The organism is Pseudomonas fluorescens (assembly GCF_003732425.1).
GTDB lineage: Bacteria > Pseudomonadota > Gammaproteobacteria > Pseudomonadales > Pseudomonadaceae > Aquipseudomonas > Aquipseudomonas fluorescens_BE.
Genome location: NZ_MOBX01000015.1, coordinates 301326 through 528747, shown reverse-complemented (window position 1 = coordinate 528747; position 227422 = coordinate 301326). Strand labels below are relative to the sequence as shown.

Annotated in this window: 207 protein-coding genes, 5 tRNA genes, 6 pseudogenes and 1 riboswitch (2 of these 219 only partly in view); of the genes and pseudogenes, 124 read left to right on the top strand and 94 right to left on the bottom strand. The window is 59.0% G+C overall.

Annotation, left to right across the window (positions count from 1 at the left end):
• The 7 genes from tolB to nadA all read left to right on the top strand — a co-directional run.
• A protein-coding gene (tolB, locus tag BK670_RS24445; RefSeq protein ID WP_016983828.1) for a Tol-Pal system beta propeller repeat protein TolB crosses the window boundary here: on the top strand, nt 1–882 show its 3' portion. The gene continues 399 nt to the left of window position 1, outside the view; the window shows 882 of its 1281 coding nt (coding positions 400–1281); its start codon lies beyond the left edge, outside the window; its stop codon occupies nt 880–882.
• Nucleotides 883–934: 52 nt separating this feature from the next.
• Entirely contained in the window at nt 935–1432 is a 498-nt protein-coding gene (gene pal, locus BK670_RS24440; protein ID WP_003178634.1) for a peptidoglycan-associated lipoprotein Pal, read from the top strand.
• 6 nt (nt 1433–1438) lie between these two features.
• Nucleotides 1439–2272, top strand: a complete 834-nt coding sequence (ybgF, locus tag BK670_RS24435) for a tol-pal system protein YbgF (protein ID WP_123453607.1) — start codon at nt 1439–1441, stop codon at nt 2270–2272.
• A 166-nt stretch (nt 2273–2438) separates the two neighbouring features.
• The gene (gene queE, locus BK670_RS24430; protein WP_123453605.1) at nt 2439–3086 is read left to right on the top strand and encodes a 7-carboxy-7-deazaguanine synthase QueE; all 648 of its coding nucleotides are present in this window, start codon (nt 2439–2441) and stop codon (nt 3084–3086) included.
• Nucleotide 3087: 1 nt separating this feature from the next.
• Entirely contained in the window at nt 3088–3780 is a 693-nt protein-coding gene (gene queC / locus BK670_RS24425; protein ID WP_123453603.1) for a 7-cyano-7-deazaguanine synthase QueC, read from the top strand.
• Between the two features lie 62 nt (nt 3781–3842).
• Nucleotides 3843–3918, top strand: a tRNA-Lys gene (locus BK670_RS24420).
• Nucleotides 3919–4189: 271 nt separating this feature from the next.
• On the top strand, nt 4190–5248 hold the full coding sequence (gene nadA, locus BK670_RS24415; protein ID WP_003227499.1) for a quinolinate synthase NadA: 1059 nt from the start codon (nt 4190–4192) through the stop codon (nt 5246–5248).
• 133 nt (nt 5249–5381) lie between these two features.
• Here the strand turns inward: nadA and BK670_RS24410 are convergent, their stop codons facing one another.
• From BK670_RS24410 to arcD (BK670_RS24355), 12 genes are all read right to left on the bottom strand, one after another.
• Nucleotides 5382–5870: an RDD family protein gene (locus BK670_RS24410; RefSeq protein WP_123453956.1), complete on the bottom strand. Its 489-nt coding sequence runs from the start codon at nt 5868–5870 to the stop codon at nt 5382–5384.
• 96 nt (nt 5871–5966) lie between these two features.
• Nucleotides 5967–6179 carry a cold-shock protein gene (locus tag BK670_RS24405; protein WP_003227496.1) on the bottom strand — a complete coding sequence of 71 codons (213 nt, stop codon included), beginning with the start codon at nt 6177–6179 and terminating at the stop codon, nt 5967–5969.
• A gap of 404 nt (nt 6180–6583) precedes the next feature.
• Nucleotides 6584–7708 carry a glycine cleavage system aminomethyltransferase GcvT gene (gene gcvT / locus BK670_RS24400; protein ID WP_123453601.1) on the bottom strand — a complete coding sequence of 375 codons (1125 nt, stop codon included), beginning with the start codon at nt 7706–7708 and terminating at the stop codon, nt 6584–6586.
• A gap of 123 nt (nt 7709–7831) precedes the next feature.
• On the bottom strand, nt 7832–9208 hold the full coding sequence (locus tag BK670_RS24395) for an L-serine ammonia-lyase (RefSeq protein WP_123453599.1): 1377 nt from the start codon (nt 9206–9208) through the stop codon (nt 7832–7834).
• 205 nt (nt 9209–9413) lie between these two features.
• Nucleotides 9414–12266, bottom strand: a complete 2853-nt coding sequence (gene gcvP, locus BK670_RS24390; RefSeq protein ID WP_123453597.1) for an aminomethyl-transferring glycine dehydrogenase — start codon at nt 12264–12266, stop codon at nt 9414–9416.
• 11 nt (nt 12267–12277) lie between these two features.
• Nucleotides 12278–12661, bottom strand: a complete 384-nt coding sequence (gene gcvH / locus BK670_RS24385; protein ID WP_123453595.1) for a glycine cleavage system protein GcvH — start codon at nt 12659–12661, stop codon at nt 12278–12280.
• A 450-nt stretch (nt 12662–13111) separates the two neighbouring features.
• Complete coding sequence (locus BK670_RS24380; protein WP_123453593.1) at nt 13112–14620, bottom strand: sigma-54-dependent transcriptional regulator; 1509 nt, start codon at nt 14618–14620, stop codon at nt 13112–13114.
• A gap of 210 nt (nt 14621–14830) precedes the next feature.
• Complete coding sequence (locus tag BK670_RS24375) at nt 14831–15193, bottom strand: DUF5064 family protein (RefSeq protein WP_007908047.1); 363 nt, start codon at nt 15191–15193, stop codon at nt 14831–14833.
• A 62-nt stretch (nt 15194–15255) separates the two neighbouring features.
• Complete coding sequence (gene arcC, locus BK670_RS24370; RefSeq protein WP_123453591.1) at nt 15256–16185, bottom strand: carbamate kinase; 930 nt, start codon at nt 16183–16185, stop codon at nt 15256–15258.
• A 150-nt stretch (nt 16186–16335) separates the two neighbouring features.
• The gene (locus BK670_RS24365; RefSeq protein WP_064119121.1) at nt 16336–17346 is read right to left on the bottom strand and encodes an ornithine carbamoyltransferase; all 1011 of its coding nucleotides are present in this window, start codon (nt 17344–17346) and stop codon (nt 16336–16338) included.
• Between the two features lie 69 nt (nt 17347–17415).
• Nucleotides 17416–18672, bottom strand: coding sequence for an arginine deiminase (gene arcA, locus BK670_RS24360; RefSeq protein ID WP_123453589.1), 1257 nt, complete (start codon nt 18670–18672; stop codon nt 17416–17418).
• A gap of 33 nt (nt 18673–18705) precedes the next feature.
• Nucleotides 18706–20133 (bottom strand): arginine-ornithine antiporter, encoded by a 1428-nt coding sequence (gene arcD / locus BK670_RS24355; protein WP_123453587.1) that lies wholly within the window; start codon nt 20131–20133, stop codon nt 18706–18708.
• Between the two features lie 427 nt (nt 20134–20560).
• Here arcD (BK670_RS24355) and arcD (BK670_RS24350) point away from each other — a divergent pair, with 427 nt between their 5' ends.
• Nucleotides 20561–21988, top strand: a complete 1428-nt coding sequence (gene arcD / locus BK670_RS24350; RefSeq protein WP_123453585.1) for an arginine-ornithine antiporter — start codon at nt 20561–20563, stop codon at nt 21986–21988.
• 129 nt (nt 21989–22117) lie between these two features.
• Here the strand turns inward: arcD (BK670_RS24350) and BK670_RS24345 are convergent, their stop codons facing one another.
• The 9 genes and pseudogenes from BK670_RS24345 to gap form a co-directional block, all read right to left on the bottom strand.
• Nucleotides 22118–23467 (bottom strand): CoA transferase, encoded by a 1350-nt coding sequence (locus tag BK670_RS24345; RefSeq protein WP_123453583.1) that lies wholly within the window; start codon nt 23465–23467, stop codon nt 22118–22120.
• A gap of 192 nt (nt 23468–23659) precedes the next feature.
• A pseudogene (locus BK670_RS30360) lies at nt 23660–24187 on the bottom strand (methyl-accepting chemotaxis protein); the annotation flags it as partial.
• A 330-nt stretch (nt 24188–24517) separates the two neighbouring features.
• Nucleotides 24518–25525, bottom strand: a pseudogene (locus tag BK670_RS30355) (methyl-accepting chemotaxis protein); the annotation flags it as partial.
• 646 nt (nt 25526–26171) lie between these two features.
• Entirely contained in the window at nt 26172–26567 is a 396-nt protein-coding gene (locus BK670_RS24335) for a YbaN family protein (protein ID WP_123453578.1), read from the bottom strand.
• Nucleotides 26568–26720: 153 nt separating this feature from the next.
• Nucleotides 26721–27317 (bottom strand): biliverdin-producing heme oxygenase, encoded by a 597-nt coding sequence (locus BK670_RS24330; RefSeq protein ID WP_123453576.1) that lies wholly within the window; start codon nt 27315–27317, stop codon nt 26721–26723.
• 110 nt (nt 27318–27427) lie between these two features.
• Complete coding sequence (locus tag BK670_RS24325) at nt 27428–30013, bottom strand: TonB-dependent receptor (protein WP_123453574.1); 2586 nt, start codon at nt 30011–30013, stop codon at nt 27428–27430.
• Nucleotides 30014–30135: 122 nt separating this feature from the next.
• Nucleotides 30136–31101: a FecR family protein gene (locus BK670_RS24320; protein ID WP_123453572.1), complete on the bottom strand. Its 966-nt coding sequence runs from the start codon at nt 31099–31101 to the stop codon at nt 30136–30138.
• A gap of 109 nt (nt 31102–31210) precedes the next feature.
• Nucleotides 31211–31738, bottom strand: coding sequence for an RNA polymerase sigma factor (locus BK670_RS24315; RefSeq protein ID WP_123453570.1), 528 nt, complete (start codon nt 31736–31738; stop codon nt 31211–31213).
• 199 nt (nt 31739–31937) lie between these two features.
• Nucleotides 31938–32939 carry a type I glyceraldehyde-3-phosphate dehydrogenase gene (gene gap, locus BK670_RS24310; protein ID WP_034153396.1) on the bottom strand — a complete coding sequence of 334 codons (1002 nt, stop codon included), beginning with the start codon at nt 32937–32939 and terminating at the stop codon, nt 31938–31940.
• Nucleotides 32940–33159: 220 nt separating this feature from the next.
• Between gap and edd the strand changes: the two genes are divergently transcribed.
• The 11 genes from edd to BK670_RS24250 all read left to right on the top strand — a co-directional run bounded on the left by edd (nt 33160) and on the right by BK670_RS24250 (nt 46835).
• Entirely contained in the window at nt 33160–34986 is a 1827-nt protein-coding gene (gene edd, locus BK670_RS24305; protein WP_123453568.1) for a phosphogluconate dehydratase, read from the top strand.
• The gene (locus BK670_RS24300) at nt 34983–35948 is read left to right on the top strand and encodes a glucokinase (RefSeq protein ID WP_123453566.1); all 966 of its coding nucleotides are present in this window, start codon (nt 34983–34985) and stop codon (nt 35946–35948) included. The genes edd and BK670_RS24300 overlap by 4 nt, the downstream gene beginning before the upstream one ends.
• A 199-nt stretch (nt 35949–36147) precedes the next feature.
• Nucleotides 36148–36879, top strand: coding sequence for a response regulator (locus tag BK670_RS24295; protein ID WP_003227460.1), 732 nt, complete (start codon nt 36148–36150; stop codon nt 36877–36879).
• Nucleotides 36869–38338 carry an ATP-binding protein gene (locus tag BK670_RS24290; RefSeq protein ID WP_123453564.1) on the top strand — a complete coding sequence of 490 codons (1470 nt, stop codon included), beginning with the start codon at nt 36869–36871 and terminating at the stop codon, nt 38336–38338. Before BK670_RS24295 ends, BK670_RS24290 begins: the two co-directional genes overlap by 11 nt.
• A gap of 225 nt (nt 38339–38563) precedes the next feature.
• Nucleotides 38564–39823 (top strand): D-mannose isomerase, encoded by a 1260-nt coding sequence (locus tag BK670_RS24280; RefSeq protein WP_123453562.1) that lies wholly within the window; start codon nt 38564–38566, stop codon nt 39821–39823.
• Between the two features lie 119 nt (nt 39824–39942).
• Nucleotides 39943–41244, top strand: coding sequence for an ABC transporter substrate-binding protein (locus tag BK670_RS24275; RefSeq protein ID WP_016983700.1), 1302 nt, complete (start codon nt 39943–39945; stop codon nt 41242–41244).
• A gap of 141 nt (nt 41245–41385) precedes the next feature.
• Nucleotides 41386–42294, top strand: coding sequence for a carbohydrate ABC transporter permease (locus tag BK670_RS24270; protein ID WP_123453560.1), 909 nt, complete (start codon nt 41386–41388; stop codon nt 42292–42294).
• Nucleotides 42287–43132 carry a carbohydrate ABC transporter permease gene (locus BK670_RS24265; protein WP_123453558.1) on the top strand — a complete coding sequence of 282 codons (846 nt, stop codon included), beginning with the start codon at nt 42287–42289 and terminating at the stop codon, nt 43130–43132. The genes BK670_RS24270 and BK670_RS24265 overlap by 8 nt, the downstream gene beginning before the upstream one ends.
• A gap of 2 nt (nt 43133–43134) precedes the next feature.
• Nucleotides 43135–44295: an ABC transporter ATP-binding protein gene (locus BK670_RS24260; protein ID WP_123453556.1), complete on the top strand. Its 1161-nt coding sequence runs from the start codon at nt 43135–43137 to the stop codon at nt 44293–44295.
• A 222-nt stretch (nt 44296–44517) separates the two neighbouring features.
• Nucleotides 44518–45867 carry a carbohydrate porin gene (locus tag BK670_RS24255; RefSeq protein ID WP_123453554.1) on the top strand — a complete coding sequence of 450 codons (1350 nt, stop codon included), beginning with the start codon at nt 44518–44520 and terminating at the stop codon, nt 45865–45867.
• A 113-nt stretch (nt 45868–45980) separates the two neighbouring features.
• Nucleotides 45981–46835 (top strand): D-hexose-6-phosphate mutarotase, encoded by an 855-nt coding sequence (locus BK670_RS24250; protein ID WP_123453954.1) that lies wholly within the window; start codon nt 45981–45983, stop codon nt 46833–46835.
• Nucleotides 46836–47043: 208 nt separating this feature from the next.
• Here BK670_RS24250 and BK670_RS24245 read toward each other — a convergent pair whose 3' ends face one another.
• Nucleotides 47044–47904, bottom strand: coding sequence for a MurR/RpiR family transcriptional regulator (locus BK670_RS24245; RefSeq protein ID WP_169842436.1), 861 nt, complete (start codon nt 47902–47904; stop codon nt 47044–47046).
• 226 nt (nt 47905–48130) lie between these two features.
• Here BK670_RS24245 and zwf point away from each other — a divergent pair, with 226 nt between their 5' ends.
• The 4 genes from zwf (at nt 48131) to BK670_RS24225 (ending at nt 51839) form a co-directional block, all read left to right on the top strand.
• Nucleotides 48131–49597 carry a glucose-6-phosphate dehydrogenase gene (zwf, locus tag BK670_RS24240; protein ID WP_122844480.1) on the top strand — a complete coding sequence of 489 codons (1467 nt, stop codon included), beginning with the start codon at nt 48131–48133 and terminating at the stop codon, nt 49595–49597.
• Complete coding sequence (gene pgl / locus BK670_RS24235; protein ID WP_123453552.1) at nt 49584–50297, top strand: 6-phosphogluconolactonase; 714 nt, start codon at nt 49584–49586, stop codon at nt 50295–50297. Before zwf ends, pgl begins: the two co-directional genes overlap by 14 nt.
• Before the next feature lie 17 nt (nt 50298–50314).
• On the top strand, nt 50315–50980 hold the full coding sequence (locus BK670_RS24230; RefSeq protein WP_008082815.1) for a bifunctional 4-hydroxy-2-oxoglutarate aldolase/2-dehydro-3-deoxy-phosphogluconate aldolase: 666 nt from the start codon (nt 50315–50317) through the stop codon (nt 50978–50980).
• A gap of 280 nt (nt 50981–51260) precedes the next feature.
• Entirely contained in the window at nt 51261–51839 is a 579-nt protein-coding gene (locus tag BK670_RS24225; RefSeq protein WP_123453550.1) for a peptidase associated/transthyretin-like domain-containing protein, read from the top strand.
• On the opposite strand, the gene BK670_RS24220 is transcribed toward BK670_RS24225, so the two are convergent.
• The gene (locus BK670_RS24220) at nt 51836–53017 is read right to left on the bottom strand and encodes an aminotransferase class V-fold PLP-dependent enzyme (protein ID WP_123453548.1); all 1182 of its coding nucleotides are present in this window, start codon (nt 53015–53017) and stop codon (nt 51836–51838) included. The genes BK670_RS24225 and BK670_RS24220 overlap by 4 nt on opposite strands.
• Nucleotides 53018–53047: 30 nt before the next feature.
• Nucleotides 53048–53284: a DUF3820 family protein gene (locus BK670_RS24215; RefSeq protein ID WP_003227425.1), complete on the bottom strand. Its 237-nt coding sequence runs from the start codon at nt 53282–53284 to the stop codon at nt 53048–53050.
• A gap of 205 nt (nt 53285–53489) precedes the next feature.
• Between BK670_RS24215 and BK670_RS24210 the strand changes: the two genes are divergently transcribed.
• Complete coding sequence (locus BK670_RS24210) at nt 53490–53957, top strand: ferritin-like domain-containing protein (protein WP_016983691.1); 468 nt, start codon at nt 53490–53492, stop codon at nt 53955–53957.
• A 257-nt stretch (nt 53958–54214) separates the two neighbouring features.
• On the opposite strand, the gene BK670_RS24205 is transcribed toward BK670_RS24210, so the two are convergent.
• Nucleotides 54215–54685: a MaoC family dehydratase gene (locus tag BK670_RS24205; RefSeq protein ID WP_003227420.1), complete on the bottom strand. Its 471-nt coding sequence runs from the start codon at nt 54683–54685 to the stop codon at nt 54215–54217.
• Nucleotides 54686–54727: 42 nt separating this feature from the next.
• Nucleotides 54728–55672, bottom strand: a complete 945-nt coding sequence (locus BK670_RS24200) for an alpha/beta hydrolase (RefSeq protein ID WP_123453546.1) — start codon at nt 55670–55672, stop codon at nt 54728–54730.
• 200 nt (nt 55673–55872) lie between these two features.
• On the opposite strand from BK670_RS24200, the gene fadD2 reads away from it, so the two are divergent.
• Nucleotides 55873–57561, top strand: a complete 1689-nt coding sequence (gene fadD2, locus BK670_RS24195) for a long-chain-fatty-acid--CoA ligase FadD2 (protein ID WP_123453544.1) — start codon at nt 55873–55875, stop codon at nt 57559–57561.
• 347 nt (nt 57562–57908) lie between these two features.
• Nucleotides 57909–59606 carry a long-chain-fatty-acid--CoA ligase FadD1 gene (fadD1, locus tag BK670_RS24190; protein WP_123453542.1) on the top strand — a complete coding sequence of 566 codons (1698 nt, stop codon included), beginning with the start codon at nt 57909–57911 and terminating at the stop codon, nt 59604–59606.
• Nucleotides 59607–59779: 173 nt separating this feature from the next.
• Here the strand turns inward: fadD1 and BK670_RS24185 are convergent, their stop codons facing one another.
• Nucleotides 59780–60157, bottom strand: a complete 378-nt coding sequence (locus BK670_RS24185) for a hypothetical protein (protein WP_123453540.1) — start codon at nt 60155–60157, stop codon at nt 59780–59782.
• A 198-nt stretch (nt 60158–60355) separates the two neighbouring features.
• Here BK670_RS24185 and BK670_RS24180 point away from each other — a divergent pair, with 198 nt between their 5' ends.
• From BK670_RS24180 to def, 3 genes are all read left to right on the top strand, one after another.
• A complete protein-coding gene (locus BK670_RS24180; RefSeq protein ID WP_003227408.1) occupies nt 60356–60547 on the top strand; it encodes a CsbD family protein in 192 nt (63 codons plus the stop codon).
• Nucleotides 60548–60711: 164 nt separating this feature from the next.
• Complete coding sequence (locus BK670_RS24175; RefSeq protein ID WP_077574243.1) at nt 60712–61662, top strand: YihY/virulence factor BrkB family protein; 951 nt, start codon at nt 60712–60714, stop codon at nt 61660–61662.
• Nucleotides 61663–61664: 2 nt separating this feature from the next.
• The gene (gene def / locus BK670_RS24170; protein ID WP_123453538.1) at nt 61665–62204 is read left to right on the top strand and encodes a peptide deformylase; all 540 of its coding nucleotides are present in this window, start codon (nt 61665–61667) and stop codon (nt 62202–62204) included.
• Nucleotides 62205–62272: 68 nt separating this feature from the next.
• Here def and BK670_RS24165 read toward each other — a convergent pair whose 3' ends face one another.
• Complete coding sequence (locus BK670_RS24165; RefSeq protein WP_123453536.1) at nt 62273–62692, bottom strand: GNAT family N-acetyltransferase; 420 nt, start codon at nt 62690–62692, stop codon at nt 62273–62275.
• Between the two features lie 842 nt (nt 62693–63534).
• On the opposite strand from BK670_RS24165, the pseudogene BK670_RS30350 reads away from it, so the two are divergent.
• Together BK670_RS30350 and BK670_RS30345 are read left to right on the top strand one after the other, a co-directional pair.
• Nucleotides 63535–64311, top strand: a pseudogene (locus BK670_RS30350) (PAS domain-containing protein); the annotation flags it as partial.
• 3 nt (nt 64312–64314) lie between these two features.
• Entirely contained in the window at nt 64315–64854 is a 540-nt protein-coding gene (locus BK670_RS30345) for a methyl-accepting chemotaxis protein (RefSeq protein WP_259697593.1), read from the top strand.
• A gap of 57 nt (nt 64855–64911) precedes the next feature.
• Here the strand turns inward: BK670_RS30345 and BK670_RS24150 are convergent, their stop codons facing one another.
• The 5 genes from BK670_RS24150 to BK670_RS24130 all read right to left on the bottom strand — a co-directional run bounded on the left by BK670_RS24150 (nt 64912) and on the right by BK670_RS24130 (nt 68692).
• Nucleotides 64912–65337 (bottom strand): hypothetical protein, encoded by a 426-nt coding sequence (locus tag BK670_RS24150; RefSeq protein ID WP_148047038.1) that lies wholly within the window; start codon nt 65335–65337, stop codon nt 64912–64914.
• 81 nt (nt 65338–65418) lie between these two features.
• Complete coding sequence (locus BK670_RS24145; RefSeq protein WP_123453530.1) at nt 65419–65823, bottom strand: hypothetical protein; 405 nt, start codon at nt 65821–65823, stop codon at nt 65419–65421.
• Nucleotides 65824–65999: 176 nt separating this feature from the next.
• Nucleotides 66000–66545 carry a hypothetical protein gene (locus tag BK670_RS24140; protein WP_123453528.1) on the bottom strand — a complete coding sequence of 182 codons (546 nt, stop codon included), beginning with the start codon at nt 66543–66545 and terminating at the stop codon, nt 66000–66002.
• 156 nt (nt 66546–66701) lie between these two features.
• Nucleotides 66702–68126: an MFS transporter gene (locus BK670_RS24135; protein WP_123453526.1), complete on the bottom strand. Its 1425-nt coding sequence runs from the start codon at nt 68124–68126 to the stop codon at nt 66702–66704.
• Nucleotides 68127–68251: 125 nt separating this feature from the next.
• The gene (locus tag BK670_RS24130) at nt 68252–68692 is read right to left on the bottom strand and encodes a PACE efflux transporter (protein WP_123453524.1); all 441 of its coding nucleotides are present in this window, start codon (nt 68690–68692) and stop codon (nt 68252–68254) included.
• 121 nt (nt 68693–68813) lie between these two features.
• On the opposite strand from BK670_RS24130, the gene BK670_RS24125 reads away from it, so the two are divergent.
• Nucleotides 68814–69686: a LysR family transcriptional regulator gene (locus BK670_RS24125; protein ID WP_123453522.1), complete on the top strand. Its 873-nt coding sequence runs from the start codon at nt 68814–68816 to the stop codon at nt 69684–69686.
• A 165-nt stretch (nt 69687–69851) separates the two neighbouring features.
• Here BK670_RS24125 and gntR read toward each other — a convergent pair whose 3' ends face one another.
• On the bottom strand, nt 69852–70883 hold the full coding sequence (gntR, locus tag BK670_RS24120; RefSeq protein WP_123453952.1) for an HTH-type transcriptional regulator GntR: 1032 nt from the start codon (nt 70881–70883) through the stop codon (nt 69852–69854).
• Between the two features lie 215 nt (nt 70884–71098).
• Here gntR and BK670_RS24115 point away from each other — a divergent pair, with 215 nt between their 5' ends.
• Nucleotides 71099–71632 carry a gluconokinase gene (locus BK670_RS24115; protein WP_123453520.1) on the top strand — a complete coding sequence of 178 codons (534 nt, stop codon included), beginning with the start codon at nt 71099–71101 and terminating at the stop codon, nt 71630–71632.
• 82 nt (nt 71633–71714) lie between these two features.
• On the top strand, nt 71715–73070 hold the full coding sequence (locus BK670_RS24110) for a GntP family permease (RefSeq protein ID WP_099756982.1): 1356 nt from the start codon (nt 71715–71717) through the stop codon (nt 73068–73070).
• A 234-nt stretch (nt 73071–73304) separates the two neighbouring features.
• On the opposite strand, the gene alaC is transcribed toward BK670_RS24110, so the two are convergent.
• The gene (gene alaC, locus BK670_RS24105; protein WP_123453518.1) at nt 73305–74522 is read right to left on the bottom strand and encodes an alanine transaminase; all 1218 of its coding nucleotides are present in this window, start codon (nt 74520–74522) and stop codon (nt 73305–73307) included.
• Nucleotides 74523–74661: 139 nt separating this feature from the next.
• Here alaC and BK670_RS24100 point away from each other — a divergent pair, with 139 nt between their 5' ends.
• The 3 genes from BK670_RS24100 to BK670_RS24090 all read left to right on the top strand — a co-directional run bounded on the left by BK670_RS24100 (nt 74662) and on the right by BK670_RS24090 (nt 76687).
• Complete coding sequence (locus BK670_RS24100; protein WP_093430442.1) at nt 74662–75324, top strand: LysE family translocator; 663 nt, start codon at nt 74662–74664, stop codon at nt 75322–75324.
• Between the two features lie 68 nt (nt 75325–75392).
• Nucleotides 75393–75887 (top strand): GyrI-like domain-containing protein, encoded by a 495-nt coding sequence (locus tag BK670_RS24095; protein WP_123453516.1) that lies wholly within the window; start codon nt 75393–75395, stop codon nt 75885–75887.
• 311 nt (nt 75888–76198) lie between these two features.
• Nucleotides 76199–76687, top strand: coding sequence for a GNAT family N-acetyltransferase (locus tag BK670_RS24090; RefSeq protein WP_123453514.1), 489 nt, complete (start codon nt 76199–76201; stop codon nt 76685–76687).
• Between the two features lie 209 nt (nt 76688–76896).
• Here BK670_RS24090 and BK670_RS24085 read toward each other — a convergent pair whose 3' ends face one another.
• The 4 genes from BK670_RS24085 to BK670_RS24070 all read right to left on the bottom strand — a co-directional run bounded on the left by BK670_RS24085 (nt 76897) and on the right by BK670_RS24070 (nt 80336).
• Nucleotides 76897–77553 carry a dTMP kinase gene (locus BK670_RS24085; protein ID WP_259697592.1) on the bottom strand — a complete coding sequence of 219 codons (657 nt, stop codon included), beginning with the start codon at nt 77551–77553 and terminating at the stop codon, nt 76897–76899.
• A 339-nt stretch (nt 77554–77892) separates the two neighbouring features.
• Nucleotides 77893–78714 carry a hypothetical protein gene (locus BK670_RS24080; RefSeq protein ID WP_259697587.1) on the bottom strand — a complete coding sequence of 274 codons (822 nt, stop codon included), beginning with the start codon at nt 78712–78714 and terminating at the stop codon, nt 77893–77895.
• Between the two features lie 511 nt (nt 78715–79225).
• Entirely contained in the window at nt 79226–79831 is a 606-nt protein-coding gene (locus tag BK670_RS24075; protein ID WP_123453510.1) for a pyridoxamine 5'-phosphate oxidase family protein, read from the bottom strand.
• A 19-nt stretch (nt 79832–79850) separates the two neighbouring features.
• A complete protein-coding gene (locus BK670_RS24070; protein WP_123453508.1) occupies nt 79851–80336 on the bottom strand; it encodes a GNAT family N-acetyltransferase in 486 nt (161 codons plus the stop codon).
• A 141-nt stretch (nt 80337–80477) separates the two neighbouring features.
• Here BK670_RS24070 and BK670_RS24065 point away from each other — a divergent pair, with 141 nt between their 5' ends.
• From BK670_RS24065 to BK670_RS24055, 3 genes are read left to right on the top strand one after another with little or no spacing between them, the layout of a single operon-like run.
• Complete coding sequence (locus tag BK670_RS24065; protein ID WP_123453506.1) at nt 80478–80903, top strand: YybH family protein; 426 nt, start codon at nt 80478–80480, stop codon at nt 80901–80903.
• Nucleotides 80904–80943: 40 nt separating this feature from the next.
• Entirely contained in the window at nt 80944–81288 is a 345-nt protein-coding gene (locus BK670_RS24060) for a YciI family protein (RefSeq protein ID WP_095048159.1), read from the top strand.
• Nucleotides 81281–82549 (top strand): RNA polymerase sigma factor, encoded by a 1269-nt coding sequence (locus BK670_RS24055; protein ID WP_123453504.1) that lies wholly within the window; start codon nt 81281–81283, stop codon nt 82547–82549. The genes BK670_RS24060 and BK670_RS24055 overlap by 8 nt, the downstream gene beginning before the upstream one ends.
• 219 nt (nt 82550–82768) lie before the next feature.
• Here the strand turns inward: BK670_RS24055 and BK670_RS24050 are convergent, their stop codons facing one another.
• The gene (locus BK670_RS24050) at nt 82769–83623 is read right to left on the bottom strand and encodes a LysR family transcriptional regulator (protein WP_123453502.1); all 855 of its coding nucleotides are present in this window, start codon (nt 83621–83623) and stop codon (nt 82769–82771) included.
• 89 nt (nt 83624–83712) lie between these two features.
• Between BK670_RS24050 and BK670_RS24045 the strand changes: the two genes are divergently transcribed.
• Nucleotides 83713–84150, top strand: a complete 438-nt coding sequence (locus BK670_RS24045) for a multidrug/biocide efflux PACE transporter (RefSeq protein ID WP_123453500.1) — start codon at nt 83713–83715, stop codon at nt 84148–84150.
• A 178-nt stretch (nt 84151–84328) separates the two neighbouring features.
• Here the strand turns inward: BK670_RS24045 and BK670_RS24035 are convergent, their stop codons facing one another.
• Nucleotides 84329–85087 (bottom strand): SDR family NAD(P)-dependent oxidoreductase, encoded by a 759-nt coding sequence (locus tag BK670_RS24035; RefSeq protein ID WP_123453496.1) that lies wholly within the window; start codon nt 85085–85087, stop codon nt 84329–84331.
• A 120-nt stretch (nt 85088–85207) separates the two neighbouring features.
• Between BK670_RS24035 and BK670_RS24030 the strand changes: the two genes are divergently transcribed.
• Nucleotides 85208–86104 carry a LysR family transcriptional regulator gene (locus tag BK670_RS24030; RefSeq protein WP_123453494.1) on the top strand — a complete coding sequence of 299 codons (897 nt, stop codon included), beginning with the start codon at nt 85208–85210 and terminating at the stop codon, nt 86102–86104.
• 120 nt (nt 86105–86224) lie between these two features.
• Here BK670_RS24030 and BK670_RS24020 read toward each other — a convergent pair whose 3' ends face one another.
• Both BK670_RS24020 and BK670_RS24015 read right to left on the bottom strand, forming a co-directional pair.
• The gene (locus tag BK670_RS24020) at nt 86225–87838 is read right to left on the bottom strand and encodes an inorganic phosphate transporter (RefSeq protein WP_123453492.1); all 1614 of its coding nucleotides are present in this window, start codon (nt 87836–87838) and stop codon (nt 86225–86227) included.
• A gap of 249 nt (nt 87839–88087) precedes the next feature.
• On the bottom strand, nt 88088–89110 hold the full coding sequence (locus tag BK670_RS24015; RefSeq protein WP_123453490.1) for a transporter: 1023 nt from the start codon (nt 89108–89110) through the stop codon (nt 88088–88090).
• A gap of 277 nt (nt 89111–89387) precedes the next feature.
• On the opposite strand from BK670_RS24015, the pseudogene BK670_RS30340 reads away from it, so the two are divergent.
• The 3 genes and pseudogenes from BK670_RS30340 to BK670_RS24005 all read left to right on the top strand — a co-directional run.
• Nucleotides 89388–90077, top strand: a pseudogene (locus tag BK670_RS30340) (methyl-accepting chemotaxis protein); the annotation flags it as partial.
• Nucleotides 90078–90242: 165 nt separating this feature from the next.
• A complete protein-coding gene (locus BK670_RS30335; RefSeq protein WP_404942492.1) occupies nt 90243–91010 on the top strand; it encodes a methyl-accepting chemotaxis protein in 768 nt (255 codons plus the stop codon).
• Nucleotides 91011–91120: 110 nt separating this feature from the next.
• Nucleotides 91121–91567, top strand: a complete 447-nt coding sequence (locus tag BK670_RS24005; RefSeq protein WP_123453485.1) for a hypothetical protein — start codon at nt 91121–91123, stop codon at nt 91565–91567.
• Nucleotides 91568–91832: 265 nt separating this feature from the next.
• Here BK670_RS24005 and BK670_RS24000 read toward each other — a convergent pair whose 3' ends face one another.
• A complete protein-coding gene (locus BK670_RS24000; RefSeq protein ID WP_007917758.1) occupies nt 91833–92138 on the bottom strand; it encodes a PepSY domain-containing protein in 306 nt (101 codons plus the stop codon).
• A gap of 126 nt (nt 92139–92264) precedes the next feature.
• Complete coding sequence (locus BK670_RS23995) at nt 92265–93392, bottom strand: glycerophosphodiester phosphodiesterase (protein ID WP_123453483.1); 1128 nt, start codon at nt 93390–93392, stop codon at nt 92265–92267.
• A 223-nt stretch (nt 93393–93615) separates the two neighbouring features.
• Here BK670_RS23995 and BK670_RS23990 point away from each other — a divergent pair, with 223 nt between their 5' ends.
• Entirely contained in the window at nt 93616–93942 is a 327-nt protein-coding gene (locus tag BK670_RS23990) for a DUF2025 family protein (RefSeq protein WP_123453481.1), read from the top strand.
• A 126-nt stretch (nt 93943–94068) separates the two neighbouring features.
• On the opposite strand, the gene BK670_RS23985 is transcribed toward BK670_RS23990, so the two are convergent.
• Both BK670_RS23985 and BK670_RS23980 read right to left on the bottom strand, forming a co-directional pair.
• Nucleotides 94069–94374: an antibiotic biosynthesis monooxygenase family protein gene (locus tag BK670_RS23985; protein WP_123453479.1), complete on the bottom strand. Its 306-nt coding sequence runs from the start codon at nt 94372–94374 to the stop codon at nt 94069–94071.
• Nucleotides 94371–95072: a CTP synthase C-terminal region-related (seleno)protein gene (locus BK670_RS23980; protein WP_123453477.1), complete on the bottom strand. Its 702-nt coding sequence runs from the start codon at nt 95070–95072 to the stop codon at nt 94371–94373. The genes BK670_RS23985 and BK670_RS23980 overlap by 4 nt, the downstream gene beginning before the upstream one ends.
• A gap of 150 nt (nt 95073–95222) precedes the next feature.
• Here BK670_RS23980 and BK670_RS23975 point away from each other — a divergent pair, with 150 nt between their 5' ends.
• Nucleotides 95223–96164, top strand: a complete 942-nt coding sequence (locus BK670_RS23975; RefSeq protein WP_123453475.1) for a LysR family transcriptional regulator — start codon at nt 95223–95225, stop codon at nt 96162–96164.
• Here BK670_RS23975 and BK670_RS23970 read toward each other — a convergent pair whose 3' ends face one another.
• The 5 genes and pseudogenes from BK670_RS23970 to BK670_RS23955 form a co-directional block, all read right to left on the bottom strand.
• Nucleotides 96165–96698: a DUF1003 domain-containing protein gene (locus BK670_RS23970; protein ID WP_123453473.1), complete on the bottom strand. Its 534-nt coding sequence runs from the start codon at nt 96696–96698 to the stop codon at nt 96165–96167. It abuts the gene before it with no gap.
• A 159-nt stretch (nt 96699–96857) separates the two neighbouring features.
• A pseudogene (locus BK670_RS30330) lies at nt 96858–97295 on the bottom strand (methyl-accepting chemotaxis protein); the annotation flags it as partial.
• A 108-nt stretch (nt 97296–97403) separates the two neighbouring features.
• Nucleotides 97404–98087 (bottom strand): annotated as a pseudogene (locus BK670_RS30325) (PAS domain-containing protein); the annotation flags it as partial.
• 279 nt (nt 98088–98366) lie between these two features.
• Complete coding sequence (locus tag BK670_RS30095) at nt 98367–98528, bottom strand: diguanylate cyclase domain-containing protein (RefSeq protein ID WP_311197062.1); 162 nt, start codon at nt 98526–98528, stop codon at nt 98367–98369.
• Between the two features lie 130 nt (nt 98529–98658).
• Nucleotides 98659–99267, bottom strand: a complete 609-nt coding sequence (locus BK670_RS23955) for a TetR/AcrR family transcriptional regulator (protein WP_123453469.1) — start codon at nt 99265–99267, stop codon at nt 98659–98661.
• Nucleotides 99268–99482: 215 nt separating this feature from the next.
• Between BK670_RS23955 and BK670_RS23950 the strand changes: the two genes are divergently transcribed.
• Nucleotides 99483–100538 carry an MBL fold metallo-hydrolase gene (locus BK670_RS23950; protein ID WP_123453467.1) on the top strand — a complete coding sequence of 352 codons (1056 nt, stop codon included), beginning with the start codon at nt 99483–99485 and terminating at the stop codon, nt 100536–100538.
• An 11-nt stretch (nt 100539–100549) separates the two neighbouring features.
• Here the strand turns inward: BK670_RS23950 and BK670_RS23945 are convergent, their stop codons facing one another.
• The 4 genes from BK670_RS23945 to BK670_RS23930 form a co-directional block, all read right to left on the bottom strand.
• Nucleotides 100550–100870, bottom strand: a complete 321-nt coding sequence (locus tag BK670_RS23945; protein ID WP_095048140.1) for a helix-turn-helix domain-containing protein — start codon at nt 100868–100870, stop codon at nt 100550–100552.
• Nucleotides 100857–101225 (bottom strand): type II toxin-antitoxin system RelE/ParE family toxin, encoded by a 369-nt coding sequence (locus tag BK670_RS23940; RefSeq protein ID WP_123453465.1) that lies wholly within the window; start codon nt 101223–101225, stop codon nt 100857–100859. The genes BK670_RS23945 and BK670_RS23940 overlap by 14 nt, the downstream gene beginning before the upstream one ends.
• Before the next feature lie 42 nt (nt 101226–101267).
• Complete coding sequence (locus BK670_RS23935) at nt 101268–101585, bottom strand: helix-turn-helix domain-containing protein (RefSeq protein ID WP_123453463.1); 318 nt, start codon at nt 101583–101585, stop codon at nt 101268–101270.
• A gap of 93 nt (nt 101586–101678) precedes the next feature.
• Complete coding sequence (locus BK670_RS23930; RefSeq protein WP_123453461.1) at nt 101679–102446, bottom strand: AraC family transcriptional regulator; 768 nt, start codon at nt 102444–102446, stop codon at nt 101679–101681.
• 111 nt (nt 102447–102557) lie between these two features.
• On the opposite strand from BK670_RS23930, the gene BK670_RS23925 reads away from it, so the two are divergent.
• From BK670_RS23925 to BK670_RS23915, 3 genes are all read left to right on the top strand, one after another.
• The gene (locus tag BK670_RS23925; RefSeq protein WP_123453459.1) at nt 102558–103373 is read left to right on the top strand and encodes a sulfite exporter TauE/SafE family protein; all 816 of its coding nucleotides are present in this window, start codon (nt 102558–102560) and stop codon (nt 103371–103373) included.
• 77 nt (nt 103374–103450) lie between these two features.
• Nucleotides 103451–104170 carry a DUF6933 domain-containing protein gene (locus BK670_RS23920; protein ID WP_123453457.1) on the top strand — a complete coding sequence of 240 codons (720 nt, stop codon included), beginning with the start codon at nt 103451–103453 and terminating at the stop codon, nt 104168–104170.
• 86 nt (nt 104171–104256) lie between these two features.
• Complete coding sequence (locus BK670_RS23915; RefSeq protein ID WP_123453455.1) at nt 104257–105447, top strand: hypothetical protein; 1191 nt, start codon at nt 104257–104259, stop codon at nt 105445–105447.
• 3 nt (nt 105448–105450) lie between these two features.
• Here the strand turns inward: BK670_RS23915 and BK670_RS23910 are convergent, their stop codons facing one another.
• Together BK670_RS23910 and BK670_RS23905 are read right to left on the bottom strand one after the other, a co-directional pair.
• Nucleotides 105451–106440, bottom strand: a complete 990-nt coding sequence (locus tag BK670_RS23910) for a hypothetical protein (protein WP_123453453.1) — start codon at nt 106438–106440, stop codon at nt 105451–105453.
• Between the two features lie 289 nt (nt 106441–106729).
• Nucleotides 106730–107437 (bottom strand): HNH endonuclease, encoded by a 708-nt coding sequence (locus BK670_RS23905; RefSeq protein ID WP_311197059.1) that lies wholly within the window; start codon nt 107435–107437, stop codon nt 106730–106732.
• A gap of 556 nt (nt 107438–107993) precedes the next feature.
• On the opposite strand from BK670_RS23905, the gene BK670_RS23900 reads away from it, so the two are divergent.
• The 8 genes from BK670_RS23900 (at nt 107994) to BK670_RS23870 (ending at nt 116478) form a co-directional block, all read left to right on the top strand.
• Nucleotides 107994–108740, top strand: coding sequence for a methyltransferase domain-containing protein (locus BK670_RS23900; protein ID WP_256587276.1), 747 nt, complete (start codon nt 107994–107996; stop codon nt 108738–108740).
• Nucleotides 108715–109671, top strand: coding sequence for a class I SAM-dependent methyltransferase (locus tag BK670_RS23895; RefSeq protein WP_259697586.1), 957 nt, complete (start codon nt 108715–108717; stop codon nt 109669–109671). The genes BK670_RS23900 and BK670_RS23895 overlap by 26 nt, the downstream gene beginning before the upstream one ends.
• Nucleotides 109668–110813, top strand: a complete 1146-nt coding sequence (locus BK670_RS23890; protein ID WP_185036822.1) for a M50 family metallopeptidase — start codon at nt 109668–109670, stop codon at nt 110811–110813. The genes BK670_RS23895 and BK670_RS23890 overlap by 4 nt, the downstream gene beginning before the upstream one ends.
• 10 nt (nt 110814–110823) lie before the next feature.
• Nucleotides 110824–110979: a 3-thiaglutamate biosynthesis pearlin carrier peptide TglA gene (gene tglA, locus BK670_RS29700; protein WP_156685508.1), complete on the top strand. Its 156-nt coding sequence runs from the start codon at nt 110824–110826 to the stop codon at nt 110977–110979.
• A gap of 66 nt (nt 110980–111045) precedes the next feature.
• A complete protein-coding gene (locus BK670_RS23885) occupies nt 111046–111960 on the top strand; it encodes an MbnB/TglH/ChrH family RiPP precursor modification enzyme (protein WP_123453449.1) in 915 nt (304 codons plus the stop codon).
• Complete coding sequence (locus tag BK670_RS23880; RefSeq protein ID WP_123453447.1) at nt 111950–112756, top strand: hypothetical protein; 807 nt, start codon at nt 111950–111952, stop codon at nt 112754–112756. Before BK670_RS23885 ends, BK670_RS23880 begins: the two co-directional genes overlap by 11 nt.
• 3 nt (nt 112757–112759) lie before the next feature.
• Entirely contained in the window at nt 112760–115201 is a 2442-nt protein-coding gene (locus BK670_RS23875) for a lantibiotic dehydratase (RefSeq protein ID WP_123453445.1), read from the top strand.
• Entirely contained in the window at nt 115198–116478 is a 1281-nt protein-coding gene (locus BK670_RS23870) for an MFS transporter (protein ID WP_123453443.1), read from the top strand. The genes BK670_RS23875 and BK670_RS23870 overlap by 4 nt, the downstream gene beginning before the upstream one ends.
• An 85-nt stretch (nt 116479–116563) precedes the next feature.
• On the opposite strand, the gene BK670_RS23865 is transcribed toward BK670_RS23870, so the two are convergent.
• Both BK670_RS23865 and BK670_RS23860 read right to left on the bottom strand, forming a co-directional pair.
• Nucleotides 116564–117814: a ribonucleotide-diphosphate reductase subunit beta gene (locus BK670_RS23865; protein WP_095191667.1), complete on the bottom strand. Its 1251-nt coding sequence runs from the start codon at nt 117812–117814 to the stop codon at nt 116564–116566.
• A gap of 541 nt (nt 117815–118355) precedes the next feature.
• A complete protein-coding gene (locus BK670_RS23860) occupies nt 118356–118616 on the bottom strand; it encodes a DUF2790 domain-containing protein (RefSeq protein ID WP_123453441.1) in 261 nt (86 codons plus the stop codon).
• 506 nt (nt 118617–119122) lie between these two features.
• On the opposite strand from BK670_RS23860, the gene acs reads away from it, so the two are divergent.
• The 7 genes from acs to argR all read left to right on the top strand — a co-directional run bounded on the left by acs (nt 119123) and on the right by argR (nt 127194).
• Nucleotides 119123–121078, top strand: coding sequence for an acetate--CoA ligase (gene acs / locus BK670_RS23850; protein ID WP_123453439.1), 1956 nt, complete (start codon nt 119123–119125; stop codon nt 121076–121078).
• Nucleotides 121079–121799: 721 nt separating this feature from the next.
• Nucleotides 121800–122573, top strand: a complete 774-nt coding sequence (locus tag BK670_RS23845; RefSeq protein ID WP_123453437.1) for an ABC transporter substrate-binding protein — start codon at nt 121800–121802, stop codon at nt 122571–122573.
• 91 nt (nt 122574–122664) lie between these two features.
• Nucleotides 122665–123354, top strand: a complete 690-nt coding sequence (locus BK670_RS23840) for an ABC transporter permease (RefSeq protein WP_007912702.1) — start codon at nt 122665–122667, stop codon at nt 123352–123354.
• On the top strand, nt 123351–124049 hold the full coding sequence (locus tag BK670_RS23835) for an ABC transporter permease (RefSeq protein ID WP_123453435.1): 699 nt from the start codon (nt 123351–123353) through the stop codon (nt 124047–124049). Before BK670_RS23840 ends, BK670_RS23835 begins: the two co-directional genes overlap by 4 nt.
• Before the next feature lies 1 nt (nt 124050).
• Complete coding sequence (locus tag BK670_RS23830; RefSeq protein WP_123453433.1) at nt 124051–125163, top strand: M14 family metallopeptidase; 1113 nt, start codon at nt 124051–124053, stop codon at nt 125161–125163.
• A 27-nt stretch (nt 125164–125190) separates the two neighbouring features.
• Nucleotides 125191–125955, top strand: a complete 765-nt coding sequence (locus BK670_RS23825) for an ABC transporter ATP-binding protein (RefSeq protein WP_003227281.1) — start codon at nt 125191–125193, stop codon at nt 125953–125955.
• 246 nt (nt 125956–126201) lie between these two features.
• Entirely contained in the window at nt 126202–127194 is a 993-nt protein-coding gene (argR, locus tag BK670_RS23820) for a transcriptional regulator ArgR (RefSeq protein WP_185036821.1), read from the top strand.
• A 3-nt stretch (nt 127195–127197) separates the two neighbouring features.
• Here the strand turns inward: argR and BK670_RS23815 are convergent, their stop codons facing one another.
• A complete protein-coding gene (locus BK670_RS23815) occupies nt 127198–135057 on the bottom strand; it encodes a dermonecrotic toxin domain-containing protein (protein ID WP_123453429.1) in 7860 nt (2619 codons plus the stop codon).
• A gap of 305 nt (nt 135058–135362) precedes the next feature.
• Between BK670_RS23815 and BK670_RS23810 the strand changes: the two genes are divergently transcribed.
• The 7 genes from BK670_RS23810 (at nt 135363) to astE (ending at nt 143241) form a co-directional block, all read left to right on the top strand.
• Nucleotides 135363–136583 carry an aspartate aminotransferase family protein gene (locus tag BK670_RS23810; RefSeq protein ID WP_123453427.1) on the top strand — a complete coding sequence of 407 codons (1221 nt, stop codon included), beginning with the start codon at nt 135363–135365 and terminating at the stop codon, nt 136581–136583.
• A 213-nt stretch (nt 136584–136796) separates the two neighbouring features.
• Nucleotides 136797–137816, top strand: a complete 1020-nt coding sequence (aruF, locus tag BK670_RS23805; RefSeq protein ID WP_007951057.1) for an arginine/ornithine succinyltransferase subunit alpha — start codon at nt 136797–136799, stop codon at nt 137814–137816.
• A 51-nt stretch (nt 137817–137867) separates the two neighbouring features.
• The gene (gene astA, locus BK670_RS23800) at nt 137868–138893 is read left to right on the top strand and encodes an arginine N-succinyltransferase (RefSeq protein ID WP_123453425.1); all 1026 of its coding nucleotides are present in this window, start codon (nt 137868–137870) and stop codon (nt 138891–138893) included.
• On the top strand, nt 138890–140359 hold the full coding sequence (astD, locus tag BK670_RS23795; protein WP_185036829.1) for a succinylglutamate-semialdehyde dehydrogenase: 1470 nt from the start codon (nt 138890–138892) through the stop codon (nt 140357–140359). The genes astA and astD overlap by 4 nt, the downstream gene beginning before the upstream one ends.
• A gap of 163 nt (nt 140360–140522) precedes the next feature.
• Nucleotides 140523–141869 carry an N-succinylarginine dihydrolase gene (gene astB / locus BK670_RS23790; RefSeq protein ID WP_123453421.1) on the top strand — a complete coding sequence of 449 codons (1347 nt, stop codon included), beginning with the start codon at nt 140523–140525 and terminating at the stop codon, nt 141867–141869.
• Between the two features lie 58 nt (nt 141870–141927).
• The gene (locus BK670_RS23785) at nt 141928–142218 is read left to right on the top strand and encodes a hypothetical protein (RefSeq protein ID WP_027612641.1); all 291 of its coding nucleotides are present in this window, start codon (nt 141928–141930) and stop codon (nt 142216–142218) included.
• A 12-nt stretch (nt 142219–142230) separates the two neighbouring features.
• Nucleotides 142231–143241 carry a succinylglutamate desuccinylase gene (astE, locus tag BK670_RS23780; RefSeq protein ID WP_123453419.1) on the top strand — a complete coding sequence of 337 codons (1011 nt, stop codon included), beginning with the start codon at nt 142231–142233 and terminating at the stop codon, nt 143239–143241.
• 152 nt (nt 143242–143393) lie between these two features.
• Here astE and BK670_RS23775 read toward each other — a convergent pair whose 3' ends face one another.
• Nucleotides 143394–143903: a 6,7-dimethyl-8-ribityllumazine synthase gene (locus BK670_RS23775; RefSeq protein WP_093430389.1), complete on the bottom strand. Its 510-nt coding sequence runs from the start codon at nt 143901–143903 to the stop codon at nt 143394–143396.
• 103 nt (nt 143904–144006) lie between these two features.
• A riboswitch (FMN riboswitch) is annotated at nt 144007–144178 on the bottom strand.
• Nucleotides 144179–144376: 198 nt separating this feature from the next.
• Between BK670_RS23775 and ltaE the strand changes: the two genes are divergently transcribed.
• The 7 genes from ltaE to BK670_RS23740 all read left to right on the top strand — a co-directional run bounded on the left by ltaE (nt 144377) and on the right by BK670_RS23740 (nt 150339).
• Nucleotides 144377–145381, top strand: coding sequence for a low-specificity L-threonine aldolase (gene ltaE, locus BK670_RS23770; RefSeq protein ID WP_123453417.1), 1005 nt, complete (start codon nt 144377–144379; stop codon nt 145379–145381).
• 146 nt (nt 145382–145527) lie between these two features.
• On the top strand, nt 145528–148146 hold the full coding sequence (gene alaS / locus BK670_RS23765) for an alanine--tRNA ligase (protein ID WP_123453415.1): 2619 nt from the start codon (nt 145528–145530) through the stop codon (nt 148144–148146).
• 90 nt (nt 148147–148236) lie between these two features.
• Nucleotides 148237–149478 carry an aspartate kinase gene (locus BK670_RS23760; RefSeq protein ID WP_007919332.1) on the top strand — a complete coding sequence of 414 codons (1242 nt, stop codon included), beginning with the start codon at nt 148237–148239 and terminating at the stop codon, nt 149476–149478.
• Nucleotides 149479–149665: 187 nt separating this feature from the next.
• Complete coding sequence (csrA, locus tag BK670_RS23755) at nt 149666–149854, top strand: carbon storage regulator CsrA (RefSeq protein WP_002554426.1); 189 nt, start codon at nt 149666–149668, stop codon at nt 149852–149854.
• A 62-nt stretch (nt 149855–149916) separates the two neighbouring features.
• Nucleotides 149917–150007 (top strand) — tRNA-Ser (locus tag BK670_RS23750).
• 107 nt (nt 150008–150114) lie between these two features.
• A tRNA-Arg gene (locus BK670_RS23745) sits at nt 150115–150191 on the top strand.
• Nucleotides 150192–150262: 71 nt separating this feature from the next.
• Nucleotides 150263–150339: transfer RNA gene (locus BK670_RS23740), tRNA-Arg, on the top strand.
• A 19-nt stretch (nt 150340–150358) separates the two neighbouring features.
• On the opposite strand, the gene BK670_RS23735 is transcribed toward BK670_RS23740, so the two are convergent.
• Complete coding sequence (locus tag BK670_RS23735) at nt 150359–150877, bottom strand: cell envelope protein SmpA (RefSeq protein ID WP_123453413.1); 519 nt, start codon at nt 150875–150877, stop codon at nt 150359–150361.
• 321 nt (nt 150878–151198) lie between these two features.
• Between BK670_RS23735 and mgtE the strand changes: the two genes are divergently transcribed.
• A complete protein-coding gene (mgtE, locus tag BK670_RS23730; RefSeq protein WP_016983964.1) occupies nt 151199–152641 on the top strand; it encodes a magnesium transporter in 1443 nt (480 codons plus the stop codon).
• Between the two features lie 128 nt (nt 152642–152769).
• Here mgtE and BK670_RS23725 read toward each other — a convergent pair whose 3' ends face one another.
• Nucleotides 152770–153096, bottom strand: a complete 327-nt coding sequence (locus BK670_RS23725) for an Arc family DNA-binding protein (protein WP_003178899.1) — start codon at nt 153094–153096, stop codon at nt 152770–152772.
• A 112-nt stretch (nt 153097–153208) separates the two neighbouring features.
• Here BK670_RS23725 and BK670_RS29695 point away from each other — a divergent pair, with 112 nt between their 5' ends.
• Together BK670_RS29695 and phnN are read left to right on the top strand one after the other, a co-directional pair.
• Nucleotides 153209–153364 carry a hypothetical protein gene (locus BK670_RS29695; RefSeq protein WP_185036820.1) on the top strand — a complete coding sequence of 52 codons (156 nt, stop codon included), beginning with the start codon at nt 153209–153211 and terminating at the stop codon, nt 153362–153364.
• A gap of 120 nt (nt 153365–153484) precedes the next feature.
• Nucleotides 153485–154054: a phosphonate metabolism protein/1,5-bisphosphokinase (PRPP-forming) PhnN gene (phnN, locus tag BK670_RS23720; RefSeq protein WP_123453412.1), complete on the top strand. Its 570-nt coding sequence runs from the start codon at nt 153485–153487 to the stop codon at nt 154052–154054.
• On the opposite strand, the gene BK670_RS23715 is transcribed toward phnN, so the two are convergent.
• On the bottom strand, nt 154029–154208 hold the full coding sequence (locus BK670_RS23715; RefSeq protein WP_016983966.1) for a PA3371 family protein: 180 nt from the start codon (nt 154206–154208) through the stop codon (nt 154029–154031). The two genes, phnN and BK670_RS23715, sit on opposite strands and share 26 nt — an antisense overlap.
• A 20-nt stretch (nt 154209–154228) precedes the next feature.
• On the bottom strand, nt 154229–154462 hold the full coding sequence (locus BK670_RS23710) for a hypothetical protein (RefSeq protein WP_123453410.1): 234 nt from the start codon (nt 154460–154462) through the stop codon (nt 154229–154231).
• Nucleotides 154463–154758: 296 nt separating this feature from the next.
• On the opposite strand from BK670_RS23710, the gene BK670_RS23705 reads away from it, so the two are divergent.
• Nucleotides 154759–154835 (top strand) — tRNA-Arg (locus BK670_RS23705).
• An 84-nt stretch (nt 154836–154919) separates the two neighbouring features.
• Here BK670_RS23705 and BK670_RS23700 read toward each other — a convergent pair.
• Nucleotides 154920–156236: a lysozyme inhibitor LprI family protein gene (locus tag BK670_RS23700; protein ID WP_259697591.1), complete on the bottom strand. Its 1317-nt coding sequence runs from the start codon at nt 156234–156236 to the stop codon at nt 154920–154922.
• A gap of 278 nt (nt 156237–156514) precedes the next feature.
• Between BK670_RS23700 and BK670_RS23695 the strand changes: the two genes are divergently transcribed.
• The 4 genes from BK670_RS23695 to BK670_RS23680 all read left to right on the top strand — a co-directional run bounded on the left by BK670_RS23695 (nt 156515) and on the right by BK670_RS23680 (nt 161699).
• Complete coding sequence (locus tag BK670_RS23695) at nt 156515–158119, top strand: tetratricopeptide repeat-containing response regulator (protein ID WP_123453406.1); 1605 nt, start codon at nt 156515–156517, stop codon at nt 158117–158119.
• Entirely contained in the window at nt 158116–158808 is a 693-nt protein-coding gene (locus tag BK670_RS23690; RefSeq protein WP_123453404.1) for a sensor histidine kinase, read from the top strand. Before BK670_RS23695 ends, BK670_RS23690 begins: the two co-directional genes overlap by 4 nt.
• A 200-nt stretch (nt 158809–159008) precedes the next feature.
• Complete coding sequence (locus BK670_RS23685) at nt 159009–160250, top strand: glutamine synthetase family protein (RefSeq protein WP_185036828.1); 1242 nt, start codon at nt 159009–159011, stop codon at nt 160248–160250.
• Nucleotides 160251–160319: 69 nt separating this feature from the next.
• The gene (locus tag BK670_RS23680; protein ID WP_123453400.1) at nt 160320–161699 is read left to right on the top strand and encodes an MFS transporter; all 1380 of its coding nucleotides are present in this window, start codon (nt 160320–160322) and stop codon (nt 161697–161699) included.
• A 73-nt stretch (nt 161700–161772) separates the two neighbouring features.
• Here the strand turns inward: BK670_RS23680 and BK670_RS23675 are convergent, their stop codons facing one another.
• The 4 genes from BK670_RS23675 to flgA form a co-directional block, all read right to left on the bottom strand.
• Nucleotides 161773–162519 (bottom strand): flagellar brake protein, encoded by a 747-nt coding sequence (locus BK670_RS23675; RefSeq protein WP_123453398.1) that lies wholly within the window; start codon nt 162517–162519, stop codon nt 161773–161775.
• An 88-nt stretch (nt 162520–162607) separates the two neighbouring features.
• Nucleotides 162608–163075 (bottom strand): flagella synthesis protein FlgN, encoded by a 468-nt coding sequence (locus BK670_RS23670; protein ID WP_123453396.1) that lies wholly within the window; start codon nt 163073–163075, stop codon nt 162608–162610.
• 48 nt (nt 163076–163123) lie between these two features.
• A complete protein-coding gene (gene flgM, locus BK670_RS23665; RefSeq protein ID WP_123453394.1) occupies nt 163124–163450 on the bottom strand; it encodes a flagellar biosynthesis anti-sigma factor FlgM in 327 nt (108 codons plus the stop codon).
• Nucleotides 163451–163598: 148 nt separating this feature from the next.
• Nucleotides 163599–164360: a flagellar basal body P-ring formation chaperone FlgA gene (gene flgA / locus BK670_RS23660; RefSeq protein ID WP_123453391.1), complete on the bottom strand. Its 762-nt coding sequence runs from the start codon at nt 164358–164360 to the stop codon at nt 163599–163601.
• An 83-nt stretch (nt 164361–164443) separates the two neighbouring features.
• Between flgA and BK670_RS23655 the strand changes: the two genes are divergently transcribed.
• The 6 genes from BK670_RS23655 to flgE all read left to right on the top strand — a co-directional run bounded on the left by BK670_RS23655 (nt 164444) and on the right by flgE (nt 169537).
• Entirely contained in the window at nt 164444–165376 is a 933-nt protein-coding gene (locus tag BK670_RS23655) for a chemotaxis protein CheV (protein WP_008083695.1), read from the top strand.
• 46 nt (nt 165377–165422) lie between these two features.
• Nucleotides 165423–166250 carry a protein-glutamate O-methyltransferase CheR gene (gene cheR, locus BK670_RS23650; protein ID WP_123453389.1) on the top strand — a complete coding sequence of 276 codons (828 nt, stop codon included), beginning with the start codon at nt 165423–165425 and terminating at the stop codon, nt 166248–166250.
• A 326-nt stretch (nt 166251–166576) separates the two neighbouring features.
• On the top strand, nt 166577–166984 hold the full coding sequence (gene flgB, locus BK670_RS23645) for a flagellar basal body rod protein FlgB (protein ID WP_007917581.1): 408 nt from the start codon (nt 166577–166579) through the stop codon (nt 166982–166984).
• Nucleotides 166985–166987: 3 nt separating this feature from the next.
• Nucleotides 166988–167431, top strand: a complete 444-nt coding sequence (gene flgC / locus BK670_RS23640) for a flagellar basal body rod protein FlgC (RefSeq protein WP_003227217.1) — start codon at nt 166988–166990, stop codon at nt 167429–167431.
• A gap of 15 nt (nt 167432–167446) precedes the next feature.
• Nucleotides 167447–168172, top strand: coding sequence for a flagellar hook assembly protein FlgD (gene flgD / locus BK670_RS23635; protein WP_123453387.1), 726 nt, complete (start codon nt 167447–167449; stop codon nt 168170–168172).
• A 30-nt stretch (nt 168173–168202) separates the two neighbouring features.
• Complete coding sequence (gene flgE / locus BK670_RS23630) at nt 168203–169537, top strand: flagellar hook protein FlgE (protein ID WP_123453385.1); 1335 nt, start codon at nt 168203–168205, stop codon at nt 169535–169537.
• A gap of 364 nt (nt 169538–169901) precedes the next feature.
• Here flgE and BK670_RS23625 read toward each other — a convergent pair whose 3' ends face one another.
• Nucleotides 169902–172796, bottom strand: coding sequence for a ribonucleoside-diphosphate reductase subunit alpha (locus BK670_RS23625; protein WP_123453382.1), 2895 nt, complete (start codon nt 172794–172796; stop codon nt 169902–169904).
• 877 nt (nt 172797–173673) lie between these two features.
• Between BK670_RS23625 and BK670_RS23620 the strand changes: the two genes are divergently transcribed.
• Together BK670_RS23620 and BK670_RS23615 are read left to right on the top strand one after the other, a co-directional pair.
• Nucleotides 173674–174396, top strand: coding sequence for a response regulator (locus BK670_RS23620; RefSeq protein WP_123453380.1), 723 nt, complete (start codon nt 173674–173676; stop codon nt 174394–174396).
• On the top strand, nt 174393–176003 hold the full coding sequence (locus BK670_RS23615) for an ATP-binding protein (RefSeq protein ID WP_123453378.1): 1611 nt from the start codon (nt 174393–174395) through the stop codon (nt 176001–176003). The genes BK670_RS23620 and BK670_RS23615 overlap by 4 nt, the downstream gene beginning before the upstream one ends.
• A 117-nt stretch (nt 176004–176120) precedes the next feature.
• On the opposite strand, the gene BK670_RS23610 is transcribed toward BK670_RS23615, so the two are convergent.
• Together BK670_RS23610 and BK670_RS23605 are read right to left on the bottom strand one after the other, a co-directional pair.
• Nucleotides 176121–176846 carry a 4'-phosphopantetheinyl transferase family protein gene (locus BK670_RS23610; RefSeq protein WP_123453376.1) on the bottom strand — a complete coding sequence of 242 codons (726 nt, stop codon included), beginning with the start codon at nt 176844–176846 and terminating at the stop codon, nt 176121–176123.
• 150 nt (nt 176847–176996) lie between these two features.
• A complete protein-coding gene (locus BK670_RS23605) occupies nt 176997–177788 on the bottom strand; it encodes a dienelactone hydrolase family protein (RefSeq protein ID WP_123453374.1) in 792 nt (263 codons plus the stop codon).
• A gap of 144 nt (nt 177789–177932) precedes the next feature.
• Here BK670_RS23605 and BK670_RS23600 point away from each other — a divergent pair, with 144 nt between their 5' ends.
• The 3 genes from BK670_RS23600 to BK670_RS23590 all read left to right on the top strand — a co-directional run bounded on the left by BK670_RS23600 (nt 177933) and on the right by BK670_RS23590 (nt 180709).
• A complete protein-coding gene (locus BK670_RS23600) occupies nt 177933–178538 on the top strand; it encodes a hypothetical protein (protein WP_123453372.1) in 606 nt (201 codons plus the stop codon).
• A gap of 150 nt (nt 178539–178688) precedes the next feature.
• Nucleotides 178689–179366 carry a response regulator transcription factor gene (locus tag BK670_RS23595; RefSeq protein WP_123453370.1) on the top strand — a complete coding sequence of 226 codons (678 nt, stop codon included), beginning with the start codon at nt 178689–178691 and terminating at the stop codon, nt 179364–179366.
• A complete protein-coding gene (locus BK670_RS23590; protein WP_123453368.1) occupies nt 179363–180709 on the top strand; it encodes an ATP-binding protein in 1347 nt (448 codons plus the stop codon). Before BK670_RS23595 ends, BK670_RS23590 begins: the two co-directional genes overlap by 4 nt.
• Nucleotides 180710–180829: 120 nt before the next feature.
• On the opposite strand, the gene BK670_RS23585 is transcribed toward BK670_RS23590, so the two are convergent.
• Nucleotides 180830–181828, bottom strand: coding sequence for an AraC family transcriptional regulator (locus BK670_RS23585; RefSeq protein ID WP_123453366.1), 999 nt, complete (start codon nt 181826–181828; stop codon nt 180830–180832).
• A gap of 352 nt (nt 181829–182180) precedes the next feature.
• On the opposite strand from BK670_RS23585, the gene BK670_RS23580 reads away from it, so the two are divergent.
• Both BK670_RS23580 and BK670_RS23575 read left to right on the top strand, forming a co-directional pair.
• Nucleotides 182181–183515: a dicarboxylate/amino acid:cation symporter gene (locus BK670_RS23580; RefSeq protein ID WP_123453364.1), complete on the top strand. Its 1335-nt coding sequence runs from the start codon at nt 182181–182183 to the stop codon at nt 183513–183515.
• Between the two features lie 250 nt (nt 183516–183765).
• Nucleotides 183766–184947 (top strand): CaiB/BaiF CoA transferase family protein, encoded by a 1182-nt coding sequence (locus tag BK670_RS23575; protein WP_123453362.1) that lies wholly within the window; start codon nt 183766–183768, stop codon nt 184945–184947.
• A gap of 110 nt (nt 184948–185057) precedes the next feature.
• Here the strand turns inward: BK670_RS23575 and BK670_RS23570 are convergent, their stop codons facing one another.
• A complete protein-coding gene (locus tag BK670_RS23570; RefSeq protein WP_007917517.1) occupies nt 185058–185552 on the bottom strand; it encodes a SprT family zinc-dependent metalloprotease in 495 nt (164 codons plus the stop codon).
• 140 nt (nt 185553–185692) lie between these two features.
• Nucleotides 185693–186295: a Yip1 family protein gene (locus BK670_RS23565; protein ID WP_007917515.1), complete on the bottom strand. Its 603-nt coding sequence runs from the start codon at nt 186293–186295 to the stop codon at nt 185693–185695.
• A 481-nt stretch (nt 186296–186776) separates the two neighbouring features.
• On the opposite strand from BK670_RS23565, the gene ttcA reads away from it, so the two are divergent.
• Together ttcA and BK670_RS23555 are read left to right on the top strand one after the other, a co-directional pair.
• Entirely contained in the window at nt 186777–187601 is an 825-nt protein-coding gene (ttcA, locus tag BK670_RS23560) for a tRNA 2-thiocytidine(32) synthetase TtcA (RefSeq protein WP_123453360.1), read from the top strand.
• Between the two features lie 187 nt (nt 187602–187788).
• Nucleotides 187789–188463 carry a DNA-3-methyladenine glycosylase I gene (locus BK670_RS23555; protein WP_123453358.1) on the top strand — a complete coding sequence of 225 codons (675 nt, stop codon included), beginning with the start codon at nt 187789–187791 and terminating at the stop codon, nt 188461–188463.
• A 99-nt stretch (nt 188464–188562) separates the two neighbouring features.
• Here BK670_RS23555 and BK670_RS23550 read toward each other — a convergent pair whose 3' ends face one another.
• The 3 genes from BK670_RS23550 to arsC are packed head-to-tail and all read right to left on the bottom strand — an operon-like array spanning nt 188563 to nt 189936.
• Nucleotides 188563–188988 carry a DUF2069 domain-containing protein gene (locus BK670_RS23550; protein WP_123453356.1) on the bottom strand — a complete coding sequence of 142 codons (426 nt, stop codon included), beginning with the start codon at nt 188986–188988 and terminating at the stop codon, nt 188563–188565.
• Between the two features lies 1 nt (nt 188989).
• On the bottom strand, nt 188990–189586 hold the full coding sequence (gene wrbA / locus BK670_RS23545) for an NAD(P)H:quinone oxidoreductase (RefSeq protein ID WP_123453354.1): 597 nt from the start codon (nt 189584–189586) through the stop codon (nt 188990–188992).
• Nucleotides 189583–189936, bottom strand: coding sequence for an arsenate reductase (glutaredoxin) (gene arsC / locus BK670_RS23540; protein WP_007968707.1), 354 nt, complete (start codon nt 189934–189936; stop codon nt 189583–189585). The genes wrbA and arsC overlap by 4 nt, the downstream gene beginning before the upstream one ends.
• Before the next feature lie 113 nt (nt 189937–190049).
• Between arsC and BK670_RS23535 the strand changes: the two genes are divergently transcribed.
• Nucleotides 190050–190517 (top strand): TlpA disulfide reductase family protein, encoded by a 468-nt coding sequence (locus tag BK670_RS23535; RefSeq protein WP_123453351.1) that lies wholly within the window; start codon nt 190050–190052, stop codon nt 190515–190517.
• Nucleotides 190518–190690: 173 nt separating this feature from the next.
• Here BK670_RS23535 and BK670_RS23530 read toward each other — a convergent pair whose 3' ends face one another.
• Together BK670_RS23530 and BK670_RS23525 are read right to left on the bottom strand one after the other, a co-directional pair.
• On the bottom strand, nt 190691–191095 hold the full coding sequence (locus BK670_RS23530; protein WP_123453349.1) for an META domain-containing protein: 405 nt from the start codon (nt 191093–191095) through the stop codon (nt 190691–190693).
• Nucleotides 191095–191529: a hypothetical protein gene (locus BK670_RS23525; RefSeq protein ID WP_093442198.1), complete on the bottom strand. Its 435-nt coding sequence runs from the start codon at nt 191527–191529 to the stop codon at nt 191095–191097. Before BK670_RS23525 ends, BK670_RS23530 begins: the two co-directional genes overlap by 1 nt.
• Nucleotides 191530–191662: 133 nt before the next feature.
• Between BK670_RS23525 and BK670_RS23520 the strand changes: the two genes are divergently transcribed.
• Nucleotides 191663–192121 carry a hypothetical protein gene (locus BK670_RS23520; protein ID WP_123453347.1) on the top strand — a complete coding sequence of 153 codons (459 nt, stop codon included), beginning with the start codon at nt 191663–191665 and terminating at the stop codon, nt 192119–192121.
• Nucleotides 192122–192133: 12 nt separating this feature from the next.
• Here BK670_RS23520 and BK670_RS23515 read toward each other — a convergent pair whose 3' ends face one another.
• Entirely contained in the window at nt 192134–193123 is a 990-nt protein-coding gene (locus BK670_RS23515) for a 2-hydroxyacid dehydrogenase (protein ID WP_123453344.1), read from the bottom strand.
• An 80-nt stretch (nt 193124–193203) separates the two neighbouring features.
• A complete protein-coding gene (locus BK670_RS23510) occupies nt 193204–195957 on the bottom strand; it encodes a response regulator (RefSeq protein ID WP_123453946.1) in 2754 nt (917 codons plus the stop codon).
• 218 nt (nt 195958–196175) lie between these two features.
• Between BK670_RS23510 and BK670_RS23505 the strand changes: the two genes are divergently transcribed.
• From BK670_RS23505 to BK670_RS23470, 8 genes are all read left to right on the top strand, one after another.
• Entirely contained in the window at nt 196176–196898 is a 723-nt protein-coding gene (locus tag BK670_RS23505) for a response regulator transcription factor (protein ID WP_123453342.1), read from the top strand.
• Complete coding sequence (locus BK670_RS23500) at nt 196885–198309, top strand: sensor histidine kinase (RefSeq protein WP_123453340.1); 1425 nt, start codon at nt 196885–196887, stop codon at nt 198307–198309. Before BK670_RS23505 ends, BK670_RS23500 begins: the two co-directional genes overlap by 14 nt.
• 183 nt (nt 198310–198492) lie before the next feature.
• A complete protein-coding gene (locus tag BK670_RS23495; RefSeq protein WP_123453944.1) occupies nt 198493–199518 on the top strand; it encodes a PDDEXK nuclease domain-containing protein in 1026 nt (341 codons plus the stop codon).
• 107 nt (nt 199519–199625) lie between these two features.
• Nucleotides 199626–200528: a cysteine synthase CysM gene (gene cysM, locus BK670_RS23490; protein ID WP_166675007.1), complete on the top strand. Its 903-nt coding sequence runs from the start codon at nt 199626–199628 to the stop codon at nt 200526–200528.
• Nucleotides 200528–201904 carry a 23S rRNA (uracil(1939)-C(5))-methyltransferase RlmD gene (gene rlmD / locus BK670_RS23485; RefSeq protein WP_123453335.1) on the top strand — a complete coding sequence of 459 codons (1377 nt, stop codon included), beginning with the start codon at nt 200528–200530 and terminating at the stop codon, nt 201902–201904. Before cysM ends, rlmD begins: the two co-directional genes overlap by 1 nt.
• 101 nt (nt 201905–202005) lie before the next feature.
• Entirely contained in the window at nt 202006–204249 is a 2244-nt protein-coding gene (gene relA / locus BK670_RS23480; protein ID WP_123453333.1) for a GTP diphosphokinase, read from the top strand.
• Between the two features lie 115 nt (nt 204250–204364).
• On the top strand, nt 204365–205198 hold the full coding sequence (gene mazG, locus BK670_RS23475) for a nucleoside triphosphate pyrophosphohydrolase (RefSeq protein ID WP_123453331.1): 834 nt from the start codon (nt 204365–204367) through the stop codon (nt 205196–205198).
• A 25-nt stretch (nt 205199–205223) separates the two neighbouring features.
• Entirely contained in the window at nt 205224–205766 is a 543-nt protein-coding gene (locus BK670_RS23470; RefSeq protein ID WP_038367495.1) for a DUF2058 domain-containing protein, read from the top strand.
• Nucleotides 205767–205836: 70 nt separating this feature from the next.
• On the opposite strand, the gene BK670_RS23465 is transcribed toward BK670_RS23470, so the two are convergent.
• The 6 genes from BK670_RS23465 to BK670_RS23440 all read right to left on the bottom strand — a co-directional run bounded on the left by BK670_RS23465 (nt 205837) and on the right by BK670_RS23440 (nt 213369).
• Nucleotides 205837–206025: a hypothetical protein gene (locus BK670_RS23465; protein ID WP_007917473.1), complete on the bottom strand. Its 189-nt coding sequence runs from the start codon at nt 206023–206025 to the stop codon at nt 205837–205839.
• A 390-nt stretch (nt 206026–206415) separates the two neighbouring features.
• The gene (gene fabB / locus BK670_RS23460; protein ID WP_003227152.1) at nt 206416–207636 is read right to left on the bottom strand and encodes a beta-ketoacyl-ACP synthase I; all 1221 of its coding nucleotides are present in this window, start codon (nt 207634–207636) and stop codon (nt 206416–206418) included.
• Nucleotides 207637–207647: 11 nt separating this feature from the next.
• Nucleotides 207648–208163, bottom strand: a complete 516-nt coding sequence (fabA, locus tag BK670_RS23455) for a 3-hydroxyacyl-[acyl-carrier-protein] dehydratase FabA (RefSeq protein WP_003227150.1) — start codon at nt 208161–208163, stop codon at nt 207648–207650.
• 247 nt (nt 208164–208410) lie between these two features.
• Nucleotides 208411–210315: an ATP-binding protein gene (locus BK670_RS23450; RefSeq protein ID WP_123453329.1), complete on the bottom strand. Its 1905-nt coding sequence runs from the start codon at nt 210313–210315 to the stop codon at nt 208411–208413.
• Nucleotides 210312–211244: an ABC transporter substrate-binding protein gene (locus tag BK670_RS23445; RefSeq protein WP_123453327.1), complete on the bottom strand. Its 933-nt coding sequence runs from the start codon at nt 211242–211244 to the stop codon at nt 210312–210314. The genes BK670_RS23450 and BK670_RS23445 overlap by 4 nt, the downstream gene beginning before the upstream one ends.
• 1 nt (nt 211245) lies before the next feature.
• Entirely contained in the window at nt 211246–213369 is a 2124-nt protein-coding gene (locus BK670_RS23440) for a TonB-dependent receptor plug domain-containing protein (RefSeq protein ID WP_123453325.1), read from the bottom strand.
• Between the two features lie 196 nt (nt 213370–213565).
• Between BK670_RS23440 and BK670_RS23435 the strand changes: the two genes are divergently transcribed.
• The 9 genes from BK670_RS23435 (at nt 213566) to BK670_RS23395 (ending at nt 221527) form a co-directional block, all read left to right on the top strand.
• Nucleotides 213566–214591 carry an NAD(P)H-dependent glycerol-3-phosphate dehydrogenase gene (locus BK670_RS23435; RefSeq protein WP_123453323.1) on the top strand — a complete coding sequence of 342 codons (1026 nt, stop codon included), beginning with the start codon at nt 213566–213568 and terminating at the stop codon, nt 214589–214591.
• A gap of 19 nt (nt 214592–214610) precedes the next feature.
• Nucleotides 214611–214958 carry a DUF4389 domain-containing protein gene (locus tag BK670_RS23430; RefSeq protein ID WP_123453321.1) on the top strand — a complete coding sequence of 116 codons (348 nt, stop codon included), beginning with the start codon at nt 214611–214613 and terminating at the stop codon, nt 214956–214958.
• On the top strand, nt 214955–215407 hold the full coding sequence (gene sixA / locus BK670_RS23425; protein ID WP_123453319.1) for a phosphohistidine phosphatase SixA: 453 nt from the start codon (nt 214955–214957) through the stop codon (nt 215405–215407). The genes BK670_RS23430 and sixA overlap by 4 nt, the downstream gene beginning before the upstream one ends.
• Nucleotides 215408–215574: 167 nt before the next feature.
• Entirely contained in the window at nt 215575–217230 is a 1656-nt protein-coding gene (locus BK670_RS23420; RefSeq protein WP_123453317.1) for an AMP-binding protein, read from the top strand.
• Nucleotides 217231–217261: 31 nt separating this feature from the next.
• On the top strand, nt 217262–217705 hold the full coding sequence (locus tag BK670_RS23415; RefSeq protein WP_008087813.1) for a hotdog fold thioesterase: 444 nt from the start codon (nt 217262–217264) through the stop codon (nt 217703–217705).
• Nucleotides 217706–217825: 120 nt separating this feature from the next.
• The gene (locus tag BK670_RS23410) at nt 217826–218632 is read left to right on the top strand and encodes an alpha/beta fold hydrolase (protein WP_123453315.1); all 807 of its coding nucleotides are present in this window, start codon (nt 217826–217828) and stop codon (nt 218630–218632) included.
• Nucleotides 218629–219483 carry an alpha/beta hydrolase gene (locus BK670_RS23405; RefSeq protein WP_034155823.1) on the top strand — a complete coding sequence of 285 codons (855 nt, stop codon included), beginning with the start codon at nt 218629–218631 and terminating at the stop codon, nt 219481–219483. Before BK670_RS23410 ends, BK670_RS23405 begins: the two co-directional genes overlap by 4 nt.
• 115 nt (nt 219484–219598) lie before the next feature.
• A complete protein-coding gene (locus BK670_RS23400) occupies nt 219599–220405 on the top strand; it encodes a DUF4892 domain-containing protein (RefSeq protein ID WP_123453312.1) in 807 nt (268 codons plus the stop codon).
• Between the two features lie 69 nt (nt 220406–220474).
• Nucleotides 220475–221527 carry an AI-2E family transporter gene (locus tag BK670_RS23395; RefSeq protein WP_123453310.1) on the top strand — a complete coding sequence of 351 codons (1053 nt, stop codon included), beginning with the start codon at nt 220475–220477 and terminating at the stop codon, nt 221525–221527.
• A 571-nt stretch (nt 221528–222098) separates the two neighbouring features.
• On the opposite strand, the gene xopAW is transcribed toward BK670_RS23395, so the two are convergent.
• The 3 genes from xopAW to BK670_RS23380 all read right to left on the bottom strand — a co-directional run bounded on the left by xopAW (nt 222099) and on the right by BK670_RS23380 (nt 224985).
• Nucleotides 222099–222953: a XopAW family type III secretion system calcium-binding effector gene (gene xopAW / locus BK670_RS23390; protein WP_123453308.1), complete on the bottom strand. Its 855-nt coding sequence runs from the start codon at nt 222951–222953 to the stop codon at nt 222099–222101.
• Between the two features lie 233 nt (nt 222954–223186).
• Nucleotides 223187–224236: a sensor histidine kinase gene (locus BK670_RS23385; protein ID WP_123453306.1), complete on the bottom strand. Its 1050-nt coding sequence runs from the start codon at nt 224234–224236 to the stop codon at nt 223187–223189.
• Nucleotides 224236–224985 (bottom strand): response regulator, encoded by a 750-nt coding sequence (locus BK670_RS23380; protein WP_016983639.1) that lies wholly within the window; start codon nt 224983–224985, stop codon nt 224236–224238. The genes BK670_RS23385 and BK670_RS23380 overlap by 1 nt, the downstream gene beginning before the upstream one ends.
• A 296-nt stretch (nt 224986–225281) precedes the next feature.
• Between BK670_RS23380 and pyrF the strand changes: the two genes are divergently transcribed.
• Nucleotides 225282–225980: an orotidine-5'-phosphate decarboxylase gene (pyrF, locus tag BK670_RS23375; RefSeq protein WP_185036818.1), complete on the top strand. Its 699-nt coding sequence runs from the start codon at nt 225282–225284 to the stop codon at nt 225978–225980.
• Nucleotides 225981–226064: 84 nt separating this feature from the next.
• Here pyrF and BK670_RS23370 read toward each other — a convergent pair whose 3' ends face one another.
• Nucleotides 226065–227069 (bottom strand): NADP-dependent oxidoreductase, encoded by a 1005-nt coding sequence (locus BK670_RS23370; RefSeq protein ID WP_123453304.1) that lies wholly within the window; start codon nt 227067–227069, stop codon nt 226065–226067.
• A gap of 229 nt (nt 227070–227298) precedes the next feature.
• On the opposite strand from BK670_RS23370, the gene BK670_RS23365 reads away from it, so the two are divergent.
• Nucleotides 227299–227422: the 5' portion of an SDR family oxidoreductase gene (locus BK670_RS23365; protein WP_016983635.1), read on the top strand. 638 nt of this gene lie beyond the right edge of the window; only the first 124 of its 762 coding nucleotides appear in the window; its start codon is at nt 227299–227301; the stop codon falls past the right edge of the window.

Genomic DNA, 227422 nt, shown 5'->3' with positions numbered 1-227422 from the left:
GACATGGCGCACTTCATCTCGGACCAGTCGTTCCAGAAACTGACCGGTATTGAAGGTGCATTCTCGACTCGTCTGCTGTATGTAACGGCCGAACGTTTTTCCGAGAAGAATACGCGCTACACCCTTCAACGCTCGGACTACGACGGTGCACGCGCCGTGACCCTGCTGCAATCGCGCGAGCCTATCCTGTCGCCGCGTTTTGCACCGGATGGCAAGCGCATCGCCTATGTGTCGTTCGAGCAGAAGCGTCCGCGTATCTTCATGCAGAACATCGACACCGGTCGTCGCGAGCAGATCACCAACTTCGAAGGTCTCAACGGCGCGCCGGCCTGGTCGCCTAATGGTGATCGCCTTGCGTTCGTGCTGTCGAAAGACGGTAACCCGGACATTTACGTAATGAACCTGGCTTCGCGTCAGATCACCCGCGTGACCGCAGGTCCTGGCATCAACACCGAACCGTACTGGGGCAAGGATGGTTCGACCATCTATTTCACCTCGGACCGTGGCGGCAAGCCTCAGATCTATAAAACCAGCGCCAGCGGCGGTGGTGCCGAGCGTGTAACGTTTGTGGGCAACTACAACGCCAACCCGAAACTTTCGGCTGATGAAAAGACTTTGGTGATGATCCATCGTCAGGATGGCTTCACCAATTTCAAGGTGGCAGCACAGGATCTGCAGCGAGGTAGTGTAAAGATCCTCACTGATAGCACTCTGGACGAGTCACCTACTGTTGCGCCCAACGGCACCATGGTAATCTACGCCACCCGCCAGCAGGGCCGGGGAGTCTTGATGCTCGTGTCCATTAACGGACGCGTTAGGCTCCCGCTTCCTACCGCTCAAGGCGAAGTCAGAGAACCGTCCTGGTCCCCTTACCTGAAGTGAGCGGGCGCTACACGTTTTACTTAACACACTGGGGTTCATTAGGAGTTTCACGATGGAAATGCTGAAGTTTGGTAAATTTGCTGCGCTGGCTCTGGCCATGGCTGTAGCTGTAGGTTGCTCGTCCAAAGGCGGCGACAACGCCGGTGAAGGCGCTGTTGATCCAAACGCTGGTTACGGCGCAAACACTGGTGCCGTTGACGGTTCCCTGAGCGAAGAAGCTGCTCTGCGCGCAATCACCACCTTCTACTTCGAATACGACAGCTCGGACCTGAAGCCAGAAGCCATGCGCGCTCTGGACGTTCACGCCAAAGACCTGAAAGCAAACGGCGCTCGCGTTGTTCTGGAAGGCAACACCGACGAACGTGGTACTCGTGAGTACAACATGGCACTGGGCGAGCGTCGTGCGAAAGCCGTTCAGCGCTACCTGGTACTGCAAGGTGTTTCCCCAGCTCAGCTGGAACTGGTTTCCTACGGCGAAGAGCGTCCAGTTGCTACCGGCAACGACGAGCAGTCCTGGGCTCAAAACCGTCGCGTCGAACTGCGTAAGTAATTCGATATGCGAACGTGCCGTCGTGCTGTAACTGTTCTGGCTCTCAGCCTCGCGCCGCTTGCGGCGTGGGCTGCGGTTCCTGTGGTCGATGACAACTCCGGTTATAACAATAGCGGGAGCAGTTATCCGCCTGCAGGTTACGGTACGAACGGCGCCTATGCCGGGGGAGCGGCTTCGGCCCCTGCCTCGGCACAAGGCATGCTGTTCAACCAATTGCAACAGATGCAGGATCAGATTTCTCGCCAGCAAGGCGTGATCGAAGAACTGCAGAATCAGGTTGCGCGCATGAAGCAGGAATCCCTGGAGCGATACCAGGATCTTGATCGGCGCATAGGATCCGGCGTTGCACCTGCCGCGACTCCTGAGAATTCTTCTGCCGGTGGCGATGCAAGTGCTGCTGCCGGTGCTGCCGTTGGCGCCGGGGCTGCTGCCCAGGCACCTGCTGCAAGCAGCGAACCGGGTGATCCGGCCAAGGAAAAGCTGTATTACGATGCCGCTTTCGACCTGATCAAAGCCAAGGATTTCGACAAGGCCAGCCAGGCTTTTGCCGCTTTCCTGCGCAAATACCCGAACAGCCAATACGCGGGCAACGCCCAGTACTGGTTGGGCGAAGTCAATCTGGCCAAAGGCGATCTGCAAGGCGCAGGTCAGGCTTTCGCCAAGGTTTCGCAGCTGTATCCCAAGCACGCCAAAGTGCCTGACTCGCTGTACAAGCTGGCTGATGTAGAGCGCCGCCTCGGTCATACCGACAAGGTCAAAGGCATTCTGCAGCAGGTGGTGGCCCAATATCCGGGTACCTCTGCCGCTCAGTTGGCCCAACGCGATCTGCAACGCATGTAAGCAAGCTTGACCCGTTTGGAAGAAACCCGCGCTTGTCGCGGGTTTTTTCGTTAGAATTCACGCCCTTTTTCTGAAACACGCTTCTTGTGGTCTACGCGTTGGCGGGATTGCCTGAAGTGCCTGACGGAGGCGGACAGCCTGTTTAGCTGTTACGCCCGTGGCGACTATGCAAGACACATTGAGAATCACCGAAGTTTTCTACTCGTTGCAGGGGGAAACGCGGACTGCCGGGCTGCCCACGGTTTTTGTGCGCCTGACCGGTTGCCCTTTGCGTTGCCAATACTGCGACAGTGCCTATGCGTTCAGTGGCGGTACCGTCCGCTCCCTCGACGACATCCTCGAGCAAGTGGCCGGATTCCGTCCACGCTACGTTTGTGTCACTGGCGGTGAGCCGCTGGCACAGCCGAACGCCATTCCTTTGCTCAAACAGTTGTGTGATGCCGGTTACGAGGTCTCGCTGGAAACCAGCGGCGCCCTCGACATTTCGGCTGTCGATCCGCGCGTCAGTCGTGTCGTAGACCTGAAAACGCCGGACTCGAAAGAAGCCCATCGCAACCGTTACGAGAACATCGAACTGCTGACTCCCAACGATCAGGTGAAGTTTGTCATCTGCTCGCGGCAAGACTATGACTGGGCAGTGTCCAAGCTGATCCAGTACGGTCTCGACCGGCGTGCCGGCGAAGTGCTGTTCTCCCCAAGTCACCATGACCTCAATGCTCGAGATCTGGCGGACTGGGTAGTAGCGGACAATCTGCCAGTGCGGTTGCAATTGCAGTTGCATAAATATCTGTGGAATGACGAGCCGGGGCGCTGATATGACAGAACAATCGAACACCACTGAAAAACGTGCCGTCATCCTGCTGTCCGGCGGCCTCGATTCGGCCACGGTCGTGGCCATGGCTCGCGCCGAAGGCTACAGCTGCTACACCATGAGTTTCGATTACGGTCAGCGCTCTCATGCTGAATTGCACGCCGCTGCCCGCGTTGCCCGCGACCTGGGTGTGGTCGAACACAAGGTTATTGGTCTGAACTTGAATGGCATGGGCGGCTCGGCCCTGACCGACAGCAGCATCGACATTCCGCAAGAGTTGGGCGAAGGCATTCCGGTGACGTACGTGCCGGCGCGCAACACGGTGTTCCTGTCGCTGGCGTTGGGCTGGGCGGAAGTGCTCGGTGCACGTGACATCTTTATTGGTGTCAACGCGGTGGACTATTCCGGTTACCCGGATTGCCGTCCTGAGTTCATCGAGTCGTTCGAGCGCATGGCCAATCTGGCGACCAAGGCTGGCGTTGAAGGCAATGGCTTCCGCATTCAGGCGCCACTACAGAACCTGAGCAAGGCGCAGATCGTTCAGGCGGGCGTGAAGCTCGGTGTAGATTATGGCCTCACCGTTTCTTGCTATCAGGCCGACGATGACGGCCGTGCGTGCGGCAAATGCGACAGCTGCCGCCTGCGCGCAGAAGGCTTTGCGGCAGCTGGTGTGGACGACCCAACAGCTTATTTTTGATTTTTTTCAAAAAGGTGTTGAATAGTCCTTAAAAATCAGTATTATACGCGCCACCACACAGCGGGTCGTTAGCTCAGTTGGTAGAGCAGTTGGCTTTTAACCAATTGGTCGTAGGTTCGAATCCCACACGACCCACCATATTTGGCGGTTTAGAAAATCCGGAAGGCCCACGAAAGTGAGGATTTCCGGGTTTTTTTTTGCCTGCAATTTCGCTATGCGTTGTTTCAATACCCGCAGCGCTGACGCAGGTCAGAATCATCTTTTGTATCAACGGGATATTCTGTAGCCTTGCGCAGCTTCAATGCTGTCCGTGCCTGATAATACTCACTCTCCCGGCGGTACCCTCAAGCGGTCCGGAGCCGGGTGTATACTCGACTTTCGCGCGAAAGCGCCTGCAGGTCTTGCGAACATGACGCAGATTTCCGAACGCCTTCTGGTTCAAGCCCACCTCGATGCCAAGCAGCCCAAACCGCTGACAGCTGAGGAAGAGGCTTATTACCGTTCCGCCATCGCCGCCGAGCTCAAGGCTCAGGACGCGGTGCTGGTGGCCCACTTTTATTGCGACCCGGTGATTCAGGCCCTGGCCGAAGAAACCGGCGGCTGTGTCTCCGATTCTCTGGAAATGGCCCGCTTCGGCAATGCTCACCCGGCCAAGACCGTGGTGGTCGCCGGCGTGAAGTTCATGGGCGAGACCGCGAAGATTCTCAACCCGGAAAAACGCGTGCTGATGCCAACCCTGGACGCGACCTGCTCTCTGGACCTCGGTTGTCCGGTCGACGAGTTCTCGGCGTTCTGCGATCAGCACCCGGAGCGTACGGTGGTGGTTTACGCCAACACCTCCGCAGCGGTCAAAGCGCGGGCTGACTGGGTGGTGACGTCGAGCTGCGCGCTGGAGATCGTCGAAAGCCTGATGGACAACGGCGAGACCATCATTTGGGGCCCGGACAAACACTTGGGCACCTACATCCAGCGCAAGACCGGCGCCGACATGCTGCTGTGGGACGGTGCCTGCATCGTTCACGAAGAGTTCAAGTCCAAGCAGCTCGAAGACATGAAGGCGTTGTATCCGGACGCTGCCATTCTGGTGCACCCGGAGTCGCCGACGTCGGTGATCGAGTTGGCGGACGCCGTCGGTTCCACCAGCCAGTTGATTGCGGCTGCGCAGTCTTTGCCGAACAAGACCCTGATCGTCGCGACCGACCGTGGCATCTTCTACAAGATGCAGCAGCTGTGTCCGGACAAGGTCTTCATCGAGGCGCCAACCGCCGGTAACGGCGCAGCGTGCCGCAGTTGCGCACATTGCCCGTGGATGGCCATGAACACCCTTGAGCGCACGCTCAAGAGCTTGAAGGAAGGGACGAACGAGATCTTTGTTGATCCGGCGTTGATTCCGCAGGCTATTCGACCGCTCAAGCGGATGCTGGATTTCACCCAGGCCGCACGGATGAAGCTGGCGGGTAACGCCTAAACTCTGAAAAGCGCCACAAAACCTGTGGGAGCGAGCCTGCTCGCGAAAGCGGTGTATCAGTCACCAATAGAATCGACTGATACGACGCCTTCGCGAGCAGGCTCGCTCCCACAGTAGTTTTTGGTGTCTGGAATTATTTGGTCTTTTTCGGGATCCGCACCACGCGGGTATCGGAATAGATGTCATGCCACGTGCGCTTCTGCTTGTCGTACAGCGACCAGAAGAATCCCAGCCCCACGCACAGCCACGACGCAATCGACACCATGAACCGCAACAGCGCCTGCCACAGGCTGATCGCCGTGCCATTGGCGTTCTGCACGCGAATGCCCCACACCTGCATGCCCAGCGTCTGCCCGCCATGGGTCCAGAACTTGGCAAAGAATCCGAACAGCACCAATACCAGCACCGTCGAGTAGAGCGGATCGCCGTCCAGTTGCCCGGCGTCGGTCATCACCCGCAGGCGCTCTTCGCCGATGATCGCTGCCTGGATCAACTTGTAGACGAAGCCGGTGACAATCAGCAGAGCGGTGCACAGCAGGAAGTCATAGAACATCGCAGCCAGACGCCGGCCGAGGCCAACGGGAGGAAAATCGCCCTGTGGGGTGAGCAGGTTGTTCGACATGGCAGCCTCGGACGCAAAATGAAGCGCCATTTTACGGATTTGCGCACACAAAAAAGCCCCTGATATCAATATCAGGGGCTTTTTCGTAACAGAGAATCAGGCTTCAGCTTGTACTTCGTCAGCCTGCATGCCTTTCTGGCCCTGCACAGCAACGAAGGTCACTTTCTGGCCTTCTTTCAGGCTCTTGAAGCCGTTGCCCTGAATAGCGCGGAAATGCACGAACAGATCCGGACCGCTTTCTGGAGTGATAAAACCAAAACCTTTCTCGTCGTTAAACCACTTGACGGTACCGCTCTGACGTGTGGACATTTCTTATTTCCTATGACGCAAAAATTAATGACAGTCTCTTCCTCATGAAAGAGTACTGGGGCTGGTTGCAGGAGAGTAAGAAGACGTCGAACGGGATGTAGCTAACTTGTAGGCTACTGCCCAGGTCACGATTCCAAGCTGACCCATGCAAACACAGTGGGGAAACTCTACGCCAACTACGGGAGAAAAAACAAGCCCCGTAAAGGCCCCGGTTTTGCTGCGCTTGCTGGCACTTAGTCAGTCCACTAGTGCGGGCTTAGACGAATAGCTTGTTCAATTGTTTTCGATCGTTATAAGCAAAGTTCATATTCGAATCAGATGTTAGAAAATGCACTTTTTTGTGGCGATTGCGTTACACATTAGTGCACGCATAACGCAATCGCGTTACTTATAGAAACAGTCAATCAACCGCGATAGTAGCGTTGTGGAACAAATGGCATTTTGCTTACAAGCATTTGCACCTTTTTCCCACGCACGATGGCCCAAACCGGTGTATCGAGTGCGACATATGCGCTGTCGAGGTAACCCATCGCCAATGGTCCGCCCAAGGTAGGACCGAAGCCGCCGCTGCACACACTGCCGATGATCTCGCCTGCATCGTTGACGATTTCTGCGCCTTCACGCACTGGCGTGCGCTCCTGCGGCAGCAGGCCGACGCGTTTGCGTGCGACACCGTTCTGCTGCTGGGCGAAAACAGTCTCCGCCCCCGGGAAACCGCCGGCCCGCGCGCCATCCGCGCGGCGCGGCTTGGAAATCGCCCACAACAGGCTGGCCTCGATCGGCGTGGTCTCGGTGTTCATGTCGTGGCCGTACAGGCACAGGCCGGCTTCCAGACGCAGCGAGTCGCGGGCGCCGAGGCCGATGGCCTGGACTTCCGGTTCGGCGAGCAGGGCGCGGGCGAGTTTTTCCGCGTCGGCGGCCGGCACCGAGATTTCGAAACCGTCTTCGCCGGTGTAGCCCGAACGGCTGACAAAGCAATCGACGCCCAGCAGTTGCACGCGGTTGAACTGCATAAAAGTCATCTTCGCCACTTCCGGCGCCAGGCGCGCCAGCACGGTAACGGCTGCCGGACCCTGCAATGCCAAGAGCGCGCGCTCTTCGAACAGCGCCGTAATGGTGCACTGATCGCCGATATGCTTTTGCAGGTGGGCGAGGTCCTGATCCTTGCACGCGGCGTTGACCACCAGGAACAGTTCGTCGTTACCGAGGTTAGCGACCATCAGGTCGTCGAGGATGCCGCCGTTGTCGTTGGTGAACATCGCGTAGCGCTGCATGCCCACCGGCAGATCGATGATGTCCACCGGCACCAGGGTTTCCAGGGCTTTGGCGGCATTGGCGCCGGTCAGGCGGATCTGGCCCATGTGCGAGACGTCGAACAGCCCGGCGTGTTCACGGGTGTGCTGGTGTTCTTTCATCACGCCGAGCGGGTATTGCACTGGCATGTCGTAGCCGGCGAACGGCACCATGCGGGCACCGAGTTCGAGATGCAGAGCATGCAGCGGGGTTTTCGACAGTTGTTCGGTGGACATGCGTGGCTCCTTGAAAGTGTGGTTCGGGATTTGGGGCAAGATCAAGCGCCCCTCACCCCAGCCCTCTCCCGGAGGGAGAGGGAGTTAATTACGTTTCTCTCCCGGTGGGAGAGGGGGGCTTGATCAGCATTCGATAATGTTGACCGCCAGACCGCCACGGGCGGTCTCTTTGTATTTGCTTTTCATGTCGGCGCCGGTCTGGCGCATGGTGCGGATGACTTTGTCGAGGGAGACGAAATGCTGACCGTCGCCACGCATGGCCATGCGCACCGCGTTGATCGCTTTCACCGAGCCCATTGCATTGCGCTCGATGCACGGCACCTGCACCAATCCGCCAATCGGGTCGCACGTCAGACCGAGGTTGTGTTCCATACCGATTTCTGCGGCGTTCTCGACTTGCTGAACGCTGCCGCCAAGTACCTCGCACAACGCCCCGGCCGCCATCGAGCAAGCCACGCCGACCTCGCCCTGACAGCCGACTTCGGCGCCAGAAATCGAGGCGTTTTCCTTGTAGAGAATGCCGATGGCCGCTGCGGTGAGCAGAAAGCGCACGACGCCGTCGTCATTCGCGCCGGGGATAAAACGCATGTAGTAATGCAGTACCGCCGGAATGATTCCCGCCGCGCCGTTGGTGGGGGCGGTGACCACGCGCCCGCCGTTGGCGTTTTCTTCGTTGACGGCGAGTGCGTAGAGATTGACCCAATCAAGCACCGACAACGGATCGCGCAAGGCCGATTCCGGGTTCTTGCACAGTTGCCGGTGCAGCGCCGCCGCGCGGCGTTTGACCTTCAAACCACCCGGCAGAATGCCTTCGTTACGGCAACCCGCGGCGACGCAGTCCTGCATCACTTGCCAGATTTTCAGCAGGCCGGCGCGGGTTTCCGCTTCCGGGCGCCAGGCGCTTTCGTTGGTCAGCATCACCTGACTGATCGACAGACCATAGGTGGCGCAATGACCGAGCAAGTCCTTGGCGCTTTTGAACGGGAAGGTCAGCGGCGTGGCGTCTTCGACGATGCGGTCGGCACCCGCGGCATCTTCATCAACAACAAAACCACCACCGACCGAGTAGTACTCGCGGCTGCGAATCTGAATCCCCGCCGAATCGAAGGCGCGAAAGATCATGCCGTTGGGGTGATAGGCCAGCGGCTTGCGGATCATCGCCAAGTGTTCTTTCTCGTTGAACACGATGCTGTGTTCACCGAGCAGGTTCAGTCGACCGTTGCCGCGAATTTCTTGCAGGCGGGCGGCGACGGTTTCGGTGTCGACGGTGTCGGGATGTTCGCCTTCGAGGCCTAGCAGCACGGCTTTGTCGCTGCCGTGACCCTTGCCGGTGGCGCCGAGGGAACCGTAGAGTTCAACGCGAACGCTGGCCGTTGCACCGAGCAGGTTTTCTCGCCGCAGGCCTTCAGCGAAGCGCGCAGCAGCGCGCATCGGGCCGACGGTGTGGGAGCTGGAGGGACCGATGCCAATCTTGAACAGGTCGAACACGCTTAACGACATGAGGGGTTCTCCGGTTTCTTGTTATAGGAATTGGCGAAAGTCCGAAATCGGTTGCAGATCCCTTGTGGGAGCGAGCCTGCTCGCGAAAGCGCAGTGTCAGCCAACCTTTCATTAACTGACACTACGCTTTCGCGAGCAGGCTCGCTCCCACAGGGGGATCTGTGGTTTTGCAGAAATCGGGGCGATTAAAACGCCCCTCATTCGTTTAAGCGTAGCTTTCGATCGACGGGCAGGCGCAGACCAGATTGCGATCGCCGAACACGTTGTCGACGCGACCGACCGGTGGCCAGTATTTGCCTTCGATCAACGACGCCACCGGATACACCGCTTGCTCGCGGCTGTACGGGTGGGTCCACTCGCCAACCAGTTCCGCTGCAGTGTGCGGAGCGTTTTTCAGCGGGTTGTCGTCCTTGTCCAGCGTGCCGTTTTCCACCGCGCGGATTTCTTCGCGGATGCGGATCATGGCGTCGCAGAAACGATCCAGTTCTTCCTTGGATTCACTTTCGGTCGGCTCGATCATCAGCGTGCCCGCCACCGGGAACGACATGGTCGGCGCGTGGAAGCCGAAGTCGATCAGGCGCTTGGCGACGTCATCAACGCTGATGCCGCTGCTGTCTTTCAATGGACGCAGATCCAGAATGCACTCGTGCGCCACCAGGCCGTTGCTGCCGGTGTACAGCACTGGATAGTGCTCTTCGAGACGCCGGGAAATGTAGTTGGCGTTGAGGATCGCCAGTTGCGAAGCGCGCTTCAGACCGGCGCCGCCCATCATGCGAATGTACATCCAGGTGATTGGCAGAATGCTCGCGCTGCCGAACGGTGCCGCGCAGACCGCGCCTTCTTTGCGTTCCATCTGGCCGTGGCCTGGCAGGAATGGGGTCAGGTGCGACTTGACGCCAATCGGACCGACGCCCGGGCCGCCACCGCCGTGCGGGATGCAGAAGGTTTTGTGCAGGTTCAGGTGCGAAACGTCGCCGCCGAACTTGCCCGGCGCGCAGAGGCCGACCATCGCGTTCATGTTGGCGCCGTCGATGTACACCTGGCCGCCGTTGTCATGAATGATCCCGCAGATTTCGCGGATGCCTTCTTCGAACACGCCGTGGGTCGACGGGTAGGTGATCATCAGCGCGGCGAGGTGTTCGCGGTGCTCGATGGCTTTGGCACGCAGGTCTTCGATATCGACGTTGCCGCGGGCATCGCAGGCAGTCACGACCACGCGCATGCCAGCCATGTTGGCAGTGGCCGGGTTGGTGCCGTGGGCGGACGACGGGATCAGGCAGATGTCGCGGCGCTCATCGCCACGGCTCTGGTGATAGGCGCGGATCGCCAGCAGGCCAGCGTATTCACCTTGCGAACCGGCGTTCGGTTGCAGCGAGATCGCGTCGTAACCGGTGGCGGCGCAGAGCATCGCTTCCAGTTCGTCGGTCAGCTGTTGGTAACCGGCGCTTTGCTCGGCTGGAGCGAACGGGTGCAGGGCGCCGAATTCGGCCCAGGTAACCGGGATCATTTCGCTGGCGGCGTTGAGTTTCATGGTGCACGAGCCCAGCGGGATCATGGTGCGATCCAGGGCCAGGTCCTTGTCCGCCAGTTTGCGCAGGTAGCGCATCAGCTCGGTTTCCGAGTGATAGCGGTTGAACACCGGGTGGCTGAGGACCGGCGACTGACGTACTAGCGCAGCCGGGATGGTGCTCTGTACCGAAGCGGCCAGTGCAGCGAAGTCCGGCAGGGTCTTGCCGTCGGCGAACAGGCCCCACAGGGTTTCGATATCCGCCTGGGTGGTGGTTTCGTCCACCGACAGGCCAAGACGCTGAGCATCGATCACGCGCAGGTTGATCTGTGCAGCGTTCGCCTTGTCGTGCAGCGCGGCGGTTTGCGCGCCGGTGGCTACGGTCAGGGTGTCGAAGAAGCTGGCTTGTTCGACTTCCGCGCCCAGAGCGGTCAGGCCCTTGGCCAGAATCGCGGTCAGGTGATGCACGCGGTTGGCGATCTGGGTCAGGCCTTTCGGGCCGTGGTAGACGGCGTACATGCTGGCGATGTTGGCTAGCAGCACTTGCGCGGTGCAGATGTTCGACGTGGCTTTCTCGCGGCGGATGTGTTGCTCGCGGGTTTGCATCGCCAGGCGCAGCGCCGGTTTGCCGAAACGGTCAACCGAGACACCGACCAGACGGCCGGGCATGTCGCGCTTGAACGCATCTTTGGTGGAGAAGTACGCAGCGTGCGGGCCACCGAAGCCCAGCGGCACGCCGAAGCGTTGTGCCGAACCGATAGCGACGTCCGCGCCGAACTCGCCCGGGGCGGTCAGCAGGGTCAGGGCCAGCAGGTCTGCGGCCACTGCAACCAACGCGTTGGCGGCGTGGAAGCGCTCGGTCAGTTCGCGGTAGTCGAACACGTCACCGTTGCTAGCCGGGTATTGCAGCAGCGCGCCGAAGAACGGCGTCACGTCAGTCAGTTCACGCTCGTCGCCGACCACAACTTCAATGCCCAACGGCTCGGCACGGGTGCGCAGCACGTCGAGGGTTTGCGGGTGGCTGTGGATCGAGGCGAAAAATTGGTGGCTGCCCTTGTTCTTGCTCAAGCGTTTGCAGAAGGTCATGGCTTCGGCAGCGGCGGTGGCTTCGTCGAGCAAGGATGCGTTGGCGATCGGCAGGCCGGTGAGGTCGCTGATCATCGTCTGGAAGTTCAGCAGCGCTTCGAGACGGCCCTGGGAAATTTCTGGCTGGTACGGGGTGTAAGCGGTGTACCAGGCCGGATTTTCCAGGAGGTTGCGCAGGATCGGCGACGGCGTGTGGCAGTTGTAGTAGCCCTGGCCGATGTAGGTCTTGAACAGCTGGTTTTTGCCGGCGATCGATTTGATCATCGCCAGTGCGTCGGCTTCGCTCAGACCGTCGTCCATGCCGAGCACGCTGGTGCCCTTGATGCTTTCCGGGATGACGCTGGCGCTCAGGGCTTCGAGCGAATCGAAGCCGAGGCTGTTGAGCATGGCTTGCTCGTCACCGGCGCGCGGGCCGATGTGACGGGCGATGAATTCGTTGGCGGTGCCGAGGTTTACTTGGGTCATGTCGCTACTCCTCAGGCTTCGGCTTGGGCTTTGATCAGACGGTCGTAGGCGTCTTGATCCAGCAGTTTGGCCACAGCCGATGCGTCGGTTGGCTGGAAGCGGAAGAACCAGCCTTGGCCCAGCGGATCTTCGTTGACCAGTTCCGGGGCGTCTTCCAGCGCCGGGTTGACTTCCAGTACGTCGCCGTCGAGGGGCATGTACACGCCGCTGGCGGCTTTCACCGATTCCACGGTGGCGGCTTCGGCGCCTTTTTCGTAAGCCTGCAGCTCAGGCAGTTGCACGAACACCACGTCGCCCAAGGCGTTCTGCGCGAAAGCGGTGATGCCGACAGTAACGCTGCCGTCAGCTTCGGTGCGCAGCCATTCGTGATCTTCAGTAAAACGCAACTCGCTCATGGAAACTCCTCAGGGGGCCAGACTCGTCTGGTGGACGCGGTGGAATGCTTGGGCGGGGAAGCCCTATTTATGAGGGGATGATTAGCAAGAACGCGGCCAATGTTTATTTGTTGTTATAAATCAATGGCTTATGTGTTTGCATGAAGTAGCGTGCATTGACGTATGTAGCGAAATCGCTACAGCGCGGGGCGAGGAAAAAAGCTGAACGGGATCAAAGCCTTGCACAGCGGTGATCAGAAGAGGGTGTAGCGATATCGTTCCGCTGTAGCGCTTTCAGTACAGCTGGAGGTCGTTTTTAACGCGACTTCGAATCCACCCTCTAACTCCTGTGGGAGCGAGCCTGCTCGCGAAGAGGGTGTGTCAGTCACCAATGATTCTGCTGATATACCGCTTTCGCGAGCAGGCTCGCTCCCACAGGGGGGTATTTCTCACAGCGGATTTGTAGTGTTTTCAGGGTTTGTTGGGAATGCCGTACTTGCGCAATCGATGGGCGATGGCCGTGTGTGAGGTTTGCAGGCGGCTGGCCAGTTGGCGAGTCGAGGGATAGCTGACGTAGAGTTTTTCCAGCAGCGTTTTTTCGAACGACTCGACCGCTTGTTCAAGGCTGTCGACGTCGCTGTCGGCCTGCCGTGCGACCGAAGTGCCAGCAATGTCGAGATCGCCGATATCCACAAGGCTGCTCTCGCAAATCGCCGCCGCGCGGAAGATCACGTTCTGCAATTGCCGCACGTTGCCCGGCCAGCGATTGCCGAGCAGCGCCGGGTAAGTCCCCGGGGCGAGGCGGCAGACCGGGCGCTGAATCTGCGCACAAGCCTGCTGCATGAAATACCGCGCCAGCAGCAGAATGTCCTGGCCGCGCTCGCGCAGCGGCGGGACTTCAACGTTGAGCACATTGAGGCGATAAAACAGGTCTTCGCGGAATAAGCCTTCGCTGACCATTTTTTCCAGATCGCGGTGGGTCGCGCTGAGGATGCGCACATTAACCTTCACTTCACGATCACCGCCGACGCGACGGAAGCTGCCGTCGTTCAAGAAACGCAGCAGCTTGGCCTGCAAGTACGGCGACATCTCGCCGATCTCATCGAGAAACACCGTGCCCTGGTTGGCCAGTTCCATCAGCCCCGGTTTACCGCCGCGTGCTGCTCCCGTGAAAGCGCCGGGGGCGTAGCCGAACAGTTCGCTTTCGGCGAGGTTTTCCGGCAGCGCCGCGCAGTTGAGGGCGAGAAACGGTGCACTGTGGCGAGTGCTGATGGCGTGGCAGGCGCGGGCCACCAGTTCTTTACCGGTGCCGGTTTCGCCTTGAATCAGCAGAGGGGCGTCGAGGGCGGCGACTCTTTGAGCGCGAGCCTTGAGGGTGCGGATCGCCGGGGATTCGCCGAGCAGCGCGTCGAAACCTTCGGCGTGGTCGTGGTGCAGGGCCGAGAGTTGTTCGCCGATGCGGTTCGGTTGATACAGCGTCAGCAGGGCGCCAGCGTCGGTGATCGGCGTGGCATCGAGCAGCAAGGTCTGGCCGTTGACGGTGATCTCGCGCAGCGGCAGACGGAAGCCATTTTCGAGCAAGGTGTCGAGCAGCGCGGGATCATTGAACAGTTCCGCGACACTCTCGCCGGCCGGTTCGCGACCGTACAACGCGATCAACGCCGGGTTAGCCAGCAGCACCTTGCCGGCACTGTCGAGTGCCAAAACGGGATCGGTCATCGCCGCCAGCAAGGCATCGAGCTGCAAGTGCCGACGCTGGCCGGGGAGGATGTCGACCACGGTCACAGCCTCCACGCCGAGCACGCGAAACAGGGCATCTTTCAGCTCTTCTAGCACTTGCGGGCTTAAGGTCGGCGCGTCGATGTAGACGTTGGGCGGGATCATCTCCACCGCATCCAGATTGAGATTGCGCCCGCCGAGGATAGCCAGGACTTCCTGGGTGATGCCGACGCGGTCGATGAAACTGACGTGGATACGCATGGGGCGGTTCAGTGTTCTGCAGTGCGGAGGGGGGCAAGTATGCCTTGGGGCGGGGCAATGGTGAAATGTACGGCGATTTTCAGAGCTACATAGTTCCCTTGTGGGAGCGAGCCTGCTCGCGAATGCGGTGTGTCAGAAATGAAGAAGTTGACTGACACATGGCTTTCGCGAGCAGGCTCGCTCCCACAGGGGAAATGTGCCGGGTTCGGGTTATTCGAAATGCTCAAGATTGACCGGGTCGCCAGATTTCATATCGAGTTGCTTGCGGATGTCTTCAAACATCATGTCGTAATGCTTGTGCACCGAACCGATCTGACTGTGAGTCTTGGGAATGCCGTACTTCTCGGCAATTTTCGTCACGTTGTTGGCAAAGTTGTAGGCCTCCTCCTTGGGCAGGAAGAACGTCTCTTTCATGTCTTTTCCCTGAAGGTTGCCATGCATCGTGAACTGGATGCCTTTGCCTTTTTGCGGATCGGTGAATACTTCATAGTCGAGGTGCACGTTGTAACTGACATCGTCCGGGGTCAACGCGTGCCGTTCGATGTGCAGATGACCGGGTTCAAACTGGGCCATGGGTTTCTCCTTTCAAGGCATGGGAGAAGGGCAGACCCTCGGTCTGCCCCCGGAGTTTCTGATTATCGATAGCTGATGCCGGGCTTGGCGGTGGTCACGCGAGTACCGGCAGTGCCCTGGACGATCGCTTCGATGTCCGCCAACGAACCGATCACCGCGACTTTGCCAGTATGGCGCGCAAATTCGCAGGCTGCCTGCACCTTCGGCCCCATCGAGCCGGCGGCGAAACCGAGTCGCTCCAGTTCATCCGGATGCGCTTCGGCAATGGCTTTCTGCGTCGGTTTGCCGTAATCGATGAACGCCGCGTTGACGTCCGTGGCGATCACCAGCAGGTCGGCTTCCAGTTGCTCGGCGAGCAGCGAGGAGCACAGGTCCTTGTCGATCACCGCCTCGATACCCTTGAGGTTACGGTTCTCGTCGTACATGGTCGGAATCCCGCCGCCACCGGCGCAAATGACGATGCTGCCCTTGTCCAGCAGCCACTTGATCGGGCGGATTTCGAAGATGCGTTTTGGTCGTGGACTGGCCACCACGCGGCGGAATTTGTCGCCATCCGGAGCGATGGCCCAGCCTTTTTCGGCGGCAAGTTTTTCCGCTTCGGCCTTGTCGTAAACCGGGCCGATCGGTTTGCTCGGGTTCTGGAAGGCCGGATCCTTGGCGTCGACTTCCACCTGGGTGAGCAGGGTGGCGAACGGCACTTCGAAGTCGAGCAGGTTGCCCAGCTCCTGTTCGATGATGTAGCCGATCATGCCTTCGGTTTCGGCACCGAGCACGTCCAGCGGGTAAGGGGTGACGGAGGTGTAGGCCGCCGCTTGCAGGGACAGCAGCCCGACTTGCGGGCCATTGCCGTGAGCGATGACCAGTTGGTTGCCGGGATGGATCTTGGCGATTTGCTCGGTGGCGATGCGGATGTTGGCGCGCTGATTGTCAGCGGTCATCGGTTCACCACGGCGGAGCAGGGCGTTACCGCCCAGAGCTACGACGATACGCATAATGCAATCCTTTCAGAATTCGATGACCCTGTAGGAGCTGCCGAAGGCTGCGATCTGTTGATCTTGATCTTGAACAAGCAAAGTCAAAAGATCGCAGCCTTCGGCAGCTCCTACAGGTTATTGGTTGATCAGGAGAGCCTGATCAGCCAGTTACAGATCAGCCAGGGTCGAGACCAGAATCGCCTTGATCGTGTGCATGCGGTTTTCCGCTTGCTCGAAGGCGATGCAGGCGGGCGACTCGAACACGTCGTCGGTCACTTCTATGCCGTTTTTCAGGTGCGGATACTGCTCGGCGATTTGCTTGCCGACTTTGGTATCGCTGTTGTGAAACGCCGGCAAGCAGTGCATGAACTTGGTGCGCGGGTTGCCGGTGGCTTTCATCAGCTCGGCGTTAACCTGGTACGGCAGCAGTTGCTGGATACGCTCGGCCCAGGCTTCCACCGGCTCGCCCATCGACACCCAGACGTCGGTGTGGATGAAGTCGACGCCTTTGACTGCCGCTTTCGGGTCTTCAGTCAGGGTGATGCGCGCGCCGCTTTCTTCCGCGTACTTGTTGCAGCGCTCGACCAGATCGTCATGGGGCCACAGGGCTTTCGGCGCGCAGATGCGCACGTCCATGCCGAGTTTGGCGCCGACCAGCAGCAGTGAGTTGCCCATGTTGTTGCGCGCGTCGCCCAAGTAGGCGTAGCTGATTTCATGAATCGGCTTGTCGGCGTGTTCACGCATGGTCAGCACGTCGGCGATCATCTGAGTCGGGTGATATTCGTCGGTCAGGCCGTTGAACACCGGCACCCCGGCGAACTTCGCCAGCTCTTCGACGATTTCCTGTTTGAAGCCACGGTACTCGATGGCGTCGTACATGCGACCCAGCACGCGGGCGGTGTCTTTCATGCTTTCTTTGTGGCCGATCTGCGACGAGTTCGGGTCGATGTAGGTGACGTTGGCGCCTTGGTCATACGCCGCCACTTCGAACGCGCAACGGGTGCGGGTCGAGGTTTTCTCGAAGATCAGGGCGATGTTGTTGCCCTTCAGGTGTTGCTGCTCGGTGCCGGTGTATTTCGCGCGTTTCAGATCGCGGGACAGGTCGAGCAGGTAGCGCAGCTCACGTGGGGTGTGGTGTTCCAGGCTGAGCAGGTTACGGTTGTGAATGTTGAACGCCATGATGATTCTCCTTGGATTCGGTAATCGGCCCGGCCGCTACGGGGTGGGTGCGGCCGGGGAGATGGTCGTTTAGTAATCGATCGGGTCGCGGATGATTGGGCAGGTCATGCAGTGGCCACCGCCACGGCCTCGGCCCAGCTCACCGGCGCTGATGGTGATGACTTCCACGCCGGCCTTGCGCAGCAGGGTGTTGGTGTAGGTGTTGCGGTCGTAACCGATGACCACGCCCGGCTCCACGGCCACTACGTTGTTGCCGTCGTCCCATTGCTCGCGTTCAGCGGCGAAGCTGTTGCCGCCGGTTTCCACCACACGCAGCTTCGGCAGGTTGAGGGCTTTGGCCACGGTGTCGAGGAAGGTGCCTTCCTCGCGACGGATGTCGATGCCGCCCTGTTTGCTTTCGTCAGGGCGCAGGGTGAAGGCGACGATCTGGTTGACCACTTCCGGGAAAATCGTCACCAGGTCGCGGTCGCAGAAGCTGAACACGGTGTCCAGGTGCATCGCCGCGCGGGATTTCGGCAGGCCGGCGACGATGACTTTTTCCACGGCTTTGTTCTTGAACAGGTTCAGCGCCAGTTGGCCGATGGCCTGACGCGATGAGCGCTCGCCCATGCCGATCAACACCACGCCGTTGCCGATCGGCATGACGTCGCCGCCCTCAAGGGTGGAGCTGCCGTGGTCCTTGTCCGGGTCGCCGTACCAGATCTCGAAATCGGCGTTGGTGAACTGCGGGTGGAATTTGTAGATGGCCGTGGTCAGCAGGGTTTCCTGACGGCGCGCTGGCCAGTACATCGGGTTCAGCGTCACGCCACCGTAAATCCAGCAGGTGGTGTCGCGGGTGAACTGGGTGTTCGGCAGTGGCGGCAGAATGAAGCTGGAGTGGCCGAGGAAGTCGCGGTACATCTGGATGATCTTGCCGCCGAAGCTGTCCGGCAGATCATCGGCCGATACGCCACCGATGAGGAATTCGGCGATGTGCCGGGGCTCAAGGCTTTTCAGCCAGGACTTCACTTCGCTGATCAGGCCCAGGCCCACCGAGTCGGCGGTGACCTTGCGTTCGAGAATCCAGTCCAGTGCTTCCGGGATGGCGACGATGTCGGTCAGCAGGTTGTGCATTTCCAGCACGTCGATGCCGCGCTCGCGCATTTTGGTGACGAAGTCGAAGTGGTCACGCTTGGCCTGGGCCACCCAGAGCACGTCATCGAACAGCAGTTCATCGCAGTTGTTCGGGGTCAGCCGCTGATGGGCCAGACCTGGGGAGCACACCATGACTTTGCGCAGTTTGCCGGCTTCGGAATGGACGCCGTACTTAACTTTTTCCGTGGTCATTTCAGATCCTCCAGATAACAAAACAATCAGGGGTTACAGAGTCAGGAAACCGTCGTAGAGGCCATAGGCAGCCACCAGGGCACCGACGACCACTGCGGCGAAAATCAGCTTCTCGACGTTAGTGAAAATCGCTTGTTTGAGTTCCAGCTTGGCCTTGGCGAACAGGATCGCGCCGGGTGCGTAGAGCAGGGCCGAGAGCAGCAGGTACTTGACCCCGCCGGCGTACAGCAACCACACCGCGTAGATCAGCGCGATGCCGCCGATGATCAGATCCTTGCGCCGTTCGGCTGCAAAGCCTTCGTAGCTTTCGCCGCGCACCGCCAGCAGCAGGGCGTAGGCCGCCGACCACAGGTAGGGCACCAGAATCATCGAAGTGGCGAGGTAGATCAGCGACAGGTAAGTGCTGGCCGAGAACAGCGTGATGATGAGGAAAATCTGCACCATCGCGTTGGTCAGCCACAGGGCGTTGACCGGTACGTGGTTGGCGTTTTCCTTGCGCAGAAACGCCGGCATGGTGTGGTCTTTGGCGGCGGCGAACATGATCTCCGCACACAGCAGCACCCACGACAGCAGCGCCCCCAGCAGGGAAATAATCAGGCCGACGCTGATCAGCACCGCGCCCCAGTGACCGACCACATGCTCAAGCACGGCGGCCATCGACGGGTTCTGCAGTTTTGCCAGTTCCGGTTGGGTCATGATGCCCAGCGACAGCACATTCACCAGCACCAGGAAAAGCAGCACGGTGATGAAACCGATCACGGTGGCCTTACCGACGTCCGAGCGTTTTTCGGCGCGGGCCGAGAAGATGCTCGCGCCCTCGATACCGATGAACACCCACACGGTGACCAGCATCATGTTGCGCACCTGGTTCATCACGCTGCCCAGGTCCGGGTTTTTCACGCCCCAGATGTCGGCGGTGAAGATGTCCAGTTTGAAAGCGAACACCGCGATCAACACGAACAGCAGCAGCGGTACGACTTTGGCAACCGTGGTCACGAGGTTGATGAACGCCGCTTCCTTGATCCCGCGCAGCACCAGAAAGTGCACCGCCCACAGCAGCACCGAAGCGCCGATGACGGCGGCAACCGTGTTGCCTTCGCCGAAAATTGGAAAGAAATAGCCGAGGGTGCTGAAGAGCAGGACGAAGTAACCGACGTTGCCCAGCCAGGCGCTGATCCAGTAACCCCAGGCGGACGAGAAACCCATGTAATCGCCGAATCCGGCCTTGGCGTAGGCGTAGACACCACCGTCCAGGTCAGGCTTGCGATTGGCGAGGGTTTGAAAGACAAAAGCGAGGGTGAGCATGCCGACAGCAGTGATGGCCCAACCGATAAGTACTGCGCCAACATCGGCGCTGGCGGCCATGTTTTGTGGCAAGGAGAATATCCCGCCACCGATCATCGAGCCGACTACCAATGCAACCAGTGCACCTAGTCGTAGTTTTCCGGGAGCTTCAGACATTGCATGACTCCATTGCAGGAGAGAAGAGATCACAGCGTAGTTCTGTTGTCTGTTCAAACAGCTGACTTAGATCAGTGCATGGTCACATTCCATTGTTAATGAATGACTTAGGCTTCGGCTGAAGGCATAAAGCTCCTGCCCGCAAGGCCCGTCCTAGAGGCGTTGTGGCTACATCTTTGGGAATGGCTATTATTACTTTCGAAGTATCACGCTAGTTCTTTTTCAGCGTTTGGCAAATTTTCAGCGTCTGTTTTCAGTACAGAATTGATTTATCAGGATCGGCGCACAAAACTGACTTAATGTGCTAGGCGTTAGCGTCATCCGCTATATATTTAGTGGCTTTATCTGATAGCTATCATCTTGTTCTATTCATTTAATCAATAGTTGTTACAAGCAACCGCTCATCACACATAAAAGGGAAATTGAAATGTCGCAACCGACGCAAAAGCTGCGATTAGGCGCGTTGATCGCTCTGGTGGTGGGTTCGATGATTGGCGGGGGGATTTTCTCGTTGCCGCAGAACATGGCGGCACGCGCCGACGCCGGGGCGATCCTGATCGGTTGGGGCATTACGGCCATCGGCATGCTGACCCTGGCCTTCGTGTTCCAGACCCTCGCCAATCGAAAACCTGAACTGGATTCCGGCGTGTACGCCTACGCCAAGGCCGGGTTTGGCGACTACATGGGTTTTTCATCCGCGTGGGGTTACTGGATCAGCGCGTGGCTCGGCAACGTCGGTTATTTCGTGCTGCTGTTCAGCACCCTCGGTTACTTTTTTCCGGTGTTCGGTCAGGGCAATACGCCGATCGCCATCGGCTGCGCCTCGGTGCTGCTATGGGCTGTGCACTTTCTGGTGATGCGCGGGATCAAGGAGGCGGCGTTCATCAATCAGGTGACCACAGTGGCCAAGATCGTGCCGCTGATCATGTTCATCGTCATCGCCGCCGTGGCGTTCAAGGCCGACATTTTTACCCGTGACATCTGGGGCAGCAGCAACCCGAGTTTCGGTGGAGTGATGGATCAGGTGCGCAACATGATGCTGGTCACCGTGTTCGTGTTCATCGGCATCGAAGGCGCCAGCGTCTACTCGGCGCGGGCGGAGAAACGCAGCGACGTCGGCCGCGCCACGGTGATCGGATTTATCGGCGTGCTGGCGCTGCTGGTACTGGTCAACGTGCTGTCGTTGGGGATCATGAGCCAGCCGGAACTGGCCAACCTGCAGAACCCCTCGCTGGCGGCGGTGCTGGAACACATCGTCGGGCCGTGGGGGGCCTTGCTGATCAGCATTGGTCTGGCGATTTCCTTGCTCGGCGCATTGCTGTCGTGGGCGTTGCTGTGTGCGGAAATTCTCTTTGCCACGGCGCGAGACAAGACCATGCCGGCGTTCCTCAGAAAGGAAAACGCCAACCATGTGCCGGTCAATGCGTTGTGGCTGACCAACGTGATGATCCAGATCTTCCTGTTGATCACGCTGTTTTCGGCCGGCACTTACACCAGCCTGATTTATCTGGCCTCGTCGATGATTCTGGTGCCGTATCTGTGGTCGGCGGCATACGCGGTGTTGCTCAGCGGGCGCGGCGAAACCTACGAACACGCTTCGGCCGAGCGCACCAAGGATTTGCTCATCGGCGGCATCGCCCTCGGCTATGCGGTGTGGTTGTTGTATGCCGGCGGGGTGAAGTATTTGCTGCTTTCGGCGCTCTTGTATGCGCCGGGAGTGATCCTGTTTGCCAAGGCCAAGCACGAGGCGGGCGAGCCGTTGTTCACCCATGTCGAGAAAGGCATTTTCACCTGCGTGATCATCGGCGCGGGGCTGGCGGCGTATGGGTTGTACAGCGGTGTGCTGTCGTTGTGAGGTTGTCGCTGGCGTATCGACTGCCGTCGATTATGGATGCCCAGCCAATCTTTCAAGTCGGTGAGTTTCTCGAATTTCCCCCAATCAGTCCCCTCTCCCTCTGGGAGAGGGTTAGGGTGAGGGGCTTTTTTAGAGCCACTGTGGGTTATGGGCGCCCAACTCGGTGGCCGGCAACACCCACTGAATTGGCGTGCCGCTGATCTTCACCGGCACCTGCAACCGGTGCGCCGGCCCCCACGGGGTTTGCTCGACCGACAAGCTCTGATCCTGTTCATCCTCGGCGCGTAGTGCTTCCATTGTCCCTGGTCCCTGTTCGATCAGCAGTTTGGCCGTACGTGCCAGCGACAATCGCGCCGAGCCACCGCGACCATTACGCAATCGCTGCGTCAGCAATCTGAGCGCACTCGCCGCCATCAAATACCCCGTCGCATGATCCAGCGCCTGCACCGGCAACGGCGTTGGTGTCTCGGTCTGCTTCCAGCGCTGTCCGGCCTCGGCAATGCCGCTGCTCATCTGCACCAGACTGTCGAAGCCTCGGCGGTTCTGCCACGGGCCGCTCCAGCCGAAAGCGTTGAGGCCGACATCGATCAGGCCCGGTGCCAGTTGGCGGCGGCGCTCAACGCCGAAACCGAGATTTTCCAGGGCGTCGGCGCGGTAACCGTGCAGCAGAATGTCGGCGTCTTTCAACAACCCCTCGAACACTGCGCGATCAACCGGGTCATGCAGATTCAGCCGCGCGCAGCGTTTGCCGAGGGTCATTTCCGGGACGACCCCGGGCTCATTCCAGGTCGGGGAATCGATGCGCAATACATCGGCGCCAAGGCCAGCGAGAAAACGGCTGGCGGTGGGGCCGGCGAGTACGCGAGTCAGGTCCAGCACTTTGATTCCGGCCAACGGTTGCGCCAGCGAGCCTTGCCACGCTTGGTGATGTTCATCCTGTGCAGCGAGGAAGTGCACCAGCGGCTCGGCATTCACCGCCAGCCCCTGCGGATGCGTCTGCCACTGCGCCCAACTGCGCATTTCGGCGGCGCAGCCCTTGGCCTCGACCACCGCTTGCTCCAGATCCGTGCTCGTCCATTGCGCAACTTTCGCCGCCATCGCCGCGCGGTCGGCGCAGGCCCCGAGCACGCGCTCAGCGGCGGCGCGGTGATGCGGGGCATTGGTGTGCAGGCGGATCCAGCCGTCGCGGGTCTGGTAATCGCCAGCGACCGGATCCCACAGCGGCGGGACTTGCCAGCCAATCGGGCGGATGGAGGTGGCGAACCAGAACGAGGCCAGTCGTCGGTCGACTTCGACGGCGGGCAAGTGCCCGGTTTGTTGCAGGAGCAGTTCGGCGACAGCCTGACCGGCAGCGGCGATGCTGGCGCGGGCAAGCTCAGTGACGGCGAACGCCGAGGGCAGGGCGCCGCTGTGGGTGAACGGAATCGGCGTGTGCGACAAGCCGAGTGCGGCTTGAATAGACGTGAGTAAATCAGTCATCGAAGGCCCTCCGAAGCGAGAGGGCGATGATAGTGCAAAACAATCCCGAGTTAGATGAAAACGCCAGCGGGTGAACACTTACCCCTGTGGGAGCGAGCTTGCTCGCGAAAGCGGTGGATCAGTCACATTAGTGTTGAATGTGCTGCCGTCTTCGCGAGCAGGCTCGCTCCCACAGGGATTTTTGCAGGTTTGCTAGACGCGGAACTGATCCATCAATTTCATCTGCTGACTGGCCAGGGCATTGAGCTGGCTGCTGATCGCCGCCGACTCAGTGGCTTGCCCGGTCAACGTCTCGGTGACCGTGCGAATGGCCGAGACATTGCGATTGACCTCTTCGGCCACCGCGCTCTGCTGTTCAGCGGCACTGGCAATCTGCAGGTTCATGTCGCTGATCACCGTCACCGCGTCACTGATTTTGCCCAACGCATCGACTGCCTGACGAATCTGCCCGGCGTTGTTGTGCGCCTGGGTCTGGCTCGAATGCATGGTCGCGACCACGCCACGGGTGCCCGTCTGAATACGCTCGATCACGATGCGAATTTCTTCTACCGAATCCTGAGTGCGCTTGGCGAGGTTGCGCACCTCGTCGGCAACCACTGCGAAACCACGCCCGCTCTCACCGGCGCGGGCCGCTTCGATCGCGGCGTTGAGGGCGAGCAGGTTGGTCTGTTCGGCGATGCTGCGGATCACTTCCAGCACCGAGCCGATCTGTTCGCTGTTGACCGCCAGTGCTTCTACTTCAGTCACGGCCTTGCTGACTTCATCGGCCAGTTGATTGATGTCGCGGGTGCTGCGCTCGATGATCGACATGCCGTCCTTGGCCGACTGATCGGCACCTTTGGCGGCGTTGGCTGCGTTGGAGGCGCTGTTGGCGACATCGTGGGCAGTGGCGCTCATTTCGTTGGACGCGGTGGCGACCTGGTCTATTTCGCGGAACTGCACCTGCATGCCTTCGCTGGTCTGGCGGGCGATTTCCGAGGACTGGTCGGCGGTGCCGCGTGCTTCGGTGATGCTCTGTTTGATCTGGGCGATGGTCGGTTGCAGCTTGTCGAGGAAGCGGTTGAACCAGTTCACCAGTTCGCCCAGTTCGTCTTTCTTGCTGTAGTTCAGGCGCTGGGTCAGATCGCCTTCGCCGCTGGCGATGTTCTTCAGCATGTCGGCAACGCTGTTGATCGGCCGGGTGACGCCGGACGCGGTCAGCCAGATCAGCAGCAGACCGACCAGACCGGCGACCACGGCGACTAGCAACGCGGTGATTACGCCGGTTTTCTGAGCATCATCGAGCACCGCTTGCAGCTTGACCGAGTCAGCCAGCAGCACTTGTTTCGGCAGGTCGATGATCACGCCCCAGGCGCGCGAGTTGCCGATCGGATCGACCGGGTACACGGCACGAATCAGGTCGCCCTGTTCGAGAATCTTCGGCGTGCCGCTGCTGACCAGTTGCAGCAGGTCCTTGCCATCGGCGCCGAGGGTGTCGCTGATTTTTTTGCCGACCTTGCTCGCGTCGGAACTGTTGGCCCCGAGCACGCCGCTGCCGGAGACGATCAGCATGTGCCCGGCGTTGTTGAACAGGTTGCGCTGGGAATCCACGGCGGCCGCTTGCAGCGCATCGAGGGCGATGTCGACACCGACCACGCCGATGGCTTTACCGTCGACGATCAACGGCACGGAAATGGTCGTCATGAGCATTTCCTTGCCACCGACGGTGTCGGCGTACGGGTCGAGCAGGCAGGTACGCTTGTTGTCGCGAGGGCAGGTGTACCAACTGTTGTACGGCGTGCCGCTGAGGCTGAGGGTGGTCTTGGTCATGTCTTCTTCGACCATGATCGTGTTCAGCGCCGAGCCGGCCGCGCGGCTCCAGTACGTGGCGAAACGCCCGGCTTCGTTGGACTGGCGCGCGGCGTCATTGACGAACTCGCTGTCCTTGCCGTCCAGACCATTGGGTTCGAAGGCGAGCCAGATGCCGAGCACTTTGTCGTTGCGTTCAAAAGCGGTTTTCAGGCTCAGGTTCAGCTCTTCGCGCAAGGCGCCGTCGTCCAGCGAACGCTTGGCGGCCATCACCCGCATGTCCTTGATTTGATCCGCTACGGCAGTGATCACCGTCAGGCTTTCGCCGAAGGTCTTTTGCACCCGCACTGCTTGTTCGGCGGCTTTGGCTTGCAGCAGATTTTGCACGCTGGCGGTGAGCAACTGGTTGCTCGAGTTGCTGACCAGTTCGTCGTTCCGGTTGGTCTGGTAGATGTTCATGCCGACGATCAGCGCGACCACACCGAGCAGGCACAGGCCGGAGAGCAGAACGATTTTCAGGCGAATGGACAGTGAGTCGAACATGGGGCGATCTCGCGAATGAATAAACGGGTGGCTGCGGGTACGAACGACCCGGTTCGCCAAATCCATTCAGCGCCATGCAATGCACATCGGCGCCAGGCGTGGGTGCATGAGGCCGTTGCCGACGAATGGTCAGCGCTAAACGTTTGCGCAGGAGATTGTGCTGAAAAGGGGATTAATTACAGGGAAGTTTCAGGCTGATGAACGGCAACGTATTTTGTGGTGATGAGGTTTTTGTGGCGAGGGCGCTTGCTCCCGCTCGGCGGCGCAGCCGTCGCAAAACCGGTACACGCGGTGAGTCAGAAAAAAAAACGGGGGAGCGCTTCGCACTCCAGCGGGAGCAAGCGCCCTCGCCACAAAAGCATCTTCTACTGGATCAGGCGGGTTTAGCGATGGACTCAGGGCGCGACCAGATCCACAGATTGCCCAGGCTCATCCCGGCAATCGCCAGATAAACCGGCCAGCCATGATCGAGCATCACCAGCATCAGGGTCGCGCAGAGCAACATGCTCAGCGTCGCGCTGACCTTGGCCTTGCGCGCGATGATCTTGCCGTTGCGCCAGTTACTCAGGATCGGCCCGAACAAACGATGGTTTTCCAGCCAGGCACTCAGGCGCGGCGAGCTGCGGGTCGCGGCCCAGGCGGCGAGGAGGATGAACTCGGTGGTCGGCAGGCCGGGCACGACAATGGCGATCAGGCCGATGCCGAGGCTGACGTAGGCCAACAGGCCGAACAGCAGACGGGCGAGTTTCGAGGAGGCGGGTTGCGGCATGGGCTCAGCGGTGGCTTCTGAAGCGGAACGGAGATCTTACAGGCTTACGCAGTTCCCCTGTAGGAGCTGCCGAAGGCTGCGATCTTTTGATGTTGTTTTCAAGATCAAAAGATCGCAGCCTTCGGCAGCTCCTACAGGGGGATGTGTGTTGTGTCAGGCGGGTTCGGCCTCTGTGGCGTAAGCCTGTTCCAGCAGCACGGTGAAGCGGTTGAACGCATCGAGCGCGCCTTGCTCCACTTCAGCCTCTTCTTCAGCGCTGAACTGCAACGAGTCGAGAGTACGCACAAAGCGCTTCCAGCCTTCAGCACGGCCACCTTCAGGCTCACCGAGGTGACGGGCGCCAAAGGTTTCGCTCAGCTCCAGCGCCACCGCGCGTTTGATCAGGAACGCTGCGCCGAGCTTCGAACCTTCGGAGACAAAGAGCCAGCCCAGCGCACGGGCCTTGCTCGGGTTGTTCACCGCGCCTGCCACCGGCGCCGGCACTTCGGTGTCGAGATCAACCAGGTCAGCCTTGGCCGCTTCTGCGCGGCAACGGGCCGGCAGATCGGGGACGATGGCGGTCAGTTCAGCGTCGTTGTAGAGGTCGACCAGTTCCGACTGGAACAGGTATTGCGCGACGACGAAACGGGCGAAGTTGGCGCGGGTCTCGAACGGCGCATGGGCTTTGACCAGGGCGTCGAGCTTGCTGTGCGGCTCGTGGGTAATCTGGTTCAGGCGTTGTGTACGCAGGGCTTTTTCCGAAGTGGTCATGACATGTCCTTGATAAAAGAGGCGCTTGATAACGAGACGAACAAGACACCGTGCAAGCGTAAAAAAACCTCACGGCGCGGTGCCTGAACACGCGCGGTGAGGTTCGCCGATCAGATGTCCCAGATCAGGTTGATCGCGAAGTTGCGGCCCGGTTGGGTCAGGCGATCGAGGTTGGCCGGTTGCGTCACCGACGCTTCGCCGACGCTGTCGTAACCGCGCACGTCATCCCACAGCCAGTACTTCTTGTCGGTCAGGTTGTAAATGCCGCCGCTGACGGTGACGTCATCCGTGACTTTGTAGTACCCGGCCAGATCAAGAATGCCGAAGCCCGGCGTTTTGAACTGACTGCTGACGCCATCCGGCGACTTGAAATTGCTATCGTCGACGCGATCCTTTTTCTTCACCACGGTCCAGCTCAGCAGGCCGCCGTAGTTGTCCTGGTCGTAACCCAGACCGAACACGCCGGTCAGCGGGTTGACGCTGTTGATCGGCTCGCCGTTGTCGTTGTTGCGACCGTAGGCGTAGGCAATCGAGCCTTGGGTATACAGACCTTGTGGCGCGCCGAACGCATCCAGATTCAAACGACCTTTGACTTCCGCACCTTTGATGGTGGCGTGCTTGATGTTGGCCGACTGGAAGGTCAGCTCGTTGCGGCCCGGGGTCACAGCGTCTTCGTTGATGAAATCGCGGTACTTGTTATAGAACACCGCCACGTCGAACGAGCCTTGCTCGAAGTGGCCGCGCAGACCGGTTTCGTAGCTTTTGCTTTTCTCCGGATCGAGGTCCGGGTTCGGCGCCACGCTATAACCGGTGGTGGTGTTTTCGAAACGGCCGTACAGGGCTTTCGCGGTCGGGGTGCGGAAGCCTTCGGCGTACTGACCGTACCAGGTGTAGTTATCGGTCAGGGCGTAGGTCAGGCCGAATTTTGGCGAGACTTTGTGCCAGGTCTTGTTCTCGTCGCTGACCGTGCCTTGGCCGTCAGCCGCCACGGTGTTGAGGAATTCCTGAGTGATGTGCGGCTTGAGCTGGGTGTAGTCGTAGCGCAGGCCGGGCAGGAATGTCCAGTTGTTCCAGCTGATCTGATCCTGGGCGAACACGCTGTAGGTGTTGATGGTCGGGTCCGGGAAGTCGGTGGCTTTGGCCAGCACGTCAGCGGTGCTGGTTGCACCAATGGCGGTGCAGCCACGACCGACAGCCAGGCAGGTGCCGTCGCCGCTGCGCGAGCCGGTGACTTTCTGTTGCTTGAGGGTGGTGCCGTAAGTCAGCACGTGATCGGTGTCGCCGATGGCGAAGGCCTTGTCCAGCTGCGCATCGAACACCCACTGCTTTTCTTCGTAAAGGGTGTCGCGAGTGCGCAGCACTTTACGGGTGATCGGGTAGTAGAACTCGGTGGTGCTCTGGTCGGTCTTGGCGATCTGGTGGTTGAGGCTCCACTTCACGTTGTCGACCAGCAGGCTGTCGAGGGCGAATGTGTGTTCGATGCCGAAACGCTCACGGGTGATGGTGTCGTTGCCGGTGCGCCACTGGTACATGCCGCCGGGCAGTACGCTGTCGGGAATGGTCGGGGCGCCGTTGAAGTACGGGCCGCCGTAAGCACTTTTCTGATCGGTGTCGCGATCATCCTTGTATTTTTCGTAGGTCAGGCCCAGACGCGAATCTTCGTTGTAGTTCCAGCCGATCTTGGCCAGCACGTTGTAGGCGTTGACGTCTTCCGGGTTGGCGGCGGTGCGCTCAAGGCCAGTGCCATTGTTGCTGCCGTAGGAATCGGTTTCGTGACCGTCGCGCTGGCTGTAGTGCAGCAAACCGTCGAACCGGTCGGCGCGGCCGGCAACGGTGGCGGATTTCAACCAGCTGTCATCGGCCGAGCTGTAACCGCTTTTCAGGCGAGCACCGACGTCTTTGCCTGGTTTGATGATGTCGTCGGCATCGAGGGTGTAGTAGCTGACGGCGCCGCCGATGGCGTTGCTGCCATACAGCACCGAGGCCGGGCCACGGAGGATTTCCACGCGTTTAACGATTTCCGGGTCGACGTAATTGCGCTGGGTCTTGGCGTACGGGCCGTTGAAGAAGCCGTCTGGCACTTCGACGCCGTCAACCTGAGTCAGGATGCGGTCGCCGTCGATCCCGCGAATGTTGTAGCCGCTGATGCCGCCACGCTGGCCGGCGCCGCCGACGGACACACCCGGCTCGTAGCGCACCAGATCCTTGATGGTGTTGACGTTGTTGCGGTCCAGATCCTGGCGGGTCTGCACGGTGACGGTAGCCGGCACGCTGTTAACCGACTGTTCCTGGCGGGTGGCGCTGATGGTCACCTGATCGAGATTGAGCGTGCCGCTGGCGTTGCGCTTTTCCAGCACGACGTTGTTGTTGCTGATTTTGCGGAAGCTCAGGTTGGTCCCCACCAACAGGCGCTCCAGGGCTTTTTCCGCTGGCAGCGAACCGCGCACGCCCGGCGACGACACGCCCTGACCCAACTCTGCCGGCAAGCCGACCTGCCAACCGGTCACGGCGGTGAAGGCATTGAGCGCCGACACCAGCGGCTGCTGGCCGATGGCGAATGCGTAATCGCCCATGTTCCGCGCGGGCTGCTCAGTGGCAGCCATCAGCGGTGCAGTGCCGGCCATCAGGATGGCAGCGGTCAGTAGCGACAGTACGCGGGAAGGGGAAGCAGTCTGGCGGGTAAGGCGAGAGGACATCGATAGCGCTCCGTGTCGCACGAATCTTTATAGGGGCTGATTGACTTCGCGTGTTGCGAATCAATTGCATTGGCTATAACGAGACGTACTGACGTCGGCTATCGAGTAAAAATAATTCTCATTTAGTTCAGGATGACCACGGCAGGGAATTCTTTCAGTTGCGCCGAGGTGATCTGCGCGAGGGAACGAACCACGTCGAGTGGCTGATCGAGACGGTAATTACCGGTCACGGCGACGTCGGCCAGTTGCTCGTTGTTGTTGATGATCCAGCCCGGATAGTAGCGGCGCAATTCGGCCAGCACCTGATTCAGCGGGCAGTTCTCGAACACCAGCCGGCCCTGGACCCAGGCCAGGTCAGTGTTGGGGTCGAGTTTGGCTGGACGGTCGAAACCGTTGGGGCCGATACGAATACTCTCACCCGCCGTCAGACGTACGCGAGCGTCGTTATGCGTCGCCTGCAGATCGACATCGCCACGCTGCACGTTGACCTGCGCCACGCCATCGAGATAACGCACGGCAAACGCGGTATCGCGCACGCTGGCGCGGACCGGGCCGGCATCGATTTCCAAGGGTTGACTGCGGCCGCTGGCGATCTCGAAAAACGCTTCGCCCTGAAACAACCGGGCAACGCGCTGCTGATCGTTGATGGTGCTGGAAAATGCCGAATTGGTATTGAGCAGGACTTTCGAGCCGTCCTCCAGTTGCAGGCGCTGACGCTCGCCGACCACCGTCAGATGATCGGCCTGAATGCGCATCGGCAGATTACTGAAACTGAACAGACCGAGGATCAGCACCGCGGCAGTGGCCAGCGGTTTCCAGTGCGGACGCAGACGCTTGAGGACAGTGACTTTCGCAGGTTTCGCCGCCAGGCTTTGCGCACACAGGGCGACTTGCGGGCCGTCCCAGATTGCCTGCGCCTTGGCAAACGCCTCGGCATTTAGCGGATCGGCCGACAGCCAGGCATGGAACTGCCGGGTCTGCTCCTCGTCCGGGCTGCCGAGCACGATGAGCCAGTCCAGCGCCTGGTCCATTGCGTTGGCAGCGTCCCGCGCCGAATCCGGCGAAGGCGAGCGGTGGGTGTCCGTCACGGTGTTTCCTCAGGGCTACTGGCGAAGCAGTTTCAAGCTTCAAGCTTCAAGCTTCAAGCTGCAAGCCAGATGCGTGTACTGCTTTTCGTTTTTACTTGGGGCTTGAAGCTTACAACTTGCCGCTGCTGTCGTGTCGTTCGGCGACGCCGATGCAAATGCTCATGATCAGCTTCAGTTCTTTTTGCACGGTGCTGAGGGAAACATTCAGCTCGTCGGCGATTTCCTGATAGCTGTGCCCATGCAAACGACTGAGGATGAAAATCTGCTGCTGGCGCGGGCTAAGTTGACTGAGACTCACGTTCAGGCGCTCCAGCATCTGTTCGGCGTGGGCGGCGTCTTCGGCGCTGCTGGCGGGTGCGGCGACGCTGTGCACGACATCCTGCGGCACGTCGTCGACCATGGTTCGCGAATGGATCTTGCGCGCACGCAAATGATCCAGCGCCAGATTGCGCGCTGTCTGGAAGACAAAAGGTTCGAGGTGATCGATGGCCCGCTCACTCAACGCCCGCGTCACGCGCAGGTAGGTCTCCTGCAACAGATCTTCGGCGGTGCTGTGATTGTTGACCATCCGCTCCAGCGTACGCAGCAAGGATGTGCGCTGAGTAAGGAAGACGTGGTTGAAGCGCGATTGACTCACGGGAGGACCTGATCGATTTCAAGCGAATGATAATGCTTATCATCTGCCTGTATGGTCAAGACCTGATTTTGAATAGAACGAAAAACCTTGTGGGAGCGAGCCTGCTCGCGAAAGCGGTGTATCAGCCAACATAAATGTTGAATGACACATCGTATTCGCGAGCAGGCTCGCTCCCACAGGGATAGGGGATTACTTGGGATTATTCGGCGTTACACAACGCCAGGCAGTTATCCAGCATACGGTTGGAGAAGCCCCACTCGTTGTCATACCAGGCCAGCACTTTCAGCAGTTTGCCGCTGGATTTGGTGTGGTTGGCGTCGAAGATCGACGACAGCGGGTTGTGGTTGAAGTCGCTGGACACCAGCGGCAGGGTGTTGAAGCCGAGAATCTTCGAATGTTGGCTGGCGGCTTTCATCAGCGCGTTGACTTCCTCGGCGCTGGCTTCCTTCTTCAGTTGCACGGTCAGGTCCACCAGCGACACATTGATCACCGGCACTCGCACGGCCATGCCGGTCAGTTTGCCCGCCAGTTCCGGCAGCACCAGGCCCACGGCTTCAGCAGCGCCGGTCTTGCTCGGGATCATGTTCTGCGTGGCCGAACGCGCGCGGTACGGGTCGGTGTGATAGACGTCGGTGAGGTTCTGATCGTTGGTGTAGGCATGAATGGTGGTCATCAGACCGCTTTCGATCCCCAGTTCGCGGTGCAGCACCTGCGCCACTGGCGCCAGGCAGTTGGTGGTGCACGAAGCGTTGGAGATGATCTGGTGCGACTGGCGCAGAATGTCGTGGTTCACACCATAGACAACCGTGGCGTCGGCGCCTTTGGCCGGAGCCGAGATGATCACTTTGCGTGCGCCGGCAGTAATATGCGCGGCCGCTTTGGCGCGATCGGTAAAGAGACCGGTGCATTCGAACACCACATCAATCTTTTCCGCCGCCCATGGCAGTTCGGCCGGGTTGCGAATGGCGCTGACCGCAATGCGGTCGCCGTTGACGGTCAGACTTTCATTGTCATGCTCGACCTGAGCGTCGAACGTGCCGTGAACGGTGTCGTATTTGAGCAGATGAGCATTGATCGAGCTGTCGCCCAGATCGTTGATGGCGACAATCTGCAAATCCTGTCGATAGCCTTGGGTATACAGTGCGCGCAGGACATTACGGCCGATGCGGCCAAAACCATTGATTGCGATTCGAAGAGTCATGGAACAGCGCCGCCGTCGTTTTGTTGTTGGAATTACAAGATTATTCGCATAAAAATAGAAAACAAGCCTTTTTAGTGGCAATATTTTGTTTTATCTACAACGAGTGACCTGAATCAACTGGTCCGAATGGTCAAAAAAGCCGTCTGTCATTCCAACAACAACGGCGTTTGATCAGCATAGACAATCAGGTCGCCACATCCGTTAGCCTGGAGTTCTACACATGCATCCCCGCGTCCTTGAGGTCACCGAACGGCTTATCGCCCGCAGCCGCGCCACGCGTCAGGCTTACCTTGCACTGATTCGCGGCGCCGCCACTGACGGGCCGATGCGCGGCAAGCTGCAATGCGCCAACTTCGCCCACGGCGTGGCCGGTTGCGGCAGCGAAGACAAGCACAGCCTGCGGATGATGAACTCGGCGAACATCGCCATTGTTTCTTCGTATAACGACATGCTCTCGGCGCACCAGCCGTACGAAGTATTCCCGCAACAGATCAAGAACGCCCTGCGCGAAATCGGTTCGGTCGGCCAGTTCGCGGGCGGTACGCCGGCGATGTGCGACGGCGTGACCCAGGGCGAGCCGGGCATGGAACTGAGCCTGCCGAGCCGCGAAGTGATCGCCATGTCGACCGCAGTGGCGCTGTCGCACAACATGTTCGATGGTGCGCTGATGCTCGGCATCTGCGACAAGATCGTCCCGGGCCTGATGATGGGGTCGCTGCGTTTCGGCCACCTGCCGACGATTTTCGTACCGGGCGGGCCGATGGTCTCGGGGATTTCCAACAAGGAAAAAGCCGACGTGCGGCAGAAGTACGCCGAAGGCAAAGCGACCCGCGAAGAGCTGCTGGAATCGGAGATGAAGTCCTACCACGGCCCGGGCACTTGCACCTTCTACGGCACCGCCAACACCAACCAGTTGCTGATGGAAGTGATGGGCCTGCACTTGCCGGGCGCCTCCTTCGTCAACCCGAACACGCCGCTGCGTGACGCGCTGACCCGCGAAGCTGCGCATCAAGTGACGCGTCTGACCAAACAGAACGGCAACTTCATGCCGATCGGCGAAATCGTCGACGAGAAATCGCTGGTCAACTCCATTGTTGCGCTGCACGCCACTGGCGGCTCGACCAACCACACCCTGCACATGCCGGCCATCGCCATGGCGGCGGGCATTCAACTGACCTGGCAGGACATGGCCGATCTCTCCGAAGTCGTGCCGACCCTCAGCCACGTCTACCCGAACGGCAAAGCCGACATCAACCACTTCCAGGCAGCGGGCGGCATGTCGTTCCTGATCCGCGAATTGCTTGGCGCCGGTCTGCTGCACGAAGACGTCAACACCGTGCTCGGCCACGGCCTGAGCAAATACACCAAGGAACCGTTCCTCGATAACGGCGAATTGGTATGGCGCGAAGGTCCGACCGACAGCCTCGACGAAAACATCCTGCGTCCGGTCGCCCGTGCATTCTCGGCAGAGGGTGGTTTGCGCGTTATGGAGGGCAACCTCGGTCGCGGTGTGATGAAGGTGTCTGCGGTGGCACTGGAAAACCAGGTCGTCGAAGCGCCAGCGATGGTGTTCCAGGATCAACAAGATCTGGCCGACGCGTTCAAGGCCGGTCTGCTGGAAAAAGATTTCGTCGCCGTGATGCGCTTCCAGGGCCCGCGCTCCAACGGCATGCCCGAACTGCACAAGATGACGCCATTCCTCGGCGTGCTGCAGGATCGCGGCTTCAAAGTCGCGTTGGTGACTGACGGGCGCATGTCCGGCGCCTCGGGGAAAATCCCCGCCGCAATTCACGTCAGCCCCGAAGCTTATGTCGGCGGCGCTTTGGCACGCGTGCAAGAGGGCGATATCATCCGCGTCGATGGCGTCAAAGGCACTTTGGAACTTAAAGTCGACGCCGCCGAATTTGCAGCGCGCGAACCCGCCAAAGGTCTGTTGGGCAACAACATCGGCAGCGGGCGCGAACTGTTTGGCTTTATGCGTTTGGCCTTCAGCTCGGCAGAGCAGGGCGCCAGCGCCTTCACTTCTGCCCTGGAGACGCTTAATTGAAACTGGCTTTGGTCGGTGACATCGGAGGCACCAACGCGCGGTTTGCGTTGTGGAAAAACCAGCAACTGCAATCGGTTCAGGTGCTGGCCACGGCCGACCACGCCAGCCCGGAAGAGGCGATCAGCCTGTACCTGAGCGGGCTCGGTCTGGCGCCGGGTTCGATCGGTTCGGTGTGCCTGTCGGTGGCGGGGCCGGTCAGTGGTGATGAGTTCAAGTTCACCAACAATCACTGGCGACTGAGTCGTACAGCGTTCTGCCAGACCTTACAGGTCGAGCAGTTGTTGCTGATCAACGACTTCTCGGCGATGGCGCTGGGCATGACCCGTTTGCAGCCGGGCGAATTCCGCGTGGTCTGCGAGGGCACGCCGGAGCCGTTGCGTCCGGCCGTGGTGATCGGCCCGGGCACTGGCCTTGGCGTCGGCACCTTGCTTGATCTTGGCGAAGGCCGTTTCGCGGCGTTGCCGGGCGAGGGCGGTCACGTCGATCTGCCGCTGAGCAGCCCGCGTGAAACCCAGCTGTGGCAGCACATCCACAACGAGATCGGCCATGTCAGTGCGGAAACCGCGTTGAGTGGTGGTGGATTGCCACGGGTTTACCGGGCGATCTGTGCGGTCGATGGCCATGAGCCGACACTCGATACGCCGGAAGCGATTACCGCTGCCGGGCTGGCGGGTGATCCGATTGCGCTGGAAGTGCTGGAGCAGTTCTGCTGCTGGCTCGGGCGCGTGGCGGGTAACAACGTGTTGACCACGGGTGCACGTGGCGGGGTGTATATCGTTGGCGGTGTGATTCCACGCTTTGCCGACTTCTTCCTTGAAAGCGGTTTTGCCCGTAGCTTCGCCGACAAAGGTTGCATGAGCGATTATTTCAAAGGCATTCCGGTGTGGCTGGTGACGGCGCCGTATTCCGGCCTTGTCGGTGCCGGTGTGGCACTGGAACAATCCACTCTTGTGGTGAAATAAGTAACCTGTGGCGAGGGAGCTTGCTCCCGCTGGGCTGCGCAGCAGTCGTAACTTCGGCAAACGCGATTGTCACTGACAACGCATTGGGGCTGCTTCGCAGCCCAGCGGGAGCAAGCTCCCTCGCCACAAAAGCTCGTACGCGATGTGTTTTTGCTCAGGCATAATCCGCCCCAATTCCAACAACAAGGATGCCTTCGAAGTGAGCTCAGTCAACAAGTCGATATTGTTGGTCGATGACGACCAGGAAATACGCGAGTTGCTGGAAACCTACCTGACCCGTGCCGGGTTTCAGGTACGGGCCACCGCCGACGGTGCCAGTTTCCGCCAGGCCCTCAACGAGGCGCCGAGCGATCTGGTGATCCTCGATGTCATGCTGCCCGACGAAGACGGCTTCAGCCTCTGCCGTTGGGTGCGTCAGCATCCGCGTCAGGCGCAGGTGCCGATCATCATGCTCACCGCCAGTTCCGACGAAGCCGACCGCGTGATCGGTCTGGAACTCGGCGCCGACGATTACCTCGGCAAACCCTTCAGCCCCCGCGAACTGCAAGCGCGCATCAAGGCGTTGCTGCGCCGTGCGCAATTTGGTCAGGAGCGCAGTGGCAGCGACGTGCTGGCCTTTGATGAGTGGCGCCTGGACATGGTCAGCCATCGCCTGTTTCACACCGACGGCGAAGAAGTGATTCTCTCCGGTGCCGACTTCGCCCTGCTGAAACTGTTCCTCGATCATCCGCAGGAAATCCTCGACCGCGACACCATTGGCAACGCCACCCGTGGCCGCGACCTGATGCCGCTTGATCGCATCGTCGACATGGCCGTCAGCCGTTTACGCCAGCGCCTGCGCGACACGGAAAAACCGCCACGACTGATCCGCACCGTGCGCGGCAGCGGCTACCAACTGGCAGCCAACGTGGTTGCCGGCAATGGTCACTGAGTCACTGCGCAGACTCGCCGCCAAAGTGCCGGTGCCGCGTTCGCTGCTCGGGCGCATGCTGCTTTTGACCTTGCTGGCGGTGCTGTTTGCGCAGACGTTATCGAGCGTGATCTGGGTCTCGCAACTGCGCGCCACGCAACTCGAAGGCCTGGTTACCAGCGCCCGCAGCCTCGCCCATTCGATGACTGCCAGCGTCAGTTATTTCCGTTCGTTGCCGGTGGCTTATCGACCGTTGGTGTTGGATCAATTGCGCAGCATGGGCGGCACCCGCTTCGTCGTGACCCTCAACGACAAACCGCTGGGCATGGACGTGCTACCGGTCACACCGCGTAAAGCGGCGGTGATGAAAGCGGTCGACGAAGTGCTGCGTCAGACCCTCGGTAATGACACGGATATTTCGGTGACCTTTGTCAGTCCCGAAGACCTGCGCATCTTCAACGCCGGGCTGAAACTCGATGAATTGCCACGCTCGTGGGCGCATTACGCGCTGACCCTGGAGCCGGTGAATCCGCCGGTGTTGGTCACGCAGATACAAATGGCCCCGGGGGAATGGCTGTACATCGCCTCACTGTTGCCCGAGCCGTACACCAGTCTTGAAGAGCAAGGTCTGCCGTCGCAACAGGTGTGGTTCATCGTCCTCACCAGCGGATTCCTGCTGCTGTTCATCGGTCTGCTGGTGCACTGGCAGAGCCGCCCGCTCAAGCGTCTGGCGCGCGCCGCGCGGGATCTGTCGTTGGGTGCTGACGTCGAGCCGGTGGCCGAGGGCGGCGGCAGCGAAGTGGTCGAAGTGGGCCGCGCCTTCAACACCATGCGCGAGCGCATCAGCCGCTACCTGACCGAGCGCAGCCAGTTGTTCAGCGCGATCTCCCATGACCTGCGCACGCCGATCACCCGTTTGCGTTTGCGCGTCGAATTGCTCGAAGACGAAGCGCTGCAAAGCAAGTTCGGTCGCGATCTGGATGAACTGGAGTTGCTGGTCAAAGGCGCGCTGCAATGCGTGAAGGACACCGACATCCACGAGAACATCGAACCGGTGGATCTCAACCATGTGCTCGACTGCCTGGTAGAGCCGTATCTGGCGCCGAACGGCAATGGCCGCGTGACTCAGCAAGGCAAGGCGCTGGCGGCTTATCCGGGCAAGCCGCTGGCGTTGAAACGCTGCATCGGTAACCTGATCGACAACGCGTTGAAGTACGGGCAGAACGCGCACTTGCACATCGACGATGATGAGCGCGCGTTTGTTCTGCACGTCGACGATGAAGGGCCAGGCGTCCCGGAGCAGCGGCTGGAGCAGGTGTTCGAGCCGCACTTTCGTCTGGCGGGACAGCAGCAGGGCTATGGTCTGGGTTTGGGCATCGCACGCAACATTGCCCACAGCCATGGCGGCGAGGTGACGTTGCAGAATTTGCGTGAGGGTGGCTTGCGAGTGACCCTGCAACTGCCGCGCAGTGCTGATTGACACCACCCCTGTGGCGAGGGAGCTTGCTCCCGCTGGACTGCGCAGCAGGCCTTCTTTTTTGCTGCCGCTTCGCGCCACAACGGGAGCAAGCTCCCTCGCCACAGGTTTCACTCCAGAGCTTTGTATGTCACGGCTTGGTGACAAAACCCGCCCCCTTCGTTACAAGACCATCCCGGCCTGTTGTTTAGACTGCCCGCAGTCATAACAACAAAAAAGGGCCACTCCATGGACACCTTTCACCCAGGCTTCAGCAGTTGGCTGAACGCCCCTGCCCATCAGCAATGGCTCGCCGCCGAAGGCCTGCGCCTGCTGGAATTCGCCAAGGCATCAAAACTGCCCGAAGGCTTCGGCAACCTCGACGAACGCGGCCGTCTGCCAGCGAACGCACAAGCCGAAACCATGAACACCGCACGCATGACCCACAGCTTCGCCATGGCCCACATTCAGGGCCTGCCGGGTTTTGCCGAGCTGGTCGATCACGGCATCGCCGCCCTGCGCGGGCCGTTGCGTGACGCCCTGCACGGCGGCTGGTTTGCGGTCGCCGAACACCGCGATGACAACACCGGCAAAAACGCCTATCTGCATGCTTTCGTTGCGCTTGCGGCCAGCTCTGCGGTGGTCGCACAACGTCCCGGCGCCCAAGCGCTGCTGGATGACGCCATCGACATCATCGACACGTATTTCTGGAGCGAAGAAGAGGGCGCCATGCGCGAATTCTTCAATCGCGACTGGAGCGAAGAGGAAGCCTATCGCGGCGCCAACAGCAACATGCACGCGACCGAAGCGTTTCTCGCGCTGGCCGATGTCACCGAAGATCCGCGCTGGCTGGTGCGCGCGCAACGCATCGTCGAGCGGGTGATCCACGGGCATGCGGCCGGCAACGGTTACATGGTCATCGAGCATTTCGACCGCGACTGGCAACCGCTGCGCGAATACAACCAGGACAATCCCGCCGATGGTTTCCGCCCTTACGGCACCACGCCGGGCCACGGTTTCGAGTGGGCGCGGCTGCTGCTGCACCTCGAAGCTGCGCGGGTGCAGGCTGGCATGCTCACACCCGGTTGGCTCGCCACTGATGCGGCAAAACTGTTCGAGAACAACTGCCGTCACGGCTGGGACGTCGATGGCGCGCCGGGCATCGTCTACACCCTCGACTGGAACAATAAATCCGTGGTCCGCCATCGTCTGCACTGGACGCACGCCGAGGCCAGCGCCGCCGCCAGTGCCTTGCTCAAACGCACCGGTGATGCGCAATACGAGACCTGGTACCGACTGTTCTGGGAATTCTGCGAAGTGAATTTCATCGATCGATGCGACGGCAGTTGGCACCACGAACTCAATCCGCAAAACGTTCCCAGCGCCGATATCTGGCCGGGCAAACCCGATCTGTATCACGCCTGGCAGGCGGTGCTGATCCCTCGTCTACCCTTGTCGCCGAGCATGGCGACTGCTTTGGCGCAGTTGTCCCAGAGCATTCCTGTGTAACCATGTGGTGACATTCGCGCGTCCCTTCGTTACCTGTGAGGGGAATCGTCCTGTTTAAACTCCTGTGCAGCGCAAGCACCAGACTTGCAATGCATAACAACAAGAAAGGTACATCTCAGATGAATGCGATTTCTCGCCTCGCTACTGTCATTTCTGTCGCCTCCCTGTTCCCGCTCGCAATTCTGCCTCTCAGTGTTTCCGCTGCCGAATCCAAAGGTTCGGTCGAAGTCGTGCACTGGTGGACATCCGGTGGCGAAAAAGCTGCTGTTGATGTGCTCAAGGCGCAAGTCGAAAAAGACGGTTTCACCTGGAAAGACGGCGCTGTCGCCGGTGGTGGCGGTGCGACTGCCATGACCGTGCTGAAAAGCCGCGCAGTCGCCGGCAACCCGCCTGGCGTAGCCCAGATCAAAGGCCCGGACATCCAGGAATGGGCGTCGACCGGCCTGCTCGACACCGACGTATTGAAAGACGTCGCCAAGTCGGAAAAGTGGGACAGCCTGCTCGACAAGAAAGTCTCCGATACCGTGAAGTACGACGGTGATTACGTGGCCGTGCCGGTGAACATTCACCGTGTGAACTGGCTGTGGATCAACCCGGAAGTGTTCAAGAAAGCCGGTATCACCAAGAACCCGACCACCCTCGAAGAATTCTATGCTGCGGGCGACAAGCTCAAGGCTGCGGGCTTCATTCCGCTGGCTCACGGCGGTCAGCCTTGGCAGGACAGCACCGTGTTCGAAGCCGTGGTGCTCTCGGTCATGGGTGTCGATGGTTACAAGAAAGCCCTGGTTGACCTGGACAATGCCGCGCTGACCGGCCCGGAAATGGTCAAGGCGCTGACCGAGCTGAAGAAAGTCGCGACCTACATGGACGCAGACGGCAAGGGCCAGGACTGGAACCTCGAAGCGGCCAAGGTCATCAACGGCAAGGCCGGCATGCAGATCATGGGTGACTGGGCCAAGTCCGAATGGACCGCCGCGAAGAAAGTCGCCGGCAAGGATTACGAGTGCGTAGCCTTCCCGGGCACCGACAAGGCGTTCACCTACAACATCGACTCGCTGGCCGTGTTCAAGCAGAAGGACGCAGGCACTGCGGCCGGTCAGCAGGACATCGCCAAAGTCGTGCTGGGTGAAAACTTCCAGAAAGTCTTCAGCATCAACAAAGGCTCGATCCCGGTTCGCAACGACATGTTGAACAACATGGACAAGCTCGGTTTCGACTCCTGCGCGCAGACCGCTGCCAAGGACTTCCTGGCGGACGCCAAGTCCGGCGGCCTGCAGCCAAGCATGGCGCACAACATGGCGACCACGCTGGCGGTGCAAGGCGCGTTCTTTGATGTCGTGACCAACTACATCAACGACCCGAAAGCCGACCCGGCCGACACCGCCAAGAAACTTGGCGCAGCGATCAAGTCGTCCAAGTAATCCTTGGACCCTGTAGGAGCGAGCCTGCTCGCGAAGGCGTTGTGTCAGTTGCTACATCCGTCGGCTGACACACCGCAATCGCCAGCAGGCTGGCTCCCACAGGGCCGTTTGCAACCCTAATTCCCTGTTCTGGATTTCCCCATGAGTTCTGTTGCTGTGTTCAGCAAGGCCTCGCCGTTCGATGCATTGCAACGCTGGCTGCCAAAACTGGTGCTGGCGCCGAGCATGTTCATCGTGCTGGTGGGCTTCTATGGCTACATCCTGTGGACGTTCATTCTGTCGTTCACCACCTCGACATTCCTGCCCAACTACAAGTGGGCCGGTCTGGCGCAATACGCGCGGTTGTTCGACAACGATCGCTGGTGGGTCGCGAGCAAAAATCTCGCGGTGTTCGGCTGTATGTTCATCGGTATCACCTTGGTGATCGGTGTGTTGCTGGCGGTGTTCCTCGACCAGCGTATTCGTCGCGAAGGCTTTATCCGCACCATTTACCTGTACCCGATGGCGCTCTCGATGATCGTCACCGGTACTGCGTGGAAATGGCTGCTCAACCCGGGCATGGGCCTGGACAAATTGTTGCGTGACTGGGGCTGGGAAGGCTTCCGTCTCGACTGGCTGATCGACCCGGATCGCGTGGTCTATTGCCTGGTGATCGCCGCAGTGTGGCAAGCCTCTGGCTTTATCATGGCGATGTTCCTCGCCGGCCTGCGTGGCGTCGATCAATCGATCATCCGTGCCGCGCAAATCGACGGCGCGAGCATGCCGACGATCTACTGGAAAGTGGTGCTGCCAAGCCTGCGCCCGGTGTTCTTCAGTGCGGTAATGATTCTGGCGCACATCGCGATCAAGAGCTTCGACCTCGTCGCGGCAATGACCGCCGGTGGCCCGGGTTATTCCTCCGACCTGCCAGCGATGTTCATGTATTCCTTCACCTTCAGTCGCGGCCAGATGGGCATGGGCTCGGCCAGTGCGATTCTGATGCTCGGTGCGATCCTCGCGATCATCGTGCCTTACCTGTACTCCGAGCTGAGGACCAAGCGTCATGACTAGTCTCGCTGCCAAACCTGCCATCAGCCTGAGTCGCATCGCGATCTACGCGGTGCTGATCCTCGCCGTACTGCTTTATCTGGTGCCGCTGGTGGTCATGTTGCTGACCAGCTTCAAGACCCCGGAAGACATCAGCACCGGCAACCTGTTGAGCTGGCCGACCGTGGTCAGCGGCATCGGCTGGGTCAAGGCCTGGGCCACGGTTGATGGGTACTTCTGGAACTCGATCAAAATCACTGTTCCGGCGGTGATCATCTCCACCGCGATTGGTGCATTGAACGGTTACGTGTTGTCGATGTGGCGCTTCCGCGGTTCGCAGCTGTTCTTCGGCCTGCTGTTGTTCGGTTGCTTCCTGCCGTTCCAGACCGTGCTGCTGCCGGCCTCGTTCACCCTCGGCAAGATGGGCCTGGCGAGCACCACTACTGGTCTGGTGTTTGTCCACGTGGTTTACGGTCTGGCGTTCACCACGCTGTTCTTCCGTAACTACTACGTGAGCATTCCGGATGCGCTGGTGAAAGCTGCACGCCTGGACGGCGCGGGTTTCTTCACGATTTTCCGCCGCATCATTCTGCCGATGTCGACGCCGATCATCATGGTTTGCCTGATCTGGCAGTTCACCCAGATCTGGAACGACTTCCTGTTCGGTGTGGTGTTCTCCAGCGGTGATTCGCAACCGATCACGGTGGCGCTGAACAACCTGGTCAACACCAGCACCGGCGCCAAGGAATACAACGTTGATATGGCAGCGGCGATGATCGCCGGCCTGCCGACCCTGCTGGTCTATGTGGTCGCAGGCAAGTATTTCGTGCGCGGGCTGACAGCCGGCGCAGTCAAGGGGTAATCATGGCAACGCTCGAACTTCGCAACGTCAACAAGACCTACGGTGCCGGCCTGCCGGACACCTTGAAGAACATCGAACTGTCGATCAAGGACGGTGAGTTCCTGATCCTGGTCGGCCCGTCGGGCTGCGGCAAGTCGACCCTGATGAACTGCATCGCCGGTCTGGAAACCATCACCGGCGGCGCGATCATGATCGGTGATCAGGACGTCAGCGGCATGAGCCCGAAGGATCGTGACATCGCCATGGTGTTCCAGTCCTACGCGCTGTACCCGACCATGAGCGTGCGCGAGAACATTGAATTCGGTCTGAAGATCCGCAAGATGCCGCAGTCGGCGATCGATGAAGAAGTCGCGCGTGTGGCCAAGCTGCTGCAGATCGAACACCTGCTGAACCGCAAGCCGGGTCAGCTCTCCGGTGGTCAGCAACAGCGTGTGGCAATGGGCCGTGCCCTGGCACGGCGGCCGAAGATTTATCTGTTCGACGAACCGCTGTCCAACCTCGACGCCAAGCTGCGCGTCGAGATGCGCACCGAAATGAAACTGATGCACCAGCGCCTGAAGACCACCACGGTCTACGTGACCCACGACCAGATCGAAGCGATGACCCTGGGCGACAAGGTTGCGGTGATGAAGGACGGCATCATCCAGCAGTTCGGCACGCCGAAAGAGATCTACAACGACCCGGCCAACCTGTTCGTGGCGAGCTTCATCGGTTCGCCGCCGATGAACTTCATCCCGCTGCGCCTGCAGCGCAAGGACGGCCGTCTGCTGGCGCTGCTCGACAGCGGCCAGGCTCGCTGCGAGTTGCCGATGAGCATGCAGGACGCCGGGCTTGAAGATCGCGAAGTGATCCTCGGCCTGCGCCCGGAACAGATCGTACTAGCCAACGGCGAGGGCAATGGCCTGCCAAGCATTCGCGCCGAAGTGCAAGTCACCGAGCCGACCGGTCCGGACACCCTGGTGTTCGTCAACCTCAATGAAACCAAAGTCTGCTGCCGCTTGGCGCCGGACGTGGCACCGCAGGTGGGCGAGAACCTGACGCTGCAATTCGATCCGTCGAAAGTGCTGTTGTTCGATGCCAACACGGGCGAGCGTCTGGGCGTTGCGGGCCAGGCGCAGACCGAAGCGCGGTCTGCGAACGTGGCGCAATTCAAAGGCCGGTAAACAGATCAATGCTGGAATGCGGTCATGTGGGAGCTGGCCTGCCAGCGATGCAGGCAACTCGGTTTGTCGTCGAACCGAGTCGATGCAATCGCCGGCAGGCCAGCTCCCACAGGGATCGGATTCTAAAAAGGAGCACGCGGTGGATGGCCTGTTATCCATCGCACTTTATGTAAACCGCGTTAGATAAAAACAGTTAATAACAATAAAGACGAGGATGTAGGGATGAAAAAGCAACACGTCAATGCTCGGTTGATCTGCCAAGTGTCGGCTGCGGCGGCCTTGGTGCTGGCCGGTAACGCCATGGCAGCGGATGCCTTCAGTTCCGATTCGAAATGGATGACCGGCGACTGGGGTGGCGAGCGTACCAAGCTGATCGAGCAGGGTATCGACATCAAGGCTGACTACGTTGGGGAAGTCGGTGGCAACCTGAACGGTGGCTACAACGACGACAAGACCGCGCGTTACGCAGACCAGTTCGGTCTGGGCGTGGCACTCGATCTGCAAAAGCTGTGGGGCTGGGATAACACCCAGGCGAAGATCCAGCTGACCAACCGTAACGGTTACAACATCTCCAACGACCGCGTTGGCGATCCACGTGCCGGCACTCTCAGTTCCTCGCAAGAAGTTTACGGCCGTGGCCACATGGTGCGTCTGACCCAGTTGTGGATTCAGCACCAGTTCTTCGACAACAAACTCGACGTCAAGGCCGGTTACTTCGGTGAAGGCGAAGACTTCAACACCTTCCCGTGCGACTTCCAGAACCTGGCGTTCTGCGGTTCGCAAGTGGGTAACTGGGCAACCAACATCTGGTACAACTGGCCGGTCAGCCAGGCCGCGATCCGCGTGAAGTACAACATCAACGACGAGCTCTACGCGCAAATCGGTGCGTACAACCAGAACCCGTCGCAGCTGGAACACGGCAACGGCTTCAAGCTCAGCGGCAGCGGCACCAAAGGTACCGTTCTTCCGGTCGAGCTGGTCTGGTCGCCGAAGGTCAACAGCCTGCCGGGCGAATACCGCGTCGGTTACTACAAGAGCACGGCGGATGCCGACGACGTTCGTGAAGACGTCAACGGTTTCGACGCTGCTACTACTGGCGACGCGTACAAAACCCACAGCAGCAAAAGCGGCTACTGGTTCGTGGCGCAACAGCAACTCACCAGCCACAACGGTGATGCTTCTCGCGGTCTGAATATCGCCGCCAACGCCACGTTCCACGACAAGGACACCAACTTCATCGACAACTACCAGTCGGTGATGTTTGTCTACAAAGGCCCGTTCGACGCGCGTCCGAAGGATGACGTCGGTATCGGTGCGGCGCGTATCCACGTTAACGATGACGTGAAGAAAAACGCCGAGCTGCTGAACGCTTCCAACGGGGTTTCGGATTACGACAACCCGGTGTTCTCGCCGATTCGTGAAACTGAATACAACTACGAGATCAACTACGGCTTCCACGTCACCAACTGGCTGACCGTACGTCCTAACCTGCAGTACATCACTCACCCGGGTGGTGTGGATGAAGTGGACAACGCATTGGTCGCGGGTCTGAAAATTCAGTCTACGTTCTGACGCGTCTGCGATAAGCTCCTCTCTATGTGCGCATATTTGCGGACAGCCAAGGCTGTCCGCTTTTTTTTGAGGGCTGGCGCAGCCCGTAACAGATGAATTCGGAACCGTGGCAAATGCATGAGCATCCGCTACAACGCTTCTTCAAGTCCCTGCGCGAGCAACCGGTGTTCGCCTGGGAGCGCTATCAGATGCGCGACGTGTTGGTGATCGATCATCCGCTGTGTCAGGCGGTGTTCAGTCGTCAGGGCGCGCAGTTGCTGCACTTTCAGCCGCGAGGGCAAAAACCGTGGTTGTGGTGTGCGGCGAAGTGGCCGCATGTTGGCGCCATCCGGGGTGGCGTGCCGGTGTGCTGGCCATGGTATGGCCGTCATCCAAGCGAAAACGCCTGGCCATCGCATGGGTGGGCGCGACTGCTCGACTGGAAGCTGCTCGACAGCAGCACCGCCGAAGATGGCGTGCGCCTGCACTGGCAATTGCAGCTATGCGACTGGCAGGTTGACCTGCATGCGCATCTGGGCGAACGCATGGAATTACGCCTGAGTACCGAGCATCAGGACGACATGCCGTGCCAGTTGAGCCAGGCTTTGCATGCTTACTGGCGTATTGGCGATGTCGGTGAGATAGCGCTGTCTGGGCTTGAAGGCGCGCAGGGTTATGACCAGTTGAACCGGCAGATTTGCCAGCAGGAAGGCGAGTTGCGGGTCGATGGCGGCTGTCAGCGGGTGTTCCAGCATGACGGCGAATTGCAGTTGAAAGATCACGCTTGGCAGCGCGAGTTGTGCATTGATACCGGTGACAGTGCCGACACGGTGGTGTGGCATCCCGGGGCGCGGCCGTTGTTGGGCGTGACGTGGGACGAGATTTCGGAGTTTGTCTGCGTGGAAGCGGCGGCGGGTGGCACCGACAGCCTGCACCTGGCGCCGGGGGAGAAGGCGCATCTGAGTTTGCAGGCGTGGGCGGCTGCTTGAGTGTGTCAGACATATCGTAGCCCCTCACCCTAGCCCGCTCCCGGGGGGAGAGGGGACCGAATGGGGGATGTTCGAGAGATTCACCGACCTGAACGAATGACGTTGAATCCATAATCGACTCGGTGTTTCAGGTCGATGTATAGCGTTATTCACCTCGGTCGGCTCCCTCTCCCTACGGGAGAGGGCTGGGGTGAGGGGCTTTTGATCTTTAGTTAAATTCATCCCCAACCGGATACCGGCTGGCATTCAAGCTCTCTTTGATCTTGCGCAGATGCGGCTGGAAATCCACGCCACGACGCAACGTCATCCCGGTCGCCAACACATCCAGCACCGTCAGCTGAATGATCCGCGAAGTCATCGGCATATAAATGTCGGTGTCTTCCGGCAACGGAATATTCAGGCTCAGCGTACTCGCCTTGGCCAGCGGTGAATTCTCCGCCGTCAAACCCAACACCGAAGCGCCGTTCTCGCGAGCAATGCGCGCCACCTCGACCAGCTCACGGGTGCGACCGGTGTAGGAAATGATCACGAACAACTCACCGGTGTGCGCCACCGACGCAATCATCCGCTGCATCAGCACATCGGCGTGCGCGGTGACGGCGAGGTTGAAGCGGAAGAACTTGTGCTGCGCATCCAAAGCCACCGGTGCCGAAGCGCCGAGACCGAAGAAGTGGATCTGCCGCGCCTGAATCAACAGGTCGACAGCGCGGCTGATCAGGTTCGGGTCCAGCGCCTGACACGCACTGTCCAGCGAAGCGATGGCGCTGCCGAAAATCTTCTGCGTGTACGCCTCGGGATTGTCGTCAGCCTCGACCGCGCGGCTGACATACGCCGCACCGCTGGCCAGGCTCTGGGCCAGTTGCAGCTTGAGTTCGGGATAGCCGCTGACACCGAACGAGCGGCAGAAACGGTTGACCGTCGGTTCGCTCACCGAAGCCGCCTGGGCGAGGGCGGCGATGCTGAAGCGGGTGGCCTGCTGCGGGTTGAGCAGGATCACCTCGGCGACCTTACGTTCGGCCTTGTTCAGCTCTTCAAGGCGACTCTGGATCTGTTCCAGTAAATTTCGCACGCGGTCCATATGGAATTCCTGATTCACCGACGCAAAGGTGCGCCGGGCTATGCAAATTGGGCCTTTGATATGGCCCGTAACGGTGGCCTATCCTACTGATGGCTCCGACCGACCACCACTCGGAATCTGTATTTTGCGAAAATGTTGTGGTTATTACTACATTTTCCCTTGAGTGATGCCTTGAAAAAAGGTATTTGTAGCTTAACTTGATAAAAGAACAAACATCATGCCTTCGATTACGGTTGAACCGTGCACCTTTGCCTTGTTCGGCGCGCTTGGCGATCTGGCCCTGCGCAAGCTGTTTCCTGCCCTTTATCACCTCGATGGCGCCGATCTGTTGCACGAGGACACGCGCATCATCGCGTTGGCCCGTGAAGCCGGCAGCGAGCAGCAACACCTGGCGTTTATCGCCGCCGAATTGCGCCGCTACGTCGGCAAAGAGCTGAACGAAGCCGTCGCCGAGCGTTTTCTCGCACGCCTGACCTACCTGCACGTCGACTTCCTCAAAGCTGAAGATTACGTGGCGCTGGCTGAACTGGCCGGCAGCACGCAACGCATGATTGCCTACTTCGCCACGCCGGCTGCGGTGTATGGCGCGATCTGCGAGAACCTGGCGAAAGTCGGTCTGGCCGAAAACACCCGCGTGGTCCTGGAAAAACCGATCGGCTCCGACCTCGAGTCCTCGCGCAAAGTAAACGACGCCGTAGCGCAGTTCTTCCCGGAGAACCGCACCTACCGCATCGACCATTACCTGGGCAAAGAAACCGTTCAGAACCTGATCGCCCTGCGTTTCGCCAACAGCCTGTTCGAAACCCAGTGGAACCAGAATTACATCTCCCACGTGGAAATCACCGTGGCCGAGAAGGTCGGCATCGAAGGTCGTTGGGGCTACTTCGACAAGGCTGGCCAACTGCGCGACATGATTCAGAATCACCTGTTGCAGCTGCTCTGCCTGATCGCCATGGACCCGCCGGCTGACCTGTCCGCCGACAGCATCCGTGACGAGAAAGTAAAAGTGCTCAAGGCCCTGGCGCCGATCAGCCCGGAAGGCCTGACCACTCAGGTCGTGCGCGGCCAGTACATCGCCGGCCACAGCGAAGGCAAGTCCGTACCGGGTTACCTCGAAGAACCGAATTCCAACACCCAGAGCGACACCGAAACCTTCGTCGCTCTGCGTGCCGATATCCGCAACTGGCGCTGGGCCGGCGTGCCGTTCTACCTGCGCACCGGCAAGCGTATGCCGCAGAAGCTGTCGCAGATCGTCATCCACTTCAAGGAACCGTCGCACTACATTTTCGCGCCGGAACAACGCTTGCAGATCAGCAACAAACTGATCATCCGCCTGCAGCCGGACGAAGGTATTTCCTTGCGCGTGATGACCAAAGAGCAGGGCCTGGACAAAGGCATGCAACTGCGCAGCGGCCCGCTGCAACTGAATTTCTCCGACACCTGGCGTAGCGCGCGGATCCCCGATGCCTACGAGCGGTTGTTGCTGGAAGTGATGAACGGCAATCAGAACCTGTTTGTCCGTAAAGATGAAATCGAAGCCGCGTGGAAGTGGTGTGACCAGCTGATCGCCGGGTGGAAAAAATCCGGTGACGCGCCCAAGCCTTATGCGGCCGGGTCGTGGGGGCCGATGAGCTCCATTGCATTGATCACGCGGGACGGGAGGTCGTGGTATGGCGATATCTGATGTGCAACTGCCTGCGGGCGTGAATGCCCACGAATTCAAGAGCCCGGTGCTCTTGGCTGAAGGTCTGGCGCTGAACGTCGCCAAACAATTGAGCGATGCCATTGCTGCACGCGGCAACGCGGTGCTGGTGGTGTCTGGTGGTCGCAGTCCGGTGGCGTTTTTCCAGCACCTGGCCAAGCAGGAACTGGACTGGTCGAAGGTCGTCGTGACCCTCGCCGACGAACGCTGGGTGCCGGTTGAGCACGCCGACAGCAATGCCGGTCTGCTCAAGCAATACCTGCTCAAAGGCCCGGCGGCCAAGGCACAGTTCCTCAGCCTTTATAGCGCGGCGGCCAACGTCGAGCAGGCTGCCGAGCAGGCCGATCGCTTGCTCGCCGAATTGCCGCCGATTGATGTGCTGGTGCTGGGCATGGGTGATGACGGCCACACCGCGTCGCTGTTCCCCGACAGCCCGAACCTCGCCGAAGCGTTGCAGGCCGATGGCACCCGCCGTTGCTGGCCGATGCTGGCGCCGAGCGTGCCGCGTCAGCGCCTGAGCATGAGCCGTGCGCTGCTGGCCTCGGCGAAACACAAGATTCTGTCGATTTCCGGTCAGTCGAAACTGACCACCCTGAATGCCGCACTGGCATCCGACGACGTCGCCGCCATGCCGGTGCGCGCGTTTCTGCAACCTACGTTAGAGATTTACTGGTGCCCATGAGCCAAGGAACAGCCGCTATGACAACCCCATCCCCGACCGTTTCCATGGCGGACAAAGTTGCCCTGATCGACAGCCTCTGCGCCAAGGCGCGGATCCTGCCGGTGATCACCATCGCTCGCGAACAGGACGTGCTGCCCCTGGCCGACGCTCTGGCTGCCGGTGGCCTGACCGCGCTGGAAGTGACTCTGCGTTCGCAGTTCGGTCTCAAGGCCATCCAGATCCTGCGCGACCAGCGCCCGGAACTGATGACCGGTGCCGGCACCGTGCTCGATCGCAACATGCTCGCGGCAGCCGAAGCCGCTGGCTCGCAGTTCATCGTCACGCCGGGCATCACCCGTGACCTGCTCGAAGCCAGTGTCGACAGCCCGATTCCGCTGTTGCCGGGCATCAGCAACGCCTCCGGCATCATGGAAGGCTACGGTCTGGGTTATCGCCGCTTCAAGCTGTTCCCGGCTGAAGTCAGCGGTGGCGTGGCGGCAATCAAAGCCCTCGGCGGTCCGTTCGGCGAAGTGAAATTCTGCCCGACTGGCGGCGTCGGCCCGGCCAATATCAAGAGCTACATGGCGCTGAAAAATGTCATGTGCGTGGGCGGTAGCTGGATGCTTGATCCGGAGTGGATCAAGAACGGCGACTGGGCCCGTATTCAGGAATGCACCGCTGAGGCACTGGCGCTGCTGGACTGATTGTTACCAGACACTTCGTTGTGTGTTCTACGGCTTTACGGTGCGCTTGGTCGGTGCACCGTTTTTTTTTGCCTGAAAATTGCTGTGTAGAAGCTATGTAGGAGCTGTCGAGTGAAACGAGGCTGCGATCTTTTGACCTGGCTCTTGAGCGCCAACATCAAAAGATCGCAGCCTTTGGCAGCTCCTACATCGACACCGTTACGACGCGATACATAGTTACCGCACAGCCGCGTTTGCGTGGCGCTAATCTGCGTTCATCTTACGGAAGAGAGAACGCCTCATGGATGACCATCAATCAGTAGCCTTGCCCCAGACACCGCTGCGGCAACGGAACACTCAAGTCCCGGCCAGCTTCGACTGGCGCAAAACCGAAGGCAAGGTGCGTAACATCAGTGGCGGCATTGAAGGCCTGCCACTGGTTTTGCGTCTGAGCCTGGTCGACGCCATGACCGGTGAACCGGTGGTTGGCGCCCGGGTCCGGATCGAACAGCACATTGGCGCCAATGCTCTGTGTGGAACCCAGTCGACCGACAGTCAAGGCATCGTACGGTTTACCAGTGTTTACCCGGATCGGCCCTCTGCCGGGGCTTCGTGTATCGCCATGGCCGTGTACATCGCCAGCGACGATCAACGTTCGCAAGCACATCATGAAGCCTGGAACGGACGGCTGCATCTACCCTGTGCCTGCCGCTGTGAGGCCGTCGGGAATGACGCCTCGCGGCTGGAGTTGCGACCGATTGCCGGGGCAGGTGTGGAGGATGGCTGCTTCGGTTCCCAGACGATCGGCGTCGACACCTTTGCGGTGTCGTCGCAGATCGGCCTTGCCGGCTACGAAAAGTCCACGGGCGCGGTGTTTTAGCGCAGCTCGTTCAGCGCGCGCACCAGTAACTGCATGTCGGCCGCCGTGGTGGTCAGCCCCGGTGTAATGCGGATGCTCGGCCCGCTGGCAGCGCCGTGGCGCACCACGGTGAACAGGTTGTAGTCGTTGAGCAAACGCTCGGCCATCGCCTGTTGATCGTCATGCCGGGTGAAGCGCATGGATGTGATGCCGCAATACAGCCGTGGGTCGTCTGGCGTCATCACCTCGATGCTCGGCAAGTGCCGCACCGCGCTGACCCACAGGTTGCGCAGATAATTGAGGCGAGCGCCTTTGGCCGGAGCGCCGCCGAGGGACCGGTGCTCCTCGAACACCAGCGGCAAGGTCATCAGCGCCGGAATGTTGGGCGTGCTGTACGACGTGCGCGCGCGGATGTCATTAGCCGGGTAATGCATCTCGCCCATGTCCGGATCAATGTCGGCCAGGCGTTGCGGCGCGATATAGAGGAAGCCGAGGGTGAGCGGTGCACCGATCCATTTGTGCAGGTTGTACCCGGCGAACGCGATGCCGAGGGCGTCAAGGTCGAACTCGATCTGACCGAGTGCATGGGCGCCGTCGAGGATGACATCGACGCCATGCTCTTTGGCGAGCGCGGCGATGGCTTGCACCGGCATGACCAGACCGGTGCGGTGAGTGACGTGAGTCAGGGCCATCAGCTTGATTTGCGGATGACCGACGAAGGCTTCGCGGTAAGTCTCGACCAAGCTGTCGTAGCTTGCCGGATGTGCGTGGGCAATCTCGATCACCTCGGCGCCGCGCTGCCTGGCCAGCCAGCGCATAGCGCCTTTGACCGTGTCGTATTCCAGATCACTGATCAGCACCTGATCGCCCGGCTGTAAGCGGTTGTAGTTGCGAATCAGCGATTGCAGGCCTTCGGTGGCATTGCGGGTGAAGGCCACGCTCTGCGCGCGCACGCCAATCAGCTCGGCCAGTTGTGCGCGGATATCGAGGTTGTCGTGCTGTTCGAAACGCTGGCGCACGTACACCGAGTTACTGTTGTTGATCAGCTCGATATTGCGCTGGTACTCCTCGATCACCGTGCGCGACATGCGCCCGAAGTAACCGTTCTCCAGGTTCACGGGGCCGGGTTGAGCGTCGTAACGATCGGCGAACGTTTGCCAGAAGGCTTCGTCACGGGCACGGCGGGTGTTATCGGGCATGGTCGACTGACTCTGAGAGAGGAGGGCGCTTCAGTGGCGCGGAGCAGGTTTGCCGTGTTTGGCGCGCAGCGGTTCGAGCAGGTCCGAGAGGCCGTTATGGTCGATCTCCTGCATCAGCGCGAGCAAGCCACCGAGCTCGCCGTGCGGGAAACCTTCGCGGGCAAACCAGTTCAGGTATGGCCCCGGCAGGTCGGCAATGATCCGGCCTTTGTATTTGCCGAAGGGCATTTCGCGGGTGATTAGCAGTTCGAGTTTTTCAGGGTTCATCGGTGAGATCGTCTGGCTTCAAAACAGCTTGGAAAATACAGGCATTCTGCATGCAGGCCAAATGACAGATCATGCAAATAACCGTGATACAGATAGTTCACTTATCTTTAAGTTATTGATTTAAAACGGTTTTTTAAAAATAAAAAAGCTGGCACGCACACTGCAATATCCCTTGCATCTTCAACCAATCGCAAGGAATTGAAAAATGACCGACATGAATAAAGAAGCCATCTCTGTACTCAATGACCTGATTGAAACCAGCAAGGACGGTCAGGAAGGGTTCAAGACTTGCGCTGAAGACATCAAGCATCCAGAACTGAAAACCCTGTTCGTGACTCGCTCCGCTGATTGCGCAACCGCTGCAGCAGAACTGCAAGCCGAAGTTCGCAAACTGGGCGGCGATCCGGAAACCTCCACCAGCGTCAGCGGTGACCTGCACCGTCGCTGGGTCGACGTCAAAGCCATGTTCACTGGCAAAGACGAAGAGGCTGTGCTGAACGAAGCCGAGCGTGGTGAAGACCACGCACTGAAGGCCTACAAAGAAGCCCTCGAGAAAATCAGCAAGCACAATCTGGTCGGTATTCGTGATCTGGTTGAACGCCAGTACCACGGCGTACAACGCAATCACGACCAGGTGAAAGCCCTGCGTAACCAGGCTCGCGCCCGTTCGTAAGCGTTTGTCGGGTAGAAAAAACGCCAGCTAGTCTGGCGTTTTTTGTGTCTGGAAAAAGCAGAAGCCCCTCACCCTAGCCCTCTCCCGGAGGGAGAGGGGACTGACCGAGGTGGCTGTTGGAGATACACCGACTTGAGCGATCTGAGGTGAACTCAGGTTTTGAAAAGCATCAAGATCGGCTCCCTTTCCCCCTCGCCCCCCTGGGGGAGAGGGCTGGGGTGAGGGGGAAAAGCTCTCACTGACACACCACAAATCAATCAGCCAATGCTGATCGCCGGCAAAGTCGGCAACGTCACCGTCTGCTGCTTGCGCGGCGCCAGAATCTCAGCCTCGCCATCCACCACCAACTCGTCACGCTGGTTGAATACGCGAGTGGCAATGCGCACCCGAAACTTCGGCAGCTTCTCGAGGATTTCCAGGCGTACGGTCAGCGTGTCACCGATCTTCACCGGCTTCTGAAAGCTCATCTGCTGGCCGATATAAATAGTGCCCGGCCCAGGCAGCTCGCAGGCAACGGCGGCACTGATCAGCGCGCCACTGAACATACCGTGAGCGATACGCTCCTTGAACATGCTCGCTGCGGCAAACTCGGCGTCCAGGTGCACCGGGTTGTGGTCGCCCGACATCGCGGCGAACAACTGGATGTCACGCTCTTCGACGGTCTTGCTGTAGCTGGCGGTCTGGCCGACTTCGAGGGCTTCGTAAGGGATGTTGGTAACCTGGGTCATCGGTCTCGATTCCTGTGACGGATTCAGTGAATCCACAAAAAATTATTCGCTGCGCTGAGGGCGTGGATGGCTCAGGGCCTGATCGATCCAGGCCAGCACATCCGCGATCACTTCGTCGCGGTTGGTTTCGTTGAACAATTCGTGCCGCGCCTGCGGGTAGATCTTCAGTTGCAGGTGCTGGCTGCCGGCCGTGCGCAAGGCAGTGGCCAGATCTGTCAGACGCTTGCCTTCACTCACCGGATCACATTCGCCGCCGATTACCAGCAGCGGCAGGCCCGGGTCGATCTGCGCGAGATTGGACGCTTTGCTGATCTGCTGCAAGCCGCCGAGCAGGTCGATCCACAGTTGATTGGTGCAACGAAAGCCGCACAGTGGATCGACAGCGTACTTGTCGACCTCGGCCGGATCGCGGCTCAGCCAGTCGAACGGCGTGCGCGCCGGTTTGAATTTTTTGTTGAACGAGCCGAACGACAGCCATTCGATCAACGCACTGCGACCCTTGCCGCCCTGACGCAGTTTTTCCAGGCGAGCGATCTGCCGCGCAGCTCGGTACAGCGCAACGGGCTGAAAGTTGGAACCACTGAGAATCGCCCCGTGCAGGCTGGCGCTGTGATGCAGCAGATAACCCTGGGCGATGTAGCTGCCCATGCTGTGCCCCAGCAGGATGATCGGCACGCCGGGGTGCTGCTGGCCGATGTGCTGATTGAGGCTGGCCAGATCACCGAGCACTTTGCACCAGCCGTCGTCATCGGCGAAGTGGCCGAGGGTACCGTGATTGGCGGTTTTGCCATGTCCACGCAAATCCGGCGCGTACACGCCATATCCTTTGTCGCAAAACGTGTCGGCCAACCGTGCGTAGCGGCCGCTGTGTTCCGCCATGCCATGGGCCAGCAGGATCACCGCTTTCAACGGCGTTGCCGGCAGCCATTGATTGACGAACAGGCGGCTGCGGTCACTCGCGTCCAGCCATAGGGTGTCGTGGATCATGGCGATTCCTTTGCTCAGAGTCGGATCATTGTATAGCGCGTCTGATCAGCCCACGCCACGGCAGGAAGATTCACACGGTCAATGACGGCTTTGTCCATATTTGCCTCAATGGCCATAGCTGCTAGTGTCCGTGAAGCTCCGCTTTTTCAGAAATGACAGAAAGCGGCCCCGGATCAGCTCAGGTAAAGAGGACAAGAACAATGCAACCTGATTTCTGGAACGACAAACGCCCGGCCGGCGTACCGCTGGACATCGACATGGGTGAGTTCAAGTCGGTGATCGAGGTGTTCGAGCGTTCCTGCAAGAAGTTCGCTGATCGCCCGGCGTTCAGCAACATGGGCATCACCCTGACCTACGCCGAGCTTGAGCGCCAGAGCGCCGCCTTTGCCGGTTACTTGCAGGCGCATACCGATCTGGTTCCGGGGGATCGCATCGCCGTGCAGATGCCCAACATCCTGCACTACCCGATTGCCGTGTTCGGTGCACTGCGTGCCGGGCTGATCGTGGTCAACACCAACCCGCTGTATACCGCGCGGGAGATGCGTCATCAGTTCAAGGATTCCGGCGCGCGGGCGCTGGTGTACCTGAACATGTTCGGCCAGAAAGTCCAGGAAGTGCTGGCCGACACCGACATTCAATACCTGATCGAAGCGAAGATGGGCGACCTGATGCCCACCGCCAAGGGCTGGCTGGTCAACACCGTGGTCAGCAAAGTGAAGAAAATGGTCCCGGCGTATTCGCTGCCACAGGCGATCTCCTTCAAGAGCGCGCTGCGCATGGGCCGCGGCCTGGGGATCAAGCCGCTGAAGGTCAGCCTCGACGACATCGCCGTGCTGCAATACACCGGTGGCACCACCGGGCTGGCGAAAGGCGCGATGCTGACCCACGGCAATCTGGTGGCGAACATGCAGCAAGTGCGCGCCTGCCTGGCGCAGCTCGGCCCGGACGGCCAGCCGCTGTTGCGCGAAGGTCAGGAAGTGATGATCGCGCCGCTGCCGCTTTATCACATCTATGCCTTCACCGCGAACTGCATGTGCATGATGGTTTCCGGCAACCACAACGTACTGATCACCAACCCGCGCGACATTGCCGGCTTCATCAAGGAGCTGAAGAACTGGCGCTTCTCGGCGCTGCTGGGCCTGAACACCTTGTTCGTGGCGCTGATGGATCACCCGGATTTCAAGACCCTCGATTTCTCCAGCCTGAAGCTCACCAACTCCGGCGGTACCGCGCTGGTCAAAGCCACCGCCGAGCGCTGGGAACAGATGACCGGTTGCCGCATCACCGAGGGCTACGGCCTCACCGAAACCTCACCGGTGGCCTGCACCAACCCTTACGGCGATCAATCGCGGCTGGGCACGGTTGGCTTGCCGGTGCCGGGCACGTTGCTCAAAGTCATCAACGATGACGGTGTCGAGCAGCCGATGGGTGAGCGCGGCGAGTTGTGCATCAAGGGCCCGCAGATCATGAAAGGTTATTGGCACCAGCCTGAAGCCACTGCCGAAGTGCTGGATGCCGAGGGCTGGTTCAAGTCCGGTGACATTGCGGTGATCGATCCGGACGGTTTTGTGCGCATCGTCGACCGCAAGAAGGACATGATCATCGTTTCCGGTTTCAACGTTTATCCGAATGAAATTGAAGACGTAGTGATGGCGCACCCGAAAGTGGCCAACTGCGCGGTGATCGGCGTGCCGGACGAGCGTTCCGGGGAGGCGGTGAAGCTGTTTGTGGTGGCGCGGGAAACCGGGGTCAGCCTGGAAGAACTCAAGGCCTACTGCAAAGAGAATTTCACTGCGTACAAAGTGCCGAAACACATTGTGTTGCGTGAGTCATTGCCGATGACGCCTGTCGGGAAAATTCTGCGGCGTGAGTTGCGCGATATCGCTTAAGGCTTGAAAACAAAAAGATCGCAGCCTTCGGCAGCTCCTACATTGGAATGCGTTTCCTGTAGGAGCTGCCGAAGGCTGCGATCTTTTGCTGTGAAGCCCCGGAAACCGGGGGTGTTAAGGTTCTTTAGGATTTTTGCTCTAAAATGACTGCTAGGTGGTCTTGAGTCATGATAATGACTGTAGGGGCCGCTTTTGGCTCTAGTCGACCCTTGGCAAAGCTGCTACTCTCGGCGCGCTTTGTGACTTCTCGGCCTATATAAAAGCCAGATTCACCAATACCAAACACACACCAATAATAATCGCATCAAATGCGGTGAAGAATTCGCGTTGCTGAGGAGTGGGCTTCCATGATCGAAGACTTTTGGAAGGATAAATACCCGGCTGGAATTGCTGCCGACATCAATCCGGACGAGTATCCGAACATTCAGGCAGTGTTGAAGCAATCCTGCCAACGCTTCGCCAACAAACCGGCTTTCAGCAACCTGGGCAAGACAATCACCTACGGTGAGCTGTATGAATTGTCCGGTGCGTTTGCCGCGTATCTGCAACAGCATACCGATTTGCAGCCCGGCGATCGAATCGCCGTGCAACTGCCCAACGTTCTGCAGTACCCGGTGGCCGTCTTCGGTGCGATTCGCGCCGGGCTGATCGTGGTCAACACCAACCCGCTGTACACCGCGCGGGAAATGGAACACCAATTCAACGACTCTGGCGCTAAAGCCCTTGTTTGCCTGGCGAACATGGCGCATCTGGCCGAAGCCGTGGTGCCGAAAACCGGCGTCAAACACGTGATCGTCACCGAAGTCGCCGACCTGCTGCCGCCGATCAAGCGCCTGCTGATCAACAGCGTCATCAAGTACGTGAAGAAGATGGTGCCGGCCTATCACCTGCCGAAAGCCGTCAAGTTCAACGACGTGCTGAGCAAGGGCCACGGCCAACCGGTGGCCGAAGCCAACCCGGACAGCGGCGACGTTGCGGTGCTGCAATACACCGGTGGCACCACCGGCGTGGCCAAGGGCGCGATGCTGACCCACCGCAATCTCGTCGCCAACATGCTGCAGTGCAAAGCGCTGATGGGTTCCAACCTCAATGAAGGTTGCGAGATCCTGATCACGCCGCTGCCGCTGTACCATATCTACGCGTTCACCTTTCATTGCATGGCGATGATGCTGATCGGCAACCACAACATCCTGATCAGCAATCCGCGCGACCTGCCGGCGATGGTCAAGGAACTGTCGAAGTGGAAGTTCAGCGGTTTCGTCGGCCTCAACACGTTGTTTGTGGCGCTGTGCAACAACGAAGGTTTCCGCAAACTGGACTTCTCGGCGCTGAAGGTCACCTTGTCCGGCGGCATGGCCCTGCAACTGGCCGCTGCCGAGCGCTGGAAAGCGGTCACCGGTTGCGCCATCTGCGAAGGTTACGGCATGACCGAAACCAGCCCGGTGGCCACGGTCAACCCGATCCAGAACATCCAGATCGGTACCATCGGTATTCCGGTGCCATCGACGCTGTGCAAAGTCATCGACGATGCCGGTGTCGAGCAGCCGCTGGGGGAAATCGGCGAACTGTGCGTCAAAGGCCCGCAAGTGATGAAGGGCTACTGGCAGCGTCAGGAAGCCACCGATGAAATGCTCGACAGCGAAGGCTGGCTGAAGACCGGTGACATCGCGCTGATCCAGCCAGACGGCTACATGCGCATCGTCGATCGCAAGAAAGACATGATTCTGGTCTCCGGTTTCAACGTGTACCCGAACGAACTGGAAGACGTACTGGCGACCTTGCCGGGTGTGTTGCAGTGCGCGGCCATCGGCGTTCCGGACGAGAAATCGGGCGAGGCGATCAAGATTTTCATCGTCGTTAAACCGGGCGTGAACCTGACCAAAGAGCAAGTGATGGAGCACATGCGCGCCAACGTCACCGGCTACAAGGTGCCGCGTTCTGTGGAATTCCGCGATACGCTGCCGACCACCAACGTCGGCAAGATCCTGCGCCGCGAGTTGCGTGATGAAGAACTGAAGAAGATCAAGGCCAAGTCCGCCGCCTAAAGCAAAAAGCCCCGCAGATGCGGGGCTTTTTTTGCGGCTGCAGGCTGTAGATTTGTAGTGGCTGTGAGGCCGCCTTCGCGAGCAGGCTCGCTCCCACACTCAACCGCGTTCCTCCAGTTGGAATACAGTCAAATGTGGGAGCGAGCCTGCTCGCGAAGCTTTGGCTCTTGCTGTTACTGACGGAACGGCGCGAAATTCACGTTAGTGCCCGCCGGACGCATGTCCTGCAGATACGAATCCTTGTCCGCACTCAATTCCAGGCTCAATGCCGCTTTACGCTTGCCCTCATTGCGAATCACCAGGCCCTCAAGCTTTTCACGCAGAAACACCGTCGGCACTTTCAGGTGCAGCAGTTCGTCGGTGGCCGGTGTGTGCATCAGCAAGTGAATCCACTCGTACTGACCAACGGCCAGACGCGACACCGGCAGGTCGAACCACCAGATGTTGCGGTTACGGTTCAATTCGGCGAAGTGGCAGTTGTTGGTGCCGAGCACGGCGCCGCCCAGTTCCTGGTTTCTACGGGCGATGGCGAGCTTTTTATCGAGTTTCATAACATTCCTGCGGGATCGGTTCATTGGCGCACAACGCCCATATGGTGCGCATTCTCGGGGCAACGCAAGCAAACATAAAGCCCAACCTGCATGCCGCGACGAAATGAGTCACTGAAAATAAATGAAACTTGGCGCAAACCCGGCCAGTCAATCATTACGTACTGACTTTTCCCCCTTATTGCACCAAGGAGAAACACCATGAGTAGCACAGGCGATAAAGTAAAAGGCATGGCCAACGAAGCGGTCGGCAACGTCAAGCAAGGCGTCGGTAAAGCCACCGATAACACCAAGCTGCAAGCCGAAGGCAAGGTTCAAGAGAAAAAAGGCGAGGCCCAGCAAGCGGTCGGTAAAGCCAAGGACGCCATCAAGAAAGGTGTCGACAAGGCGTAATTCAGCCTTGAACGAAATACATGAACGGCCATCCAAGGATGGCCGTTTTTGTGTCAAAAGCCTGCAGCAATCCGACGAGATTCGCCAAACAGGCTACCGTGATGTAAAAAACGGCCCCTGAGTCGCCACGACTTCAACCTGTATTGCGGCGAAAGGAGACGCGAATGATTTTTCCGGACATGAAAGGTCTGCCCCTGCACCGGGTGATGGTGCGCACGGTCACTGAATTCGTCGACGACGAGATGTCGACCTATGCCTCGGCACTGGCCTACCAGATGCTGTTCTCGCTGTTCCCGTTCATTCTGTTCCTGATCGCCCTGATCGGTTTCCTGCACCTGCCGGACTTCTTCTCCTGGCTGCGCCTGCAATCGGAACTGGTCCTGCCACCGCAGGCGCTGGAGCAGGTCAATCCGGTGATCGACCAGTTGCAGCAGTCCAAGGGTGGCCTGCTTTCCGTCGGTATCGTTATCGCCCTGTACACCGCCTCCGCAGGCGTGCGCTTGATGATGAGCGCAATGAACGCCGCGTACGACGTGGTCGAAGGCCGGCCGGTCTGGAAGCGTTTCCCGCTGTCGATTGTCTACACCGTCGGCATTGCCGGCATGCTGCTGGTGGCCGCCGCGCTGATGGTGCTCGGGCCGCAGGTGATGGGCTGGATCGCCGCACAGGTGGGCCTGGAAGACTTCATCGTCACGGTGTGGACCATCGCGCGCTGGCCAGTGATCGTGATTCTGATGATGGTCGCCGTGGCACTGATCTACTACGTCATGCCCGACGTTAAACAGGAATTCCGCTTCATCACCCCCGGTTCGGTGTTGGCCGTGGTGGTGTGGATCATTGCGTCGTTGGGATTCGCGTTCTACGTGAAAACCTTCGCCAACTACAACGCGATGTATGGCAGCATCGGGGCGATCATCGTGCTCTTGCTGTACTTCTACATTTCCGCTGCGGTGCTGTTGCTCGGCGCCGAGATGAATGCGGTGATCGAACACATGTCCAGCGAGGGCAAGGACGCGGGTGAGAAAGTCCCCGGCGAACTCGATGAACATCCCAAACAACACGTCTCGGGCCTGGGCCGCGATCATTCGCTCAAGCCGGACACTGACGAAGTCTGATCATGATCCGTGAAATTCTGAAAATGGGCGACGAGCGCCTGCTGCGCATCGCCCCGCCAGTGCCGGCCGAAATGTTCGACAGCCCTGAACTGTGGCAACTGATCGACGACATGTTCCAGACCATGGAAAGCGTCGGTGGCGTCGGCCTCGCAGCACCGCAGATCGGCGTCGATCTGCAACTGGTGATCTTTGGTTTCGAACACAGCGAACGTTACCCGGACGCGGAAGCGGTGCCGCAGACAATCCTGATCAATCCGCTGATCACGCCGCTGAGTCCGTTGATGGAGGAGGGCTTTGAAGGGTGTCTGTCGGTGCCCGGTTTACGCGGCGCCGTGGAGCGTTATCAGCAGATACGCTACGAAGGGTTTGATCCGAAGGGCGAGCCGATTGTGCGCACTGCTTCGGGCTTCCACGCCCGTGTTGTGCAGCACGAATGCGATCAGCTGATCGGCCGCTTGTACCCGTCGCGCATTACCGACTTCAGCAAGTTCGGTTTTACCGAAGTGATGTTCCCGGATCTCGATCCCACAGCAGACGACTGATCTAAGACCCGGCACATACCCCTGTGGGGGCCAGCAGGCTGGCTCCCACATTGGTTTTGCATTGCACATCAGGATTGTGAAGGGGCCAGTTCCATCGCAATCATCGGCTTGCTCCGCGCATACCGGCTCAAGCGCTCTGCCATTGCCTGCGGTAGGGCGGGGTCGAAAATGAACCCGCGCCGCTCATAAAAACCGCGCAAATCCGGATGGCAGAACAGCCACACCGGCTCGCTCACATCCTGCACCGCCGCCGCAATCAACTGCGCGGCAATCCCCTGTTCACGACACCCCGGATCCACAAACAGCCCGGTCAACCACTGTCCGCCGGACACTGGCCGCAGGCACAACGCACCAACAATCTCGCCCCGCCGCGCGACCCACAATTGCGCATCGCGAACCGCTTTCATCGAGGATTGGTGGCTACGGTAAAACTTGTTCATCAACGGCCATAATGACGCGTCGAGCAGGCTGTATTGGGTGTCGGGCATGGGATCGGACTGTCGGCGTGCAAAGCGGCGATTATAAAAGAACGCGCGTGGCGCGATAGGTGTATACCTGAGCCTACATCCCCTGTGAGTGGAGTACGCATCATGTCCAAAGGTATGGATTCAAAGAAAGCGGCGAAGAAGAAACCGGCCAAGACCGCGATTGAAAAACGCGCGGAGAAGAAAGCCAAGAAAGTCGACATCTTCGGTCACTGATCACGCCTTTCCGGAGCCCGGTTCTCGGGCTCCTGCCTGAATCCGAAAATAATCTGCAAGGTTGCACAAAAGGGCGAGAATCCCGTTCCGAGCAACGCTATGTCCCATTACTTTAGACGCCGCCCATCGCAGCAGATCGAAACCCCGCAGCGAGCTCGCTCGCGAAAGCGTCCGCCCCGGCAACATTTTTCCCCGCGCTGAACCGATTTTTGTGCAAAAAGTGCCAGATACTGGCCGACTAGTGGCCTTGCGCAAGGCTTCGCGCTGGCTATGCTTCTTCTAACTAACGATGTCGACCGTCATGTCAAAACCTGACTGATGCGCATCGTTGGTCCGTGAATTCATGCTGCCAGAGTGCGCAACCCAAGGCACCGACACTGAACCAACAAGGAGCGTCGCTTACATGGAAGTTCTTCTACGCGTTAGGGCTGGCCCGCGTGCGGGCTATCAAGAGAAGGATGTCTTGATTAGAGCGTTGCTGCATGGACGCTCCGATTGATCATCATTTATCACCTGACAACTTCCTCCCGTGGAGGAATGCGTGTGCCTGTTCTGTGGAACGTAGTGGTGGATCTTGAAAGAACTGAACTTTCATCAAATCAAAAGTCCGCGCGGAAGGTGATACAACCATGTTCAACCTACATCACAAGGCTGACCTGCAGCAGATCGAGCGATTCAGCTGCGCCTTGACTGAAGCCAATGCCAAGTTGGCCGCGATCAGCCGTTCGATGGCAATGATCGAGTTCACCCCTGACGGCATCGTGCTGGATGCCAATGAAAACTTCTGCAAGACCATGGGCTACAGCGCCGATGAAGTGCGCGGCAAACATCACCGGGTGTTTTGTGAAGAGGCTTTTTACCGCAGCGAAGAGTACGCCAGATTGTGGCGTGATCTGGCTCGCGGTGAGCCGATCAGCGGCACTTTCCTGCGCTTGAACAAGGCCGGCAGGGAAGTCTGGCTCGAAGCCAGCTACATGCCGGTGTATGGCCCGGATAAGCAAGTCCAAAGTGTGATCAAAGTGGCTGCCGACATTACCGCTCGGGTCAATAAAGAGCACGAAGAGGAAAGCATGCTGGCGGCGATCAGTCGCTCGATGGCGGTGATCGAGTTCACCCCGGAAGGCAATGTCATCGCGGCCAACGACAACTTCCTCAAGACCATGCAGTACTCGCTCAACGAAATCCTCGGCCATCACCACAGTCTGTTCTGTCATCGCGCTGAAGCCGAGTCTGCGCAGTACAAAGCATTCTGGGCTTCGCTCAATCGCGGCGAATATCACTCGCACCGTTTCGAGCGCAAGAACAAGTCGGGGCAGATGGTTTACCTCGAAGCGTCCTACAACCCATTGTTCGACGCCAAGGGCCGCTTGTACAAAGTGGTCAAGTTCGCCAGCGACATTACTCATCAGATGACCACGCTGCAGAACGCTGCCGAATCGGCCCACAGCACCTCGGTACAAAACGACGCCTGCGCACAAAAAGGCTCGCAGGTTGTGCAGCAAACCGTAAAGATCATTCAGGACATTTCCCGCGACCTCAACGAAGCCGCCACCAGCATCGATGCGGTGAGCAAACAGTCGGACATTATTGGCACCATCGTCCAGACCATTCGCGGCATTGCCGATCAGACCAACCTGCTGGCGCTCAATGCGGCCATTGAAGCGGCGCGGGCCGGTGAGCATGGGCGCGGATTTGCCGTGGTCGCCGATGAAGTCCGCAGCCTGGCGGCGCGAACCAGTCAGGCGACCCTGGAAATTGTCGAGGTGGTGCGCAAGAACCATGACCTGTCGCTGAGCGCGGTGTCGAGCATGCAGTCGAGCCTGAGCCGCACCGGGCTTGGTGTGGAACTGGCGAATGAGGCGGGGGAGGTGATTCTGGAAATTCAGCAGGGCTCGCGGCATGTGGTGGATGCGATCAGCCAGTTCAATGAGACCTTGCAACTGAATTGATGCTGTCAGGAGCAACTGCCTCTCCAGCTTTAGAGGCAGTTGTTATTTGAGAGGTACCTACTGTTGCAAATGGAAGTCTCCATGGATCTCTGCAAAATGCTCATGGTCCCGAGATCTGGCGGTGAACTTGAAACTGCCTTTCGCGGTTCTTTTAAGCAGGTCAATTTCTTCAACGGTGACCTCACCACTTTGACTGACTGAGGACCAGGAACTGCCCGAGAAGTTTTTCGGGTTGTAGCTGCCTACGGCAGACCCTGATTCAAATGGGTAAGTTGTGTGAGCCTCGATTTCTTTTAAAATGACGATTTCTACGCCCTGCGATGTTGGCGCGGCTCCGGCCCACCCGGCGATGTACAAAAGAGTGAGATCCGGATCCATCACAAAACGGCTGGTTGGCACCTGCTCTTCCCCTTCATTGTTCTCATTCACGTTCAAGCTGAGGTGCCCGATAGCCTTCAGTTTGCTTTTGCTGTTTTCGTTCATGGTCTTCATCCTTGGCATGTAGTCAGTCCTTTGCATGAAGGAACTGTTGATCAAACGACCAATGCAGGTGGTCGCTAAAACCTAGTTCCCTAGCGAGAAAGTCCCGCTGAGTTCTGCAGTATTTTCACGGTTTGTGCCGTCTCTTGCCGTGAAGGTGAAACTGCCTTTTACGAGCTCATTTTTAAAGTCGACCGTTTCCAGAGTGATTTCACCGGTCGTCGCGCTCCAGGTTGGTCCCTTGTTTTTCGGGTTGTAATAAGTGCCGCTGCCAGCCTTCACCTCGTATTTGCGCGGGCTGATGGTTTCGGCGATATGCAGCGCCGCCCCCCACGGTGGTGGTGCCGTGCTGCTATCGTGGCCACTCACATGCAGTGAATTGGCAGTGAGACTTAGTTGGAGTAAGTCAGTGGGAACCGTAATTTCTGCTCCGCCGTTTTCCTTCACTTTGAGGCTGAAGAGCCCGATAGGCGTTTTGGTTTCGCTCATGATGAGTTTCCCTTGCTTAACGTTGAGGGCATTACATCCCGTGGGATGGAGCCATCATTCGCGTGAAGGGACAGGGCGTCTACTGTCAGAAGTTACAGGTATGAGTCACTGTTCGACGAGCGGTCAGCAAGTCAAAAAAAGAGTCCCATCAGGGACTCTTTTTTTGCTCGTTTAAATCACAGCGCAGCGAGAAACTTGCCCGCCTGTTTGTCGCTGTCCTTCACATCGTTGTCTTTTTCCGCCTGCGCCAACTTCATCTTGTCCTGCAAACGCTCGGCGATCTCTTTGCCGATAGCCAGTTGTTTCTCCGGCGGCATGGTTTTGATGTCGTCTTCGGTCAGCCCCATGGACTGCAGGATGCTATCGCGCAGACGCTGTTCCGGCGTCTTGCTCATGTAATCCTTGAATTCGTCGGTGGCGGATTTCGCCGAGGCCGTGGTGGCGTCGGTCGATTGCAGGCTTACGCGGGTCTTGGCGAACGCTTCGTCGACGTTGTCGCTGATGCGTGTGGCTTCGCTGACTTGCTGGGTGGCGATCTGCGTGGCCGAGTCCTGCACTTTGGCAGTGGCTTCGGCGGTTTGCGCCTGGGTCTGGTTTTGCAGGGTTTGCAGCATGGCGCCGTGCAGGCCGCCTTGCAGCCCCGCGGCAGCCGTGGTGGTGGCATCGTCATTCAGCGCTTTGGGCAGGTGAATGATGGGCTGTTGTTTAGCACTGACCAACATGATGGATGGACCTGTGGGTAATGGCTGACTGGCGTATCGCAGCAATTACCGTGCCTTTTTATTAAATCCTTTAATTTCAAATAGTTGGATAATTTATCAAGCTCGGGCAGCGGTCATCCCTTGCCGATAAGCGGCAGAGGATGACCGTTGTCCCCATCAGCGATGGGCAATGTTCTCCAGCGCCAGATTGCGCGTGCGCGGGCCAAACCCGCCGATGGTCAACATCACGATGAGCATGCTGCTGACGATGAACGCCAATACCCCGGGTGTGCCGAAGTTATCGAGAAACAGACCGATCAGCAGGCTGCTGAACACCGTCGACAAGCGGCTGAACGAATAGCAGAAACCCACGGCGCGGGCGCGGATATTGGTCGGGAACAGTTCGCTCTGGTACGAGTGATAACTGAAGCTCAACCAGGCGTTGCAGAAGGTGATCATCACCCCGCAGAAGATCAGCCCGAATGCGCTGGTCTGCAGGGCGAACAAGGTGCCGAAGGTCATCGCGCCGAGGGCCGAGCCGACGATCTGCCATTTGTTCTCGAAACGGTTGGCGAACTTTACGAACAGCAGCGGCCCGAGCGGGTAGGCGAGGGTGATGATGAACGCGTACATCAAACTGTGAGTGACGCTGACGCCTTGGCCGGACAGCAGCGCCGGCAACCAGTTGCCGAAACCGAAGAAACCGATCGCCTGGAAAATGTGAAAGACGATCAGCATCAATGCGCGACGGCGATACGGTGGTTGCCAGATATCGGCGAAGCGGCCCTTGCCTTCGACGTCGACCGGCAAGGCTTCGGGGGCATCGAGTGGTTTGCCGTAATCCTTTTGGCAACGCGCTTCGATGTGGTCGAGAATCCGGTTGGCCTCATCAAAGCGACCCTGCTGCGCGAGCCAGCGCGGTGATTCTGGCAGACGCTTGCGCAGCCACCAGATAAACAGCGCAAACACCGCGCTGGCCAGCACTACCCAGCGCCAGCCGGAGACACCGAACGGTGCTTGCGGCACCAGCCACCACGACATCAACGCCACTGCCGGCACCGACAGGAACTGCACGAAAAACGCGAAGGCAAAGGCCGAGCTGCGCATGCGTTTCGGCACCAGTTCCGAGAGGTAGGCGTCGATGGTCACCAGCTCGATACCGAGGCCGATGCCCACCAGAAAGCGCATGCAGATGATGCCCAGCGCCGAACTCTGAATGCCCATCAACACCGTCGCCACCGTGTACCAGACCAGCGCGAAGGTGAAGATCGCGCGGCGGCCGAAGCGATCCGCCAGCGGGCTGAGCAGACTGGCGCCGAGGAACAGGCCGAGGAACGTCGCCGAGGCAAACGCCGCTTGATCGGAGAAACCGAACACACCCTGATTGCCGGCGGCAAAGATGCCGTCGCGAATCAGCCCGGGGCTGATGTAAGCGGTCTGGAACAGGTCGTAGAGTTCGAAAAATCCACCGATCGAGAGCAACGCCACCAGGCGCCAGATCGTTGCAACTGCCGGAAGGCGATCAATGCGGGCAGACACCTGAGCGGCGCGTATCGGGTCGATGCCGTCGCTGTGCGCGGCGGCGGGAGCATGAGCAGTCATGGGCGGATCCATTTTTTATTGATGGAAAAGCTTAGCCTGCTATCGGAGTTAACGGATTGTGAATATCGGCGGTTTGACCGGATAAACCGCTGATTTCTTGCAATATCTGTTTACCAATTAACGATTTATGCCGCAGCCGCTGAATCCGGTAGCGCCGAGGCCGGCAAGCCGAAGATCCGGTCGAACAGCCAGTTGAAGGCGAACGTGTAGCACGGAATGAATATGATCAACGCCAGATCCAGCAGGAAGGCCTGCACCAGACTGATGTTCATCCACCAGGCGATCAACGGAATCAGGAACACAATCAGCGTCAGTTGAAAGCCGACCGCATGGGCAATGCGGCGTTTCACCGTGCGCGTGCGCGACACCTGCTGACTTTCCCAATGTTCGAACAGCGAGGTGTAAATGAAATTCCAGGTCACGGCGATGGTGGTAATGATCACCGCCAAGGGGCCGGTGCTGCCCGGCGAAGTGCCGGATAACAGTGCCAGGCCGAGGGCGGAGAAGGTCATGCCGATCACTTCATACAACGACACATAGACCAGTTTGCGTTTGACGCCTTGCATGGGAGTTGCCTCTTTCTTGCCGTTTGATTGCCAGTGGGACTGGCGAAGGCGGCGAAAGATAGCTTCAATAGGGCTGACAGAAAAAGTCAGCTACTTTCAGTTCTATTGATAGGTGTTTGAGGTGAATTTCAACAGCGACAGCATCGAGCTGTTTCTAGCCGTGATTGAACGCGGCTCGTTTTCCGCTGCGGCGCGGGCCTTGGGACGGGTGCCTTCCGCTGTCAGCATGAGTATTGGCAACCTTGAGGCGGAACTCGGTTATCTGCTGTTCGACCGCAGCCATCGCGAACCACAACCCACGGCAATGGCGCTGTCGCTGGTGCCGCATGCGCGGCTGATTGCCGAGCAGCTCAAGCAACTGCAAGTGCATGCCGTTGAATTGTCGCTGGGGCTGGAGAGCAAGTTGTCGATTGGCGTGGTCGCGGACATCGATCGCCGCCGTTTGCTGGCCGCGATCAAAGTGATCGCCGAGCGCCATCCGCTGCTCGATATCGAAGTGCTGACCGCGCCGCAAGACGACGTGCTGGCGATGCTGCACAGCGGCCGCGTCAGCGTGTGCCTGGCGTTCGCCGGGCTGAGCATGAATGTGCTGGAGCGTTTTCAGTTTGTCGGCAGCGAACGGATGATCGCCACACTGGCGGCGGACAGTCCGCTGTTGCAGGGGCAGGATCTGTTTCTCGAGGATCTGGTGCATGTGCGGCAGATCATTGTCGCCAGTCGCGACTTGCCGATCAGTGAAACGCGGCCATTGGTGGCGGAGTCGTATTGGCGCACCGACAGCCTTGAAACGGCGATGGAAATGGTCGAGGCGGGGTTGGGTTGGGGTAATTTTCCGTTGTCGGTGGTGCAGTCGCGATTGGACGCCGGACGGCTGAAACGCCTGAATTTCCGCAATATCGAAAACGGTCTGGTGATGCCGGTGCATGCGGTGTGGCTCAAGAGCCAGCCCTTACAAAAGGGCGCACTGGCCCTCGTCGACCTGCTCAGCCACTAGCGTCTGTGAAGATCCAATGTGGGAGCGAGCCTGCTCGCGAAAGCGTCGTGTCACTCGGCACGTGCTTATCTGACACACCGCTTTCGCGAGCAGGCTCGCTCCCACAGGGATCGTGGTTGATCCCCGGATTTGTGAACTCCACAAAAACCTGTGGGAGCTCAGGGGTTATGTGCTTTCGCGGATCTTCAGTTCAAAGCCCATGTCTTCCACCGGGCGGGCGACGCTGTTACCGGCCATCAACGTCAGCATCTGCTCCGCCGCACGCCGGCCAATCGCTTCGCGCGGGGTGTTGATGCTGCTCAGACGCGGCACCATGTGCTCGGACATCGGCAAGTCGTTGAAGCCGAGAATCGCCACCTGCTCGGGGATCTTGATGCCGTTGCGCAACGCTTCCAGCAACGCACCCTGCGCGAGGTCGTCGTTGCCGAAGAAGATCGCATCGACATCCGGGTGCGCCGCCAGCAGTTGCAGGAACAACTCACCGCCTAACCCCACAGAGGAGGCACGCGGCGTCAGCACTTCCAGATCCGGGTCATAGCGGCCGGCCTTCTGCAACGCCTTGCGAAAACCTTCGCCGCGCAACAACGTGCGTTGATCCAGTTGCGCGCCAATGTACGCCAGGCGCTTGCGTCCACGGGAGAGCAAATGCTCGGCCGCGGTTTCACCAGCACTGAGTTGCGAGAATCCCACGCAATTCACCCCGGCGGCGCTGTCCAGTTCCATCATGTACACGCAGGGAATGTTGCTCGCCTCAATCATCCGTCGCGAACTTTCCGTGCGATCAAACCCGGTCAACAGCAACCCGCGTGGCTGATAGGCCATGTAATTGCGCAACAGGTTTTCTTCTTCATCGCGTGAATAGTGGAAGTTGCCGATCAGCACTTCGAAGCCTTTGGGCGTGAGCACCCGATGAATGGCTTCCAGCGTATCGATGAACAAAAGGTTGGACAGCGAAGGCACTAATACGACGACCGAATGGCTTTGCGCCGAGGCTAAAGCGCGGGCGGCAGGGTTGACCACGTAGTTGAGTTCGAGCGCAGCTTTCTGCACTTTTTCCACAAGGTCTGTGGCCACGGTGCTGACACCACGCAAGGCGCGGGAGGCGGTAATCGGGCTGACACCGGCCAGACGGGCAACTTCATTAAGGGTGGGACGGCCGGTGGTGCGCGTGTTTTTATCGTTTTTAGGGGAGGTCATCGACGGCTTGCCAAACAAAAATCAAGGCACTAAGGTAGCGCTGTCCTGATGCAGCTGTAAATGCGTAAGCGAGGTCCTGCCTGATCTTCGCTTTTTGGCGTTGGGAACAAACCTGCTGCAACCCAAAAAAACGACAAGAAGGCGTCGGCAACTTCTGCCTGTGCACTAGAGTCATAGCTAGCAAAGGTAGCGCTGTCTGCGCGCTGAGGTGTTATATGAGTCATCCCATCACCGCCCTGGTCATCATGGGCGTTGCCGGTTGCGGCAAGACGTGCGTCAGCGAGGCCCTGTGCCAATTGAGCGGCGCCACTGCCATTGAAGGCGATACTTTCCATCCGGCCGCGAACATCGAAAAGATGAGCGCGGGGATCCCCCTGAACGACGACGACCGTGCCGGCTGGCTCGACAGCCTGTGCGATGAACTGCGTCGCGTCGATGCACAAGGCCAACGCCCGGTGCTGACCTGCTCGGCCCTTAAACACAGTTATCGCGAAGTGTTGCGCAGCGCCTTGCCGGGCCTGGGCTTCGTGTTTCTTGAATTGACCCCTGAAGTCGCCGCTGAACGTGTGTCCCATCGTCCGGGCCACTTCATGCCGGCCACGTTGATCGAAAGCCAGTTCGCCACCCTCGAATCGCCGAAGGGCGAGCCGCTGACGTTGGCGTTGAATGCTTCGATCCACAGTGTTGAAGAACTGGCGTCCCAGGCTCACGTCTGGTGGCAGGCCCACGGTCTGAAGCAGGCGGTATGAGTGTGTTGAAAGAGATAGCGCTGTCCTCGCGACTTCTGTTTAACCCGTTTTAATAACAACAACAATCCAGGAGACACCCCCAATGTTTGGCATGTCCCACGACGCCTACCTGCTGCTCGATGCAGTGGTCACGGTAATCGGCCTGATTATCCTGATCACCAAATTCAAGATTCACCCATTCATCTCCCTGACCATCGCCGCCGCGTTCCTCGGCCTGACGTCGGGCATGCCGATCGGCACCATCATCAAGGCGTTCCAGGACGGCTTCGGTGGCGTGCTCGGTTTTGTCGGCATCATCCTCGCGCTGGGCACCATGCTCGGCAAAATGATGGCCGAATCCGGCGGCGCCGATCAGATCGCCCAGACCCTGATCCGTGCGTTCGGTAAAGACAAAGTCCAGTGGGCAATGATGTTCGCCGCGTTCCTGGTGGGCATTCCGCTGTTCTTCGAGATCGGCTTTGTCCTGCTGATTCCGTTGGTGTTCATCGTTGCGCGTCGCACCGGTGTATCGATCATCAAGATCGGTATCCCGCTGCTCGCCGGTCTGTCCGCTGTGCACGGCCTGGTGCCGCCGCATCCTGGCCCGCTGCTGGCCATCGGCGTGTTCGGTGCTGACATCGGCAAGACCATTCTTTACGGTCTGATCGTTGCGCTGCCGACCGCGATCATTGCCGGTCCGATCTTCGGTACGTTCATCGCCAAGCACATTCCGGGTCACCCGAATCAGGAACTGGTCGATCAACTGGCCCGCGAAAATGACGACTCGGCCAAGCTGCCGAGCTTCACCATCACCCTGATCACCGTGCTGTTGCCGGTGTTCCTGATGCTGCTGAAAACTTTCGCTGACGTCGCGCTGCCGGACGGTCACTTCTTCCGCACCTGGATGGACATGATCGGTCACCCGATCTCGGCACTGCTGCTGGCCTTGCTGCTGTCGCTGTACACCTTCGGGCACAAGCAGGGCATCGGTTCCCAGCAAATGCTCAAGTGGCTGGATGCGAGCCTGGCGCCAACCGCCGCGATCATTCTGATCATCGGTGCCGGCGGTGGCTTCAAGCAGATGCTGGTGACCAGCGGTGTGGGCGACGTGATCGGCCACATGGCGGTCAGCGCGCAGATCTCGCCGATCCTGCTGGCGTGGCTGGTGGCGGCGGTGATTCGGATTGCCACCGGTTCGGCGACTGTGGCGACCATCACCGGCGCGGGCATTGTGGTGCCGGTGGTGGGGATGATCCCGGGCGTTAACCGTGAGCTGTTGGTGTTGGCCACTGGTGCCGGTTCGTTGATTCTGTCCCACGTGAACGACGCCGGTTTCTGGCTGGTGAAGCAGTACTTCAACATGACCGTGGCCGAGACGTTCAAGACCTGGACGGCGATGGAAACCATCCTGTCCATCGTCGCGCTGGGCTTTATCCTGCTGTTGTCGCTGTTCGTTTAAGCGGCTTCTTGCAGACACAAAAAAACCGCAGCGATGCGGTTTTTTTGTGCCTGAAATATCTGTGGTAGCGCGGCTTTTTGTGGCGAGGGAGCTTGCTCCCGCTGGGCTGCGAAGCGGCCCCAAAATCATTCAACGCTGATCTTCAGTCAGACCGCATTAGCCGGATTTACGGCTGCTTCGCAGCCGAGCGGGAGCGAGCTCCCTCGCCACAGGTGTTGTCCTGCAGGTTTTGCATTAGCCGGTGGTTTTCGGGGCCAGCCCATCCGCCCGGAACATCCCGCGAATCCCGCGCACCGCCTGACGAATCCGGTCCTGGTTTTCGATCAGCGCAAAGCGCACATGATCATCACCATACTCACCAAAACCAACCCCCGGCGAGACGCACACCTTGGCTTCGGCCAGCAGTTTCTTGGCAAATTCCAGCGAACCCAGATGCGCGTACGCCTCGGGAATCTTCGCCCAGACATACATCGACGCCTTCGGATTCTCGACCATCCAGCCCAGTTCATGCAGGCCTTTGACCAGCACGTTGCGGCGCTGCCGGTACTGCTCGGCGATGTCGCGCACGCATTGCTGATCGCCTTCCAGCGCGGCAATTGCCGCCACCTGCAGCGGGGTGAAGGTGCCGTAGTCGTGGTAACTCTTGATCCGCGCCAGCGCGTTGACCAGTTCCGGGTTACCGACCATGAAACCGATGCGCCAGCCGGCCATGTTGTAGCTTTTGGACAGGGTGAAAAACTCCACCGCGATGTCCTTGGCCCCCGGCACCTGCATGATCGACGGGGCTTTCCAGCCGTCGTAGACAATGTCAGCGTACGCCAGGTCGTGAATCACCAATACGTCGTACTGCTTGGCGAGGGCAATCACCCGTTCGAAGAAATCCAGCTCCACGCACTGCGCGGTCGGGTTGGACGGAAAGCCGAGGATCATCATTTTCGGCTTCGGGATCGAGCCGCGAATGGCCCGTTCCAGTTCGTCGAAGAAGTCCACACCCGGCACCAGCGGCACCGAACGCACTTGGGCACCGGCAATCACCGCGCCGTAGATGTGAATCGGATAGCTTGGGTTCGGCACCAGCACGGTGTCGCCCTGATCCAGGGTTGCCAGCATCAAATGCGCCAGGCCTTCCTTGGAACCGATGGTGACAATGGCTTCGCTTTCCGGGTCGATATCGACCGCGTAGCGATCCTTGTACCAATTGGAAATCGCCCGGCGCAGGCGCGGAATGCCCTTGGACGTCGAGTAACCGTGGGTGTCTTCGCGTTGGGCAACTTGTACGAGTTTTTCGACAATGTGCGGCGGCGTGGCGCCGTCGGGATTGCCCATGCTCAAGTCGATGATGTCTTCACCACGACGCCTGGCGGCCATCTTCAGCTCGGCGGTGATGTTGAAAACGTAAGGGGGGAGTCGATCTATGCGCGCAAAGCGGCGCGGCGAACCTTGTTCGGCCATTGTTGCCTCGGATAACGTAAGCGCCCGGAACCGTCCGAGCGACGCTGGTCACTGCGGTGACCTGTGGCGGAAGATAAGGGCGCTGATGGCATACTGTCCAGCCCGTTTGTAAACATTTTTTTCCGAAGGAAAATGGTTAATGGAATTCACCAGCGGCTTCTTGCTGAGCCTTTCGCTGTGCCTGGATATCGGCGTGGCCAACATCGCCATGATCACCCTGGCGATGCAGCGCGGTTACTTTCAGGGTTTCGCTCTGGGCCTCGGCACCTGCGTCGGTGACCTGATTTACGCGGTGCTGGCGCTGGCCGGCATGACCGTTTTGCTGCAATACGAAACGGTACGCTGGGTGCTGTGGATCGGTGGTTCGGCGCTGCTGATCTACTTTGCGGCGAAGATGATCTATTCGGCGATTCACCACGAGGCGCAGTTGGCGGCGACGGCGGAGGTGGGGCAGAACTCCCATCGCAAGGAGTTTTTCCGGGGGATATTTCTCGCCATGTCGTCGCCGAGCGCGATTCTCTGGTTTGCGGCAGTGGGCGGCACGTTGATTGCGCGTTCCGGTGGCGGTGGCCCGCTCAGTTCGGCGCTGTTCCTCGGCGGCTTTCTCTGCGCCGGACTGCTGTGGTCGGCCGGTTTGTGCTTCGCCGCGAGCCATGGCGGCAAGCTGCTGGGCGACAAGCTATTACGCTATTCCTATCTGGCATCTGCAGCGATCTTCTGCTATTTCGCGGTGTACGTGATCGTATCTGGCTACAACGAATTTGTCGGTTCGGGCGCCGTCGAGCAGTTGCACGCGCTGTAACCGTGCGAATTGGATCGGGCTTTCTATACTCCCAGCCGAACCCCCTTTTTTGTTCCAGGAGTCGAGTCATGGATGAGCAAAAACGCGTCGAAGTGGCTGAACCTCGCTTCGAACATGGACATTTCCTGCTGATTGCAGGCTTTCGCGGTCGATTTACCCAAGACACAGCCAAAGACATCCCGGCGCTGTGGGAAAAGTTCTTGCCGCACTTGGGAAAGATCCCGGGGCAAAAGAACGAAGTGACTTACGGAGTCTGCAGCAATTTCGACGGCAAGGGCGGCTTCGATTACATCGCCGGGGTGGAAATCGACAAGCTCGATGACCTCGACCAGAAGGTCTACCAGTGGGTCGAAGTGCTGCCTCGGCAATACGCAGTGTTCGAGCACAAGGGACCGCTCGAACAACTGCCGCAAACCCTGCAATACATCTACAAGACCTGGCTGCCAACCTCGCACTACGTGGAACTCAACGCCCCGGAACTGGAGCGTTACAGCGCCGATTTCAATCCGAAGCTGCACACCGGCAAATTGGAAATCTGCGTGCCGGTCGATACCAAGGTTTGAGCCCAACACCATGAGGCGGATCACTGATCCGCCTCATGCTTTCAACGCTGTTTACGTCGCGCCCGCAACAGATCGATACCCAGAGTGATAAAGCCGAACGTACTGATGCCCAACACCATCAACAGGCCTATTTCAACGCTGCTCATAAGCGGTTTCCCCCAAGGGTGATCAGAGACACGCCTGAGAAATAGCCCGACAAACGCCCGAAGAAAAGCGCTTATACGCAGGCTTTACGCCGCCCCTGCACATCGATATGCAGACCTTATTCCTTTATGCTTTCGGCACTTTCTTCTGCTGATTTCCGAGCCGCCATGAACACCCTCATCCGCAACGTCACCGCCGCCGACCTGGACCGCTGCTACGCCATCGAAACCGTTGCCTACGAAGGCGACGAAGCGGCCACCCGCGAGAAGATCGCCACGCGTATTGCCACCTGGCCCGAGGGTTTTATCGTCGCTGAGGTGGATGGCGTGGTGGCAGGTTTCGTCAATTCTGGCGCGGCGTTTGATGTGCAGATGTCGGACGAGGCGTTCAAGGAACTGATCGGCCACGACCCGCAAGGACCGAACGTGGTGATCATGTCGGTGGTGGTGCACCCGGATTATCAGGGGCAGGGCCTGGCCAAGCGCTTGATGGGCGAGTTCATCGAGCGGATGCGCGGGATGGACAAAGCGACGATTCACCTGATGTGCAAAGAAAAACACATTGCGCTGTATGCCGGGTTTGGTTTTGCCTACATCAAACCGTCGGAGTCGGATCACGGCGGCATGGCGTGGCACGAAATGATCCTTACGCTCTGAGGCCAACCCGATCTCCACTGTAGGAGCTGCCGAAGGCTGCGATCTTTTGATCTTGATTTTTTAACAGCAAGGTCAAAAGATCGCAGCCTTCGGCAGCTCCTACAGGGGATTGTGTTCTGTCAGTAGAGGCTGTCGCTTACACATTTTGGCGCTTCTCGGTCGTAGTTGTCGGCGTCGATCAGCCCGTGGTTAGAAACGTTCGTTGGTTTCTACTCCCTACAAAGAATGCTCTGAACTGCAGTCACCGCCTTATCGAGAACGGCTTCCTCACTTAGGTCGGTTGTATCGATTCTTATCCAGTTCACCAGACCGCAGCGCTCATAACTGGATCTAACTCGATTCTGATAGTCAATGAAGCCCTTCTGGGGGTCTGCATTGGCGCCGTCATAGGCTCCACTCTCGCTAAGGCGAAATGATCCTTTTCTCTGTGCTGCCAGTGCCGGATCAACATCTAAGAAAATTACGAAGTCAGGTTTTCTAATTGTTGAGAACATTGTCAACGCATCCTCAGCCAAATCAGTGCTCTTGAGCAAAAAACGCGCCAGGTATTTATAATGCCAACCATCGGCGATGCAACTTTTGCCAGAATTGATTATAGGCGTTATAGCTGCATGATCTGTGGCCTGAAACCACGCAGTTATGAGGCTCATCCAGTGTTTGTCACCTAATTGTTCCAGGGGAGCGTTGTCCGGATAATCCCATAAGACTTCGCGTAGCCGAGACATATGAAACTCTGTATAGCCTGTAGGCACTGGAGGACGATTTTTGTCTATATAGTGCAATGCAGAATGGGACTCAAGAATTCTGTCATATGTCGCTCGCGCAACCGTTGATTTTCCTGCACCATCGGTACCTTCGAATGCAATAAATAGTCCCTTGTCAAAAGAGTAGCTTATGCAAAACCTCCTAAGTATGCTTCAGTGTCTAAAGAGTTTCGTCCACTTCCTTCTATTAGCGGTTTAAAGCCTTCTCTTTGATAAATTTCTGACATCTTTTTACCGAGTATATTCAGGAAGTCAACGGAAGGCCGTGCTTTTGTAGAGTAGTGTGAACCGGCGTCAGGGTGAGAGAGTCGACAATGTAATGGCCTATAAAGGAGAAGAAAATCAGTGACCCTATCATATCTCCCAATCTGGAAAGCATCAGCCGTACAGATAATTTAAGTACTTCCATAACATGGGTCGTTTGTGGCGTTGCGGGAGGAGTTAGTCCCATTCTTTAAGTAATGTCGTTAGCGGAGGAGTCTGGGAAGCAGCAAAGTATTTTTTCCTAAAGTAGTACTCGCACACAGATGTTTTATGTTTGGTTTGTTTTCGTTCATTGAATTCTTTGTCAAGTGCGGCAAGGGAGGTTTTTGTCGTTGGATAGATATCTATTGTTTTTAGAAGGCCTTCAATTGCCAGGAATACCAAGTCCATGTAGTCCAAAATCTCTTGGATGTAGGATCTGCATTCTGTTTCTGTAGTTGCTCCTTGCCTGGCCAAATCGAAAAACTTATTTTTGATGGCGTCGAATCCTTCAATTCGATACATATTTGAGTATACCCACTTGTAATGCTTGTTCGACGTGCCAGTGAGGTAGGTGAAACTCATGGATGTTTTTAGCATCATGTCCCTGGCTATTTCGCAGCCCATCCATAGATTTCCTGACTGCCAACAGCCTTGAATATCCTGAAATGCGTAAAAGACTGGAAGCCTTTCGCGATGTGCAATGTATATATGTTTTTTTAGAGGGATTTGTGATCTTATTGAATTAAATTTTTCTTCGTTGGTAATTGCATGTCCAATAATAGAGCGGTGAACGATGTTGTTCTCTGTATTTGTGAGTACAGGGTTATATAGAAAGCGCTGGTCAGAAATTACTTCGTCAAATGCTTTGTTGATTTTTTTATATATGTCTTCAATTTCTGAGAAAGTGATGTAGTCGGCATCGATGTGGATGCTCGTATCGCCGTAGAAGTCGGTCGTGTTGTGAACTTTTTCGCTTTTTTGTAATATGGCGATAATCTTCGTCTGTGACAAAAGCATGTTCGATGTCTTTAATGCTGCAAGCTTTGGGGCGTTCGTCGCAGAGTATAATGCAGTCGATGTCGGAGTGAATTGTTCCGATGCCCTCGATTAAAGAGCCGGAAACAATCAGGATGCTTGTCGGTTCTAAAGATGCTTTCTCTCGGAGATAGCTTTTCGGGATTGAGATTTTTCCATCCAGTATGATTATTTCATTGTGCGTGATTTTTGACTTTGAGGTCTTTATTAGAGTGTCTATCATATTGCTCTCTTCGTTAAAGTCGAGTGATGCAGAGCTTTAAGTATTCGTCTCTATGTCATAGCCTGATGTTCAAATATATATAAGCTGTTGAGTAATTAATAAAATTGCTCATGGCTAAACCTAGAGTGGTTGACAGTAAGTCGTCAATATCTAGGATGAAAATCAGAATTTACTTACAGGGTTTTATCAGTTTTAAATGATTTGGGATTTGCTCGTGGGATAACTCTTACAGGATGATTGCTTAGTCCTGTAAGAGAACATGAGATCTTTTCAGTAGAGGCTGTCGCTTACCCGCTTCGGCGCTTCCCGGTCGTAGGCCTCGGCGTCGAACTGACCGTCGTTCAAACGTTTGTGGAAGGCGCCGGCAGAGGGCAGGGCCGAGCGCGGCAGGTGGGTTTCGGGGTTCCAGGCGTCGGAGCGGACAAACGCTTTCGAGCAGTGAAAGAACGCCGCTTCCACCGTCACCAGCAACACCGTTTTCGCCGGTTTGCCATTCACCGCAAAACTCTCCAACAACTGCGGCTCAGCACTAATCACCGCCGTGCCATTGACCCGCAACGTCTCGCCAATCCCCGGAATGATGAACAGCAGCGACACCCGCGAATCCTGCAGCACATTGCGCAAGGTATCGATGCGGTTGTTGCCCGGGCGATCCGGCAGGGCCAGGGTGTTTTGATCAATGATCCGCACAAACCCCGGCGCATCACCGCGCGGCGAATTATCCAGGCCATCGGCGCCCACCGAGCTGACGATCACCAGCGGCGACAGGCGCACCATCGCCTGATAATCCTCGTTGAGAAAACCGATCTGCTTACGCATGGCCCGCTCGTGCGGCAGTCCGTAAATCGCTTCCAGCGCTTCGATTGAATCGATCATCGTTGCATCCCTCGATGACTTAGAAAAACAGGCCCATGCGCCGTTCGTAACCGATCCGGCCCTTGTACGCCTCACCGCTGTCGACGTAGCCGTGCTTGGCATACAGCGCAATCGCAGCGTCATTGTCGGCATCCACCGACAATTCCAGCCCCTTGATCTCAGGCCACGCCTGACGTGCAACTTCGGGGAGTGCTTGCAGACAAGCCTTGCCGTAACCCTTGCCCTGGGCGCGGCGATCGACCTGCAACGCATGCAGGGTGGCGCTGTGTTCATCGGCCCAGGCCGGCAACACCGGCGGGCGCTTGAGCAACAGAAACGCCACCGGTACTTGATCTGCCAGCAGCGCAAAACCTTTCACGCCGGGGCCGGGTTTCGACAGCAGCGTGTGCAACGCGCCATGGATATCGCCGGAGAACTTGATCTGCTCGGCATGGATTTCAATCGCCTCGACTTGCTGACGCTGCAAGGCGTTAAGGCTGTCGTACGGCACGAGTTGGGCTGACACGGGAATTTCCTTTTTCCTACAAAGATGAGCCTCGGATTCTAGCGATTTTGTCTTCTGCAGAAATTTTTTGTTTCGTCTGTCGATCCGCCTCTTCACCGAACGACTAAGGGTGTCTTCACAACAAAAAACACGGAGAACACCATGAGCGCACAAACCGAGATCCAGGCCCTGATCAACACTTACCGCGAAGCCGTCATGACCAAGAACGTCGAGAAAGTCATGGCCTTGTACGCCGACGACATCGTCTCTTTCGACGCGATCAAGGCCCTGCAATTCAAGGGCAAAGCCGCCTATCGCGCGCACTGGGTCGAGTGCATGGAAATGTGCCCCGGCCCGCACATTTTCGAATTCCACGAAATCGCCATCGAAAGTGCCGACAACATCGCCTTCGCCCATTGGGTGGCGAACTGCGGCGGCACCAACGACAAGGGCGAAACCCAGAGCTGCTGGATGCGCGTCACCGCCTGCTATCGGCAGATTGGCGGGGCCTGGAAAATCGCCCACGAACACTGGTCGGCGCCGTTCGATCCGATGAGCGGCGCGACCCTGTTCGATGTGACCCCCTGATCTTCAGCCATAGTTGATCCGTCCGCTTCAGGAGAACGCCATGAAGTATTTATGCCTGGTCTACAGCGATGAACGCCTGCTGCATTCATCACCCGACAGCCCGGAAGACGCCGAGTGCTGGGCCTACGCCGAGTCGATTCAGGGCAGCGGGCGGATGGTTGCCGCCGAGGCGCTGGAGTCGGTGCAGACCGCCACCACCGTGCGGATGCGCAACGGCAAGTTGTCGATCACCGACGGCCCGTTCGCCGAAACAAAAGAGCAATTGGCCGGTTTCTACCTGATCGACGCCAAGGATCTCAACGAAGCGATTCAGGTTGCTGGTGATATTCCGGCGGCGCGGGTCGGCAGCGTTGAAGTGCGCCCGGTGCGGCAGTTGAATGTCTGAGGTCAAGGCGCGGGTCGAGCAGGTCTATCGCGAAGACTCGCGGCGGATCCTCGCGACGCTGATTCGCTTGCTGGGTGATTTTGACCTCGCCGAAGAAGCCTTGCATGAGGCGTTCTTCGTCGCGGTCGAACGCTGGCAGCGCGACGGCGTGCCGGACAACCCGCGCACCTGGCTGGTGTCCACCGGGCGTTTCAAGGCCATCGATGTGTTGCGCAGGCGTGCGCGGTTCAAGGCCTCGCAGCCGTTGTTGCTGGCGCAACTGGAAGAACTGGAACAGGCCGACTGGAGTGGCGAAGAGGTGGAAGACGATCGCCTGCGCCTGATTTTCACCTGCTGCCACCCGGCGCTGGCGGCGGATGCGCAAGTACCGCTGACCTTGCGCGAAGTCTGCGACCTGACCACCGAGGAAATCGCCCGCGCTTTTCTCTCGGCGCCGGCGGCGATTGCCCAACGCATCGTGCGCGCCAAAGCCAAGATTCGTGACGCGAAAATCCCCTATCAAGTACCGAGCCTGAACGAATTGCCCGAGCGTCTCGACAGCGTGTTGCGGGTGATTTATCTGGTGTTCAACGAAGGGTATTCAGCATCGGTCGGGGCCGAGTTGACCCGAGAGGATCTGACACGTGAGGCGATCAGGCTGGGGCGGCTGTTAATGGAGTTGCTGCCGGAGCCTGAGGTCATGGGGTTGTTGGCGATGATGCTGTTGCACGAATCGCGACGCTCTGCGCGCACTTCGCCGAGTGGTGAACTGGTGCTGCTGGATGATCAGGATCGCTCGCGCTGGGATGCCTATCTGATCGCCGAAGGTTGTGCGCTGGTCGAGCGCGCGCTGACCACGCGGCGGTTTGGACCGTATTGTTTGCAGGCGGCGATTGCCGCGGTGCATGCCGAGGCGCCGTCAGCGGCAGACACCGATTGGGCGCAGATCGTTGGTTTGTATGACGTGCTGTTGCGCGCGGTGCCTTCGCCAGTGATCGAGTTGAACCGCGCGGTGGCGGTGGCCAAGCGCGACGGGGCGCTGAACGGATTGAATCTGATTGAGGGGATTTTGGGACGCGGCGAGTTGCAGGATTACCACTTGGCGCACTCGGCGCGGGCGGAGTTTTGTCGGCAGTTGGGCAGGGTGGAGGAGGCGCGAACGGCGTATTTGCGAGCCTTGGAGCTGACCCGGCAAGAACCTGAGCGGCGGTTTATTGAAGGGCGGCTCATGGCGCTGGAACGGCCCTCACCCTCGCCCTCTCCCAGAGTGAGAGGGGACTGATTGGGGAATATTGGAGAAATTCACCGACTTGAAAGCTCAGCTGTGAATCCATAATCGACCCAGTCTGGTCGAGGTTTAAGGCCGTAATGAATCCATAATCGACTCGATTTTTCAGGTCGATGTATGACGCAAGAGAACTCGGTCGGTCCCCTCTCCATCCGGGAGAGGGCTGGGGTGAGGGGCTTCTGGCTTCAGACCAGCCAGCGATTGGCAGCGCCGCTATTCCAGCATCTTGCTCAACAACCAACTCCCCGCCGGCCCCGGCGGATACAACCGCGACCACAAGGCGTCGACAAACACCGGTTTCGGCCAGCCGCGCACTTTCAATTCCACCAGCAAATCGTTACCAAAGCGCTGCGCCAGCCAACGCGGCAACGGCGCCCAGCCAAAGCCTTTTTCGGCCATTTCCAGCAGCATCAGATAACTCGGCGCCGACCATACCCGGCCTTTGCCACGACTGTCATAGGGATTGACGATGGTCGCCAGACGCAGCTCGCGATGCTGTTCCAGGATGTGCTGATCAACATGATCAAGCTTGGCCAACGCGTGGTCGCGATTGACGAACAAGGCGATTTCCGTGCGCTCGGCCACCGTTGACGTCACCAGATCCGGCGGGTAGTGCTCTTGCATCTCGGCGAAGGCCAAGTGCGCGCGACCGCGCTGCACCAGTTCGATCAGGTCATCGCATTCAGCGATCAAACATTCCAGCTCCAGATCCGGATAACGCTGCTCAAATCCGACCAGCGCTGCTTCAAAACGGTACGACTGATAAGTGTCGGAAATCGCCACGGTCAGCTTCGGCTCGACGCCTTGGGACAGCTGCCGCGCGGTCATTTCCAGGCGACTGCTGGCCGCCAGGATCGCCTCGGCGCGTTGCAGCATCACATGCCCGGCCGGGGTCAGGGTCGGTTTGCGGCTGCTGCGATCAAACAACAGCAGATCCAGATCGATCTCAAGGCTGGCCACCGCCGCGCTGATGGTCGACTGACTGCGCCCGAGTTTGCGCGCCGCTGCCGAAAACGAACCTTGGGTGGCGGCCTGGACAAACGCCAACAGCACTTCATGCGAGATCATCAACTATCGCCTTGATCGATGGTTATTGGTTATTAAGTATCGATGTGAGCATAGATCATGGCAATCATCTTCACTCAAGGAGTCAGGCCATGATTGCCGACAAATCCATCACTGAACGTATTTTCCAGGCCGTTGGTTTCGAACTGCTGGCCATCCTGATCTGCACCCCGTTGCTGGCGTGGATCATGCAAAAACCGATGCTTGAAATGGGCGCGGTAACCGTGTTGATCGCGTTGCTGGCGCTGGCCTGGAACGTAGTGTTCAACCGTTTCTTCGACCGTATGCTGGCGCGCATGAACGTTGCGCACAACGCCTGGGTGCGCGTGGTGCACGCGCTGCTGTTCGAAGGCGGCTTGATCGTGATGGGCGTGCCGCTGATTGCCTGGTGGCTGTCGGTCAGCCTGTGGCAGGCGTTTTTGCTCGACATCGGTGTGTTGCTGTTTTTCCTGCCGTACACCTATGTGTATCACTGGGGTTATGACGTGGTGCGTGAGCGCTTCATGACCCGCCGCGTCTGTGAGGGGTAACCCATTTGTGAGGCACAGAAAAACCTGTGGCGAGGGAGCTTGCTCCCGCTCGGCGGCGAAGCCGTCGCAAAACCTGAGAATGCGGTCCACCTGAAAAACAGCGTTCTCTGGTTTAGGGGGCGCTTCGCACCCAGCGGGAGCAAGCTCCCTCGCCACAGTGGATGGTTCAAATTCTTGATTAGAGGAACATCCCGCCCGACGCCTCAACCCGTTGGCCATTGATCCACTGACCCCCCTCCGACAGCAGCAGCGCCAACGCCCCGCCAATATCATCCGGCTGTCCGGCCCGGCCCAATGCGGTATTGCTGGCGACCATCGCATTCACCGCCGAATTGTCGCGCACCGCACCACCACCGAAGTCAGTCTCGATGGCGCCCGGGGCGAGAATGTTCACGCCGATCTGCCGTGCACCCAGCTCTTTGGCCTGATAACGGGTCAGCACTTCCATCGCGCCTTTCATTGCCGCATAGGCGCCGTAGCCCGGCAGACTGAAGCGGGTCAGGCCGCTGGAAATATTGATGATCCGCCCACCGTCGTTAATCAGTGGCAGCAACTGCTGGGTCAGGAAGAACGGCCCTTTCAACTGGATGTTCATCAGCAGATCGAACTGCTCCGGCGTGGTCTCGGCAAACAGCGCATGCACGCCAATCCCGGCATTGTTGATCAGGAAATCAAAGCGCTGACGGTCGAACGTCTGCTGCAATGCCTGCCCAACACGTGTACCAAAATCGGCAAAGCTTTCGCTGCGGCCGACGTCTAGTTGCAGCATCACGGCTTTCGCGCCGAGTGCTTGCAGTTCGGTCACCAACGCCTGGGCTTCATCGGCGCGGCTGTTGTAGGTACCGATGATGTCGATGCCCTGAGCGGCGAGGTGCAGGGCGGCGTTTTTACCGAGGCCACGACTGGCGCCGGTGATCAATGCGATTTTGCGGTTCATGGGACGTCCTCGATTGCAGTGAGTGGTGATGGGGCTCAGTTTATTTGTCCGCCCTGAGGTGATAAACAGAGTGAATCCGGAATCACTGATCGGCTCAGCCGAACAATCAACGAGTGGCCCATGAACAAACTGGAACTGCTGCGCACCTTCGTCAGGGTCAGCGAACTGTCGAGTTTTACCCTTGCTGGAGAGAGCCTTGGCTTGCCGCGCTCGACCGTGTCCGAACATGTGCAAGCACTGGAAGCCTTGCTCGGTACGCGCCTGTTGCAACGCACCACACGCAAGGTGCAGGCGACGCAGGACGGTCTGGTGTTGTACGAACGCAGCAAGGATCTGCTCTCGCACATGGACGAGATCGAAGGGTTGTTCCGTCAGGACGAGGCTTCGCTGACCGGGCGCATCCGGGTCGACATGCCGAACATTCTTGCGCGACGCCTGATCATGCCGAGCTTGCCGCAGTTCATGGAGCGTCACCCGAACCTGGAGGTGGAAATCAGCAGCACCGATCGCCGCGTCGACTTGCTCAGCGAAGGCTTCGATTGCGTGGTGCGCATCGGCGCGCAGCCGGATCAGTCGGTGGTCGCGCGGCACTTGGGCGACTTCCCGATGGTCAATTGCGCCAGCCCCGCCTACCTCGAGCGCTACGGCGTGCCGCAGACGCTGGAAGATCTCGCGCAGCATCGACTGGTGCATTACGTCGGCGTGCTCGGTTCGCGTTCGGAAGGGTTTGTGTACGAGGAGGGCGGTCAGGTTAAACGCCTGCCGATGGCCGGCAGTGTGACGGTCAACAGCACCGATGCTTACGAGTCGGCATGCCTGGGCGGTTTCGGTCTGACCCAGGTGCCGCGTACCGGTATGCAGCCGCATCTGGAAAACGGCGAACTGGTCACTGTGCTGCCGCAATTCACCGCGCCGGCGATGGGCATTTCATTGCTGTACGCGCGGCAACGACATTTGCCGCTGCGGGTCAGGGTGTTTATGGACTGGCTCGGCGATCTGATTCGCTCTGCGCTCTAACTGACACCACACATCCAAATGTAGGAGCTGCCGAAGGCTGCGATCTTTTGATTTGGCTTTTTAAAAACAAGATCAAAAGATCGCAGCCTTCGGCAGCTCCTACAGGGGATTTGTGGAGGGTCAGAAAATTTGGGTGAACAGCCAATAGAGGCTGCCGGACAACAGAATCGCCGCCGGCAGCGTCAGTACCCACGCCATCAACAGATTACGGATGGTCTTCATCTGCAATCCGCCACCGTTGGCGACCATGGTCCCGGCCACACCCGAGGACAACACATGGGTGGTCGACACCGGCAAGCCAAACATGTCCGCCGCGCCGATGGTCAGCATCGCCACGGTTTCCGCCGACGCGCCTTGTGCGTAGGTCAGGTGGGTCTTGCCGATCTTTTCGCCGACCGTCACCACAATGCGCTTCCAGCCGACCATGGTGCCCAGCCCGAGGGCGATGGCCACGGCGATCTTCACCCACAGCGGAATAAACCGTGTGGCGTTGTCGATCTGTTGCTTGAACAGTTGCAGCTTGCTGCTGGTGTCGGCGTCAAAATTGCCGACCTTGTTCTTGTCCATCAGGCGAATGCTTTCGCTGGCCAGGTACATGTCGTTACGCACGTTGCCCATGGCTTCGGCCGGGACTTTCGCCAGTGAACCGTAGCCTTTGACTTCTTCACCGATGTGCCCGGTGAGGGCGGCGAGGGCGGGAATCAGTTGCGGCGTGGCGTCCTTGCTACGCACGTAATCGGAGAGCACCGCACGCGGATCAGCCGGCGTCGGCAGCGGGGCGCTTTTCACCAGCGCTTGCTGGGTGACTTGCGCCACGGCGGCAAACTGCAGCGACTGTTCCTCCGGCATGGTGCGATTCAAGGCGTACGCCATCGGCAGCGTGCCGACCAGAATCAGCATGATCAGGCCCATGCCTTTTTGGCCGTCATTGGAGCCGTGGGCGAAGGACACGCCGGTGCAGGTCAGAATCAGCAAACCGCGAATCCACCATGGCGGCGGTGTGTTGCCTTTCGGGGCTTTGTACAGCGAACGATTCTTCACGAAGGCACGCAGCGCCAACAGCAACAGGGCCGCACAACCGAAGCCCACCAGCGGCGACAGCAGCAAGGCGTAACCGATCTTGGTCGCCTGCGCCCAATCGACACCGCTGGTGCCGTCACGGCCGTGCATCAGGGCATTGGCCACGCCGACGCCGATGATCGAACCGATCAAGGTGTGCGACGACGATGCCGGCAAACCGAGCCACCAAGTGCCGAGGTTCCACAGGATCGCCGCGATCAGCAGGGCGAAAATCATCGAGAAACCGGCAGACGAACCGACCTGCAGAATCAACTCCACCGGCAGCAAAGCGATGATGCCGAACGCCACCGCGCCACTCGAGAGCAGCACGCCGAGGAAGTTGAAGAACCCCGACCACACCACCGCCACATTCGGTGGCAGCGAGTGGGTGTAGATCACCGTCGCGACGGCGTTGGCGGTGTCGTGGAAACCGTTGACGAATTCAAAGCCCAGGGCAATCAGCAGCGCCACGCCGAGCAGCAGAAACGGCGTCCACGTCGTGACCACCGTGCCGAGTTCGTGCATGTCGTGCATCAGGCTGTAGGCGGTGAACAGCATCCCCATAGCCAACACGGCGAAAAAGATCACATAGGTAAACGGGCCGGTTTTCTTGTCGAGGGCCGGCCTGCCGCTGGCGGCGGACGCAGGGCTGGCGGTCAGGGAGGGAGTAGCCATGGCAGGACAATCCTGAGCGAGGGAAGGAATGTCGCCCATGATCGTTGCAGAATGTTACAGAGAGACTGCGCCATGTCAGTGTTTGCGGTTTTAGCCCCACCGCTGATCTGAAGGTTGAAGAAGATCCCTGTGGGAGCGAGCCTGCTCGCGAAGACGGAGTGTCAGTCACCATCATTGTTAAATGACAGATCGCTTTCGCGAGCAGGCTCGCTCCCACAGGGGATCTGTGCTGGACATCAGGTTCGGTGGTTAATAATCCCCGCGCTTGCGAAACGCCCAACGCCCGGCTATCACGGTAAACGTCGCCACCAACGCAACCAATATCCAGAACCCCTGCGGATCCTGCGACAACGGCACCCCGCCGACATTCATCCCGAAGAAACCGGCAATGATGTTGATCGGCAGCGCCAGCACCGTGACCACGGTCAGGGTGAACAGCGTGCGGTTGCTCTGCTCGTTGAGGTTGGCGGCGATCTCTTCCTGCAACAGCTTGATCCGCTCGCCGAGGGCGGTGAGGTCGTTGATGATCAGCGCAAACTCCTCGGTGGATTTGCGCAGCTCCTTGACGTCCTCCTTCTGCAACCAGGGCGGTGGCCGGTTGAGCAGACGCAGCAGTGAACCCGGCTCCAGCGCCAGCAGCCGTTGCAGGCGCACCAGCACCCGGCGATTGGCACCGAGTTCGGCACGGTTGGTCGACAGCCGCGAGGAGAGCAATTCATCCTCGACCTGATCGACGCTCATGCTGGTCTTGCGCACGATCTGCGTCAGCACTTCGCCCTGATCACGGAGCAGATGCACAAGCAGTTCCGAGGGCGAACGAAAGCGCTCGCCGGCCTTCACCGACGAGCGCAATTTGTCCACCGAGTGCAGCGGTTGCAGACGTGCGCTGACGATCAGTTTGCTGCGCACACAGACCCACAGCGTCGACACGTCCGAGGAGACCATGCTGCTGAGGTTGAACACCACATCGTTGACCACCGCCAGCAACGCCGAATCGACGTGCTCGATGCGCGTCGACCGCGAGCCTTCGTGCAGCGCCTCGAAAAACTCTTCGGGCAATTGCAGATGACTTTTCATCCAGCGCTCGCACGCCGCATGCGCCAGATTGAGGTGCAGCCAAAGGAATTCACCGCTGTCGCTGTCGTCCTGCAAACAGCGCAATGCCGTGGCGGAATCGACTTCGCGGCCACGTTCGCCGGGCAGGAAGCGATAGCCATAGAGCAGGCCAAACAGATCGGGATCGCGATGGCTGATATCGAGGCTGTGGTTCATGAAGGCTCGCTGCGAGGAGGGTGCGTCGGTCGCGCAAATGGCAGGTTCACTGAGCCGCATCATCGCAATGTCACATGACGTTTATGTGACAGCAAAGTGACGTCAAATCAGCGACTTACCGACGGTCGGATTTTCTTCAAGAAGCGCTCTGGCGCGCCGATCACAGGTGCGTTAGGTTGCGCGCCATTGGCCATGAGCCAAGGCTCGCCGACAGGGATGTCCGGCAAAATTTCACGCCTTATCGGGCGTGCCTCATCCTTGTCCTGAGTATCTTTCGATGGTGCAAAAATCCCTGAGAGCGCAAATTCTCGCCCTGCTGAGCGGTAGCCTGCTGGCAGTGCTGTTGATCGCGCTGGCCTGTTTTCATTTCCTCTCCAACGGCGTGCAAAGCTACAGCCAGTTGATCGCCGGTCCCTTGCACACTTCGCAATTGATCGATGAAGCCAACCTGCAATTCAAGGTGCAGGTGCAGGAATGGAAAAACGTTCTGCTGCGCGGCAAGCAACCGGCGGATCTGGCCAAGTACTGGGGGCAGTTCGAAGATCGCCAGCGCGATGTGCAAAACATTCTCGGAGAATTGGCCGGGAAGAAAGGCATTGAGCCGAGTCTGAAAACCCGCATCGAACGCCTGCGTGAAGAACATCGCTTGCTCGGTGTTGCCTACCAGAAGGGCCGCGATGCCTACGTAGCAGCCGGTGGCGATCCAACGGCAGGCGACAGCGCGGTCAAAGGTGTCGACCGTGCCGCCAGCGATCAGATGAGCGAATTGGTGGCCGAACTGCGCAAACAGGGCACTGAACAATCGGCGCTGATCAGTGCCGACGCCGATCGCACCGTGTGGCTGGGGCTGTTGGTGATGCTCGCATCGGGCCTGCTGATCGGCCTGCTGAGCCTGTGGCTGGTTAACCGCAACCTGGTCGAACCGATTCGCAAACTGATCGATTACGTGACCCAGTTGAGCCGCGGCAAACTCGCCGAGCGCGTGGTCAGCGACCGCCAGGATGAACTGGGCAACCTCGCCGCCGCCGCCAACACCTTGCGCGATTTCCTCGCCGAAACCTTCACCCGTTTGCAGCGCAGCGCCAGCGATCTGGACAGTGCCAGCGGTGAGTTGAACGCCATCGCCACGACCATGGCTGGCGGCACCAACGAGCAGTTCAACCGCACCGACCAAGTGGCCACGGCGATGAACGAAATGTCCGCCACCGCGCAGGAAGTGGCGCGTCACGCCGCCGACGCCGCACGGGCTGCCGACGATGCCGACCAGTCTGCCCAGCAGGGTGAGAAGGTCATGCAGAGCACCATTCACTCGATCACCCAGATGCGCGGCGAAATCGCCAACACCGCCACGGTGATCCGTCGTCTGGAAGCCGACAGCGGCCGCATTGGCAAAGTGCTGGAAGTGATTCGCGGCATCGCCGAACAGACCAACCTGCTGGCGCTCAACGCCGCGATCGAAGCGGCGCGTGCCGGTGAGGCCGGGCGTGGTTTTGCCGTGGTCGCCGATGAAGTGCGCAACCTCGCACAACGCACCGCCGAGTCGATCATCGAGATCAACCAGATCATTCAGAGCGTGCAGACCGGTGCGGTGGATGCGGCGCAAGCCATCGACAGCGGCCAGTCGCGCAGTGATGAAAGCGTTGAACGGGTGACCCAGGCCGGCGCGATGCTGGAGCGCATCACCCACGCGGTGGAAGCGATCCGCGACATGAACCGTCAGATCGCCACCGCTGCCGAAGAGCAGACCTCAGTGGCCGAGGACATCTCGCGCAACCTTACCGAGATCACCTCGATTGCCAGCACCAACCTCGACAATGTGCAGCGCACCGAAAGCGCCAGCCAGAACCTGCATGCTCTGTCGGGGCAACTGAACGAAGTCACCGCGCGCCTGAGCGCCTGACGGCATTGAGCGTGTACCGGTTCGGATACCGAGTCGGTACACAATCGATCTCAAATTGAGGCGGCCGTGGTCGATGACCGGTTATCTATAACCGGCATTGGAGTATTTCCATGGTCAGCATCACGTCTGTTTCGATCAATCAGACCGTCAGCACACCCACCAGCAAAACGTCGATCAGTGACGTTGGTGACGACACGTCTACCTCAGCAACCGCCAGCACGGGCGCGACGGCCGATACCGGTAAAGTCGCCGCCGGTGGTGGGGCCGCTCCGGCGGGTGACAGCAGCTCCAGCAGCAGTGAAGAATCGGATTCGGTGAAAGAACTGCGCAAGCAGATTGCCGAACTGCAGAAGCAATTGCAGGAGGAACAGCAGGCGTTGCAAGCGGCCCAGGCGAAGCGGGAAAGTTCGGATGCCAAGGCTGCCGAAGTAGCCGCCGCACAAGCGCAGATCTCCGCCACCTCGGCGTCCCTGTCAACCGCCACAGCCTCATTGTTGCAGGCGTTGCAGGATTCCGACTCAAGCACCTCGGGTTCTTTGGTCAGCACCTCGGCGTGATGCCTTTTCCCCTCACCCTAGCCCTCTCCAAGAGGGAGAGGGGACTGACTGCTGTGACTATTCGAGGTACGCCGACCTGAGATTTCAAGTTGTACTCAGGTCTTGAATAGCCCCCGATCGGCTCCCTTTCCCCCTCGCCCCTTGGGGGGAGAGGGCTGAGGTGAGGGGGAGAAAATCTCGCTGACAACACATCAATAAAGCCAAACACCAGACATGAAAAAGCCGCACGATCTTTCAATCGTGCGGCTCTTGGTGGTGCGTTCAATCAAGTGTCTTGCTTGTTGCTCAGCACCTTGCCGGTAGTTGCATCAAAGTCCACGTCGAACTCTTTGCCATCAGCCGTTTTCAGCTCAACTTCATACTCATAACCATTGAAGTGGTTATCCAGGTCGGTGTCAGTAATAGTCGCACCCGGATGCAGTTTCAGCGCTTCGGCGTTCATCGACTCCAGCGACTTGATCTTGCCCGACTTAACCAGTTCAGGAATCTGGTCAACGCGAACATCAGCCTGGGCCAGGCCAGCGGTGAGGGTCAGGGCAGCGGCGGTAAACAGGGCAGTCAAAGTTTTCATCGGTTCGTTCCTTGGGTGATTTGTTTAAGTGGCCTCAGGTTAACCAGGCCAACTTAACTCACCCTTAAAACTGCGCACCGCCAGCGGACTCGAGTCTGCTGGCGATGCAGTTACTTCGGTCGCCGATCAGAACCCGTTGTTCTTCAGCACCTGATCAACACTGCCAGCCGCCGGGCGTTTGTAGAACTTCAGCAGTTCGCTGGCGCGGTTGGTGAAGATGCCGTCGACACCGGCCGCCATGACTTTCTCGAAGTCCACCGGCTCATCAACGGTGTAGACGTGCACCAGCATGCCCTGATCGTGGGTGTATTGGTTCATCCACGGTTGCACCAGATCCGAATAGCTCTGATCACCGCCCTTGGTCAGTTTCGCCGACGGGCCGGTGCCGATGGCCCCTTGCGACTTGGCGTAATCCACCCATTGCTTGAACTCGGCTTCGGACTTCGGCTCTTGTTTGCCGTAGAAAACGTTTTTGTCTTTCTCGCCGGATTCGGCAAAAGTCACTTTGGATTTCGGCTCGATGCTGCCTTCGCCGACCCACAGCAGGAGGATCTTCGGCACTTGCGGCATTTCTTTTTCCAGCAGGGTCAGGCTGTTTTTCTCGAACGTCTGCAGGATCACCTTGCCTTTACCCTGACCAACACCCAGTGCACTTTTCGCCAGCTTCGAACCGGCCGGGCTCAGCCAGCCACGATCCTGGAGTTTTTCCTTGAGGTCTTTCTCGATCCCGGGAAACAGCTGCGGCTCTTTGGTCTCGATGTACAGGCCCGGCTTGTGTTGCGGATTGGCCTGGGCGATGTCGATGATTTCATCGAGGGTGAGAATTTTCAGCCCGGCGTAGGACGGGCGCGCACGATCCGGGTACTTGGCGTTAAACCAGCTGCCAGCGTCGAGGGTTTTCAGTTCGGCCATGGTGAACGCGGTGGCCGAGGCATCCTTGCGCTCCGGAAACTTGGTGGCGACGTCGGTGGTGCGTTGCAGGTTGTCGTCGTGCAGGGCGAACAGCACGCCGTCCTTGCTGCGCTGCAGGTCCATTTCCAGGTAATCGGCGCCCAGGTCGCGGGCCAGTTTGTACGACGCTGCGGTGGATTCCGGGGCATCGAAGGACGCGCCACGGTGAGCGATCACCGCCGGGTGCGGGATGCCATTGGCGGCAGCGATCGCCTTCGGATCGCTTTGACTGGCGGCGTGCGCCTGACCAAGACCGAGCAGCAGGCTCAGGAGCAGAGCGCTTTTGGTGAAAGTGGCGGGCATGTTCGAGTTCCTTTCGCAGGGGGCATTTTCAAAGACGTACCTTTTAACAACTGAAGCGATTGCGTGCTATCGCAAGACCGACATAAACGTATTAAAAGCGATTTTTCCTGCACTTTTGTGGCGCGGTTTGCAGTACGCTTGCCCTCGGCAGACGTCCCGGCAGAGGGCGCGCCGTTCCGTTGCCCTGCGTGTAAACCATCGATCATTTTTCGTGAGGTTTACCATGCGCATCACCTCCCAACTCATCTGCCAGGCTGCCGACGATCTCAAGGGTTTTGTCGGCCTCAACCGTAAAACCGGTCAATACATCGTGCGCTTCAGCGAAGATTCGTTCGGCATGGACGTGGCGGATGACGGCATTATTCCTATGAATGAATTCGTCTGGGCGCCGGCGACGGCGCAGACCATGACCCTTAAACGCGAGTTGATTCAGCTGTTGCTGGATCAGAACATTGATGAGCGGATCAACATCACCGAACCGTTGCGGGTGTATATGAGCAAAGTTGAGGTGCCGGAGATTGTCGCGGTGCGCAGTCTGGTGCGGGGCTGAAGTTTTTTAGTGACCTGATTGCCGCCATCGCCAGCAGGCTGGCTCCCACACGGGATCTGTGGCGTGCACAATTCCCCTGTGGGAGCCAGCCTGCTGGCGATGAGGTCAGTCAATCCAGCACCAGACTCACTGCCCGAACCGGTACTCACGCTCAACCCGACACACCCGCGTATGAAACGCCGAATACCACTGCAAGCGCCCACGCTGCTGAATCAACCGATGCTCAGGGTTCTGCCGCCACGCCAGAATCGCCGCTTCGCTCTGCCAATACGACACTGTAATCCCCACGCCATCTGCGCCACGAACCGACTCTACCCCGAGAAACCCGGGCTGTTCGCGCACCAACAAATCCATGCGTTCAGCCGCCTCGGCATAGCCGTTGTCACCCTCGGTTCGGGTCGAGGTAAAAATCACCGCAAAGCAGGCAGTCATCCACGTGCCTGCGCGCAAGCTTGGACAAACGCGCGCACCAGCGGCGGCATCTGCCCTTTGAGCGCCGCGCGTTCCGGTTGAAACAACGTCGCGACAAAAAAACGGTGATCCTTGAGTTCAAGCGCGCGCAAATCCCCTGACGAATCATGACCCACGGCTTGTAGCCGGGCGTTCAACAGCTCTCGTTCGAACTGCGGATTCACACCGTAGCGGCAGTGGTAGCCTTCACTAATCTGCGACGTTTCGTACGCCTTGGCGATCAACGAGCCGGGCAGCAGATGAATGCTGTCCACCGCTTCGACCAGCGAACAGGTCAACGGTGTGAGTACCGCGCGCTCAGAGTCGGGCGATGTTTCACCATGTTCCGCATCGACCCAGCCCAGCACGTTGCGGGAAAATTCCAGCACCGCATGTTGAAAACCGCCGCAGGTGCCGAGGAAAGGGCGCTGCTGTTCGCGGGCAAAACGGATTGCTCGCAGTGCGCCGTCTTCACTTTTGTAGGGGCTGGCGGGTACGCACCAGAAACCATCGAACCGTTCGAGGGATGTATCGGCGTGGATCTGCTCGGTGGCCAGCCATTCGAATTGCACGTTCCTGTTTAGATGCTCTGCGACCAGACCGAGGGCGACGGGAATGGCTTGGTGGGCGGTGACTTGCGGGTCGTAATCGCCGATCAGGGCGATGGAAATGGCGTCCATGGGATTTCCTTGTCTAAATCAGCTGAGCTGAAACTTGCCTGTGGCGAGGGAGCTTGCTCCCGCTCGACTGCGCAGCAGTCGTCGCTGTTCAGTTTGATAGGGGTGGGTTCTGCTCCGCAGCCTGGCGGGAGCAAGCTCCCTCGCCACAAGTTGTCGGTTACAGGCACTCACTATAGATTGGCGTTCACGCACTCAATATGGGCGTTTCCCCAAGTGATCAATGCAGCCACGCACTATCAGCTCGACTACCCCGACCTGGCCCTGATTCTTGCCTTGGTGCGTGGCGGCTCTCTGGCCCGGGCTTCACAGCTGTTGAAGGTCGATGTGTCGACGGTGTTTCGCGCCGTGCGCCGTCTCGAAGCTGCACTGGGCCAGCAACTGTTCGAAAAAAGCCGCGCCGGTTACCTGCCGACAACTCTCGCGCAGACGCTGGCCGAGCAAGCCGAACGCGCCGAACAGGCACTGGAAGCCGCGCGTATCGGCGTGGAGCAGGGCGGCGAAGTGGTCAGCGGCACGGTGCGCCTGACTTGCACCGATTCGGTATTGCAGAGCCTGCTGCTGCCGGCGCTGGCGCAGTTCATGCCCAATTACCCGGCGCTGACCCTTGAACTGAGCACTTCCAACGATTTCGCCAACCTCAGCCGTCGCGATGCCGACATCGCCCTGCGTCTGACGCGTACACCGCCGGAGCATCTGGTCGGACGGCAACTGGCGAAGATTTCCTACCGGGTCTGCGCCAGTGCGCGGTACCTGCAGAACGTCGATGCGGCGGATCTGGCGGCGCTGACCTGGATCGCCCCGGACGACTTTTTGCCCGATCACCCGACCGTCGCCTGGCGTCGCCAGCACTTGCCCGGCGTCACGCCGGGGTATCGCTGCAACAGCATGTTGTCGGTGACGGAGCTGGTTCGTGCGGGGCTCGGCGTGGCGGCATTACCGGACTTTCTCATCACCGACGGTATGCAGGCGTTGAGCGAGCCGCTGCACGGCTACGACACCGCGCTGTGGCTGCTGACGCGCCCGGATTGCCGAGCTTTGCGCTCGGTGGTGACGCTGTTCGATGAATTGGGGCGGGCGCTGCGTTTGCCGTGATCAGCGCTGCGTGTTCTGGCGCATGTGAGCGTGCAGCTCGCTGGTCAAGCTAGCGATGCGTTCGGTGAGGTTTTTGGTCATCTCGGTGAGGCGGGTGTTCTGCTCCAGCAGCTCAAGCAGTTGCGCGGTGTTCTTCGCCGCTTGGGCCTGACGCTCGGTATTGGCCTGTGCCAGCGCTTCACGGTGTTGCGCGTCGGCATCGGCCTGCGCCTTGTCGCGCGCGGCCTGGCGGGTTTGTGCGAGCAGAATCAGCGGCGCGGCGTAGGCGGCCTGGAGGCTGAACGCCAGGTTGAGCAGGATGAACGGGTAAACGTCGAATTGCGTCACGCCCGACACGTTGAGGCCGATCCACACCGCGACGATCACGGTCTGCGCTCCGAGAAACAGCGGCGTGCCGAAGAACCGCGCAAAGGCCTCGGCCCGCAGAGCAAACTTGTCGTTGCCGAAGGTGGTGTTGAGGTGGGCGTGGGGGCGGTGGAAGCGCAGGTGATCGACGGTAGCTGTGTCAGGCGTTGCGGGTTTTTCAGTGGTCATGATGCACTCGGCAGGACTTGAGACTGAAGCTCACTATAGCCCTGCATTGCAGCTTATGGCCCTTTCGCGAGCAGGCTCGCTCCCACATTGGAATGCATTTCCCTGTGGGGGCGAGCCTGCTCGCGAAAGCCGCGCCTCGGTCTACTGACCCTGCATCAATTACCCCGGCACCCGCTCATTGGCAAACATGCTCACGGCATCCACCGCCTCACTGGCACCATCACGAATCTGCAGAATCACCGTCCCGGCCTGATTCGCCAACTCGACCCCTTGCGCAGCGCGACCCCGGGTGCCTTCCATGCTCTTGATGGCCTGGCGGGTTTCGCTCTGGATCAGCCCGATCATGTTGGAAATCTCCGAGGTCGAGCCGCTGGTACGCCCCGCCAGCAATCGCACCTCGTCGGCGACCACGGCAAACCCGCGACCCTGTTCACCGGCGCGCGCCGCTTCAATCGCAGCGTTGAGCGCCAGCAGGTTAGTCTGGTCGGCAATCGCGCGGATCGTATTGACGATGGCGGTGATCTGCTCGGAGCGCTCACCCAGTTGTGCAATCAGCGTTGAAGACTCGGCAATGTCTTCAGCGATTTCACGCATTTCACTGGCGGCCTGCTGAATCACTTGCGTACCTTGCTCGGCGACTTTTCGCGTCGCCACGGAGATGTGATACGCCGCGCTGGCACTGCGCGCGTCCTGCTCGTGTTGCTCTACCCGGGCGGTGACGTCGGAGGCGAACTTCACCACTTTGCACAAGCGCCCGGCCGCGTCATAAACCGGGTTGTAATTGGCTTCGAGCCAGACGATTTGCCCGCGTTTATCCACGCGTTCGAACTGTCCCTGGAACAACTCGCCCTGATTCAAACGCCGCCAGAAATCCTCATAGGCGCTGCTGTTGACCAGTGCCGGCGTGCAGAACAAACGGTGATGTTTACCTTTCAGCTCGGCGAGGGTGTAACCCATGCGCGTCAGAAAATTCTGATTGGCCGTGAGAATACTGCCGTCGAGGTTGAATTCGATGACCGCCATTGCCCGATCAATCGCCTGCAACTTGGCGTTGGCTTCGCTTTCCTGCTGCACCTTGGCGGTCACGTCCATGGCGTACTTGACCACTTTCACCACCCGTCCCGACGCATCCTTGATCGGGTTGTAACTGGCTTCCAGCCAGATCGGCTGGCCCTTACCGTCGACCCGTTCAAATGTACCGGACTGAAACTGGCCGTTTTTCAGGCGAGACCACAAATCGGTGTATTGAGCACTGCGCCCGAACTCCGGTGTGCAAAAGCGTCGATGCGGTTGGCCGATCGCTTGTTCTGCGGTGTAACCCATGGTCTTGAGAAAGTTGTCATTGGCACGCAGCACCACGCCATCGAGGTCGAACTCGATGACCGCCATCGAGCGATTGATCGCATCGAGCAGGCCGGCTTGTTCGGTAAGGGTGCGCTGAAGATCGTCGACGACGGCTTTGTGGCGATTGAAGAACATGTTCGCAGTACTCTGGAAGTGGGGAGGATCGAGGATTCAGTCCCTATTTCCGCGCCGGCAGACCGAATGCGCGGACGGCATTCGGCAATGACTGCTCAATGCCAGTATTCCTTAGCTGGCAGATGGCTACTTATACAAAACTTCATAAACTTGTACAAGAAAGTAATTTTTGTAATTTTGTATAACTTTTTAGGCGCCGGCGTTGTCTGTCGCGGCGCGGCTCAAGGCCACATTGATGATGTTGCGGCCCCTGTGTTTTGCGGTGTAGAGCGCTTTGTCGGCATCGTTCAGCCAGTCCAGTGCATCCTTGTACAAGGATTGATAGCGCGCCAAACCGATACTCAGGCCCACTCGCAACTCTGGCACGTGCGGATGACAACCGGAATTCAATGCTTAACCCGTTGCTCCCTCAAGGCTCCAGGCCTCGTGAAGCGGCAGCCTTGTCAGGATCACGCAGAACGGGTGCCAGGAGGAGGGCGGATCAGAGTTGATAGCAGGCGAGAAACATTTCCAGCGCCGATTCGGCGACGGTGATCTGCATGTCGACATCGAGGGCAGCACGGCCCATCGACATTTGCGGCCAAAAGCCAAAGGTCTTTAGCAAGCCTTGCACCTGATGCGCGGCAAATTCCGGATCAACCGGTTTCAGTCGACCGTCAGCCTGCGCGGCGCGAATCCATACGGTCAGGCCTTCCTCGCGCTCGCCCATGCGCTCGACCATGTTTTGGGCGCGCTCCGGCGAGTGAATGGTGGCGGCAATTGCCACCCGTGCCAGGGTCAGGAAATTCTCGTCGGCCATCAACTGCACTTTGGCCTGGAGCATCTGCCGTAATTGCTCACGCAGCGGCTGATCGCGGTTATAGACGACGGATTGCTCGGCGCTGATTCGTGTCCACAACTGGTTGAGAATTTCGGCGAACAACTCCTCTTTGCTGGGGAAGTGGTTGTACACCGTACGCTTCGACACACCGGCGGTGGCGGCAATCTTGTCCATGCTGGTGATCTCGAAACCGTTGGCACGGAATTCAGCAATCGCCGCCTGGATAATGGCTTCGCGTTTACGGTCGGTGAGGCGCTGTGGAGCTGTCATAAGTACGCTTCGGCAGAGAAAAGATGAAAGTACACTTGGCAGTTTACTTGTCATCCGCTTTGATGCAACCTAGAAACTACACCGAGCAGTGTAATGTTGCGTTAATCCTCGCAACCTAAAAGACAGAAGTTCGGCCTATGCGTGCAGCTTTGGCCATTTATCGTCCCACCGTGGAAAAACCGTGAATTGCGCGGTTTTTCTGGAGTCATTCAGTCATGGCCAATCCAGTTGCTAACCCGGATAACACATCCACGCCTGAAGCCTCGCGGCAGCATCAGGGGCTGTTTCGCAATCACGCACCCGTGCAACGCGAAGGCGTACGCAAAATGCTGCGGATCATGTGGAACATGATTTTCCACAAACCGCGCAACACCCGGCCCGCCGCACCTATCCCGGTGCAGGCGTTGACCCGGGAAGAGCTGTTGGCGGCGCCGAACCACAGCGTCTATCGCCTCGGTCACTCGACCCTGTTGCTGAAACTGCGCGACAAATTCTTCATCACCGACCCGGTCTTCGCCGAGCGCGCGTCGCCGGTGCAGTGGGCCGGGCCGAAACGCTTTCACCAGCCGCCGATCAGCATCGACCAGTTGCCACCGATCGAAGCGGTGATCCTGTCGCACAACCATTACGACCACCTCGATTACCAGGCTGTGCTCAGGCTGGCCGCCAAAACCAACCTGTTCCTGACCCCGCTGGGCGTCGGCGACACCCTGATCAAATGGGGCATCGAGGCCAGCAAAGTCCGCCAGTACGATTGGTGGCAGGGCGCCGAGATTGCCGACATCCGTTTCGTCGCTACACCGTCGCAGCACTTTTCCGGCCGTGGCCTGTTCGATGGCAACAGCTCCCTGTGGGCGTCGTGGGTGATGATCGATGGCGACACGCGGATCTTCTTCAGCGGCGACAGCGGCTACTTCGACGGCTTCAAACGCATCGGTGAACAGTACGGCCCCTTCGACCTGACCCTGATGGAAACCGGCGCCTACAACGTCGAGTGGCCACACGTGCACATGCAGCCCGAAGAAACCTTGCAAGCGCACATCGACCTCAAAGGCCGCTGGCTCTTCCCGATCCACAACGGCACGTTCGATCTGGCGATGCACGCCTGGCACGAACCGTTTGACCGGATTCTGGCACTGGCGTGGGAACGCAGTATTTCCATTACCACGCCGCAAATGGGTGAGGTGTTTAACATCGCTCAACCGCAACGCGGGGAGGCGTGGTGGTTGGCGGTTGAAGGGGAGAGTGAGGGAGTTGTGCAGAGCGCTTAATGAGTTTCAGGTTAAGCAAACACCACTTCAATTCGGCCTTCTTTCCGTGATCGGGGGGCCGATTTCACTACGATCTGCACGTCTCGCCCGAGATGTGAAAGACATTCCATCATTTTGGCTTCACTGATCCCTCGAAATTTACCCCGCAGCATTTCGGAAAGTTTTGGCTGGGATAATCCAAGGATTTCAGACGCCTGAATCTGAGTGAGATGGCGAGCCTTGATGATCTCGCCGATCTTCGCCGCGAGCTGCGACTTAACCTGCATTTCACTGGCATTGGGCAGTTCAAGGTCTTGGTAGACGTTCCCGCTACCCTTTTCAATTTCTATCATTTTCTGATCCTTTCGCGTGATCCTGAGCGGCTCGAAGACGGTTTCGTATCAGATCAACGTCGGACTGAGCCGTTTTGATTCCGGTAGTCGACTTCTTTTGAAAGCAGTGCAATACATAAATGGCACTGCCGAAACGAACCGTATAGATGGCACGGTAGGTGTTGGTGTCGAAGTTTTCGATCAGCTCCAGTACACCTGTGCCTCCAAACCCTTTCAGGGGCTTTGCATCTGGATGCTTCAAACCACTCTGGGCCAAATCCAGTGCATAACCAAAAACATCCTGTACGTCTGTGGGCATCTGCTTGAGATCTTTCTTGCTACTGCAAACCCACAAGAGCGGCTTCCTTGCACTCATGCGAAAATATACCTATTTAGGAATAAAGATCAACCTGTCCTTTCAATCAGCCATCGCAAAATCCCCACGCCCCACCGATTCCAACGACGCACCCTGAACACTCGCACTACGCCCCGGCGCAAACCCGGGAAAGAACACCAACCCCTGCGCTTCGAACCGATACGCCAACGCCAGTCGCGCCGCATCCGCGACATCCTGCTGCGCTTCAAACCGATGAATGTCTTCAACCGAAACCTCAGCCTCCCGCGAGAGCTGTTCCGCGCTCCAGCCCAGCATCGCTCGGGCCTGGATGCAGTGCGTCGGGGTGAACTGGAAAAGGGCAATGCGTTCGAGGATGTGGTTCATCGCAAGAGAGGCCATGGTGTGCTCCGGGCTCAAGAGTGCTGATTGAAAATGTACTGTGTTTTTGTACAGTTGTTTTCGGCCGGGATCAAACGCATTTTTTGATTTGCGCTAGTTAACCGCCTCCAACCAGACGGACGGTGCCTGCCCGAGAATGCGCCGGAACATCGTAGAGAACGCCGCCGGGCTTTCATAACCAAAGTCCAGCGCGATGCGCGTTACTGCTTCACCCGAGGCCAGTCGCGCCAGCGCCAGAACCACGCAGGCCTGCTGCCGCCATTGCCTGAAGCTCAATCCGGTCTGTTGCCGAAACAGTCTGTTGAAGGTGCGCAAGCTTATGTGTAACTGCTCGGCCCACTGCTGTGGAGATTGATGGGCGTACGGCTGATGCAGAAAGGTCTGACACAGGGACAGGAGCTTTCCGTCAGTCGGCAGCGGAATGTGCAACGGCAGCGGTGCACTGCGCATCAGTTCATGCAGCAGCAGGTCGATCAACACGCCATCGCGTCCGCCCAAGTCATAGGTCAGCGGTAACTCCACGGCCTCCATCAGCAAATGCCGCATCAACGGCGACACACTGATTACCTGGCAGCGCTCGCCCAAATCGACTACGCCCGGCTCGATATACACACTGCGAGTGCTGACCCCGAGCATCAACACCTCATGCGCCACCCCAGGCGGAATCCACACCGCCCGCTGCGGCGGCACCACCCAATTGCCGTCATGGGTGCTGACCTGCATTACCCCGGTCGCGCCGTACAGCAATTGCGCCCGCCGATGCGTGTGAAAGGGCAGCCGGTGACCGTGGGAATAATCCGTACCGATCGCCACCACTGCGCGCGGCGTGTCATCCAGCAGATTGATCGAAACATTGCGCATCAGGCGTTTCCCGGTGATTGGCGTAAACGCAAACATTATTGGCTGAGTTGCTGAAGCAGGCCAATCGCTGCCGCTCTATCGTCGATCGCTCTACCTTCAGGGACGCTCGATATGTTCTATTTACTGCTGACCCTCTTCGGCTGCCTGACCGGCATCACCGCCGTCCTGTTCGGCTTCGGCGGCGGCTTCGTTGTCGTGCCGCTGCTGTATCGCATGCTCACCGCCAGCCACGGCGCCGACGACCCGATCGGCCAATCGGCGATGCACATCGCCGTCGCCACCTCGACCTGCGTGATGATCGTCAACGCCCTGATCGCCACCGACAAACACCGCCGCGCCGGCAATCTCATCCGTCATTACTTATGGCCGTTGGGTGGGTTTATCGGATTGGGTGCGGTTGTGGGCGCAATAGCCGCGGTTTGGGTTAGCGGCGAAGTGATTCGCTACGCGTTCATCGGCTACCTCGGCGTGACCATCGTCGATTGCCTGCTGCGACGCGGATTTCTCACGCAAAACACAGACGTCATCCCACGCCGACTTGGCGCTATGGAAACTTCCGCAGGTGGTGTAGGCATTGGCGTCATCGCGACGTTTCTCGGTGTAGGAGGCAGCGTCATGACCGTGCCGTTGTTGCGCCGTTGCGGACTGAGCATGTCGCAAGCGACGTCCATGGCCAATCCACTGAGCGTGCCGGTGGCAGTGGCGGGGACGCTGACGTACATGGCGTTGGCCGGGTTTAGTCAAGCAGAGCTGGGGGCGTGGTTTGTCGGGTATGTGGATCTGCTGGCGTTTGCGCTGCTGACGGTTGGCTCGCTCATCGGGATTCGCTTGGCCGCGCCATGGATTGGGCGGATCCCGGATCGGGTGCATGCCTGGGTCTATATTGGGTTGCTGATTATTGTGCTGTTGTGCATTTCGGTTAAATGAATCATTGCCAGGCTACAGCGGAAGAAACCAAAATCGATAACTGAGCGCCATACTCCAGCAACTGCCAGAGAACCCGGATGTTGATCTTCAATTGCACCGAAGCCGCCAGCAAATTCTTCAGCCGTGTTCACAAGGGCAAAAAGATCACGCCGGTGGATGCTAAACCGCCGTCCGCAATCATTGAAGATGATGAGCTGAGCGGCGCTGACGAGCAGTGGCTGGTGCACGCGATAACGGTACAACGCAAGCATGTGTTGCTGGTCATTCACGTTCAAACCCGCTATTGCCTGATTTTCGCTGATGCGAAAAAGGCTGACACAGAAGACTTTGTTGATCGATTTGTGGATCGTTGGGTCAAGGGGATAGTGATCAACGCCCATCATCATGACCTCGGGCAGTGGCTTAACCCGGAGTTGATGTTGGCGCGGCTGAAACAGACTTGTGAGCATCAACGGTTCTATCGACGTAGCCACCGCAGCGCTCAAAAACACATTGATGAGATTGCATGGATTTTCCAGGACAAGGTCGCCCATACGGGGTCTTTGCCACCGGATGAAATCACAGCGATGGTATTTGACGAGCAAATGAATGACACGCCGAGGAACAGCAAGGGCGCCAAGTCTTACTACTTTCCGGATGAGGAAATGGCGCTTCACTGGCTACGTCACTACTGCTTTCTCGATGACGTCCAGCTTCATACTGCCAAGGAACGTCGCCAACAAATGGCGCGGGAAATTGCGGCGCTGGAGCACGAAGCCTGGCTTAAAAAGTACGAGCAAGAAAACTCGAATAGTTAAGCGGCCCCCGCCATAATCCGCAGCGTATTTTTCAGCGTCGGTGCCTATACGCCGACGCGACCTCCGATTCCTTCAAGGATTGATTCATGCTCAAGGGACTGATGCGCCTGGCGCCATATGCCGCGGCGCTGTTCACACTGATTTCCACTGCCCATGCCGAAGATGGGCGGCGCGTATTCACCGGTACGCTGGGTAAGACTCCGATTGTCGTGGAGCTTAATACCACACAGCCGGATGAAGTGACTGGGCGGTATTTCTACGAGAAATATCATCGCGATTTGCCTCTCAGCGGCGCGTTGCAGGGCAGCACACTGACCTTGACCGAGGGCAACAATCGTTACGGCGACGACAAGCCGCTGCCAACGCTGAAACTGGAAGAGACCGGCGACGGCTGGCAGGGCGAGTGGCAAAGTCCGAAGGGCAAGAAACTGTCAGTGCAACTCACTGAGGCCAAAACTCCAACGCCAACCGCTAACACGCTGCCAATCATCGCCGCGCTGCCGAGCGGCGAGTTGTACGAATACTTGCGAGTGCAGGGGCTCAATCTCAAAGCCACGAAGAAAGAGACCTTCATGGGCTACACCCTGCAATGGTGGACGGAGCCCGACTCGAAAATTGCCTTGTTCAGTGTGGAATCCGGTTTGCCGAAAGATGATCTGCAGCGGGTTAATCAGCAATTGCTGGGACGGCTCTGGCTTGAAGTCATCCGTTATCACAGTTGCCAATTGAGTGGCGGAGAGAACGTCGATTTCATGCAACAGGCAGAACCGAAAATGATCTCGCCAGCCGTGGTCAGCCTGAATATCTCGACCAGCTATTACTGCGGCGGCGCGCATCCCGACTTCGGCGATTCACCCCTCAATATTGATGTAAAAACCGGCCACCCATTGTCACTCGAAGATGTCTTTTGGGTCGGTAAGGGCACGCCGATTTTGCATGCCGAGCGCGACAGCCTAGGCGACAAACCGCTGAGCAAGGACGAAAGTAACGCGCGCTATCAGTACGTGAGCAAAGAGTTGGTACCTTGGGTGATCAAGCAATTCACCGCCCTGTACCCCACAGAAATGAAGGCTCCGACGGGAGATGACGACTGCAACTTCCAGGATGAGAGCATCTGGGGCACTTCACCTTGGTACTTCACCGAGAAGGGCTTGTACCTCGGCGCTTACTTCGCTCGCGTACAACGCTCTTGCGATAGACCTGACTGGTCGATCCTGCCGTACTCCCTCGTCAAACAACACCCCGGCGCCGTCACACTGCAACTGCCCCAGGGCTAACCGTCACTCCAGCCCCGGTGCTTCACGAATAATGAAGTGATCCAGGTTCTCGATATTGGCATTGAAGACCTCGAAAGGCTTTTCGGGGTTCTTCTTGCCGGGCACTTGTTTCAACTCCGGCGTCACCCCATAGAAGAAACAGAACAACGCCTTGTCGCTATCCACGGCGTGCTTGATCTCTTCCAGAAACGCCTTGCGCTTGCGGTAGTTGTCGATCAGCTTCTTGTTCAGATAAACACTGACCGGATACGGCTTCTTCTTACTGTCCTCGGGCTTCTTGAACCAGACCTTGTCCTCGAAATCGATACGAAAACTGGCACCGCTGTGGAAGTCCTCGATCTTCTTGATCCGCCCCCAGTAAATCAGCCCCTTGTTGTCCGTCAGATACTCGATCTTCTTGAAGAACGAACTGTACGGCGCCGTGTGCTCGCCGACCTTCAACGGCATGCGCTTAAGCAACTCCTTGTCCGCGAAGTTGGAAACAAAACACTCCACCGGATGCGCAAACACACTGGTCTTGTCCGGCGCCGACTCACGATTCGCCGACTCTTTACCACTGTCCGCCGCCACCCGCACCGGATCATCTCGCAACACATCCGCCAACCCCGCTGGCGCGACAGGCTTGCGCACATACTCACGGCGGGTCAGTAACAACTCCGACGGGAAGTGTTCCTCCCGCCCGTCATCCAATTCACCATCCGCCGTCTCAACGCCAGACGCCGACGCCTTCAAACTCACATACGGACAACCCGCCACATGCTGCGTCGTGGGCAGATTCTTGAAGTGCGGCGTGCGCACGTAATTCACATTCTTGGCGTTGAACGTGCCCAACTCGTTGGACGCCTCGAACGCCGAACGGCAGGCATCGTTGGGGCAATGGAAGTGTTCCTTCGCAGAGTCAAACGCCACCGTCTCATCGAAATTGAGATCGCGAACATCATAGATCGACAACTTGTCGTCGAGGCTGAGGCAGTAGGCGAGATCGAATTTCATGGCGGGGCTCGGATCCTTGAGTGGGGAAGGGTATTAATAGCCGGAGGTAGCGCGGGTTACCAGTGATGGATCTCGCCACCGAGCATCAACAGAACAGCCATAAAACCGAGATTGCCAAACAGGAAGGGGTGGCTGCATGTAATGTTCGTCCATGTGCGTGTTCGAGAGTGCGCTCGGTCACGGTAAGCGTTGTTCAGCAGCACACAAAAACTGTGGCGAGGGAGCTTGCTCCCGCTGGGCTGCGAAGCTGCCCCAAACCAGCGAATGCGGTTAGCAAGGCAAGCGGCAATTATTCCTTTTCTAGTCTTCCAATGTTGTCATAAAGCCAAGCAGTGAAATCCTCTCGGTCATCCGAATGGTGGCAACGCTGGTGACAGTTGGGACATAACGCCACAACATTCGAAGGAAGGTCCGAACCCTCTTGCGACATATGTTTAACGTGATGGGCTTCCAGAAACGGTTTCCCATTCTTTTTAAATGGAGCTGGTTCGCCACAACCTTCGCACTTTCCGTTGGCCTGCTGACGAACCCAGCCCCTCAATTCAGGATCGCGAAAGTAAGTCTTTCTGGTGGTTTCGGTCCAAACAGGAGTTTTTATTCCTTTTGGGACGTATAGGAATGGCTGCCGCTCAAATTTGGCCGCTCGCTGTTCTAGCTTTGCTTCGTCCGCCGTGGGATCAGAGTCCTCAGGAGTAACAACGCTAGAAGCATCGAGCGCTGTGCGAATGCTACGCGCAACATTAGCGCCGACATTCTTGGCAGGTTTGTAACCCTTGATAGGTTCACGGCCCAACTCGACCATGACGGAAGAAATATTCTGCATCCGAAACTCGATAGAGCTCTTGGTTCGGTCGGCCAATACGCCCTCGCGAAGTACACGATTCTCGTGTGCCTTGTTGTATGTCAGTTCTTTCTGTTCACACGACCACATCCGGAGATAAGCATCGACCGCCGCCTGAATCTCTACGTCACTCCAGTCGCTGTTACTTTTATCCATAACCATACAATTGCCGAGGGCTGAAAACCCTCGGACGATACTGAGTGGCCATCACGGCTGTCTAGGAAATTTCCTACAGAAATGAGCGACAGGTCTTGCAAGTGATCCCGCAAGCAGCACCCAACCCATTGCGGTGATGGTGTTGAGTGCGCGCAGACTGACATCTCGATTGCAAATGTCGTCTTGACCCACAACGTCAATCGACGTGAGCGGCAATAGACCGCTAAATACCCGCTGCTGGTCGAAGTCTGACGTTCGAGAAGAACGGGCGTTTCTGACCTTCCTTAGAGGAAACCATAGGTTAAGAGCAGAAAAGTTCTGGTTTTCGACTGACTCAGCATTTTTTGAACAACAAGCAGAGATGCATCAAAAAGCGGGGTGCACTTCAAACATTCCTTGGTCGGTTTTCATGCACCTGTTTGGTGCGCATGAGAATAATTATTTTCCACAGAAAAATGATGACACATTAATTAAGACTGGATATTCTCTGGCCGAGCAGAAAGGAATCTCGTTGCACTAACGTGCTCCCATGTTATCGGACAAGGATGTGACATACATGTCTTCCCTAATGACTTCGCCTGCAACTCTCTACGAAACCGTCGGTGACGGCGTAGAGTCCAGCAATGCCTCATGGAGTTTCGGAGGCACGACCCCGCAACACTTTGACTCCCATGTATCGAAATCCGTACCTAAATATAAGGACGGGCACGATATCGTTCTGTCGCTCAGTGACTTTTTTGTAAAGAGCGACAGCACCTGTTACGAACTGGGTAGTTCTACCGGCACCCTTACCCGGCAACTCGCACAGCGGCACTGCGCCTCGGCAAAGTGGGTGGGCATTGATGTGGAAGACGCCATGACCCGCAAGGCGAATGAGCTTCTGAGCGCATCGCCGCAGCACAATGTCAGCTTCGTTACCGATGACATCCTGACCTTTCCTTATGAAAAAAGCGATCTGATAGTTGCGTATTACACTATTCAGTTCGTGCACCCGCGTATTCGCCAGGCCTTGTTCGATCGTATCTACGAATCGTTGAACTGGGGCGGTGCTTTTATCATGTTTGAAAAAGTACGCGGCCCGGATGCGCGCTTTCAAGACATCCTCAGTAGTCTGTATGTAGATTATAAGCGCGACCAGGGTTATAACGCCGATGAAATCCTGGCGAAGACAAGAAGTTTGAAAGGCGTACTTGAACCTTTTTCCACGGCCGGCAATATGGATATGTTATCTCGCGCCGGTTTCAAGGATATAACCAGTATATTCAAGTACATATGCTTTGAAGGTTTCTTCTGCATCAAGTGACCGGGATGTCATCGTGAGTACAACTATAGAGCAACAGTATTTGCAAGTTTTGCAAATGCCTGGAAAGTTTTGCGCGCAGAAAATGAACTGTGAGTTGTGCAGTTCCAAAGCACATTGGGTTTTACTGGAAAGTGTCCAGGGTCCTGGTGATCAGGCCGTGGCATTGCCTGTGCTCGGCTGCCAGGATTGCGGGCATATTTTCCAGCAGTACCGCTTCGATGAAGCCTTTTACAATGCTTACTACGACAAATTCTACCGCCTGACCCTGTTTGGCAATACGGAGCCGGAGCGCGCCTTCTTTCTGGACCAGGTCCGCCGTGGCGAACACCTGTGTCGGTACTTGCACGATGTGCTGCCTGCCAAAGGCAAACTGCTTGACGTCGGTTGTTCCGCCGGCGGCTTGATGATTCCCTTCGCTAAACGGGGATGGACTGTCAGAGGCAACGACCCCGACCGCGCCTATGTGGAATACGGCAAAAAAATCGGCCTGGATATCGATCTGGTGGGCGCCGAACATATGAGCCCTAGTGGTGATTACAACCTGATCATCATCAACGGTTCGCTGGAACATGTTCATGATGTCAACCAGGTCATGCAACTTTGCCGGAAGGCCAGTGCCGAGGACGGGTTGTTGTTGATTGAGGGGCGCGCGCTGGGTTATGGCATCGAGCAAGGGTTTCTGACGCATAACCATCGCCGTTACTTGAGTGCCAGCAGCATCGAGTACTTGATGTGCCTGCATGGTTGGGAACCGATCCGGACCACCCACGAGCCGGTGTGCGGGCCGACCAGGCCGGGAGCGGTGTTCGTGCTGGGCCGCGCCTGTGCCCAGCCTGCCACCGAACGCCTCGAAAGCATCAAGGCTCAGGGTCGCAAGGCACTTCAGGAGTCTTACATGCCCAGCCTGCACGCGTTGCGAGCCCGCGCATGAGTGCCTCGGCCTGCGTTCTCGAAAAGTCGAGCATCCAAGCCCATCCCTGCTTCAGGGATGACCTGGTCGTGACCTCGCCGCCTGCCGATTCGGTGACGGGGCGCTACAACCTCTACGACCCTCGTAATGATATTGGCTTTGAGCTGGGCAAGGCCGAGTACTCACTCGCGTTGCTCTTCGATGGCCAGCGAAGCCGGCAAGACATTGCCGACGCCGCCCTTGCGCAGCATCGAATAAAGGTCAGCCCTGAGAAGCTCGCGCAGTTCGAGCGCAAGCTACTCAATCTGAAGTTGCTGAGCAGCGAGCGAACCGCTCATAAAAAGGATCTGCGTGATCCCGCCACGGGTATCACCTACGGTCCGCTAAAAGAATATCTGCTGATTAATTTGGTGAAAACCGATCCGCAGCCTCTGCTCGATCATATTTACCGGTGGGCGCCCTGGTGCTGCCGCGCGGTATTCATTTTGCCGCTGCTGGCATTGGCCCTGGCGAGCTTCGTGTACCTGGGCATGCACTTCGGCACGTTCCTGGCCGATGTCGGCGAGACGTATATCCACAGTTACCACTGGTTGCTCTGGCACTTCCCGGTCATTTTGACGTCCATCGCCCTTCACGAACTGGGGCATGCGATGGCCTGTCGTCACTATGGGGTCAAGGTTAACGATTTCGGAATCGGCATCTACGTGTTGCTGGCCACCGGCTGGGTACGTCCGGTGCAAACGCAATGGTCGCAGCTGCCACTGAACCAGCGGGTGATCACCATTCTGGCAGGACCCTTGGTCAGCCTTCTGTATGCCGGCGTGGGTATAGCCCTGTGGGCAATGTTCCGTGATACCCAAGGCGTTTTACCGGCTCTTTTTGTCGTGATGATCGTGGCTTCGTTCATTTCCCTGATACCGACGCTGCTGCCCATCTTCAATGGCGACACGTACCTGGCCATTACCGAAGTGCTCGGGCAGCCACGCCTGCGCCAGCGTGCTTTCAACCATGTAAAGCGCCATTGGCGTACTGCGCCGCTGGAAACGGTTTCCCCTGCATTGCGCAGGCTCTACTGGGGGACATTTCTGTTGACCTGCCTGGGCTGGGTAATCGCCTGGTGCTTCACCGCAGCCACCTTGATTCGCCTTTTCAACCACCCATAAGGACAGTGACATGACTCAATCTACTGTGACCCCGGCTATCGCCAACGCGGATGAACTCACCACCGAATCCACCACCAACGTCGCACCGCAAGCCCTCAACGAAACGGCGTTCGAAGAGTTTGATCTCGACGATATCGAAATCATCGAAAGCAAAGTTTTCGCCTGATCGCTTCAAACGCTTCCTCGGCGTTACGTCGAGGGAGCCATCCCCTTCCTCTGACTGGGCAACCACATGGCTCACTTCGTTAAGCCCGAACCGATTGGTGTGGGTATCCAGTACAACCCCGAGATTCTCGACTGGTTTCCCTTTGAGGACATCGAAGTCGATGTGCTGGAAATCCTTCTCGACAACATCATGGCCCCCATGGACGGCCCGCAGATTATCAGGCCCGCAGCCAAGGACATGATCAATCGGCTGGCTGAGAAGTTCACCTTGCTGGCGCATTCCAATTACGGTTGCGATTTCGGTTTCAGCCCTCTCGAAGAAACCGCCGCTGTGCAACGCCATGTGCCCCTGGCCAAGATGCTGAACAGCCCATGGGTCGCCAACCATTGTTTCTATGGCGACAACTCCTGGCTGGACATCTGGAGCAGCCCGCTGCAGTTTTCCAATGCCGAGGTGCTCCGTTGCGCCGAACGCGCAAAGACGTTGCAGGCCCATTACGGGATGCCGCTGGCCCATGAAAACGCTGCCTATTACCTCCAATGCCCGGGCGCGGAAATGCGTGAAGCTGAGTTCCTGGCCCGGCTCGTGCAGCAGTCCGGCACCTTTTTGCACCTGGACTTGCACAACATCTACACCAATCACTTGAACCTGAAAAATTTCGACTTGCGCGACTACCTCGACACCTTGCCATTGGACAAGGTGATCTCGGTGCATCTGGCGGGTGGCAGCTGGCACGAAGGGCTTTACCACGACTGGCATGATTCGTGTGTGCCTGAACCTGTCTGGGATCTATACGAGGAGCTTATGTCTCGTACCCGGCCTTCGGCGATCATCCTGGAATACCAGGGGCAGGCCCACCATGCGCTGACACGAGTGATGGACGCCAGCGACGAACACATGATCGTCACCGATGTGCGCCGCGCACAGAAAATCTGGAATCACTACACCAAACCGGTTAAGGAGCTGATGCATGGATGCTGAGCAGGTCTGGAAGCTGTGGCGACGCCTGCTACGCGATGAAACACTGCAGCAGCAGTTGTACGAAGCCCAGGGTGCGACTCAATGGCTGGAGCATTATCCCGATGACGAGCGGGCGATTTTGCAGGTGTATGCCAGTCAGTTTGAGAGGGTGAAATGGTTCGTCGAGAACTATCAGTTCCGCTTGGTCAATTCGTTTATCAATGCGCTGGAAACCGGTGCCCCGTTGACGTTGCGCGCGTTGCTCAACATCGGGCTGGATCTGCCCGCACTGTCCAAGGCATTTCTGCGGCAACAAAACTGGCTCGATTATGGGCCAAGAGTTTATGGCTATTGCGATGCGGCGCTGGGGTTTCTGCTCGAGCGCCAGGAACTCGCTGATTACCCGCAGATCCGTGACCTGATGGGGCTTGAGCGCGAATGTGTGCGCCTCTACACCGGACTTGTGGACACCTGCGCCGTGGTGCCGGGCCATTATCAACGCACCGACGGTGCACGCATTTACCAGAGTAGCTATGCGCTGTCGCAGTGGTTGCGCGACAAAAGCCTGTTGGGGCGAAGCCGCCCGGAGGAAACCAGCCAACACATCCTGGTGTATTTACCTGAGCCTGAGGCCCGCCATAAATTCACGCTCATAAGCCCGCGCGCGGCGCACCTCTATAGATGCCTGGAGCAACCGCAGTCACTCGCCACTTTGATGCAGATACTGAGTTCCTCCGCCACCGCGCAACTCAGCAGTGAAGACCTGTCATTGCTCGGTAAACTGCAGCAACTCAACGCAATCAGGATGCCGGTCTAGAACATGGAAAGCTCACAATACTTCTGGCTGCGCTCGACCGGATTTCCCATTCATCACTTGACCGATCTGGGCCGGTTCGCCGACCTGCCATCGTGCCGCGTCTTTGAACAAGACTTTCGCTCACAGCAGGCGTTGAAGGCAACGTTGCTTGAGAAAGCCAACGCTCACTCGCCCCAGGCCTGCCGCAAACTCATCCGCAAACTCAACGAGCACCAGGTCCTGCAACTCTCTGACCTGCCGGAAGTACTGCGCGAACCACTGGCCGAGCCTTTGCAGCAATGGAACGGTTTATTGGAGCGGACTGCGGCACGTGAAGAGGCAGCCCAGGAATATGACGCCTATCTGGAAAGTGCCCGCCAAGGGTTGATCGACTTCCTGGATGACGACGCGGTCGCCGAGGCTTTATTCATATCCAACCCCTCGGCGATGACACGTATCCGTGAGCTGGTCCGGGATCGGCACGGCAGAAACGATACCCGCAAAAAGCAGAAGCTGCGTTTGGGCTGGAGTTACGCGCAACGTTTTTGCGCCAAGAACGATACCTCAAGTTTTTTCGGACCTTTGGCCTGGGGCCGATTCGATGCCAACCAGACTGACAATGTACGTCTGACCCAAGGTGACACGGCGTGGATCAAGGAGCGCCACACATTCTTCGAGAACTGGGTGGTGCAGCGGCTGGTCGAACAGATTAACCGGCAATGTCCAGACACCGACCGAATGCCGCTGCAGCTCAATACCGGTTGCTATCTGCAAGAACAGATCCTGTTCATGCCAATTGGCAAAAGCCAGCGCCTCACCCCGCAAACCGCTCGGGTATTGCATTACATCAGCGACCAACAGGGTCACGAGCCCACGCTTGCAGGTATGTTGAACGCCTGTCCGGAAGTCGCGCCCAGCACGCTGCGCGACCTGCTGGAGCACCTGGTGAGCAAACGGATCGTACGCCGAGGCTGGCAAGTATCGCCTCGCGAGCGCCACCCCATCGTGCGGCTGCAGCGCTGCCTGGTCGACGCGGAAGTGTCCGCTGATTTCGGTCTGGCCTGGCAATCGCGCCTTGAAGCGTTGGAAGGCTTGCGCCGGGATTATGCCGACGGCGACCTGATGCGCCGGACCGAATGCCTGGAGGGTTTGAACCAGCTGCTTGGCGAGGCAGGGGTCGACCTCAGCCGAGAAACCGGCGCCATGTATGTCGGGCGTTACCCGGTGTACGAGGATTGTTCGAGAAACATAGACATCAGCCTTGGCCAGGCCATGCTCAGCCAGGTCAACGAAGAACTGGCGCCGCTGATGCGCATCAATCAGTGGCTGATCAAGGCCATCGCGCATCAACTCAATGAGGCTTTCATTGAAGTCTGGGAACAGCGCCAGACTGCCAGCCCCGATCAGCCAGTTGATTTTCTCGACCTGCTCAACAGCCTCGCGCCTCTGTTACCTGCACTAGAAGCGCGCCTCATCCTCGACCTCGAGCAACGCCTGGAAACAGCCTGGACGCAAGTGCTGCAGGACTTCCCGAACCATCCCGAGGTACAACTTTGCGCGGCGGACATCGAGCGCCTGATCACCTTGCTGAACACCGATCTGAACGTCGCTGGCTTCGAGGTGTTCGGCAGCGACTATCATTCTCCGGATATCCTGCTCTCCAGCGTGTCGGTCGAGGCCTTCAATCGTGGCGACTACCAAATCATCGTGGGTGAAGTGCATCCGGCAGTCCATACTCTGAGCCAGCCCGTCGCCGCGCCGTTCGGACCGTTCAATACTCAGATAAACCAACAGGTAGAGGCGCTATTCCAACGCCCTCGTCTGGTACTGGCTGACTCGCCCGACAGCTATCAACGCTCCCACATCGACTGGCCATTGCAGCCCTCATATTTGCAACTGGTGCTGCCGTCTGGCGGCGGTTGTGTCGCGGCGCACCAACAGTTTGCCGCCGGCAGGGCAAAAGTGCTGCGGGTGAATGGTCGCCTGCAAGTGGTCGATGCCCTGGGTCAGTTCAGCGAAGACTTGCTGTGCGTGTATTCCACTCCCATGCATCGGCTGGGCTTCGCCCTGGCCGGCAGCGCCGTGGCCAAACACGAACACCGACGTATCTGGTTGGGCCGCACCCTCTACAAGCGCGCTTCCTGGCTATTTGCCAGCGATCTCCTGCCAGAGCCGAAGGGCTCGGTCGACGAGCTTGAGCACACCCTGCAATGGCGTGCCTGGGCCGCCGTCAACGGTTTGCCCCGTTATGCCTTCGTCAAGATCGATACCGAACCCAAACCGCTGTTCCTCGACTTCGATAACCCGTTGTCCTTCGACGGCATCACCAATGCGCTGAAGAATGCTGGGCACGTAAAGTTCTCTGAAATGCGACCGTGCCCCGATGAACTTTGGCTTGAAGAGATGCGGGGGCGTTTCTGCTGTGAAATACGCACAACCTTTTCCACATGCGAGGCTCCGACATGAGTAATGAGAATACAGGCTCGTGCGCCAAGGCCGACCAGGAAATCAAGCACACTTTTTTGTACCTGTTCCTGACCATATTCATCCCATTTGGCCTCGGCCATTTTGTGTCGTACCTGTTTCGCACGGTCAATGCCTTGATTTATGTGGACCTGGAACGGGAACTGAACCTGCCCCCCAGCAGCCTGGGCCTCCTGACCGGCGTGTATTTTCTTACCTTCGCCGCGGCGCAGATTCCGCTCGGTGTCATGCTCGACCGCTACGGTCCGCGCAGCGTGCAGGCACCTATGCTGCTGTTCGCCGTGTTGGGCTCTCTGATTTTCAGTTTCTCCCATACCGAAATGGGTCTGATCATTGGTCGCGGTCTGATCGGCCTGGGTGTCGCTGGTTCCCTGATGAGCGCAATCAAGGCGTGCGCCATCTGGTTGCCCGCCGAACGCCTGCCGTTGAGTACGGCATGCCTGTTATCGGTAGGCGGCTTAGGCGCCATGGCGTCCACCACGCCCTTGCATGAACTGCTCAAGTGGATCTCATGGCGTGAAGCATTCTTGATCCTGGCGCTACTGACTTTGTTCGTCTGCGTGGTCATTCATTTCAGCGTACCGCGTACTTACAAACCCAAACACACCACTCTCGCCGAAATGTCCAAGGCGGTGGGGACGCTGTATTCCTCGTGGGTATTCTGGCGACTGGCGTTGTACTCGGTATTTGCCCATGCGATCTATATGTCGGTGCTGTCGCTGTGGATGGGGCCGTGGCTACGCGATGTCGCCCAGTTGAGCGAATCCAGCATGGCCAATACCCTGCTCTGGGGCACCGTGGCGATGGTTGCAGGCTCGCTGGCCTTCGGCTCGATCACAGACTACCTGCGGCGATTTGGCGTTCAACCGATCATGGTATGCGGCGTCGGAGTTTCGATTTTCATCGTATTTCAATCGCTGATGATCAGCGGACTGCCTGTATCGCCGCTGCTGATTGCTATGGGTTTCAGCTTCTTCGGCACCTCCACGACCATGAACTACGCGATCGTAGCTCAGTCGGTATCGCCTGAGCTGGCCGGGCGGGTCAGTTCGTCGTTCAACCTGGTGGTGTTCGTGCTGGCGTTCGTCTTGCAATGGTTGATGGGGGAAATTTTGAACCTGTGGCCGGCAACTGGGCAAGGGCACCCGGTGGAGGCTTATCAGTGGTCGCTGGGAGTGATGATTGCGTTGCAGGTGCCGGGGGTGTTGCTGTGGCTGAGTTTTAAGCCGTGGGAACTGAAAGCAGCGGCGGCGCGCTAAAACCAGGGCTGTCAGGTCGTTTTCGTTCGGAAGTAGACTCGAAAAAAAACCCGCATGTGCGGGTTTTTTTGTGGTGCAGCTAGAATCAATCCCAGCTCAACGCCCCACCAGTCTGATACTCGATCACGCGAGTCTCAAAGAAATTCTTCTCTTTCTTCAAGTCCATAATCTCGCTCATCCAAGGGAACGGGTTAGTCGTCCCTGGGTACTCTTCTTTCAAACCGATCTGCGACAGACGACGGTTAGCGATGAACTTCAGGTAGTCCTCCATCATCGCCGCGTTCATGCCGAGTACGCCGCGAGGCATGGTGTCACGTGCGTATTCGATCTCCAGCTGCGTACCCTGCAGAATCATCTGGGTCGCTTCTTCCTTCATCTCGGCATCCCACAGGTGTGGGTTTTCGATTTTGATCTGGTTGATCACGTCGATGCCGAAGTTCAGGTGCATGGATTCGTCGCGCAGGATGTACTGGAACTGCTCGGCGACGCCGGTCATTTTGTTGCGGCGGCCCATGGAGAGGATCTGGGTGAAGCCGCAGTAGAAGAAGATGCCTTCCAGAACGCAGTAGTAGGCGATCAGGTTGCGCAGCAGCTCTTTGTCGGTTTCGACGGTGCCGGTTTCGAACTTCGGATCGGAGATCGAACGGGTGTATTTCAGGCCCCAGGTGGCTTTTTTCGCGACCGACGGGATCTCGTGGTACATGTTGAAGATCTCGCCTTCATCCATGGCCAGCGATTCGATGCAGTACTGGTAGGCGTGGGTGTGGATCGCCTCTTCGAAGGCCTGGCGCAGGATGTACTGGCGGCATTCCGGGTTGGTGATCAGGCGGTACACGGCCAGCACCAGGTTGTTGGCAACCAGCGAGTCGGCGGTGGAGAAGAAGCCGAGGTTGCGCATGACGATGCGGCGCTCGTCGTCGGTCAGGCCTTCCGGGTTTTTCCAGAGGGCGATGTCGGCGGTCATGTTGACTTCTTGCGGCATCCAGTGGTTTGCGCAACCGTCCAGATACTTCTGCCAGGCCCAGTCGTACTTGAATGGCACGAGTTGGTTGAGGTCGGCGCGGCAGTTGATCATGCGCTTTTCGTCAACGGCGACACGGGCGGAGGCGCCTTCGAGTTCGGCGAGGCCTTCGGCGACGTCGAGGGAGTTCAGTGCAGCCTTGGCGCGGGCCACGGCGGCCGAGTCGTCGGCGGTGACGGCGCGGGCTTCCAGCGCTGCGGCGCCGCCGGCGTTGTCGAGGCGGTCCATGTTGGCTTCAGTAGCGTGGCCGGCGTTGGCGCCTTTCACTGCTGCTACTTCACTGTCTTCTTTGTCGAATTCGTCCCAGCTCAGCATGACGTGTCGTCTCCTGCGTGAGGGCCTGTGCCCGTGTGAAACCTGATGGGTTGGTTTTTCACACGGTCGTACAGACCGCGTTGGATGTCGTTTTTTGCAGCGATGCACGCAGGCAAATAAACAGAAATTTTGACGGGTTCCGAGAGCCTCTGATGGGCGCAATCAGCGTTAAACGCTGCTGCGGGGCTTCAGAATGGCTTTTGCTCCCTGTAAGGGAATATTGCTGACCCGTATGGGGCGGCATTATAGGGAAAAAAACACGGCTGTGCTGAGGCGAATCCGCGCATGGAGCGGTCGAGGAGGGTGGTTTTTCGACGAGAGTGAGGGTTTACAGGGCTTTGCCGGGGAAAGATTTTTTTTCGTAAAAATCTCGCTAATGTGAATTTGCTCAAAAAACGAACAAAAAAACCGGTTTTTCACTACATCTAGTGTTTTGCAAGCATTTTTGCCGGCTTCAAACACAACTGAGCCCGACCGAAGTCGGGCTGGAATCGACCCTCAATGACGCGCTGAGAGGTCCAATTCGGTGCAGTCTCAATCATCAATTGGTGCAGCCGTTGCCCATGATGCTGTAACGCAGGATGTGCCGCTGACCTTTGGAGTCGTCGTATTCCATTTTGGCCGGAACCACTTCGCAGACATTCGGAACTTCGCTCATCGAAACAACTTTGGCGATGTCCAGGTGAGTCGAGTAAGTGTATTCCTCAATAACCGGTTGTTGCTGCGCGACATCAGTCGGAATCTCATCTGCCATGGCGGTTGCGCACAGACTGCTGAGGGCCAGAACCAATAAAGCTTTCATTTCAAATTTACCTTTTTGAGGTCGAGTGGGGTCACGCAACCTTTTTAGGGTTGCGTGTGGAACTTCATCGTTTGCAGTTATTACTTGAGAGCTGGATTAACGGCCTTCGTGGGGGCTGTAACGTTGTTAATCGCTTTTGCCTTGTCGGCGAGGTGAATTTTAGGGATGTGGGGCGGGGGTAAACAGAGCGGGTTTTGATAAACACCTTTGGCGGATTTGGTAACAATCCGCGAAATCCCCCTGTAGGAGCTGCCGAAGGCTGCGATCGTTTGATCTGGATGTTTAGAAGCAAGATCAAAAGATCGCAGCCTTCGGCAGCTCCTACAGGCTTGCGGGCAAGCTCCCACAGGGGATTGGGGATGTTTGGGGGCTAGGTGTAACGCCCGCGTTCCGGATAGGTGGAGGATTTGTAGGGGCTTGTTACTACCATCGTCGAATGGTTCTATGGGGCCGGCCCGGATACAACGGGGTCATACAAAAACAACTATTACACCGAGGTAGGAAAGATGAGTGCGGCTTCTCTGTATCCTGTTCGTCCCGAGGTTCTGGCTAACACGCTGACTGACGAGGCGACCTACAAAGCCATGTACCAGCAGTCGGTCGTCAATCCTGACGGCTTCTGGCGCGAGCAAGCCAAGCGTCTCGACTGGATCAAGCCTTTCACCACGGTGAAACAGACGTCCTTCGATGATCACCACGTCGACATCAAGTGGTTTGCCGATGGCACCCTGAACGTCTCCTACAACTGCCTCGACCGCCACCTGGCCGAGCGCGGCGATCAAGTCGCGATCATTTGGGAAGGCGACGATCCTTCCGAGAGCCGCAACATCACCTACCGCGAACTGCACGAGCAAGTGTGCAAGCTCGCCAACGCCCTGCGTGGTCAGGACGTGCACCGTGGCGACGTGGTGACCATTTATATGCCGATGATTCCCGAAGCCGTGGTCGCCATGCTGGCCTGCACCCGGATCGGCGCAATTCACTCGGTGGTGTTCGGCGGTTTCTCGCCGGAAGCCCTGGCCGGTCGCATCATCGACTGCAAATCGAAAGTGGTGATCACCGCTGACGAAGGCATCCGTGCCGGCAAGAAGATTCCGCTCAAGGCCAACGTCGACGACGCGCTGACCAACCCGGAAACCAGCAGCATCCAGAAAGTCATCGTGTGCAAGCGCACCGGTGGCGACATCAAGTGGAACCAGCATCGCGACATCTGGTACGAAGACCTGATGAAAGTGGCGGGCACCGTGTGCGCGCCGAAAGAGATGGGCGCTGAAGAAGCGCTGTTCATCCTTTATACCTCCGGCTCGACCGGCAAGCCGAAGGGCGTGCAACACACCACCGGCGGTTATCTGCTGTACGCGGCGATGACCCACGAGCGCGTGTTCGACTACCGCCCGGGCGAAGTCTACTGGTGCACCGCTGACGTCGGCTGGGTCACCGGTCACAGCTACATCGTCTACGGCCCGCTGGCCAATGGCGCGACCACGCTGCTGTTTGAAGGCGTGCCGAACTACCCGGACATCACCCGAGTGGCGAAGATCGTCGACAAGCACAAGGTCAACATCCTCTACACCGCACCGACCGCGATCCGCGCGATGATGGCGTCGGGCACCGCCGCTGTTGAAGGCGCCGATGGCAGCAGCCTGCGTCTGCTCGGTTCGGTCGGTGAGCCGATCAACCCGGAAGCCTGGGACTGGTACTACAAGAATGTCGGCAAGTCGCGTTGCCCGATCGTTGATACCTGGTGGCAGACCGAGACTGGCGGCAACATGATGAGCCCGCTGCCGGGTGCTCACGCGCTGAAGCCGGGTTCGGCGGCGCGTCCGTTCTTTGGTGTGGTGCCGGCGCTGGTCGACAACCTCGGTAACATCATCGAGGGCGAGGCCGAAGGCAATCTGGTGATTCTCGATTCGTGGCCAGGTCAGGCGCGTACGCTGTATGGCGATCACGATCGTTTCGTGGATACCTACTTCAAGACGTTCCGTGGCATGTACTTCACCGGTGACGGCGCGCGTCGTGACGCCGATGGTTACTACTGGATAACCGGGCGTGTCGATGACGTGCTCAACGTGTCCGGCCACCGCATGGGCACGGCCGAGATCGAGAGCGCGATGGTTGCTCACCCTAAAGTCGCTGAGGCGGCGGTGGTCGGTGTGCCCCATGACATCAAGGGGCAGGGCATCTATGTCTACGTCACGTTGAAGAATGGTGAAGAACCGACTGAGCAGTTGCGTCTGGAGCTGAAGAACTGGGTGCGCAAGGAGATCGGGCCGATCGCTTCGCCGGATGTGATTCAGTGGGCGCCGGGGCTGCCGAAGACGCGCTCGGGCAAGATCATGCGCCGGATTCTGCGCAAGATTGCTACGGCGGAATACGATGGGTTGGGCGATATCTCGACGCTGGCGGATCCGGGTGTGGTGCAGCATTTGATTGATACGCACAAGACCATGAATGTTGCTTAAACGTTAGAAGCATAGGAGCCCTGTCCGGTTTTGCCGGGCGGGGCTTTTTTGTGTCTGGTGGATTTGTGTCGATCGGGCCGGCCCCTTCGCGAGCAGGCTCGCTCCCACAGTTTGACCGAGTACCTTCAGACAAAATGCAGATCCCCGTGGGAGCGAGCCTGCTCGCGAAGGCAATTTGTCGGACGCCGAGGTAGTCCGCTGTCGGAACGAGGACTCACCCAACCAATAATTATCGATCTCCCCCGTAAGACATTTCCCGCTGTTACCCGCCGCCTTCCACGTAACCGAATGTGTAACCGACCGCCCCACGACGGGGCAAAGGGAAACGCATCGCCCCGTTTTAGAGCCTCAAAACCCCCGGTGAAAAATAAGACACAACGCTGCGCTTGCCGGATTAGAAGGGTTTGCGAATAATAGGCCCGCAATTTGCAACATAGATCGGTTCACAATCTTTCGCTCTTGCATGAATTTGCAGGGCTGTCAATGTGCTCAAGTCGGTTTCTCTGTGCATCTGTAATTAGTTGTCGCATTGAAGAAATATCGGCTTCGGGCCTGTCGTTAGAATGCCGATCACTCGCTCATCGTGGCTGACGTTGAAACCTCCTACGGTTTCAATGGGAAATTTCCCACCGATGCAGCAACCGATTTCCAGATTCACCCATTCGCATATTGGGCTGTCGCTCACTCTGCCGTTTTTGCCCTTTACCGATGGAGTCCCAAGATGAAGAAACTTGTGCTGCTTGGCGCCCTGGCACTGTCCGTGCTGTCGATGAACGCCTTCGCTGACGAAAAACCTCTGAAGATCGGTATCGAAGCGGCTTACCCTCCGTTCGCCTCGAAAGCGCCGGATGGCAGCATCGTCGGTTTCGACTACGACATCGGCAACGCTCTGTGCGAGCAGATGCAGGTCAAGTGTGTGTGGGTCGAGCAAGAGTTCGACGGTCTGATCCCGGCACTGAAAGTGCGCAAGATTGACGCGATCCTGTCGTCGATGTCGATCACTGAAGACCGCAAGAAGTCGGTCGACTTCACCAACAAGTACTACAACACCCCGGCACGTCTGGTCATGAAGGCCGGTACTCAGGTCAGCGAAAACCTGAGCGAGCTGAAGGGCAAGAACATCGGCGTACAGCGTGGTTCGATCCACGAGCGTTTCGCCCGCGAAGTTCTGGCGCCACTGGGTGCCGAGATCAAGCCGTACGGCTCGCAGAACGAAATCTACCTCGACGTGGCCGCCGGTCGCCTCGACGGTACCGTGGCTGACGCTACCCTGCTGCAAGATGGCTTCCTGAACACCGATTCCGGCAAAGGCTTCGCTTTCGTCGGTCCACAGTTCACCGACGTCAAATACTTCGGCGACGGCGTAGGCATCGCGGTACGCAAGGGCGACGCCCTGAAAGACAAGATCAACGCCGCCATCGCGGCCATCCGCGACAACGGCAAATACAAAGCAATCCAGGACAAGTACTTCGCCTTCGATATCTACGGCAAGTAACACGTCTCTGCGACAAGTCCGAAATGGCGCAAGCAACAGGATCTCTGCGGTTTGCGCCATTTTTTCATCCCAACTTTCGAGGACCTGAATCATGTTGAAAGGCTACGGGGCTGTCATCCTCGATGGCGCATGGCTGACGCTTCAGCTCGCCTTGTCGTCCATGGCTCTGGCCATCGTTCTCGGGCTGATCGGTGTCGCGTTGCGCCTGTCGCCGGTGCGCTGGCTGGCCTGGCTGGGCGACCTGTATTCCACGGTCATCCGCGGGATTCCCGATCTGGTGCTGATCCTGCTGATCTTTTACGGCGGTCAGGACTTGCTCAACCGCGTCGCACCGATGCTCGGCTATGACGACTATATCGATCTGAACCCGCTGGCCGCCGGTATCGGCACCCTCGGCTTCATCTTCGGTGCGTACCTGTCGGAAACCTTCCGTGGCGCGTTCATGGCGATCCCTAAAGGTCAGGCCGAAGCGGGCATGGCGTACGGCATGAGCAGTTTTCAGGTGTTCTTCCGAGTGATGGTGCCGCAGATGATTCGTCTGGCGATCCCGGGCTTCACCAACAACTGGCTGGTTCTGACCAAGGCGACCGCGCTGATTTCCGTGGTCGGTCTGCAAGATATGATGTTCAAGGCCAAGCAGGCGGCAGATGCCACTCGCGAGCCTTTTACCTTCTTCCTCGCAGTGGCGGCGATGTACCTGGTGATCACCAGTGTTTCGTTGCTGATCCTGCGTCAACTTGAGAAGCGCTACTCGGTAGGCGTAAGGGCGGCTGATCTATGATCTTCGACTACAACGTCATTTGGGAGGCCATGCCGCTGTACCTCGGCGGCCTGGTGACCACCCTCAAATTGCTCGCGCTGTCGCTGTTTTTCGGTCTGCTCGCGGCCCTGCCGCTGGGGCTGATGCGCGTTTCGAAGAACCCGGTCGTCAACGGCGCGGCGTGGCTTTACACCTACGTGATCCGTGGCACGCCGATGCTGGTGCAGCTGTTCCTGATCTACTACGGTCTGGCGCAGTTCGAAGCAGTACGCGAAAGCTTCCTATGGCCGTGGCTGTCCAGCGCAACGTTCTGCGCGTGCCTGGCCTTCGCCGTCAACACCAGCGCCTACACCGCTGAAATCATTGCCGGCAGCCTCAAGGCGACGCCGAACGGTGAGATCGAAGCGGCCAAGGCGATGGGCATGTCGCGCTTCAAACTGTACAAGCGCATCTTGCTGCCATCGGCCCTGCGCCGGGCACTGCCGCAGTACAGCAACGAAGTGATCATGATGCTGCAGACCACCAGTCTGGCCTCCATCGTGACGCTGATCGACATCACCGGCGCGGCGCGTACCGTCAACGCGCAGTTCTATCTGCCGTTCGAGGCGTACATCACCGCTGGTGTGTTCTACCTGTGCCTGACCTTCATTCTGGTCAAACTGTTCAAACTGGCCGAGCGTCGCTGGTTGAGCTACCTGGCCCCGCGGAAGCACTGATATGGAACGCATCGACCACGTATTGCCGTGGAGCCATCTGGGCAGCGAGCGCAAGATTTCGGTCTTTCGCTTTGGGCATGGCGAGCGCAAGGCGTACATTCAGGCCAGCCTGCACGCTGACGAATTGCCGGGCATGCGCACCGCCTGGGAGCTGAAAAAGTGCTTGGGCGAACTCGAAGCCAAAGGCTTGCTCAACGGTGTCATCGAGCTGGTGCCGGTCGCTAATCCGTTGGGGCTCGGACAATTGCTGCAAGGCAATCATCAGGGCCGTTTCGAGGCCGGTAGCGGCAAGAATTTCAACCGTGATTTCGTCGAGCTGAGCGCGCCGGTTGCGGCCGCATTGGCCGACAGCCTCGGTGATGATCCGCACGCCAATGTGCGCCTGATCCGTCAGGCCATGGCCGATCACCTGGCGGCATTGCCGGAGGCGAGCAGCCAGTTGCAAGGCATGCAGCGCGTGTTGCTCAGCCATGCCTGCACCGCCGATGTGGTGCTGGACTTGCACTGCGATGCCGAAGCCGCGCTGCACATGTATGCGTTGCCGCAGCATTGGCCGCAGTGGCGTTCGCTGGCCGCGCATCTGAATGTGCGTGTGGGCTTGCTCGCGGAAGATTCCGGCGGCAGCTCGTTCGATGAGGCGTGCTCGTTGCCTTGGCTGCGTCTGTCGCGGCAGTTCCCCGAGGCGCAGATTCCGCTGGCGTGTCTGGCGACCACGATTGAGCTGGGCGGTCAGGCCGATACCGGTCGCGCCGAAGCCTGCGCGTATGCTGAAGGCATTCTCGCCTTCCTCGCCGAGCAAGGTTTGATCACCGGTGAGTGGCCGAACCCGGCACACGAAGCGTGTGAAGGCATGCCGTTCGAAGGCACCGAGTTGCTGTTCGCGCCGCATCCGGGCGTCGTGAGTTTTCTGCGCAAGCCTGGCGAGTGGGTCGAGGCGGGCGACGAGATTTTTGAAGTGATTGATCCTCTGTCCGATCGGGTCAGCACGGTGTGTGCTGGTACCTCCGGGGTGCTGTTTGCCATTGAACGGCTGCGTTATGCCCAACCCGGTTTCTGGCTGGCCAAGGTGGCGGGGCGCGAAGCGCTGCGTCACGGGCGCTTGCTCAACGACTGACTGACTGTTTTTGTGAGAACCGACCGCATGTACAAACTTGAAGTCCAAGACCTGCATAAACGCTATGGCAGTCACGAAGTGCTCAAGGGCGTGTCCCTGAAAGCGGCAGCCGGCGATGTGATCAGCATCATCGGCTCCAGTGGCTCCGGCAAAAGTACTTTCCTGCGTTGCATCAACCTGCTCGAGCAGCCGCACGCGGGCAAGATCCTGCTCAACAACGAAGAGCTGAAGCTGGTGGCGAACAAGGACGGCGCGCTGAAAGCCGCTGATCCGAAACAGCTGCAGCGCATGCGTTCGCGCCTGTCGATGGTGTTCCAGCATTTCAACCTGTGGTCGCACATGACCGCGCTGGAAAACATCATGGAAGCGCCAGTGCATGTACTCGGCGTATCCAAGGCCGAAGCCCGCGAAAAAGCCGAGCACTACCTGAACAAGGTTGGCGTGGCCCATCGTAAGGATGCTTTCCCAGGACACATGTCCGGCGGCGAGCAGCAGCGTGTGGCGATTGCCCGTGCGCTGGCGATGGAGCCTGAGGTGATGCTGTTCGACGAGCCGACCTCGGCCCTCGACCCGGAGCTGGTGGGCGACGTGCTGAAAGTCATGCAAGCGCTGGCTCAGGAAGGCCGCACCATGGTCGTGGTGACACACGAAATGGGCTTTGCCCGTGAAGTGTCGAACCAGTTGGTGTTTCTGCACAAAGGTGTTGTTGAAGAGAGCGGCAACCCACGCGAAGTGCTGGTCAATCCGCAATCGGAACGTCTGCAGCAGTTCCTCTCGGGCAGCTTGAAATAATTCAGGGCTGCCGTTGCGCACCGAGATAGTGCATGCTCCGCAACCTGAAGGCTGGCTCCAGTTCTCTGTAGGAGCTGCCGAAGGCTGCGATCTTTTGGTCTTCAACAACAAGATCAAAAGATCGCAGCCTCGTTTCACTCGACAGCTCCTACAGGTGATCTGCGCCTGACTTATGATTTGTGTTCATTTACGGGCTAGCATTGGCCCATGCCTTCATCACTGTTCTTCGTTTCGGATCGCCCGCCCATGACTGCCCATCGAATTGGTTTCCTGATTTGGCCCAGCACTAAAGCGTTGACGCTGGCGCTGGCGGAGGAAGCCTTGCGTGTTGCTCAGCGTGTGCACCCGGAGGTGGTTTACGAACTGTCGTTCCTGCAGGCCGAAGCCGTGACAGCAGCGGCGGCCGATGGCGCCTGGCAATTGCCCGGTGAGGCGTGGACGGGCAAGCTCGAAAACTTCCAGAAGCTGTTTCTGCTCGCTGACGAGCCGCCGACCACGTTGGCGCCGGCACTCAGCAGTGCGCTCAAGCAACTGGTGCGTGCCGGTTGTGTCATCGGCGGTCTGTCCGCAGGTGTCTATCCGTTGGCGCAACTGGGTCTGCTCGATGGTTATCGCGCGGCCGTGCACTGGCGCTGGCAGGACGATTTCGCCGAGCGTTTCCCGAAAGTCATCGCCACCAGTCACCTGTTCGACTGGGATCGTGATCGCCTGACCGCGTGCGGCGGCATGTCCGTACTCGATCTCTTGCTGGCGGTGCTGGCTCGCGATCACGGTGCGGAACTGGCCGGTGCAGTGTCGGAAGAACTGGTCGTTGAGCGCATCCGCGAAGGTGGCGAGCGTCAGCGCATCCCGTTGCAAAACCGTCTCGGCTCCAGCCATCCGAAGCTCACCCAAGCAGTGCTGCTGATGGAAGCCAACATCGAAGAACCGCTGACCACCGACGAAATCGCCCAGCATGTGTGCGTGTCCCGTCGACAGCTTGAGCGGATCTTCAAGCAATACCTCAACCGTGTGCCGAGCCAGTACTACCTGGAACTGCGCCTGAACAAGGCCCGGCAGATGTTGATGCAGACCAGCAAGTCGATCATCCAGATCGGTTTGTCCTGTGGCTTCTCCTCGGGGCCGCATTTCTCCAGCGCCTATCGCAACTTCTTCGGTGCCACGCCGCGGGAAGATCGTAACCAGCGGCGCAGCAGCAGTCCTTTCGAGTTGTCGTCGGTTCCTCCCGAGCGCGGCTAGATCCTAGTCGACGACCATATCGGAATCATCCGAAGTAGGTAGGCTTGGCCTGGGTCCCGAACCACTGGAAAACGAGGAGTCTTCGAACGCGTCGATTTCGTGCCATGTCCGTCGCGTCTGCTCCAGTCTCGCCGTCCTTCTGCTGAGGTAAACATTGAGGGTATGCTGACTGGTCGAAGATAGCGGATTGCCGCTGAAGTCGAAGTCGATATTGTTGACGTCCATCAGCTCAAGGGGCAGTTCGACGATGGCGTTATTGTTCAGTCTGGCAATTATAAGATTGAAGTGATTGATCCATCCTGAAGGAACGTCGGTCAGCCCGGTGCCACTCAAGTCGAGGATGGACAATGCCGTCATCTGACTGAGATCGAGGGTGCGACCCAGCGGGTTGTTGCTCAGGCTCAGTCGCTGCAGATTGTTCATGGTCATCAACGCATTCGCAGTGTTCTCGCTGAGGGTGATATGACAATCGACCAGGCTGAGCTCCGTCAGACTTTGCATGCCCAGAACCGCACCAGGGATGTCGCCCAGGTGATAACTTTCCAGGGATAGTGCTTGCAGATTGCCAAAGCACTCGAGGAATCGACCGACCCGCGGGGACGCTGAGCGGCTACTCGCCAGGGTCAATTTGCGTACATGGCTGAAGTCAGCCGACAGTGTGGGCAGCTCGCCGATAAATGGCAGGCTCACGGAAAACTCGGACTCGTTCTGACCTTGCGCGACAATCCGGCGCCAGCAGTATTCCAGGCGCTCCCTGAATTGCTCCCTGCGTTCTCGCTCCTGACGCAAGGCTTCGGGGTTCAGTGGTGTGCCGCTGTCGGAATCGACGGGCGTCTGCCGGGTCCATGCCTCGAGGTCACTGATCAAGGTCGACATTTCGGTCTGTCGGCGCACCAGTTCAAGGTGCCCTTCGGCCAGTGTTCCCGGCAGGCTGTAGACCAGGTCGTCGAGGCGCGAATCGGTCAAGTGCGGATAGAGCTCGCGGGCCAGTCGGCTATCTTCTTCAGGTACGGAAATACCAAAATCAATGCCCAGTGTTTGCCGATGAGTTTTTACCCGCTCGCGCGTGGCCGGTAGCAGCGGATTCTTGTTCAGGTCAAAGCCATGGCTGGCGTCGGCGGGCAGTTGGAACAGCGCCTCTGGCAGCACGCTGATGCGGTTTTCATGGAGTACCGCTGTCTCCAGCGCCGGCAGTTCGAGCAGGCCGCGCGGGATCTGATCGATTCCGGTTTTGGAGAGGTCAATGAATGTCAGCGCTTGTAGCGCTGACACGTCAGGAGCGCTGCCTAGCGGATTGTTGTACATATCCAGCATGGTCAGTCGGGACAACGACGACAATGCGGCTTGCCCCGACTCATCCAGCGTAATGCCACAGTTGCTGAGCACCAGTGTTTTGAGTCGCGGCATGCGGGACAAGGATTGAGGGAATCCATCCAGGGCAAAGCGGCGCATTTCCAGTGCTTCAAGTCCGCTAAAGCAGTTCAGGAAACCCTCGGTGCCGGACAGCGCTTCGTTGCCCTGCAACGTCAATTGGGAGGCATGACTGAAATCGGCACTTAGCGTTGGCAGTTCACCGATCACCCTGAGATTGGCGTCGAACGCATTGAGCCTGAGCTCTGTTTTGCTGTTTTGTCGGCCACGCCAGAATTGTTCCAGTTGTCGACTGAACGCTCGTCGCTCAAACCGTTGTATCGCTCTGTCAGCAGCGCTCATGTTCAACCCTGTCCCACCTGTCGGGGCACGGTCGGACCACTCGGCGAGATCGCTGACCATTTGCGCGATTTCCATCTCCCAGCGCGCCAGTTGAGCGCTGCCGTCTGCCAGCGTTCCCGGCAATTCATAGATCACATGGGTGACATCTTCGATCTCCAGGCCAGGAAACAATTCCTGTGCTTTGGTGATGTCGGCAAGTTCGGGAAGTACGCCGAAGTCATAGCCAATGGCGGCGTAATGCGCCTTGATGCGATCACGACTGGCAACGGACAAAGGATTTTTTTCCAGATCAATGCCATCGGCCAGATCGATGTCCATCGCGAAAAACGATTCGGGCAGCTCCGTGATCGCGTTGTCGTTGAGGAGAGCATTTCGCAGGTTCGGGTGGGTGGTCAGCCCATTGGGCACGTTGGCCAGGCCGGTGTTGGTCAGACGAATATCGTTTAGCATCGGCAGCCCCGCCAGATCGGGAATCTGCACCAGCGTGTTATGGCTCAGGTCAAGCAGTTCAAGTTCACTCAACGATTGCAGCAACGTCTGCCCCTCAGGTGTGAGGGTGATACCGCAACTGGTCAGTGTCAGTTCCTTGAGTTCTGACAGGCGCGCAAGGTTGGCGGGGATCTGCCCCAGCGCGAAGTTGCGCATTTCCAGAGCGTGCAGGTTGGGGAACCGGTCAATGAAGGAGGCAATGTCACCAATGGCTGCCGTGCCCATCAGGTTCAGCGTTGACACGTGGCTGAAGTCCGCCGTCAGCCTTGGCATATTCCCGCTGAAGGCCAGATTGGCAAAGAAATGATCCTCGCGCATGCTGGTTGTAGTCGATCGGTTTTGCCAGAAACCCTGTAATCGTTGGGCGAATTCCGATCGTGCCGTGTAGTTGTTGTACAGCTCGATGGCATCGATGGCCGCACCGGTCACGGGATCATGTTGCGGTACTTGAAGGGTCCAGGCGCCGAGGTCGCGTTTGAGTGCTTCCAGCTCTGTTTTCCAGGTGTAAAGTTGAGCCCTGGCGTCTGCCAGGGTGCCTGGCAGGTCATAAATCACTTCACTGGCCTCGACAGTGTCGAGCGTCGGGAACAATTCGCGTGCCAGGGTGATGTCCGTGGCGGCCGCCAGTACGTCGAAATCCTGCCCGGTTCGACGATAGTAGGTTTTTATCCGCTCGCGGGTGGCGAGCGAGAGCTGGGGATTATCGGCCAGATCGATGCCGTCGCTGCGTTCAGCCGGGAGATCGAACAGGGCGTCGGGCAATTCGGTGAGGTTGTTCTCGCTCAACAGTGCTGTTGCCAGATTGGGATTGTCGGTGATGCCGGGGGGAAGCTCGCCGAGACCTGTGTCCGAGAGGTCGAGGTGCTTGAGGGCGGGCAGCAGGTTCAAATCGAAAAAGGAGCCGAGCGGGTTGCCGCGCAATTCGAGGGTCTGCAGCTGATTCATGGCGCAGAGTGCCGCCTGATTTTCCGGGCTGTTCACGACCCCGCAACTCTTGAGCTGCAGGATGACCAGTTGCTGCACATTGATGGATGACAGAGCGTTCGGCTCCAGGTCAAAAAAACTCAGCTCCAGCCGGGTCAGATTTTGAAAGCGTTGCAGGAACGGTACCAGGGCCGAAACGTTTCTGTTGCCTTCCAGCGTCAATTCACCAACGTGGCTGAAGTCTGCATCGATTGGTGGCATGTTGCCGATGAAGTCAACGCTCGCTTGCAGGTGGCTGTTACGCGGACTCGCAGACGAAGAGGCTCTTTCTCGCCAGAACTGTTCGAGTCTGATGCTGAATCCCTGCCGGGCGAGGCGCTGGTCGATTCGCTCTCTCATGGTGAGCGCCTGGCCGCTTTCCGGGTGATGTTCAGGCACGTCATTGGTCCATTGAGCAAGGTCGTTGTGCATTTTATGCACTTCGGTTTCCCATTCCGCGAGCTGAGCGCGACCGTCAATCAGCGTTCCCGGCAACTGATAGAGCAACGCGGCGGCCCGCTCGGTATCAAGGGCGGGAAACAGGTTCATGGCCCGATTCATGTCGGCTGTCTCAGGCAGGATGCCGAAGTATTTTCCGGTTTGCCGGTAGTAAGTTTTCACCTGCTCTCGACTGATTGGAGACAGTGGATTGTTGGCAAAACTGAAGCCATCGCTCAGCGCGGGATCCAGGTCAAAAAATACCTGGGGAATGTCAGTGATCCGGTTGCCGTCGAACCTGCCAGTGATGAGTCGAGGGTGATCCAGCACGCGGTCTGGCAGGTTGGTGATTCCCGTGTTGTCGAGATTGATGTATTGCAGCGAAGGCATGGTGTGTACATCGGGCGCGATACCTAGACGGTTGCCTCGCAAGTCCAGCAGCAGGAGTTCGGGCAGGCGGGAAAACAGCACTCGGCTGTCGGCAGGCAGGACAATGCCGCAGTCGCGCATGGTCAGATTTCGCAGCCTTGACATTGAGGTGATTGCGGGCGGCAGGTTTGGCAAACTCAGGTTTTGTATGTCCAGATAATGCAGTTGCGGGAATTGCTGCAGAAACCCATCGACGGCACCGGTTCGGGCACTGCCATTGATGCTCAGCGCCGTGACATGACTGAAGTCAGCGTTCAATGCAGGGAGGTCACCGATGATTGGCTCCCTGATCTGCAGCACGTAACCGCCGGAGTTGCGCAATTCCCTGCGCCAGCAGCGTTCCATATCCATCCTGAGGCGCGTTCGGCTTTGCGTCGCAGCCCTTCGTTCAATGGCCGTCAGGGGAAGACCGGTGGCAGGATCGGTTGCGGGGATCTGGTTTTCCCACAGCCGCAGGTCATCGCGCAGTTGGCCAAGTTCAGTCCTCAAGCGAGCCAGTTCGTTTCTGATGGCGACCGGGTCCTGATTGAATCGGTTCGCAAAGTTCTCGGCGTCCTGAGCGGTGTAGCCACGAAAGATCACTTGAACAGGTTCCAGCGGTGCGGGTTCTGCGAGGGCGCCGGGCGGCGCATAAGCGTCAGGCAGGCCAAATGTTGGCTGGCGGCCGCCGCGCCCCACCAGGCGCAACGTTTCCAGCTCGGGTTTCGGCGCGGGGGGCAGGGAAATCGCCACGCGCAAGTCATCCCGATCCAGTGGTCGGGCGCGGATCGCGTTTCGCAATTGTTCTGGCTGGCCAATCTGCATGTTCAGGGCCTGGCGTTCGGCATCCGGCAGCGCATACAGAATGCTGGAATAAATATCGCTGGGCGCATGCAGTTCCTGGCCGCGGTCGTCAAATGGCTGATAGCGGCCATCGCCTTGTCTGACCAGCACTTTTTGCGCCGGCGCATCCGCTCGCCCGGTACTGTCGAGCATCTTGCCTTCATAGGTTTCGTCGCGAATTTCCAGACGCACATCACCGCTCCAGCCGGGCACGCGCCGGAGGCTGTGCAGAACCAGCGCGTCGGTGTCCGGGTTGTTCACCGAATCCAGCTCCAGTCCTTCGAAAGCACGTGTGATGCGCACCTGTTCGCTGGCCATCTGCATGAGTTGCTGTTGTCGTTGCGGCAGTTGCCCTTCGCTGATTTGCACGAGTTCGTCACCGCTGGCGCTGTTGAGCAACTGCTGGCTGACGCGGGTGGGCAGTGCGGGCTCGTGCTGTGCGATTGTCCTGACCAGTGGGTCGTCAGGTTGCTCGCTTGTCTGATAGCGGGATTCGAACATCGCGCCGCGTTGCTGTCTGGCTCGTTGCAGCAACTGCTTGCGCAAATTGCCCGTGCGCACATCAAGCGAGAGCGTGGGGCCGCCGAACGTTTCGCCGAGCAGTGTTCTGGCAGCCTGCTCATTCAGGCCATTGAGCACGGTTTTGAGTATGTCTTGCTCGATCAGGTTGTCCTGACGAATGTCCATCACCGACAGGCTTTCATCGGTCGAGGATTGCCAGGCGACTTCGCCTTGCGCGTCCACCCAGCGCAGGCGGTTATCGGCAGGCCAGCGCCCCGCCCCTGCGAGCAATTCCAGCTGTGTGAGCGGGTCGGCATCTCGATAGAGCTCGGGCAACTCACTGCCCAGTTGCTCGATGAAGACGTGTAGATCCTGATCGATTTTGAAGCGCGTGATGCTGTCGGCCAGGAGCGGCGGCACCGACTCCTGCTCGACATGCATTGTGCGCAAACCCTCTTCGTCATAGCCGCTGACCTGCAGTATCCGTTCGCGGCGTGCGGGTGAAAACGACTCCATTGATTGGCCGATGCGCCGCAGCGCCGTGTCGCTGTCCCAGGCCAGCGGCTGCTCGAGTTCGGTGTGCCAGGCGCCGTCGCCATTGTGGCGCACGATGGGGCGGTAGGCGTCGGGGCGGGTTGGGTGCTCAATTCGGTATTGGCCCGGAATGGCGCTCTCGCTGACGGCGTAGTGGCCCTGTTCAAGGGGCAGCAACAGTTTTCCATCGTGTTCGTGCAGGCCCAGGCGGGAGGGTTTTGAGTGTGTTGCCGGCAGGGATTTCTGCTGATAGCGGGCCAGGTTCGGTTCCCAGTAGCGGGTTTTGCCGGTGGCCGTCTGCACGGGGTTGAAGCGATCAATGAAGGCGACAATCTCTCTGGGCAGCACGTTGCGGAACTCGCCCACGGCAATGGCCCCGCCGGCGGCAAAAGCGCCGAGCTGGATCAGCGATTCGATACAGCCGAACAGATGCCCCAGTGCTTCAGTGGTCTGGCCGTACGACCATTCGAGGACATCCTCAAACACTTCATCGAGCCACTGGTAAGCCATGTACGCCATCATGATCTCGCCCAGCATCGGCACGAACGGCGCAATGACAAGGGCGGCGGTCTGCACAATCGTCGAGGCAATGGCGACGATTGAATCCCACAGTGCCCAGCGTACTTTCGAATCGACCGTGGCGGTCGCGACGGCAGTCACTTGCGCATCATTGAGAATCTTGTTCAGTTTGCCTTGATAGAGGTGCTCCCATAACTCGTCGCTGATCGGTGTGGCCGCCAGTTGCAGATTGGGCCTGTCGAACGGTTCGTCGCGCCAGGACGGCAGCGAGCTGTCCGCCTGCGGCTTGTGCCATTTCAGCTGGCTCAGGCGAGCGTTCAGGCTGGAGAAGAAAAGGCCGCGTTGTTCATGGTTGACGAAGCGGCTGAAGAATTTCTGGTAGTCGCGCGAGCGCAACTGCCGGGTCAATTCAACTTCCAGCGCCGCCGATGAGGCGTACTCCTTGATCGGGTGCTCCGGGTCATCCGGCACCCACGCCACCAGCCGTGCGACGCTTCGCGCTTCATCGGCCTGCGGGGCGAACACCACGATGCCGGTCAATGGGGCATCCATCATCGACAGGCAGTTGCATCGCAGGGCATGCCCATTGATCCGCAGGTGCGGCTGACCGTCGACCAGTCCGGTGATGGTGCGAAAATAGGCCTCGCTGATATCGTTGTTCATGCGGGCAAACAGCAGGGCGGCCTTCAGTGCGGCTTGCTGGCTTTTGTCGACCTGGAGGCGCAATGCCGACGCTTTGGTTTCATCGCTAAAGCCCAAATGGTCCTCCAGCCAGGTTTTGTACTGCGCACCGATATCCAGCGTTCGGCAGAGGCTGGTAAATGCCGGGATGCTCATTCTTTCCTTGATCCAGGGCAGGGTGTCGAACGGGTCGGTCAGTGACGGTTGGGTACGGAGGGCAGATGCGGCGTCGTCCTGGCGAGTGTATCGGCCGCCTTTCGGGGTGAAGACGATGAAGCCTGACTCGGCCTCATAGGCATCGTCACGGGTTTCCTTCTCCTCGAAGTTATGCAATGCGGCGTCCAGCAGCGATACCGTCCAGGTGCGTGCGCCGGTCTTGATCGGCAGCCAGGTTGCGGTGACCGGAACGTAGAGGTGCAGGTACGTGGTTTTGACGTCCAGATCCAGGTCGAATCTTTCTTTCAATGCGGCTTTGAGCAACGGTTCGGCAAAGGTCCCGGCATCCCGGAAACTCTCCAGTTGCCGGTCGACATCGTTTTGGGCGTTCCAGTGTGCAGCATTGAGCGCCTTCAACGCCTGATGCTGGGTGGCCGGTAACGCCCGCAGCTTGAGGGGCAGAGCGGGTTGAGTGGTCTTGAGGGCGGTGCGCCGGGCAGCCGAAGCGTTACCCAGCCAGTCGGGCATGCTGGCCTTGAGGTGCAGGTAATGAGCGTCGGGCTGGTTTGAATCGACGTTGGCGCGGGTGTCGGTAGTCTGCTGGTCGGTCGGATGCATCGGGCCAATCCTTGGCGTTCGGAAAGTGCCAAGCAAACCAGAGCAATGCCGCGTCGGTGCGGTACATATTTATACCGGTAAGAACGGGTTGAGTTGATATTCTTGCCGGCCTGCCGCAAATCGGCAGCGGCGGTTTAAACTGCGCCTTTGCGACGCTATATGTCGCATTGCCGTAAACCCGGGAAAATCCGGGGTTTGCGCTATAAGAAGTTGTCGCTTGGCGGCAAGGCCGGGCTGAAAACTGTCCTTACAATCCCCCCATCGCTCGCCAGTTTCAGGCGGGTGGCCCTCATCAGGAGACTCCGATGTCCGTTGAGCACGCTGCGGTACAACGCGCCGATTTCGACCAGGTAATGGTTCCCAACTACGCGCCTGCCGCTTTCATTCCGGTGCGTGGCGCCGGTTCCCGCGTCTGGGATCAGGCCGGCCGCGAGCTGATCGACTTCGCCGGCGGCATCGCCGTCAACGTTTTGGGCCATGCGCATCCAGCGCTGGTCGGTGCCTTGACCGAGCAAGCGAACAAGCTGTGGCACGTATCGAACGTGTTCACCAACGAGCCGGCCCTGCGTCTGGCGCACAAGCTGATCGACGCAACCTTCGCCGAGCGCGTGTTCTTCTGCAACTCCGGCGCTGAAGCCAACGAGGCCGCCTTCAAGCTGGCCCGTCGCGTGGCGTTCGACCGTTTCGGCAGCGAGAAGTACGAAATCATCGCCGCGCTGAACAGCTTCCACGGCCGTACCCTGTTCACCGTCAACGTCGGTGGCCAGTCGAAGTACTCCGATGGTTTCGGCCCGAAAATCACCGGCATCACCCACGTGCCTTACAACGATCTGGCGGCACTGAAAGCTGCAGTTTCCGACAAGACCTGCGCGGTCGTGCTGGAACCGATCCAGGGCGAGGGCGGCGTACTGCCGGCCGAGCTGGCTTACCTGCAAGGAGCCCGTGAGCTGTGCGACGCGAACAACGCGTTGCTGGTGTTCGACGAAGTGCAGACCGGCATGGGCCGCAGCGGCAAGCTGTTCGCTTACCAGCATTACGGCGTGACCCCGGACATCCTGACCAGCGCCAAAAGCCTGGGCGGCGGTTTCCCGATCGCAGCCATGCTGACCACCGAAGCGCTGGCCAAACATCTGGTCGTCGGCACCCATGGCACCACCTACGGCGGCAACCCGCTGGCATGCGCGGTCGCTGAAGCGGTGATCGACGTGATCAACACGCCTGAAGTGCTGAACGGCGTGAACGCCAAGCACGACAAGTTCAAATCGCGTCTTGAGCAGATCGGCGAGAAGTACGGCCTGTTCACTCAGGTACGTGGCCTCGGTCTGCTGATCGGTTGTGTGCTGAGCGATGCCTGGAAAGGCAAGGCCAAAGACATCTTCAACGCCGCTGAGAAAGAAGGCCTGATGATTCTGCAGGCCGGCCCGGACGTGATCCGTTTCGCCCCGAGCCTGGTAGTGGAAGACGCTGATATCGATGCTGGTCTGGACCGCTTCGAACGTGCTGCAGCAAAACTGACACAAGCCTGATAGACCCTTCGACGCCTGGAACTTTTCAGGCGTCGATCAAAATTTTATGCCGGACCAGATCAACTGTAGGAGTGAGCCTGCTCGCGATTGCGGTGTGTCAGTCGACTCATTGGTTTCTGACAGACCGCAATCGCGAGCAGGCTCACTCCTACATTGATCTTCATGTAGGCCCGGTTATTTCTTCTGTAAGTTCTGAGATTAAGGAGTGACACCATGCTGGTGATGCGCCCCGCGCAAATGGCTGATCTGGGCGAGGTACAGCGTCTGGCTGCGGACAGCCCGATTGGTGTCACTTCCTTGCCGGATGACGTGGAACGTCTGAGCGACAAGATTGCGGCGAGCGAAGCCTCGTTTGCCGCCGAAGTGAGCTTCAATGGCGAGGAGAGTTACTTCTTCGTCCTCGAAGACACCGCCACCGGCAAGCTGGTCGGTTGCTCGGCGATTGTAGCTTCGGCCGGTTACTCGGAGCCGTTCTACAGCTTCCGCAACGAGACGTTCGTCCATGCCTCCCGCGAGCTGAAGATTCACAACAAGATCCACGTGCTCTCGCAGTGCCACGACCTGACCGGCAATAGCTTGCTGACCAGTTTCTATGTGCAGCGCGAGCTGGTCGGTTCGCCGTGGTCCGAACTCAACTCCCGTGGCCGTCTGCTGTTCGTCGCCAGTCACCCGGAGCGTTTCGCCGATTCGGTGGTGACCGAGATCGTCGGTTACAGCGATGAGAACGGCGACTCGCCATTCTGGGACGCCATCGGACGCAACTTCTTCGACCTCAATTACGCTGAAGCCGAACGCCTGTGCGGGCTGAAAAGCCGTACGTTCCTCGCCGAGCTGATGCCGCATTACCCGATCTACGTACCGCTGCTGCCGGATTCCGCCCAAGAGGCGATGGGCCAGGTGCACCCGCGTGCGCAGATCACCTTCGACATCCTGATGCGCGAAGGCTTCGAGACCGATCACTACATCGACATTTTCGACGGTGGCCCGACCCTGCATGCACGTGTGTCGGGGATCCGTTCGATCGCCCAGAGCCGTGTGGTGCCGGTGAAGATCGGCGAGCCGGTCAAAGGCGCCGGGCGTCAGTATCTGGTGGCCAACGCACAGTTGCAGGATTACCGCGCGGTGTTGCTGGAGCTGGATTACGCGCCGGGCAAACCGGTGACTCTGGATCTGGAAGCGGCCGAAGCCCTGGGCGTCGGTGAAGGTGCCAGCGTGCGCCTGGTGGCGGTTTAACGCCTTAGCGAGTTTCACGGGTGGCGAAGGCGGCCCGTTTGAGGAGATAGCATGATTGTTCGTCCCGTACGCAGCAGCGATTTACCCGCTCTGATCGATCTGGCCCGCAGCACCGGCACCGGCCTCACCACCTTGCCGGCCAACGAAGAACGTCTGGCCCACCGGGTCGGCTGGGCCGAGAAGACCTTTCGCGGCGAAGCCGGTCGTGGCGACGCGGACTACCTGTTCGTGCTCGAAGACGACGATGGTCGTGTGGTGGGGATTTCCGCCATTGCTGGCGCCGTCGGTCTGCGTGAGCCGTGGTACAACTTCCGTGTCGGCCTGACCGTCAGCGCTTCGCAAGAGCTGAACATCTATCGCGAGATTCCGACGCTGTTTCTGGCCAACGACCTGACCGGCAATTCCGAGCTGTGCTCGCTGTTCCTGCACGCCGATTATCGCAACGGTCTGAACGGTCGCATGCTGTCCAAGGCGCGGATGCTGTTCATCGCTGAGTTCCCGGAACTGTTTGGCAACAAGATCATTGCCGAGATGCGCGGGGTCTCTGATGACGCCGGTCGTTCGCCGTTCTGGGAAAGCCTCGGTCGTCACTTTTTCAAGATGGAATTCAGCCAGGCCGATTACCTGACCGGTGTCGGCAACAAGGCCTTTATCGCTGAACTGATGCCGAAATTTCCGCTGTACACCTGCTTCCTGTCCGAAGGCGCACGTAACGTCATCGGCCAGGTGCATCCGGACACCGAGCCAGCACTGGCGATGCTCAAGAGCGAAGGTTTCAGCTATCAGGGTTACGTCGATATCTTCGACGCCGGTCCGGCCATCGAATGCGAAACCGGCAAGATCCGCGCGGTACGTGACAGTGAAGCGCTGGTGCTCGCCGTTGGCACACCGGGCGACGACGCCACGCCGTTCATCATCCATAACCGCAAGCGCGAAGACTGCCGCATCACCGCTGCGCCGGCGCGTCTCGCTGCTGGCACGCTGGTGGTCGACCCGCAGACCGCCAAACGTCTTCAACTCAACGCAGGCGACCAAGTGCGCGCCGTGGCGTTGTCCGCTGCACGGGAGTCGAAATAATGAATTCGCTATACATCGCAGGTGAGTGGCTGGCCGGTCAGGGCGAAGCCTTTCAATCGCTGAACCCGGTGACCCAGCAAGTGCTGTGGGCGGGGGAGGGCGCTACCGCCGCTCAGGTCGAGTCGGCCGTGCAGGCTGCGCGTCAGGCGTTCCCGGGTTGGGCACGTCGCACGCTGGAAGAGCGCATCAGCGTCCTCGAAGCCTTTGCTGCCGCCCTGAAAAACCACAGTGACGAACTGGCCCGCACCATTGGTGAGGAAACCGGCAAGCCGCTGTGGGAAGCCGCGACCGAAGTCACCAGCATGGTCAACAAGATCGCGATCTCGGTGCAGAGCTACCGCGAACGTACCGGCGAGAAGAGCGGCCCGTTGGGCGACGCCACCGCCGTACTGCGCCACAAGCCGCACGGCGTGGTGGCGGTGTTTGGTCCTTACAATTTCCCTGGCCACTTGCCGAACGGTCACATTGTTCCGGCGCTGCTGGCCGGTAACAGCGTGCTGTTCAAGCCCAGCGAACTGACCCCGAAAGTCGCCGAGCTGACGGTCAAGTGCTGGATCGAAGCGGGTCTGCCGGCAGGTGTTTTGAACCTGCTGCAAGGTGCGCGCGAAACCGGCATCGCCCTGGCGGCGAACCCAGGCATCGACGGTCTGTTCTTCACCGGTTCGAGTCGCACCGGCAACCATCTGCACCAGCAGTTCGCCGGGCGTCCGGACAAGATCCTCGCGCTGGAAATGGGCGGCAACAACCCGCTAGTGGTCGATCAGGTCGCCGATCTCGACGCAGCCGTTTACACGATCATTCAGTCGGCGTTCATCTCTGCCGGTCAGCGTTGCACTTGTGCACGCCGTCTGCTGGTGCCGCAAGGCGCGTGGGGCGACAGCCTGCTCAAGCGTCTGGTGGACGTCAGTGCGAGCATTGAAGTCGGCGCGTTCGATCAGCAACCGGCGCCGTTCATGGGCTCGGTGATTTCCCTCGGCGCGGCGAAAGCGCTGATGGATGCTCAAGAACATCTGTTGGCCAACGGCGCTGTGTCGCTGCTGCCGATGACGCAGCCACAGGCGCAAGCCGCGTTGCTGACCCCGGGTATTCTCGATGTCACCGCGGTGGCTGAACGTCCGGACGAAGAACTGTTCGGGCCGTTGCTGCAAGTGATCCGTTATGTCGATTTCGAAGCGGCGATCGCTGAAGCCAATGACACCGCTTACGGCCTGGCCGCAGGTTTGTTGTCGGATTCCGAAGCGCGTTATCAGCAGTTCTGGCTGGAAAGCCGCGCCGGTATCGTCAACTGGAACAAACAGCTGACCGGTGCCGCGAGCAGCGCGCCGTTTGGTGGTGTCGGCGCTTCGGGCAACCACCGCGCCAGCGCCTATTACGCGGCGGATTACTGCGCGTACCCGGTGGCGTCGCTGGAAACCCCGAGCCTGGTGTTGCCTGCCGCCCTGACGCCTGGCGTGAAAATGGCGTGATGCCCATTCGCGAGCAGGCTCGCTCCCACAGGTTCAGTGGTGTTCACACATTTTGTGTCCAACCTAAATCCTGTGGGAGCGAGCCTGCTCGCGAAGGCCGCGCCTCGGTCGCAAAGAATAGTTACTGAAGCCTATAACAACAGATTCTCGTGGAGCCTCGCTGATGAAATCCTATGAAGTCAATTTTGACGGTCTAGTGGGGCCGACCCATAACTACGGTGGTCTGTCCTACGGCAACGTTGCCTCCCAGAGCAACAGCCAGCAGTCTTCGAACCCGAAGGAAGCGGCGCTGCAAGGTCTGGCGAAGATGAAAGCGCTGATGGAAATGGGCTTTCAGCAAGGCGTGCTCGCACCGCAGGAACGTCCGGACGTGGCCGCGCTGCGCCGTCTGGGTTTCAGCGGCACCGACGCGCAAGTGATCGAGCGCGCTGCCAAAGAGGCGATGCCGCTGCTGGTCGCCAGTTGCTCGGCGTCGAGCATGTGGGTAGCGAACGCCGCCACGGTCAGCCCGAGTGCCGACACCGCTGACGGTCGCGTGCATTTCACCGCCGCCAACCTCAACTGCAAATACCACCGCAGCATCGAGCACCCGACCACCAGTCGCGTGCTCGGCGCGATGTTCGCCAATCAGCAGCACTTCGCCCATCACGCCGCGCTGCCGGCAGTGGCGCAATTCGGCGACGAAGGTGCGGCCAACCACACGCGTTTTTGCCGGGAGTACGGCGAGGCGGGCGTCGAGTTCTTCGTGTTCGGTCGCAGTGCCTTCGACAATCGCTACCCGGCGCCGCAGAAATACCCGGCGCGCCAAACCCTCGAAGCGTCGCAAGCCGTTGCACGTCTGCACGGCCTGCGTGACGAAGGCGTGGTTTACGCCCAGCAGAACCCGAACGTGATCGATCAGGGCGTGTTCCACAACGACGTGATCGCCGTGGGTAACGGTGAAGTGCTGTTCTATCACGAGGACGCGTTCCTTGAGACCGATCAGATGCTGGCCGAGCTGCAGAGCAAACTCGGCAAAGTCGGCGGCAACTTCCAGTCCGTGTGTGTGCCGCGTTCGGCAGTCACCGTGGATGACGCCGTGCGCTCCTACCTATTCAACAGCCAATTGCTCTCGCGTCCTGACGGTTCGATGCTGCTGATCGTGCCGCAAGAGTGCCAGGCCAACGAGCGCGTGTGGGCCTACCTGCAAAGTCTGACCAGCTCCGGCGGTCTGATCCGTGAAGTGAAAGTCTTCGATCTCAAGCAAAGCATGCAGAACGGCGGTGGCCCGGCGTGCCTGCGTCTGCGCGTCGCGCTTAACGAAACCGAACTGGCGGCGGTCAACCCAGGGGTTATCATGACGCCACCGTTGTACGGTTCGTTGACCGCATGGGTTGAAAAGCACTACCGCGACCGCCTGAGCGAAACCGATCTGGCGGATCCGCAATTGCTGCTTGAATGCCGGACGGCACTGGATGAACTGACGCAAATCCTTAAACTGGGCGCGGTTTATCCATTCCAGATCAATTGATGGCCGGCGCGTCGCCTGAAAGTGGCGCGCGGCTCGTCTCCCCCAAGAGAGTAAAAACATGAGCGATTCCCTGCAGCTAATCCTTGAAGACACCGACGGCACGCAACTGCAAACCTCGTGCACCCGCGTCGCGGTCATGTGGCAAGGCAAAGAGCTGTGGATCCAGCAGGACGGCCGTGGCCAACTGCTGATCGGCGTGGACGTCGAGGAAGGTGACGAAGAGTACGCCAACCTGCTGTTGCGCCCATTGGCGACTAATCTGGTAAGTCTGCAACTGGAAATGGAACCGGCTGACGTCGGCGACGACGAAGACCACGTGCACGGCCCGGATTGCAACCACGACCACTAAGGAAACCGCTCTATGCTCGCCCTCGGCAAACTGCTTGAACTGACCCTCGCCGGCCGCGAACCGGCGGAGAAGACTCAACTGACTGTCGAAGGCGTGCGTATGCGCTGGTTGAGCGAAGGTGCGCTGGAAGTCCGGCCACCACAAGCGCGTGACAATGGCCTGGACCTGCTGCTGTCGGCAGGCATTCACGGCAACGAGACAGCGCCGATCGAGTTGCTTGATCGCTTGTTGCACGATATCGCTCGCGGTGATCTGAAGCCGCGCGCACGCATTCTTTTCCTGTTCGGCAACCCGGAAGCGATTCGCAAGGGCGAGCGTTTCGTCGAGCAGGACGTCAATCGGCTGTTCAACGGCCGTCATGAACAAAGCAGTGGCAGCGAAGCGCTGCGTGCCTGTGAGCTGGAACGTTTGGCGGCGAGTTTCTTCAGCCTGCCGGATCGCCAGCGTCTGCACTATGACCTGCACACGGCGATTCGCGGTTCGAAGATCGAGCAGTTCGCACTGTATCCGTGGAAGGAAGGTCGCCAGCATTCGCGTCTGGAACTGGCGCGTCTGCGCGCTGCCGGGATGGAAGCGGTGCTGTTGCAGAACAAACCGTCGATCGTGTTCAGCTCGTACACCTACGACAAGCTCGGTGCCGAGTCTTTCACGCTGGAACTGGGCAAGGCACGGCCGTTCGGGCAAAACGACGGGGTCAATGTGTCGCTGCTGGAAACCCGTCTGAAGCAGATCATTGAAGGCAGTGAGCCGGAAATGGCTGAACCGGAGCTGGATGGTTTGCAACTGTTCAGCGTCGCGCGGGAAATCATCAAGCACAGCGATGCGTTTCGCCTGAACCTGCCGCAGGACATCGAAAATTTTTCAGAGTTGGAGATGGGCTACGTATTGGCCGAAGACCTGGCCAATACCCGCTGGGTCATCGAGGAAGAGGGCGCGCGAATCATCTTCCCTAATCCGAAGGTCAAGAACGGCCTGCGCGCGGGCATTCTGATCGTCCCGGCCACTGACGAAAACCTCGTCTGATAGCGACATCTGAATCGGCACAAAACCAATGTGGGAGCGAGCCTGCTCGCGAAAGCGGTCTACCAGTCAACTTGTCGTCGGCTGGCAGTCCCTCTTCGCGAGCAGGCTCGCTCCCACATTTGATTTGAGTGAGGTCAAAAACTCACTCGACGTTACACGGCTACAGCATGTGGCTCGGTGCGGCGCAGTGCGCGAACCTTGCGCAGCGTATCCGCGCAAGTCCGTGCCGCTTCCTGGCCCTTGTGCACGAAATGCTCGAAGAAGAACTTCTGATGTTCGTCGCCAGCATGGAAGTGATGCGGGGTCAGGGACACCGAGAACACCGGTACTTCGGTTTCCAGCTGGACCTGCATCAGGCCGCTGACTACCGACTGCGCGACGAACTCGTGACGGTAGATGCCGCCGTCCACGACCAGGGCTGCGGCGACGATGCCGGCATAACGACCGGTCTTGGCCAGCAACTTGGCGTGCAGAGGCATTTCAAAGGCGCCGCCAACTTCGAAGATGTCGATGTCCGACTCCTGATAACCCAAGGCAAGCATTTCGGCGACGAAGCCTTTACGGCTCTGGTCGACGATTTCCTTGTGCCAGCAGGCCTGGATAAACGCTACGCGCTCGCCGTGGGGGTGTTTGCTTTTGCTGTCGATAGCGGTGGGTTGCATGTTCTGACTCCTGTTTGTGTGAAAAACAGGGCGTTATGAATCGAAAGGGATTCAAGGGTACGAGCGCACGCAAGAATGCACGCGGACGGCCCTTTGGCGTTAATCCCGTTCTCTCTTCATCCGGACTATGACCGTCGGCCCCGGAATCACACCGGGTCTGCTGACCTTGCCGCCGCGCACAACCCAAGCTGTGTTCGTCGCCAAGCGCTCGCGGGCTATGCGCATTGCGCGCAATTACCGCCGGTGGGGAATTGCACCCCGCCCTGAGAACGTTTTGGCCGCCCTTTCTCGGGCGGCGCAGCGTTTTTAACACAGATTGTGTGTCTGTGCATTGCGCCTTTCTGATGATTGCCATCGAATTTTCTGGCGGTTCGAAACGACTTTTCCTTGCGCAAGGGTTGATTAATCCGCGCGATGACCGCAGTAATTCCACTTCGTAAAGGGATTTCCCCTGCTGACTTGAGGCCAGGTTCATGAGCGTTATCGATCTTCGCAGCGACACCGTCACCCAACCGACTCCCGCCATGCTCGACGCGATGACTGCGGCGGATACCGGAGATGATGTGTACGGCGAAGATCCGACAGTCAATCGTCTGGAAGCCGAACTGGCCAAGCGCCTGGGTTTCGCTGCCGCTTTGTTCGTACCGACCGGCACCATGAGCAACCTGCTGGGGCTGATGGCGCATTGCGAGCGCGGCGACGAATACATCGTTGGCCAGCAGGCGCACACCTACAAATACGAGGGCGGTGGCGCGGCAGTGCTTGGCTCGATCCAGCCGCAGCCGCTGGAAGTGCAGGCGGACGGTTCGCTGGATCTGGATCAGGTCGCGGCAGCGATCAAACCTGACGACTTCCATTTCGCCCGGACTCGTTTGCTGGCGCTGGAAAACACCATGCAGGGCAAAGTGCTGCCGCTGGAATATCTGGCCCGTGCTCGCCGCTTCACTCAGGACAAAGGCCTGCAGTTGCACCTTGACGGCGCGCGCCTTTACAACGCCGCGGTCAAGCTGGGCGTGGATGCCCGGGAAATCACTCAGTACTTTGATTCGGTGTCGGTGTGCCTGTCCAAAGGTCTCGGCGCGCCGGTTGGCTCGGTGTTGTGCGGCTCTGAGCAGTTGATCGGCAAGGCTCGTCGCTTGCGCAAAATGGTCGGTGGCGGCATGCGTCAGGCCGGGCTGCTGGCAGCGGCGGGGCTGTATGCGCTGGACCATAATGTCGAACGTCTGGCGGACGACCATGCCAACGCACAGTTACTGGCCGAGGGCTTGCGTGAAGCCGGTTTCATCGTCGAGCAGGTGCAAACCAACATGGTTTATGTGCAAATGGCTGAAAAAGCTGAAGCGATCAAGGCCTTTGCGGCCGAACGCGGGATCAAGTTGAGCGCCGCCGCACGTCTGCGCATGGTCACGCACATGGACGTCAATCGCTCGCAAATCGAGCAAGTGATCGCGACATTCGTCGAGTTTTCGCGCAAGTGACAGCGTTAGCCGTCCAATTGACCGTTTCTATCGTATAAACACGCTGTACCCCGCGCGCAGGGCCGATATAATGCGGCCCTTTGCCGTCGCTTCGTCTGTTGACGTTTCGAACAGGCCTTTGGCCGCAGCCTCCGTGGAAGAACCTAATGAAAAGCGCAGAAATCCGTGAAGCCTTCCTTCGCTTCTTCGAAGAGCAAGGCCACACCCGTGTAGCCTCCAGCTCTTTGATTCCGGGCAACGACCCAACCCTGCTGTTCACTAACGCGGGGATGAACCAGTTCAAGGACTGCTTCCTGGGCCAGGAAAAACGTGCGTACACCCGTGCGACCAGCAGTCAGAAGTGCGTGCGTGCCGGTGGCAAGAACAGCGACCTGGAAAACGTCGGTTATACCGCTCGTCACCACACGTTCTTCGAAATGCTCGGTAACTTCAGCTTCGGTGACTATTTCAAGCACGACGCGATTACCTTCGCCTGGACCTTCCTGACCGGCGTTCTGAAACTGCCGAAGGAAAAGCTCTGGGTCACCGTCTACGCCTCCGATGACGAAGCGTATGACATCTGGACCAAGCAAATCGGTGTGCCGGTCGAGCGCATGATCCGCATTGGCGACAACAAAGGCGCACCGTACGCCTCCGACAACTTCTGGACCATGGGCGATACCGGCCCGTGCGGCCCATGCACCGAGATTTTCTACGATCACGGCGACCACATCTGGGGCGGCCCTCCAGGTTCGCCGGAAGAAGACGGTGACCGTTACATCGAAATCTGGAACAACGTGTTCATGCAGTTCAACCGCACCGCCGATGGCGTGTTGCATCCGTTGCCAGCGCCGTCGGTCGATACCGGCATGGGCCTGGAGCGGATCAGTGCGGTGATGCAGCACGTCAACTCCAACTACGACATCGACCTGTTCAAGAACCTGCTGAAAGCTTCGGCCGAAGCCATTGGCTGCGAAAACGGCGATCAGTCGTCGCTGAAAGTAGTTTCCGACCACATCCGTTCGTGCGGTTTCCTCATCGCTGACGGCGTATTGCCGTCCAACGAAGGCCGCGGTTATGTACTGCGCCGGATCATCCGTCGCGCCTGCCGTCACGGTAACAAGCTGGGCGCTACCGGCAGCTTCTTCTACAAGATCGTCGCGGCGCTGGTTGCCGAGATGGGCGAGGCGTTCCCGGAACTGAAAAAGCAGCAGAGTAATATCGAGCGCGTGCTCAAGGCTGAAGAAGAGCAGTTCTCCAAGACCCTGGAGCATGGCCTGAAGATTCTCGAGCAGGACCTGCTGGAACTCAAAGGCACCGTGGTGCCGGGCGACGTGGTGTTCAAACTCTACGACACCTACGGTTTCCCGATGGACCTGACCGCTGACATCGCTCGTGAGCGCGGCCTGACCGTCGATGAAGTCGGCTTCGAACGTGAAATGGAAGCCCAGCGTGTTCGTGCGCGCTCGGCCAGTTCGTTCGGTCTGGACTACAACACCTTGGTCAAGGTCGATGTGGCCACCGAGTTCACCGGCTACAAAGACACCAGCGGTTCGGCAAAAATTGTCGCTATCTATAAAGATGGCCAGTCGGTCGACGTCTTGAATGAAGGCGAAGAGGCGGTGATCGTGCTGAATCAGACACCCTTCTACGCTGAATCCGGCGGCCAGATCGGTGACTGCGGTTTCCTGCAGGCAGGTAATGCACGTTTCGACGTACGTGACACCACCAAGACCGGCGGCGCATTCCTGCACCACGGTGTGCTGGACTCGGGCAGCCTGACCATCGGCGCGCCAGTGGAAACCCACGTCGACGCCGAAGTGCGTCACGCGACTTCGCTGAATCACTCTGCTACTCACTTGCTGCACGCTGCATTGCGTCAGGTCTTGGGCGAGCACGTTCAGCAGAAAGGTTCGTTGGTGGATAGCCAGCGTCTGCGTTTCGACTTCAGTCACTTTGAAGCGATCAAGCCGGAACAGATCAAAGCGCTGGAAGACATCGTCAACGCCGAGATCCGCAAGAACTCCGCGGTTGAAACTGAAGAAACCGACATCGAAACCGCCAAGAACAAAGGCGCGATGGCGCTGTTCGGCGAGAAGTACGGCGACAGCGTACGCGTGCTGAGTATGGGCGGTGATTTCTCCGTCGAGCTGTGCGGCGGTATCCACGCCAACCGTACCGGCGACATCGGCCTGCTGAAAATCATCAGCGAAGGCGGTGTGGCATCGGGCGTACGTCGTATCGAGGCAGTCACCGGTGCTGCGGCACTGGCCTACTTGAACGCGGCAGAAGAACAACTCAAGGAAGCGGCCAGCCTGGTCAAGGGCAGCCGCGACAACCTGATCGACAAGCTGTCGGCTGTGCTGGAGCGCAACCGTCAACTGGAGAAGCAGCTGGAGCAGTTGCAAGCCAAGGCTGCTAGCGCCGCGGGCGACGATCTGTCGAACTCGGCAGTGGACGTCAAGGATGTGAAGGTTCTGGCCGCACGTCTGGATGGTCAGGACGGCAAGGCGCTGCTGGCGCTGGTCGATCAGCTGAAAAACAAACTCGGCCGCGCAGTGATCCTGCTCGGCAGTGTCCATGAGGAAAAGGTCGTACTGGTTGCCGGTGTAACCAAGGACCTGACTGGCCAACTCAAAGCCGGTGATTTGATGAAGCAGGCTGCTGCGGCAGTGGGCGGGAAGGGCGGTGGTCGTCCGGACATGGCGCAGGGCGGCGGTGTTGACGCCGGCGCACTGGATAGCGCACTGGCACTGACCGTTCCATTCGTCGAGCAGGGTTTATAAGGCAGTCCGTCCGGCCCGCAGTCTAGTGGCGGGCCCGGCGGCTGTTCGAGTGATTATTGGGCGCCCTTCATGGGCAGAGGCGGCTTTGAAATGGCTTTGATCGTACAGAAATTTGGAGGCACCTCGGTCGGTACTGTCGAGAGAATCGAGCAGGTCGCCGACAAGGTTAAGAAATTCCGCGATGCCGGCGATGACCTGGTGGTTGTGCTGTCTGCAATGAGCGGCGAAACCAACCGTCTGATCGATCTGGCCAAGCAAATCAGTGGCGACACGCAACCGGTTCCGCGTGAACTGGACGTGATTGTTTCCACCGGTGAGCAGGTGACGATTGCCCTGTTGGCCATGGCGCTGATCAAGCGCGGTGTGCCAGCGGTGTCGTACACCGGTAATCAGGTGCGGATCCTGACGGACAGTGCGCACAATAAAGCGCGTATCTTGCAGATTGATGACCAGAAGATTCGTGGTGATCTGAAGGCCGGTCGCGTTGTTGTTGTCGCCGGTTTCCAGGGCGTCGATGAGCACGGCAACATCACCACCCTCGGTCGCGGCGGTTCCGACACCACCGGCGTGGCACTGGCTGCCGCGTTGAAGGCTGACGAGTGCCAGATCTACACCGACGTTGATGGTGTCTACACCACCGACCCGCGCGTTGTCCCGGTCGCTCAGCGTCTGGACAAGATTACCTTTGAAGAGATGCTGGAAATGGCCAGCCTCGGTTCCAAGGTGCTGCAGATCCGTGCGGTGGAATTCGCCGGCAAGTACAACGTTCCGCTGCGCGTACTGCACAGCTTCAAGGAGGGTCCGGGCACCCTCATTACTATTGATGAAGAGGAAACCATGGAACAGCCGATCATTTCCGGCATCGCTTTCAACCGCGATGAAGCCAAGCTGACCATCCGTGGCGTGCCAGACACCCCGGGCGTGGCGTTCAAGATTCTCGGCCCGATCAGTGCCGCGAACATCGAAGTCGACATGATCGTGCAGAACGTTGCGCACGATAACACCACCGACTTCACCTTCACCGTGCACCGCAACGACTACCAGGCCGCACAGACCGTGCTGGAAAACACCGCTCGCGAGATCGGTGCCCGAGAAGTTGTAGGCGACACCAAGATTGCCAAGGTCTCGATCGTCGGCGTCGGCATGCGTTCCCACGCAGGGGTGGCTAGTCGCATGTTCGAATCCCTGGCCAAAGAAAGCATCAACATCCAGATGATCTCGACGTCGGAAATCAAGGTTTCCGTCGTCATCGAAGAGAAGTACCTGGAACTGGCCGTGCGCGCCCTGCACACGGCTTTCGAACTGGATGCTCCAGCCCGTCAGGGCGAGTAATTCCGTTTCTTGAAGGGCGCGGTCTGACCGCGCCCTTTATTTTTTGAATGGCGCGAGCCCTGAACTGTTCTTTTGCTCGCGCTGGTCAATACTCAGGCATGTAGGGCTACGATCGCTCCGGTTGTAGGTCGGGTGCCTTTTTTTTGCAGACTGTTGTCCCTGAACTGAATTGCGTGAGGAGAAAGGTATGCTGATTCTGACTCGTCGGTGCGCAGAAAGCCTGATTATCGGTGATGGCGAAATCACCGTGACCGTGCTCGGCGTTAAAGGAAACCAAGTGCGTATCGGCGTCAACGCCCCGAAAGAGGTTGCCGTGCACCGTGAGGAAATTTACCTGCGTATAAAGAAAGAGAAGGACGAAGAACCAAGCCATTAATTTTTATCGATTTTTATGTTTGCAAACGGGGAAAAGGTTGGTTAAGATACGCCCCGTGTTGCGGAGAGCTGGCCGAGTGGCCGAAGGCGCTCCCCTGCTAAGGGAGTACACCTCACAAGGGTGTCGGGGGTTCGAATCCCCCGTTCTCCGCCATTATTTGCTTAGTACGTTGTAATCTGGCTTTTTCTGTAAGTTGTTGAAATTAATAGAAAAAGTGGTTGGAATAGAGATTAGACGGGCTATAATGCGGCGCAACAAATGCACTCGTAGCTCAGCTGGATAGAGTACTCGGCTACGAACCGAGCGGTCACAGGTTCGAATCCTGTCGAGTGCACCATTTAAGAGTCAGTTACAGCAATGTAAATGACTTGGCTTCAACCAGTTGTGGTCTGGTCTAAAAACACAAATGCACTCGTAGCTCAGCTGGATAGAGTACTCGGCTACGAACCGAGCGGTCACAGGTTCGAATCCTGTCGAGTGCACCATATACCGAAAAGCCCGCGTTTAACGCGGGCTTTTTGCTGTCCGGGATTTGGCTTTTGCTTTCACGCATCCTCGCTCATCAAAATTAATCTGAGCCGAACGTCCTCGCTTGAGGTCGTATCGATAGCTCGTGGTTGATGTCCGAATATTTACCTTATCCGGTTTACCCAGCGCGCTTTCGACGTCCTGTTGACTCATGCCGGCAACCACACGTTGATTGATGATCGCTGCACGACGTTGTCTGGCATCGATCAGATTTCCACATTTGTCTTCAGTAACGCCGGCAATGCCGGGGTCGCGCCCGTTGGTTTTCATACCGGATATTTCTTCGTGGTTGTGTTCCGGCATTACCGCCACGACTGATCCGGGCGAGTAGGGGTGGACTTCCTGCACTGAGCGCTGTTCACCGCTCGCGCAGCTCATGCTGGTAAAGGTGATGCTGCCGTCGGCGGCTTCGCAGCGATGAAGGCTGGTGGCGGCCCCGGCAGGTGGGAGGCAAAACAGGCTGGTGAGTAAAAAGAATATCGGTTTGGCTGGCATTCGACGTCCTCCATGACGATCTAAGCTCAAGGGTAGCCGCTACATTTTTCATCGGTGGTGTGTTTTCTTTTCAGGATGAGTCGTCGCATTTGCACGGATCAGGACAGTGCTCAGGTTTGTTTCGCAAGCGCTTGTTTCGACCGTGATTTTTTAACGTTTAAAACCGTCAGGCGGTGTATCATTGCGCCCGTCAGCCCCGCCGGGGCTTATGGAAAACCTCCATGGACTTACCCAGTAGTTACTCAGTACCCCGTTTCACCAATCATGAATTGACTGATTGATCCTTCCGGCGTGCCCCGCTGCTGGGAGTGGAGTTCGCCTATGTCTGAAATCGAAGTAAAGAAAACACAGGAAAGCCTGCAGGATCGCCTGGCTCAAGTCGTCGAGCTGCTGCAGCGCCAACGGGTCGTCGAAGACCTGACTCATCGCCAGGAAGGCGCGCACCACGACCGGGTCGAAAACCTGGTTCACCGGCAAAATCTCGTCGAGTTGCAACGCAAGCTCGATGATCTGCACTCTGCCGACGTCGCCTACATTCTCGAAGCCTTGCCGCTGGACGATCGTCTGACGCTCTGGCAACTGGTCAAGGCCGATCGCGACGGCGACATTCTTCTCGAAGTATCCGATTCGGTTCGTGAAACGCTGATCGCCGACATGGACGATCACGAGCTCCTGGCTGCTGCCAAGGACATGGACGCCGACGAACTTGCTGACCTGGCCTCCGAGCTGCCGCGAGACGTCGTCCATGAGCTGATGGAGAGCCTCGATAACCAGCAGCGCGAGCGTGTCCGTTCGGCCTTGTCCTACGATGAGGAGCAGGTCGGTGCACTGATGGACTTCGAGATGGTGACCATCCGTGAGGATGTCAGCCTCGAAGTGGTGCTGCGCTATCTGCGTCGTCTCAAAGAACTTCCCGGCCATACCGACAAACTGTTCGTGGTTGATTACGACGGCGTGCTCAAAGGCGTGCTGCCGATCAAGCGTTTGCTGGTCAACGACCCGGAAAAGCAGGTAGCTGATGTCATGGCCAGCGATCCGGTGAGTTTCCACCCGGACGAAGACGCCTACGATGCCGCTCAGGCGTTCGAGCGTTACGACTTGATCTCGGCCCCGGTGGTCGACAAGAACGGCAAGCTGATCGGCCGTCTGACCATCGACGAAATGGTCGACCTGATCCGTGAGGAAAGCGAAAGCGAAGTCCTCAACATGGCGGGTCTGCGTGAAGAGGAAGACATCTTCGCTTCCGTGTGGAAGTCCCTGCGCAACCGTTGGGCGTGGCTGGCGATCAACCTGATCACCGCGTTCGTCGCATCGCGGGTGATTGGTCTGTTTGAAGGTTCGATCGAGAAGCTGGTAGCGCTCGCGGCGTTGATGCCGATCGTGGCGGGTATCGGCGGCAACTCCGGTAACCAGACGATCACCATGATCGTTCGCGCCATGGCACTCGACCAGGTCAGCACCGGCAATACCTCGCGTTTGATGCGCAAGGAGCTGGCGGTCGGTCTGATCAATGGTCTGGTCTGGGGTGGCGTGATCGGCGTGGTCGCTTATCTGCTTTACGGCAGTTGGTCGCTGGGTGTGGTGATGACAGCGGCGATGACCCTCAATCTGCTTCTCGCAGCTTTGATGGGGGTGTTGATCCCGATGACGCTGGCAAAGATGGGGCGTGACCCGGCAATGGGGGCCAGCGTGATGATTACCGCCATGACTGACAGTGGTGGTTTCTTCATCTTCCTGGGGTTGGCGACCATCTTCCTGCTCTGATTCGTTGCAATGAAAAAGCCCGCCAATTGGCGGGCTTTTTGTACCTGTGGCTTTACCAGTGGCGCCAGTCCCTGGATCGCAGGCAAAAAAAAGCCAGCAATCATGCTGGCTTGAGATGTTCGTAAGGCTCAGGACGCGTCTGCGGCCATTTCAGCGTCGTGGGCGATCAAGGACACCAACGCGTTCTGTTGACGGTGAGACAGCTGACGGAAGCGTTGCAGCAGCTCACGCTCGTGCAACGACAGCTCAGGGCTGTCCAGGCGCATGCTCAGTTCTTCGCCCAATGCACCTTCCTGAATAAGACTCTGCTCAAGGCGCGCAATGATCTCGGAGTTCATGCTGCGATGATGATTGCGAGCCACCTCGGCAATGCGTTCACGCATTCCGTCTGGCAGACGTACGACAAACTTGTCAGCCGTACGGCTGGAATAAATTGCCTGTTTCAATGGGCGCATATATTTAACCGGTTAGTTCAGGGGAGCGGTTCTCGGGATTGGCCGCAGGATGTGTGGTAGGACAAGCATCCGCGCCAAATGGTTCAACCTGAATTGCTAAGAGGCCGGCATCATGCCTCAAAATAGCCAGATCATTGGCGTCAATTCTGTGACAAATATTGAGCCGGGTAAAGGCGTAATGCCAGCACCAATTATCAGAAATGCGGACTGGTTGGAAAACTTTGCCATGGCCAACCTCTCTGACCGCTTCCTGATGCCTATGAATTGATGTCCGAAGACGTCAGAACGTGCATGCTATGCGGCTTTCAATCCTTGTTCCTTATCTGTACAGGATAGTGGCAATTTGCCGATTTACTAGTGGCAGTCGCTTGCCAGAGGGCTTTTCAGGATGGATGGCAGGCTTATTTATCTGATGGGACCGTCCGGTTCAGGCAAGGACAGCCTGATTGAGGCCGCACGTGAGCCACTGCGGGCGAGGAACTGCGAAATCATGCGCCGGGTGATTACCCGATCAGCGGAGTCAGTGGGTGAAGATGCCATCGGCGTGACGCCTGAAGAGTTCGAGCGACGTCAGCGCGCCGGCGAATTTTCCCTCTCATGGCACGCCAATGGCCTGGCCTACGGCATCCCCCGAGAAATGGACGAATGGTTGCGTGTCGGGCGCGATGTGCTAGTGAACGGCTCGCGCGCGAACCTGCGTCAGGCGATGGAACGCTATCCGACGTTGTTGCCGGTTCTGCTGACAGTCAAAGATGAGGTCTTGCGCGAACGCTTGCTGCGGCGCGGTCGAGAGACACTGGAACAGATCGACGTCAGACTTGCCCGTAACGCCCTGTTTAAGGACAGGCGATCAAGCGACGCGCCGGTGCACCTGATCGACAACTCCGGCGACCTGGCGGTCGCCGTCCATCAATTGCTCGAGCTGATCAAGCTCAACGCAACACCGGATCAAATTTGATCCGGCGCCCGGCAACCAGCGCCAATACGAATAGCACCGCAAACACGCCACAGCCAATCAACGGCAGGGTGATTTCGGTTTCCTCGAACAGCGCAAAATGCACAACGCCACTCAATAAGGCGAGGATCAGAAATCCTGCAGCTGACTTGGACATGCTGTACTCCTGAAGATATTTCAAAAAACCAGACGTTCGGTAGCGTGCGCAGAAGTTGCCTGCTCAGGCTCGCTAACCGCCTGTGGGGCGAAGTCCTGATCACTCAGCACTGCCAATTGCGGTGCTCTTTGCACCTGCAAATAATGCGGCATGCGCTGGGCTACCGACTCTGGTGCAGCACCCTCTGGGACAAAGTGAAAGCCGACGACAGCTGCCAGGGCGATTGCATTTGCAAGCAAGAGAGTGCTGTTCATGAGGCGGTGCTCCGATTGTTCTGCTCTGGAACAGACAAAGCACCCGCCGTGCCAACAGTCTAACTGCTGTTAAGTCCTTTAAAAACAAGCATTTGGAAGGTTTTTTCCAAGTCTTCGGGTTGCAATCTGCAAGGATGTCTTTTGAAGGGTAGTGCAAATTGCACGGTAAATTTTCCCGCAGCATTGCAGGGCGCCTGCCTACACTTAAAAAGCCCCACGGACGACATGACAAATCAGGGTTCGGCCGTTAACATGCACGCCGTCCGTCGCACCGCGTCTGGCCGTCACAACTCAGTGTCTCAGTAGCTCAATTGGATAGAGCATCCCCCTCCTAAGGGGAAGGTTGGCAGTTCGAACCTGCCCTGGGACACCACTCATTCAGGATGTCTCGAACATCCGCAAAAAAGCCCCGCGCAGTTTCAACTCCCGGGGCTTTTTCATGCGCGACCGTTGAGCACTATTGCGCCGCGCCACCCTCGGGTTTGCCGATAGACGTGCTGATTTCGGTAAGACGCCGACGGCCATTGACCTTGTATTCGCGCTCTTGCGCTTCCTCGCCGGGTTTACGCAAAGTCAGTTGCGCAAACAGCCCATCCTTTGCGCTGTAGGCGCCAAACCAGTCGTTCATTCTGGCAATAAAGCACTCGCTGCCGATGATTACCGGGAAGTCCGCGACCTGTTCGATGGCGTAATAGCCTGCGCCGTAGCCGTAATATTCCTCGCTGTCGGTGGCGGACGGGGGAATCGGGCACATAGGCTTTCGCTCTTGCCCGCTGTCGGACGAGTCATCCTCGATGGTGGCCAGGCCACGGGCAAGTGCGCGGTGCAGGTCCGGCTTCAGCTTATAAGTGGTTTTGTGCTCATCATCAGGCTGAGTGCGAGGGATGCTGAGTTGATAGCGATAACGAACCGTCAGCTTGGGCACCAACTGGTTCGCCTGCCACGGACTGAGCAGGTAGACATTATCGATGCCGTATCCACTGTCGCGATAGGCGGCGTAGACCTTGCCGTGAATGCTGATCCAGTTCACGGACTGGTTGGAGCCGCGCTCATTGATGGAGTAGAGGGAACCGCCGAGGGATTCGCCGTCGGACGCCTGGGTTCTGCGGGTGAACCGGTCACCATCGCGGTGAAAGATTTCCACGAACGTGTACAGGCCGGTGCCGCCGGTGTAGGTCTGAATGATCAGGTCACGTCGCCCGTCATTGTCCAGATCCAGCAATGTGAACGAGGTTGGGCCCTGCGCGGTGTCAGCCTCGAAGTCCGTGGCATTCAAAGCTGTCCACTCGCTGCGGGAAACGCCTTTGGGGAGGGTCTTCGGGAAGTGTGTTTTATTGGCGAATTGATCGGCGTCGGGCTCTGCTGAAAACGAAGTTTCGGCGCTGTTCAGTGTCAGTGAGGCGAGCGTCCGTTCCAGGGCAAACTCCGGATCATTCTGACTGGCTGTCTGAATACGTTTTTGCAGATCATCCAGCACCTCTTTATCGGCGCCGGTCGGCTGATGGGCGACAGCTTCTGCCCATTGCGCCTGCAAACTTTTCAGCTGTTCGCGATAACGCTGATCCAGACACGAAACATCCTCAGCGCACTCATTACGCGTTTTCAACCAAAGCCGTTGCGTGCCCTTCAGCTGCGGTCGAGTCTCGACGGAAGCCTTCATCAACTGTCGGTAAACCTCGCCCATCTGCGTATCCAGTTCATACAAACCGGTATTCGCACAGATAGTTTTTTCCACGGTTGTCACCGCTTTCGCACAATCCATTCCGGCCGCCATCGTCTGCTGGAAAAACAGCAGCGCACAGACGGACACGATGCAACGTCCTTTGATGTACACGAGATAAACCTTGTAGTGGAAAGCTAAGAAGCCGCGCAGAGTAATCGCAGAACGAGGAATCTTGAAGCGCCGGCTTCAGGGAACGTCACTTGTGGCCGATAACCCATTCGGTGACTTAAAAGTCGCGCGAAATCGCTTGATAGCATTTGGCCGCCAGCTATCATCTGCGCGCCTGAAATTGCCGCGATTCATCCTCTTCAATTGCCTGGAAATCCTCGATGCTGTCGTATCACCAAAAGAGTTTTCTGATCGTCGATGATTTCTCGGATTTCCGCAGTTCCGTGCGTTCGATGCTGCGTGAACTTGGAGTCAAGGACGTCGACACCGCGGATAGTGGTGAGCAGGCGCTGAAAATGTGCGCGCAGAAATCCTACGATTTCATCCTGCAGGATTTCCATCTCGGCGACGGCAAGAAGAACGGACAGCAGGTGCTTGAAGACTTGATGTCGGAAAAGCTCATCAGCCATGAAGCGGTGTTTGTCATGGTCACCGCCGAGACCAGTCAGGCGATGGTGCTCAGTGCCCTGGAGCATGAGCCGGATGCGTATCTGACCAAACCGTTCAACCGTTCCGGCCTGGCGCAGCGCCTGGAGCGTCTGGAGCAGCGCAAGACGTTGCTCAAACCGATTCTGCAAGCCCTTGATCGCGGTAAGCCGGTCGAGGTGCTCAATGCCTGTATTGCGCTGTGCAAGCAGGACATCCGTTATTCGCCGCTGTGCCTGCGTTATCGTGCCGATGCCCTGCGCGAGATGAATCAGAACGAAGCGCTTGAGCGGCTCTATGACAGCATCATTGCCGACCGGCCGTTGCCGTGGGCGTTTGCCGGGTTGGGCAAGTTGCTGTTCAAGCGCGGCCAGGTGGCGCAGGCCAAAGGCGTCTATGAGAAAGCGCTGAAGGTGTTTCCGATGATGCCGGCGCTGTACGACGGCATGGCCGATGTACTGGTCGCCGAAGGCGATAGCAAAGGTGCGCAGCGGGTGCTGGAGGAGGCGATTCGTTTGTCGCCGCTGGCGGTGCGCCGGCAAGCGTTGCTGGGCAAACTGGCGATGGCCAACGAAGACTTCGACACTGCCTCGCGCGCTTATCGGCAAGCGGTGGCGCAGGGCGCGCAGTCGCGGTTCAAGGATCCGGAAAGCAACCTCGGCCTGGCCCATGCGTTGATCAGCAAGGGCAGTGAACGTGGCCTCGACACCCGCACGCGGCTGGAGATCAACACCACGCTCAGCGCTGTCGCCAAAGAGAATCCGGCCGACCCTGGCCTGCAGATTCGCGCACGTCTGATGAAGGCCACCAGTCTGCTGCTCAACGATGCCGAGACGGCCGACAAGCTCACCGAGCAAGCGCTGATGCGCCTCGATGGCATGGAGCAATTCATGAGCCCCGAGGCGGCGTTGTTGGTCGCCAAGCAGTTGCAAATGCTCGGCCAGGCCGAAGCCGGCACGTCGATGCTCAAGAGCTGCGCGGAAATCTATGGTGATGATCCGGCGGTGATGAAAGACATCGCCAAGCTCACCGACGACCCGACTATCCTCAGTTCCAGCAACGCCGCTGCCGACCTCAACCGTCAGGGCGTGCGCGTGTACAAGACCGGTAACCTGGTGGAGGCCCGCGAGGTCTTCCGCAAGGCGCTGAAGATGCAACCGAAGAACATCAGTATCGCGCTGAACATGGCCCAGTCGCTGCTCCACGGCACTGACACCAATGTGCCGTCGGCGGAACTGGAAGAATGTCGGGCCTGCCTGAAAATGGTTGGCCTGATGCCCGACACCGACGCGCGTTATGCGCGTTATCAGAAGCTGAAAAGCAAGGCGTTTGGCGAATGAACCACGACGAGCAAGCTCTGGATTTTTCCACGGTGATTGCCTCCACCGTCCATGACATGAAGAACTCGCTGGCCATGCTGATGCAGGCCCACAGCCAATGGCTGACTCGGCTGCCGCAAGCGCAGCGCGAGGGGGCGGAGCAGGGCGTGATCGACTTCGAGTTCGCCCACCTCAACGGCATGCTCGTGCAGTTGCTCGGGCTATATAAGCTCGGCGTCAATCAGCTGCCGCTGCAACCGGCGTATCACGAGCTGGATGATTTCATCGAGGCGCAACTGGCGGCGCATCAAGAGGTGTTCGCCAGTCGCGGGATCATTGCCACTTATGAAGTTGATCCGCTGAGCCCGCTGGGCTTTTTTGATCGCGAGTTGATTGCCTCGGTGTTGGGCAACTGCATCAACAACGCGATTCGTTATGCCCGCGAATCGCTGCTGATCACGGTCAGTGACGAGGCCGGGCAACTGGTGTTGAGCATCAATGATGACGGCGATGGTTACCCGGCCGAGATGCTTGAACGTCAGGCCGATTATGTGCAGGGCATCAATCACAGCAGCGGCAGCACCGGGCTTGGCCTGTACTTCGCCAATCGCATCGCGGCGCTGCATCAGCGCAATGGAGTTGAAGGGCGCACCGAAATCCGCAATGGCGGACCGCTTGGCGGCGGGGTGTTCAGCCTTTATCTGCCGTGACACAGGTTTTTGTTTGACGCTGCTTGATATTCCGAACAGCCGGAGCCTATTTTGTACAGGTCGCCGTTCGCGGCTCGCACAATAACAAGGATTGCGTCATGACAACCGATGGCCAGCGTTCATTCGCGCAGCGATTGACCGGCATTGATGAGATTGAGTGTGTCACGCCGGATTTGAACGGCGTACCGCGCGGCAAAGTGATGACCGCCGAGGGGTTCCTCGAAGGGCGGCGTCTGCAACTGGCCCGTGGCGTGCTGTTGCAATGCATCATGGGCGGTTACCCGGCAGCACGGTTTTACGGCAGCGACGACGGCGATCTCGCCCTGATTGCCGAACCGAGCCAGATCCATCGTTTGCCATGGAGTGACGACCCGCGTGCTCTGGCGATTTGCGATGCCGATGAGTTGACCGGCGAAAGCTCCAACCTGTCGACCCGTGGTCAGCTCAAGCAGGTCATTGCCCGTTACGCCGCGCGCGGTCTGGCGCCGGTGGTGGCGACCGAGCTGGAATTTTTTGTCTTTGCGCCGAACACCGATCCGACCCAACCATTCCGTCCGCCGGTGGGCCTTGACGGGCGTCGCGAGGATGGTCAATCGGCGTTCAGCGTCAGTTCCAATAACGGTCTGCGGCCGTTCTTCAACGAAGTCTATAAATGCATGGCGGCACTCGGTCTGCCGCGCGATACCTTCATGCACGAGATGGGCGTCAGCCAGTTCGAGATCAATCTGCTGCACGGTGATCCACTGCTGCTGGCCGACCAGACGTTTCTGTTCAAACACCTGCTCAAGGAAGTCGCGCTCAAGCATGGCCTGACCGTGGTGTGCATGGCCAAGCCGCTGGCGCACACGCCGGGCAGTTCGATGCACATTCACCAAAGCATCGTCGAGATCGGCAGTGGCAAGAATTTGTTCAGTGACGAACACGGTGAGCCGACTGCGATGTTCCGCCACTTCATCGGTGGTCAGCAGGCGGGCATGGCCGATTTCACCGCGCTGTTTGCACCCAATGTGAATTCCTATCAGCGCCTGTGCCATCCGTACGCGTCGCCGAACAATGCTTGCTGGTCGCACGACAACCGTGCCGCTGGCTTGCGGATTCCGGCCAGTGCGCCGGTTGCTCGTCGGGTGGAAAATCGTTTGCCGGGCGCTGATGCAAATCCGTATCTGGCAATCGCCGCCAGTCTGGCTGCCGGTTTGCATGGCATCGAGCATGAGCTGGAACCGAGCGAAGCGATTCAGGGCGAGTTCGCGGTGCCGGACAATCTTGCGTTGCCGTGTACCTTGCACGCCGCGCTCGAACGTCTGAAACGTAGCCAATTGGCGAGGGAACTGTTCGGACAGGAGTTCATCGAAGGCTACATCGCTTCGAAGACCATGGAGTTGACCAGCTTCTTTGATGAAATCACTCCCTGGGAACGGCGTGTTCTAGCAGCCCAGGCCTGACGTACCGCCGCCATCGGGCTATCGTTCTGGTAGCCCGATATTTACTGCAAGGAGCCGCTCGGAACGCCGATGCGCCAAATCTGGAAATCCTTTCGAGCACTGTATTTCGCCTCGCTGATGATGTTGATCGGCTCGGGCCTTCTATCCACTTATCTGGCATTGCGCCTGGCCGCTGACAATGTCGACGGCCTCTGGGTCGGTGCGCTGATGGCGGCCAACTATTTCGGCCTGGTGCTGGGCGGCAAGATCGGTCATCGACTGATCGCCCGGGTCGGGCATATCCGTGCTTATTCTGCCTGTGCCGGGATCGTCGGGGCGGCGGTGCTTGGTCACGGTCTGGTCGATTGGTTGCCGGCGTGGCTGGTGCTGCGGACCATCGTCGGTCTGGGCATGATGTGCCAGTACATGGTGATCGAGAGCTGGCTCAACGAGCAGGCGGACGCCAATCAGCGTGGCCTGGTGTTCAGCGGTTACATGATCGCTTCGTACCTGGGGCTGGTGCTCGGCCAGCTGATTCTGGTCATGCATCCGGGCTTGGGTCTGGAATTGCTGATGCTGGTCGCCCTGTGCTTTGCGCTGTGTCTGGTGCCGGTGGCATTGACTCGACGGATTCACCCGGCGCCCCTGCATCCGGCGCCGATGGAGCCACGCTTCTTTATCAAGCGGGTGCCGCAGTCGTTGAGTACGGTGCTGGGGGCCGGTTTGATCATCGGTTCGTTCTACGGTCTGGCGCCGCTGTATGCCTCGCAACAGGGGCTGTCGACCGAGCAGGTCGGTTTGTTCATGGGTAGCTGTATCTTCGCCGGGTTGCTGGTGCAGTGGCCGTTGGGCTGGTTGTCTGATCGTTACGACCGGGCGCTGTTGATTCGCTGCTTTGCCGGGTTTCTTGCGGTGGCGGCGTTGCCGTTGGCGATTCTGCCGCAGGTGCCGCTCGAGGTTTTGTTTGTTGTCGGGTTCATGTGCTCACTGGTGCAGTTCTGTCTGTATCCGCTGGCGGTGGCATTCTCCAACGACCACGTCGAAGGCGATCGTCGCGTATCGCTGACGGCGATGTTGCTGGTGACCTACGGGGTTGGCGCGAGCATCGGGCCGTTGTTGGCGGGTGTACTGATGAAGCTGTTCGGCAGTCAGAGCCTGTATGCGTTTTTCAGCTTCTTCGCACTGGTGCTGGTGTGGCGGATCCGACCGAAAGCCGTGACCAATCTGCATCAGGTCGACGACGCGCCGCTGCATCACGTAGCCATGCCTGACAGCATGTCCAGCTCGCCGCTGGTGGCGGCCCTCGATCCTCGGGTAGACGAGCAGGTGGTACAGGAGCAGATGGTGCAAGACCCTGTGCAGACGCCGGCAAATCCAGAGCCTGAACCTGACACTCAGCCAGAGCCTGCGGCAGAAGTCGAACCGGATACCGATAAGACTGCGCCCGATCTCAGTGGCGGCAGACCCTGATCTGAACAAAAAACATCGCACATAAAAAAGGGCAGTCCCATCAAGGACTGCCCTTTTTATTGGCCGCGACGAATCAGAGATCGTCTTTGTCGAAACGGCGTGCTTCACGTTGCAGCTGATACACGAAACGCTCAACGTTGCGCGCTGCCTGACCACTGATGTTGTGGAAGCGCAGGCCGGCAAAAGTGATGTTGAGTTTTTCTTCGAAGTGCAGGTAGCGCAGTTCGACGGAGGTCGGCTGGTTGCCGAACAGCGGCGGGGCGATCAGACGGTCGTAGACCTGGCCCAATTGCAGGCGGTCAGTGATATCGCCTTCGAAGCGCAGCTTGCAACCGGTCGCGGAGATATCCAGCAGTTTGCCGTTGATTGGCGCCTTGAGCTTTTCGCCGCCCAGTTCAACGCTGACCAGATCGGTCAGTTTCAGCGCAGCGCGGAAGGCATTGCGGCGCTGGTGGTAAACCACTTCGGTCGGCAGAGCGCCGGTGTAGAAGCGATCGCCCTCGGATTCTTCGATATTCAGCGTGCCGGTGCATTCCCAGGCAATGCGCACGCCGTCATGAAAACCTTCAACCTTGAACGGCTCACCGGCCAGCAGGAAGCGTTCGCCATCACGCGGGATCATCTCGTCCAGCGCGATCGAAGCGCTGTCGCGGTCGACTTTGATCAGGTAACTCTGGAAGCGCTGGCTGCGCTCATGAAAGGTGATGATCAGCGGATCGTGGCTTTCTTGCAGCTGGCGCAGGTTGCTGGAGATTTCCAGTGGCGTGGTGAGCACCTTAGGGGGCTGCGGAGCATCATCCGCGCTGAGGGCGTTGGACACGGTTTATCAATCTCCAGACAAAATATGACGACTTGCCAGCATTTTGCCAGCATGTTCCGCGGGTTGATAGGGCTGGCGCATCAACGGCTCATGCCTGGCTGAGCGGACGCGGTGTGGCGGGTTTGGCAAATGTACCGCTGGCGTTATACAGCGCGGGTGCCTCACCACCGGTGAGGATCTTCAGCTGATTGGCCGTGGCGGCCTGCTGGATCTGGATCGACTGGCCATTCTTGAGGTTGGCCGCCTGGCATTGAGCAATCAGATCGGTCAATGCATCGCCTTGCGTCAGCAACTGGTCGCCAATGCTTGACTGGCCAGCCAGTTGCTCAAGACCGGAACGATCGGTCGGCAGGTTGAGGCTGGCGAGGATTTCACTGCGCTTGCGGCCATGCTGTTCAAGCAGAATGATCAATGCCTGTTTGTGCGCCAGAATTTCTTCCAGCAATGGCATGTCGCGACCGTGCAACGCGAGGGATTCGGTTTGCAACAACTCCAGCAATTGTTGAGCTGGAGCAAAGTCGTCGTTGATCAGTTGCAATAAAGTAGTGTCGTGCATGGCTGGCCTTGGGTTTTAAGCGTCCAAAAGCCTGGCGCTGGCAAAAGCCTAGCGCTGGGCTTCGAAGTTGAGCAGTTTGCTGGCTACACGGTTGCTGTCGACTTTATAGCTGCCATCGGCAATCGCGGCTTTCAACTCGGCCACACGGGCTTTGTCGACAGCAGGTTGATCGCGCAGCTTGTCAGTGACCTTCTGCAACTGTTGAGCCTCATTGCTGAGGTGTACCGATTCCCCGCTTATTGCGGTACTGGCCGGTTCGGCCTGGGTATTCAGCGGCGCGGAGGTGCCGGTTTCGGCGGTTTCCTTGGCGTTGCTGGTACGTGTACTGCCCGTAAGTGACGAGGAGCTGTTCAAACGGCTGAAATCGATGACCATGATAAAAACCTCTGGGAATTTGGACGCTTGCCATGTTTTCGGCCATCCCCTGGAAAACTTTAGGCACATTTACAATGAGCCTTGCATGCGCCGGCGCGTGTCCTGCTGCGGCACAGTTTAGGGAACAGCCGGGGTCAGCGCCAGTTTTCTACATCGCCACTTCCACTTGGCCCGGCGCGGTGACTTGCGCCTTGATGACCCGTTGCGAGTTGAGGTTTTTCACCCGGATCTGTTCTTTCAAGCCGCCATTGGCCAGCGCTTCACCGGGCATGCGCACCGCCAGGGTTCCGCTGCGCGCGGTGATGACCACTTGATCGCCCTTGCGAATGACTTCGGCCTGTTCCAGATGAACCAGGGTAATGACCTGATCGGCTACCGTTGGTCGGGTCAATTTCTGTCCGATCGCTTCATCAACGGAGGTCAGAAAGCCTTGATTGATCTGACTGATGTCGCGTTCACGCAAGGTCACATCCTGTGGCTCGATAATCCCGGCCCGTTTGAGCGGGCGCGTGGTGGTCACAATCTCGCGAAACAGGCGGACTTGAGCGGGCACGAACACGGTCCAGGGCGAGGCGCCCTCACAGCGGACCTTCACGGTAACCCGGCCCAGCGGACGTGCCGGACTCTCCAAAGTCGCTGTCAATTCCTTGTCGCACATAGGCATGCGCATACGGGGGTCGAGCTGGTTTACTTCGATTTCGTAGCGGCCTTCCGTTTGACTGGTAGCCAGATAGTCTTCTACGGTGAACTCAAGAAAGCCCTGAGTGACGCCGATAAGCATGTCAGGCAAGGTAACCGCATCAGCAATGGCAGGGCTGCCAGCGAAAAAGCAGCAAATGGCGGACATCGCGCAAAGCCCTCTGCGGAGGGGCGAAGTCAGGCGTCGAAAAAATGTCGTTTGAGCGTTCATACGAGTTAAAAAGCAAGCGCCGTGCCGTTTAGCAATGAATGTGCGTCGCAACAACACTTGGCGTTGGGTGTAGGAGTCTGGGCATGGCTGGTGTAATGGATTCGGTGAACCAGCGCACGCAACTGGTGGGGCAGAATCGCCTGGAGCTGTTGTTGTTCCGTCTTGACGGTCAGCAGCTCTACGGAATCAACGTGTTCAAGGTACGGGAAGTGTTGCAGTGCCCGTCACTGACGTTGATGCCCAAGTCCAGTCCTGTCGTGTGCGGGGTGGCAAATATCCGGGGGGCGACCATTCCGATCCTTGATCTGGCAATGGCGACCGGTTCCGGAGCGTTGAAGGACAAGAACAATCCGTTCGTGATCATCACGGAGTACAACACCAAGACCCAGGGTTTCCTGGTCCGCTCGGTGGAGCGCATCGTCAACATGAACTGGGAAGAGATTCATCCACCACCCAAGGGCACGGGGCGCGATCATTACCTGACCGCTGTGACTCGGGTGGACAATCAGTTAGTCGAAATCATCGACGTCGAGAAAGTGCTGGCGGAAGTTGCGCCGACACCGGAAGCGATTTCGGTGGGCGTGGTCGATGTCGAGACCCAGACCAAGGCACTGTCGTTGCGTGTCTTGACGGTCGATGACTCGTCGGTGGCGCGCAAGCAGGTTACGCGTTGCCTGCAGACGGTCGGCGTTGAAGTGGTGGCACTGAACGACGGCAAGCAGGCGCTGGATTACCTGCGCAAGCTGGTCGATGAGGGCAAGAAGCCGGAAGAAGAGTTCCTGATGATGATTTCCGACATCGAGATGCCGGAGATGGACGGGTACACACTGACGGCCGAGATCCGCGCTGACCCGCGCATGCAAAAGCTTCACATCATCCTGCATACTTCGTTGTCCGGGGTATTCAATCAGGCGATGGTCAAGAAAGTCGGTGCCGATGACTTCCTGGCCAAGTTCCGTCCTGATGACCTGGCATCCCGGGTAGTCGACCGGATCAAAGCAGCAGATATCAGCTAGGGGCGTTTTGCTCCTGGCGGTCAACACGATTTAAGAGGCGGCATCATTGTCTACGGGTAATTTGGATTTCGAACAGTTCCGGGTCTTCCTGGAAAAAGCCTGTGGCATTTTGCTCGGTGAAAACAAGCAGTACCTGGTCTCGAGCCGTCTCAACAAACTGATGGAGCAGCAAGGCATCAAATCCCTGGGTGAGCTGGTACAGCGCATCCAGACCCAGCCGCGCAGCGGTTTGCGCGAGCAGGTGGTCGATGCCATGACGACCAACGAAACCCTGTGGTTTCGTGACACCTATCCGTTTGAAGTCTTGAAGAACAAGGTGCTGCCTGAAGCGATCAAAGCCAGCCCCAACCAGCGCCTGCGGATCTGGTCGGCCGCCTGCTCGTCGGGCCAGGAACCGTACTCGCTGTCGATGTCGATCGACGAGTTCGAGCGCAGCAACCTTGGCCAGTTGAAGATGGGCGTGCAGATCGTTGCCACGGACTTGTCCGGCAGCATGCTGACCAACTGCAAGACCGGCGAGTACGACAGCCTGGCTATCGGTCGCGGTTTGTCCGCCGATCGTTTGCAGCGTTACTTCGACCCGAAAGGGCCGGGACGCTGGGTGATCAAGGCGCCGATCAAGAACCGGGTGGAATTCCGCTCGTTCAACCTGCTCGACAGCTATGCCGCGCTGGGCAAGTTCGACATCGTGTTCTGCCGCAACGTGTTGATCTACTTCTCTGCCGAAGTGAAGAAAGACATCCTGTTGCGCATTCACAGCACGTTGAAGCCGGGCGGTTATCTGTTCCTTGGCGCTTCCGAAGCGCTGAACGGTTTGCCGGACCATTACCAAATGGTTCAGTGCAGCCCGGGGATCATTTACCAGGCGAAATGAAGCATATGGCAAAAGAAGGGAGCCCTCAGGGGCTCCTTTTTTTTTGCCGCATGCTTCACGTAGGAGCTGCCGAAGGCTGCGATCTTTTGATCTAGATCTTGAAAAACAAAATCAAAAGATCGCAGCCTTCGGCAACTCCTACAGGGGGGGCTGTTAACAGGGCGAAGCGGCAGAAAAGCGGCATCCGGCGGAAACCGGTTGCCGCTTTTCTGGCATTGCCGCTTTGCCGACTCCCGGCAAAGCCCCGGTTTATGCGGCTTTTATGGTTTGGCACGGCGCTTGCTAAAGCTCAGTTACGAAAAACCGGTCACCTGAAGGTTCCCGACATGAGCATCAGCTTCGATAAAGCGCTCGGCATTCACGAAAAGGCATTGGGCTTCCGCGCCCAGCGTGCCGAAGTGCTGGCCAACAACATCGCCAACGCCGACACCCCGAACTACAAGGCTCGGGATCTGGACTTCTCCAAAGTGCTTGAAGCACAAACCCAGAAAAACGCCAACGGCACTATCGCCCTGAACATGACCAACAGCCGTCACATCGAAGCTGAAGGTCTGGGCAACGGCGACGAATCGCTGATGTATCGCACGCCAATGCAACCTTCGATCGACCAGAACACCGTGGACGCTCAACTGGAGCAGTCGAACTACGCGGAAAACGCCGTCGGCTTCCAGGCCAGCTTCACCCTGCTCAACAGCAAATTCAAAGGGCTGGTGTCAGCCCTGCGCGGAGAGTAATCCATGTCCCTGTCCAGCGTTTTCAACATTGCCGGCAGCGGCATGAGCGCACAAACCACGCGTCTGAACACCGTGGCCTCGAACATCGCCAACGCCGAAACCGTCTCGTCGAGCATCGACCAGACCTACCGTGCCCGTCACCCGGTGTTCGCCACCATGTTCCAGGGCGGCCAGAACAGCGGCAGCAATTCGCTGTTCCAGAGCCAGGACGCGGCCGGTCAAGGCGTACAGGTGCTCGGTGTGGTCGAAGACCAGAGCAACCTCGAAGCGCGCTACGAGCCGAACCATCCGGCGGCCGACGCCAAAGGCTACGTCTACTACCCGAACGTCAACGTGGTGGAAGAAATGGCTGACATGATTTCCGCGAGCCGCTCGTTCCAGACCAACGCTGAAATGATGAACACCGCCAAAACCATGATGCAGAAGGTACTGACCCTCGGTCAGTAATAAGGGGCGACGGCCATGAGTGTTTCCGATACCACCAGCAGCTTGAGCATGAATGACATCCTGGCGAACTCGTCGAAAAAGACCAGTTCGACCACCGGTGGCATTGCTTCGGCGACCAACAGCGCCACCGGCGGCCAGGCACTGGGCAAGGATGCGTTCCTGCAACTGCTGGTTACCCAGCTGAAAAACCAGAACCCGCTCGATCCGCAGGACAACAGCGCCTTCGTTGCGCAGTTGGCGCAGTTCAGTAGCCTGGAAGGCATCACCACGCTGAACAGCACTGTCAGCTCGCTGGCCGGCAACTACAACTCCTCGCAGGCGTTGCAGGCGTCGTCGCTGGTGGGCCGCAACGTGATCGTGCAGACCAACTCGGTTCAGCTCGACGATCCGAGCAAAGGCATGACCGGTTCGGTCACCGTTCCGTCGTCGATTGCCGGCGGTACTGTGAGCATCACCGACAGCAGCGGTGCGGTGGTGCGCACCATCGATCTGGGCAGTCGCGCCGCAGGCAGCGCGAGCTTCACCTGGGACGGCAAGGATAAAGACGGCAATCTGGTCAAGACCGGTACCTATACCGTCACGGCCAACGCATCGATCAATGGCACCTCGACCGATATGGCGACGTACCTGCCGGCCACCGTCACCAGCGTGACGATCAGCCAGACCGGCGGCGAGCTGATGCTCAACCTGTCCGGCAAGGGCACCGTTGCCCTGTCCAAAGTACAAACCATTGGTATATAGAGCCGACTAACCGGCACAAAGGAGTGGAATATGTCTTTCAATATCGGCCTTAGCGGTCTCTATGCAGCCAACAAACAACTGGACGTGACCGGCAACAACATCGCCAACGTTGCGACCGCCGGTTTCAAATCGTCCCGTGCAGAATTCGAAGACGTCTACTCGGCGACTCGCCTGGGTAGCGGCAGCAAAGTGATCGGTAACGGCGTGCGCCTGGCCAACGTGTCCCAGCAGTTCACCCAGGGTGACATCAACAACACCGGTAACGTGCTGGACATGGGCATCAACGGTTCGGGCTTCTTCACCATGAGCAACAACGGCTCGGTGTCCTACACCCGTGCCGGTACGTTCAAGGTCGACAACGCCGGTTACATCACCAACACCGATTACACCTCGCGCCTGCAGGGTTACGGTGTGGACGCCAACGGCAAGATCATCAACGGTGTATTGACCGACCTGAAGATTGATACCTCAAACCTGGCGCCGAAATCGACCTCCCTGGTGACTTCGAGCATCAACTTGAACTCGACTGCGCCGGTCATTGTTGATACCGGCGCCAGCGCCGTCGTATTCGACCCGGCAAAACTCGAGACGTACACCAAGTCGTTCAGCACGCCGATCTATGACTCTCAGGGCAACTCGCACGTCATGGATCAGTACATGGTGAAAACTGGCCAAAACACCTGGAAGGTTTACACCCTGGTGGACGGGCGTAATCCGGATGCCACCGGTAGCAATCCAGTCACGACGCCTCCGACTGCTTCGACACTGACATTTGACAGTTCGGGCAATCTGACTCAGGTCAGCACGCCTAACCCGGCGGATCCGACCAATCCGATCATCAGCAGCGACTTGAAGCTGACCAATTGGAAGCCGGGCAACGTGGTCAACGGTAACTTTGTACCTAACGGCGCAGCGGCCAACACGGCTGGCGTGACCATCTCCATGGCCAAGACCACTCAGTACAACGCTGACACCGCGCGTTCAATCCCGACTCAGGACGGTTACGCCACTGGCCAGATCACCAACCTGACCATCGACGGCACCGGCACGCTGTTCGCAAACTTCAGCAACAACCAGAGCAAGGCCATCGGCCAGGTTGCGCTGGCCAGCTTCACCAACGAACAAGGCCTGCAGGCAATCGGTGGCACCAGCTGGAAAGAGACGTTTGCTTCGGGTATCCCGGGCTACGATGCACCGGAAACCGGTACCTTGGGGTCGATCGCTTCCAACTCGTTGGAAGAGTCGAACGTTAACCTGACCAACGAGCTGGTAGACCTGATCAAGGGCCAGAGCAACTATCAGGCGAACGCCAAGACCATCTCCACTCAGAGCACCATCATGCAGACCATCATTCAGATGACCTGATTCCGGTTTCTGTTTGTGCAAGGAAGCCCCTCTTTTGAGGGGCTTTTTTGTTGGGCTTTGTTGGGGGCTGTTTTGATGGGGTGAATATCCGTTGCTTCGGGTGCAGTGACTGGTGGTTTCGCGCTTACAGTGTCTCACTCCGACCAATCTCCGATTGAACACTCCCAATCCCGGTGTGGGAGCGAGCCTGCTCGCGAAGACGACCTGAGAGCCAGCCAGCCTCTGCCAGATGTACTCAACCTCTGTAAGAGCTGCCGAAGGTAAATGGCGCACAAAAGAAAACCCCCGACACACCAGAAGTCTGTCGGGGGTTTCTTTTGCCGGGAGAGTATCAGGCGTCTCGCAACGCCTGACTCAGCTCAGCTTATTGGCAAGCTTCGCAATCCGGCTCGTCGATCGCGCAAGCCTTTGGCACTGGAGCAGGACCGGCAGGTGCTGCCAGTACCGAATCGTCGCCGTGGTTGCCGCCGCTGGAAACAGCGTTCAGCTTGCCGGTGTTGATGGTCGACTTCTCGGTGCTGGTCGCGGCCAGGGCACGGAGGTAGTAAGTGGTTTTCAGACCACGGTACCAGGCCATGCGGTAGGTCACGTCGAGCTTCTTGCCCGATGCGCCGGCGATGTACAGGTTCAGCGACTGGGCCTGGTCGATCCACTTCTGACGACGGCTGGCGGCGTCAACGATCCACTTGGTGTCCACTTCAAACGCGGTCGCGTAGAGCTCTTTGAGTTCTTGCGGGATGCGCTCGATCTGCTGAACCGAACCGTCGTAGTACTTCAGGTCGTTGATCATGACCGAGTCCCACAGACCGCGAGCCTTGAGGTCGCGAACCAGGTACGGGTTGATCACGGTGAATTCGCCCGACAGGTTCGATTTCACATACAGGTTCTGGTAGGTCGGTTCGATCGACTGCGAGACGCCGGTGATGTTGGCGATGGTCGCGGTCGGTGCGATGGCCATGATGTTCGAGTTACGAATGCCTTTCTGTACACGGGCGCGAACCGGTGCCCAGTCCAGGGTTTCGTTCAGGTCGACATCGATGTACTTCTGGCCACGGGCCTCGATCAGGATCTGTTGCGAATCCAGCGGCAGGATGCCTTTGGACCACAGCGAGCCCTGGAACGTCTCGTACGAGCCGCGCTCGTCAGCCAGGTCGCAGGACGCCTGGATCGCGTAGTAGCTGACCGCTTCCATCGACTTGTCGGCGAACTCGACGGCAGCGTCGGAACCGTAAGGGATGTGCTGCAGGTACAAAGCGTCCTGGAAGCCCATGATGCCCAGACCGACCGGACGGTGCTTGAAGTTGGAGTTCTTCGCTTGCGGCACCGAGTAGTAGTTGATGTCGATCACGTTATCGAGCATGCGTACAGCGGTGTTCACGGTGCGTTGCAGCTTAGCGGTGTCCAGCTTGCCGTCAACGATGTGGTTCGGCAGGTTGATCGAGCCCAGGTTGCAAACGGCGATCTCGTCCTTGTTGGTGTTCAAGGTGATTTCGGTGCACAGGTTCGAGCTGTGAACCACGCCGACGTGCTGCTGCGGGCTACGCAGGTTGCACGGGTCTTTGAAGGTCAGCCATGGGTGGCCGGTTTCAAACAGCATGGACAGCATTTTGCGCCACAGGTCTTTGGCCTGGATGGTCTTGAACAGTTTGACCTTGCCTGGGTATTCGGTCAGGGCTTCGTAGTACTCGTAGCGCTCTTCGAAGGCTTTACCGGTCAGGTCGTGCAGGTCCGGCACTTCGGATGGCGAGAACAGGGTCCACTTGCCGTCATCGAAGACGCGCTTCATGAACAGGTCAGGAATCCAGTTGGCAGTGTTCATGTCGTGGGTACGACGACGATCGTCACCGGTGTTCTTGCGCAGTTCGATGAACTCTTCGATGTCCATGTGCCAGGTTTCCAGGTAGGCACACACAGCGCCTTTGCGCTTGCCACCCTGGTTAACGGCTACGGCGGTGTCGTTCACCACTTTCAGGAACGGCACAACGCCTTGCGACTTGCCGTTGGTGCCTTTGATGTACGAGCCCAGTGCACGCACTGGCGTCCAGTCGTTGCCCAGACCGCCAGCAAATTTCGACAACATGGCGTTGTCGTGGATCGCGTGGTAGATGCCCGACAGGTCATCCGGCACGGTGGTCAGGTAGCAGCTCGACAGCTGTGGACGCAGGGTGCCGGCGTTGAACAGGGTCGGGGTCGACGACATGTAGTCGAAGGACGACAGCAGGTTGTAGAACTCGATCGCGCGGTCTTCTTTCTGCTTCTCTTCGATCGCCAGGCCCATGGCCACGCGCATGAAGAATATCTGCGGCAGTTCGAAACGCACGCCATCCTTGTGGATGAAGTAACGGTCGTACAGGGTTTGCAGGCCCAGGTAGGTGAATTGCTGATCACGCTCGTGGTTGATCGCCTTGCCCAGTTTTTCCAGGTCGAAGGAGGCCAGCACAGGGTTCAGCAGTTCGAACTCGATACCTTTGGCGATGTAAGCCGGCAGTGCCTTGGCGTACAGGTCGGCCATTTCGTGGTGAGTGGCGCTTTCGGCCACACCCAGGAAACCCAGACCTTCGGCACGCAGGGTGTCCATCAGCAGGCGGGCGGTCACGAACGAGTAGTTCGGCTCACGCTCAACCAGGGTACGGGCGGTCATCACCAGCGCGGTGTTGACGTCGGTCAGGGCCACGCCGTCGTACAGGTTTTTCAGGGTTTCACGCTGGATCAGGTCGCCGTCGACCTCTTCCAGACCTTCGCACGCTTCGGTGACGATGGTGTTCAGGCGGCCCATGTCCAGCGGCGCCAGGCTACCGTCGGCACGGGTGATGCGGATCGACGGGTGAGCGTTGACCGCTTCTTCGGCCGGGGCGTGGGCAGCGCGTTCTTTCGAGCGACCGTCACGGTAGATCACGTAGTCGCGCGCGACTTTCTGTTCACCGGCACGCATCAGGGCCAGTTCGACCTGGTCCTGGATTTCTTCGATGTGGATGGTGCCACCCGACGGCATGCGACGCTTGAAGGTCGCGGTGACCTGTTCGGTCAGACGGGCAACGGTGTCATGGATTCGCGACGAAGCGGCAGCGGTGCCGCCTTCAACTGCGAGGAACGCTTTGGTGATAGCGACGGTGATCTTGTCATCGGTGTAAGGAACGACAGTGCCATTGCGCTTGATCACGCGCAGTTGACCAGGCGCGGTGGCAGCCAGATCCGAAGTCGAATCAGCGGCCTGCGGCAAGGTGCCCTGCGGGTTCTCGCGAGTTGTGTCGGTTTGCATGGGGGGTGATCTCCACATTCTCTATGTTTGTTTGGGCACCATCATGGTGCTCACCGTTCTGGTCCGAAGCACTACAACCGACGGGCGTCGGGCATAACAACTTCGGACCAGTAGGAAAAAGGCTAATGACGCCGCATCCTTGCCGAAGTTTTTGGCTGCGAGCCAGGGCTCGAGCCGGATTCCTTCCCAGGTGACAGTAATGACTGCAACACCCGTACCGTTCCGGTCGTTTCCAACCTGAAAAACGATGCCATCCGCAAGAGCGGTTTGGGCTTTGAAAAACTTGCTTGGTTCAACCGGAAACCGGCAATAAATCGCTTGAGTTTCAGGTCTGAAATGTGGTTGGGCGTTTAAGCGGAAAACCCTATATGTAGGGTCTCTCCCTGCGCCGTGCTACAAGATAATGCGTTTCGAGGGGGCTTGCAACGTACTAGCTGTGGATAAACCTGTGCGTAAATTGTGTAAGAAATCGGGAATTCCCGTGTAGGCCGCGAACCTGCTGCGCTAGACCGTCTGTCACTGTTTTTTCACCGGGAAAAACGCTTCAGCGGATTTTTAAGGGCGCGAACCCTATCACAAAAAACTGCCTTGTCCGAACGCATTTACCGACTTGTGTTCTGGCTGTACGCCGTTTATACAATCGGCCCATGCGCAGGCATTCTTATCCTCCTCAAACATGACAAAAGGACGGGAGGATCACGCTAAATATCGCGTACCCCTGCTGGAGCTGCCGAAGGCAGCGATCTTTTGATCCTGATCTTGAAAAGCAAGATCAGGAGATCGCAGCCGCGTTTCACTCGACAGTTCCTACAGGGGATCGTGTGTATTCGGGCAATCGTCTTCCTTTATTCATAACAATAGAAAGCAGAGGTCACCGGTGGAGCAACAAGCCTTTCAGGTATTGATCGTCGAGGATGATCAGCGGCTGGCCGAACTGACGCGCGATTACCTGCAAGCCAATGGACTGCGCGTGGACATCGAAGGCAACGGGGCGCTGGCGGCGGCACGGATCATCAAGGAGCAGCCGGATCTGGTGATCCTCGACCTGATGCTGCCCGGCGAGGATGGCCTGAGCATCTGTCGCAAGGTGCGCGATCAGTATGACGGGCCGATTCTGATGCTCACCGCACGCACCGACGATGCCGATCAGATCCACGGGCTCGATCTCGGTGCCGACGATTACGTGTGCAAACCGGTGCGCCCGCGGCTGTTGCTGGCGCGAATCCAGGCGTTGCTGCGCCGTAGCGACACACCTGAACCGCTCGCCGAAAAATCCCGCCGCCTGCAATTCGGCCCGCTGGTGGTCGACAACGCCTTGCGCGAAGCGTGGCTGAGCGACAACGGCATCGAGCTGACCAGCGCCGAATTCGACTTGCTCTGGCTGTTGGTGTCCAACGCCGGGCGGATCCTGTCCCGGGAAGAAATCTTCACCGCCCTGCGCGGCATCGGCTACGACGGCCAGGACCGCTCGATCGATGTGCGCATCTCGCGCATCCGCCCGAAAATCGGCGACGACCCCGACCATCCACGCCTGATCAAGACCATTCGCAGCAAAGGTTATCTGTTTGTTCCTGAAGCCTGCGTAGACCTGCCGCTGTGAACTCGATCTTCCTGCGCATCTACGGCGGCATGTGCGCAGCGCTGATTCTGGTGGCGGTGCTCGGCGTGCTGGCGCTCAATCTGCTCAACCAAGTGCGCAGCGAGCAGTATCGCGAGCGGCTGGCCCACGGTACGTTTTCGTTGATGGCCGACAACCTGCAACCGATGAATGAAACCGAACGCCATCGTGCGTTGCTGGTGTGGGAGCGTTTGCTGGGGATTCCGCTGGCGCTGAAAAAGTTTGCCGAGACCGATCTCGATCTGACCCAGCGCACTCGCGTGCAACGGGGGCAGGCGTTGGTCGAACAGACCGGACCGCACGCGGCGAAGGTTTACCGGATGGTCAGCGACAAGGAACAGCTTGTGCTGGTGGGGGAGGTGCAGCAGATCAGCGAGCAACTGGCCCGCGCGACCATTTACCTGCTGGCCGATGAACTGGTGCGCGTGCCGGTCGCCGAGCAGCCCAAGCGCCTCGCGCAGATAAAGCAAGAGAAGGGCTTCGGTTTCGATCTGCGGCTGGTCACGGTGAATGACGCCGACATGGACGAAGACCAGAGCCGCCGCGTGGCCGAAGGCGACACGGTGATGGCGCTGGGCAAGGGCGGCGACTCGATCCGCGTATTCGCTGGCATGGTCGGCACGCCGTGGGTGCTGGAAATCGGCCCGCTGTATCAGATGAACCCATACCCGCCGGAATGGCTGGTGTTGATCGCCGCGCTCGGCCTGACCCTGATCGGCCTCATCGTTTATCTGTTGGTGCGCCAGCTCGAACGGCGTTTACGCGGCCTCGAAGCGGCGGCCACGCGGATTGCCAAGGGCAGCCTGGAAACCCGTGTGCCGGCGCGCGGTGCCGACTCGGTCGGGCGTCTGGCGTCGGCATTCAACGGCATGGCCGAGCACTTGCAGCAATTACTGGCAATCCAGCGCGAACTGGTGCGCGCGGTGTCCCATGAATTGCGCACGCCGGTGGCGCGCCTGCGTTTCGGCCTGGAAATGATCGGCTCGGCGACCACCCCGCAAGCGCTGGAGAAGTACCGCGAAGGCATGGATCACGACATCGAAGACCTGGATAAACTGGTCGATGAAATGCTCACCTATGCGCGGTTGGAGCAGGGGTCGCCGGCGCTGACCTTCCAGCGCATCGATCTGGATGCGTTGGTCAATCAGGTGATTGAAGAGCTGGCGCCGTTGCGCGCCGAGGTCACGGTGCAGCGGGGGTTGTGCTTGTCCGCCGCCGATAATGATGATGCCTGGGTCGAAGCCGAGCCGCGTTATCTGCATCGGGCGCTACAGAACCTGGTGAGCAACGCCATGCGTCATGCTCGTTCGAAGGTGACAGTGAGTTACCAGGTCGGGCAATTGCGCTGCCGCGTCGACGTCGAGGATGACGGGCCGGGCGTGCCGGAGGTGGCGTGGGAGCGGATTTTTACGCCGTTTCTGCGTCTGGATGACAGCCGTACGCGGGCGTCGGGCGGGCATGGCTTGGGCTTGTCGATTGTGCGACGAATCATTCACTGGCATGACGGCCGGGCGATCATTGGCAAGAGCAAGAGTCTGGGTGGGGCTTGTTTCAGCCTGAGTTGGCCGAGGAATCAGGAGCGCCGGTAATTCTTGTGGTGGCCGCGATGCCGCCTTCGCGAGCAGGCTCGCTCCCACAGGGGAATGCATTTCAAAATGTGGGAGCGAGCCTGCTCGCGAAGAGGCCTGAACAGACGCTGAAAGATTTCAGGCCTGAATGCTGACCAGACTCAACAACTGCCCATCCTGCACTCCGAACTGCGCCTCCAGTTCAGTGCCGTTGCACCATTCGGCAGACAAGTCCGTCAACAAGCGCAACCGCACCTGACCGGCCTCCGTCCATTCCAGCACTTCAGCGTGCTCGAAATAAAAGCGCTGCTGCACGATCGGATACAGCGCCTTGAACAAGCTCTCTTTCACCGAAAACGTCAGCGTCACCCACAACGCCAGTTGCTCCCGCGGACCCGCCGCCATGCGTTGCATTTCCGCCGGCGTGAGAATTTCCCCGGCCAGACGCTCGGCACGTTCGGCACTCAGCATATTTTCCAGATCCATGCCCAGCCCGCGCCAATGCCGCTTGTTGGCGACAATCGCCGCAGCACGACCGGTGCTGTGAGTGATCGAGCCGCAGATATGTGCCGGCCAGATCGGCGCGCGATCTTCGCCGATCGCCGGCACGACGCCGGTGCCTTCCAATTGCTGCAACGCCGCGCGGGCGCAAATCCGCCCGGCGAGAAATTCCGCCTGACGTTTGGCCACCGAGCGCTGAATGCTCGGCGGCGCAACGACGGCGCTGCGCTGGAAATCATCGCCAAGCAGTCGGGCCGGATCGAAGTGGGTGCTGAGCAGCACGGTGTCAGGCAATACCGTCGGCAACGGCCAGTGGCTGTCGAGCGCGGTGCAGCAGGCGGGGAGAGCGGGGGCAAGATTCATGGCGGGCATTTTGCCGGTTAGTCGGGCCAAGGTCGAGATTGGCGGTGAAGCTTTCGCGAGCAGGCTCGCTCCCACACTGGATCTATGCCGCCCAGTAGATCCCCTGTGGGAGCGAGCCTGCTCGCGAAGGCCGCGCCGCGGTGTCGCTGATCAGCTAAATATTTTCTGGAAAAACGCTTTCATGTCCGCCCAGGATTTTTCATCCGCTGCCTTGTTGTACCCGATGTCCGGGCCTCCGTGTTCGCCATGGCTGAGGCGATCGGCATCCGGGTTGGTGAAACCATGCTTGGCGCCCTCCAGACTGACGAACTTGTAGTCAGCCCCGGCCTTGTCCATTTCTGACTTGAACGCCGTGACGTTGTCGGCGGTGACCATGCTGTCCAGCGCGCCGTGCTCGACCAGAATCTTCGCTTTCACACTGCCGGGCGTCGCCGGGGTTTTGGTCGCCAGCGCGCCATGGAAACTCACCACGCCCGCCAGCGGCTCACCTTGCCGTGCTGCGTTGAGTACCACGCCACCACCGAAGCAGTAACCGATCGCCGCCAGTTTGTTCGCATCGGTCTGCGGCTGTTTCTTCAGCAAATTCAGCCCGGCCTCGAAGCGCTTGCTGGAAGCCGCGGCGTCTTGGGTCGCTGCCTGCATGAACGCCATCGCGTCTTTCGGGTGCTCGGTGTTCTTGCCTTCGCCGTACATGTCGATCGCCAGAGCGCTGTAGCCGAGTTCGGCAAGATCGCGCGCGCGGCGCTTGGCGTAATCGTTCAGGCCCCACCATTCATGCACCACGACAACTCCAGGGCGCTTGCCTTGGATGGCATCGTCGTAAGCGTAGTAGCCGATCAGTTGGGTGCCTTCGGCGCTCTGGTAGGGAATTTCTTCAGTCTTGATCGCAGCCTGAGTGAGGCTGCTGATAGCCAGCAAAGTAAGGGCGAGGAACAGGCGCATGGTCGGGTCTCCTGACAATAAAGGGTCAAAACAGCCTAGTTCATTTGATTCAGGTCAGGTTCAGAGACGGTTCAGGGGCGGTACAGGGGGAGGTCAGTAACCTTGCGCCATACCCAAACAGCAACTGTGAAAGAGGAAATACCCATGACTCGTTTTAACAAACTGCTGCTGGCATTTACCCTGTTAGGCTCCAGCATCGCGGCCAACGCCGACGACACCAGCAACTTTGCCGGCCTGACGTTCGGTCAGACCAGCGACAAGATCGACAAGTCCCACGCACTGAACAACAACCTCGACCACCCGAACGCTACCGGCGCCATCGACGGCAACAACACTTACGGCGTACGCCTCGGTCAGCAAAACAGCCAGGGTCGCTACTACGCCACCTACGACAACGTGTCGGGCTCGCACAATGGCATTAAACTGCGTCAGGAAAACCTGCTGGGCAGCTACGATCTGTTTTACCCGGTAGGCGGCAGCACCAAGCTGTTCGGCGGTGCCACGGCCGGTCTGACCAAGCTGACTCAGGATTCGCCGGGCTACAGCCGCGACAGTGACATCGGTTACGCCGTCGGCGGTCAGTTCGGGGTGTTGCAGCAAGTTTCGCAGAACACCTCGGTGGAACTCGGTTACCGTTACCTGATGAGCAACGCCAGCACCGAAATGAAAGAGAGCGGTGGCAGCAAGCAAGGCTCGCTGGACTTGAACAGCAGCGCCCAGACTTACCTGTCGGCTAACTACAATTTCTAACGCGGTTAGCTTGAGTACCCTGTGGGAGCTAGCCTGCTAGCGATGGCGTCCTGACAGTCGACTGCATTGTCGACTGCCAAATCGCAATCGCCAGCAGGCTAGCTCCCACAGTGGGTTGTCTGGAGATTTTGATTTACCCGGGAGAGCGTTATGAAACTGTTGGTCGTCGAAGATGAAGCGCTGTTGCGCCATCACCTGCAAACCCGCCTGACGGAAAGTGGTCACGTGGTCGAATCCGTGGCCAATGCCGAAGAGGCGCTGTACCAGACCGGACAGTTCAACTTTGATCTGGCGGTGATCGACCTCGGCCTGCCGGGCATGGGTGGTCTTGACCTGATTCGCCAGTTGCGCGCAGGCGGCAAGACCTTCCCGATCCTGATCCTCACCGCGCGCGGCAACTGGCAGGACAAGGTCGAAGGCCTTGCCGCCGGCGCCGACGATTACGTGGTCAAGCCGTTCCAGTTCGAAGAACTCGAGGCGCGCCTGAATGCCTTGCTGCGCCGTTCCAGCGGGTTCACCCAGTCGACCATCGTCGCCGGCCCGCTGCTGCTCGACCTCAATCGCAAACAGGCCACCCTCGACGAACAGCCGCTGGCGCTGACCGCCTACGAGTACCGCATTCTCGAATACCTCATGCGTCACCATCAGCAAGTGGTGCCCAAGGATCGCTTGATGGAGCAGCTTTACCCGGACGACGACGAGCGCGATCCGAACGTGATCGAAGTGCTGGTCGGCCGCCTGCGCCGCAAACTCGAAGGCCCGGCCGGGTTCAAGCCGATCGACACCGTGCGCGGCCTCGGCTACCTGTTCAATGAGCGCTGCACTTGATTCGTTCGCTTCGCGTTCGCTTGATGCTCGCCGCCACCACGTTGGCGGTGTTGTTCATGCTCGCCTTGCTCCCGGCGATGCAAGGCGCGTTCAGCCTCGCACTGCAGGACTCGATCGAGCAGCGCCTGGCTTCCGACGTCACCACGCTGATTTCCGCAGCGCGGATCGAGAACGGTCGGCTGGTGATGCCGACGCAACTGCCGGATGAGCGCTTCAACCTCACCGACTTCCGTTTGCTCGGCTACATCTACGATCGCGAAGGGCACCTGGTGTGGCGCTCGAAAGCCACCCAGGAAGAGCAGATCAACTACAAACCGCGTTATGACGGCCTTGGCAACGAGTTCGCGCGGATTCGCGAAAGCAATGGCCAGGAATTCTTCGTCTATGACGTCGAAGTCAAACTGCTCGGCGGCAAAAGCGCGGCGTTCAGCATCGTCGCCCTGCAACCGGTGCGCGAGTACGAAACCACCCTTGAAGGCTTGCGCGAGAATCTTTATCTGGGCTTCGGCGCTGCGCTACTCGTGTTGCTGGCGCTGCTATGGATCGGCCTGACCTGGGGCCTCAAAGCGCTACGGCGGCTCAGTCAGGAACTCGACGAAATCGAAGGCGGCACCCGCGAAAGCCTCACTGAGCAACACCCGCGCGAACTGCTGCGCCTGACCGGCTCGCTCAACCGTTTGCTGCACAGCGAACGGCAACAGCGCAGTCGCTATCGCGATTCCCTCGATGACCTGGCGCACAGCCTGAAGACCCCGTTGGCGGTGTTACAAGGCGTCAGCGAAGACATGGCTCAACGTCCCGAAGAACGCGATCAGGCCTGGGTGCTGCAAAGCCAGATCGAACGCATGAGCCAGCAGATCAGCTATCAACTGCAACGGGCCAGTTTGCGCAAAAGCGGCCTGGTGCGACACCAGGTGCGCTTGCAACCGGTGCTCAAAAGCCTCTGCGATACGCTGGACAAGGTTTACCGCGACAAGCATGTGCGCGTGGCCTTTGATCTGCCTGAGCACTGTTATGTGCCGATCGAGCAAGGCGCGTTGCTGGAGATGATGGGCAACCTGCTGGAAAACGCCTATCGCTTGTGCCTGGGCGAAGTGCGCATCAGTGTGCGCGAGACCCTGGCCGGGGTGGAACTGTGCGTTGAAGACGACGGGCCGGGCGTACCGCTGGACCAGCGTGCACGGATTCTCGAGCGCGGTGAACGTCTGGATGCTCAGCATCCGGGGCAGGGTATCGGCTTGGCGGTGGTCAAGGACATTATCGAAAGCTACAACGCCAAATTGGCCCTCGGCGATTCGCCGATGGGCGGGGCGGCGTTCAGGATTCAATTTCCGGCGGTCTAGAGGTCGGCAGTGCCTGGCTCTTCGCGAGCAGCCTCGCGCCCACATTTGAAATGCATTCACCTGTGGGAGCGAGCCTGCTCGCGAAGGCGTCAATAACTTCACCGCAAGATTTTGATTACCTCATTGCTCCTGCGCCCGATAAGCCCCCGGCGTCAGCCCTGTCCACTTCTTGAACGCCCGGTGAAACGCCGACGGCTCGGAAAACCCGAGCTGTTCGGCAATCTGTTGCAACGACAGATCCGCCCGCCCCAAATGGTAGATGGCGATATCCCGCCGTAGTTGATCCTTCAGCTCCTGAAAACTCGTGCCTTCCTCGCGCAAATGCCGGCGCAGGGTTTGCGGGCTGATGTGCAGATGCGCCGCCACCGCTTCCAGATCCGGCCAGTGTGCCGTGTCGCGACTGAGCAAGCGGCGCAGGCGGCTGCTCAGGCTGTCGCCATCATCCGGGCGTGAGAGCAGGTCGGCGGGGGAGCGTTCGAGGAAGTGTTTGAGCGTGCGTTCGTCCTGTAGCAGCGGCATGTGCAGGTAGCGACTGTGGAACAGCAGGCTGCTGTGGTCAGTGCCGAAGGTCAGCGGGCAGGGGAACAGCAAGTCATATTCAGCGCCGTGTTCGGGACGGGGATAGCTGAAAGTCGCCTGTTCGAGACGAATTCGCTGGCCGATCAGCCAACTGCCGAGACGATGCCAGATAACCAGCAAGCTCTCGGTCAGGAAGTGATCCGGGTCCCACAATTGTGAGTCGTCGAGGCTCAAACGCGCCCATTCGTCTTCGCGCGTCAGGCTCAGGCGCGGGGCCTCGGGGAATAGGCTATAAAACAATAAACCGCGTTGCAGCGCTTTCTCCAGATTGCGGCAGTGAATCGAGGCGTGGCACATCATGGCGAAACTGCCGGGTTTGCTCGGTGCATTGCCGAAACCCAGGTATTCGTCATCCAGCGCCAGCCACAGGCTCTGAATCAACCGGGTGAATTGTTCCGGGGCGATGCGCGCACGCGGCTCTTCGAGCAGTTCCGGGCTGATGCCCAGTTGCAACAGCAGGACCGAATAATCGAAACCGACACGGCGCGCGCCGCCGAGAGCGGCACGGGCGAAATGACTGGCGATGGTGCGTTCGCGCATAAGCGGCAGATCCTTCCTCAGGCGCCGGATGGTAGCCGCCGGCTGGATACGCCTACAAGGCGGATTTCCGCCAAATTGTAGGACGACAAGCGGCGAGTTGGCGGGAATCCGCCACACTTGAGTCACAGGATGGTGACATACGTGACCCCGTAAGCCCTGATATCAACAGGCTTGCAGCTAATTGCACCAAAGTGGCACGACGTTTGCGGTAAGAGCGACAGAAGCGTGCATCTATCCCGCCCGGAAAGGCGCCGCTCGAACAACAAATCCCTCCAGTGCAGGAGGGTTCGCAATTCAGGTTTCGCGGTCAACAGATGGATGTTGTCACGCGGGACGCTTGAGGACACTTGCAATGACGACTCGTCAGCCACTGTACAAATCCCTGTATTTCCAGGTGATCATCGCAATCATCATCGGTATTGCGCTCGGTCATTACTACCCGCAGTTCGGTGTCGCGGTAAAGCCACTGGGTGACGGGTTCATCAAGCTGATCAAAATGATCATCGCGCCGATCATCTTCTGCACCGTAGTCAGCGGTATCGCTGGCATGCAGAACATGAAATCGGTCGGCAAGACCGGCGGTTATGCACTCCTGTATTTCGAAATCGTTTCGACCATTGCGCTGCTGGTCGGCTTGGTCGTGGTCAACGTCGTGCAACCGGGCAACGGCATGCACATCGACGTCGCCACTCTCGACGCTTCGAAAGTTGCCTCTTATGTAGCGGCTGGCGCTGACCAAAGCGTTGTCGGCTTCCTGCTCAACGTGATCCCGACCACCATCGTCGGCGCGTTCGCCACCGGTGACATCCTGCAAGTGTTGATGTTCTCGGTGATCTTCGGTTTCGCCCTGCATCGCCTGGGTGCCTACGGCAAGCCGATCCTCGACTTCATCGATCGCTTCGCTCACGTGATGTTCAACATCATCAACATGATCATGAAGCTCGCGCCAATCGGTGCCTTCGGTGCGATGGCCTTCACCATCGGTGCCTACGGTGTCGGCTCGCTGGTGCAGCTGGGTCAACTGATGATCTGCTTCTACATCACCTGCCTGGCGTTCATCCTCATCGTCCTCGGCGGTATCGCCCGCATGCACGGTTTCAGCGTGCTGAAGATGATTCGTTATATCCGTGAAGAGCTGCTGATCGTACTTGGCACTTCCTCGTCGGAATCGGTACTGCCACGCATGCTGATCAAGATGGAGCGTCTGGGCGCGAAGAAATCGGTAGTGGGTCTGGTGATCCCGACCGGTTACTCGTTCAACCTCGACGGCACTGCGATCTACCTGACCATGGCTGCCGTGTTCATTGCTCAGGCCACCGACACGCACATGGACATCACCCATCAGATCACCCTGCTGGTGGTGTTGCTGCTGTCCTCCAAAGGCGCTGCCGGCGTGACCGGTTCTGGCTTCATCGTGCTGGCTGCCACCCTGTCGGCGGTAGGTCACCTGCCGGTGGCCGGTCTGGCGCTGATCCTCGGTATCGACCGCTTCATGTCCGAAGCCCGCGCACTGACCAACCTGGTCGGTAACGCTGTAGCGACCATCGTGGTTGCCAAGTGGGTGAAAGAACTGGACACCGACGTATTGGACGCCGAGCTGGCATCGGGTGGTCGCGGTATCGCTGATACCCGTCCTGAAGACGATCTGGGTGTGGCTGAAGGCCCAACGCCTACCAGCGTCAAGTAAGCTGTATTTGGTAATACCTTGTGGCGAGGGAGCTTGCTCCCGCTGGACTGCGCAGCAGGCCCTTCCTTGGGGCCGCTACGCGACCCAGCGGGAGCAAGCTCCCTCGCCACAGATGTACTGAAAAACCTGCCTCGGCAGGTTTTTTATTGCCTGCGGTTTGAGCGCAACGGTCACACCCGCTGACATTTCCGGTGATTGCCGTACGCGGCATCGCTGCCTAGGCTGAGTGCATCGCCCAAGGAGTTCGCCCATGTCCGCACCGCTGGCCTCATTGAAGATCCTCGATTTCTCGACATTGCTGCCGGGGCCGTTCGCCTCACTGTTGCTGGCAGACATGGGCGCCGAAGTGCTGCGCATCGAGTCGCCGACGCGTCTGGATCTGCTGCGGGTATTGCCGCCGCATGATGGCGGAATCTCGGCCAGTCATGCCTACCTCAATCGCAACAAGCGCAGCCTGGCCCTGGATCTGAAACAACCCGAGGCGCTGGAAGTGGTCAAGCAGCTGCTGGCCGATTACGACATCGTCCTCGAGCAGTTTCGCCCCGGTGTGATGGAGCGTCTGGGTCTGGGCTATGAGGCGCTGAAAGCGATCAACCCGAAGCTGATTTACGTGTCGATCACCGGGTACGGCCAGACCGGGCCGTACAAGGATCGCGCCGGGCATGACATCAACTACCTCGCGCTGGCCGGCCTTGCCAGTTACACCGGCCGTGCCGATAGCGGACCGTTGCCGCTGGGCATGCAAGTGGCGGACGTGGCGGGTGGTTCGCTGCACGGGGTGATCGGCTTGCTCGCGGCAGTGATTGCCCGTCAGCAAACGGGGCAGGGCACGCACCTGGATGTGAGCATGACCGATTGCGCGTTCAGCCTGAATGCCATGGCTGGCGCCGGGTATCTGGCTTGCGGCGAAGAGCCTGAATGGGAAGAGCAGATGCTCAATGGCGGCAGTTTCTACGACTACTACCGGTCTCGCGATGGACGCTGGATGTCGGTAGGCAGTCTGGAACCGGGGTTCATGCAGCAACTGTGTACGGCGCTGGGCCGGCCGGAGTTGGCGGCGCAGGGCTTGTCGCCCAAGCCTGAACAGCAGCGGGCGTTGAAATACGCGCTGACGGTCGAGTTCGAAAAACATGACTTTGCCGAGTTGTGCGAGATGTTTGCCGGGATTGATGCGTGTGTCGAACCGGTGTTGAGCCTGAGTGAGGCGGTGCGCCATCCGCAGTTGCAGGCGCGGGAACTGGTGACGCAGGTGCCGCGTGACGATGGTACGACGCAGGCGCAAATGGCGTGTCCGTTGAAGTTTTTCGAGGCGTTGCCGGCACCGCGGCATGTTGGCGCGGCGTTGGGACAGCATACGGATCAGGTGTTGGCGGAATTGGGGTTCAGTGCTGAGCGGATTGCCGAATTGCGTGCTTCCAAAGTGATTCTCTAGTGCCTGTACCAGCCCCTTCGCGAGCAGGCTCGCTCCCACAGTGGGCCGCATTCCAAATGTGGGAGCGAGCCTGCTCGCGAAGGGGCCGATACAGGCACTGCAAATCCGGGCTATTCCACCCGCATCTCACCACTGAACACCAATGTATTGCGGCATCGCCGACACAAATACCGCCGCCCCTGCCGTACCAGACTATGGCGCTGCGCCGAAAACGGGAAATCACTGTCGGCGCATGGGCATTTGTAGATATAGCGGGTCACGCTGCGACGCTTGATTGCATAGGTGTGGCAGCGATCCGGCGGCAGTTCGTAAACGCCGCGCATGATCAGTTGCCATTCCTCGCCGTGGGGCTGAATGCGCTCGCCAAACAACTGATGGGCGATCAGGTGCGCGACTTCGTGGGCCACGGTCTGCTTGAGGAAATGTTCGGTGTTTTCCCGGTACAGCTGCGGGTTGAAGCGCAGCAGGTTCTCGTGCAGATGCGCAACACCGGCTTTTTGCCCGCGCAGCTTGAGGCTGACGACAGGGCGAGGGAAGGAACGTTTGAAAAAGGATTCAGCGAGTTGGTAACAGTCTTCGACGCGGGTATTGAGTTGCTCGGGCATGCTTGATGGATCTCCAGAGGCGTCGAGTATGCCGCAACCCTGTGCACTTGCGAATCGCCAAGCTGCCGAATGGTCATGCCGAGAACGAGAAGGCCGCCTTGCGGCGGCCTGAGTTGGCAGATTTTGTTTTTCTCGGCGAGTCAGTTCGTATAGACCGGGCCTACGCCCAGCCCCCAGACGATCACGGTGAACGCCATGATGGCGACCAGTACCACCAGCCCCACCGCCAATACTGAGCTTGAGAACAGGAAACCTTCATCCGACGGAATATTCATGAATGTCGGCAGCCCCACATACAGCAGGTAAACCGTGTAGCAGATGGCCGCCGTGCCGACGATCATCCCCAGCCACATATGCGGATACAGCGCCGCCAGTCCACCGACGAACAACGGTGTCGCGGTGTAGGTGGCAAACGCCACGCAACGGGCCAGGCTCGGATTGGCGTCATAGGTGCGGGCCATCCAGTGCACGAAAGCCCCCATGACCGCGACCCCGCCCAGCATGGCCAGATACGACATGACCGTCATCCAGATCGCGCTTTCAACGGTGAGCATCACCGGTGCGCGATTGCCGATTACCCAGCCGACCTGAGTCGTGCCGATAAACGCCGAGACAGCGGGGATCGCCGCCAGAATCAGCGTGTGGGTGAGGTACATGTGGCTGATGCTTTCCTCTTGGTCGCCACGGATTTCCTTCCATTCCTGATCGGGGTGGGTAAAAAGTCCCACTACGTGATGGATCATGCCAGTCACTCCTCTTGTTATTGCCATCGCCCCCCAACGGAGCGCCTACGGGCCAAGGTGGCCGAGCAAATACAGGTCTTCAGATTTGTGTGCGACCTTATGTCGCAGTATAGAAAGGTCTTACCCGTACAGGTATTAGGGGGTTAGAGCAAATTGCGCTGTAAACACGGGGCTTAATCGCCTTGGGGTCTTGCCCCATATGGACATGCCTCCCCTGTGGCCAGGAGATTCCTGTGGCGAGGGGATTTATCCCCGTTCGGCTGCGAAGCAGTCGCCAAGCCATTCACCACGGTGCGTCAGGCAAACCCGATGTTCAGGTTTTGGGGCCGCTGCGCAGCCCAACGGGGATAAATCCCCTCGCCACAGGAATTCATTCACCCCACATCTACTGAGCAAGAAGGCCAGACCCCAGGTCCTTCGCCCTCACGATGGTTTTTGCGTAAAATGCCGGCCTTTCGTCACACTTCACGGGTTTCGCGTCATGGGCACTCTTACGGTCAACCAGAACAAACTGCAAAAGCGCCTGCGCCGCCTGGCCGGCGAAGCGGTCGCCGATTTCAACATGATTGAAGACGGCGACAAAGTCATGGTCTGCCTGTCCGGGGGTAAGGACAGCTACACCATGCTCGATGTGTTGCTGCACCTGCAGAAGGTTGCCCCGATCAAGTTCGAGATCGTCGCGGTGAACATGGACCAGAAGCAACCGGGCTTCCCCGAGCACGTGCTGCCGGCCTACCTGAAAGAGCTGGGCGTCGAGTACCACATCGTCGAGAAAGACACCTACTCGGTGGTCAAGGAACTGATCCCGGAAGGCAAGACCACCTGCTCGCTGTGCTCGCGCCTGCGTCGCGGCACGCTGTACACCTTTGCCGATGAGATCGGCGCGACGAAAATGGCCCTCGGTCATCACCGCGACGACATCGTCGAGACGTTCTTCCTCAACATGTTCTTCAACGGTTCGCTTAAAGCCATGCCGCCGAAGCTGCGCGCCGACGACGGCCGCAACGTGGTAATTCGTCCGCTGGCGTACTGCAACGAGAAGGACATTCAGGCTTACTCGGATTTCAAGGCATTCCCGATCATCCCGTGCAACCTCTGCGGTTCGCAGGAAAACCTGCAGCGCCAGGTCGTCAAGGAAATGCTTCAGGACTGGGAGCGCAAGACCCCGGGCCGTACCGAAAGCATCTTCCGCAGTCTGCAGAACGTGATTCCGTCGCAACTGGCCGACCGCAACCTGTTCGACTTCACCAGCCTCAAAATCGACGAGACCGCGGCTTCGCGCTTCGTTAACGTCGTCAACCTGTAAACCCAATCACTGTGGGAGTCAGCCCTCTGTGGTGAGGGGATTTATCCCCGATGGGCTACGCAGCAGCCCCAGGCTTTTCTGGGGGCGCTTTGCGCCCCATCGGGGATAAATCCCCTCGCCATAGGGCTAGCCCCCACAGGGTTTTGTGGGCACCGGTGTTATTTCATTTCAAACCTCAGGAGAGGGCATGCGCGATTACAAGTGGCTGCACGAATACTGTCTGAACCGCTTCGGTTCGGCAGCTGAACTGGAAGCCCATCTGCCCGTTCCCAAGACCCCGGCGCAACTGCGCAAGATCAGCGACGACCGCTACCTCTCAACCATGGCATTGCGTGTGTTCCGCGCCGGCCTCAAGCACAGTCTGGTCGACGCCAAATGGCCGGCCTTCGAAGAAGTGTTCTTCAAGTTCGACCCGGAAAAAGTCGTGCTGATGAGCGCCGAACACCTTGAACGCCTGATGCAGGACGCGCGGATCATCCGCCACCTGGGCAAGCTCAAAAGCGTGCCGCGCAATGCGCAGTTCATCCTCGATGTCGAGAAGGAGAAGGGCAGTTTCGGTGCGCTGATTGCCGACTGGCCGGTGACTGATATCGTCGGTCTGTGGACGTACCTGAAAAAGCACGGCCATCAACTGGGCGGGCTGTCGGCGCCACGGTTTTTGCGCATGGTCGGCAAGGACACATTCGTGCCGAGCTACGACGTGGTCGCGGCACTGAATGCGCAGAAGATCGTCGACAAGGTGCCGACCAGCCTGCGCGATCTGGCGATTGTGCAGGATGCATTCAACCAGTGGCATGAACAGAGTGGCGGGCGGCCGATGAGCCAGATTTCGATGATGCTCGCTTACACCGTCAACCATTAAGACCGGGTCGCTCCTATCGCGAGCAGGCTCACTCCTACAGCGGATCTGTGGCGTTCACAAATCCCCTGTAGGAGTGAGCCTGCTCGCGATAGCTATTCGTCAGGCGGCGCTGATCTCGCCTTCGCCAGCCAGTTTGCGATTCAACTGATACCGCCACCGCACATACAGCAGCGCCGAGCAGAACACCGCCAGACTGACAATCATCTCCAGCACCCCAAACAACTGCCGGCTCGGGTCATACGCCGCCAGTGCGCCTTTGATGAAATACAGATTCACCACAAAGCACATCCACGAATGCCCACGGGCGCTGCCCATGATCATCGCCGGGGCGAGCACGATCCACGGGATCAGCTCGACCAGCAGAATCACCCACGGCCGCGCGCCGTGCAGGTCTGCAAACAGCAGGTAGTAAGCGGCGAGCAGCCCGGCGAGGGCGAAAAAGCTCAGCAGGCTGAGCACCCGCATCGCCTTCACCCGAGGCTCAAGCCACTCGACACTCGGCAGAATCTTCGGCTTCTTCGCCATCTCAGCCCACCAGTTTCTGTGCGGTTTTGGCCAGCCGCAGACCCAGCGCACGACACAGTGCCATTTCGTGCTGATCGAGGCCTTTTTTGCCATCCGCTCCGGCGTGATGACTGGCACCGTAAGGAGTGCCGCCGCCCTGGGTTTCCAGCAGCGCCGACTCGCTGTACGGCAGGCCGGTGATGAGCATGCCGTGGTGCAACAGCGGCAACATCATCGACAGCAGGGTGGTTTCCTGACCGCCATGCAGGCTGGCAGTGGAGGTGAACACGCCGGCCGGTTTACCGACGAGGGCGCCGGTCAGCCACAGGTTGCTGGTGCCGTCGAGGAAGTATTTGAGCGGTGCGGCCATGTTGCCGAAACGGGTCGGGCTGCCAAGGGCGAGGCCAGCGCAGTTCTTCAAATCATCCAGCGTTGCGTACAGCGCGCCTTCGTCCGGGATGGCCGGGGCCACGGCTTCGCATTCGGTGGAGATCGCCGGCACGGTGCGCAGGCGGGCTTCGAGCCCGGCCTGTTCGACGCCGCGGGCAATCTGCCGGGCCATCTCGTTGGTCGAGCCGCTGCGGCTGTAATACAGCACCAGAATGTACGGCGCGCTCACGGCAGCAACTCCAGGACATTTTCGGGTGGACGACCGATCACCGCTTTGTCGCCGACCTCGAGAATCGGCCGCTCCATCAGTTTTGGATGCTGGGCAATGGCGTCGATCAGTTGCGCTTCGCTGAGGCTTTCGTCAGCCAGCTGAAGCATTTTGTATTCATCTTCCCCGGTGCGCAGCAACTGGCGTGCGCTGATCCCGAGCTTGCCGAGCAGGGCCTTGATTTGCGCTGCATTCAGCGGGGTTTCCAGGTAACGCACGACGTTCGGCGTCAGGCCGCGGGCTTCAAGAAGCTCCAGCGCGCCGCGGGATTTCGAGCAGCGCGGATTGTGATAAAGCGTCAGATCGGTCATGGCGGGTCGCTTCTGGCGTAAAGTGGCGGCTATTCTAACTGTGCAGCGCGCAATCCAGAACCTTCGGAGGCAATGGGTCGCAGGCGCCTTCAAATTTTCACAAGGAACACGACATGACACGGCGATTGGCAGCGGCATTAACGATAATCGGGGCGTTGATGCTGGGGGGCTGCGGCAATGATTACGGGATCGACCAGAACGGTCAGAAGGTCGCGTCCGAACGTCTCGACAAACAATGGGTGGTGCTCAACTACTGGGCTGAATGGTGCGGCCCGTGCCGGACCGAGATCCCGGAACTCAACCATTTGGCTGATGAGTTGAAGAGCAAGAACGTCGGCGTGTTCGGGGTCAACTTTGACAATGTGCAGGGTGAAGAATTGAAGAGCGCCAGTGAGAAACTGGGCATCAAGTTCACCGTGCTGGCGCAGGATCCGGCGGAGCTGTTTGACGTGCCGCGCAGTGAGGCGTTGCCGGTGACGTACATCATCGACAACAAAGGCAAGGTGCGTGAGCAGTTGATGGGCGAGCAGACGGCGGCGGGGGTGATGGCGAAGCTGGAGGCGTTGCAGGCGACCAAGTGAGTTGAATGAGCTTTGGTGGCGAGGGAGCTTGCTCCCGCTGGGCTGCGAAGCGGCCCCGAACCCTGCTGACTCGGTGTATCAGGCACACCGCAGTTACCAGTTTGCGACTGCTGCGCAGCCGAGCGGGAGCAAGCTCCCTCGCCACAGGTAACCTCAGTGTGCATCGAAGGGCGTTAACCCTCTTCCAGCCACCAGCGCAGCGGCTTGCCTTCAGCCGGCCAGAAGCGCATCTGCTCGATCGGCGAGATGTCCCAGCGCTCGACGTGTTCCAGTGCCTGCAGGAAGCGTTGTTCCTGCTCCATCAGCGCCGGTGCGCAGAGCTTGCGGGTCTTGCCGATCTTGCCGAAGGTCAGCTTGTCACCGTCCAGCGTATACGGCGCGAACCAGTGGTTGCAGCCGCCATTGCCGTAGGCGCGGCCATCATCGCCAAGGGTCACGGTCAGATGGCTGTAATCCATCAGCGGCCGCTCGCCGATCCACTCCAGAATGTAGCTGCGGTTCTGTTGCAGTTGCACAGGTTCTGCCGCGCAACCCACCAGACCCACACCGACCATAGCGGTCAGGGCAAAGCGTTTCATCACGCAGGCTCCTGGCATTTCGGGCACAGGTGCTTGTCGCCAACGGCTTTCCAGCCCAGCTCGGCGATGCGCGCGGTGGCAGCCGGTTTCTCGGCGGCTTTGCCGAGTTTGGCGTCCACGGCGAATTCGAAGCTCAGCTCTTTGGCGCAGCTGTCGCAGTTGACCTGCCAGGTGTGGATCGCCAGCTCACCAAACACCGGGCCAGTGGTCATCGCGGTCCATTGGCCCGGCGGGTTGATCAGGTGGCGGACGGTTTCAACGGTCAGGCGCATGGACAAGTCCTTGCTGCCTTTGAGGGTGACCAACAGCGCGTCACCGATGCGAATCGAGCCACCATTGCCGGTGACCTGATAGCGGCCCGGAACCAGGGCGCGGCATTCGGTGAGGGTGTGTTGCGGGTTCATCAGGGTGTAGCGGAAATCGTGTTCGACCATGGGTCCTCCAAATATGCGCGACATGCTAGCACGGGCCACGTTGCAGAATGATGCACGCGTGCGACCTTCGATCCGGTTCAAATGCCGCGACACTCATGGCAAACTGCCGGCCTCGAATCTGAAGGAACGGAACATGGCGCTGATCGAATGTTATGAATGCAAAAAGAGCATCAGCTCTGAAGCCTCGGCCTGCATTCATTGTGGAGCTCCGATGGCGGAGCAAACCGCTCACGCCCAGGCGCAGGCAGCCGCGGCCCCGGCTCAGCCTTCGACGATTTCGTTTGGCAGTCTGCCGCGTAACAAGGCTGTGCCCGAAGTCAGTGCTCCCGCGCCTGAACCGCAACCTTTACCGAAAGTCATGCCGGCCGCCGCGCGGCGTCGGCGCCAGCAGCCAACCGAGCAACCGGCCACTGAGCAGGCCAACGCCGACGGCAGCCGTCCGGTGGAAGGCTGGCTGAAGATCATGATCTTCCTGCTGCCGATGTTTTTCGTCTGGTTCCTGCTGCGCTACGGCCACTCGATGAAACAGCGCTTTTTTGGCTTCGGCTGGCTGGCGATGCTGATTCTGGCGTCTTCGCTTTCACCGAAATAAGCGGAAAAAATCTCAGCCCTCGACCTGGTTCTGTGGCGTTCCCGCCGTCCAGGTCGCGATGTTGTGCAGAGTGGTTGCGGCAATCGCACCCAGCGCTTCGCGGGTCAGAAACGCCTGGTGCGCGGTGACGATCACGTTGGGAAAGGTCAGTAATCGCGCGAGCACATCGTCCTGCAAGGGCAGGTCGGAGCGATCCTCGAAAAACAGCTGCGCCTCTTCTTCATAGACATCCAGGCCCAGATAGCCGAGCTGGCCGTCCTTCAAGGCGTCAATCAGTGCCGGGGTGTCGACCAGGCCACCACGTCCGGTATTGATCAGCATGGCGCCGGCCTGCATGTGCGCGAGTGAATCGCGGTTGATCAGGTGCTTGCTTTGCTCGTTAAGCGGGCAGTGCAGGCTGATGATCCGCGACTGCGTGAGCAGTTCCGGCAGGCTTAGGTAACGCGCACCCAACGCCAGCACATCCGGGTTAGGGAAGGGATCGTAAGCCAGCAGTTCACAGCCGAAGCCGTGCATGATTTTCGCGAACGTGGCGCCGATCTGTCCGGTGCCGACAATCCCCACGGTTTTGCCGACCAGATCGAAGCCGGTCAGGCCATGCAGGCTGAAATCCCCTTCACGGGTGCGGTTATAGGCGCGGTGCAGACGACGGTTGAGGGCCAGGATCAGCGCCACGGCATGTTCGGCCACCGCATGCGGCGAGTAGGCCGGCACGCGCACCACGGCCAGTCCGAGACGTTTCGCTGCGGCCAGATCGACATGGTTGTAACCTGCCGAGCGCAGGGCAATCAGACGCGTGCCCCCCGCCGCCAGGCGCTCCAGCACGGGAGCGCTGAGATCATCATTGATGAACGCACAAACCACTTCATGTTGGTCGGCCAGCGCTGCCGTATCAAGGCTGAGCCGGGCCGCTTGAAAGTGCAGCTCGATACCCGCCGGGCAAGCAGCGGCGAGGAAGCTGTCGCGGTCGTAGGTCTGGCTGCTGAAAACGAGCGTGCGCATGAAATCCTCCTGGAACATCAACACGGATTGAAATACTCCAACACTTTAGCGCTGCAGGTGTTGGCCGGCATTGCCGTGGATCAGGCGCTGATCTTCGCTTGTGCTGCGAGCCGGTTGATCGCTCGCTCCAGTTCATCCAGCGCCAGCGCTGCTTTCGGGTCGTCCTGTTTGAGCAGGGTCTCGCTGCGCTGGCAGGTAGCACGCAATTGCGGTACGCCGCAGTAACGTGTTGCACCGTGCAGGCGATGCACGCGTTCGAGCAGCGCATTCTGATCGTGGCTGTCGCGTGCGGCGCGGATGGCTTCGCGGTCGGCTTCCAGAGAAGCGAGCAGCATCGCCAGCATGTCCGCCGCCAGATCAGCTTTGCCGGCGGCCAGGCGCAAACCCTCCTCGTGATCGAGCACCGGCAGTTCATTATTGCCGACGGAATTTTCGCTGATCCGCTCCGGCCCTTGATTGCGCAGGGCCAGCCCGGTCCACTTCAGCACCACCTGCGCCAGCTGCCGCTCGCTGATCGGTTTGGTCAGGTAATCGTCCATGCCGCTTTGTAGCAGCGCGCGTTTTTCGTTGGCCATGGCGTGGGCGGTGAGGGCGACAATCGGCAGCGGCGTGCAGGGCCGCTCGCTTTCCCACTGGCGAATGGTTTCGGTGCTCTGGCGACCGTCCATGCCCGGCATCTGCACGTCCATCAGCACCAGATCGAAGGATTCGCTCTGCACGGCTTTGACCGCCGCGTAGCCGCTTTCCACGGCGAGCACCTTGGCACCCATGTCTTCGAGCAGGGTCTGCACCAGCAGCAGGTTGGCCGGGTTGTCGTCGACGCACAGCACTTTTGGCGCGCGGCTCGACAGCGGTTCGCCCGGCTCGTTGCGCGGCTGGCGGGGATTGGCCAGATCCGACAGCGCCCGACGCAATTTGCGGGTACAGGCCGGTTTGGATTGCAACTGACTGTGCGGGTTGGGCACCGACAGATGAAACAGCGTCTGCTCGGTGGTCGGGCACAGCACCAGCACTTTGCATCCGAGGTGTTCGAGGTCCCAGATGTGCTGATTCAAACGCTCGGGCAGCATGTCGTTGCTGGTGATGCCGATGACCGCCAGATCAATCGCCTGATCGGTCTGATGCGCGCCCGTGACGCCATTGGTCAGACTTTCCAGGGTATTGAACGGCGTGACATTGAGGCCGCAGTCTTCCAGTTGATGCTGCAAGGCCTGACGCGCCAGTTCGTGGTTTTCCAGTACCGCCACGCGGCGTCCGAGCAGCGGCGCAGAGGGTAGGTCTTCGGCGTCGTCACGGGTTTTCGGCAGGCTCAGGCTGATCCAGAATTCCGAGCCTTCGCCCGGCGTACTGTCGACACCGATTTCGCCACCCATCTGTTCGATCAGACGCTTGGAAATCACCAGCCCCAGCCCGGTGCCACCCGGTTGCCGCGACAGTGAGTTGTCGGCCTGGCTAAAGGCCTGGAACAACGCGCGCACGTCCTGGTTCGACAGGCCGATGCCGGTGTCCTGAATGCTGATGCGCAGTTGCACGCTGTCTTCGTGTTCATCCTCAAGCATCGCGCGGGCGACGATGGTGCCTTCGCGGGTGAACTTGATTGCGTTGCTGACGAGGTTGGTGAGGATCTGCTTCAGACGCAGCGGGTCACCGACCAGCGACAGCGGCGTGTCGCGATAGACCAGGCTGACCAGCTCCAACTGCTTGGCGTGAGCAGCGGGGGCGAGGATGGTCAGGGTGTCCTGCAACAGGTCGCGCAGGTTGAACGGAATATGATCGAGCACCAGTTTACCGGCCTCGATTTTCGAGAAGTCGAGGATCTCGTTGATGATCCCCAGCAGGCTGTCGGCGGACTTTTCGATGGTGCCCAGATAATCGAGCTGGCGCGGGGTCAGTTCACTTTTCTGCAACAGATGCGTGAAACCAAGAATGCCGTTGAGCGGCGTGCGGATTTCGTGACTCATGTTGGCGAGGAATTCGGATTTGATCCGGCTCGCCTCCAGCGCTTCTTTGCGCGCCAGATCCAGTTCGATGTTCTGGATCTCGATGGTTTCCAGGTTCTGACGGACGTCTTCGGTGGCTTGATCGACGCTGTGTTGCAGTTCTTCGCGGGCGTTCTGCAGGGTGCCGGCCATGCGGTTGATGCCGGAGGCGAGTTCGTCCAGCTCCTGACTGCCAAGTGGCGGCAAACGCGTTTCCAGATGGCCATCCTTGAGTTGCGCGACGGCTTGTTTGATCTGGCTCAATGGGCGGTTGATGGTGCGGCCCATGCGCAACGCCAGCAGTGCGGCACCCGCCAGACCGGCGGCAATCAGCAGCAGACTGGCAAACAGGCTGCGATAACCGCGCAGCAACATGCCGTTGTGCGACAGCTCCAATTCGACCCAGCCGAGCAGTCGGTCGGATTCTGCCGGGATCAGTTCGCCAGCAAGGTTGCGGTGTTTGCCGAACACCGGCATCAGATAACGCGTCGCGTCATTACCGCTGCGCCGTTGCAGATGCGCGCTGTCGCCGCTCGGCGCCTGATTGAGCATGGTCGGGCCGGCATGGGCCAGCGGCGAGCGATCCGGGGCAAGGAACGTCACCGCGCGCACGTCCGGTTGTTCGAGGGATTGCGTGGCGATGCGCTCCAGCAGCTCGCTGTTGCCGTGGCCCATGGCGGGTGCCACCAGCGGCGCCAGTTGCTCGGCAATCATTTCGCCGCGCTGCATCAATTGGGTCTGCAAGTCGGCCTGCTGCGTCCAGGTGAAGTACCCACCCAGCACCAGCGCCATCAGGCTGGTCGGCAACAAGGTCAGCAACAACACACGACCTTTGATTCCCAGTTTCTTGAGCACGCCTATCTCCTGCATCCCGCTGATCTGTTGACTCATGCGTGCATCCGGCACGCGACATGGGCGCAGTGTAGCGATTTGCTCGCAGGCAATCTCCGGAAAAATGCGCTCGCGTCGGGCAGGGCGCCGCTGCTCGTTGGTCAGCTCGGTCAACCTTGAGTTGCCCGATGCCCGGCAATCTTGAATAATCAGTCTCAACTGAGAATTACTTGCAGATACTCATGACTCCTGTTTCCGCTGGCCAGCCACGCATTCTCTCCATCGAAGACGATCCGGTGCTCGGCGCCTATGTTCACGAACATCTGGGCCGCAGCGGCTTTCAGGTGACCTGGTGCCAGAACGGTCAGGAAGGCCTGAACATCGCCACCCGACAGCCGTTTGATGTGGTGTTGATGGACATTCTGTTGCCCGGACTGGACGGTTTGCAGGTGTTGACGCAATTGCGTCAGAGCCATTCGACGCCGGTGCTGCTGATGTCGGCCCTCGGCGCCGAGGCAGATCGCATCAGTGGTTTCCGCCTCGGTGCTGACGATTATTTGCCCAAGCCGTTCAGCATGGCCGAGTTGCATGTGCGCATCGAAGCGATCCTGCGTCGGGTCGCGCTGGATCAGCGACCGGCATCGCTGGTGGCGCCAGTGGCGGCCGGTACGCTGCGGTTCGATGATGAACAGTGCGATGTGTTTTTCCGCGAACAATCCGCCGGGCTGACCCGCAGTGAATTCCGCTTGCTGGAAACCCTCAATCGCAATGACGAGGAAGTGCTGAGCAAAGCCTTCCTTTATCAGCACGTGTTGCAACGCGGCTACGCGGCCCACGACCGCAGTCTCGACATGCACATCAGCCAGATCCGCCGCAAACTCAAAGCCATCGGCTACACCGAACGCGAAGTGCGCACCGTCTGGGGCAAGGGTTACGTGTTGAGTGCCGCCGATGAAACGCTCTGAACTGCCGGGGCGGAATTCGCTGTTCTGGAAACTGGCGTTTCTGCTGGTCGCGTTCTGTCTGCTGATGATCTGGCTGAGCTGGTCGTGGGGGCGTTATATGGAGGAGCGCAACCAGTTCCTCTCCGACGAAGCGCGTGGCACGCTCACGCGGTATGCCGCCGAAGCCGAGCGCGCTTGGCAGCGTGGTCAGCGTGACGGGATCGACAGCTGGTTGCAGAGTATGGAGTTGCGCGAAGCCGGTTGGGTTGGCGTGATCGACCGCAACTTGCAGTCGCTGAGCAGCGAACCGTTGAAAGACCAGGAAGTCGAGCACCTGACGTTTTTGCGCGGGCTCGACTGGCCGATCCACAAAAAGGGCCGGCCATGGATGCGCGTGCCGTTTCCCCATGATCCTTCTGCCGGCAGTGTGGTGATTGAACTGCCCGAACGCTATCTGCCGGGGAAATACCGGGTGTTTTGGCGCGTCATCACCAACGGCGTGATCCCCGGTCTGTTCACGTTATTGCTGTGTGTCGGTCTGTATCGCTTGCTGGTCGTGCCACTGAACAACCTGCGCGAACAGGCCAACGCCTGGCGCGCCGATCAATTGAATGTGCGCCTGTCGAGCGGCATTACTCAGCGCCCGGATGAACTCGGCGAACTGGCGCGAGCGTTCGATTCGATGTCCGAACGTCTGCAATCCACGGTTGCCCTGCAACAGCAGTTGCTCCGCGATTTGTCCCATGAATTGCGCACGCCGCTGAGTCGCTTGCGTGTGGCCAGTGAAAGCGAGCAAGGCTTGCCGCAGTTGCGCGAACGCATTGGCCGCGAAGTCGACGGCATGCAGCGACTGGTCGAAGACACCCTGCAACTGGCTTGGCTCGACACCGAGCGCTCGCCATTGCCCGACGAGGCGATTCAGATCCAGGCGCTGTGGGAAATGCTCACCGACAATGCCTGTTATGAAAGCGGCTGGCCGAGTCTGCAATTGCAGTGTTCGGTCGAGGCATCGTGCTGGGTGCGTGGCAACCTGAATACGCTGGCGCAGGCGCTGGAGAACATTCTGCGCAACGCGATTCGGCATTCGCCACCGGACGGGATTGTGCGACTTGATGGCCGGCGCGATGGCGATTACTGGCACCTGTGGCTGGAAGATCAGGGTGGCGGGATAGCGGAAGGGGATCTGGAGCGGATCTTCTCGCCGTTCATCCGGCTGGATGGCTCGCGGCCCGGAGATGGTGGATTTGGCTTGGGGCTGAGCATCGCGCGCAATGCCGTGCAGCGTCAGGGCGGAAGTATTTGGGCGGAGAATGGCGGGGCGGGGTTACGGCTCAATTTGCGGTTGGTGGCTGAAGGTGATGTTGCGCCGACTGACGCCTTCGCGAGCAGGCTCGCTCCCACCTTGGAACTCGGTTCGCCGCAGATTGTGTGAACAACACAGATCCCTGTAGGAGTGAGCCTGCTCGTGATGCAGTCCATTCGAGTGGCCAATCCTGATGGCTTGCCGGAGCTCTCGCCTTTTTTTGTACGATATTTCCCAAGCTGCATCGACGGTCATTTCAAGCTTCCTGAAGGGGTTAGGCTCGTGCTTCACCTTATCTCCAAGGAATTGCGCATGACTGTATCCAGCCTTACTGGCAGCCCGGATGGCGAACGTTTCAACGAAGTGCTCGCGCTGATACACAGTTCCAGACATAAGGCCATGCAAGCGGTCAATACACAGCTGATTGAGCTTTATTGGCAGGTGGGGGCGCACATCAGTCGTAAGATTGAGCGGGCGGAGTGGGGGGATTCCGTGGTGGGCCAACTGGCCGAACATTTGGCTCTGACACAACCGGGATTACGAGGGTTCACCCGTCGGAATCTGTTTCGGATGCGCCAGTTTTATGAGGCTTATCGGGGTGATCAGAAAGTGTCAGCACTGCTGACACAATTGCCGTGGACTCATAATTTGCTCATTTTGACTCAGAGTAAGCTCTCTGAAGAGCGTGAGTTTTATCTGCGGATGGCCATTCAGGAGAAGTGGTCCACAAGAGAGTTGGAGCGCCAATTCAAAACGGCTCTGTTCGAGCGAAGTGTCACTGATCCAGCAAAAGCCTCCGCGGCACTGCAGCAAACCCATCCCGAAGCTCTCGAGATATTCCGCGATTCCTACATGGTCGAATTTCTCGATCTGCCCGCTGCTCATTCCGAAACCGATCTGCACCAGGGGCTTCTTTCACGTCTCAAGGCGTTCCTTATTGAGCTCGGTCGCGATTTCTGTTTTGTCGGTTCCGAATATCCGCTGCAAGTCGGCGGTCGGGATTTCTCACTCGATCTTCTGTTCTTTCACCGAGGGCTCAACTGCCTTGTAGCCATTGAACTCAAGGTCGGCCGTTTTGAGCCGGAATACCTCGGCAAGCTGGATTTCTATTTGGAGGCGCTGGATCGCAATGTCCGCAAGCCTCACGAAAGTCCGGCCATCGGTGTCCTGCTCTGTGCAAGCAAGGAAGATGAGGTCGTCGAGTACGCACTCAATCGCAGTCTTTCGCCCGCATTGATAGCGGAATATCAAACCTGTCTGCCGGATAAGCAATTGCTGCAGGCCAAGTTGCATGAGTTTTATGCAATGGATACGGCGACAGCAGAAAATAGCGACTAACCGCTGCTTATTCCCATAAACGATAAGCACCGCACTTTGCGTGATATGGCCTGCGCGGGTTTGCCGGTATGATAGGCGCCCCCGCACGTCTGGATTGCGAATACGCCATGACCCTGCAGTACCCAACCATCGCCGATTGCGTCGGCAACACTCCGCTGGTGCGTTTGCAGCGCCTGCCCGGTGAAACCAGCAACACCCTATTGCTCAAGCTCGAAGGGAATAACCCGGCGGGTTCGGTCAAGGACCGTCCGGCGTTGTCGATGATCACCCGTGCCGAGTTGCGCGGGCAGATCCATGCTGGCGATACGCTGATCGAAGCGACCTCGGGTAACACCGGGATCGCGCTGGCCATGGCGGCCGCGATCAAGGGTTACAAAATGATCCTGATCATGCCGGACAACTCCAGCGCCGAACGTAAAGCGGCAATGACCGCGTACGGTGCCGAGCTGATTCTGGTCAGTCAGGAAGAGGGCATGGAAGGCGCCCGCGACCTCGCCCAGCGTATGGAAGCCGAAGGCCGTGGCAAAGTGCTCGATCAGTTCGCCAATGGCGACAATCCTGAGGCGCACTACACCACCACCGGCCCGGAAATCTGGCGTCAGACCCAGGGCACCATCACTCATTTTGTCAGTTCGATGGGCACCACCGGTACCATCATGGGCGTGTCGCGCTACTTGAAAGAGCAGAGCGACAGCGTGCAGATCGTCGGTCTGCAACCGATGGAAGGCTCGGCCATTCCCGGTATCCGCCGCTGGCCGCAGGAATATCTGCCGAAGATCTATCAGGCCGACCGCGTTGACCGCATCGTCGACATGGCGCAAAGCGAGGCCGAGGACGTCACCCGGCGTCTGGCCCGCGAAGAAGGTATCTTCTGCGGCGTGTCCTCGGGCGGTGCGGTGGCAGCGATGCTGCGCCTGTCCAAAGAAGTTGAAAACGCGGTGATCGTCGCGATCATCTGTGACCGTGGCGACCGTTATCTGTCGACCGGCATTTTCGACGCGCCCAACTGATGGCCAAGCACGAGAGAGGCCTGCGCTTCCAGCCCACGGGCGGGAGCAAGGCCGCGCAAATCCCGACCGGCAAAAAGCAGCGCTTGAGCATCGAGCGCCTGGCCAATGACGGTCGCGGTATCGCGTTTTTCGAAGGCAAAACCTGGTTTGTCCTCGGCGCCCTCGCCGGTGAAGAGGTCGAAGCGCGAGTGCTCGGCGCTCACGGCAAAGTGGTTGAGTCGCGCACCGAGCGGGTGTTCAAGGCCAGCGAATTGCGTCGCCCGGCACCGTGCCAACACGCCGGCCGTTGCGGCGGTTGTAGCGTCCAGCATTTGCCCCACGGCGAACAGCTTGCCCTGAAACAGCGCATGCTCGCCGAGCAATTGTCGCGCGTCGCCGGTGTCGAACCTGAAGAATGGGCAGCAGCGCTGACCGGACCTGAATTCGGCTATCGCCGTCGCGCCCGGATTGCGGTGCGCTGGGACATGAAGGCGAAGCAACTCGAAGTGGGTTTCCGCGCTGCCGGCAGTCAGGACATTGTCGCCATCAACGAATGCCCGGTGCTGGTACAGCCCTTGCAACCGATCATGACCCGTTTGCCAGAGATGCTCCGCCGTTTGAGCAAACCGCAAGCGCTGGGCCATGTCGAGTTGTTCAGTGGCTCGTCGCTGGCGGTGCTGCTGCGGCACATGGCGCCGTTGTCCGAAGCGGATCTGACGATCCTCAAGGACTTCTGCCAGTTCCATGAAGCGCAGTTGTGGCTGCACGGTGAAGGCGAGCCGCAACCGGTCGATGCGACTCAGTCACTGGGCTACCGCCTGGAGCAGTGGGATCTGGATCTGGCGTACCGCCCGGGTGATTTCATTCAGGTCAACGCCGGCGTCAACGAAGCCATGGTTGCGCAAGCGCTGGACTGGCTGAAACCCGGCAGTGACGAACGCGTGCTGGATCTGTTCTGCGGCCTCGGCAACTTTGCTTTGCCGCTGGCCAAAAGCGTGCGTGAAGTGGTGGCGGTCGAAGGCGTGCAGACCATGGTCGATCGTGCTGAAGCCAACGCCGCTAGTAACAATTTGCATAACACAAAGTTTTTTCAAGCCGATTTATCCCAGCCTTTGACCGATGCCCAGTGGATCGGAAACGGCTTTTCTGCGGTACTCTTGGACCCACCGCGTGACGGTGCTTTCGAGGTGGTTCGCAAGCTGGCGACCCTGGGTGCCAAACGGTTGGTGTATGTGTCGTGCAACCCTGCAACTCTGGCGCGCGACACGGTCGAATTGATCAAGCAGGGCTACCGGTTAAAACGTGCCGGGATTCTCGATATGTTTCCTCAGACGGCACATGTCGAGGCCATGGCGTTATTTGAAGCGAGCCAGGATGGCTCGTCTGAATCCGCCTGATCTGTCCGCGCAGCGCTCGCTTTAGCCCCGCGAGCGCAAACGGGCAAAAAGGATCAGCGATTTGACGCATTGAATCTGCGTCGTAGGGAAGGTAAAGCAAGATGGTACAGGTGAGAGCACACCAGCCGATCAACACTGACGGCAGTATCAATCTCGAGGCTTGGCTCGATCACGCGGTCAGTGTCGATCTGGCACTGGATCGCGAAGCCTTGAAAGAAGCCTGCGAGTTTGCTCGCGAGGCCGAACAACAGTCCAATGCCAAGAAGAATCTGTGGGCCGAAGGCTCCGGCAGTTTCAGTACGGGCCTGGAAATCGCCGAGATTCTCGCCGACCTCAAGCTCGATCAGGATTCACTGGTCGCGGCGGTCCTGTATCGCGGCGTACGCGAAGGCCAGATCGAACTTGCGGCGGTCGGCCAGCGCTTCGGCCCGGTGGTGGCCAAGCTGATCGACGGCGTGCAGCGCATGGCGGCCATCAGCGCCAGCCTCAGCCCGCGTCAGTCGATGGTCATGGGCACGCAGGGGCAGGTGGAAAACCTGCGCAAGATGCTCGTGGCGATGGTCGACGACGTGCGCGTCGCGCTGATCAAACTGGCCGAGCGTACTTGCGCGATCCGTGCGGTGAAAACCGCGGATGACGAAAAGCGTAACCGTGTCGCCCGGGAAGTCTTCGACATTTATGCGCCGCTCGCGCACCGCCTCGGCATCGGTCATATCAAATGGGAACTGGAGGACTTGTCCTTCCGTTATCTCGAGCCGGATCAATACAAACAGATCGCCAAGTTGCTCCACGAGCGACGGCTGGACCGTGAGCGCTTCATCGCCGATGTGATGACCCAGCTCAAGGACGAATTGCAGGCCACCGGCGTCGAGGCCGACATCAGTGGTCGGGCCAAACACATTTATTCGATCTGGCGCAAAATGCAGCGCAAGGGGCTGGAATTCAGCCAGATCTACGACGTGCGTGCGGTGCGCGTGCTGGTCCCGGAAATGCGCGACTGCTACACCGCGCTGGGCATCGTCCACACCTTGTGGCGGCACATCCCGAAAGAGTTCGACGACTACATCGCCAACCCGAAAGAGAACGGCTACCGCTCGCTGCATACGGCGGTGATCGGCCCGGAAGGCAAAGTCCTCGAAGTGCAGATCCGTACGCACTCGATGCACGAAGAAGCCGAGCTCGGCGTCTGCGCGCACTGGCGCTACAAAGGCACCGACGTCAAATCCGGTTCGAACCACTACGAAGAGAAAATCTCCTGGCTGCGTCAGGTCCTCGAGTGGCATGAAGAACTGGGCGATATCGGTGGTCTGGCCGAACAACTGCGGGTCGATATCGAGCCGGATCGGGTCTACATCTTCACTCCCGACGGTCACGCCATCGACTTGCCGAAAGGCGCGACGCCGCTGGACTTCGCCTATCGCGTGCACACCGAGATCGGCCATAACTGCCGTGGCGCGAAGATCAACGGGCGTATTGTGCCGCTCAACTACAGCCTGCAGACCGGTGAGCAGGTCGAGATCATCACCAGCAAGCACGGTACGCCGAGCCGCGACTGGCTGAACTCCAACCTCGGTTACGTCACCACCTCGCGGGCGCGGGCGAAGATCGTTCACTGGTTCAAGTTGCAGGCGCGTGACCAGAACGTTGCCGCCGGTAAAACCCTGATCGAGCGCGAACTGACGCGCCTCGGTCTGCCCGCGGTGGACTTCGACAAGCTGGCCGACAAAGCCAACATGAAAACCGCCGAAGACATGTTCGCCGCCCTCGGTGCCGGTGACCTGCGTCTGGCGCAACTGGTCAACCTCGCGCAGCAACTGGTCGAGCCGGAACGCGGCAACGAGCAGCTGGAACTGATTCCACGCAAAGCCACCGGTTACAAACCGGGCAAGCGTGGCGACATTCAGATTCAGGGCGTCGGCAACCTGATGACGCAAATGGCCGGCTGCTGCCAGCCGCTGCCGGGCGACGCCATCGTTGGTTACATCACCCAGGGCCGGGGCGTGAGCATTCACCGCCAGGACTGCGCTTCGGTGCTGCAACTGGGCGGGCGCGAGCCGGAGCGGATCATCCAGGTCAGCTGGGGGCCGGTGCCGGTGCTCACCTATCCGGTGGACATCATCATCCGCGCCTACGACCGTTCCGGTCTGTTGCGTGACGTCTCGCAGGTGCTGCTCAACGAGCGGATCAACGTGCTGGCGGTCAACACCCGCTCGAACAAGGAAGACAACACCGCGCTGATGTCCCTGACCATCGAGATCCCGGGTCTGGATGCGCTGGGGCGCTTGCTGGGGCGGATTTCGCAGCTGCCGAACATCATCGAAACGCGGCGTAACCGTACCCCGTGACGCGATCCCCTGCAGGAGCTGCCGCAGGCTGCGATCTTTTGACTTTGATTTTGAAAAACAAGATCAAAAGATCGCAGTCTTCGGCAGCTCCTACAGAGGTATGAACGAGACTTTTATGTACAGCCTTGAAGACCTGCTCCACCTGATGAACCGTCTGCGTGATCCGCAGTACGGTTGCCCGTGGGACATCAAGCAAACTTACGCGACCATCGTTCCGCACACCCTCGAAGAAGCTTACGAAGTGGCCGACGCCATCGAGCGTGGTGACTTCGATCATTTGCAGGGCGAATTGGGCGATCTGCTGTTTCAGGTGGTGTATTACAGCCAATTGGCCAAGGAAGAAGGGCGCTTCGAGTTTGCCGGCGTGATCGACAGCATTACCCGCAAGCTGATCCGGCGTCATCCCCACGTGTTCCCCACTGGCGACCTCTACGCGCCTCTGGATGTGCCGCGCCTGAGCGAAGAACAGGTCAAGCAGCGCTGGGAAGAGATCAAGGCTGAGGAGCGCGCGGAGAAATCTGCCGCGCCCGAGCAGCTGTCACTGCTCGACGACGTCCCGGCAACGCTGCCGGCCTTGTCGCGTTCGGCCAAGTTGCAGAAGCGCGCGGGGCAGGTCGGTTTCGACTGGCCGGATGCCTTGCCGGTACTCGACAAGGTGCGCGAGGAACTCGATGAAGTCCTCGAAGCCATGTCCGAAAATGATCCCGTCGCCGTGGCTGACGAGATCGGCGATCTGCTGTTTTCCGTGGTCAATCTGGCCCGGCACCTGAAGGTCGACCCGGAAACCGCGCTGCGTGGCGCCAACGGCAAGTTCGAAAGACGTTTCCGATTTATCGAACAGGCATTGCGCGACACCCACCGTCCCATAGAAGATTGCACCCTCGAAGAGTTGGACGCCCTATGGGGTGAAGCCAAACGTCAGGAAAAGAATGTGCCCGGCTGCGGCTGAGCAACTGCCCAAGTGAGTAAGTCCCATGAGTATTTCCCTTCGCGACCAGTTGCTCAAAGCAGGCCTGGTCAACCAAAAGCAGGCCAAACAGGTCAGCAAGGACAAGCAGAAACAGCAGCGTCTGGCGCACAAAGGCCAGATCGAACTGGATGACTCGCAACAGCGTGCCGCTCAGGAAGCCATGGCCGAGAAGGTCAAGCGCGACCAGGAGCTGAACCGTCAGCAGAAAGAGAAAGCCGAAGCCAAGGCGCGTGCTGCGCAGGTCAAGCAGTTGATCGAAGTCTCGCGTCTGCCAAAGCTGACCACCGAGGACTACTACAACTTCGTCGATGACAAGAAGGTCAAGCGCATCTCGGTCAACACGCTGATGCGCAACAAGCTCAGCAGCGGTTCGCTGGCGATCGTGCACCATGCCGGCGGCTACGAAGTGATCCCGCGTGAAGCGGCCCTGAAGATCCAGGAGCGCGATCCACAGCGCATCGTCCAGCTCAACGTGCAGACCGAAGAGGTCAGCAGCGAGGACGATCCGTACGCGGCGTATCAGATCCCTGATGATCTGATGTGGTAAATCGATAAAGCTGTAACAACGACAAACCCCGCTCATGGCGGGGTTTGTCGTATTCAATGCTGTGGTTTAATCAGGCGGATTTCAGATCCCGCTGCTGTTCTTGCACTTCCAGTTCGGCCTTGTAGTTGTGGGCGTCGATCTCGTTGTGGAACATGCCGACCAGCAAGTCTTGTTGATGCACATCCCAGATGCGGATACCGGCGGCTACGCCTTCGTGGGACATGTGTGAATCGTCGCGTTCAGTTACTTTTACAGTCATCTGCTAGCTCCAAATCTCAAGTTATCTGCAGCAAGGCGTGTGCAGGACTCTTTTATAGGATTTGTTAGCCTGCTAAGTAAACGGCTTATTTGTGCAAGGCGTTGTTGCGTTTTTTGCAACAGTGCTACAGGCCGCGTAATCCGCGACATTCGGTCGCAGGGCGCAAAGTTTCATGACAGAAGTTTCATCTCCAGACCCACGCGATGCCCTGTGTAGGAGCTGCCGAAGGCTGCGATCTTTTGACTGTGATTTTTAAAAGACAAGATCAAAAGATCGCAGCCTTCGGCAGCTCCTACACATGGGGTTCGTGTCGGCCATGAGTTTTGCGCAGGCAAAAAAAACGCCCCGAACCAGTCGGGGCGTTTTCAGGTGTGGCTCAAGCGGGGGGAGTTATTTGCCTTCCCAGCGCTTCAGTACCAGCGTGGCGTTGGTGCCGCCGAAGCCGAAGCTGTTGCTCATCACGGTGTTGATGGTGGCGTTCTCGCGGGTCTTGGTCAGCACCGGCAGATCGGCCACTTCAGGGTCCAGCTCGTCGATGTTGGCGGAGCCGGCAATGAAGTTGCCTTCCATCATCAGCATGCAATAGATCGCTTCGTGAACGCCAGCGGCGCCCAGGGAGTGACCGGACAGGCTTTTGGTCGAGCTGATCGCCGGTGCCTTGTCGCCGAACACTTCACGCACACCTTTCATTTCCGCAACGTCGCCGACCGGAGTCGAGGTGCCGTGGGTGTTCAGGTAGTCGATCGGAGTATCAACGGTGGACATCGCCATCTGCATGCAGCGGATCGCGCCTTCGCCACTCGGGGCAACCATGTCGTAGCCGTCGGAGGTCGCGCCGTAGCCAACGATTTCCGCGTAGATTTTTGCGCCACGGGCCAGAGCGTGTTCCAGCTCTTCAACCACGACCATACCGCCACCGCCAGCAATGACGAAACCGTCACGGTCAGCGTCGTAGGCACGCGAAGCTTGTTCCGGGGTGTCGTTACGCTTGCTGGACAGAGCGCCCATCGCGTCGAACAGGAACGACTGGCTCCAGTGCTCTTCTTCACCGCCACCGGCGAAGACGATGTCCTGCTTGCCCATCTGGATCTGTTCCATGGCGGTACCGATGCAGTGAGCACTGGTGGCGCAGGCAGAAGCGATGGAGTAGTTCAGGCCCTTGATCTTGAAAGGCGTGGCCAGGCAAGCGGAAACGGTGCTGCTCATGGTCCGCGTTACACGGTACGGGCCAACGCGCTTCACGCCTTTCTCGCGCAGGATGTCCAGCGCTTCCATCTGGTTCAGCGTGGAAGCACCACCGGAACCAGCGATCAGGCCGGTACGCGGGTTGGACACTTGCTCTTCGGTCAGGCCGGAGTCAGCAATGGCGTCTTTCATGGCCAGGTAGGCGTATGCCGCTGCATGGCCGACGAAGCGATAGATCTTGCGATCGATCAGTTCTTCAAGGTTGAGGTCGATGGAGCCGGAAACCTGGCTACGCAGACCCATTTCAGCATATTCCGGGTTGAACCGGATGCCAGGGCGGCTTGCACGCAGGTTAGCGGAGACGGTCTCTTTGTCATTGCCCAGGCACGAAACAATGCCCAGACCAGTGATAACGACGCGGCGCATGCGAATAACCCTTAGAAGTTGTCAGTGGAGGTGAACACGCCGACGCGAAGGCCTTCGGCGGTGTAGATTTCGCGACCGTCGACAGTCACCGAACCATCGGCGATGGCCAGGTTCAGCTTGCCCTTGAGGACGCGTTTGATATGAATGTTGTAGGTGACTTTCTTGGCGGTCGGCAGGACCTGGCCGAAGAATTTCACTTCGCCCGAACCCAGCGCACGGCCGCGGCCCGGCAGGCCTTGCCAGCCCAGGAAGAAGCCGACCAGTTGCCACATGGCATCCAGACCCAGGCAGCCCGGCATCACCGGATCGCCTTCGAAGTGGCAAGCGAAGAACCACAGGTCAGGGTTGATATCCAGCTCGGCGACCAATTCACCTTTGCCGTACTTGCCGCCTTCTTCACTGATCAGGGTGATGCGATCGACCATCAGCATGTTCGGGGCGGGCAGTTGCGCGTTACCTGGGCCGAACAGCTCACCGCGACTGCAGCGCAGCAGATCTTCCCGAGTAAAGGCGTTTTGTTTGGTCATGCGAGCTCCTCAATAATCCCATGCGGCAGGTGGGCCAAATCTTCCCGACCGTTCGAAGCGTTCATGCCTCGAACCGGCAGCCTACTCATAGACTATTGCGTTGTGGTGAAAGTCACAGCACCAAGGACATGAATGTACACTTGTGCACTGAAATTTTTATTCAAGCCCCTTTTGAGGCTTGTTCGGGTGCCTAAGACTGCCGCACTTTCGCTTTTCACGCCAGTCGCAGATGGTCGAAAAACCGTCACTACTGCACCCAGCGCTGCAGAATCTGTTGTAGGTCGTTACGTTTGAACGGCTTCGCCAGATAATCGTTCATGCCTGCCGACAGGCAGGTTTCGCGGTCGCCCTGCAGCGCGTTGGCGGTCAGCGCGATGATCGGCACGTCGCTGCGTCCGGGCAGCAGACGGATCTGCCGGGTGGCCTCGTAGCCATCGATGATCGGCAACCGGCAATCCATCAGAATCACTTCAAAGTCGCTGCCCTCGGCACTGCGCACGGCCTGCGCGCCGTCGGTGGCGACACTGACAGTAAAGCCCAGACTGCGCAGCATCGCCTCGATAACCGTCTGGTTCACCGGATTGTCTTCGACCAGCAAGACATTGCGTCCTTCGCCATGCCCGTTGCCGTTCAGTGCACGCGGCGCGGCCAGTGACGGCAGCGCCTGTTTATAGAGTGCCAGCGGGATCTCCAGGGTGAACACCGAACCGCGACCTTCCTCGCTCTGCGCGCGCAAGGTGCCGCCCATGCGTTCAGCCAGCGTCCGGGCGATCGGCAAACCCAGGCCGGTGCCGCCGTAACGTCGAGAAATCGAACTGTCGGCCTGCTGGAACGCGTTGAACATCAGCTCCAGGCTCTCGGACGAAATACCGATACCGCTGTCGCGCACCGAGCAGGTGAACCACAGCAATTCGTGATCCAGCGATTGCCACTGCGCCTCGATGCTGACCCGGCCCTGTTCGGTGAACTTCAGCGCATTGCCGACCAGGTTGACCAGAATCTGCCGGATCCGCGTCGGATCGCCCTGCACCTGCAACCCGCGCATGTCGTCCGGGATCCGCAGATTCAGCGCCAGACCGCGTTGCACCGCGCTGTGCTGGAACGACTGCGCGCAGGCGCCGATCAGTTCGGCGAGGTTGAACGGGATGTGCTCCAGTTCCAGCTCCGAACGTTCGATGCGCGAGAAGTCGAGAATGTCGTTGATGACTTTCAGCAGGTGTTCAGTGGACTCCGAGGCGAGCGCGGCGTATTCGACTTGCTCCTCGGTCATCTCGGTGGTTTCCAGCAGTTGCAGCATGCCCAGCACGCCGTTCATGGGCGTGCGCAATTCATGGCTCATCATCGCCAGAAAGTCCGACTTGGCGTTGTTGGCCTTCTCCGCTTCCTCGCGGGTCTGAATCAGTTGCGCCATGGCTTGGTGCTGCTCACGGCTGGCCTGTTCCAGCGCCTGGGCGAGGTTGTTGATGTGCTGCGACAGCGCGCCCAATTCAGTGTCATCGACAATCGGCAGCGGCGTTTTGTAATCGCCATCCTGAATCGCTTTGACCGCATCGCCGATATCGCGAATCGGCTGCGACAGGCTGCCGGCCAGGCGCCGCGCCAACACAAAGGTGAAGAGCAGGGCGAACAGCGCGAGAATCCCGGCCTTGAACAGAATCTCCTGCTGACGCTGGCTGAAGGCATCGTTGGACAGGCCAACTATCACCCGCCCCAGATAGTCCTCGCTGGTCCCGCCATTGCTGACCTTGCCGTCCTGAAAGAAATCATTGTGCAGGGCGATGCGTTGCAGGCGTATGGGGGCCTGGAACACTTCAACCTGATGCGGTCGACTGTGCGCGGCGGCGGGCTGCTCCACGTACACCAGGATCCGGTTGGCGCTGTCCTGTATTTCGAGAAAGCGCACGTTGGGCGTGGCCAGAGTCGCTTTGAGCAGGCTTTCCAGTACTTCGTTGTTGCCGGAAATCACCCCGTACTCGGTGGCGGGCGCCAGTTGGTTGGCGATCAGTTGGCCGGTGTGGTTCAGCTCCTGACGCAAATCCTGAATGCGCACGAAGGTGAAGAAGCTGATCAACAACAGGGTCAGCAACAACGCCGGGCCCAGGCTAATCAGCTGGGTGCGGGTATTGATGTCCCAACGGCGACGAAAACTCATGGGTGGCGTTCTCCTTCAGCCAGCGCACTGGCAACAGACGCGTCATTCAGCGGTTCGATACCCAGTGAACGAGCGACCTGCGCATTACTTGAGACTTTAAAACGTGCGGGATAGAGCGTTCGTGGCCAAGTGGCCGGCGGTTGGTCGAGCAAATGATCGAGCACGGCCAGCCAGTCGTTCTGATCGCTGTAGCTGCTGGCGAGACTGCCGGCGCGGACGAACGCCACGTTGGGACCGACCAGCGCCATTTGCCGTGAATAGCTGCTGAGCAGCAGGTTTTTCGCGGTTTTCGGGTTGTACAAGTCGGGGTCGTCGAGGCCGAGTAACACGTCGCTGTTTTTCAGCACGGTTTGCAGGGGGCGGCTGTCGTGGATGTTGTCCCAGGGCTGACTGACGATTTGCAGGTTCAGCGGCGCGGCGGCGAGGTTCAGTTCTTTGAGGAGGAATTCGCTGTGCTCATCGAAGAGCACGCCGATCCGCCGCGCCTGGGGCAGAATGCGCCGGATCAGCTGCAACTGGCGGCTCAGCGGTGGATCACTCCATAGCAGACTCAGGTGCGCCGGTTGCGCGCTGCCCAGGCGTTGACGGGCTTGCAGCCGACTGATGCGCAACACCAGCGTGGCCGGGCCGTGAGGTTCTTGCAGGCGCCAGTCGAGGCTCGGTAGATCGAGCAGGATCAGCCGCAGACTGGCCGGCAGTTTTCCCGGTGCCGGCAGACTGGCCAGCGGCTGGAAACGCACATTGTCGGTCGGGCGCAATTCGCTGAGTGCCTGGACGAATGCCTGCACGCCGGGACTTTCCTCGGCGCCGGTCAACAGAATATCGGCGGCCTGCACCGCCACGCCGTGCAGCCATGCGGTCAGAAACAGGCAAACCCCGGCCAGCCAATGGCCAAGGGTTGGCAGCTTCCGTGACGGCCCGTAGCGCATCCTAGAACTCCAGCTCGGCGCTGAAATACATCACCCGACGCTCGTCGTAATGGTTGTCGACGAAGGTAGTCGGCTCATGGTCGAGGCGCTGTTGCAGCACACCGGCCAGTTGCAGCTGGGCTTTGCCCAGCGGGATGCGTTTGGCGATACGCGTATCGACCCGTTCGAAACGGTAGCCGTTGAGCGCGTTGTCGCCGTAATAGAAGAGGGCGCTGTTCCAGCCATGGCCCCAATCGCGCAACCAGCCGGCCGACCCGCTGTTGCGCGAGGTGAATTGCTGGTCCAGCGGATTGCTCGCTTCGGCATCGACGAAGGCGTAGGTAAAACGCAAACGGTCGGCCAGGCTCACACGCCAGTCGAGCTGGGTTTCGGTGCCGCGAAACCGCGAGCTGTTGGCGTTGCTGGCGATGTATTGATTGTTGCGCAACGGCTCACTGATCATTCCGGTGATCTCGTCGTAGAACAGCTTCACATCGAGGGCCAGACCCAGCTCGGCGAAATAGCCGTTGTAGCCCAGTTCCCGCGAGCGCATGTGCTCCTGATCGAGATCGCCCGGGCCGCGCGTCTTGACGAAGTAACGCGCCGACGACTGGCCGTACGCCGAAGGCCGCAGGTTGCTGACCTGATAGCTCCAGTTGACGTTGTTCTCGAACATGTCCGGCGAGCGGATGGCCTCCGAGTACACCGCGCGCAGGCCGTGGCGCGGGTTGATCAGGTAATTGACGGCGAATCGCGGGGTCAGCGAGCTGCCGATCAGTTGCGTGTCTTCAAACATCGCGCCGCCCTGCAACAGCCAGTGCTCCGTGGCGCGCCATTCCAGTTGGCCGAACGCGCGCCACGTGGTGTCGTCCAGTGTGCCGTTGAAGTAGGTCTCGGAGTCGGCGCGGTCGTAACGATAGTTCATGCCGCTGACCAGACGCAGGCTGTCGGACAGGCTGAGGGTGTCCTGCAGTTCGAGGTCGTAGCGCGATTCCCGCGCGCTCTGATCAATGTCGCCGCACAGGGTTCGGCTGGCACCGTTGCGCCATTGCTCGAGTACCTGATTGGCCAGGGCCATTTCCTGCGGCGTGCCGGGCGCAGCGCCAGGGCCGGTGAACTGCGTAATGTTGCGCGCCAGGCGTTCGGTGTAATTCGGGTTGAGTTGCCACAGCTGTGTCAGCTCAGGGCTGAACGACACCTCGGCATCACAGGCGCGCCAGGTTTGCTGGCGATCCCAGTGTTGCGCCGAACCTTGTATATAGAGGCTGTGTTCGGGGTTGATGTCGAGGTTCCAGCGCACCGAACCGGCGTAGTCCTTGGCGACCACGTCGGAATTGTTCCCGGCGGCGGTAATCCCGGAGAAGACCGGACGGTAAGTGTACGGTCGCTGGTTTGTTCCGTCCTTCGCATTGACCTGCCAGTCGAGGCTCTGGTTGTCGCTGAGGGTGTGGCTGACCGCAAGACTGAAACGGTTCAAGCGCCGACTGTCACGGTAATCGGCGCCGCTGCGATCACTGTCGAAGCCGTCGTCCTCCTGCCCGGACAATGACAAGCGCAAATCACCGCCATTCCAGCCGGTGCCCTGGCTGGCGTAAAAGTCATTGATGCCGCGCTGACCACGGGTGTACTTCAGCCGTGTGCCGTGGCTGTCCGCCGGGTGACGGGTAATGATGTTGACCACCGCCATCAGCGCGTTGGCGCCGTAACTGACGGTGTTCGGGCCGCGAAACACTTCGATGCGCTCGATGTCTTCCATGGCCACCGGAATATCGCTCCAGTCCACCGTGGACAAACCGGCGCGGTACACCGAGCGGCCATCGATCAGCACCTGCATGCGCCGTGCTTCGCTGGCGTTGGTGCCGTGGTAATTGACCGCCGCCTGATTGCCGCTGATGTTGCCGACCATCATCCCCGGCACCAGTCGCAGCAGTTCACTGATGTCGCGGGCACCGCTGGCGTTGATCAATTCGCTGTCGAGTACGGTCATGCTCCCCGGCACTTCCGCGGGCGTCTGTTTCAGGCGCGTGGCGGTCAGCACCTGGGGCAGTGCTTCGTTGTCCATGAACAGGTCGTCCGCCATCAATACCGGGCTGAATAGCAGCGCCAGTAAGACGGACGAACGCGGGGACGCAGAGCCAAAAGACACGACACAACCTTGATAGCGAAGAATTGGCGCGCATGTTAACCGAGGGCAGCGACTTTTCCAGTCACGTTGCAGGCATTTTCCTAGGTTTTATTGGTCTTCTTCCTACAAGTGTCGGTAATTGACGCAGGGGCTGGCCGCGACCGGGTCGCCCCGTATAATGCCGGCATCGCCACTGGTATGGATTAACGGATTGCATATGACTGAACAGCGCCCGATTGCGGTCCTGGGAGGCGGAAGTTTTGGTACCGCCGTGGCCAATCTTTTGGCCGAGAACGGCCATCAAGTCCGGCAGTGGATGCGTGACCCCGAGCAGGCCGAGGCCATCCGGGTCAATCGCGAAAACCCGCGTTACCTCAAAGGCATCAAGATTCTGCCGGGGGTGACTGCCGTCACTGACCTGCAAGAAACCCTCGACGCCTGCGATTTGTGCTTTGTCGCGCTGCCGTCCAGCGCGTTGCGCACCGTACTCGCTCCCCACGCCGAGCGGTTGAGCGGCAAGATGCTGGTTAGTCTGACCAAAGGCATCGAAGCCCAAACCTTCAAACTGATGAGCCAGATTCTCGAAGAGATCGCCCCGCAGGCGCGCATCGGCGTGTTGTCCGGGCCGAACCTGGCGCGCGAGATTGCCGAGCACGCACTGACCGCCACCGTGGTCGCCAGCGAAGACGAAGAACTGTGTAAAGCCGTGCAGGCTGCGTTGCATGGTCGCACCTTCCGCGTTTACGCCAGCGCCGACCGGTTCGGCGTCGAGCTGGGCGGGGCGTTGAAAAACGTTTACGCGATCATCGCTGGCATGGCGGTGGCGCTGGAAATGGGTGAGAACACCAAAAGCATGCTGATCACCCGGGCATTGGCGGAGATGACCCGCTTTGCCGTGAATCAGGGCGCCAACCCGATGACCTTCCTCGGTCTGGCCGGTGTCGGCGATCTGATCGTGACCTGTTCGTCGCCGAAGAGTCGCAACTATCAAGTCGGTTTTGCGCTGGGTCAGGGCTTGAGTCTCGACGAAGCAGTGTCGCGTCTCGGTGAAGTCGCTGAAGGGGTCAACACCTTGAAGGTGCTCAAGGCCAAGTCCCAGGAGGTCGGCGTGTACATGCCGCTGGTCGCCGGGCTGCACGCGATCCTGTTCGAAGGACGCACGCTGGAGCAGGTGATTGGTCTACTGATGCGAGCCGAACCGAAAACCGACGTCGATTTTATTTCCACCAGCGGTTTCAACTGAAATCAGCACGGAGCAAGTCATGAACGATCCGAAAACCGAAGCCAAGTACGAATCCATCCTTCTGCGGGTGTTGTGGATGATCGTCTACGTGCTGGTCTGGCAAGTGGCGCAGTTCATCCTCGGCGCGGTGGTGCTGGTGCAGCTGATCTATCGTTTGATCTATGGCGCCCCGAGCGCCAGCCTGATGAACTTCGGCGACAGCCTGAGCCAGTTTCTGGCGCAAATCGGCCGCTTTGGCAGTTTCCACAGCGACCAGAAACCCTGGCCGTTCGCCGACTGGCCAACGCCGCGTGCCCCGGAAGGTGAAGCGCCACACGCCGTTGCCCCGGCGCCGCATCCGGTTCGAGATGAGGAACCCAAGCTATGAAACTCTGGGTATTGCGTCACGGTGAGGCCGTGCCTTACGGCTCATGCCCCGACTCCGAACGGGAGCTGACCGATCACGGTCGTCAAGAAGCCTTGAGCAGCGCCGCGCGATTGATCGGCCAGCCGCTGACGGCGATCTACGCCAGCCCTTATCTGCGCGCGCAACAGACTGCGCAGATTGTCCGTGAGGCGCTGGGTTTCGAGCCGGAGATTCGCACGGTCGAATGGCTGACGCCGGAGGTGGATCCGGACAAGGTTACCGATCAATTGGTGTCGGTGAGCAATGTGCTGCTGGTCAGCCACAACCCGTTGGTGGGCAATTTGCTCAGCTATCTGCAGCATGGCGCCGGGTATCCGCCGGAAAAGGTCAGCACCGCCGGCCTGGCTGAGCTGGAAAGCCCTGAGTTGCTGATCGGCTCGATGACCCTCAACAGCCTTAAACACCCTTAAAAGCAAAGATCGCAGCCTTCGGCAGCTCCTACAGGGGAATGCATTCCAATGTAGGAGCTGCCGAAGGCTGCGATCTTTTGATCTCGTTTCTTTTGGTAAAAAATCCAACCAAGCACTTGCTTGGTTGACTACGCTTGCTCCAGACCCAAAAAACAGGAGCGAGTCGCATGTCTGCTGCCTTCCGATTGCCGCTGGACGTGTTTTACGAACGCGAGGCCCGGCATCCGCGCCAGCGCTTTCTGGTGCAGCCCATCGGTGGCGGGCAGGTCGAGACCCTGACCTGGGCCGATGTCGGCCATCAGGCCCGTTGCGCCGCGCATTGGTTGCGTGCGCGGGAGTTGCCGCAGGGCAGCCACATTGCCCTGATCTCGAAAAACTGCGCGCACTGGATCATCGCCGACCTGGCGATATGGATGGCCGGGCACGTCTCCGTTCCGTTGTATCCCAACCTCACCGCCGACTCCGTTGCGCAAGTCCTCAATCACTCGGAAAGCGCGCTGGCCTTCATCGGCAAACTCGACGACTGGTCGGGCATGTCCAAAGGCATTCCAGCAGATCTGCCGACCATCAGCCTGCCACTGCACCCGACCGGGGATTTCGATTTCAGTTGGGCCGACTTGCAGCGCAGCTCACCGATTCAGGACGATCCGCGTCCGGCCGCCGAGCAACTGGCGACGATCATCTACACCTCCGGCACCACCGGGTTGCCCAAAGGCGTGATGCACAGTTTCGCCAATCTCGGTTTCGCCACCACGCGCGGCACGCAATTGTTCGGGCTTAACGAAAACGACCGGCTACTGTCGTACTTGCCGCTGTGTCACGTTGCCGAGCGCATGTTCGTGGAACTGGCGTCGATCTACACCGGGCAGACGGTGTTCTTCGCCGAGAGCCTCGAGACCTTTATCACTGACTTGCAGCGAGCGCGACCGACCGCGATGTTCGGCGTGCCGCGTATCTGGACCAAATTCCAGATGGGCGTGTACAGCAAGATCCCGGCGAAGCGTCTGGATTTTCTTCTCGGGCTGCCATTCATTGGCAAGCGCGTTGGTCACAAAGTACTGGCCGGCCTGGGGCTGGATGCCTTGCGCGTGGCGTTGTCCGGTGCCGCGCCGGTGCCGCAGACCTTGCTCGCCTGGTATCAGAAACTCGGTCTCGATGTACTGGAGGTCTACGGCATGACCGAGAGTTGCGGCTACTCGCACATCTGCTTGCCGGGGCAGTACAAACAGGGCTGGATCGGCAAGCCGTGCCCGGATGTCGAAGTGCGTATCGATGAGTCGGGTGAGGTGCAGGTGCGCAGTCAGGCGAACATGCTCGGCTACTTCAAGGAGCCGCAGAAAACCGCCGAAACGTTGACCGAGGACGGTTTTCTGCGCACTGGCGACAAGGGCGAGCAGGATGCAGAAGGGCGCCTGCGCCTGACCGGCCGGCTCAAAGAGATTTTCAAGACCAGCAAAGGCAAATACGTCGCCCCGGCACCGATCGAAAATCGTCTGGCGGTGCATTCACGGATTGAACAGGTGTGTGTGGTGGGGGACGGGTTGAGTGCGCCGTTGGGTTTGTGTGTGTTGTCGAGCGTCAATCAGGAAGAGGGGCGGGCGAGCCTGCATTCGAGCCTGGAAAAACTCCTGGAGGAGGTCAATGCCGTACTCGACAAGCATGAACGCCTGCGCCGTCTGGTGGTGGTCAAGGACAGTTGGGCAGTCGAGAACGGCTTCCTCACGCCGACCCTGAAGATCAAGCGCAACGTCATCGAAGACACCTATGGCGCGCGTTTCGAAGAATGGAGCGAGCGCAGCGAGGCGGTGCTGTGGCAGGATTGAGCGACCACTAAAACAGCAAAGGAAGTCTGCGATGAGCTTGTGGCGTACCACTCCCGACATCGAGCAGTTGAACGCAATCCAGAAGAACACCATCGGCGAAGTGCTGGACATCCGCTTCGAAGCGTTCGACGAAGAATCACTGACCGCGAGCATGGTCATCGACCATCGTACCCATCAGCCCTACGGTTTGCTGCACGGCGGCGCCTCGGTGGTGCTGGCGGAAACCGTCGGTTCGATGGCCAGTTATCTGTGCATCGATGCCAGCAAGTTTTATTGCGTGGGGCTTGAGATCAACGCCAACCATTTGCGCGGCTTGCGCAGTGGCCGGGTGACGGCGGTGGCCAAGCCGATTCATATCGGTCGCACCACCCATGTGTGGGATATCCGTTTGACCAGCGACGAGGGCAAGGCCAGTTGCGTGTCGCGGTTGACCATGGCGGTTGTGCCGTTGGGTGAGCAGCCGCCGGCGCGTTGATTACCGATTTGCCCATAGCTTTGACCTGACTGTCATCATTCCTGGCAGTTACGGTCATTGCTGTAAGACGCGGTCTTGCGGACAATCAACGCCACGTTTCCCGCCCATGGATTTGCCCGCATGTCGCAACCGATCTTTTTCGCCCACGCCAACGGTTTCCCTTCGGGCACCTATGGCAAATTGTTCGCGGCGTTGGCGCCCGAGTACCGGGTCGCGCATCTGGAGCAGCATGCCCATGACCCGCGTTTCCCGGCGGATGACAATTGGTACAACCTCGTCGACGAGTTGATCCACCATTTGCAGCAACAGGATCAGCCGGTGTGGGGCGTCGGCCATTCTTTCGGCGGCGTCCTGCATTTGCACGCGGCGCTGCGTTGTCCTGAGCTGTATCGCGGCGTAGTGATGCTCGATTCGCCAGTGCTGACCCGTACCGATCAATGGGTGATCCGCGCCGCCAAGCGTTTTGGATTTATCGACAGACTGACCCCGGCGGGGCGCACCCTTGGCCGCCGTGAAGAGTTCGCCGATCTCGACAGTGCGCGCCGCTATTTTTCCGGCAAGACCTTGTTCCGTGGTTTCGATCCGGAGTGTTTCGACGCTTACCTGCAACACGGTTTGCACCAGGTGGGTGACAAACTGCGTCTGCGCTTCGACCCGGCCACCGAGATCAGCATCTATCGCGGCGTGCCGCACACCAGCCCTGGCCGCACCCGGCAATTGCAGGTGCCGCTGGCGGTGGTGCGCGGGCACAAGAGCCGCGTGGTCATGCGCCATCACACCCGTTTCGTTTCGCGTCTGGCCCAAGGCGAGGCGCTGAGCATGCCCGGTGGCCACATGTTCCCGCTTGAGCGGCCGCAGGACACCGCGCGGTTGTTGAAGAATCTGTTTACCCGGTGGGAAAACCGTCAGGACAAGGATTGCGCATGAGTCCGACTTTCGAAGAAGTGCGCCTGAGCCTGCCGCATATCGAACTGGCCGCGCATTTGTTCGGCCCCGAGGACGGTGTGCCGGTCATCGCGCTGCATGGCTGGCTCGACAACGCCAACAGCTTCGCCCGGCTGGCGCCGAAGCTCAAAGGCCTGCGCATCATCGCTTTGGACATGGCCGGTCACGGGCACTCCGGACACCGGCCGAACGGCGCCGGCTATGCGCTGTGGGATTACGCCCATGACGTGCTGCAAGTCGCCGAGCAACTGGGCTGGAAGCGTTTCGGCCTGCTTGGGCATTCCATGGGCGCGATTGTTTCGCTGGTGCTGGCGGGGTCGTTGCCGGAGCGCATCAGCCATCTGGCGTTGATCGACGGTGTGATTCCGCCTACAGACAAAGGCGAAAACGCTGCCGAGCGCATGGGCATGGCCCTGCAAGCGCAACTGGATCTACGCGAAAAGCGCAAACCGGTCTACAACACCCTCGACCGCGCCATCGAAGCGCGCATGAAGGGGTTGGTGGCGGTCAGTCGTGAGGCGGCTGAATTGTTGGCCCAGCGCGGTCTGATGCCGGTGCCCGGCGGTTACACCTGGCGCACCGACAATCGCCTGACCCTGCCATCGCCGCTGCGCCTGACCCAGGAACAAGCAATGGCGTTCGCGCTGCGGGTCAGTTGCCCGGCGCACTTGGTGGTTGCAGCTGACGGCATGCTGGCCAAACATCCCGAACTGCTGGAGCGTCTACCCTTTAGCCGGGAACAGCTGGCAGGCGGGCACCATTTGCACCTGAACGACGAGGCCGGCGCCGACCTTGTCGCAGACTGTTTCAATCGGTTCTTCGCCATTCCTTGACTTGCTGCGGGCAACTGTCGAGGCTGGGCGGGTTGAAATGGGAGACAACCACGATGGATTTCTACACCGCTGCGACCTCGAATCATCCAGTCCTGCCGATCCGATGAGCCTGACTATGCGGTCACTCAGTCTGTTGGCACTGTGCTGTTTCAGTACCGTTTCGTTCGCCGCCGATGTGCCGGGCAGTCAGGATCTGCAGATCGTGCCGCGTCTGGCCGATGCACAGATCGTCGACTACCGCCCGCCCGTGGAGCTTGAGCGGATTTATCCGCTGGGCTCGATCCGCAAGATCAGCGGGCAACTGCGTTTCGACGGCCAGGTCACCGCCCGTGGCCAGACCACTTCGGTGACCTACGAGTTGCCGCCCGAACACTCCGCCACCGAAGCCTTTACCGCCGCTCGCGAAGCCCTGCAAAAGCAGGACGCCGAATTGCTGTTCTGGTGTCAGGCGCGTGATTGCGGTGAAAGCAGCCTGTGGGCCAACGAGGTGTTCAGTAACGCCAAGTTGTACGGCGCTGACGAACAACAGGCGTATCTGCTGTTGAGGCTGGCCGCACCGCGCGACAACACGCTGGTGGCGCTTTACAGCATCACCCGCGGCAATCGCAAAGCCTACCTGCATGTCGAACAGTTCGAGGCGGGTGCGCCGCTGGGTGAGTTGCTGCCGACCTCGGCGACCCTGTTGCGTCAGTTGAAAAGCACCGGTGAACTGGATTTCCCTGATCGCGTGAATGATCCGGATGACACCTGGCTACGCCTGATTTCCCGTGGTCTTAACCTCGATACGACGTTGCGCGTGACGGTGTCCGGGCCGAAAGCCGAGGCCTGGCGACAGGCCCTGATCAATCAGGGCGTGCGCGCGGCGCGCATGGAAACCGGCAGTGTCGAAGGCTCTGGCCTGCGCATCGATCTGTTGCGTTAAGCTGTTTCGGGCGAGCACGAACCGTGTGTTCGCCTACTCTTTGCCTGACTGACTTTTTCGAGACCTTACATGCTCAATAACGATCGCCTGCTGGTGCAGATCCTGCTGCTGGTGTTGTTTGGCGCCAGCCTGTGGGTGATGGCGCCGTTCTGGTCGGCACTTTTCTGGGGCGCGGTGCTGGCGTTTGCCAGTTGGCCGCTGATGCGCCTGTTGACCCGTTGGCTCAATGGCCGCGAATCCTTGGCTGCAGCGATTCTGACGTTGGGCTGGATGTTGCTGGTGGCAGCACCGCTGGTGTGGTTGGGGTTCAACCTGGCGGATCACGTGCGCGATGCCACGGCGTTCATCAAAGATGTGCAGGTCGACGGTCTGCCGGAAGCGCCGGTGTGGCTGGGGACGTTGCCGTTTGTGGGAGAACGTCTGGTCGGGCTGTGGAACAGCATTGATCAGCAGGGCGCCGCACTGATGGTATCGATCAAACCGTATCTGGGGCAGGTCGGTAACTGGCTGCTGGCGCGCAGTGCGCAGATCGGTGGCGGGATTCTCGAGCTGACCCTGAGCATTGTCTTTGTGTTCTTTTTCTATCGCGACGGGCCACGGCTGGCGGCATTTGTGCACAGTCTGCTGGAGCGCTTGATCGGTGATCGCGCCGGGTATTACATCGAGCTGGTCGCCGGCACGGTGCAGCGGGTGGTCAACGGGGTGATCGGTACGGCGGCGGCGCAGGCGGTTCTGGCGTTGATCGGGTTTTTGATTGCCGGGGTGCCGGGGGCGTTGGTGCTCGGGATTGTCACCTTCCTGTTGAGTCTGATTCCGATGGGGCCACCGTTGGTGTGGGTGCCGGCCACGGCCTGGCTGGCGTGGAAGGGGGAGTACGGGATGGCCGTGTTTCTCGGGATTTGGGGGACGTTCATCATCAGTGGCGTGGACAACGTGCTCAAGCCGTATCTGATCAGCCGCGGGGGGAATTTGCCGCTGGTGATTGTGTTGCTTGGGGTGTTTGGCGGGTTGATTGCGTTTGGGTTTATCGGGTTGTTTATCGGGCCTACGTTGTTGGCGGTGGCTTATAGTTTGTTGACGGATTGGAGCAAGAGTCAGTCTCGGGTTGAGGATCGGCGGTAGGCCTTTGGACTTGGCGGCCTTTGGGCCGACCATGTTGTGGGTGGGGTGGGTGAATATCCGTTTCTGCGGGTGCTGCCGCTGGCGGTTCCGCTCTTACAGCGGGTCACTTTTGCAGACGCCGGAATGCCGGCCCAGCCAAAAGTAACCAAAACGCTTTGTCCTGACGTTCGGCCCACTCGCTGGGGCTCGGGGTTCCTTCGCTCCGGGATCGATCCGGGGGCATCGCCTCCGGTTTGCTTCGCTGCACCTCCTCTCGATGTGTTCGACTTCGTCGAACGGTCGCTACGCTCCCACCCCCGGATCAATCCCTCCACTCAGCCTGCCGACGGGCCCTCAGCTCAAGAGCTGCAGCCGAGCTAACGCTCATCCTGTTGAGTGGTGAAGAGCGTGTGGGTGCATGGCTTTGCTTTTCTGTAGGAGTGAGCCTGCTAGCGATGGCGGCCTGACAGCCGACCAGTCTCTTTGACCTTGCACAATCCTCTGTAGGAGCTGCCGAAGGCTGCGATCTTTTGCCGTTGATTTTTTACAATCAAAAGATCGCAGCCTTCGGCAGCTCCTACAGGAGGGCAACTTATGTGGCGACGTTGAGGTATTTGCCCACTGACGCAGTTTTTTCCAGCGAGTACTGTTTGCTCAGATTGGCAATCATGCGGTTCAGCGCTTCAGTCGTGTTCTGCGTCGAAGCGGTCTGCTCTTCGTCAGGTCGTTCCCGGCCTGCCTGTAGCGCCGCTTTCAACTCGTCACTGCTCACGCCGCCACTGCTGTCGCTATCGAGCTCCTTGAGCAGCGCGGCGCTGGTGTCGGTGCTGGTCGTTGCGGTGCTGTTGTCGCTGGTTTTCAGTGCGCTGTCGAGTTCGGTCGCGGTCACGCTGCCGTCGCCATCGGCGTCGAGTTGGCTGAACAGTTCGTCGCTGTTGATTTGCACTGGTGGAGGAGGCGGTGGGGCCAGGCTGGCGGTGAGTTCGTCCTGGCTGACGGTGCCGTCCTTGTTCTTGTCGAGGGCGGAGAAGATTTCGTTGCTGTCGGCAGTGCTGCCGGCGCTGGTCAGACCGCTGCTCAGTTCGTCGCCGCTGATAGCGCCGTCGCCATCGGTGTCGAGGGCGCTGATCAGGGCGTCGGCGAGGTCGGTGTCCGGTGCTTGATCGCGTGGCGGCGGAGGGGGCGCCATAGCGGTCATTTCTTCGGCGCTGAGGCTGCCGCTGGCGTCGCTGTCCAGATCGCCGAATTGTTTGCTCAGGTTGACCAGCAGGCCGTCGTCGGACTTCTGCGACAGGGCGCTTTTCAGTTCGTCCTGATCCACTGTGCCATCGCCGTCGCTGTCGAGTTTGGCGAACAGTTCTTTTTGCAGTTGCTGGCTGCGGGCGTTTTGCGTGGAGGTACTGCTGGTGCTGGTATAGCTCGTGTAGTTGCTGACGCTACCGATCATCGGACTCACTCCCTGGAATGGAAAACCGGTGGGTGTACCGGCTTATGCAGCGTCGGGGCGCAAGTTGTCGGGGGTATGTGGGATTTGTACCGGTGGGTACACACGATGCAATTAGCACCAAATACCTTGTAGGAGTGAGCCTGCTCGCGATAGCGGTTTATCAGTGACATTTACTGTGACTGACACTCCGTTATCGCGAGCAGGTTCACTCCTACAGGTGGATTGTGTGTTTCTCAGAGGCGCGGCAGGCGAATGATGGCGGTAAGGCCGCCGCCGGGGGTTTCTTCAAGACTGAGCTGGCCACCCAGACGTTGCGCCGCCTCACGGGCAATGGTCATGCCCAGGCCGACACCGCCGGAGTTGCGATTACGCGAGCCTTCCAGGCGATAAAACGGTTCAAACACCGCTTCGCGCTTGTCTTCGGCAATCCCTGGGCCGTGGTCGATTACGCGGATCAGCAACTGCTCGCGCTGATCCTGCAATTCGATGCGTGCCTGCCCGGCGTAACGCAGGGCATTGTCCATGAGGTTGTTGATGCACGAACGCAGCGCCATCGGCTGTACCGGCAACGGTGCGCAATGGCCGCTGACCTGGACGTCGGCGCCTTGGTCCTGAGCATTTTCACAGAGCGACTCGACCAATGCCTGCACGTCCATCAACTGCAACGCTTCGCTGGTACGCTGTTCGTGCAGGTAGGTGAGGGTGGCGTCGAGCATGCCAATCATGTCGTCCAGGTCCTGACGCATCTGGCCTTGCAGCTTTTCATCGCTGATGTTTTCCAGGCGCAGTTTCAGGCGTGACAACGGTGTGCGCAGGTCGTGTGAGACCGCGCCCAGCATCCGCGCACGCTGCTGCACCTGTTCGCGAATGCGCCGCTGCATCAGGTTGAAGATGTAGGCGGCTTGTCGCGCTTCCCGCGGGCCGGACTCGTCGAGCGGTGGGCTGTCGAGGTCTTCGCTGAGACGTTCGGCGGCGTCGCTCAGGCGCTGAATCGGGCGACTCAACAATTTGGCGCCGTACCACGCCGCGATCATCAGTGTGATGAACTGAAAGGTCAGCGGCACCACCGGGCCACCGAACCACGGACGCGGTGGCCGTGGCGGGTAGCGCGGATCATGTGCCATCGGTTGCCCTTCGGCGCCTTGGGAGAACTCCGGCGGCGGTGGCGGTGGGGGCGGCCCGTAGTGGTGGAACCAGGCAAAAGCCAGCAGGTGCGCCAGGACAATCGCCACGAACAGCACGCCAAACAGGCGACCGAACAGCGTGTCGAAGCGCGCCCGCATCAGCCGATGTCCCGCGCGTCGAACAGGTAACCCTCACCGCGCACGGTTTTGATCAACTGCGGGGCTTTTGGGTCGTCACCGAGTTTTTGCCGCAGACGCGATACCAGCAAGTCGATGCTGCGGTCGAAGGCTTCGATCGAGCGGCCACGGGCAGCATCGAGCAGTTGCTCGCGGCTGAGTACCCGGCGCGGACGTTCGATAAACACCCACAGCAAGCGGAATTCGGCGTTGGACAGTGGCACCACGAGGCCATCGTCGGCGATCAGCTGGCGCAGGACGCTGTTCAGGCGCCAGTTGTCGAAACGAATGTTGGCGCGCTGTTCGGTGCGATCATCGCGCACCCGGCGCAGAATGGTCTGAATGCGCGCGACCAGTTCACGCGGTTCGAACGGTTTGGCCATGTAGTCATCGGCGCCCAGTTCCAGGCCGATGATGCGGTCGGTCGGTTCGCAGCGGGCGGTGAGCATCAGGATCGGGATGTCCGATTCGGCACGCAGCCAGCGGCACAGCGACAAGCCGTCTTCGCCGGGCAGCATCAGGTCCAGCACGACGACGTCGAAATGCTCGGCCAGCAGCGCCTGACGCATCGCCGCACCGTCGGTGACGCCGCTGGCGTGGATATTGAAGCGGGCGAGGTAATCGATCATCAGCTCGCGGATCGGCACGTCATCATCGACGATCAGCGCACGAATGCTCCAGCGCTTGTCGTCTTTCGGCTCATCCGTCGCGGTCATTTGGGTGTTGTGCATGAGGCTGTTCATCTGCCAGTAGGCCGCCAACCACAAAAGATGGGCTGCGAGGTGGTGGTATCAGCATAGGCGTCCGGCGGTTAAGCGGGAAGTGCTGATGTAAGGGCGTGTTGCGGCTGGCGAGGCTAGCGCGGGCGCTTGTTGCTGGCGTGTCGGTTGTGTATCGGAGTCGACACAATAGCAGCGAGCGCTATGCTGATCACGATCGGCGCGACGATTTACCGATCATCGGGTGCCGCGCCGCCGCCGGTTCCGCTACAATGCGCGCCGATTTCGACCTGCCTGAGAGCCCATTCATGTCCGCCTGCCAGACTCCTATCATCGTCGCCCTGGATTTCCCCACCCGTGACGCCGCACTGAAGCTGGCCGACCAGTTGGACCCGAAGCTGTGCCGGGTCAAAGTGGGCAAGGAACTGTTCACCAGTTGCGCCGCAGAAATTGTCGGCACCCTGCGTGACAAGGGGTTCGAAGTATTCCTCGACCTGAAATTCCACGACATTCCCAACACCACCGCGATGGCCGTGAAAGCCGCTGCCGAGATGGGCGTGTGGATGGTCAACGTGCATTGCTCCGGTGGCCTGCGCATGATGGCGGCCTGCCGTGAAGAGCTGGACAAGCGCAGCGGCCCGCAGCCGTTGCTGATTGGCGTGACCGTGCTGACCAGCATGGAACGCGAAGACCTCGCCGGTATCGGTCTGGATATCGAACCGCAGGAGCAAGTGCTGCGTCTGGCCGCACTGGCCGAGAAGGCTGGCATGGACGGTCTGGTGTGCTCGGCGCTGGAAGCCACGGCACTGAAAACCGCGCACCCGTCCCTGCAACTGGTGACCCCGGGCATTCGTCCGGCCGGCAGCGCGCAGGACGATCAGCGTCGCATCCTGACCCCGCGTCAGGCGCTGGATGCCGGTTCCGATTATCTGGTGATTGGCCGTCCGATCAGCCAGGCGGCGGATCCGGCCAAGGCACTGGCTTCGGTTGTAGCCGAAATCGCCTAAAAAATCGCAGCCTTCGGCAGCTCCTACAGGGGTTATTTGAACACCTGTAGGAGCTGGCGCAGCCTGCGATCTTTTGATCTTGCTTTAGATTTTCAGCACCAACTTGCCAAAGTTCTCGCCGCTGAACAGTTTCATCAGCGTTTCCGGGAAGGTCTCCAGGCCTTCGACGATATCTTCCTTGCTCTTGAGCTGCCCCTTGGCCATCCAGCCGGCCATTTCCTGCGCGGCGCTGGCGTATTGCGCGGCGTAGTCCATCACCACAAAGCCTTCCATCCGCGCACGATTGACCAATAGCGACAAGTAGTTGGCCGGGCCTTTGACCGCTTCCTTGTTGTTGTACTGGCTGATCGCGCCGCAGATCACCACGCGTGCCTTCATGTTCAACCGGCTCAATACCGCATCGAGGATGTCGCCGCCGACGTTGTCGAAATACACATCGACGCCTTTCGGGCATTCGCGTTTAAGCCCGGCCACGACATCTTCGGACTTGTAGTCGATGGCACCGTCAAAGCCCAACTCCTCGATGAGGAATTTGCACTTGTCAGCGCCGCCGGCAATGCCGACCACACGGCAGCCTTTGATCTTGGCGATCTGCCCGGCAATGCTGCCCACCGCACCTGCCGCACCGGACAACACAACGGTGTCGCCGGCTTTCGGTGCACCGACATCCAGCAAGGCGAAGTAGGCGGTCATGCCGGTCATGCCCAGTGCCGACAGATACACCGGCAGCGGTGCCAGTTTCGGATCGACTTTGTAGAAACCTCTTGGCTCACCGAGGAAATAATCCTGCACGCCAATGGCACCGTTGACGTAGTCCCCGACTGCGAACCCCGGATTGTTCGAAGCAACGACTTTGCCTACGCCCAGCGCGCGCATGACTTCACCGATACCGACCGGCGGGATGTAGGACTTGCCTTCGTTCATCCAGCCGCGCATGGCCGGGTCGAGGGACAGGTATTCATTCTTGACCAGAATCTGGCCTGCCACCGGTTCGCCGACCGGGACTTCCTGGTAGGTGAAGGTCTCGCGGTTGGCCGCGCCCACCGGGCGTTTGGCGAGCAGGAACTGGCGATTGGTCTGGTTGGTCATGGCAGGCACTCGAACGGAATGAAGCCTTGTTGATAGACCCTCGGGAGCCTTGGCGCAAGGTTGGCTGATGCGGCGAATGCACGCCGATCCAGTGCAGTGATGATTACCTGGTCGGTTTTATCACTGCGACGCATGGGCACATAAACAGCCATTGGATAGTGCTGACGCTCGGCAGACCCCAATGGCTATGCTGCCAATCACCTGCAGCTATCCCTTTGAGGACATAACAATGAGCATGACGTTTTCCGGTCAAGTTGCCGTAGTCACCGGCGCGGCCAACGGCATCGGCCGTGCGACCGCGCAGGCGTTCGCCGCCGAAGGCCTGAAAGTGGTGGTCGCCGATCTGGACGCGG

Bases quoted from the DNA above. Each gene is read 5' to 3' on its own strand.
- BK670_RS24015 (WP_123453490.1), bottom strand. From the start codon at position 89,110: ATGAACCACAGCCTCGATATCAGCCATCGCGATCCCGATCTGTTTGGC.
- BK670_RS23695 (WP_123453406.1), top strand. From the start codon at position 156,515: ATGCTGTCGTATCACCAAAAGAGTTTTCTGATCGTCGATGATTTCTCG.
- ybgF (WP_123453607.1), top strand. From the start codon at position 1,439: ATGCGAACGTGCCGTCGTGCTGTAACTGTTCTGGCTCTCAGCCTCGCG.
- ttcA (WP_123453360.1), top strand. From the start codon at position 186,777: ATGGGCACTCTTACGGTCAACCAGAACAAACTGCAAAAGCGCCTGCGC.
- flgC (WP_003227217.1), top strand. From the start codon at position 166,988: ATGTCCCTGTCCAGCGTTTTCAACATTGCCGGCAGCGGCATGAGCGCA.
- BK670_RS23445 (WP_123453327.1), bottom strand. From the start codon at position 211,244: ATGCGCTACGGGCCGTCACGGAAGCTGCCAACCCTTGGCCATTGGCTG.
- BK670_RS24100 (WP_093430442.1), top strand. From the start codon at position 74,662: ATGGAATTCACCAGCGGCTTCTTGCTGAGCCTTTCGCTGTGCCTGGAT.
- def (WP_123453538.1), top strand. From the start codon at position 61,665: ATGATCCGTGAAATTCTGAAAATGGGCGACGAGCGCCTGCTGCGCATC.
- arsC (WP_007968707.1), bottom strand. From the start codon at position 189,936: ATGACCGATCTGACGCTTTATCACAATCCGCGCTGCTCGAAATCCCGC.
- BK670_RS23580 (WP_123453364.1), top strand. From the start codon at position 182,181: ATGACGACTCGTCAGCCACTGTACAAATCCCTGTATTTCCAGGTGATC.
- arcC (WP_123453591.1), bottom strand. From the start codon at position 16,185: ATGCGTATCGTCGTAGCTCTGGGCGGTAACGCCCTGCTCCGCCGTGGT.
- mgtE (WP_016983964.1), top strand. From the start codon at position 151,199: ATGTCTGAAATCGAAGTAAAGAAAACACAGGAAAGCCTGCAGGATCGC.
- BK670_RS23840 (WP_007912702.1), top strand. From the start codon at position 122,665: ATGTTGAAAGGCTACGGGGCTGTCATCCTCGATGGCGCATGGCTGACG.
- BK670_RS23380 (WP_016983639.1), bottom strand. From the start codon at position 224,985: ATGCACAACACCCAAATGACCGCGACGGATGAGCCGAAAGACGACAAG.
- BK670_RS23625 (WP_123453382.1), bottom strand. From the start codon at position 172,796: ATGCAAACCGACACAACTCGCGAGAACCCGCAGGGCACCTTGCCGCAG.
- flgM (WP_123453394.1), bottom strand. From the start codon at position 163,450: ATGGTCATCGATTTCAGCCGTTTGAACAGCTCCTCGTCACTTACGGGC.
- nadA (WP_003227499.1), top strand. From the start codon at position 4,190: ATGACGCAGATTTCCGAACGCCTTCTGGTTCAAGCCCACCTCGATGCC.
- fadD2 (WP_123453544.1), top strand. From the start codon at position 55,873: ATGCAACCTGATTTCTGGAACGACAAACGCCCGGCCGGCGTACCGCTG.
- gcvT (WP_123453601.1), bottom strand. From the start codon at position 7,708: ATGTCCACCGAACAACTGTCGAAAACCCCGCTGCATGCTCTGCATCTC.
- BK670_RS24265 (WP_123453558.1), top strand. From the start codon at position 42,287: ATGACTAGTCTCGCTGCCAAACCTGCCATCAGCCTGAGTCGCATCGCG.
- BK670_RS24035 (WP_123453496.1), bottom strand. From the start codon at position 85,087: ATGAACCGCAAAATCGCATTGATCACCGGCGCCAGTCGTGGCCTCGGT.
- BK670_RS24060 (WP_095048159.1), top strand. From the start codon at position 80,944: ATGAAGTATTTATGCCTGGTCTACAGCGATGAACGCCTGCTGCATTCA.
- BK670_RS24255 (WP_123453554.1), top strand. From the start codon at position 44,518: ATGAAAAAGCAACACGTCAATGCTCGGTTGATCTGCCAAGTGTCGGCT.
- flgE (WP_123453385.1), top strand. From the start codon at position 168,203: ATGTCTTTCAATATCGGCCTTAGCGGTCTCTATGCAGCCAACAAACAA.
- rlmD (WP_123453335.1), top strand. From the start codon at position 200,528: ATGGCCAAGCACGAGAGAGGCCTGCGCTTCCAGCCCACGGGCGGGAGC.
- BK670_RS23465 (WP_007917473.1), bottom strand. From the start codon at position 206,025: ATGACTGTAAAAGTAACTGAACGCGACGATTCACACATGTCCCACGAA.
- BK670_RS24325 (WP_123453574.1), bottom strand. From the start codon at position 30,013: ATGTCCTCTCGCCTTACCCGCCAGACTGCTTCCCCTTCCCGCGTACTG.
- BK670_RS23700 (WP_259697591.1), bottom strand. From the start codon at position 156,236: ATGGCGGCCGGAATGGATTGTGCGAAAGCGGTGACAACCGTGGAAAAA.
- BK670_RS24290 (WP_123453564.1), top strand. From the start codon at position 36,869: ATGGTCACTGAGTCACTGCGCAGACTCGCCGCCAAAGTGCCGGTGCCG.
- BK670_RS24200 (WP_123453546.1), bottom strand. From the start codon at position 55,672: ATGATCCACGACACCCTATGGCTGGACGCGAGTGACCGCAGCCGCCTG.
- BK670_RS24365 (WP_064119121.1), bottom strand. From the start codon at position 17,346: ATGGCGTTCAACATTCACAACCGTAACCTGCTCAGCCTGGAACACCAC.
- BK670_RS24030 (WP_123453494.1), top strand. From the start codon at position 85,208: ATGAACAAACTGGAACTGCTGCGCACCTTCGTCAGGGTCAGCGAACTG.
- BK670_RS24045 (WP_123453500.1), top strand. From the start codon at position 83,713: ATGATTGCCGACAAATCCATCACTGAACGTATTTTCCAGGCCGTTGGT.
- BK670_RS23980 (WP_123453477.1), bottom strand. From the start codon at position 95,072: ATGGACGCCATTTCCATCGCCCTGATCGGCGATTACGACCCGCAAGTC.
- BK670_RS24260 (WP_123453556.1), top strand. From the start codon at position 43,135: ATGGCAACGCTCGAACTTCGCAACGTCAACAAGACCTACGGTGCCGGC.
- csrA (WP_002554426.1), top strand. From the start codon at position 149,666: ATGCTGATTCTGACTCGTCGGTGCGCAGAAAGCCTGATTATCGGTGAT.
- BK670_RS24145 (WP_123453530.1), bottom strand. From the start codon at position 65,823: ATGAGCGAAACCAAAACGCCTATCGGGCTCTTCAGCCTCAAAGTGAAG.
- BK670_RS23370 (WP_123453304.1), bottom strand. From the start codon at position 227,069: ATGACCAACCAGACCAATCGCCAGTTCCTGCTCGCCAAACGCCCGGTG.
- BK670_RS24330 (WP_123453576.1), bottom strand. From the start codon at position 27,317: ATGACCACTTCGGAAAAAGCCCTGCGTACACAACGCCTGAACCAGATT.
- BK670_RS23825 (WP_003227281.1), top strand. From the start codon at position 125,191: ATGTACAAACTTGAAGTCCAAGACCTGCATAAACGCTATGGCAGTCAC.
- BK670_RS23950 (WP_123453467.1), top strand. From the start codon at position 99,483: ATGGCCAATCCAGTTGCTAACCCGGATAACACATCCACGCCTGAAGCC.
- BK670_RS23905 (WP_311197059.1), bottom strand. From the start codon at position 107,437: ATGGATAAAAGTAACAGCGACTGGAGTGACGTAGAGATTCAGGCGGCG.
- BK670_RS23690 (WP_123453404.1), top strand. From the start codon at position 158,116: ATGAACCACGACGAGCAAGCTCTGGATTTTTCCACGGTGATTGCCTCC.
- astB (WP_123453421.1), top strand. From the start codon at position 140,523: ATGAAATCCTATGAAGTCAATTTTGACGGTCTAGTGGGGCCGACCCAT.
- BK670_RS24205 (WP_003227420.1), bottom strand. From the start codon at position 54,685: ATGACCCAGGTTACCAACATCCCTTACGAAGCCCTCGAAGTCGGCCAG.
- flgA (WP_123453391.1), bottom strand. From the start codon at position 164,360: ATGAACGCTCAAACGACATTTTTTCGACGCCTGACTTCGCCCCTCCGC.
- alaC (WP_123453518.1), bottom strand. From the start codon at position 74,522: ATGGCCGAACAAGGTTCGCCGCGCCGCTTTGCGCGCATAGATCGACTC.
- BK670_RS23865 (WP_095191667.1), bottom strand. From the start codon at position 117,814: ATGCTGAGCTGGGACGAATTCGACAAAGAAGACAGTGAAGTAGCAGCA.
- zwf (WP_122844480.1), top strand. From the start codon at position 48,131: ATGCCTTCGATTACGGTTGAACCGTGCACCTTTGCCTTGTTCGGCGCG.
- BK670_RS24275 (WP_016983700.1), top strand. From the start codon at position 39,943: ATGAATGCGATTTCTCGCCTCGCTACTGTCATTTCTGTCGCCTCCCTG.
- BK670_RS23595 (WP_123453370.1), top strand. From the start codon at position 178,689: ATGAAACTGTTGGTCGTCGAAGATGAAGCGCTGTTGCGCCATCACCTG.
- BK670_RS23995 (WP_123453483.1), bottom strand. From the start codon at position 93,392: ATGCCCGCCACTTTCACCAAAAGCGCTCTGCTCCTGAGCCTGCTGCTC.
- BK670_RS24135 (WP_123453526.1), bottom strand. From the start codon at position 68,126: ATGACTGCTCATGCTCCCGCCGCCGCGCACAGCGACGGCATCGACCCG.
- BK670_RS24050 (WP_123453502.1), bottom strand. From the start codon at position 83,623: ATGATCTCGCATGAAGTGCTGTTGGCGTTTGTCCAGGCCGCCACCCAA.
- BK670_RS24175 (WP_077574243.1), top strand. From the start codon at position 60,712: ATGATTTTTCCGGACATGAAAGGTCTGCCCCTGCACCGGGTGATGGTG.
- BK670_RS23930 (WP_123453461.1), bottom strand. From the start codon at position 102,446: ATGCGCAATGTTTCGATCAATCTGCTGGATGACACGCCGCGCGCAGTG.
- BK670_RS23890 (WP_185036822.1), top strand. From the start codon at position 109,668: ATGAGTGCCTCGGCCTGCGTTCTCGAAAAGTCGAGCATCCAAGCCCAT.
- BK670_RS24380 (WP_123453593.1), bottom strand. From the start codon at position 14,620: ATGCGTATCCACGTCAGTTTCATCGACCGCGTCGGCATCACCCAGGAA.
- BK670_RS23775 (WP_093430389.1), bottom strand. From the start codon at position 143,903: ATGCAACCCACCGCTATCGACAGCAAAAGCAAACACCCCCACGGCGAG.
- BK670_RS23870 (WP_123453443.1), top strand. From the start codon at position 115,198: ATGAGTAATGAGAATACAGGCTCGTGCGCCAAGGCCGACCAGGAAATC.
- BK670_RS23430 (WP_123453321.1), top strand. From the start codon at position 214,611: ATGAACGATCCGAAAACCGAAGCCAAGTACGAATCCATCCTTCTGCGG.
- BK670_RS23610 (WP_123453376.1), bottom strand. From the start codon at position 176,846: ATGAATCTTGCCCCCGCTCTCCCCGCCTGCTGCACCGCGCTCGACAGC.
- acs (WP_123453439.1), top strand. From the start codon at position 119,123: ATGAGTGCGGCTTCTCTGTATCCTGTTCGTCCCGAGGTTCTGGCTAAC.
- BK670_RS24140 (WP_123453528.1), bottom strand. From the start codon at position 66,545: ATGTTGGTCAGTGCTAAACAACAGCCCATCATTCACCTGCCCAAAGCG.
- fabA (WP_003227150.1), bottom strand. From the start codon at position 208,163: ATGACCAAACAAAACGCCTTTACTCGGGAAGATCTGCTGCGCTGCAGT.
- gap (WP_034153396.1), bottom strand. From the start codon at position 32,939: ATGACTCTTCGAATCGCAATCAATGGTTTTGGCCGCATCGGCCGTAAT.
- phnN (WP_123453412.1), top strand. From the start codon at position 153,485: ATGGATGGCAGGCTTATTTATCTGATGGGACCGTCCGGTTCAGGCAAG.
- BK670_RS24005 (WP_123453485.1), top strand. From the start codon at position 91,121: ATGGTCAGCATCACGTCTGTTTCGATCAATCAGACCGTCAGCACACCC.
- BK670_RS23725 (WP_003178899.1), bottom strand. From the start codon at position 153,096: ATGCGCCCATTGAAACAGGCAATTTATTCCAGCCGTACGGCTGACAAG.
- BK670_RS23810 (WP_123453427.1), top strand. From the start codon at position 135,363: ATGTCCGTTGAGCACGCTGCGGTACAACGCGCCGATTTCGACCAGGTA.
- BK670_RS23420 (WP_123453317.1), top strand. From the start codon at position 215,575: ATGTCTGCTGCCTTCCGATTGCCGCTGGACGTGTTTTACGAACGCGAG.
- BK670_RS23680 (WP_123453400.1), top strand. From the start codon at position 160,320: ATGCGCCAAATCTGGAAATCCTTTCGAGCACTGTATTTCGCCTCGCTG.
- queE (WP_123453605.1), top strand. From the start codon at position 2,439: ATGCAAGACACATTGAGAATCACCGAAGTTTTCTACTCGTTGCAGGGG.
- BK670_RS23575 (WP_123453362.1), top strand. From the start codon at position 183,766: ATGTCCGCACCGCTGGCCTCATTGAAGATCCTCGATTTCTCGACATTG.
- pgl (WP_123453552.1), top strand. From the start codon at position 49,584: ATGGCGATATCTGATGTGCAACTGCCTGCGGGCGTGAATGCCCACGAA.
- BK670_RS24395 (WP_123453599.1), bottom strand. From the start codon at position 9,208: ATGTCGTTAAGCGTGTTCGACCTGTTCAAGATTGGCATCGGTCCCTCC.
- BK670_RS29695 (WP_185036820.1), top strand. From the start codon at position 153,209: ATGCCTCAAAATAGCCAGATCATTGGCGTCAATTCTGTGACAAATATT.
- BK670_RS23715 (WP_016983966.1), bottom strand. From the start codon at position 154,208: ATGTCCAAGTCAGCTGCAGGATTTCTGATCCTCGCCTTATTGAGTGGC.
- BK670_RS23940 (WP_123453465.1), bottom strand. From the start codon at position 101,225: ATGAGTGCAAGGAAGCCGCTCTTGTGGGTTTGCAGTAGCAAGAAAGAT.
- BK670_RS23735 (WP_123453413.1), bottom strand. From the start codon at position 150,877: ATGCCAGCCAAACCGATATTCTTTTTACTCACCAGCCTGTTTTGCCTC.
- cysM (WP_166675007.1), top strand. From the start codon at position 199,626: ATGACCCTGCAGTACCCAACCATCGCCGATTGCGTCGGCAACACTCCG.
- arcA (WP_123453589.1), bottom strand. From the start codon at position 18,672: ATGACCACGGAAAAAGTTAAGTACGGCGTCCATTCCGAAGCCGGCAAA.
- fabB (WP_003227152.1), bottom strand. From the start codon at position 207,636: ATGCGCCGCGTCGTTATCACTGGTCTGGGCATTGTTTCGTGCCTGGGC.
- BK670_RS24220 (WP_123453548.1), bottom strand. From the start codon at position 53,017: ATGCCCGATAACACCCGCCGTGCCCGTGACGAAGCCTTCTGGCAAACG.
- gntR (WP_123453952.1), bottom strand. From the start codon at position 70,883: ATGACCTCCCCTAAAAACGATAAAAACACGCGCACCACCGGCCGTCCC.
- BK670_RS23400 (WP_123453312.1), top strand. From the start codon at position 219,599: ATGCGGTCACTCAGTCTGTTGGCACTGTGCTGTTTCAGTACCGTTTCG.
- BK670_RS30345 (WP_259697593.1), top strand. From the start codon at position 64,315: ATGACCACGCTGCAGAACGCTGCCGAATCGGCCCACAGCACCTCGGTA.
- BK670_RS23920 (WP_123453457.1), top strand. From the start codon at position 103,451: ATGTTGATCTTCAATTGCACCGAAGCCGCCAGCAAATTCTTCAGCCGT.
- BK670_RS23415 (WP_008087813.1), top strand. From the start codon at position 217,262: ATGAGCTTGTGGCGTACCACTCCCGACATCGAGCAGTTGAACGCAATC.
- mazG (WP_123453331.1), top strand. From the start codon at position 204,365: ATGTACAGCCTTGAAGACCTGCTCCACCTGATGAACCGTCTGCGTGAT.
- BK670_RS24090 (WP_123453514.1), top strand. From the start codon at position 76,199: ATGAACACCCTCATCCGCAACGTCACCGCCGCCGACCTGGACCGCTGC.
- BK670_RS23565 (WP_007917515.1), bottom strand. From the start codon at position 186,295: ATGATCCATCACGTAGTGGGACTTTTTACCCACCCCGATCAGGAATGG.
- tglA (WP_156685508.1), top strand. From the start codon at position 110,824: ATGACTCAATCTACTGTGACCCCGGCTATCGCCAACGCGGATGAACTC.
- BK670_RS23435 (WP_123453323.1), top strand. From the start codon at position 213,566: ATGACTGAACAGCGCCCGATTGCGGTCCTGGGAGGCGGAAGTTTTGGT.
- BK670_RS23710 (WP_123453410.1), bottom strand. From the start codon at position 154,462: ATGAACAGCACTCTCTTGCTTGCAAATGCAATCGCCCTGGCAGCTGTC.
- BK670_RS23955 (WP_123453469.1), bottom strand. From the start codon at position 99,267: ATGACAGCTCCACAGCGCCTCACCGACCGTAAACGCGAAGCCATTATC.
- BK670_RS23845 (WP_123453437.1), top strand. From the start codon at position 121,800: ATGAAGAAACTTGTGCTGCTTGGCGCCCTGGCACTGTCCGTGCTGTCG.
- BK670_RS23670 (WP_123453396.1), bottom strand. From the start codon at position 163,075: ATGCACGACACTACTTTATTGCAACTGATCAACGACGACTTTGCTCCA.
- BK670_RS24210 (WP_016983691.1), top strand. From the start codon at position 53,490: ATGACCGACATGAATAAAGAAGCCATCTCTGTACTCAATGACCTGATT.
- BK670_RS23555 (WP_123453358.1), top strand. From the start codon at position 187,789: ATGCGCGATTACAAGTGGCTGCACGAATACTGTCTGAACCGCTTCGGT.
- argR (WP_185036821.1), top strand. From the start codon at position 126,202: ATGACTGCCCATCGAATTGGTTTCCTGATTTGGCCCAGCACTAAAGCG.
- xopAW (WP_123453308.1), bottom strand. From the start codon at position 222,953: ATGATCGGTAGCGTCAGCAACTACACGAGCTATACCAGCACCAGCAGT.
- BK670_RS24225 (WP_123453550.1), top strand. From the start codon at position 51,261: ATGGATGACCATCAATCAGTAGCCTTGCCCCAGACACCGCTGCGGCAA.
- BK670_RS23925 (WP_123453459.1), top strand. From the start codon at position 102,558: ATGTTCTATTTACTGCTGACCCTCTTCGGCTGCCTGACCGGCATCACC.
- BK670_RS23525 (WP_093442198.1), bottom strand. From the start codon at position 191,529: ATGGTCGAACACGATTTCCGCTACACCCTGATGAACCCGCAACACACC.
- BK670_RS23385 (WP_123453306.1), bottom strand. From the start codon at position 224,236: ATGCGGGCGCGCTTCGACACGCTGTTCGGTCGCCTGTTTGGCGTGCTG.
- BK670_RS23685 (WP_185036828.1), top strand. From the start codon at position 159,009: ATGACCGCCGAGGGGTTCCTCGAAGGGCGGCGTCTGCAACTGGCCCGT.
- arcD (WP_123453585.1), top strand. From the start codon at position 20,561: ATGTCGCAACCGACGCAAAAGCTGCGATTAGGCGCGTTGATCGCTCTG.
- gcvH (WP_123453595.1), bottom strand. From the start codon at position 12,661: ATGAGCGAGTTGCGTTTTACTGAAGATCACGAATGGCTGCGCACCGAA.
- BK670_RS23875 (WP_123453445.1), top strand. From the start codon at position 112,760: ATGGAAAGCTCACAATACTTCTGGCTGCGCTCGACCGGATTTCCCATT.
- BK670_RS24000 (WP_007917758.1), bottom strand. From the start codon at position 92,138: ATGAAAACTTTGACTGCCCTGTTTACCGCCGCTGCCCTGACCCTCACC.
- BK670_RS24250 (WP_123453954.1), top strand. From the start codon at position 45,981: ATGCATGAGCATCCGCTACAACGCTTCTTCAAGTCCCTGCGCGAGCAA.
- BK670_RS24185 (WP_123453540.1), bottom strand. From the start codon at position 60,157: ATGAAACTCGATAAAAAGCTCGCCATCGCCCGTAGAAACCAGGAACTG.
- BK670_RS23655 (WP_008083695.1), top strand. From the start codon at position 164,444: ATGGCTGGTGTAATGGATTCGGTGAACCAGCGCACGCAACTGGTGGGG.
- BK670_RS23505 (WP_123453342.1), top strand. From the start codon at position 196,176: ATGACTCCTGTTTCCGCTGGCCAGCCACGCATTCTCTCCATCGAAGAC.
- BK670_RS23985 (WP_123453479.1), bottom strand. From the start codon at position 94,374: ATGACTGCCTGCTTTGCGGTGATTTTTACCTCGACCCGAACCGAGGGT.
- pal (WP_003178634.1), top strand. From the start codon at position 935: ATGGAAATGCTGAAGTTTGGTAAATTTGCTGCGCTGGCTCTGGCCATG.
- BK670_RS24055 (WP_123453504.1), top strand. From the start codon at position 81,281: ATGTCTGAGGTCAAGGCGCGGGTCGAGCAGGTCTATCGCGAAGACTCG.
- queC (WP_123453603.1), top strand. From the start codon at position 3,088: ATGACAGAACAATCGAACACCACTGAAAAACGTGCCGTCATCCTGCTG.
- BK670_RS23945 (WP_095048140.1), bottom strand. From the start codon at position 100,870: ATGATAGAAATTGAAAAGGGTAGCGGGAACGTCTACCAAGACCTTGAA.
- BK670_RS24180 (WP_003227408.1), top strand. From the start codon at position 60,356: ATGAGTAGCACAGGCGATAAAGTAAAAGGCATGGCCAACGAAGCGGTC.
- BK670_RS23885 (WP_123453449.1), top strand. From the start codon at position 111,046: ATGGCTCACTTCGTTAAGCCCGAACCGATTGGTGTGGGTATCCAGTAC.
- aruF (WP_007951057.1), top strand. From the start codon at position 136,797: ATGCTGGTGATGCGCCCCGCGCAAATGGCTGATCTGGGCGAGGTACAG.
- edd (WP_123453568.1), top strand. From the start codon at position 33,160: ATGCATCCCCGCGTCCTTGAGGTCACCGAACGGCTTATCGCCCGCAGC.
- BK670_RS23600 (WP_123453372.1), top strand. From the start codon at position 177,933: ATGACTCGTTTTAACAAACTGCTGCTGGCATTTACCCTGTTAGGCTCC.
- BK670_RS23860 (WP_123453441.1), bottom strand. From the start codon at position 118,616: ATGAAAGCTTTATTGGTTCTGGCCCTCAGCAGTCTGTGCGCAACCGCC.
- BK670_RS24065 (WP_123453506.1), top strand. From the start codon at position 80,478: ATGAGCGCACAAACCGAGATCCAGGCCCTGATCAACACTTACCGCGAA.
- BK670_RS23585 (WP_123453366.1), bottom strand. From the start codon at position 181,828: ATGCGCGAACGCACCATCGCCAGTCATTTCGCCCGTGCCGCTCTCGGC.
- BK670_RS23815 (WP_123453429.1), bottom strand. From the start codon at position 135,057: ATGCATCCGACCGACCAGCAGACTACCGACACCCGCGCCAACGTCGAT.
- BK670_RS23570 (WP_007917517.1), bottom strand. From the start codon at position 185,552: ATGCCCGAGCAACTCAATACCCGCGTCGAAGACTGTTACCAACTCGCT.
- ltaE (WP_123453417.1), top strand. From the start codon at position 144,377: ATGAGCGTTATCGATCTTCGCAGCGACACCGTCACCCAACCGACTCCC.
- BK670_RS24165 (WP_123453536.1), bottom strand. From the start codon at position 62,692: ATGCCCGACACCCAATACAGCCTGCTCGACGCGTCATTATGGCCGTTG.
- BK670_RS24375 (WP_007908047.1), bottom strand. From the start codon at position 15,193: ATGGCCCAGTTTGAACCCGGTCATCTGCACATCGAACGGCACGCGTTG.
- BK670_RS23910 (WP_123453453.1), bottom strand. From the start codon at position 106,440: ATGAAATTCGATCTCGCCTACTGCCTCAGCCTCGACGACAAGTTGTCG.
- BK670_RS24410 (WP_123453956.1), bottom strand. From the start codon at position 5,870: ATGTCGAACAACCTGCTCACCCCACAGGGCGATTTTCCTCCCGTTGGC.
- astE (WP_123453419.1), top strand. From the start codon at position 142,231: ATGCTCGCCCTCGGCAAACTGCTTGAACTGACCCTCGCCGGCCGCGAA.
- BK670_RS23535 (WP_123453351.1), top strand. From the start codon at position 190,050: ATGACACGGCGATTGGCAGCGGCATTAACGATAATCGGGGCGTTGATG.
- BK670_RS24080 (WP_259697587.1), bottom strand. From the start codon at position 78,714: ATGCTTTTGTCACAGACGAAGATTATCGCCATATTACAAAAAAGCGAA.
- fadD1 (WP_123453542.1), top strand. From the start codon at position 57,909: ATGATCGAAGACTTTTGGAAGGATAAATACCCGGCTGGAATTGCTGCC.
- BK670_RS23835 (WP_123453435.1), top strand. From the start codon at position 123,351: ATGATCTTCGACTACAACGTCATTTGGGAGGCCATGCCGCTGTACCTC.
- BK670_RS23405 (WP_034155823.1), top strand. From the start codon at position 218,629: ATGAGTCCGACTTTCGAAGAAGTGCGCCTGAGCCTGCCGCATATCGAA.
- BK670_RS24335 (WP_123453578.1), bottom strand. From the start codon at position 26,567: ATGCCGCAACCCGCCTCCTCGAAACTCGCCCGTCTGCTGTTCGGCCTG.
- BK670_RS23900 (WP_256587276.1), top strand. From the start codon at position 107,994: ATGTCTTCCCTAATGACTTCGCCTGCAACTCTCTACGAAACCGTCGGT.
- alaS (WP_123453415.1), top strand. From the start codon at position 145,528: ATGAAAAGCGCAGAAATCCGTGAAGCCTTCCTTCGCTTCTTCGAAGAG.
- BK670_RS23450 (WP_123453329.1), bottom strand. From the start codon at position 210,315: ATGAGTTTTCGTCGCCGTTGGGACATCAATACCCGCACCCAGCTGATT.
- BK670_RS23880 (WP_123453447.1), top strand. From the start codon at position 111,950: ATGGATGCTGAGCAGGTCTGGAAGCTGTGGCGACGCCTGCTACGCGAT.
- BK670_RS24215 (WP_003227425.1), bottom strand. From the start codon at position 53,284: ATGAACCCTGAAAAACTCGAACTGCTAATCACCCGCGAAATGCCCTTC.
- BK670_RS23410 (WP_123453315.1), top strand. From the start codon at position 217,826: ATGTCGCAACCGATCTTTTTCGCCCACGCCAACGGTTTCCCTTCGGGC.
- pyrF (WP_185036818.1), top strand. From the start codon at position 225,282: ATGTCCGCCTGCCAGACTCCTATCATCGTCGCCCTGGATTTCCCCACC.
- BK670_RS24020 (WP_123453492.1), bottom strand. From the start codon at position 87,838: ATGGCTACTCCCTCCCTGACCGCCAGCCCTGCGTCCGCCGCCAGCGGC.
- flgD (WP_123453387.1), top strand. From the start codon at position 167,447: ATGAGTGTTTCCGATACCACCAGCAGCTTGAGCATGAATGACATCCTG.
- BK670_RS24130 (WP_123453524.1), bottom strand. From the start codon at position 68,692: ATGCAAGGCGTCAAACGCAAACTGGTCTATGTGTCGTTGTATGAAGTG.
- gcvP (WP_123453597.1), bottom strand. From the start codon at position 12,266: ATGACCCAAGTAAACCTCGGCACCGCCAACGAATTCATCGCCCGTCAC.
- BK670_RS23990 (WP_123453481.1), top strand. From the start codon at position 93,616: ATGCGCATCACCTCCCAACTCATCTGCCAGGCTGCCGACGATCTCAAG.
- BK670_RS23785 (WP_027612641.1), top strand. From the start codon at position 141,928: ATGAGCGATTCCCTGCAGCTAATCCTTGAAGACACCGACGGCACGCAA.
- BK670_RS24345 (WP_123453583.1), bottom strand. From the start codon at position 23,467: ATGACTGATTTACTCACGTCTATTCAAGCCGCACTCGGCTTGTCGCAC.
- BK670_RS23760 (WP_007919332.1), top strand. From the start codon at position 148,237: ATGGCTTTGATCGTACAGAAATTTGGAGGCACCTCGGTCGGTACTGTC.
- BK670_RS23970 (WP_123453473.1), bottom strand. From the start codon at position 96,698: ATGACCACTGAAAAACCCGCAACGCCTGACACAGCTACCGTCGATCAC.
- BK670_RS24405 (WP_003227496.1), bottom strand. From the start codon at position 6,179: ATGTCCACACGTCAGAGCGGTACCGTCAAGTGGTTTAACGACGAGAAA.
- BK670_RS23515 (WP_123453344.1), bottom strand. From the start codon at position 193,123: ATGCGCACGCTCGTTTTCAGCAGCCAGACCTACGACCGCGACAGCTTC.
- BK670_RS24115 (WP_123453520.1), top strand. From the start codon at position 71,099: ATGAGTCATCCCATCACCGCCCTGGTCATCATGGGCGTTGCCGGTTGC.
- BK670_RS23915 (WP_123453455.1), top strand. From the start codon at position 104,257: ATGCTCAAGGGACTGATGCGCCTGGCGCCATATGCCGCGGCGCTGTTC.
- BK670_RS23500 (WP_123453340.1), top strand. From the start codon at position 196,885: ATGAAACGCTCTGAACTGCCGGGGCGGAATTCGCTGTTCTGGAAACTG.
- BK670_RS23935 (WP_123453463.1), bottom strand. From the start codon at position 101,585: ATGGCCTCTCTTGCGATGAACCACATCCTCGAACGCATTGCCCTTTTC.
- BK670_RS23395 (WP_123453310.1), top strand. From the start codon at position 220,475: ATGCTCAATAACGATCGCCTGCTGGTGCAGATCCTGCTGCTGGTGTTG.
- flgB (WP_007917581.1), top strand. From the start codon at position 166,577: ATGAGCATCAGCTTCGATAAAGCGCTCGGCATTCACGAAAAGGCATTG.
- astA (WP_123453425.1), top strand. From the start codon at position 137,868: ATGATTGTTCGTCCCGTACGCAGCAGCGATTTACCCGCTCTGATCGAT.
- BK670_RS23530 (WP_123453349.1), bottom strand. From the start codon at position 191,095: ATGAAACGCTTTGCCCTGACCGCTATGGTCGGTGTGGGTCTGGTGGGT.
- relA (WP_123453333.1), top strand. From the start codon at position 202,006: ATGGTACAGGTGAGAGCACACCAGCCGATCAACACTGACGGCAGTATC.
- BK670_RS24270 (WP_123453560.1), top strand. From the start codon at position 41,386: ATGAGTTCTGTTGCTGTGTTCAGCAAGGCCTCGCCGTTCGATGCATTG.
- BK670_RS30335 (WP_404942492.1), top strand. From the start codon at position 90,243: ATGGCTGGCGGCACCAACGAGCAGTTCAACCGCACCGACCAAGTGGCC.
- BK670_RS23550 (WP_123453356.1), bottom strand. From the start codon at position 188,988: ATGGCGAAGAAGCCGAAGATTCTGCCGAGTGTCGAGTGGCTTGAGCCT.
- BK670_RS23520 (WP_123453347.1), top strand. From the start codon at position 191,663: ATGGCGCTGATCGAATGTTATGAATGCAAAAAGAGCATCAGCTCTGAA.
- BK670_RS24280 (WP_123453562.1), top strand. From the start codon at position 38,564: ATGGACACCTTTCACCCAGGCTTCAGCAGTTGGCTGAACGCCCCTGCC.
- BK670_RS23470 (WP_038367495.1), top strand. From the start codon at position 205,224: ATGAGTATTTCCCTTCGCGACCAGTTGCTCAAAGCAGGCCTGGTCAAC.
- sixA (WP_123453319.1), top strand. From the start codon at position 214,955: ATGAAACTCTGGGTATTGCGTCACGGTGAGGCCGTGCCTTACGGCTCA.
- BK670_RS24110 (WP_099756982.1), top strand. From the start codon at position 71,715: ATGTTTGGCATGTCCCACGACGCCTACCTGCTGCTCGATGCAGTGGTC.
- BK670_RS23495 (WP_123453944.1), top strand. From the start codon at position 198,493: ATGACTGTATCCAGCCTTACTGGCAGCCCGGATGGCGAACGTTTCAAC.
- BK670_RS23605 (WP_123453374.1), bottom strand. From the start codon at position 177,788: ATGCGCCTGTTCCTCGCCCTTACTTTGCTGGCTATCAGCAGCCTCACT.
- BK670_RS24095 (WP_123453516.1), top strand. From the start codon at position 75,393: ATGGATGAGCAAAAACGCGTCGAAGTGGCTGAACCTCGCTTCGAACAT.
- arcD (WP_123453587.1), bottom strand. From the start codon at position 20,133: ATGTCTGAAGCTCCCGGAAAACTACGACTAGGTGCACTGGTTGCATTG.
- BK670_RS24230 (WP_008082815.1), top strand. From the start codon at position 50,315: ATGACAACCCCATCCCCGACCGTTTCCATGGCGGACAAAGTTGCCCTG.
- BK670_RS24150 (WP_148047038.1), bottom strand. From the start codon at position 65,337: ATGAACGAAAACAGCAAAAGCAAACTGAAGGCTATCGGGCACCTCAGC.
- BK670_RS23830 (WP_123453433.1), top strand. From the start codon at position 124,051: ATGGAACGCATCGACCACGTATTGCCGTGGAGCCATCTGGGCAGCGAG.
- BK670_RS24075 (WP_123453510.1), bottom strand. From the start codon at position 79,831: ATGATCGATTCAATCGAAGCGCTGGAAGCGATTTACGGACTGCCGCAC.